The organism is Glacieibacterium frigidum (genome assembly GCF_007097155.1).
Taxonomy (GTDB): domain Bacteria; phylum Pseudomonadota; class Alphaproteobacteria; order Sphingomonadales; family Sphingomonadaceae; genus Glacieibacterium; species Glacieibacterium frigidum.
Map to the genome: position 1 here is coordinate 673,290 of NZ_VJWA01000002.1, position 224,754 is coordinate 898,043.

Annotated in this window: 219 protein-coding genes, 1 tRNA gene, 1 other RNA gene and 2 pseudogenes (1 of these 223 cut by a window edge); 92 read left to right on the forward strand and 131 right to left on the reverse strand. The window is 69.2% G+C overall.

From position 1 onward, the window contains the following. Positions 1–86, forward strand: partial view of an SDR family oxidoreductase gene (locus FMM06_RS12680; RefSeq protein ID WP_144237754.1) — the 3' end only. It extends 574 nt beyond the left edge of the window; 86 of the gene's 660 nt are visible here — the last part of the coding sequence; its start codon lies beyond the left edge, outside the window; its stop codon occupies positions 84–86. Here FMM06_RS12680 and FMM06_RS12685 read toward each other — a convergent pair. The 4 genes from FMM06_RS12685 to FMM06_RS12700 are packed head-to-tail and all read right to left on the reverse strand — an operon-like array spanning position 59 to position 1,840. After that, the gene (locus FMM06_RS12685) at positions 59–610 is read right to left on the reverse strand and encodes a hypothetical protein (RefSeq protein ID WP_144237755.1); all 552 of its coding nucleotides are present in this window, start codon (positions 608–610) and stop codon (positions 59–61) included. The two genes, FMM06_RS12680 and FMM06_RS12685, sit on opposite strands and share 28 nt — an antisense overlap. Then, the gene (locus FMM06_RS12690; protein WP_144237756.1) at positions 607–1,245 is read right to left on the reverse strand and encodes a LysE family translocator; all 639 of its coding nucleotides are present in this window, start codon (positions 1,243–1,245) and stop codon (positions 607–609) included. The genes FMM06_RS12685 and FMM06_RS12690 overlap by 4 nt, the downstream gene beginning before the upstream one ends. Beyond that, complete coding sequence (locus tag FMM06_RS12695) at positions 1,242–1,457, reverse strand: cold-shock protein (RefSeq protein ID WP_144237757.1); 216 nt, start codon at positions 1,455–1,457, stop codon at positions 1,242–1,244. The genes FMM06_RS12690 and FMM06_RS12695 overlap by 4 nt, the downstream gene beginning before the upstream one ends. Further along, complete coding sequence (locus tag FMM06_RS12700; protein ID WP_144237758.1) at positions 1,457–1,840, reverse strand: Mov34/MPN/PAD-1 family protein; 384 nt, start codon at positions 1,838–1,840, stop codon at positions 1,457–1,459. Before FMM06_RS12700 ends, FMM06_RS12695 begins: the two co-directional genes overlap by 1 nt. Before the next feature lie 18 nt (positions 1,841–1,858). On the opposite strand from FMM06_RS12700, the gene FMM06_RS12705 reads away from it, so the two are divergent. Genes FMM06_RS12705 through mtgA form a run of 4 tightly spaced genes read left to right on the forward strand, consistent with a single transcriptional unit; the run spans position 1,859 to position 5,711 of the window. Then, a complete protein-coding gene (locus tag FMM06_RS12705) occupies positions 1,859–2,815 on the forward strand; it encodes an RluA family pseudouridine synthase (RefSeq protein WP_144237759.1) in 957 nt (318 codons plus the stop codon). An 18-nt stretch (positions 2,816–2,833) separates the two neighbouring features. Next, positions 2,834–3,739: an RNA polymerase sigma factor RpoH gene (rpoH, locus tag FMM06_RS12710; RefSeq protein WP_144237760.1), complete on the forward strand. Its 906-nt coding sequence runs from the start codon at positions 2,834–2,836 to the stop codon at positions 3,737–3,739. Position 3,740: 1 nt separating this feature from the next. Further along, entirely contained in the window at positions 3,741–4,976 is a 1,236-nt protein-coding gene (locus FMM06_RS12715; RefSeq protein WP_144237761.1) for a flavin monoamine oxidase family protein, read from the forward strand. A gap of 33 nt (positions 4,977–5,009) precedes the next feature. Then, positions 5,010–5,711, forward strand: a complete 702-nt coding sequence (gene mtgA, locus FMM06_RS12720) for a monofunctional biosynthetic peptidoglycan transglycosylase (RefSeq protein ID WP_235889303.1) — start codon at positions 5,010–5,012, stop codon at positions 5,709–5,711. Positions 5,712–5,846: 135 nt separating this feature from the next. On the opposite strand, the gene FMM06_RS12725 is transcribed toward mtgA, so the two are convergent. The 4 genes from FMM06_RS12725 to FMM06_RS12740 form a co-directional block, all read right to left on the reverse strand. Further along, a complete protein-coding gene (locus tag FMM06_RS12725) occupies positions 5,847–6,170 on the reverse strand; it encodes a YbaB/EbfC family nucleoid-associated protein (RefSeq protein WP_144237762.1) in 324 nt (107 codons plus the stop codon). Continuing rightward, positions 6,163–7,836, reverse strand: coding sequence for a DNA polymerase III subunit gamma/tau (locus FMM06_RS12730; RefSeq protein WP_144237763.1), 1,674 nt, complete (start codon positions 7,834–7,836; stop codon positions 6,163–6,165). Before FMM06_RS12730 ends, FMM06_RS12725 begins: the two co-directional genes overlap by 8 nt. 33 nt (positions 7,837–7,869) lie before the next feature. After that, an RNA gene (gene ffs, locus FMM06_RS12735) (signal recognition particle sRNA small type) lies at positions 7,870–7,966 on the reverse strand. A gap of 35 nt (positions 7,967–8,001) precedes the next feature. Further along, positions 8,002–8,487, reverse strand: coding sequence for a RidA family protein (locus tag FMM06_RS12740; RefSeq protein WP_144237764.1), 486 nt, complete (start codon positions 8,485–8,487; stop codon positions 8,002–8,004). Between the two features lie 144 nt (positions 8,488–8,631). Here FMM06_RS12740 and FMM06_RS12745 point away from each other — a divergent pair, with 144 nt between their 5' ends. The 3 genes from FMM06_RS12745 to FMM06_RS12755 are packed head-to-tail and all read left to right on the forward strand — an operon-like array spanning position 8,632 to position 10,772. Further along, positions 8,632–9,090 (forward strand): hypothetical protein, encoded by a 459-nt coding sequence (locus FMM06_RS12745; protein WP_144237765.1) that lies wholly within the window; start codon positions 8,632–8,634, stop codon positions 9,088–9,090. 51 nt (positions 9,091–9,141) lie between these two features. Then, the gene (locus FMM06_RS12750; RefSeq protein WP_144237766.1) at positions 9,142–9,501 is read left to right on the forward strand and encodes a YciI family protein; all 360 of its coding nucleotides are present in this window, start codon (positions 9,142–9,144) and stop codon (positions 9,499–9,501) included. Next, entirely contained in the window at positions 9,498–10,772 is a 1,275-nt protein-coding gene (locus FMM06_RS12755) for an RNA polymerase sigma factor (RefSeq protein ID WP_144237767.1), read from the forward strand. The genes FMM06_RS12750 and FMM06_RS12755 overlap by 4 nt, the downstream gene beginning before the upstream one ends. Here FMM06_RS12755 and FMM06_RS12760 read toward each other — a convergent pair. Together FMM06_RS12760 and FMM06_RS12765 are read right to left on the reverse strand one after the other, a co-directional pair. Then, entirely contained in the window at positions 10,712–13,024 is a 2,313-nt protein-coding gene (locus FMM06_RS12760; protein ID WP_144237768.1) for a YbcC family protein, read from the reverse strand. The two genes, FMM06_RS12755 and FMM06_RS12760, sit on opposite strands and share 61 nt — an antisense overlap. Continuing rightward, entirely contained in the window at positions 13,021–14,580 is a 1,560-nt protein-coding gene (locus FMM06_RS12765; RefSeq protein WP_144237769.1) for a proton-conducting transporter transmembrane domain-containing protein, read from the reverse strand. The genes FMM06_RS12760 and FMM06_RS12765 overlap by 4 nt, the downstream gene beginning before the upstream one ends. 102 nt (positions 14,581–14,682) lie before the next feature. Between FMM06_RS12765 and FMM06_RS12770 the strand changes: the two genes are divergently transcribed. The 4 genes from FMM06_RS12770 to FMM06_RS12785 all read left to right on the forward strand — a co-directional run bounded on the left by FMM06_RS12770 (position 14,683) and on the right by FMM06_RS12785 (position 21,545). Beyond that, positions 14,683–15,564 (forward strand): LysR family transcriptional regulator, encoded by an 882-nt coding sequence (locus FMM06_RS12770; protein ID WP_144237770.1) that lies wholly within the window; start codon positions 14,683–14,685, stop codon positions 15,562–15,564. Between the two features lie 210 nt (positions 15,565–15,774). Further along, positions 15,775–16,905, forward strand: a complete 1,131-nt coding sequence (locus FMM06_RS12775; RefSeq protein ID WP_144335468.1) for an efflux RND transporter periplasmic adaptor subunit — start codon at positions 15,775–15,777, stop codon at positions 16,903–16,905. Positions 16,906–16,908: 3 nt separating this feature from the next. Continuing rightward, a complete protein-coding gene (locus tag FMM06_RS12780; RefSeq protein ID WP_144237771.1) occupies positions 16,909–20,052 on the forward strand; it encodes an efflux RND transporter permease subunit in 3,144 nt (1,047 codons plus the stop codon). Continuing rightward, positions 20,049–21,545 carry an efflux transporter outer membrane subunit gene (locus tag FMM06_RS12785; RefSeq protein ID WP_144237772.1) on the forward strand — a complete coding sequence of 499 codons (1,497 nt, stop codon included), beginning with the start codon at positions 20,049–20,051 and terminating at the stop codon, positions 21,543–21,545. Before FMM06_RS12780 ends, FMM06_RS12785 begins: the two co-directional genes overlap by 4 nt. Here FMM06_RS12785 and FMM06_RS12790 read toward each other — a convergent pair. The 3 genes from FMM06_RS12790 to FMM06_RS12800 all read right to left on the reverse strand — a co-directional run bounded on the left by FMM06_RS12790 (position 21,542) and on the right by FMM06_RS12800 (position 24,065). Beyond that, complete coding sequence (locus FMM06_RS12790) at positions 21,542–22,888, reverse strand: ATP-binding protein (protein WP_144237773.1); 1,347 nt, start codon at positions 22,886–22,888, stop codon at positions 21,542–21,544. The two genes, FMM06_RS12785 and FMM06_RS12790, sit on opposite strands and share 4 nt — an antisense overlap. Beyond that, complete coding sequence (locus FMM06_RS12795; RefSeq protein ID WP_144237774.1) at positions 22,885–23,598, reverse strand: response regulator; 714 nt, start codon at positions 23,596–23,598, stop codon at positions 22,885–22,887. The genes FMM06_RS12790 and FMM06_RS12795 overlap by 4 nt, the downstream gene beginning before the upstream one ends. Before the next feature lie 74 nt (positions 23,599–23,672). Next, complete coding sequence (locus FMM06_RS12800; protein WP_144237775.1) at positions 23,673–24,065, reverse strand: RcnB family protein; 393 nt, start codon at positions 24,063–24,065, stop codon at positions 23,673–23,675. 142 nt (positions 24,066–24,207) lie between these two features. Here FMM06_RS12800 and FMM06_RS12805 point away from each other — a divergent pair, with 142 nt between their 5' ends. Continuing rightward, positions 24,208–25,362, forward strand: a complete 1,155-nt coding sequence (locus FMM06_RS12805; RefSeq protein WP_144237776.1) for a phage tail sheath family protein — start codon at positions 24,208–24,210, stop codon at positions 25,360–25,362. A gap of 9 nt (positions 25,363–25,371) precedes the next feature. On the opposite strand, the gene FMM06_RS12810 is transcribed toward FMM06_RS12805, so the two are convergent. From FMM06_RS12810 to rpsL, 35 genes are all read right to left on the reverse strand, one after another. Beyond that, positions 25,372–26,262, reverse strand: a complete 891-nt coding sequence (locus FMM06_RS12810) for a phytanoyl-CoA dioxygenase family protein (protein ID WP_144237777.1) — start codon at positions 26,260–26,262, stop codon at positions 25,372–25,374. A gap of 70 nt (positions 26,263–26,332) precedes the next feature. Beyond that, positions 26,333–27,886 carry a glutamine-hydrolyzing GMP synthase gene (guaA, locus tag FMM06_RS12815; RefSeq protein ID WP_144237778.1) on the reverse strand — a complete coding sequence of 518 codons (1,554 nt, stop codon included), beginning with the start codon at positions 27,884–27,886 and terminating at the stop codon, positions 26,333–26,335. A 51-nt stretch (positions 27,887–27,937) separates the two neighbouring features. Then, positions 27,938–28,540 (reverse strand): hypothetical protein, encoded by a 603-nt coding sequence (locus tag FMM06_RS12820; RefSeq protein WP_144237779.1) that lies wholly within the window; start codon positions 28,538–28,540, stop codon positions 27,938–27,940. Between the two features lie 67 nt (positions 28,541–28,607). Continuing rightward, the gene (locus FMM06_RS12825; protein ID WP_144237780.1) at positions 28,608–29,306 is read right to left on the reverse strand and encodes a class I SAM-dependent methyltransferase; all 699 of its coding nucleotides are present in this window, start codon (positions 29,304–29,306) and stop codon (positions 28,608–28,610) included. A gap of 72 nt (positions 29,307–29,378) precedes the next feature. Continuing rightward, positions 29,379–29,798 (reverse strand): 50S ribosomal protein L17, encoded by a 420-nt coding sequence (gene rplQ / locus FMM06_RS12830; protein WP_144237781.1) that lies wholly within the window; start codon positions 29,796–29,798, stop codon positions 29,379–29,381. Between the two features lie 87 nt (positions 29,799–29,885). Then, positions 29,886–30,941, reverse strand: a complete 1,056-nt coding sequence (locus FMM06_RS12835) for a DNA-directed RNA polymerase subunit alpha (RefSeq protein WP_144237782.1) — start codon at positions 30,939–30,941, stop codon at positions 29,886–29,888. A gap of 102 nt (positions 30,942–31,043) precedes the next feature. Further along, positions 31,044–31,433, reverse strand: a complete 390-nt coding sequence (gene rpsK, locus FMM06_RS12840) for a 30S ribosomal protein S11 (protein ID WP_144237783.1) — start codon at positions 31,431–31,433, stop codon at positions 31,044–31,046. 50 nt (positions 31,434–31,483) lie between these two features. Next, positions 31,484–31,852, reverse strand: coding sequence for a 30S ribosomal protein S13 (rpsM, locus tag FMM06_RS12845; RefSeq protein ID WP_144237784.1), 369 nt, complete (start codon positions 31,850–31,852; stop codon positions 31,484–31,486). Between the two features lie 205 nt (positions 31,853–32,057). After that, positions 32,058–32,705, reverse strand: a complete 648-nt coding sequence (locus tag FMM06_RS12850) for an adenylate kinase (RefSeq protein ID WP_144335469.1) — start codon at positions 32,703–32,705, stop codon at positions 32,058–32,060. Next, positions 32,705–34,054 carry a preprotein translocase subunit SecY gene (gene secY, locus FMM06_RS12855; RefSeq protein ID WP_144237785.1) on the reverse strand — a complete coding sequence of 450 codons (1,350 nt, stop codon included), beginning with the start codon at positions 34,052–34,054 and terminating at the stop codon, positions 32,705–32,707. Before secY ends, FMM06_RS12850 begins: the two co-directional genes overlap by 1 nt. A gap of 118 nt (positions 34,055–34,172) precedes the next feature. Continuing rightward, entirely contained in the window at positions 34,173–34,706 is a 534-nt protein-coding gene (gene rplO, locus FMM06_RS12860) for a 50S ribosomal protein L15 (protein WP_144237786.1), read from the reverse strand. A 70-nt stretch (positions 34,707–34,776) separates the two neighbouring features. Continuing rightward, positions 34,777–34,956, reverse strand: a complete 180-nt coding sequence (rpmD, locus tag FMM06_RS12865; protein ID WP_144237787.1) for a 50S ribosomal protein L30 — start codon at positions 34,954–34,956, stop codon at positions 34,777–34,779. Positions 34,957–34,967: 11 nt separating this feature from the next. Beyond that, entirely contained in the window at positions 34,968–35,654 is a 687-nt protein-coding gene (rpsE, locus tag FMM06_RS12870; RefSeq protein WP_144237788.1) for a 30S ribosomal protein S5, read from the reverse strand. A gap of 3 nt (positions 35,655–35,657) precedes the next feature. Further along, positions 35,658–36,014 (reverse strand): 50S ribosomal protein L18, encoded by a 357-nt coding sequence (gene rplR / locus FMM06_RS12875; RefSeq protein ID WP_144237789.1) that lies wholly within the window; start codon positions 36,012–36,014, stop codon positions 35,658–35,660. Then, positions 36,014–36,547: a 50S ribosomal protein L6 gene (gene rplF, locus FMM06_RS12880; RefSeq protein ID WP_144237790.1), complete on the reverse strand. Its 534-nt coding sequence runs from the start codon at positions 36,545–36,547 to the stop codon at positions 36,014–36,016. The genes rplR and rplF overlap by 1 nt, the downstream gene beginning before the upstream one ends. A gap of 2 nt (positions 36,548–36,549) precedes the next feature. Continuing rightward, positions 36,550–36,948, reverse strand: a complete 399-nt coding sequence (gene rpsH, locus FMM06_RS12885) for a 30S ribosomal protein S8 (RefSeq protein WP_144237791.1) — start codon at positions 36,946–36,948, stop codon at positions 36,550–36,552. 5 nt (positions 36,949–36,953) lie between these two features. Beyond that, positions 36,954–37,259 carry a 30S ribosomal protein S14 gene (rpsN, locus tag FMM06_RS12890; RefSeq protein ID WP_144237792.1) on the reverse strand — a complete coding sequence of 102 codons (306 nt, stop codon included), beginning with the start codon at positions 37,257–37,259 and terminating at the stop codon, positions 36,954–36,956. 1 nt (position 37,260) lies between these two features. Continuing rightward, positions 37,261–37,845: a 50S ribosomal protein L5 gene (rplE, locus tag FMM06_RS12895; protein WP_144237793.1), complete on the reverse strand. Its 585-nt coding sequence runs from the start codon at positions 37,843–37,845 to the stop codon at positions 37,261–37,263. After that, positions 37,838–38,161 carry a 50S ribosomal protein L24 gene (gene rplX, locus FMM06_RS12900; protein WP_144237794.1) on the reverse strand — a complete coding sequence of 108 codons (324 nt, stop codon included), beginning with the start codon at positions 38,159–38,161 and terminating at the stop codon, positions 37,838–37,840. The genes rplE and rplX overlap by 8 nt, the downstream gene beginning before the upstream one ends. After that, a complete protein-coding gene (gene rplN, locus FMM06_RS12905) occupies positions 38,161–38,529 on the reverse strand; it encodes a 50S ribosomal protein L14 (protein ID WP_144237795.1) in 369 nt (122 codons plus the stop codon). Before rplN ends, rplX begins: the two co-directional genes overlap by 1 nt. Then, positions 38,526–38,792 (reverse strand): 30S ribosomal protein S17, encoded by a 267-nt coding sequence (rpsQ, locus tag FMM06_RS12910; RefSeq protein ID WP_144237796.1) that lies wholly within the window; start codon positions 38,790–38,792, stop codon positions 38,526–38,528. The genes rplN and rpsQ overlap by 4 nt, the downstream gene beginning before the upstream one ends. Beyond that, positions 38,792–39,001 (reverse strand): 50S ribosomal protein L29, encoded by a 210-nt coding sequence (gene rpmC / locus FMM06_RS12915; RefSeq protein WP_144237797.1) that lies wholly within the window; start codon positions 38,999–39,001, stop codon positions 38,792–38,794. Before rpmC ends, rpsQ begins: the two co-directional genes overlap by 1 nt. Continuing rightward, positions 38,998–39,432 (reverse strand): 50S ribosomal protein L16, encoded by a 435-nt coding sequence (gene rplP / locus FMM06_RS12920; RefSeq protein WP_144237798.1) that lies wholly within the window; start codon positions 39,430–39,432, stop codon positions 38,998–39,000. Before rplP ends, rpmC begins: the two co-directional genes overlap by 4 nt. An 11-nt stretch (positions 39,433–39,443) precedes the next feature. Continuing rightward, a complete protein-coding gene (rpsC, locus tag FMM06_RS12925) occupies positions 39,444–40,139 on the reverse strand; it encodes a 30S ribosomal protein S3 (RefSeq protein WP_144237799.1) in 696 nt (231 codons plus the stop codon). Position 40,140: 1 nt separating this feature from the next. Beyond that, positions 40,141–40,530, reverse strand: a complete 390-nt coding sequence (gene rplV / locus FMM06_RS12930) for a 50S ribosomal protein L22 (protein ID WP_144237800.1) — start codon at positions 40,528–40,530, stop codon at positions 40,141–40,143. Beyond that, on the reverse strand, positions 40,530–40,808 hold the full coding sequence (gene rpsS, locus FMM06_RS12935) for a 30S ribosomal protein S19 (protein ID WP_144237801.1): 279 nt from the start codon (positions 40,806–40,808) through the stop codon (positions 40,530–40,532). The genes rplV and rpsS overlap by 1 nt, the downstream gene beginning before the upstream one ends. A gap of 3 nt (positions 40,809–40,811) precedes the next feature. Then, complete coding sequence (rplB, locus tag FMM06_RS12940) at positions 40,812–41,651, reverse strand: 50S ribosomal protein L2 (protein WP_144237802.1); 840 nt, start codon at positions 41,649–41,651, stop codon at positions 40,812–40,814. 1 nt (position 41,652) lies between these two features. Further along, a complete protein-coding gene (locus FMM06_RS12945) occupies positions 41,653–41,994 on the reverse strand; it encodes a 50S ribosomal protein L23 (RefSeq protein ID WP_144237803.1) in 342 nt (113 codons plus the stop codon). Further along, positions 41,987–42,610 (reverse strand): 50S ribosomal protein L4, encoded by a 624-nt coding sequence (gene rplD, locus FMM06_RS12950; protein ID WP_144237804.1) that lies wholly within the window; start codon positions 42,608–42,610, stop codon positions 41,987–41,989. The genes FMM06_RS12945 and rplD overlap by 8 nt, the downstream gene beginning before the upstream one ends. 3 nt (positions 42,611–42,613) lie before the next feature. Further along, positions 42,614–43,375 (reverse strand): 50S ribosomal protein L3, encoded by a 762-nt coding sequence (rplC, locus tag FMM06_RS12955; RefSeq protein WP_144335470.1) that lies wholly within the window; start codon positions 43,373–43,375, stop codon positions 42,614–42,616. Between the two features lie 79 nt (positions 43,376–43,454). Beyond that, entirely contained in the window at positions 43,455–43,769 is a 315-nt protein-coding gene (gene rpsJ / locus FMM06_RS12960) for a 30S ribosomal protein S10 (protein ID WP_144237805.1), read from the reverse strand. A 96-nt stretch (positions 43,770–43,865) separates the two neighbouring features. After that, the gene (gene tuf / locus FMM06_RS12965) at positions 43,866–45,059 is read right to left on the reverse strand and encodes an elongation factor Tu (RefSeq protein ID WP_144237806.1); all 1,194 of its coding nucleotides are present in this window, start codon (positions 45,057–45,059) and stop codon (positions 43,866–43,868) included. Between the two features lie 89 nt (positions 45,060–45,148). After that, complete coding sequence (gene fusA, locus FMM06_RS12970) at positions 45,149–47,221, reverse strand: elongation factor G (RefSeq protein WP_144237807.1); 2,073 nt, start codon at positions 47,219–47,221, stop codon at positions 45,149–45,151. A gap of 22 nt (positions 47,222–47,243) precedes the next feature. After that, on the reverse strand, positions 47,244–47,714 hold the full coding sequence (rpsG, locus tag FMM06_RS12975) for a 30S ribosomal protein S7 (RefSeq protein ID WP_144237808.1): 471 nt from the start codon (positions 47,712–47,714) through the stop codon (positions 47,244–47,246). 11 nt (positions 47,715–47,725) lie between these two features. Next, positions 47,726–48,097 carry a 30S ribosomal protein S12 gene (gene rpsL / locus FMM06_RS12980; protein ID WP_144237809.1) on the reverse strand — a complete coding sequence of 124 codons (372 nt, stop codon included), beginning with the start codon at positions 48,095–48,097 and terminating at the stop codon, positions 47,726–47,728. Positions 48,098–48,360: 263 nt separating this feature from the next. Between rpsL and FMM06_RS12985 the strand changes: the two genes are divergently transcribed. The 3 genes from FMM06_RS12985 to FMM06_RS12995 are packed head-to-tail and all read left to right on the forward strand — an operon-like array spanning position 48,361 to position 52,235. After that, a complete protein-coding gene (locus FMM06_RS12985; protein WP_144237810.1) occupies positions 48,361–50,556 on the forward strand; it encodes a spermidine synthase in 2,196 nt (731 codons plus the stop codon). Positions 50,557–50,607: 51 nt separating this feature from the next. Next, positions 50,608–51,234: a DUF2306 domain-containing protein gene (locus FMM06_RS12990; RefSeq protein ID WP_144237811.1), complete on the forward strand. Its 627-nt coding sequence runs from the start codon at positions 50,608–50,610 to the stop codon at positions 51,232–51,234. A gap of 26 nt (positions 51,235–51,260) precedes the next feature. Continuing rightward, on the forward strand, positions 51,261–52,235 hold the full coding sequence (locus FMM06_RS12995; RefSeq protein ID WP_144237812.1) for a magnesium transporter CorA family protein: 975 nt from the start codon (positions 51,261–51,263) through the stop codon (positions 52,233–52,235). Here FMM06_RS12995 and FMM06_RS13000 read toward each other — a convergent pair. Next, positions 52,209–52,550: a hypothetical protein gene (locus FMM06_RS13000; RefSeq protein WP_144237813.1), complete on the reverse strand. Its 342-nt coding sequence runs from the start codon at positions 52,548–52,550 to the stop codon at positions 52,209–52,211. The genes FMM06_RS12995 and FMM06_RS13000 overlap by 27 nt on opposite strands. A gap of 54 nt (positions 52,551–52,604) precedes the next feature. Between FMM06_RS13000 and FMM06_RS13005 the strand changes: the two genes are divergently transcribed. From FMM06_RS13005 to dcd, 3 genes are read left to right on the forward strand one after another with little or no spacing between them, the layout of a single operon-like run. Continuing rightward, on the forward strand, positions 52,605–53,645 hold the full coding sequence (locus FMM06_RS13005) for a serine hydrolase domain-containing protein (protein ID WP_144237814.1): 1,041 nt from the start codon (positions 52,605–52,607) through the stop codon (positions 53,643–53,645). Next, complete coding sequence (locus tag FMM06_RS13010; RefSeq protein ID WP_144237815.1) at positions 53,642–54,124, forward strand: UPF0262 family protein; 483 nt, start codon at positions 53,642–53,644, stop codon at positions 54,122–54,124. Before FMM06_RS13005 ends, FMM06_RS13010 begins: the two co-directional genes overlap by 4 nt. 12 nt (positions 54,125–54,136) lie before the next feature. Continuing rightward, positions 54,137–54,691, forward strand: coding sequence for a dCTP deaminase (dcd, locus tag FMM06_RS13015; protein ID WP_144237816.1), 555 nt, complete (start codon positions 54,137–54,139; stop codon positions 54,689–54,691). Here dcd and FMM06_RS13020 read toward each other — a convergent pair. Further along, positions 54,688–55,596, reverse strand: a complete 909-nt coding sequence (locus tag FMM06_RS13020; protein ID WP_144237817.1) for an NAD(P)/FAD-dependent oxidoreductase — start codon at positions 55,594–55,596, stop codon at positions 54,688–54,690. The genes dcd and FMM06_RS13020 overlap by 4 nt on opposite strands. A 45-nt stretch (positions 55,597–55,641) precedes the next feature. Between FMM06_RS13020 and murA the strand changes: the two genes are divergently transcribed. Both murA and FMM06_RS13030 read left to right on the forward strand, forming a co-directional pair. After that, a complete protein-coding gene (gene murA / locus FMM06_RS13025) occupies positions 55,642–56,922 on the forward strand; it encodes a UDP-N-acetylglucosamine 1-carboxyvinyltransferase (protein WP_144237818.1) in 1,281 nt (426 codons plus the stop codon). Next, the gene (locus tag FMM06_RS13030; RefSeq protein ID WP_144237819.1) at positions 56,915–57,313 is read left to right on the forward strand and encodes a DUF2948 family protein; all 399 of its coding nucleotides are present in this window, start codon (positions 56,915–56,917) and stop codon (positions 57,311–57,313) included. Before murA ends, FMM06_RS13030 begins: the two co-directional genes overlap by 8 nt. Before the next feature lie 3 nt (positions 57,314–57,316). Here FMM06_RS13030 and FMM06_RS13035 read toward each other — a convergent pair whose 3' ends face one another. Beyond that, positions 57,317–57,991 (reverse strand): winged helix-turn-helix transcriptional regulator, encoded by a 675-nt coding sequence (locus FMM06_RS13035; RefSeq protein WP_144237820.1) that lies wholly within the window; start codon positions 57,989–57,991, stop codon positions 57,317–57,319. 60 nt (positions 57,992–58,051) lie between these two features. Here FMM06_RS13035 and FMM06_RS13040 point away from each other — a divergent pair, with 60 nt between their 5' ends. Then, positions 58,052–58,552, forward strand: a complete 501-nt coding sequence (locus FMM06_RS13040; RefSeq protein WP_144237821.1) for an SRPBCC family protein — start codon at positions 58,052–58,054, stop codon at positions 58,550–58,552. Further along, entirely contained in the window at positions 58,549–58,971 is a 423-nt protein-coding gene (locus tag FMM06_RS13045; RefSeq protein WP_144237822.1) for a cupin domain-containing protein, read from the forward strand. The genes FMM06_RS13040 and FMM06_RS13045 overlap by 4 nt, the downstream gene beginning before the upstream one ends. Here FMM06_RS13045 and FMM06_RS13050 read toward each other — a convergent pair. The 10 genes from FMM06_RS13050 to FMM06_RS13095 all read right to left on the reverse strand — a co-directional run bounded on the left by FMM06_RS13050 (position 58,937) and on the right by FMM06_RS13095 (position 67,981). Beyond that, positions 58,937–60,250: an acyl-CoA dehydrogenase family protein gene (locus tag FMM06_RS13050; RefSeq protein ID WP_144237823.1), complete on the reverse strand. Its 1,314-nt coding sequence runs from the start codon at positions 60,248–60,250 to the stop codon at positions 58,937–58,939. The two genes, FMM06_RS13045 and FMM06_RS13050, sit on opposite strands and share 35 nt — an antisense overlap. Continuing rightward, positions 60,250–60,624: a DUF6285 domain-containing protein gene (locus FMM06_RS13055; protein ID WP_144237824.1), complete on the reverse strand. Its 375-nt coding sequence runs from the start codon at positions 60,622–60,624 to the stop codon at positions 60,250–60,252. Before FMM06_RS13055 ends, FMM06_RS13050 begins: the two co-directional genes overlap by 1 nt. 123 nt (positions 60,625–60,747) lie before the next feature. Next, a complete protein-coding gene (locus FMM06_RS13060) occupies positions 60,748–61,695 on the reverse strand; it encodes a phosphotransferase family protein (RefSeq protein ID WP_207790288.1) in 948 nt (315 codons plus the stop codon). A gap of 63 nt (positions 61,696–61,758) precedes the next feature. Then, positions 61,759–62,514, reverse strand: a complete 756-nt coding sequence (locus FMM06_RS13065; RefSeq protein WP_144335472.1) for an SDR family NAD(P)-dependent oxidoreductase — start codon at positions 62,512–62,514, stop codon at positions 61,759–61,761. Positions 62,515–62,545: 31 nt separating this feature from the next. Next, the gene (locus FMM06_RS13070; protein WP_235889306.1) at positions 62,546–63,070 is read right to left on the reverse strand and encodes a (R)-mandelonitrile lyase; all 525 of its coding nucleotides are present in this window, start codon (positions 63,068–63,070) and stop codon (positions 62,546–62,548) included. 120 nt (positions 63,071–63,190) lie between these two features. Beyond that, complete coding sequence (locus FMM06_RS13075; protein ID WP_144237825.1) at positions 63,191–64,093, reverse strand: LysR family transcriptional regulator; 903 nt, start codon at positions 64,091–64,093, stop codon at positions 63,191–63,193. Positions 64,094–64,384: 291 nt separating this feature from the next. Further along, a complete protein-coding gene (gene dapD / locus FMM06_RS13080; protein WP_144237826.1) occupies positions 64,385–65,218 on the reverse strand; it encodes a 2,3,4,5-tetrahydropyridine-2,6-dicarboxylate N-succinyltransferase in 834 nt (277 codons plus the stop codon). Continuing rightward, positions 65,215–65,889 (reverse strand): pyrimidine 5'-nucleotidase, encoded by a 675-nt coding sequence (locus FMM06_RS13085; protein WP_144237827.1) that lies wholly within the window; start codon positions 65,887–65,889, stop codon positions 65,215–65,217. Before FMM06_RS13085 ends, dapD begins: the two co-directional genes overlap by 4 nt. A 61-nt stretch (positions 65,890–65,950) precedes the next feature. Beyond that, positions 65,951–66,820: a 3-hydroxybutyryl-CoA dehydrogenase gene (locus FMM06_RS13090; protein ID WP_144237828.1), complete on the reverse strand. Its 870-nt coding sequence runs from the start codon at positions 66,818–66,820 to the stop codon at positions 65,951–65,953. A gap of 39 nt (positions 66,821–66,859) precedes the next feature. Further along, positions 66,860–67,981, reverse strand: coding sequence for an SDR family oxidoreductase (locus tag FMM06_RS13095; protein ID WP_235889307.1), 1,122 nt, complete (start codon positions 67,979–67,981; stop codon positions 66,860–66,862). A gap of 126 nt (positions 67,982–68,107) precedes the next feature. Between FMM06_RS13095 and FMM06_RS13100 the strand changes: the two genes are divergently transcribed. Then, on the forward strand, positions 68,108–69,523 hold the full coding sequence (locus FMM06_RS13100) for an NAD(P)H-dependent flavin oxidoreductase (protein ID WP_407925199.1): 1,416 nt from the start codon (positions 68,108–68,110) through the stop codon (positions 69,521–69,523). A gap of 18 nt (positions 69,524–69,541) precedes the next feature. Here the strand turns inward: FMM06_RS13100 and FMM06_RS13105 are convergent, their stop codons facing one another. Further along, on the reverse strand, positions 69,542–69,877 hold the full coding sequence (locus FMM06_RS13105; protein ID WP_144237831.1) for a YMGG-like glycine zipper-containing protein: 336 nt from the start codon (positions 69,875–69,877) through the stop codon (positions 69,542–69,544). A 49-nt stretch (positions 69,878–69,926) separates the two neighbouring features. Then, complete coding sequence (locus FMM06_RS13110) at positions 69,927–70,910, reverse strand: 2-hydroxyacid dehydrogenase (RefSeq protein ID WP_144237832.1); 984 nt, start codon at positions 70,908–70,910, stop codon at positions 69,927–69,929. Positions 70,911–70,990: 80 nt separating this feature from the next. On the opposite strand from FMM06_RS13110, the gene FMM06_RS13115 reads away from it, so the two are divergent. Continuing rightward, positions 70,991–71,494, forward strand: coding sequence for an SH3 domain-containing protein (locus FMM06_RS13115; protein WP_185965175.1), 504 nt, complete (start codon positions 70,991–70,993; stop codon positions 71,492–71,494). On the opposite strand, the gene ppc is transcribed toward FMM06_RS13115, so the two are convergent. From ppc to FMM06_RS13130, 3 genes are read right to left on the reverse strand one after another with little or no spacing between them, the layout of a single operon-like run. Beyond that, positions 71,491–74,148, reverse strand: a complete 2,658-nt coding sequence (gene ppc / locus FMM06_RS13120; RefSeq protein ID WP_144237834.1) for a phosphoenolpyruvate carboxylase — start codon at positions 74,146–74,148, stop codon at positions 71,491–71,493. The two genes, FMM06_RS13115 and ppc, sit on opposite strands and share 4 nt — an antisense overlap. A 42-nt stretch (positions 74,149–74,190) precedes the next feature. After that, positions 74,191–75,039: an SDR family oxidoreductase gene (locus tag FMM06_RS13125; RefSeq protein WP_144237835.1), complete on the reverse strand. Its 849-nt coding sequence runs from the start codon at positions 75,037–75,039 to the stop codon at positions 74,191–74,193. Positions 75,040–75,075: 36 nt separating this feature from the next. Further along, positions 75,076–75,306 (reverse strand): hypothetical protein, encoded by a 231-nt coding sequence (locus FMM06_RS13130; RefSeq protein WP_144237836.1) that lies wholly within the window; start codon positions 75,304–75,306, stop codon positions 75,076–75,078. Positions 75,307–75,409: 103 nt separating this feature from the next. Here FMM06_RS13130 and FMM06_RS13135 point away from each other — a divergent pair, with 103 nt between their 5' ends. After that, entirely contained in the window at positions 75,410–77,221 is a 1,812-nt protein-coding gene (locus tag FMM06_RS13135; protein WP_144237837.1) for an ABCB family ABC transporter ATP-binding protein/permease, read from the forward strand. A gap of 111 nt (positions 77,222–77,332) precedes the next feature. After that, positions 77,333–79,345, forward strand: a complete 2,013-nt coding sequence (locus FMM06_RS13140) for a peptidoglycan-binding domain-containing protein (protein WP_144237838.1) — start codon at positions 77,333–77,335, stop codon at positions 79,343–79,345. A 19-nt stretch (positions 79,346–79,364) separates the two neighbouring features. Here FMM06_RS13140 and pgeF read toward each other — a convergent pair whose 3' ends face one another. The 4 genes from pgeF to lgt are packed head-to-tail and all read right to left on the reverse strand — an operon-like array spanning position 79,365 to position 82,478. Then, positions 79,365–80,117, reverse strand: coding sequence for a peptidoglycan editing factor PgeF (gene pgeF / locus FMM06_RS13145; RefSeq protein ID WP_235889308.1), 753 nt, complete (start codon positions 80,115–80,117; stop codon positions 79,365–79,367). Then, on the reverse strand, positions 80,114–80,626 hold the full coding sequence (locus FMM06_RS13150) for a GNAT family N-acetyltransferase (RefSeq protein ID WP_144237839.1): 513 nt from the start codon (positions 80,624–80,626) through the stop codon (positions 80,114–80,116). Before FMM06_RS13150 ends, pgeF begins: the two co-directional genes overlap by 4 nt. Then, the gene (locus FMM06_RS13155; RefSeq protein ID WP_328591556.1) at positions 80,623–81,615 is read right to left on the reverse strand and encodes a class I SAM-dependent methyltransferase; all 993 of its coding nucleotides are present in this window, start codon (positions 81,613–81,615) and stop codon (positions 80,623–80,625) included. The genes FMM06_RS13150 and FMM06_RS13155 overlap by 4 nt, the downstream gene beginning before the upstream one ends. Beyond that, positions 81,612–82,478 carry a prolipoprotein diacylglyceryl transferase gene (gene lgt, locus FMM06_RS13160; RefSeq protein WP_235889309.1) on the reverse strand — a complete coding sequence of 289 codons (867 nt, stop codon included), beginning with the start codon at positions 82,476–82,478 and terminating at the stop codon, positions 81,612–81,614. The genes FMM06_RS13155 and lgt overlap by 4 nt, the downstream gene beginning before the upstream one ends. Before the next feature lie 72 nt (positions 82,479–82,550). Between lgt and FMM06_RS13165 the strand changes: the two genes are divergently transcribed. From FMM06_RS13165 to FMM06_RS13180, 4 genes are read left to right on the forward strand one after another with little or no spacing between them, the layout of a single operon-like run. Continuing rightward, the gene (locus FMM06_RS13165) at positions 82,551–83,726 is read left to right on the forward strand and encodes an acyl-CoA dehydrogenase family protein (protein WP_235889310.1); all 1,176 of its coding nucleotides are present in this window, start codon (positions 82,551–82,553) and stop codon (positions 83,724–83,726) included. A 51-nt stretch (positions 83,727–83,777) separates the two neighbouring features. Further along, complete coding sequence (locus FMM06_RS13170) at positions 83,778–84,899, forward strand: acyl-CoA dehydrogenase family protein (RefSeq protein WP_144237842.1); 1,122 nt, start codon at positions 83,778–83,780, stop codon at positions 84,897–84,899. Position 84,900: 1 nt separating this feature from the next. Beyond that, complete coding sequence (locus FMM06_RS13175) at positions 84,901–86,625, forward strand: class I adenylate-forming enzyme family protein (RefSeq protein ID WP_185965177.1); 1,725 nt, start codon at positions 84,901–84,903, stop codon at positions 86,623–86,625. Next, entirely contained in the window at positions 86,625–87,170 is a 546-nt protein-coding gene (locus FMM06_RS13180) for an HD domain-containing protein (protein ID WP_144237843.1), read from the forward strand. Before FMM06_RS13175 ends, FMM06_RS13180 begins: the two co-directional genes overlap by 1 nt. On the opposite strand, the gene FMM06_RS13185 is transcribed toward FMM06_RS13180, so the two are convergent. Next, entirely contained in the window at positions 87,167–87,685 is a 519-nt protein-coding gene (locus FMM06_RS13185) for a TspO/MBR family protein (protein ID WP_185965178.1), read from the reverse strand. The two genes, FMM06_RS13180 and FMM06_RS13185, sit on opposite strands and share 4 nt — an antisense overlap. Positions 87,686–87,911: 226 nt before the next feature. Continuing rightward, on the reverse strand, positions 87,912–88,805 hold the full coding sequence (locus FMM06_RS13190) for a DMT family transporter (RefSeq protein WP_235889311.1): 894 nt from the start codon (positions 88,803–88,805) through the stop codon (positions 87,912–87,914). Between the two features lie 102 nt (positions 88,806–88,907). Here FMM06_RS13190 and mddA point away from each other — a divergent pair, with 102 nt between their 5' ends. From mddA to FMM06_RS13225, 7 genes are all read left to right on the forward strand, one after another. After that, positions 88,908–89,645 carry a methanethiol S-methyltransferase gene (gene mddA / locus FMM06_RS13195; protein WP_144237845.1) on the forward strand — a complete coding sequence of 246 codons (738 nt, stop codon included), beginning with the start codon at positions 88,908–88,910 and terminating at the stop codon, positions 89,643–89,645. Positions 89,646–90,497: 852 nt separating this feature from the next. Further along, complete coding sequence (locus FMM06_RS13200) at positions 90,498–91,088, forward strand: LSm family protein (protein WP_144237846.1); 591 nt, start codon at positions 90,498–90,500, stop codon at positions 91,086–91,088. 4 nt (positions 91,089–91,092) lie between these two features. Continuing rightward, the gene (gene nusA / locus FMM06_RS13205) at positions 91,093–92,661 is read left to right on the forward strand and encodes a transcription termination factor NusA (protein ID WP_144237847.1); all 1,569 of its coding nucleotides are present in this window, start codon (positions 91,093–91,095) and stop codon (positions 92,659–92,661) included. Next, positions 92,648–93,307: a DUF448 domain-containing protein gene (locus tag FMM06_RS13210; RefSeq protein ID WP_144237848.1), complete on the forward strand. Its 660-nt coding sequence runs from the start codon at positions 92,648–92,650 to the stop codon at positions 93,305–93,307. Before nusA ends, FMM06_RS13210 begins: the two co-directional genes overlap by 14 nt. Continuing rightward, a complete protein-coding gene (gene infB / locus FMM06_RS13215; RefSeq protein WP_144237849.1) occupies positions 93,304–96,048 on the forward strand; it encodes a translation initiation factor IF-2 in 2,745 nt (914 codons plus the stop codon). The genes FMM06_RS13210 and infB overlap by 4 nt, the downstream gene beginning before the upstream one ends. 178 nt (positions 96,049–96,226) lie before the next feature. After that, a complete protein-coding gene (locus tag FMM06_RS13220; protein ID WP_144237850.1) occupies positions 96,227–96,934 on the forward strand; it encodes an HAD-IA family hydrolase in 708 nt (235 codons plus the stop codon). Then, positions 96,931–97,740, forward strand: coding sequence for a TauD/TfdA dioxygenase family protein (locus FMM06_RS13225; protein WP_144237851.1), 810 nt, complete (start codon positions 96,931–96,933; stop codon positions 97,738–97,740). The genes FMM06_RS13220 and FMM06_RS13225 overlap by 4 nt, the downstream gene beginning before the upstream one ends. 3 nt (positions 97,741–97,743) lie before the next feature. On the opposite strand, the gene FMM06_RS13230 is transcribed toward FMM06_RS13225, so the two are convergent. From FMM06_RS13230 to FMM06_RS13245, 4 genes are all read right to left on the reverse strand, one after another. Next, a complete protein-coding gene (locus FMM06_RS13230) occupies positions 97,744–99,723 on the reverse strand; it encodes an alpha/beta hydrolase family protein (protein WP_144237852.1) in 1,980 nt (659 codons plus the stop codon). A gap of 73 nt (positions 99,724–99,796) precedes the next feature. Next, positions 99,797–100,603: an SDR family NAD(P)-dependent oxidoreductase gene (locus tag FMM06_RS13235; RefSeq protein WP_144237853.1), complete on the reverse strand. Its 807-nt coding sequence runs from the start codon at positions 100,601–100,603 to the stop codon at positions 99,797–99,799. 67 nt (positions 100,604–100,670) lie between these two features. Then, a complete protein-coding gene (locus tag FMM06_RS13240) occupies positions 100,671–101,228 on the reverse strand; it encodes an SAM-dependent methyltransferase (RefSeq protein ID WP_144237854.1) in 558 nt (185 codons plus the stop codon). Further along, complete coding sequence (locus tag FMM06_RS13245; protein WP_144237855.1) at positions 101,225–102,538, reverse strand: APC family permease; 1,314 nt, start codon at positions 102,536–102,538, stop codon at positions 101,225–101,227. The genes FMM06_RS13240 and FMM06_RS13245 overlap by 4 nt, the downstream gene beginning before the upstream one ends. Before the next feature lie 116 nt (positions 102,539–102,654). Here FMM06_RS13245 and FMM06_RS13250 point away from each other — a divergent pair, with 116 nt between their 5' ends. From FMM06_RS13250 to FMM06_RS13270, 5 genes are all read left to right on the forward strand, one after another. Then, the gene (locus FMM06_RS13250; protein ID WP_144237856.1) at positions 102,655–106,098 is read left to right on the forward strand and encodes an indolepyruvate ferredoxin oxidoreductase family protein; all 3,444 of its coding nucleotides are present in this window, start codon (positions 102,655–102,657) and stop codon (positions 106,096–106,098) included. A gap of 88 nt (positions 106,099–106,186) precedes the next feature. Continuing rightward, positions 106,187–106,816 (forward strand): CsgG/HfaB family protein, encoded by a 630-nt coding sequence (locus FMM06_RS13255; RefSeq protein WP_144237857.1) that lies wholly within the window; start codon positions 106,187–106,189, stop codon positions 106,814–106,816. Between the two features lie 68 nt (positions 106,817–106,884). Continuing rightward, positions 106,885–108,183 carry a hypothetical protein gene (locus FMM06_RS13260; protein WP_144237858.1) on the forward strand — a complete coding sequence of 433 codons (1,299 nt, stop codon included), beginning with the start codon at positions 106,885–106,887 and terminating at the stop codon, positions 108,181–108,183. A gap of 15 nt (positions 108,184–108,198) precedes the next feature. Next, positions 108,199–108,669, forward strand: coding sequence for a putative periplasmic lipoprotein (locus FMM06_RS13265; RefSeq protein ID WP_144237859.1), 471 nt, complete (start codon positions 108,199–108,201; stop codon positions 108,667–108,669). 14 nt (positions 108,670–108,683) lie between these two features. Beyond that, positions 108,684–109,535 carry a hypothetical protein gene (locus FMM06_RS13270; RefSeq protein WP_144237860.1) on the forward strand — a complete coding sequence of 284 codons (852 nt, stop codon included), beginning with the start codon at positions 108,684–108,686 and terminating at the stop codon, positions 109,533–109,535. On the opposite strand, the gene FMM06_RS13275 is transcribed toward FMM06_RS13270, so the two are convergent. From FMM06_RS13275 to FMM06_RS13285, 3 genes are all read right to left on the reverse strand, one after another. After that, the gene (locus tag FMM06_RS13275; protein WP_144237861.1) at positions 109,536–110,870 is read right to left on the reverse strand and encodes an SPOR domain-containing protein; all 1,335 of its coding nucleotides are present in this window, start codon (positions 110,868–110,870) and stop codon (positions 109,536–109,538) included. A 7-nt stretch (positions 110,871–110,877) separates the two neighbouring features. Then, a complete protein-coding gene (locus tag FMM06_RS13280) occupies positions 110,878–112,077 on the reverse strand; it encodes a dihydroorotase (protein WP_144237862.1) in 1,200 nt (399 codons plus the stop codon). Positions 112,078–112,210: 133 nt separating this feature from the next. Next, on the reverse strand, positions 112,211–113,185 hold the full coding sequence (locus tag FMM06_RS13285) for an aspartate carbamoyltransferase catalytic subunit (RefSeq protein WP_144237863.1): 975 nt from the start codon (positions 113,183–113,185) through the stop codon (positions 112,211–112,213). Between the two features lie 220 nt (positions 113,186–113,405). Here FMM06_RS13285 and FMM06_RS13290 point away from each other — a divergent pair, with 220 nt between their 5' ends. From FMM06_RS13290 to FMM06_RS13300, 3 genes are all read left to right on the forward strand, one after another. After that, complete coding sequence (locus tag FMM06_RS13290) at positions 113,406–113,612, forward strand: cold-shock protein (RefSeq protein WP_144237864.1); 207 nt, start codon at positions 113,406–113,408, stop codon at positions 113,610–113,612. Positions 113,613–113,621: 9 nt separating this feature from the next. Continuing rightward, positions 113,622–113,882, forward strand: coding sequence for a translation initiation factor IF-1 (infA, locus tag FMM06_RS13295; RefSeq protein WP_144237865.1), 261 nt, complete (start codon positions 113,622–113,624; stop codon positions 113,880–113,882). 216 nt (positions 113,883–114,098) lie between these two features. Next, positions 114,099–114,368 carry a hypothetical protein gene (locus FMM06_RS13300; RefSeq protein ID WP_144237866.1) on the forward strand — a complete coding sequence of 90 codons (270 nt, stop codon included), beginning with the start codon at positions 114,099–114,101 and terminating at the stop codon, positions 114,366–114,368. A gap of 16 nt (positions 114,369–114,384) precedes the next feature. Here the strand turns inward: FMM06_RS13300 and FMM06_RS13305 are convergent, their stop codons facing one another. The 4 genes from FMM06_RS13305 to FMM06_RS13320 form a co-directional block, all read right to left on the reverse strand. Continuing rightward, on the reverse strand, positions 114,385–114,738 hold the full coding sequence (locus FMM06_RS13305) for a hypothetical protein (protein WP_144237867.1): 354 nt from the start codon (positions 114,736–114,738) through the stop codon (positions 114,385–114,387). Next, the gene (locus FMM06_RS13310) at positions 114,735–116,612 is read right to left on the reverse strand and encodes a flavin-containing monooxygenase (RefSeq protein ID WP_144237868.1); all 1,878 of its coding nucleotides are present in this window, start codon (positions 116,610–116,612) and stop codon (positions 114,735–114,737) included. Before FMM06_RS13310 ends, FMM06_RS13305 begins: the two co-directional genes overlap by 4 nt. A gap of 55 nt (positions 116,613–116,667) precedes the next feature. After that, positions 116,668–117,033, reverse strand: a complete 366-nt coding sequence (locus FMM06_RS13315; protein ID WP_144237869.1) for a hypothetical protein — start codon at positions 117,031–117,033, stop codon at positions 116,668–116,670. Between the two features lie 197 nt (positions 117,034–117,230). Next, on the reverse strand, positions 117,231–118,094 hold the full coding sequence (locus FMM06_RS13320) for an alpha/beta hydrolase (protein WP_144237870.1): 864 nt from the start codon (positions 118,092–118,094) through the stop codon (positions 117,231–117,233). Between the two features lie 70 nt (positions 118,095–118,164). Here FMM06_RS13320 and FMM06_RS13325 point away from each other — a divergent pair, with 70 nt between their 5' ends. Further along, complete coding sequence (locus tag FMM06_RS13325) at positions 118,165–119,460, forward strand: M20/M25/M40 family metallo-hydrolase (protein ID WP_144237871.1); 1,296 nt, start codon at positions 118,165–118,167, stop codon at positions 119,458–119,460. Between the two features lie 46 nt (positions 119,461–119,506). Here FMM06_RS13325 and FMM06_RS13330 read toward each other — a convergent pair whose 3' ends face one another. From FMM06_RS13330 to FMM06_RS13340, 3 genes are read right to left on the reverse strand one after another with little or no spacing between them, the layout of a single operon-like run. Next, a complete protein-coding gene (locus FMM06_RS13330) occupies positions 119,507–119,680 on the reverse strand; it encodes a Trm112 family protein (RefSeq protein WP_144237872.1) in 174 nt (57 codons plus the stop codon). Continuing rightward, positions 119,677–120,315 (reverse strand): LON peptidase substrate-binding domain-containing protein, encoded by a 639-nt coding sequence (locus FMM06_RS13335; protein WP_144237873.1) that lies wholly within the window; start codon positions 120,313–120,315, stop codon positions 119,677–119,679. The genes FMM06_RS13330 and FMM06_RS13335 overlap by 4 nt, the downstream gene beginning before the upstream one ends. Then, complete coding sequence (locus tag FMM06_RS13340; protein WP_235889312.1) at positions 120,312–121,211, reverse strand: tetratricopeptide repeat protein; 900 nt, start codon at positions 121,209–121,211, stop codon at positions 120,312–120,314. The genes FMM06_RS13335 and FMM06_RS13340 overlap by 4 nt, the downstream gene beginning before the upstream one ends. Positions 121,212–121,355: 144 nt before the next feature. Between FMM06_RS13340 and FMM06_RS13345 the strand changes: the two genes are divergently transcribed. The 8 genes from FMM06_RS13345 (at position 121,356) to FMM06_RS13380 (ending at position 132,232) form a co-directional block, all read left to right on the forward strand. Further along, a tRNA-Gly gene (locus FMM06_RS13345) sits at positions 121,356–121,430 on the forward strand. Positions 121,431–121,950: 520 nt separating this feature from the next. Then, positions 121,951–123,237, forward strand: a complete 1,287-nt coding sequence (locus tag FMM06_RS13350) for an MFS transporter (RefSeq protein ID WP_207790289.1) — start codon at positions 121,951–121,953, stop codon at positions 123,235–123,237. 119 nt (positions 123,238–123,356) lie between these two features. Continuing rightward, positions 123,357–124,373, forward strand: a complete 1,017-nt coding sequence (locus tag FMM06_RS13355) for a quinone-dependent dihydroorotate dehydrogenase (protein WP_144237876.1) — start codon at positions 123,357–123,359, stop codon at positions 124,371–124,373. Further along, positions 124,370–124,807 carry a GNAT family acetyltransferase gene (locus FMM06_RS13360; RefSeq protein ID WP_144237877.1) on the forward strand — a complete coding sequence of 146 codons (438 nt, stop codon included), beginning with the start codon at positions 124,370–124,372 and terminating at the stop codon, positions 124,805–124,807. Before FMM06_RS13355 ends, FMM06_RS13360 begins: the two co-directional genes overlap by 4 nt. A gap of 10 nt (positions 124,808–124,817) precedes the next feature. Further along, a complete protein-coding gene (locus FMM06_RS13365; protein WP_144237878.1) occupies positions 124,818–126,494 on the forward strand; it encodes a gamma-glutamyltransferase family protein in 1,677 nt (558 codons plus the stop codon). A 27-nt stretch (positions 126,495–126,521) separates the two neighbouring features. Further along, positions 126,522–128,327 (forward strand): AMP-dependent synthetase/ligase, encoded by a 1,806-nt coding sequence (locus FMM06_RS13370; RefSeq protein ID WP_144237879.1) that lies wholly within the window; start codon positions 126,522–126,524, stop codon positions 128,325–128,327. A 104-nt stretch (positions 128,328–128,431) separates the two neighbouring features. After that, the gene (locus tag FMM06_RS13375) at positions 128,432–129,199 is read left to right on the forward strand and encodes a PEPxxWA-CTERM sorting domain-containing protein (RefSeq protein ID WP_144237880.1); all 768 of its coding nucleotides are present in this window, start codon (positions 128,432–128,434) and stop codon (positions 129,197–129,199) included. 147 nt (positions 129,200–129,346) lie between these two features. Then, complete coding sequence (locus FMM06_RS13380) at positions 129,347–132,232, forward strand: TonB-dependent receptor domain-containing protein (protein ID WP_328591558.1); 2,886 nt, start codon at positions 129,347–129,349, stop codon at positions 132,230–132,232. Between the two features lie 92 nt (positions 132,233–132,324). On the opposite strand, the gene FMM06_RS13385 is transcribed toward FMM06_RS13380, so the two are convergent. From FMM06_RS13385 to ahcY, 16 genes are all read right to left on the reverse strand, one after another. Beyond that, entirely contained in the window at positions 132,325–135,453 is a 3,129-nt protein-coding gene (locus FMM06_RS13385; RefSeq protein WP_144237881.1) for a TonB-dependent receptor domain-containing protein, read from the reverse strand. A gap of 152 nt (positions 135,454–135,605) precedes the next feature. Continuing rightward, positions 135,606–136,133 (reverse strand): inorganic diphosphatase, encoded by a 528-nt coding sequence (gene ppa, locus FMM06_RS13390; RefSeq protein WP_144237882.1) that lies wholly within the window; start codon positions 136,131–136,133, stop codon positions 135,606–135,608. Positions 136,134–136,142: 9 nt separating this feature from the next. After that, entirely contained in the window at positions 136,143–136,424 is a 282-nt protein-coding gene (locus FMM06_RS13395; RefSeq protein WP_144237883.1) for a DUF2218 domain-containing protein, read from the reverse strand. 1 nt (position 136,425) lies between these two features. Next, a complete protein-coding gene (locus FMM06_RS13400; protein WP_185965180.1) occupies positions 136,426–136,872 on the reverse strand; it encodes a PadR family transcriptional regulator in 447 nt (148 codons plus the stop codon). A 172-nt stretch (positions 136,873–137,044) separates the two neighbouring features. Further along, positions 137,045–137,395 (reverse strand): hypothetical protein, encoded by a 351-nt coding sequence (locus FMM06_RS13405; protein ID WP_144237885.1) that lies wholly within the window; start codon positions 137,393–137,395, stop codon positions 137,045–137,047. A gap of 52 nt (positions 137,396–137,447) precedes the next feature. Beyond that, the gene (gene gloB, locus FMM06_RS13410; protein ID WP_144237886.1) at positions 137,448–138,173 is read right to left on the reverse strand and encodes a hydroxyacylglutathione hydrolase; all 726 of its coding nucleotides are present in this window, start codon (positions 138,171–138,173) and stop codon (positions 137,448–137,450) included. Then, positions 138,173–138,589 carry a VOC family protein gene (locus tag FMM06_RS13415; RefSeq protein ID WP_144237887.1) on the reverse strand — a complete coding sequence of 139 codons (417 nt, stop codon included), beginning with the start codon at positions 138,587–138,589 and terminating at the stop codon, positions 138,173–138,175. The genes gloB and FMM06_RS13415 overlap by 1 nt, the downstream gene beginning before the upstream one ends. Next, entirely contained in the window at positions 138,586–138,909 is a 324-nt protein-coding gene (trxA, locus tag FMM06_RS13420) for a thioredoxin (RefSeq protein WP_144237888.1), read from the reverse strand. Before trxA ends, FMM06_RS13415 begins: the two co-directional genes overlap by 4 nt. Before the next feature lie 55 nt (positions 138,910–138,964). Beyond that, positions 138,965–142,372 (reverse strand): double-strand break repair helicase AddA, encoded by a 3,408-nt coding sequence (addA, locus tag FMM06_RS13425; protein ID WP_144237889.1) that lies wholly within the window; start codon positions 142,370–142,372, stop codon positions 138,965–138,967. Continuing rightward, entirely contained in the window at positions 142,369–145,269 is a 2,901-nt protein-coding gene (addB, locus tag FMM06_RS13430; RefSeq protein ID WP_144237890.1) for a double-strand break repair protein AddB, read from the reverse strand. Before addB ends, addA begins: the two co-directional genes overlap by 4 nt. Beyond that, positions 145,256–145,948 (reverse strand): nucleotidyltransferase family protein, encoded by a 693-nt coding sequence (locus FMM06_RS13435; protein ID WP_235889374.1) that lies wholly within the window; start codon positions 145,946–145,948, stop codon positions 145,256–145,258. Before FMM06_RS13435 ends, addB begins: the two co-directional genes overlap by 14 nt. A 65-nt stretch (positions 145,949–146,013) precedes the next feature. Next, complete coding sequence (locus FMM06_RS13440) at positions 146,014–146,964, reverse strand: aminoglycoside phosphotransferase family protein (RefSeq protein ID WP_144335479.1); 951 nt, start codon at positions 146,962–146,964, stop codon at positions 146,014–146,016. Beyond that, the gene (gene tsaE / locus FMM06_RS13445) at positions 146,961–147,392 is read right to left on the reverse strand and encodes a tRNA (adenosine(37)-N6)-threonylcarbamoyltransferase complex ATPase subunit type 1 TsaE (protein ID WP_144237892.1); all 432 of its coding nucleotides are present in this window, start codon (positions 147,390–147,392) and stop codon (positions 146,961–146,963) included. The genes FMM06_RS13440 and tsaE overlap by 4 nt, the downstream gene beginning before the upstream one ends. After that, on the reverse strand, positions 147,389–147,808 hold the full coding sequence (locus tag FMM06_RS13450) for a type II toxin-antitoxin system VapC family toxin (RefSeq protein ID WP_144237893.1): 420 nt from the start codon (positions 147,806–147,808) through the stop codon (positions 147,389–147,391). The genes tsaE and FMM06_RS13450 overlap by 4 nt, the downstream gene beginning before the upstream one ends. Beyond that, entirely contained in the window at positions 147,808–148,077 is a 270-nt protein-coding gene (locus FMM06_RS13455) for a hypothetical protein (RefSeq protein ID WP_144237894.1), read from the reverse strand. The genes FMM06_RS13450 and FMM06_RS13455 overlap by 1 nt, the downstream gene beginning before the upstream one ends. A gap of 60 nt (positions 148,078–148,137) precedes the next feature. Then, a complete protein-coding gene (ahcY, locus tag FMM06_RS13460; protein ID WP_144237895.1) occupies positions 148,138–149,547 on the reverse strand; it encodes an adenosylhomocysteinase in 1,410 nt (469 codons plus the stop codon). A 156-nt stretch (positions 149,548–149,703) separates the two neighbouring features. Here ahcY and FMM06_RS13465 point away from each other — a divergent pair, with 156 nt between their 5' ends. Then, positions 149,704–150,522, forward strand: coding sequence for a mechanosensitive ion channel family protein (locus FMM06_RS13465; protein WP_144237896.1), 819 nt, complete (start codon positions 149,704–149,706; stop codon positions 150,520–150,522). On the opposite strand, the gene FMM06_RS13470 is transcribed toward FMM06_RS13465, so the two are convergent. The 6 genes from FMM06_RS13470 to FMM06_RS13495 form a co-directional block, all read right to left on the reverse strand. Then, on the reverse strand, positions 150,519–151,478 hold the full coding sequence (locus tag FMM06_RS13470) for a YVTN family beta-propeller repeat protein (RefSeq protein WP_185965181.1): 960 nt from the start codon (positions 151,476–151,478) through the stop codon (positions 150,519–150,521). The two genes, FMM06_RS13465 and FMM06_RS13470, sit on opposite strands and share 4 nt — an antisense overlap. Next, entirely contained in the window at positions 151,475–152,239 is a 765-nt protein-coding gene (gene hisN / locus FMM06_RS13475; protein ID WP_144237898.1) for a histidinol-phosphatase, read from the reverse strand. Before hisN ends, FMM06_RS13470 begins: the two co-directional genes overlap by 4 nt. Beyond that, positions 152,236–153,393 (reverse strand): CaiB/BaiF CoA transferase family protein, encoded by a 1,158-nt coding sequence (locus FMM06_RS13480; RefSeq protein WP_144237899.1) that lies wholly within the window; start codon positions 153,391–153,393, stop codon positions 152,236–152,238. The genes hisN and FMM06_RS13480 overlap by 4 nt, the downstream gene beginning before the upstream one ends. Positions 153,394–153,455: 62 nt before the next feature. Continuing rightward, positions 153,456–154,601, reverse strand: coding sequence for a hypothetical protein (locus FMM06_RS13485; RefSeq protein WP_144237900.1), 1,146 nt, complete (start codon positions 154,599–154,601; stop codon positions 153,456–153,458). Positions 154,602–154,657: 56 nt separating this feature from the next. Further along, positions 154,658–166,801, reverse strand: coding sequence for a two-partner secretion domain-containing protein (locus tag FMM06_RS13490; RefSeq protein WP_185965182.1), 12,144 nt, complete (start codon positions 166,799–166,801; stop codon positions 154,658–154,660). Positions 166,802–166,811: 10 nt separating this feature from the next. After that, on the reverse strand, positions 166,812–168,485 hold the full coding sequence (locus FMM06_RS13495; protein ID WP_185965183.1) for a ShlB/FhaC/HecB family hemolysin secretion/activation protein: 1,674 nt from the start codon (positions 168,483–168,485) through the stop codon (positions 166,812–166,814). Positions 168,486–168,672: 187 nt separating this feature from the next. Between FMM06_RS13495 and queC the strand changes: the two genes are divergently transcribed. Both queC and queE read left to right on the forward strand, forming a co-directional pair. After that, the gene (gene queC / locus FMM06_RS13500) at positions 168,673–169,341 is read left to right on the forward strand and encodes a 7-cyano-7-deazaguanine synthase QueC (RefSeq protein ID WP_235889313.1); all 669 of its coding nucleotides are present in this window, start codon (positions 168,673–168,675) and stop codon (positions 169,339–169,341) included. Then, the gene (gene queE, locus FMM06_RS13505) at positions 169,338–169,967 is read left to right on the forward strand and encodes a 7-carboxy-7-deazaguanine synthase (protein WP_144237904.1); all 630 of its coding nucleotides are present in this window, start codon (positions 169,338–169,340) and stop codon (positions 169,965–169,967) included. Before queC ends, queE begins: the two co-directional genes overlap by 4 nt. Here the strand turns inward: queE and egtD are convergent. The 6 genes from egtD to gluQRS all read right to left on the reverse strand — a co-directional run bounded on the left by egtD (position 169,964) and on the right by gluQRS (position 174,647). Then, positions 169,964–170,926 carry an L-histidine N(alpha)-methyltransferase gene (egtD, locus tag FMM06_RS13510; protein ID WP_144237905.1) on the reverse strand — a complete coding sequence of 321 codons (963 nt, stop codon included), beginning with the start codon at positions 170,924–170,926 and terminating at the stop codon, positions 169,964–169,966. The genes queE and egtD overlap by 4 nt on opposite strands. A 2-nt stretch (positions 170,927–170,928) precedes the next feature. Continuing rightward, positions 170,929–172,149, reverse strand: coding sequence for an ergothioneine biosynthesis protein EgtB (gene egtB, locus FMM06_RS13515; protein WP_144237906.1), 1,221 nt, complete (start codon positions 172,147–172,149; stop codon positions 170,929–170,931). A gap of 15 nt (positions 172,150–172,164) precedes the next feature. After that, positions 172,165–172,713, reverse strand: coding sequence for a cob(I)yrinic acid a,c-diamide adenosyltransferase (locus FMM06_RS13520; RefSeq protein WP_144237907.1), 549 nt, complete (start codon positions 172,711–172,713; stop codon positions 172,165–172,167). Next, a complete protein-coding gene (locus FMM06_RS13525) occupies positions 172,713–172,916 on the reverse strand; it encodes a twin transmembrane helix small protein (protein WP_144237908.1) in 204 nt (67 codons plus the stop codon). Before FMM06_RS13525 ends, FMM06_RS13520 begins: the two co-directional genes overlap by 1 nt. A gap of 67 nt (positions 172,917–172,983) precedes the next feature. After that, complete coding sequence (locus FMM06_RS13530; RefSeq protein ID WP_144237909.1) at positions 172,984–173,772, reverse strand: PEPxxWA-CTERM sorting domain-containing protein; 789 nt, start codon at positions 173,770–173,772, stop codon at positions 172,984–172,986. Further along, complete coding sequence (gene gluQRS / locus FMM06_RS13535) at positions 173,769–174,647, reverse strand: tRNA glutamyl-Q(34) synthetase GluQRS (RefSeq protein WP_144237910.1); 879 nt, start codon at positions 174,645–174,647, stop codon at positions 173,769–173,771. The genes FMM06_RS13530 and gluQRS overlap by 4 nt, the downstream gene beginning before the upstream one ends. Positions 174,648–174,812: 165 nt before the next feature. On the opposite strand from gluQRS, the gene FMM06_RS13540 reads away from it, so the two are divergent. Continuing rightward, positions 174,813–175,409 carry an HNH endonuclease gene (locus FMM06_RS13540; RefSeq protein ID WP_144237911.1) on the forward strand — a complete coding sequence of 199 codons (597 nt, stop codon included), beginning with the start codon at positions 174,813–174,815 and terminating at the stop codon, positions 175,407–175,409. Here the strand turns inward: FMM06_RS13540 and FMM06_RS13545 are convergent. Then, positions 175,406–176,344: a ribose-phosphate pyrophosphokinase gene (locus FMM06_RS13545; RefSeq protein WP_144237912.1), complete on the reverse strand. Its 939-nt coding sequence runs from the start codon at positions 176,342–176,344 to the stop codon at positions 175,406–175,408. The two genes, FMM06_RS13540 and FMM06_RS13545, sit on opposite strands and share 4 nt — an antisense overlap. 227 nt (positions 176,345–176,571) lie before the next feature. On the opposite strand from FMM06_RS13545, the gene FMM06_RS13550 reads away from it, so the two are divergent. From FMM06_RS13550 to FMM06_RS17430, 8 genes and pseudogenes are all read left to right on the forward strand, one after another. Continuing rightward, positions 176,572–177,273: a PEPxxWA-CTERM sorting domain-containing protein gene (locus FMM06_RS13550; RefSeq protein WP_144237913.1), complete on the forward strand. Its 702-nt coding sequence runs from the start codon at positions 176,572–176,574 to the stop codon at positions 177,271–177,273. A gap of 101 nt (positions 177,274–177,374) precedes the next feature. Continuing rightward, positions 177,375–178,031 (forward strand): ribulose-phosphate 3-epimerase, encoded by a 657-nt coding sequence (gene rpe, locus FMM06_RS13555; protein ID WP_144237914.1) that lies wholly within the window; start codon positions 177,375–177,377, stop codon positions 178,029–178,031. Beyond that, positions 178,028–179,749: a heparinase II/III family protein gene (locus tag FMM06_RS13560; RefSeq protein WP_144237915.1), complete on the forward strand. Its 1,722-nt coding sequence runs from the start codon at positions 178,028–178,030 to the stop codon at positions 179,747–179,749. Before rpe ends, FMM06_RS13560 begins: the two co-directional genes overlap by 4 nt. Positions 179,750–179,759: 10 nt before the next feature. After that, entirely contained in the window at positions 179,760–181,349 is a 1,590-nt protein-coding gene (gene purH, locus FMM06_RS13565) for a bifunctional phosphoribosylaminoimidazolecarboxamide formyltransferase/IMP cyclohydrolase (protein WP_144237916.1), read from the forward strand. Between the two features lie 388 nt (positions 181,350–181,737). Continuing rightward, a complete protein-coding gene (locus FMM06_RS13570) occupies positions 181,738–181,938 on the forward strand; it encodes a hypothetical protein (RefSeq protein WP_144237917.1) in 201 nt (66 codons plus the stop codon). Then, on the forward strand, positions 181,935–182,729 hold the full coding sequence (locus tag FMM06_RS13575; protein ID WP_144237918.1) for an isocitrate lyase/PEP mutase family protein: 795 nt from the start codon (positions 181,935–181,937) through the stop codon (positions 182,727–182,729). Before FMM06_RS13570 ends, FMM06_RS13575 begins: the two co-directional genes overlap by 4 nt. Before the next feature lie 60 nt (positions 182,730–182,789). Next, positions 182,790–183,845 (forward strand): annotated as a pseudogene (locus tag FMM06_RS17265) (PQQ-dependent sugar dehydrogenase); the annotation flags it as partial. 45 nt (positions 183,846–183,890) lie between these two features. Then, a pseudogene (locus tag FMM06_RS17430) lies at positions 183,891–183,995 on the forward strand (PEPxxWA-CTERM sorting domain-containing protein); the annotation flags it as partial. Here FMM06_RS17430 and FMM06_RS13585 read toward each other — a convergent pair. Beyond that, positions 183,973–185,484, reverse strand: coding sequence for a lipopolysaccharide biosynthesis protein (locus FMM06_RS13585; RefSeq protein ID WP_144237920.1), 1,512 nt, complete (start codon positions 185,482–185,484; stop codon positions 183,973–183,975). The pseudogene FMM06_RS17430 and the gene FMM06_RS13585 sit on opposite strands and share 23 nt — an antisense overlap. Continuing rightward, the gene (locus FMM06_RS13590; RefSeq protein ID WP_144237921.1) at positions 185,471–185,959 is read right to left on the reverse strand and encodes a flavin reductase family protein; all 489 of its coding nucleotides are present in this window, start codon (positions 185,957–185,959) and stop codon (positions 185,471–185,473) included. Before FMM06_RS13590 ends, FMM06_RS13585 begins: the two co-directional genes overlap by 14 nt. Before the next feature lie 60 nt (positions 185,960–186,019). On the opposite strand from FMM06_RS13590, the gene FMM06_RS13595 reads away from it, so the two are divergent. From FMM06_RS13595 to prfB, 4 genes are all read left to right on the forward strand, one after another. Further along, the gene (locus tag FMM06_RS13595; RefSeq protein WP_144237922.1) at positions 186,020–187,771 is read left to right on the forward strand and encodes a DUF885 domain-containing protein; all 1,752 of its coding nucleotides are present in this window, start codon (positions 186,020–186,022) and stop codon (positions 187,769–187,771) included. 56 nt (positions 187,772–187,827) lie between these two features. Further along, on the forward strand, positions 187,828–190,254 hold the full coding sequence (locus FMM06_RS13600) for a penicillin-binding protein 1A (protein WP_235889314.1): 2,427 nt from the start codon (positions 187,828–187,830) through the stop codon (positions 190,252–190,254). Positions 190,255–190,274: 20 nt separating this feature from the next. Further along, complete coding sequence (locus FMM06_RS13605; RefSeq protein WP_144237923.1) at positions 190,275–190,757, forward strand: nuclear transport factor 2 family protein; 483 nt, start codon at positions 190,275–190,277, stop codon at positions 190,755–190,757. 60 nt (positions 190,758–190,817) lie between these two features. Next, positions 190,818–191,946, forward strand: a protein-coding gene (gene prfB / locus FMM06_RS13610) for a peptide chain release factor 2 (RefSeq protein WP_144237924.1) whose coding sequence is annotated in 2 segments (ribosomal slippage) — positions 190,818–190,880 and positions 190,882–191,946 — 1,128 coding nt in all. Because the reading frame shifts where the segments join, the coding sequence is not laid out codon by codon here. Between the two features lie 16 nt (positions 191,947–191,962). On the opposite strand, the gene FMM06_RS13615 is transcribed toward prfB, so the two are convergent. Further along, complete coding sequence (locus FMM06_RS13615) at positions 191,963–192,472, reverse strand: Pycsar system effector family protein (RefSeq protein ID WP_144237925.1); 510 nt, start codon at positions 192,470–192,472, stop codon at positions 191,963–191,965. Between the two features lie 174 nt (positions 192,473–192,646). On the opposite strand from FMM06_RS13615, the gene FMM06_RS13620 reads away from it, so the two are divergent. Together FMM06_RS13620 and spt are read left to right on the forward strand one after the other, a co-directional pair. Beyond that, positions 192,647–192,889, forward strand: a complete 243-nt coding sequence (locus tag FMM06_RS13620) for an acyl carrier protein (RefSeq protein ID WP_144237926.1) — start codon at positions 192,647–192,649, stop codon at positions 192,887–192,889. Then, positions 192,886–194,091, forward strand: a complete 1,206-nt coding sequence (spt, locus tag FMM06_RS13625) for a serine palmitoyltransferase (protein WP_144237927.1) — start codon at positions 192,886–192,888, stop codon at positions 194,089–194,091. The genes FMM06_RS13620 and spt overlap by 4 nt, the downstream gene beginning before the upstream one ends. 85 nt (positions 194,092–194,176) lie before the next feature. Here spt and FMM06_RS13630 read toward each other — a convergent pair whose 3' ends face one another. Next, the gene (locus tag FMM06_RS13630) at positions 194,177–194,974 is read right to left on the reverse strand and encodes a D-alanyl-D-alanine carboxypeptidase family protein (protein WP_185965184.1); all 798 of its coding nucleotides are present in this window, start codon (positions 194,972–194,974) and stop codon (positions 194,177–194,179) included. A 71-nt stretch (positions 194,975–195,045) separates the two neighbouring features. Between FMM06_RS13630 and FMM06_RS13635 the strand changes: the two genes are divergently transcribed. Both FMM06_RS13635 and FMM06_RS13640 read left to right on the forward strand, forming a co-directional pair. Beyond that, complete coding sequence (locus tag FMM06_RS13635; protein ID WP_144237929.1) at positions 195,046–196,101, forward strand: L,D-transpeptidase family protein; 1,056 nt, start codon at positions 195,046–195,048, stop codon at positions 196,099–196,101. A gap of 55 nt (positions 196,102–196,156) precedes the next feature. Then, positions 196,157–197,575 (forward strand): carotenoid oxygenase family protein, encoded by a 1,419-nt coding sequence (locus FMM06_RS13640; RefSeq protein WP_144237930.1) that lies wholly within the window; start codon positions 196,157–196,159, stop codon positions 197,573–197,575. 3 nt (positions 197,576–197,578) lie between these two features. Here FMM06_RS13640 and FMM06_RS13645 read toward each other — a convergent pair whose 3' ends face one another. Beyond that, entirely contained in the window at positions 197,579–198,754 is a 1,176-nt protein-coding gene (locus FMM06_RS13645) for an acetyl-CoA C-acetyltransferase (protein ID WP_144237931.1), read from the reverse strand. Positions 198,755–198,835: 81 nt separating this feature from the next. Here FMM06_RS13645 and FMM06_RS13650 point away from each other — a divergent pair, with 81 nt between their 5' ends. From FMM06_RS13650 to FMM06_RS13675, 6 genes are all read left to right on the forward strand, one after another. Then, entirely contained in the window at positions 198,836–200,218 is a 1,383-nt protein-coding gene (locus tag FMM06_RS13650) for a DUF1254 domain-containing protein (RefSeq protein WP_185965185.1), read from the forward strand. 71 nt (positions 200,219–200,289) lie between these two features. Next, on the forward strand, positions 200,290–200,922 hold the full coding sequence (locus tag FMM06_RS13655) for a hypothetical protein (protein WP_144237933.1): 633 nt from the start codon (positions 200,290–200,292) through the stop codon (positions 200,920–200,922). A 100-nt stretch (positions 200,923–201,022) separates the two neighbouring features. Further along, on the forward strand, positions 201,023–201,259 hold the full coding sequence (locus FMM06_RS13660) for a twin-arginine translocase TatA/TatE family subunit (RefSeq protein ID WP_144237934.1): 237 nt from the start codon (positions 201,023–201,025) through the stop codon (positions 201,257–201,259). A gap of 11 nt (positions 201,260–201,270) precedes the next feature. Continuing rightward, positions 201,271–201,663, forward strand: coding sequence for a Sec-independent protein translocase protein TatB (gene tatB / locus FMM06_RS13665; RefSeq protein WP_144237935.1), 393 nt, complete (start codon positions 201,271–201,273; stop codon positions 201,661–201,663). Next, positions 201,660–202,457 carry a twin-arginine translocase subunit TatC gene (gene tatC / locus FMM06_RS13670; protein WP_144237936.1) on the forward strand — a complete coding sequence of 266 codons (798 nt, stop codon included), beginning with the start codon at positions 201,660–201,662 and terminating at the stop codon, positions 202,455–202,457. Before tatB ends, tatC begins: the two co-directional genes overlap by 4 nt. 1 nt (position 202,458) lies before the next feature. Next, a complete protein-coding gene (locus tag FMM06_RS13675; protein ID WP_144237937.1) occupies positions 202,459–204,147 on the forward strand; it encodes a phospholipase D family protein in 1,689 nt (562 codons plus the stop codon). 19 nt (positions 204,148–204,166) lie between these two features. Here the strand turns inward: FMM06_RS13675 and FMM06_RS13680 are convergent, their stop codons facing one another. Continuing rightward, a complete protein-coding gene (locus tag FMM06_RS13680) occupies positions 204,167–204,304 on the reverse strand; it encodes an entericidin A/B family lipoprotein (RefSeq protein WP_144237938.1) in 138 nt (45 codons plus the stop codon). 332 nt (positions 204,305–204,636) lie between these two features. Between FMM06_RS13680 and FMM06_RS16845 the strand changes: the two genes are divergently transcribed. Further along, entirely contained in the window at positions 204,637–205,107 is a 471-nt protein-coding gene (locus tag FMM06_RS16845; RefSeq protein WP_185965186.1) for a pyridoxamine 5'-phosphate oxidase family protein, read from the forward strand. A gap of 21 nt (positions 205,108–205,128) precedes the next feature. Here FMM06_RS16845 and FMM06_RS13690 read toward each other — a convergent pair whose 3' ends face one another. Continuing rightward, positions 205,129–206,160 carry a sensor histidine kinase gene (locus tag FMM06_RS13690; RefSeq protein WP_185965187.1) on the reverse strand — a complete coding sequence of 344 codons (1,032 nt, stop codon included), beginning with the start codon at positions 206,158–206,160 and terminating at the stop codon, positions 205,129–205,131. Between the two features lie 46 nt (positions 206,161–206,206). Further along, positions 206,207–206,434: a NepR family anti-sigma factor gene (locus FMM06_RS16850; protein ID WP_185965188.1), complete on the reverse strand. Its 228-nt coding sequence runs from the start codon at positions 206,432–206,434 to the stop codon at positions 206,207–206,209. Between the two features lie 115 nt (positions 206,435–206,549). On the opposite strand from FMM06_RS16850, the gene FMM06_RS13695 reads away from it, so the two are divergent. From FMM06_RS13695 to FMM06_RS13720, 7 genes are all read left to right on the forward strand, one after another. Further along, on the forward strand, positions 206,550–207,347 hold the full coding sequence (locus FMM06_RS13695; protein WP_144334905.1) for a response regulator: 798 nt from the start codon (positions 206,550–206,552) through the stop codon (positions 207,345–207,347). A 62-nt stretch (positions 207,348–207,409) separates the two neighbouring features. Further along, on the forward strand, positions 207,410–207,559 hold the full coding sequence (locus FMM06_RS16855; protein WP_185965243.1) for a hypothetical protein: 150 nt from the start codon (positions 207,410–207,412) through the stop codon (positions 207,557–207,559). Between the two features lie 3 nt (positions 207,560–207,562). Beyond that, entirely contained in the window at positions 207,563–208,342 is a 780-nt protein-coding gene (locus FMM06_RS13700) for a sigma-70 family RNA polymerase sigma factor (protein ID WP_144334906.1), read from the forward strand. A 63-nt stretch (positions 208,343–208,405) separates the two neighbouring features. Further along, the gene (locus FMM06_RS13705; RefSeq protein WP_144334907.1) at positions 208,406–208,927 is read left to right on the forward strand and encodes a Dps family protein; all 522 of its coding nucleotides are present in this window, start codon (positions 208,406–208,408) and stop codon (positions 208,925–208,927) included. Positions 208,928–209,007: 80 nt separating this feature from the next. Continuing rightward, a complete protein-coding gene (locus FMM06_RS13710; protein ID WP_235889315.1) occupies positions 209,008–211,656 on the forward strand; it encodes a bifunctional [glutamine synthetase] adenylyltransferase/[glutamine synthetase]-adenylyl-L-tyrosine phosphorylase in 2,649 nt (882 codons plus the stop codon). Then, complete coding sequence (locus tag FMM06_RS13715; RefSeq protein WP_144334908.1) at positions 211,653–212,111, forward strand: peroxiredoxin; 459 nt, start codon at positions 211,653–211,655, stop codon at positions 212,109–212,111. Before FMM06_RS13710 ends, FMM06_RS13715 begins: the two co-directional genes overlap by 4 nt. 339 nt (positions 212,112–212,450) lie before the next feature. Then, a complete protein-coding gene (locus tag FMM06_RS13720) occupies positions 212,451–213,524 on the forward strand; it encodes a M23 family metallopeptidase (protein ID WP_235889316.1) in 1,074 nt (357 codons plus the stop codon). A 3-nt stretch (positions 213,525–213,527) separates the two neighbouring features. Here the strand turns inward: FMM06_RS13720 and FMM06_RS13725 are convergent, their stop codons facing one another. The 5 genes from FMM06_RS13725 to FMM06_RS13745 all read right to left on the reverse strand — a co-directional run bounded on the left by FMM06_RS13725 (position 213,528) and on the right by FMM06_RS13745 (position 219,021). Continuing rightward, entirely contained in the window at positions 213,528–214,514 is a 987-nt protein-coding gene (locus FMM06_RS13725; RefSeq protein ID WP_144334909.1) for a GGDEF domain-containing protein, read from the reverse strand. A gap of 113 nt (positions 214,515–214,627) precedes the next feature. Continuing rightward, positions 214,628–216,538 carry an ABC-F family ATP-binding cassette domain-containing protein gene (locus FMM06_RS13730; protein WP_144334910.1) on the reverse strand — a complete coding sequence of 637 codons (1,911 nt, stop codon included), beginning with the start codon at positions 216,536–216,538 and terminating at the stop codon, positions 214,628–214,630. A 75-nt stretch (positions 216,539–216,613) separates the two neighbouring features. Continuing rightward, positions 216,614–217,333: a PEPxxWA-CTERM sorting domain-containing protein gene (locus tag FMM06_RS17270; RefSeq protein ID WP_144334911.1), complete on the reverse strand. Its 720-nt coding sequence runs from the start codon at positions 217,331–217,333 to the stop codon at positions 216,614–216,616. A gap of 93 nt (positions 217,334–217,426) precedes the next feature. Next, positions 217,427–218,395, reverse strand: coding sequence for an alpha/beta fold hydrolase (locus tag FMM06_RS13740; RefSeq protein WP_144334912.1), 969 nt, complete (start codon positions 218,393–218,395; stop codon positions 217,427–217,429). Positions 218,396–218,481: 86 nt separating this feature from the next. After that, positions 218,482–219,021, reverse strand: coding sequence for a GcrA family cell cycle regulator (locus FMM06_RS13745; protein WP_144334913.1), 540 nt, complete (start codon positions 219,019–219,021; stop codon positions 218,482–218,484). A 75-nt stretch (positions 219,022–219,096) separates the two neighbouring features. On the opposite strand from FMM06_RS13745, the gene FMM06_RS13750 reads away from it, so the two are divergent. Beyond that, on the forward strand, positions 219,097–219,936 hold the full coding sequence (locus FMM06_RS13750) for an ABC transporter permease (RefSeq protein ID WP_235889317.1): 840 nt from the start codon (positions 219,097–219,099) through the stop codon (positions 219,934–219,936). After that, complete coding sequence (locus FMM06_RS13755) at positions 219,933–220,838, forward strand: alpha/beta fold hydrolase (protein WP_185965189.1); 906 nt, start codon at positions 219,933–219,935, stop codon at positions 220,836–220,838. Before FMM06_RS13750 ends, FMM06_RS13755 begins: the two co-directional genes overlap by 4 nt. On the opposite strand, the gene FMM06_RS13760 is transcribed toward FMM06_RS13755, so the two are convergent. The 3 genes from FMM06_RS13760 to FMM06_RS13770 are packed head-to-tail and all read right to left on the reverse strand — an operon-like array spanning position 220,810 to position 223,999. Continuing rightward, on the reverse strand, positions 220,810–221,838 hold the full coding sequence (locus tag FMM06_RS13760; RefSeq protein ID WP_144334915.1) for a 2-oxoacid:ferredoxin oxidoreductase subunit beta: 1,029 nt from the start codon (positions 221,836–221,838) through the stop codon (positions 220,810–220,812). The two genes, FMM06_RS13755 and FMM06_RS13760, sit on opposite strands and share 29 nt — an antisense overlap. After that, positions 221,835–222,122: a hypothetical protein gene (locus FMM06_RS13765; RefSeq protein ID WP_144334916.1), complete on the reverse strand. Its 288-nt coding sequence runs from the start codon at positions 222,120–222,122 to the stop codon at positions 221,835–221,837. Before FMM06_RS13765 ends, FMM06_RS13760 begins: the two co-directional genes overlap by 4 nt. After that, positions 222,119–223,999, reverse strand: coding sequence for a 2-oxoacid:acceptor oxidoreductase subunit alpha (locus FMM06_RS13770; protein WP_144334917.1), 1,881 nt, complete (start codon positions 223,997–223,999; stop codon positions 222,119–222,121). Before FMM06_RS13770 ends, FMM06_RS13765 begins: the two co-directional genes overlap by 4 nt. A gap of 198 nt (positions 224,000–224,197) precedes the next feature. Between FMM06_RS13770 and FMM06_RS13775 the strand changes: the two genes are divergently transcribed. After that, positions 224,198–224,731: a hypothetical protein gene (locus FMM06_RS13775; protein ID WP_144334918.1), complete on the forward strand. Its 534-nt coding sequence runs from the start codon at positions 224,198–224,200 to the stop codon at positions 224,729–224,731. Positions 224,732–224,754 lie beyond the last annotated feature (23 nt).

Consider the following 224,754-nt stretch of genomic DNA (forward strand, 5'->3'; position numbering starts at 1 on the left):
CCGGCTTGCGCAAGGTCATCGCCGGGCTGACCGCCGGCAAGGACGCGGGCTTCGTCGATTACAGCGGCAAGGCGCTGCCCTGGTAGACGGTCAGCGCATCCGCCGCGACGCCGATCGTCAGGCCGGCTGCCGCAGCCTCGCTCGCCGCCAGCCCCGCGAGCGCCTCTCGCGGCGTTGCGGCAGGCTCGCCGCCAAGCACGCGCGCCAGCTCGTCGGCGAGCGGCGCAGACAGGACGACGCGCCCCATCGTCACCGTCAGAGTCGGCGCGCGGACATCGGTCGCGATCATCGCTAACGCCGCAGTCAGCCGCGCCACTGGGCCGGGCCACTCGCCGGTGTCGGACAGGTCGAGCGCCGGGCCGCCGCGCGCCGTCAGCCAGTCGGCGAGCAAGGCGCGCACCGTGGCGCTCGCCACCGGCCCGTCCTCGGGCGTCGCGATGAAGCGGTACAGCTTGAGCGTCGCGGCGAGTCCGGTGGCGCTGTCGGCGACCAGCGACAGCAGTTCGGGATCGTCGCCCGGGCCAAGTTCGAGCACAGTCGTCATCGCGCCGACGGGCCCGGCGAAATCGTGCGTCAGCCGCCGGATCAGCAGCGCCGCGAGACCATTCATGCCGTCACTCCCAGATAGACCGCGACGACGCCGAACAGCGCCAGCACGATCGCAGTCGCGTGGTTGAGTACGACCAGATGCCCGTCGGTGATACGCCCGCGCAGCGCCATGGCACCCCAGCTGACGATCACCCACCACAGCATCGAGCCGAGGAAGACCCCCGCGACCACCAGCCCGGCGTTGAACAGGTGCAGCGGCGTGTCGTGGCCGATGCCGGCGAAGCGCACCGCGCCGAAGCTGCCGAGGAAGAAGAACAGGGTCGCCGGGTTGGTCAGCGTCATGCCGAACACCGCCGCCGCCATGCGCGGCGCCGAGCTGCGCGACCGGATGACGCCGAGGCGCGGCGCCGCGCGCCAGATCACCACCGCAAAGACCAGCATGACGATCCCGCCGATGATGCGGATCAGGCCTTCGTGAACGTCGAGCATGCGCATCACCGCCGCCAGCCCGAACGCCGCGACACCCGCGAACACCGCGTCGCCGAGCGCTCCGCCGAGCCCCAGCAGCAGCGCCGCACCGCGCTCCCCACCGAGTGCACGCTGGATGACGAGCAGGTTGATCGGCCCCACCGGCGCTGCGGCCGCGACGCCGATCGCCACGCCGACGGGGAAATGCGCCGACGCGAGATCGATCATTGCGGCGGCGGCAGACGCAGGCCCGTAGCGAGCAGCCGGCCATCGCCGAGCTGCGTCAGTTCGAATTCGATGCGCTGCCCGTCCTCGAGCGCCTCGAGGCCTGCGCGCTGCACCGCCGAGACATGGACGAACACGTCCTTCGGCCCGAGGTCGGGGCGGATGAAGCCGAAGCCTTTGGCCCGGTTGAACCACTTGACCTCGCCGATCGCCATCAGGCGAGTTCCACGGCCGCGAAGTCTTCGGCGGTCATAGTCCAGGCAGTCAGTGCGTCGTTCGCGGCAATCACCCAGACCTGCCCGTCTGTCACGGCACGGGCGGCATCGGCGCGCGACGGCTCGGCACGGCCGTTGGGGTGCGAATGATAATGGCCGAGCACCACCTCGCCGCTCGCCCGCACCTCGCGGTGGACGCGGAGCAGGGTCGCGGGATCGATCTCGAAGATCGCATGCGGGCGCGCCGCGACATTGTCCGCCGGGACAATGCGCGTGACCTGTCCGGACCGGCCCACCAGCAGCCCGCACGCCTCGCGCGGATGGTCGGCCCGCGCATGCGCCAGGATGGCTTCCGCCGCGCTGCTTGAAATCCCCAGCTTCATCCCGAAATGGGCTAGGGGATGGGGGATGAAAAGTCGATTGTGAGCGTGGCAGTCACTGCCGAGATGGCGGGCTGGCGGCTCGACCGTGCCCTCGCCGTGCTGGTGCCGACGCTGTCGCGCGAGCGGCTGAAGGCGCTGATCTCGAGCGGCGAGGTCAGCGGTGCCGGCGGACTGGCGCGCGACCCCGCCAAGAAGGTAGCGGCGGGCGACAGCTTCACCGTCAACGTCCCCGAACCCCGCGCGGCGCACAGCGAGGCGCAGGACATTCCGCTCGTCGTCGTCTTCGAAGACGAACATCTGCTGGTCGTCGACAAGCCCGCTGGCCTCGTCGTTCACCCCGCGGCGGGCAACTTCGACGGGACTTTGGTCAACGCATTGCTCCACCACTGCCAGGGCAGCCTGTCGGGTATCGGCGGAGTCGCGCGGCCGGGCATCGTCCACCGGATCGACAAGGACACGTCGGGGCTGCTGGTGGTCGCCAAGACCGATCCGGCGCACGTCGGCCTGTCGCGGCAGTTCGCCGCACACAGCGTCGACCGGCGCTACACCGCAGTGGTCGCCGGGGTGCCCGCGCCGCCTGCCGGACGCATTGCAGGCGCGCTGGCGCGCAGCAGTGCCAACCGGCAGAAAATGGCGATCGTCGGCCCCAACGACGGCGACCGCGGCAAGGCCGCCGTCACCCACTACCACACCGTTAAGCCCTTGTTAAACGCCGCACAAATAGAGTGTCGCCTCGAGACCGGACGGACGCATCAGATCCGCGTCCACATGGCGTCGATCGGCCATCCGCTGATCGGCGATCCGTTCTACGGCGGCGCGAAAGGCAAGCGCGCTGGCTTCACGCGCCAGGCGCTGCATGCGGCGACACTGGGGTTCGTTCATCCCGTCACCCAAGCAAATCTATCTTTTGTTTCGCCTCTCCCCGCCGATATAGTGGACCTCATCGGTCGTCTTTCCGTTCGAGACACCGACTAAGAATGAAAGGGGTCAGTCATGGCCAACGTACCCGCGAAGATCACCAGCATCCCCGCCCTCGGCGGCGAAGCCGGACTGAACCGTTATCTCAGTGAAATCCGCAAGTTTCCCCTGCTCGCGCCCGAGGAGGAGTATATGCTCGCGAAGCGCTGGGAGGAGCATCAGGACCCCGAGGCCGCCGCGCGCATGGTCACCAGCCACCTGCGCCTCGTCGCCAAGATCGCGATGGGTTATCGCGGTTACGGTCTGCCGGTCGCCGAGCTGATTTCGGAAGGCAACATCGGCCTGATGCAGGGCGTCAAGAAGTTCGATGCCGAGCGCGGCTTCCGCCTCGCGACGTACGCGATGTGGTGGATCCGCGCCTCGATCCAGGAATATATCCTGCGCTCGTGGAGTCTGGTGAAGATCGGCACGACGGCCGCGCAGAAGAAGCTGTTTTTCAATCTGCGCCGCCTCAAGGGCAAGATCGACGCCATGGAAGACGGCGACATGAAGCCTGCCGACGTCGAGAAGATCGCGACCACGCTGGGTGTGACCAACGAGGAAGTCATCTCGATGAACCGCCGCATGGCGATGGGCGGCGACACGTCGCTCAACGCCCCGCTGCGCGAGGAGGGCGAGGGCGAGTGGCAGGACTGGCTGACCGACGAGGGTCCGTTGCAGGACGCGATGGTCGCCGACGAGCAGGAGCGCACCCAGCGCCACGAGATGCTGCTCGACGCGATGGAGGGCCTCAACGACCGCGAGAAGCACATCCTGACGCAGCGCCGCCTGGTCGACGAGCCCGAGACGCTCGAGGAGCTGTCGCAGCAATACGGCATCAGCCGCGAACGCGTCCGCCAGATCGAGGTGCGCGCCTTCGAGAAGCTGCAGAAGGGCATCCGCCAGCTGGCGGGCGAGCGGAAGCTGCTCGAACTCGCCTAGCATGGACGTCGTCGTCGTCGGTGCCGGGGCGGCCGGGATCGCGGCGGCGCGCCGGCTGCGGAGCGCAGGAGCCTCGGTCGTCGTGCTCGAGGCATCGGGCCGTATCGGTGGTCGGGCGCATAGCGTCGTTCGCGAGGGAATGGCGCTCGATCTCGGCTGCGGCTGGCTACATTCGGCGGAGCGCAATCCCTGGGTCGGCATCGCCGAAGACGCGGGGCTGACGATCGACCGCGCCAACCCCGGATGGGAGATGCAGTGGCGCTGCCTCGGCACGACGCCCGCCGACCACGCCGGGTTCGGCCGCGCCTACGCCGACTTCGACGACGCGGTGACGCGACTGGCGACCGGTGACGACGTACCGCTCGCCGCCGCGCTGCCCGCCGCGGGACCCTGGTCGGGGCCGATCGACGCGATCATCGGCTATCTCGACGGGGCGAGCGCCACCGACGTCTCGCTGCACGACCATCACGCCTTCGACAGCGCCGCGTCGGACATGAATTGGCGCGTGCGCGAGGGCTATGGCACCGCCGTTGTGCGCGCCGCCGCTGGTCTCGACGTGCGGCTCGACTGCGCCGTCACTACGATCGAGCTGACGCCCGCCGGGGTCGCGGTGAGCGGCGGCTTCGGGACGATCGACGCGGCGCAGGTCATCGTCACCGTTTCGACAGGCGTGCTGGCGTCGGGCGCGATCCGCTTCCTCCCCGACATGCCCGACGCCGTGGCGGCCGCCGCCGACCTGCCGATGGGCCATGTCGGCAAGCTGTTCCTCGCCGTCGAGGGTGCCGACGAGCTGCCCGTCAATGGCCATATGCGCGGACGGCCGGGCGAAAAGCGGTCGGCGAGTCACCGCCTGCGGCCTTTCGGCTGGCCGCTGATCGAATGCTATTACGGCGGGCCCTATGCCGCCGAACTGGAGGCGGCGGGCGAAGCCGCGACGGTCGATGCGATGGTCGGCGAACTGGTCGGCCTGCTCGGCGCGACGTGGCGCACCCGGCTGCGCCCGCTTGTCGCCAGCCGCTGGTCGCACGAGCCCTGGGTGCGCGGCGCGTGGTCGTACGCCCGGCCGGGCGGGCGCGGCGCACGCTTCCGGCTTGCCGCCGCGCACGGCCCGATCCACTTCGCCGGCGAGGCCGCAGCCCCGCTCGACATCGGTACCGCCCACGGCGCCCAAGCGACCGGGGTCGCGGCGGCCGACGTGGTGCTGGTGCGCCTGAACCGGGCAGGCGACGGGCGTTGACCTCGCGCGCGGCTTTGCCGATGGTCGGAGCGAGTGGCGGGGGTTGAAGTGGCGCTGATCGGCTGGTTGATTCGGACGTTGTTTCTGCTCGCGGTGCTGCTGCTGGTGCTCAGCATCGCCTGGGCGTTCGCGTATCGCTACTTTGATCCGCCGACGACCTACCCGATGCTGCGCGACAACGTCCGCGGCGTGCATGTCGAGTATGAATTCGTGCCCTTGACCGCGATCACGCGCGCCATGCCGCGCGCCGTGATCGGTGCCGAGGACGCGCGCTTCTGCACCCACACCGGCTTCGACCTGGGTGCGATCGAGGACGCACTGGCCAAGAACGCGAAGTCGAAGAAGCTGCGTGGTGGCTCGACGATCTCGCAGCAGACCGCCAAGAACGCGTTCCTGTGGCCGCAGCGGTCGTGGCTGCGCAAGGGGCTCGAAGCCTATTTTACCGTGCTGATCGAGAATATCTGGACCAAGCGCCGGATCATGGAGGTGTATCTCAACATCGCCGAGCTCGGCCCCGGCATCTACGGCGTCGAGGCGGCGGCGCAGCATTATTACAAGACCAGCGCGGCGAAGCTGACGCCGCGCCAGGCGGCGCGCCTCGCGGCGATCCTGCCGAGCCCGGTCAAGCGCGATCCGGTCAAGCTCGACCGCAAGAACAAGCGCCACGCGCGCGCGATCGAGAAGCGGATCCGCGTGGTGCGCGACGACGCGATCGACGGGTGCTTGAACGCTTGAGGCGTCGCGGCAAAGCCGCGCCGTCGGACGGGCGGCGAGGTGCTCGCCGCTCCGCCGGCCGGCCTGGCGCGAGTCCGCGCGCTGTTCAGCGAACGCGAAGGGCGTTCGCTTCGCTACGCTCGGCCGCGCGGCGGCTTAGAAAGGCAGCTTGAACCCCGCCGGCAGCGGCAGCCCGGCAGTCATCTTCGCCATCTCGGCATTCGCGACCTGATCGGCCTTGGCGCGCGCGTCGTTGAACGCCGCGACGATCAGGTCCTCGACCATCTCCTTGTCCTCGGCGCGAAACAGCGACGGGTCGATGGTCAGGCCGATGATGCGGCCCTTCGCCGAGGCGCGCACGGTGACAAGGCCGCCGCCCGCGGCACCCTCGACCTCGTGCGCGTCGAGCGCTTCCTGCGCCTTGGCCATTTCGGCCTGCACGTTCTGTGCGGCCTTCATGATGTCTTCCATGCTACGCATCGGCGGCACTCCTTGGTTGTTCGTAACTGATGTCGGTGAGTTCGGCGTCGGGGAACGCGGCGAGGATTTCCTGCACCGCCGGATCGGCGAGCGCCGCGGCGCGCTCGGCAGCGACCCGCGCTTCGGCGGCCTCGTGCATGGTCGGCGCGGCCGCGCCCTGCACCCCCCCCTGAATCATCGTCACAGTCCAGCGCGTCGCCGTCCAGAGCAGCAGGCACGCCATGATGCGCTGCGCGAAGTCGGGGGGCAGCATCGCGCTGCCCGAGATGCTGAGCAGCGGCGGCGCATAGTCGACGACGCGCACCTCGTCGTGGAGCAGATGCGCGAGGCGCGGCTCGCGGCGCGTCTCGAACAGCCGCACCAGCGCCTCGAAATCGGCCGGCAGCGGTGCAGGCTCGGGCGCCGGGGCGGGCTCGCGCAGCTGCTGCACCGTCGCACCCTGCGGGCGTTCGGCGGCGGGCATCACCGGCGCGTCGCTGACATCGCCGCGCTCGCTCAGCCGCCGCACTAGCTCTCCCGGATCGGGCAGCGACGAGGCATGGATGACGCGCAGCACCGCCATCTCGGCCGCCTGGCCCGGCACCGGCGCAGTCTGCACCTCGGCGAGGCCCTTCAGCAGCAGCTGCCACAGCCGGTGGACCGCCGGGAACGACAGCGTCGACGCCCAGCCCTGCACTGCCTCGCGCTCCTCGGCACTCATCGCCGGGTCCGGCGCGTCGCCCGCAACCTTGGCGCGCGTCACGGTGTGGACCAGCCCGAGCAGCTCCTGGACGATCATCGCCGGGTCGGTGCCGAGGTCGAGCTGACCGCCCAGCGCCGCCAGCGCACCCGCGGCATCGCCTGCCAGCATCAGCCCCATCAGCGCGCGCACGCTGCCGCGATCCGACAGTCCGAGCATGTCGCGCACTGCCGCCGCCTCGACATTGCCGCTGCCGTGCGCGATCGCCTGGTCGAGGATCGACAGTCCGTCGCGCACCGAGCCCTCCGCCGCACGCGCGATCAGCGCCAGCGCCTCCGCGTCCGCGGTCGCCCCTTCGGCCTCGACAATGCCGGCGAAATGCGCCGCGAGCTGTTCGGCGGGGATGCGCCGCAGGTCGAAACGCTGGCAGCGCGACAGCACCGTCACGGGCAGCTTCTGCACCTCGGTCGTCGCGAAGATGAACTTCACGTGCGGCGGCGGCTCCTCGAGCGTCTTGAGCAGGCCGTTGAAGGCCTGCGTCGACAGCATGTGGACCTCGTCGATGATGTAGATCTTGTAGCGCGCGCTGACCGCGGCATAGCGCACCGCCTCGATGATCTCGCGGATGTCGCCGATGCCGGTGTTCGACGCGGCGTCCATCTCGACGATGTCGATGTGCCGCCCGGCGGCGATCGCGACGCAGGGCTCGCACACGCCGCACGGCGCGATCGTCGGCCCGCCCTGCCCGTCGGGCCCGACGCAGTTCAGCGCCTTGGCGATGATCCGCGCGGTCGAGGTCTTGCCGACGCCGCGGACGCCGGTCAGCAGCCACGCCTGCGCCAGCTGCCCGCGCCGGATCGAGTTGCCGAGCGTCCGCACCATCGCATCCTGCCCGATCAGCGCGTCGAAGCTGGCGGGGCGGTATTTGCGCGCCAGCACGCGATATTCGGGCGGCGGCGCGGTGTCGGGAATCAGCAGCTCGTCCATGCGTCCGGTCTATCGGTTAACGGCGAGCGGCGGAAGGTGGGAGCCGGGAACGACCCAGCGCGAATTCGTTACGGCTGCTTCCTTCCGGACCTGACCGGGTTGGCGAGAGCACTGCCCGCCCGACTCCCATCGCCGATATGGCGGCAGTCGCGGGCGCTTGCAAGCTCAGCGCGTCTTGGCCGCCATCGCTTCGATCTCGATCAGATAGCCCGGCCCGGCGAGGCCCGCGACCTGCACCGTCGAGCGCGCGACGAGGTTGGGGTTGGCGGGCGTCCCGAAGAACTGCCGGTAGCCCGCGTTGAAGCCGGCGAAGTCCATCCGGCCGAGCGCCGGATCGGCCACCACGAAGACCGTCAGCTTCACGACGTCGGCCATGGTGTAGCCGCGCGCCACAAGTGCGGCCTCGATCTTGCGCAGCACGCTGATCGTCTGCGTCCTGGTATCGCCGAAGTCGGCAAGTGTCGCCGTCTTGGCGGGGTCGATCGGCGCGGCGACCTGACCGCTGAGGTGCAGCGTCTCCGCCCCGGCAGGAACGGTGACGCCCTGCAGGATGATCGCGCCGGCAGGCCCGGCATGGCGGAGGATCTCGGCGGCCGGCGCCGCGCTCGCGGCGAAGACCAGCGACAAGGCGGCGAGCGTGGTGCGGATCATGGCGTCCCCCGGGGCAGTCCTCCCGATGCTAGCCGCCGCCGCGGAACCGGCAAATAAAATCGGGTGCGCCTGTCGAAATGCGGATGGTCCCGCGTGTCTTCTGGTCGGGAGCGGACGGGCCGCCCCCTATCGAGGGAGACCGACATGGAGATCGATTACGCCGCCGCCGCCGACCCGCCCGCGCGGACACCGGCGTGGTTCTGGGCGGCCGCCGGGCTCGGCGCGCTGTGGAATGCCTTCGGCACGGTGCAGTTCGCCGAGGCGGTCACCGCGACCGAGGCGAGCCTGATCGCGATGGGGATGACGCCCGCGCAGGCCGCGACGATGACGAGCTATCCGCTGTGGATGACGATGGGCTTCGCGGGCGGCACGCTGGGCGGGCTGGCGGGTTCGCTGCTCCTGCTGGCGCGGCGCAGACTCGCGGTGCCGGTCTTCGCGGCGTCGCTGGCGGGCTATGTCGTGCTGTACATCGGCGACATCACCGAGGGCGTGTTCGCCGCGCTCGGCACGGAGCAGGTCGTCATCCTGACGTCGGTGGTTCTCATCGCCGCGCTGCTGCTGTGGCTGGCGCGCCTGTCGACGCGGCGCGGCATCCTGGGCTGACCCATTGCCAGCGTAACGAAACCCCGACATTTTCAAATCCGGAGAGATGCGATGCAATTCATGCTGATGTTCGCCGAACCCGCAACCGAGGTTGCCAAGCGCGACCATCCCGAGCACGCCGCTGCCTATTGGGGCGGCTGGAATGCCTATATCGGCGCGATGGCGCAAGCCGGCATTGTCGTCAACGGCGACGGGCTGCAGCCCCCGCACACCGCGACGACGGTGCGCGTCCGCGACGGCAAGCGCCTCGTCGAGGACGGCCCCTACGCCGACACCAAGGAACAGCTCGGCGGCTATTTCATCGTCGAGGTGCCCGACCTCGACACTGCGCTCGAGTGGGCGGCGCGGTCGCCGGCGGCGTCGAGCGGAGGCGTCGAGGTGCGCCCGGTGATGCCGCCGCCGGCCCGGTGACGGGAGACGCGCGCCGCGCCGCCGAGACCGCGGCGCGCGTCGCCTATGGCCGCCTGATCGCCTCGCTCGCCGCCTGGTCGCGCGACATCGCGGGCGCCGAGGATGCGCTCGCCGAAGCCTTCGTCGCCGCACTCCGCACCTGGCCCGAGCGCGGCATTCCGGACGCGCCCGACGCCTGGCTGCTGACCGCGGCGCGCAACAATTTGCGCAACCGCCATCGCCACGACGGCATCCGCGCGGCGGCAGCGCAGGAGATCGAGCGCCGCCATGACGCGCTGGCCGAGGCCGCGCCTTTCCCCGACGAGCGGCTGAAACTGCTGTTCGTCTGCGCGCACCCGGCGATCGACGCGGGCATCCGCACGCCGCTGATGCTGCAGACCGTGCTCGGCCTCGACGCCGTGCGCATCGCCAGCGCCTTTCTCGTCGCGCCCGCCGCGATGGGGCAGCGGCTCGTGCGCGCCAAGGCCAAAATCCGTGATGCCGGACTGCGCTTCGAGGTGCCGGAGGGCGACGCACTGCAGGGCCGCCTCGGCGACGTGCTCGACGCGGTCTATGCGGCGTTCGGCACGGGGTGGGACGCGGTGCCGGGCGCTGCGACGGGCACGGGCGATCTGGCGCAGGAGGCGATCTACCTCGGCCGCCTGCTCGTCGAACTCCTGCCCGGCGAGCCCGAGGCGCAGGGGCTACTCGCGCTGATGCTGTACTGCGAGGCGAGGCGCTCGGCGCGGCGCGATGCAGCCGGCGGCTTCGTACCCCTCGACCGGCAGGACGCGACGCTCTGGTCGCGCGACATGATCGTCGAGGCGGAGGGGCTGCTGACCGCCGCGTCGCGCGCCGGGCGGTTCGGGCGCTACGGGTGCGAAGCGGCGATCCAGTCGGTGCACGTCCAGCGCGGCGTGACGGGGCGGACCAACCACGCCGCGCTCGAACTTCTCTACGACCTGCTCGCCGCGCATGCGCCGGGGGTCGGCAGCACGGTCGGGCGCGCCGCCGCTTACGTTGCGCGCGATCCCGCGGCGGCGCTGGCGCAGCTCGACGCGGCGCGCGCGGCGGCGACCGAGCGCTACCAGCCGTGGTGGGTCACGCGCGCCACCGCGCTTGCCGCGCTCGGCCGCGTCGCCGAGGCGCGTGACGCGATGTCGACCGCGATCGGGCTGACCGAGGACGCCGCGGTGCGGGCCTGGCTGCTGGGCGTGATGGACGGCTGGCCTCAGGCGGCGATTTCGAGCGGCGCCAGGGCCTCGAACTCCCACCTCAGGTCGCCCGCATAGCGCCACGCCATGCGGCCCGCGTCGTCGAGCGCGAACAGGTGGAGCCAGCGGTTGTCGAACAGCGCGCGAACCTGGGGGTGGCGCTCGAGGACCCCGGTCATCGCCTCGCGCGGTGCCTCGATGCAGACGGTCAGGCGCAGCGGCTCGTGCGCCAGCGAATGTCCGTCATGGACCGACTGCCACGGCAGGCCGGGGCGCAGCGTGCCGCCGTTGCCCTCGACCACGCCGATGCCGCCGATGACGTTGTGGAGGAGCTTGTTGCCGCCGCCGAACAGCGCCGGGGCGACGGCCGACCCGTAGTATTGCAGGCTGATCCAGCTCGCGACGACGACCGGCGCGGTCAGGATGAGCTCCAAGACGCCGAAGCCCGCGTCGCCGCGCCAGTCGTAGTCGTGGAGAAATGCCCGGCCGTGCAGCGCCCGGCCGCGGGTGCGCGACCGCGGCGCGGCGATGAAGGCGTTGCAACCCGCCAGCCCCCATTCGGGCCGCGTCTCGGCCCAGTCGCGGGCGCGGCGCGCGATGTTACCGGCACGGGGCAGGCGCAGCGCACGTTCGGCGCGGGCCAGCACGCCAGCCGCGGCGAGCGCGGCGCGCGCCCGGTCGAGCGCGGGCGAAGCTTTGTCCTCGTACAGCGTCACCGTGTCGGTCGTCGTGTCGTGCAGCCCGGCGACGAACACCGTCTCCGACGGGATCGGCAGCTCGGCGCGGACTTCGGGATCGTTGAGCAGGCCCGCCAGCAGCCGAGCGTTGACCTCGCCCGAATAGCCGCCGCACGCGCCGCAGTGCAGGCCGCTGGCGTGCGGATTGTTGACGACGTTCGCCCCGTGCCCGACGAGCAGGACGAGCGGCGCGAACTCGGTCAGCGACATGGCGCCGAGGATCGACCTGGCAGTCGCGACGCGTGTCGCAAGGTCGGGCTGCGGCTCCAGCCGCGGCGGCGGATCGTTCGGCGGCGCGTTGCCGTGCCAGCCCAGCGCATCGCGGACCAGCTTGCCGACATAGGCGGGGCCCGCTGCCTCGACGAAGGCGAACGACGACACCGCCGCCAGCTTGAAGCGGCCCCACGCCCGCGTCGCGCGGGCTGCGGTGCGCGAGGCGGTATCCCCGTCGCCCTCCGAGCGCGACGTGAAGCCGGGATTGAGCAGCACGGGCAGGCGATGCTCGGCGACGTCGGAGGCGAAGCGTCGGTGCGATGCGGTCAGCCCGAAGAAGCCCGCGAAGCCGAGCGTGCGAATCCCCGGATCGGCGGTCTCCAGCGCGCGGCGGAACACCTCCGACCGCACGTCGATGCAGAAGGCCGCCTGGATTTCGCACGGTGGGACCTCGCCGGGCACGTCGGCGGCCAGGGTCCGCGCCAGATCGCGCTGCGCGGCGCGCTCGCACGCGTCCTGCAGGATCGCGTCGACGATCTGGTCGTCGGTCGGCGCTGGCGGGCGGGCGTGGGTGGCGACCGCCGCCGCCCAGGCATCGGCGATCTCGCGGTAGCGATCGAACAGCGCCTGCTCCCACATCAGGCGGATGGTCAGGAAGTCGGTCGTTGTCGCGTCGGTTTTCCCGGCAAGCTCCGCCTGCCACAGGCGATGGCGCGCCACCTGCGCCCAGCCGCCGAGCGTCACCAGCAGCGCGTGGAAATAGGTCGGCAGCGCCGCCGCCGGCAGGCCGAGCCGCGCGGTCGCCCCTGCTAGTGCGTCGCTCGCCGAGGTCGGCGCATCGGCGACGAACGCCGCGAAACCCCACAGGCCCGCGATCTCGGGCGCCAGGTCGTGCGTCGCGACCGCGCGCCACGCCGTCCAGGCACTACTGCCGTGCGGCGCGGCCCATAGCGCCTGCCCCTCGTCGAGATAGGCGCCCGCCCACGCCCCGAAGCGTTCGGCGATAATGCCCGGCCAGTCGATCCCCGACACCTGCGCCGCGAGGTCGGTAACGGTCGGCACGCGCGCCGGCGTCAGCGCGGGGCGGCGCAGCGCGACCATCAGGTCGGTCAGGGTGCGTGCCCGTCCCGGTGACGCGGCGAGCGCGCCGCGCAGGTCGTCGTCGGTCACCACCCCCGACATGATTCGGCTGCGGTACCAGTCGCGCGGCATCGTCGCGCGCACGCCTGCGACGCGCGCCATCAGCGCGGCGGTCTGCGCGAGGCTGTGGCCGGACTGGCCGAGCCAGGGGTTGACCGCGACGCTCGACGCGAGCGGCCACAGCGGCGGGATCGCCCACACCGCCGCATCGGCGGCTGCCTGCACATTGCCCATCATCATTCCCCCGTTTGCGACCGCCGCAGTGCCCAGCCGCCGAGCGCCCGGTCGAACAGCGCGTTGGCGTAAAGTCCGTTCGACAAATGGACGCGCAGCCCCGCCGCCGCCGGGTGGTAGGCCCAGAGCGGGAGCATCGCCTGCGCCACCGCGACCACCCCAAAGCTGAGCACCGCGAGGACGATCAGCGCCCATTCGAGCGGCCCCGGCGCGGGCGTCGCGGGCAGCACCCCTGCGGTCAGCCAGACCGCCGCGCCGTGGAGCGCGAAATAGCCGACCGACGCCGCGAGCGAATAGACCGCCAACCGCCGCGTCAGCGCCCGCGGCGCGGCGTCGGCGAGGCCCTGCGCGATCAGGTACGCGACGCCGAGGATCAGGATCGCACCGAGCGCGAGCGCCTGCGGCGACTTGTGCGCGAAGCCGAACCCCCAGCCGACGACGCCGTAGATAACGAGCGCCGCGAGGAACGCGCGGCCCACCGCGCCGACGCCGGGCACTGCCACGGGCCCCGGCCGACGCGAGGCGGCGATGCGCTCGACCGCGCCGCCCGACGCCAGAAAGCTGTGCGCCTTGTAAAGCGAGTGCAGGACGATATGGAGCAGCGCGAGCGGGAACAGCGCCAGCCCGCACTGCATGATCATGAAGCCCATCTGCGCGACCGTCGACCAGGCGAGCGAGGTCTTCACCGCGGGCTGGGTCAGCATCACCAGCCCCCCGAACAGCGCGGTGAAGCCGCCGATCATCACGAGCACCGCGAGCACGCCGGGCGACAGCAGCATGACGTCGGCGAAGCGGATCAGCACGAACCCGCCGGCATTGACGACACCGGCATGGAGCAGCGCCGACACCGGCGTCGGCGCCTCCATCACCTCGGTCAGCCAGCCGTGCAGCGGGAACTGCGCCGACTTGAGGAGCGCTGCGACCGCGAGCAGCGCCGCAGCGAAGCCAGCCGCGGTGCCGCCCTGCCCCGCGCGCGCCGCGTCGAGGATCGTGGCGATGTCGGTCGTGCCATAGGCGGCCCAGAGCGCGAGCGCCGCGCCGATCAGCGCGGCATCGCCGGCGCGCGCGGTCACGAACTTCTTGCGCGCCGCGCGCTGCGCCGCGACGCGCTCCGGGTAGAAGAGCAGCAGGCGGTGCAGCGTCAGGCTCGTCGCCACCCAGGCCACGACGAGCTGCACGAGATTGCCGGCGACGACGAGCAGCATGACCATTGCCAGCGTCGCCGCCAGCCAGCCCATGAAGGCGCCGTGCCGCGCCTCGCCGTCGAGATAGGTCGCGGCGAAGCGCACGACGATCCAGCCGATGAACGACACCAGCAGCAGCATGACGACCGCGACCGCGTCGAGCCGCGCGGACAGGAGGTGGGGTATCAGGGTCGTGGTCGCCGGGCCCGCAGTGACGAGCACGCCCGCCGTCGCGACCGCGATGCCGAAGGCGGCGAGCGTCAGGACCTCGATCGCGCGCAGCCGCGTCGTGCCCGGGCGCTGCGCGCCGAAGCCGATCGCGCTGGCGATGAGCAGCAGTATCGGTGCCCCGAAGAGCAGATTTTCGAGCTGTCCCATGTGTCCCCGCCGTTTCGCCGAAGCGCCGCGGGTCGTTCTAGGGCCGCCGGCGCCTCATCGAAAATTCATTGTTTCGCGGCTGTCGTTCGGTTTAGTGAAACGATGGCGGCGCTCAACTACAATCATCTGCGCTATTTCTGGGCAGTGGCGCGCGACGGAAACCTGACGCGCACCGCGGCGCGGCTCAACGTTTCGCAGTCGGCACTGTCGGTACAGATCGGCAAGCTGGAGGGGCGGCTGGGCCATCCGCTGTTCGAGCGCCGCGGGCGTCAGCTGCACCTGACCGAGGCGGGGCGGATCGCCCTCGACCATGCCGATGCGATCTTCGCTGCCGGCGACGAGCTCCTCGGCACGCTGCAGCAGACCGGCGCGGTGCGGCAGGCGGTCCGCATCGGCGCGCTCGCGACGCTGTCGCGCAACTTCCAGATCGGCTTCCTGCGCCCGGTGCTGGGGCGCAGCGACATCGAGGTGGTGCTGCGGTCGGGAAGTCCGGCCGAGCTGCTGCGCGGCCTCGCGGCGCTGACCCTCGATGTCGTGCTGACTAATCAGGCGCCGCCGGTCGACGCGCTGACCCCGTATATCGCGCACAAATTGTCGGAGCAGCCGGTCAGTCTGATCGGTGCCCCGGCGCTGGTCGGCGGCACGCGGTCGGTCGCGGCGCTGCTCGCCGCGCACCCCGTCATCCTGCCGACCGCCGACAGCAGCGTGCGGACCGGCTTCGACGCCTGGGCCGACCGGCACGGCATCCGCCCGCAGATCGCTGCCGAGGTCGACGACATAGCGATGATGCGCCTGCTGGTCCGCGAAGGCTTCGCGCTCGCGCTGCTGCCGCCGATCGCGGTGCGCGACGAACTGGCGGCGCGCAGCCTCGTCGAGGCGGACGCGCTGCCCGGCCTCGCCGAGACCTTCTTCGCGGTCACCGTCGAGCGGCGCTTTCCGAACCCGGTGGTGCGCGACCTGATCGAGGCGGCGCGCGAAGCCTAGGACGGATTTCCGCCCGGTCGCCACGGCGACGAGAGCCGCGGCGTCCCGCCGCACCCTCGGACAGAGAGGCCGTTTGCGTACCAAGCCGCCGGAACGTAAGGGGCGTTTACGTGTTGGACGCGCTTAATCCTTGATAATTAGTTGTTGTATCGCCCTGTGCGCCGTGCCGTGAATAATAGACCCGGGACGGTAGCAAGTGTCGTGGCACTGCTGCTGGCTGCGGCGTGCGCGAAGACCGAGGACGACAAGCCGAAGACGCCCCGCACTCCCGAGGCCGGTGTGGTTACCCTCGCCACCGAGGCCGTGCCGCTGTTCGTCGAGCTGCCGGGCCGCACCGCCGCGTTCGAAACCTCCGAGGTCCGGCCGCAGGTGTCGGGCATCATCACCGCGCGCAACTTCACCGAAGGCTCGCTCGTCACCAAGGGCCAGACGCTTTACCGCATCGACCCCAGCCTGTACGAGGCTTCGGCGGCGCAGGCGCGCGCCAATCTCGCCAGCGCTGAGGCTGCGCGCGTGTCGGCGCAGGCGCTCGCCGAACGCTACAAGCCGCTCGCCGCGATCGAGGCGGTTAGCAAGCAGGACTATACCAACGCCGTCGCCTCCGCGCAGCAGGCGGCCGCCGCCGTCGCCCAGAACCGCGCCGCGGTGCAGACCAGTTCGATCAACCTGCGCTTCACCAAGGTGCCGGCACCGATCAGCGGGCGGATCGGGCGGTCGCTGTTCACCACCGGCGCGCTCGTCACCTCGGGCCAGACCGAGCCGCTGGCAACGATTCAGCGCCTCGATCCGATCTTTGTCGATATCCAGCAGTCGAGTGCCGACCTGCTCGCCCTGCGCCGCGCGCTGGCGAAGGACGGCGTCACCCCGTCGTCGGCTGCGGTGCGCCTGCAGCTCGAGGATGGCAGCGATTACGGCGCCGCCGGGCGCGTGCAGTTCGCCGAGGCGGTGGTCGACGCCAGCACCGGCACGGTGACGCTGCGCGCCAGCTTCCCGAACCGCAGCGGCCTGCTGCTGCCCGGCATGTACGTCCGCGCGCGCCTGTCGCAGGCGACCGTGCAGAGCGCGATCCTGGCGCCGCAGACCGGCATCAGCCGCGACGCACGCGGTGCCGCCACCGCCATGGTCATCGGTCCGGACAACAAGGCGGTGCTGCGCACCGTCGTCGCCGACCGCTCGATCGGCGACCGCTGGCTGGTCACCGCAGGGCTGAAGGCCGGCGACCGGCTGATCGTCGAGGGGCTGAGCAACATCAAGCCCGGCCAAGTGGTCAGGCCGGTGCCCGCCGGATCGAAGCCGCGCGCCCGTCCGCCCGCCGCCGGCGACGCCGCGGCGAAAAGCTAGGGCATGTCGAGAGTATTCATCGACCGGCCGATCTTCGCCTGGGTCATCGCGATCGTCATCATGCTCGCCGGCATCGCGGGCATCCTGTCGTTGCCGGTCGCGCAATATCCCGACATCGCGCCGCCGCAGGTCAATATCCGCGCCAACTACCCGGGCGCGTCCGCCGAGACACTGGAGTCGAGCGTCACCTCGGTCATCGAGCAACAGCTGACCGGCATCGACGGGCTGATCTATTTCTCGGCGAATTCGAGTTCGAGCGGCCAGGTCTCGGTCTCGGTCACCTTCGAGAAGGGCACCGACCCCGACATCGCGCAGGTCCAGGTCCAGAACAAGGTCCAGCAGGCCCTGCCGCGGCTGCCGCAGCAGGTGCAGGCGCAGGGGCTGACCGTCACCAAGTCGAACCCCGACTTCCTGATGGTCGTCTCGGTCTATGACGAGACCGACCGCACGACGAGCGCCGACATTGCCGATTATCTGGTGTCGACGCTGCAGGACAAGATCGGCCGGATCGAGGGCGTCGGCGACTTCAACGTCTTCGGCGCGCAATATGCGATGCGCATCTGGCTCGACCCGTTCAAGCTGGCGAGCGTCCAGCTGATGCCGAGCGACATCACCGCGGCGATCGAGTCGCAGAATACCCAGGTTGCCGCCGGCCAGATCGGCGGCCAGCCGAGCCCCGACGCGCAGATGCTGACCGCGACGGTGACCGCGCGCTCGCGGCTGACGACGCCCGAGGAATTCCGCAACGTCATCGTCAAGACCCAGACCGACGGGTCCAAGGTTCTGCTCAGCGACGTCGCCCGTGTCGAACTCGGCTCGGAGAATTACAACCAGACCGGCCGCCTGAACGGCCACCCGAGCACCGGCATCGCGATCCAGCTGGCGCCGGGTGCGGACGCGCTGAAGACCGCCGAACTGGTGCGCGCCGAGATGGCGAACCAGGCGAAGTCCTTTCCGCCCGGCTACAAGTACGAATTCCCCAACGACAGCACGGCGTTCATCAAACTGTCGATCGAGGAGGTGATCTGGACGCTGGGCGAGGCGATCATCCTCGTCGTCATCGTCATGTTCGTCTTCCTGCAGAGCTGGCGCGCCACGCTGATCCCGGCGATCGCGGTGCCGGTCGTGCTGCTCGGCACCTTCGGCGTGCTCGCGGTCGCGGGCTTCTCGATCAACGTGCTGACCCTGTTCGGGCTGGTGCTGTCGATCGGGCTGTTGGTCGACGACGCCATCGTGGTCGTCGAGAACGTCGAGCGCGTGATGGAGGAGAACCCCGACATCGGCCCGCGCGAGGCGACGATCCAGTCGATGGAGGAAATTCAGACTGCGCTGATCGGCATCGCGCTCGTGCTGTCGGCGGTGTTCCTGCCGATGGCGTTCTTCGGCGGCTCGGTCGGCGTCATCTACCGCCAGTTCTCGATCACCATCGTCTCGTCGATGATCCTGTCGGTCGTCGTCGCGCTGGTGCTGTCGCCGGCGCTCGCGGCGACGCTGCTCAAGCGGCCCGACCATGACCGCAAGACGGGTCGCATCGGCCGGCTGGGGCGTCGCTTCAACGACTGGTTCGCGCGCACCTCCGACCGCTACCGCAACGGCGTGCAGACGGTGATCAAGCGCCGTTTCCTGGCGATCATCGTCTATGTCGGCATCGTCGCGCTGCTCGCCGTATTGTTCGTGCGGCTGCCGACCAGCTTCCTGCCTGCCGAAGATCAGGGCATCGCGCAGCTGCAGTACACGCTGCCGCCCGGCGCCACGCAGGCGCGCACGATCCAGGCGGTCGAGGCGATCGAGCGCTATTTCCTCGAGGAGGAGAAGAACACCCGCGTCATGCTCGCGGTCGTCGGGTCGAGCCAGCAGGGCAGCGGACAGAACACGGGGCGCGGCTTCGTCGCGTTCAAGCCGTGGGAGGAGCGTGAGGGCGAGGAGAATAGTGCGGCGGCGATCACCAAGCGCGCCACCGCCGCGCTGTCGGCCGAGCTGCGCGACGTCAAGTTCTTCGCGCTCAACCCGCCGCCGGTGCGCGGCCTCGGTCAGTCGAGCGGCTTCAACATGCAGCTGCTCAACACCGGCGGGCTGAGCCGCGCCGAGTTCAAGGCGGCGCGCGACCGGCTCGTCGCCGCGGCGCAGGACGACCCGGCACTGTCGGGGGTCCGGCAGAATTCGCTCGAGGACGTGCCGACCCTGCAGGTTATCGTCGACCAGGAAAAGGTTGGCGCGCTCGGCATCGCGCAGGCGAGCGTCGATGCGACGCTGTCGACCGCGTGGGGCGGCAGTTACGTCAACGACTTCGTCGACCGTGGCCGGGTCAAGCGCGTCTATGTCCAGGGCGACGCCCCGTACCGCAGCCGCCCCGAGGACCTGTCGAACTGGTTCGTCCGCACCGCGAGTGGTGCGATGGCGCCCTTCTCGTCGTTCGCGCGGACCGAATGGCAGCAGGCGCCGACGACGCTGGCACGCTTCAACGGCCAGCCCGCCTATGAAATCCAGGGCGACGCGGGCGCCGGCGGCAGCTCGGGCGACGCGATGAACCGGATCATGGAGCTGGCGGCGCAGCAGCCCGGCGTGTCGGTCGAATGGAGCGGCCTGTCGTATCAGGAGCGCCTGTCGGGCGGGCAGACGCCGATCCTCTATGCGCTGTCGCTGCTGATGATCTTCCTGTGCCTCGCCGCTCTGTACGAAAGCTGGTCGATCCCCTTCTCGGTGCTGCTCGTCATTCCGCTCGGCCTCGTCGGCGCCGCGCTCGGCGTGTCGCTGCGGGGCCTCAGTAACGACGTGTATTTCCAGGTCGGCCTGCTGACGACGATGGGGCTGGCGGCGAAGAACGCCATCCTGATCGTCGAGTTCGCCGAACAGGCCGAGAAGGCGGGCAAGAGTGCCCTCGACGCGGCGCTCGAGGCGGCACGCCTGCGCCTGCGGCCGATCATCATGACCAGTCTCGCCTTCATCTTCGGCTGCGTGCCGCTCGCGATATCGACGGGTGCAGGCGCGCAGAGCCGCCTCGCAATCGGGACGGCGGTGATCGGCGGCATGCTGACCGCGACGGTCCTCGCGATCTTCTACATCCCGCTCGCCTATGTGCTGGTGCGCGGCCTGTTCCGCAGCAAGCTCACCAAGGACGCGCCGCCGCCGGAGGCGAAGCCGGCATGAGACGGTTCGTCCTGCTGCTCGGCCTGACCGCGCTGAGCGCGTGCAGCTTCGACCCGCATTACGAGCGGCCGGCCCCGCCGGTGCCGCCCAGCTGGCCGCGCGGCGACGCGTACCTGCGTACCAGCGAGGCGACGCTGCCGGCGATCAGCTACCGCGACATCTTCCGCGATCCGCGCCTGCAGACGCTGATCGAGCAGGCGCTCGCCAACAACCAGGACCTGCAGATCGCGCTCGGCAACGTCGCCGCGGCACGCGGCCAGTACCGCGTCCAGCGCGCGCAGCAGCTGCCGCAGATTGGCGCGGACGCCGGGCTGACCACGGGGCGGCGCAGCAGCACGAGCAACTCCAACCAGCTCGGCGGCACGGGGACCGGCGGAACCGGCACGGGGACGGGTACGGGCACCGGCGTGACGACGGGGACGAGCCGGAACACGACGACCTATGAGGCGAACATCGGCCTCAGCGCCTTCGAGATCGACCTGTTTGGCCGGCTGCGCAGCCTGAGCCGCGCGTCGCTGCAGGAATATCTCGCGACCGAGGCCGGGGTGCGCGCGACGCGCCTGTCGCTCGTCGCCGAGGTCGCTAGCGCCTATCTCGCCTACGCCACCGACGCCAGCCTGCTCGCCATCGCCGCAGATACCGAGCGCAGCGCGCAGATCACCGTCCGCCTGACCGCGGCGCGGCTGAGCGGCGGCATCGCGCCGCGCACCGACGTGCGCCAGGCCGAGACGATCCTCGAACAGGCCCGCGCCGACCGCGCCGCGCAGGTCACGCTGGTCGCGCAGGACCGCAACGCCCTCGAACTGCTGGTCGGGGCGCCGGTCGCCGACGCGCTGCTGCCGCGCACGATCGAAGATGTCGACGCGCAGCTCGGCGAGCTGCCCGCGGGCCTCGATTCGCGCATCCTGCTCCGCCGCCCCGACGTCGTGCAGGCCGAATACTCGCTGCGCGCCGCCAACGCGCGGATCGGCGCGGCGCGGGCCAATTTCTTCCCGACGATCAGCCTGACCGCGGTCGCAGGCCTCGCCAGCACGGCGTTGTCGTCGCTGTTTAGCGGTGGCGCGTTCAACTGGTCGGTCGGACCCGGCATCTCGCTGCCGATCTTCGACGGCGGCGCGCGCCGCGGCGACTTGCAGTTCGCGCAAGGGCAGCGCGATGTCGCGGTCGCGCAGTACAAGCGCGCCGTCCAGATCGCCTTCCGCGAGGTCGCCGATGCGCTGGCGCGCCGCGGCACGATCGACGCCCAGCTCGACGCGCAGCGCCGGTTGACCGCGGCGGCGGAGGACACCGAGTTCCTCGAGACGGCACGCTACCGCGAGGGTATCTCGCCCTTCCTCAACACGCTCGACACGCAGCGTACATTGTACGCCGCCCGCCGCGCGCTGGTGCAGACCCGCCTCATCCGCGCCGACAATCTGGTCGAACTGTACCGCGTCCTCGGCGGCGACCAGCTGATCAGCGACCCCCCACCGACGACGCCGACACGGCCCTAGCCGACCGCGAGTTCGAGCGTCGCGACCAGCCCCGTCGGGTGCGCGTCGCCCAAAGTCAGCCGCCCGCCATGGCTCTCGGCAACACTCTGCGCGATCGCCAATCCGAGTCCGCTGCCGCCGGTATCGCGGTTGCGCGAGCCTTCGAGGCGGTGGAACGGCTGGAGGACGCGGGCGCGGTCGGCGGCGGGGATGCCGGGGCCGTGGTCGGTGACGCTGACCGCCACCGTGTCGCCCGTCACCCGCACCGCGACCGTGGCGCTGCCGCCGTACTTGACCGCATTGTCGAACAGATTGCCCAGCGCCCGCTTGACCAGCGCCGGCTGGACCGCCGCGACCGCGGGCGGCGACGCGACGAACTCGACCGGGCGCCCGAGTGCGCGCTGATCCTCCACCAGCGCCTCGGCGAGCGCCGCGACATCGACCCGGCGCAGTGCCTCGCGCGTCCGCCCGGTGCGCGCCAGCACGAGGATGTCCTCGAGCATCGCGGTCATCTCCTCGATGCGCGCGATGACGGCGGCACGCTCGTCCTCGGGCTCCATGCTCTCGACATGGATGCGCAAGCTGGCGAGCGGAGTGCGCAGGTCGTGGCCGATCGCGCCGAGCATGTGATCCTTCTCGTCGAGCAGCCCGACCAGCCGGCGGTTCATCGCGTTGAAGGCGCTGAGCGCGGCGCGCAGGTCGTCGGGGCCGCGCGGCGTCACCTCGACCGGCTCGCCGCGCCCGCCAAAGGCTTCCGCCGCGCGCGTCAGGTCGGCGAGCGGCCGCGCCAGCCGCCGCGCCAGCCAGGTCGTCGCGCCGAGGACGAGCAGGTAGAGCAGCAGGGTCGCGGCCGCGAGCCGCCACGGCAGCAGCGCGTCGCGCTTCGGCGTCGTCAGCCGGGCGTTGAGCCAGCTGCCATCGGCCTGGCGCGCGGACAAATACAGCGACTGGGTGTCGGGGCGCTGGCGGCGCGGCGGCGCGAACGCGGCGCTCGCCGGCCCGTCGATCGCGGCGCGCACCTCCCGCACCGTGATGCCGGCGGCGGTCAGGCTGTCCACCAGCCGCGCCTCGATCGCCGATTTGCGCCGCGCGTCGGCGATGCCGCTGTCCGCCGCAACCGCGAAGCGCGCGCCGCGGTGCGAGGCATCCTCCAGCACGCTGGTGCGAAACTCGGGCGCGGCCTGCGCCACGTCGGCGGCGGTGCTCGCAAAGCGCGTGATCGCCGGCCCTTCGGTCTGCGCGAGGCTCAGCCGCTGCCGGTCAGAAAGGATCAGCGCGAAATTCGCGAGCTGCGCGACGAGCAGCGCGATGCCCAGCAGCAGCGCCATCTGCCCCGCCAGGCTGCGCGGCGCGAAGCGGCTCACAGGCGGCGCACGTCGGCGGCGAGCATGTAGCCGCCGCCCCACACGGTCTTGATCAGCTTCGGGTCGGCAGCGTCGGCCTCGACCTTGCGGCGCAGGCGGCTGACGTGATTGTCGATGCTGCGCTCGAATGCCGCGAGCTCGCGACCCTGGCTGAGGTCGAGCAGCTGGTCGCGCGTCAGGACGCGGCGCGGGTGGGTGACGAGCGCGTGGAGCAGGTTGTACTCGCCGCTCGACAGCGGCGTCGCGACGCCGGCCTCGTCGACCAGCTCGCGGTCGCCGGTGCGCAGCACCCAGGGGCCGAAGCCGAAGCCTTCCGCATCGGGCGCGTAGACCGGGGCGCCGTCGGCGGTGCGGCGCAGAACTGCCTTGATCCGCGCCAGCAACTCGCGCGGCGAGAAGGGCTTCACGACATAATCGTCGGCGCCGATCTCGAGACCGAGGATGCGGTCCATCTCCTCCGACTTGGCGGTGAGCAGGATGACCGGGATCTTCGTCGTCGCGCGGATGAAGCCCGCCAGCGACAGGCCGTCCTCGCCGGGCATCATGATGTCGAGCAGCACGAGGTCGATGCCGTGCACCGCGAGGATGTCGCGCGCCGCCGCCGCGTCGGCAGCCTTGGTGACGCGCACGCCGTTCTTGCCGAGATAGGCGGCAAGCGGGTCGCGGATGTCGCGCTCGTCGTCGACGATCAGGATATGGGGTTCGGCCATGGCTCCAAGCTCTACAGTCTGGCGGCGGCAAGACGAAGGCCCCGGAGCATATGCTCCGGGGCCCGTGTCAGTGCTTAGCGGATCTGGTTGGCGATCACCGAGGCGATGATGCCGCTGGTGATGCCGACCAGCACCGCGTCGTTGTTTGCCCGGACCCAGCGATAGCCGCGGGGCGGGGCCGCCAGGCGATAGGTGCGATAGTTGCCGATCACCTGGTAGTTGCGGGCGTAGCGGCTCTCGAACCGCTCACCCTTGCGCCAGTTGGTGCGATACTGGGCCTGGGGTGCGCGGTACACCTGCTTGATCACGACCTTCCGCTTGTCGTTGCCGCGGAAGTTGTTGCCGCGGTCGTTGTCGCGATGGTTGCGCTCGATCTTGCCGCGGCCGTTGTAGTCGTTGTGCGGCGCTGCGAGGACCGGCGAAGCGGCGACCGTGGCGGCGAGTGCGGCGATGATGATGCTCTTCATGGTCTGTCTCCTCTAGAACGCCCCAGCGGCGTTGAGGACAAACTGGACCCCGCCTGTCGCACCGGTTTGTCGGCGAATCCCGTAAATTGTCGCAAAATGTATCGGCGGCTAGGATTGCCCCCGAGGCCGAGGGAGAATGTCCATGCCGGTGCCCCTCGATTTTCCCGGGGTCTACGTCGAGGAGGTGCCGAGCGGCCTGCCCCCGATCGTCGCCGCGCCGACCGCGACCGCGCTGTTCGTCGGCTGGGCGGCGCAGGGGCCGACCGGCCAGGCGGTCAGGCTGAGCGGTTTCGCCGCTTTCGAGCGCGTGTTCGGCGGGCTCGATGCCCGGTCGCTGCTCGGCTACGCGGTCCGGCATTTCTACGACAATGGCGGCGACGACGCCTATGTGCTGCGCATCGCCGCCGACCAGGGAGTCGTGATCGGCCCCGGCGACGCGGCGTTCCATGCCGCAGCGATCGCCGCCGTCGCGGGCCATATCGAGCCGTTCAACCTGCTGATCGTCCCAGGCCTGTCCGACGCCGCGACGCTGGTCGTGCTCCATCGCGAAGCCCATGCACGGCGCGCCTTGCTGATCGCCGACGCCGGGCCCGACGATACGTCGGCCGACGCGATAGCCACTGCCGCCGCGCTGGCCGGCACCGATCCGCCGAACGCGACGCTGTATTTCCCCTGGATCCGGGCAGCCGACCCGCTGCAGCCGGGGGTGCTCCGCGCCTTCCCGCCATCGGGCTTCGTCGCCGGGGTGATCGCGCGCACCGACCGCATGCGCGGCGTGTGGAAGGCACCCGCCGGCTCCGACGCGGCGCTGACCGGGGCAGTGGGCATGACCGTCGCCGTGCGCGACGCGGAGAACGGCCGGCTGAACGCGGGCGGTGTCAATTGCCTGCGGGTTCTCCCGAATCGCGGCCCTGTCGTCTGGGGCGCGCGAACGGTCGCCGGAGCCGACACGCTGGGCTCCGAATGGAAGTACGTGCCCGTCCGTCGGCTCGCGCTGCTTATCGAGGAGAGCGTCATCCGCGGCACCGCATGGGCGGTGTTCGAGGCCAACGACGCGCCGCTCTGGGCACAGCTGCGGCTGCGCGTGGGCGCATTTCTGCAAGGCCTTTTCCGCGAGGGCGCGTTCCAGGGCCACACCCCCGATCAGGCCTATTTCGTGAAATGCGATGCCGCGACGATGACGAGGGCCGACTTGGACTCAGGCTACGTCCACATCCTGATCGGCTTCGCGCCGGTAAAGCCGGCCGAGTTCGTCGTCCTCAACATCCGATTGCGCACCGGCGGCACCGACACCTGAAACGGGCGCTCAGGCGGCGACGCCGACCATGCGCGTCGTGGCGCGCGGATGGACATGGGGATTGGCGGGGATCGCTACCCCATCACGCCAGGCGCGGTCCTCGGCAATCCACGCCGCCCAGCGCTCGGCCTCGCCGCCGGTCGACCAATAGGGGTTGGTGCGGTCCCAGACGAGATCGTCCTCGCCCAGCAGGCGCGTCAGGCGGCGGTCCCGCGCGGCGCGCGCCTGGTCGCGCAGCGCAGTCGTCTTCGGCCCGTCGAGCCGGTCGCGATGCTTCATCCACGACGAGTTATAGCTCGCCGACATGAAATAGCGCAGCTGACCCGACGTGTTCGGCGTGCCCGAATGGACGAGCAGATAATGGGTGACGACGACATCGCCGGCCCTGGGATAGATCAGCACCTCGTCGGCGCGCGGCACCGTTCGTCCGGGCGTATCGATCGCAAAGCCCTGCCGGTGCGACCCCGGCACGACGCGCAGCGGGCCCAGCGCGTCATCCATGTCCTGGAAGTAAAAGATCGTATTGATGCTGATCGGCCGCACATAGTCGCTGGTCTCGGGCACGATCGCATAGCGGTCGCGGTGCCAGCCGTTGACCTTGCCTATCGCCGTCGCAGCCGGCACCGGCGGAAACGCGTTGATCGCCAGCGCATCGAGCTGGACGAACGGCCCCATCACCGCCTCGGCGAAGTCGAGGATGTCGGGGTTGGCGACCGCCGGCAGGAAAAGCGCGGGGTCGATCTCGAACGTGTTTCCGAGCCAGACCGCCTCGCCCTCGCGCGCGCAGATCGCATCATAGGCAGCCCGCCATTCGGCCAGCCGCTCGGCCGAGTGCGCGCCGGGAAATACCGTGAAGCCGTCGCGCCGGAACGCCCGGACATGGTCGTCGAGGGACAGCATCGAGTGCCTCCAGCCTAGCCTTTTGTCAGCCTAGGCATCGCTGCATCCGGATGCAATTCCTATCCGGTGGCTATTCCCACTCGATCGTGCCCGGCGGCTTCGACGTGTAGTCGTAAACCACGCGGTTGATGCCGGGGACTTCATTGACGATGCGGGTCGCGACGGCGCTGAGGAAGGCGGCGTCGAAGGGGTAGATGTCGGCGGTCATGCCGTCGATCGAGGTGACGGCGCGGAGCGCGCAGACCTTGTCGTAGGTGCGGCCGTCGCCCATCACGCCGACGGTGCGAACGGGCAGCAGCACCGCGAACGCCTGCCAGATCGCGTCGTACAGGCCCGCCTTGCGGATCTCGTCGAGGTAGATGCTGTCGGCCTTGCGCAGCGTATCGCACGCCTCCTTGGTCACCTCGCCGGGGATGCGGATGGCGAGGCCGGGGCCAGGGAACGGGTGGCGGCCGACGAACGCCTCCGGCAGGCCGAGCTCGCGGCCCAGGACGCGCACTTCGTCCTTGAACAGTTCGCGCAGGGGTTCGACGAGCGCCATGTCCATGCGTTCGGGCAGGCCGCCGACATTATGGTGGCTCTTGATCGTCACCGACGGCCCGCCGGTGTAGCTGACGCTCTCGATGACGTCGGGGTAGAGCGTGCCCTGCGCCAGAAACTTCGCGCCGCCCAGCTTCTTCGCCTCGGCCTCGAAGACGTCGATGAAGGTCTTGCCGATGAACTTGCGCTTCGCCTCGGGGTCGCTGACGCCCGCCAAGCCGGCGAGGAACAGCTCCTCGGCATCCACGTGGACGAGCGGGATGTGGTAGTGCTCGCGGAACAGGCCGACGACCTGTTCGGCCTCGCCGGTGCGCATCAGGCCGTGATCGACGAAGACGCAGGTCAGCTGGTCGCCGATCGCTTCGTGGATCAGCACAGCCGCGACCGCCGAATCGACGCCGCCCGACAGGCCGCAGATCACCTTGCCGTCACCGACCTGCGCGCGGATGTCGGCGACCTTGGCGGCGCGGTAGCCGGCCATGCTCCACGTCGCGGTGCAGCCGGCGACGTTGCGGACGAAGTTGGCGAGCAGCCTAGCGCCGTCTGGAGTGTGGACGACCTCGGGGTGGAACTGGACACCGTAGCGGCGGCGCTCGTCATCGGCGATCGCCGCGAAGGGCGCCCCGCTGGTGGTGGCGACGACGCGGAAGCCCGGCGGCAGGCGGTCGATGCGGTCGCCGTGGCTCATCCACACCTGATGGCGCTCGCCGGCCTTCCACAGTCCGTCGAACAACAGGCAGTCCTCGGCGATGTCGATGAAGGCGCGGCCGAACTCGCGGTGGTCGCCGGCGACCACGGCGCCACCGAGCTGCGCCGCCATCGTCTGCTCGCCGTAGCAAATGCCCAGCACGGGGACGTCGCTGTCGAACAGCGCCTGCGGGGCGCGTGGGGACCCGATCTCGGTGGTGGAGGCGGGGCTGCCCGACAGGATAACACCGCGGGGGTTGAGCCGCGCGAGCGCCTCCTCACCCTTTGAAAAAGGCACCAGCTCGCAATAGACACCGGCTTCACGGACGCGCCGGGCGATCAGCTGCGAGACCTGGCTGCCGAAATCGAGGATCAGGATTGCTTCGGGGTCGGACATGCGCTCGTCTAAAGCGCATGTCCGGAATTGTCACCCCGCCCGCGCAGCGACCTAGCCGAGACGCAGGCTGCGGACCTCGCCGTAGCTTGCCGAGCAGCTGAAGCTCATCGAGCGCACCGGTGCGGCGCGGCCGTTCTCGATCTGCACGCGGCCGCGGACGTTGGCACCGCCGTCGATCTCGTCGACGCGGTCGATACCCGTGACGCGCGCGAAGCCGCCGCCGTTCTGCGCCTGGCGCTCGGCCGCGCGCGAGCAATCGTCGACGGGGTCGCCCGCGGCGGTCTGCTCGTCATAGCCGGTCGGTTCGTCGGCATAGCGCTCGCCGTCGTCATAGCCATAGGCCGCGGGCGGCACGGCGCGCGGATCGTTGCGGGCGTACTGGTCGTCGTACGAGCGGTAGCCGGTGTTACCGCCATACGGCTGGGGCTCGTAGCGCGGCTCATAGCGGTCGCGGCGATTGTCGCTGGCGATCGCCGCCGCGGTGCCGAGCACGGCCGCGCCGAGCAGGATGCCGCCCAGCGTACCGATGCCGTTGCCGCCGTGGTGGCGGTAATGGCCGCCGTAGTGACCGCGATAGGGGCGCGCCATGGCGGGTACGCTGACCAGCGCGAGCGACAAGACGGTACCGGTGGCAAGACGCATCGCGAGGTTCATCGCAAATCTCCTTCGACTCAAAGCTTACGCCAGTGCGATTATACCGGGGATGAACCGGATTAACGGCTCAGGCGCGGCCGCGCATCGCGATCAACGATTTGGGCAGCAATGCGAGCCGTTCGAAACGAATTTCCGCGTCCGGATACAGGCTGGCGAACTGCGTGCGGTCGAGCAGGATCGCCGACTCGACGATGTTCATCGCGCGGTCGACATCGGGCTGCGCCTTCGACCAGCCGACCTGCATTCGCCGGACCAGCTTCAGGCGCAGCGACTCGGGGAACCAGTGAAAGAACGGCACGCGGTAGAAGTGCGGGTCGATCGGGAACCACTGATACGGCGTCTGGACGTAATAGGCGGGGGCAAGGCGCCGACATTCGTTGGCGAATGCCCGCATGTCCGCCCAGCGGCCGACATGTTCGACGACGCTGTTCGAATGGACGAAATCGAAGCTGGCATCGGCATGTTCGGTCATCGCACGCGCGTCGCCGACGATGCAGCGCAGCCGCACCGCCTCGCGCTCCGACGCGCCGAACTCGGTCGCGATATGGTTGACGCAGGTGATGTCTATGTCGTTGTCTTCGAGCCAGGCGAAGCCGACCCGCCGCCAGTAGTCGGCAGTGCCGCCCAGGTCGAGGATCCGGAATGGTCCGGCGACCGCGGCGCGGCGCTGCAGGATGAAGTCGCGCAGCACCACGTCGCGGCGCGCGCGGAATTTCGTCGACAGCGAGCGCGGGTCGCGCGCGTCCGCCAGTCCTGCGCCGCTCATGCCAAATCCCCCGCATCGCGTATCGATGCGAGGGGCTTAGCGGTCATGCTGCGTTGCCGCAACGCCGAAGGGTCAGGCGGCTTCGTCCATGTCGTAGTCGTCGACGGGGCCCGAATCCTGGCCCTTGGCGCTAACGTCGCGATCGACGAATTCGACGATCGCCATCGGCGTCGCGTCCGAGCGGCGGATGCCGGCCTTGACGATGCGGATATAGCCGCCCTCGCGGTCGGCGTAGCGCGCTGCCAGCACGTCGAACAGCTTGGTCAGCTGCGCATCGTCCTTCAGGCGGGCGTCGGCAAGGCGGCGGTTCGACAGGCCGCCATGCTTGGCAAGCGTCACCAGCTTCTCGACATAGGGGCGGATTTCGCGCGCCTTGGGCAGCGTCGTGGTGATCTGCTCGTGCTTGATCAGGCTCGCCGCCATGTTCTTGAACATCGCGAGGCGGTGGCTGGTCGTACGACCCAGTTTGCGGTTCGAATTGCCGTGACGCATGTCTTGTCCTTCGTTCGTTCGGGGGCCGTGTCAGGTACCCCCGGCCAGGCGAACCGCGTGATTGCGGATCGCCACTTCGTTGCCGGCTTAATATTCGGCTTCGAGCTTCTTCGCCATTTCCTCGATGTTCTCGGGCGGCCAGCCGGGGATTTCCATACCCAGGCGCAGCCCCATCGCGGTCAGCACTTCCTTGATCTCGTTCAGCGACTTGCGGCCGAAGTTCGGGGTGCGCAGCATCTCGCTCTCGGTCTTCTGAACCAGATCGCCGATGTAGATGATGTTGTCGTTCTTCAGGCAGTTCGCCGAACGCACCGACAGCTCGAGCTCGTCGACCTTCTTGAGGAGGTAACGGTTGAGCGCGTTGGTGTCGTCGATCTCGATCGGCCCGCCCGCGTGGACAGGGCTGTGCTGCGTCGACTGGACACCCGTCGGCTCGTCGAAATTGACGAACAGCTGGAGCTGGTCCTGCAGGATACGCGCGGCATAGGCGAGCGCATCGTCCGGGGTCATCGTGCCGTCGGTCTCGACGGTGATGTTGAGCTTGTCGTAGTCGAGCTCCTGACCGACGCGGGTGTTCTCGACCTTGTACGCGACCTGGCGCACCGGCGAGTACAGCGCATCGACGGGAACCAGCCCGATCGGCGCATCGGCCGGACGGTTCTGCGAGGCGGGGACATAGCCCTTACCCGCTTCGATCGTCAGCTCCATGTTGAGCGTCGCGCCCTCGTCGAGGGTGCAGATCACCAGCTCGGGGTTCATGATCTCCATGTCGCCCGTGACCGCGATCTGGCCCGCCGTGGCGGGGCCCGGACCGGTCGCCGACAGATGCACACGCTTGGGCTGATCGCCCTGCATGCGCACGGCGATCTGCTTGATGTTGAGGACCATGTCGGTCACATCTTCACGCACGCCGGTGAGCGACGAGAATTCGTGCAGCACGCCGTCGATCTTGACCGCGGTCACCGCTGCACCCTGCAGCGACGACAGCAACACGCGGCGCAGCGCGTTGCCGAGCGTCAGGCCGAAGCCACGCTCGAGCGGCTCGGCGACGAACGTGTTCTTCCGGCGGCTGTCGCTGCCCGGCTTCGACTCGAGCCGGTTCGGCTTCTTGAGTTCGGTCCAATTCTTCGCGATGACTGCCATTTTTTTCCCCTCGGGGGCTGGGACGCGGCCGGATCGTCACCCGGCCACCTCGAATCTAGTAAGTCCGCCGCGCGAGACCCGCGCGGGCGGCAGCGGCAGCCGTCAGACGCGGCGGCGCTTCGGCGGCCGGACGCCGTTGTGCGGGATCGGCGTCACGTCGCGGATCGCGGTGATGTTGAAGCCCACCGCCTGCAGCGCGCGCAGCGCCGACTCGCGACCCGAACCCGGACCGCGAACCTCGACCTCGAGCGTGCGGACGCCGTGCTCGGCGGCCTTCTTGCCGGCATCCTCGGCAGCCATCTGGGCGGCGTAGGGCGTCGACTTGCGCGAGCCCTTGAAGCCCATCGTGCCGGCCGACGACCAGGCAATCGCATTGCCCTGCGCGTCGGTGATGGTGATCATCGTGTTGTTGAAGCTGGCGTTCACATGCGCGACGCCGGAGGTGATGTTCTTGCGCTCGCGGCGCTTGATGCGGGCTGGTTCACGGGCCATCGAAGTATCCTGAATCTAGAAAGTGACGGGCGACTGAGCTGACGCTCGCGTCACTTCTTCTTGCCGGCGATCGGCTTGGCCTTGCCCTTGCGGGTGCGGGCGTTGGTGTGGGTACGCTGGCCGCGCACCGGCAGGCCGCGACGATGGCGCAGGCCGCGGTAGCAGGCCAGGTCCATCAGACGCTTGATGTTCATCGCGGTCTGGCGGCGCAGGTCGCCCTCGACGGTCAGGTCGCGGTCGATCTTCTCGCGGATCTGCAGGACTTCGGCGTCGGTCAGGTCCTGGACCCGGCGCTCGCGCGGGAAGCCCAGCTCGGTCACGATGCCGAGCGCCTTGGTGCGGCCGATGCCGTGAATATAGGTCAGCGCGATCTCGACGCGCTTGTTGGTCGGGATATTGATACCCGCGATACGTGCCACGTTGTTCGTCTCCTACGCTCCACGGGCCGCCCGGGCAGGCGCCCCATCTCAAAGCACGACACCGGCGCGGCAAAAGCCACCCCGGTGGGTTCATCCGGTCAATCGGAAGCGGGTCAGCTAGACAGGGAGTCGTAAGAAGTCAAGCTGTCGCACGCTTCGCTGCGGAACTTTAGTCGACCGGCCCGGTGACGGCCAATCCGGCGCTTCACCCCGCCAGCACGCCGTCGATCGCGTGGCCGACCTCGTCCATGTCCGCCATGCCGTCGATCTTCGTCACGATGCCCTTGGCCTCGTAGTACGGCAGGATCGGTGCGGTCTTGGCGCGATACTCGCCCATCCGCGTGCGGACGGTCTCGGCATTGTCGTCGGGGCGGCGCTTGAAGGCGTGGCTGCCGCACACATCGCACGTGTCGTCCTGCTGCGGGCGATTCGAGCGGTCGTGGTACAGCGCGCCGCAGTCGGCGCAGGTAAAGCGCCCGGTGATCCGGTCGACCAGCGCGTCCTCGTTGACCTCGAGCTCGATGACGTGATCGAGGTGCAGCCCCTTCGCGGCGAGCATCGCGTCGAGCGCCTCGGCCTGCGCCTGGGTGCGCGGATAGCCGTCGAGGATGAAGCCCGGGTGCGACTGCGGCACATCGAGACGCTCGGCGATCAGGCCGTTGACGATCTCGTCGCTCACCAGCTCACCCGCCGCCATCACCGCCTTGGCGCGTTGCCCCAGCTCCGACCCATTGGCGATCGCCGCGCGCAGCATGTCGCCGGTCGACAATTGCACCAGGCCGCGCTCGGCGGTCAGCCGCGCGGCCTGCGTGCCCTTCCCCGCGCCCGGCGGACCGAGCAGCACCAGGATGATCAACGGCGACTTCCCCTCAGCTTGGACTTCTTGATGAGCCCCTCGTATTGATGCGCGAGCAGATGCGACTGGATCTGCGCCACCGTATCCATGGTCACATTGACGACGATGAGCAAGCTCGTCCCGCCCAGCGCCATGCTGGTGCCGAGCCGCGACGCCATGAATTCGGGCAGCAGGCAAATCAGCGTCAGGTAGGCCGCCCCGATCACCGTGATGCGTGTCAGCACATAGTCGAGATACTCGCTGGTCTTCACGCCGGGCCGGATGCCGGGGATGAAGCCGCCGTACTTCTTGAGGTTCTCCGCCGTCTCCTCGGGGTTGAAGACAACCGCGGTGTAGAAGAAGCTGAAGAAGATGATGCCGAGGCCGTAGAGCGCCATGTAGAGCGGCGCGCCGTGCTGCAGCGCGCCGGTGACGCCGAGAAGCCAATCGGGGCTGTTGCCCTGCTGCGTCGCGAACTGCGCGATGGTCAGCGGCATCAGCAGCAGCGACGACGCGAAGATCGGCGGGATGACGCCGGCGGTGTTGATCTTCAGCGGCAGGTGCGAACTGTCGCCCTGGAACTGCTTCGTGCCGACCTGACGCTTCGGATACTGGATCAGGATGCGGCGCTGGGCCCGCTCCATCAAACAGATGAAGGCGATAGCCGCCAGCGCCACGATGATCACCAGCAGCACGAAGCCGGTGCCGATCGCGCCGGTGCGTGCCTGCTCGAACAGCGTGCCGATCTCGCGCGGCAGCGCGGCGACGATACCCGCCATGATGATTAGCGAGATGCCGTTGCCGATACCGCGGCTGGTGATCTGCTCGCCCAGCCACATCAAAAACATCGTGCCGCCGATCAGCGTGATGACGGTGGTGATGCGGAAGAACGCGCCCGGATCGATGACCGCCTGGATGCCCGACCCACCGCCCCAGCTTTCGAGGCCGACGGCGATGCCGTAGCCCTGGATCGCGGTCAGCAGCACGGTGCCGTAGCGCGTGTACTGGTTGATCTTCTTGCGGCCCGACTCGCCTTCCTTCTTCAGCGCGGCGAGGCTGGGGACGAGGCTGGTCATCAGCTGGATGATGATCGACGCGGTAATGTAGGGCGTGACGCCCAGTGCGATCAGCGACATGCGCTCGAGCGCGCCGCCCGAGAACATGTTGAAGAAGTCGAGCGCACCGCCCTTGGTGCCCTGGAACAGCGTGTTGAGCGCGGTCGGGTCGATGCCGGGCAGCGGCACGAACGACACCAGCCGGAAGACGATCAGCGCGCCGAGGGTGAACCACAGGCGCTTCTTGAGCTCGGTCGCCTTGCCGAAATTCGCGAAGCTGAGCTGCGCGGCCATCTGCGCTTGTGACGCCATTCGAGTTCCCAACGGTTCGGCCCCGACGGGGCTACGCGGGGCCTAGATAGGCGAGCGCGCAGCCTTCCGCCATGCCGTCATGCAAAACCGCCCGCGCCGAGGCGCGGGCGGGATAGACTTAGGCCTTCGCCTTGGCGGCGCGGGCCGAGGCGCGAGCGACCTTCTGCTCGTCGCGGCTGAGCGGCGCGGGCTTTTCGGCGGGCAGTTCGAGGCTGCCACCGGCGGCTTCGACCGCGGCCTTGGCGGCGGCGCTGGCGCCGTGCAGCTTGAGCTTGAGCGGGGTGGTCAGCGTGCCCTTGGCGAGCAGGCGGACGCCCTCACGCGCGTGGCTGATGACACCCGCCGCAACCAGCGCAGCGCCGTCGAGGACGGTGTCGGCGTTGATCTTGCCGGCATCGACCGCGATCTGCAGCGTGCCCAAGTTCACCTCGGCGAAGTACTTGCGGAAGACGTTGTTGAAGCCGCGCTTCGGCAGACGCATGTGGAGCGGCATCTGACCGCCCTCGAAGCCCGCGATGCTGACGCCCGAACGGCTCTTCTGGCCCTTCTGGCCGCGTCCGGCGGTCTTGCCGACGCCCGAGCCGATGCCGCGGCCGACACGGACACGCGACTTGCGCGCGCCGGGATTATCTCTGAGATCGTTCAGTTTCATGTCAGTGCACTCGCTTTCGCTTTAGTCGCGCAGGATAGGGCCGCGTTACACAGCGTAACGCGGATGAGGCTTACTCGCCCTCGACCGTCAGCAGATGCGCGACCTTGCGGATCATGCCGCGCACGCTCGGGGTATCCTCGAGCTCGCGCGTGCGGTGCATCTTGTTGAGGCCGAGGCCGATCAGCGTCGCTTCCTGGTCGGGGCGACGGCGGATCGGCGAGCCGGTCTGGGTGATCTTGACGGTTGCCATCATCAGTTCCTTCAGGCGACCGCTTCGGCGTCGGCTTCGGCCGTCCGAGCCCCGGCATCGCCACGGCGAGCCATCAGGTCGGCGATCTTCTTGCCGCGCCGCTGCGCCACCGCCTTCGGCGAGGTCTGCTCGCCGAGGGCCGCGAAGGTCGCGCGGATCATGTTGTACGGGTTGTTGGTGCCGACCGACTTGGTGACCACGTCGTGGACGCCGAGCGATTCGAACACGGCGCGCATCGGGCCGCCGGCGATGATGCCGGTACCCTGGGCGGCCGAGCGGACATAGACCTTGCCCGCACCGAAATGGCCGTAGCCGTCGTGGTGCAGCGTGCGGCCGTCGCGCAGCGGCACGCGGATCATCGCCTTCTTGGCAGCGGCAGTTGCCTTCGAGATCGCTTCCGGGACCTCGCGCGCCTTGCCGTGGCCGAAGCCGACGCGACCCTTGGCATCGCCGACGACGACGAGTGCTGCGAAGCCGAAGCGCTTGCCGCCCTTCACCGTCTTCGAGACGCGGTTGATGTGGACGAGCTTCTCGACGAGCTCCTCGCCGCCGGGCTCGCCGCCGCGGTTGTTATCGCGTCCGCGACCGCCACGATCGTTGCCGCCACGGCCACGACCGCCGCCGGGGCCACCGGGACCACCGCCGCCGGGACCGTTACGACGCCCCGCGTTGGGGCCTGCGCCTGCTGTCTCAGCCATTGCTTAAAACTCCAGCCCGCCTTCGCGGGCTCCCTCGGCAAGCGCCTTGACGCGGCCGTGAAACAGGAAACCGCCGCGATCGAACACGACGTTGGTGACGCCCGCCGCCTTGGCGCGCTCGGCCAGCCGCTTGCCGACCTCGACCGCCGAGGCGCAGGTCGCGCCGCTGGTGTCGCGGACGTCCTTCTCGAGCGTCGACGCCGCAGCCACCGTGGTGCCCAGCGAATCGTCGATCACCTGCGCATAGATGTGCGACGACGAACGATGGATCGACAGGCGCGGACGATTGCCCGCCTTGGCACGGATCGAGGTGCGGACGCGACGGCGCCGCTGTTCGAACAGGGAAAGGTTCTTGCCCATTACTTCTTCTTCCCTTCCTTGCGGAAGATGAACTCGCCGCGATACTTGATGCCCTTACCCTTGTACGGCTCGGGCTTGCGCCAGCGGCGAATTTCCGCGGCGACCTGGCCGACGACCTGCTTGTCGGACCCGGAGATCTCGACCGTCGTCGGGTCGGGCGTCTTGATCGTGATGCCCTCGGGGATCGGATAGTCGACGTCGTGGCTATAGCCGAGCTGCAGCTTGAGGTTCGACCCCTGCACTGCGGCACGATAGCCGACGCCGGTGATCTCCAGCACCTTGGTGAAGCCGTCCGAGACGCCGACGACGAGGTTCGAAACAAGCGTCCGCTGCATGCCCCAGAAGGCGCGCGCGCGCTTGGTCTCGTTCGCCGGCATCACCGAGATGCCGTCGTCGCCGAGCGTGTACGAAAGGTCGTCGACCATCGCCATCGCGAGCATCCCCTTGGGACCCTTCACGCTGAGCGTGCCGCCTTCCATCGTGGCGGTGACGCCCGCAGGCACCGGAACCGCCTTCTTGCCAATTCGCGACATGATTAAAACACCTGGCAGAGGACTTCGCCGCCGACGTTCTGCTCGCGCGCTTCCGCGTCGGACAGAACACCCTTGGGCGTCGAGACGATGACGATGCCGAGCCCGTTGCGGACGCGCGGCAGCTCGGTGGCGCCAGAATAGACGCGGCGGCCGGGCTTCGACACGCGTGCGACGTGCTGGATCGCGGGCTGACCCTCGAAATACTTGAGGTCGATGCGCAGCGCCGCAGTCGACGAGCCGTCGGGCGCGTCGCTATAGCCGCGGATATAGCCCTCGCGCTGGAGGACATCGAGGACGCGGGCACGCAGCTTCGACGCCGGCGTCAGGACGGAGTCCTTGCGCGCCTGCTGGCCGTTGCGGATGCGGGTGAGCATGTCACCCAGGGGATCGGTCATCGACATAGGGGTTACCAGCTCGACTTCGTGACGCCGGGGATCAGGCCCTTGTTGGCCAGCTCCCGCAGCATGATGCGGCTCAGCTTGAACTTGCGATAGTAGGCGCGGCTGCGGCCCGTGAGCTCGCAGCGGTTGCGCACACGACCGGGCGTCGCGTTGCGCGGCAGCTCGCTCATCTTGAGGCGCGCCATCAGCCGATCGTTGTCGTCGGCGCTCTCGTCGTGCGAGATCGCCTTCAACGCCGCGAACTTGGGCGCGTACTTCTTGACCAGCGCCTTGCGACGCTCGTTCTTCTTGATCGAGGAAAGCTTGGCCATCTTAAGCCGCCTTTGCCTGCGGCTCGATCATCCCGATGAAGGGAAAACCGAAAGCCTTGAGAAGGGCACGCGCTTCGTCGTCGGTGCGCGCGGTGGTGGTGATGATGACGTCCATGCCGCGCACCGTGTCGATGCGGTCATAGTTGATCTCGGGGAACACCAGCTGCTCCTTGAGGCCCATCGCGTAGTTGCCGCGCCCGTCGAACGACTTCGGGTTGAGCCCGCGGAAGTCGCGGACGCGCGGCAGCGCGATGGTGATCAGCCGGTCGAGAAACTCGTACATCTTCTCGCGGCGCAGGGTCACCTTGCAGCCGATCGGCATGCCTTCGCGCAGCTTGAAGGTCGCGACCGACTTCTTGGCCTTGGTGATGACGGGCTTCTGGCCCGCGATCAGCGCCATCTCGGCGGCCGCGATGTCGACCTTCTTCTTGTCCTGCGTCGCTTCGCCGACACCCATGTTGATGACGATCTTGTCGATCTTGGGAACCTCCATGAGGTTCTTGTAACCGAACTGCTCGATCATCGCGGGCCGCACGCGGTCCTGATAGATCGTCTGCATCCGCGTCAGATTTGCTTGATCAGCCATCGATCGTCGCTCCCGACCGCTTGGCGATACGCACCTTGCTGCCGTCTTCGTTGATTTTGAACCCGACGCGCGACGCCTTGCCCGTCTCGGGATCCTTGATCGCGACCTTCGACACGTACATCGCCGCTTCGAGACGCTCGAGACCACCCTGGGGGTTGGCCTGGCTCGCCTTCTTGTGGCGCGTCATCATGTTGATGCCGCTGACGATGACCTTGCCCTCCTTGGGCATGGCCTTGGTGACTTCACCCGACTTGCCCTTGTCCTTGCCGGACAGGACGATGACGGTGTCACCCTTCTTGATCTTCGCGGCGCTCATTACAGCACCTCCGGCGCAAGGCTGATGATCTTCATGTGGCCCGAGGCGCGCAGCTCGCGCACCACCGGCCCGAAGATACGGGTGCCGATCGGCTCCTCGTTCTTGTTGATCAGCACCGCGGCATTGCCGTCGAAGCGGATCACCGAACCGTCGGCGCGGCGGATGTCCTTGGCGGTGCGAACGACGACCGCGCGGTGCACGTCACCCTTCTTCACCTTGCCCTTGGGCGCAGCTTCCTTGATCGACACGACGATGGTGTCGCCGACGCCGGCAAAGCGACGCTTCGACCCGCCGAGCACCTTGATGCACATGACGCGCTTGGCGCCCGAGTTGTCGGCGACGTCGAGATTGGTCTGCATCTGGATCATGCGTGCGATCCTTCGATCACTTGGCCGACCTGAACGGTGTCGAGGACACGCCAAGTCTTGAGCTTGGAAATCGGCGCGCACTCTTCGATGCGCACCACGTCACCCGTCTTCACCGCGTTGGCGGCGTCATGGGCATGATACTTCTTCGACAGGCGGATGATCTTGCCATAGACCGGGTGACGCACCTGGCGCTCGATCAGCACAACGACCGTCTGGTTCGCCTTGTCGGAGACTACGGTCCCCTGCAAAATGCGCTTGGGCATTACTTCGTCTCCTGCGCGGCAGCGGTCTGGCGCTGCGCCTGCAACGTCTTGATGCGCGCGATCGTGCGGCGCACCGTGCGGACCCGCGCCGGCTTCTCGAGCTGGCCCGTCGCCGCCTGAAAGCGCAGGTTGAACTGCTCGCGCTTCAGCTCGCCGAGGTTGCCCGCGATCTGGTCGTCGGACTGGGTCCGTAGTTCCTTCGTTTTCACTTCGTCACCTCGCCGGTCGGCTCGCCGAGGCGAACGATGACCTTGGTCTTGATCGGCAGCTTGGCCGCCGCACGCTCGAACGCACCCTTGGCGATCTCGTGGCTGACGCCGTCGATCTCGAACATGATGCGACCCGGGGCGACGCGCGCCGCCCAGAATTCGGGTGCGCCCTTGCCCTTACCCATGCGGACCTCGTTCGGCTTCTGCGTCACGGGCACGTCGGGGAAGATGCGGATCCACAAGCGGCCGGCACGCTTCATGTGGCGGCTGATCGCGCGGCGGGCCGCCTCGATCTGACGCGCCGTGATGCGGTCGGGCTCCATCGCCTTCAGGCCATAGGCGCCGAAGTTGAGCGCGGTGCCGCCCTTCGAGTCGCCCTTGATGCGGCCCTTGAACTGCTTGCGGAATTTTGTGCGCTTGGGGGAAAGCATCTATCTTATCCTCAGCGCGCCGGACGGACGCCGGAAGTCTGCGCTTCCATCATCAGCCGGTCCTGCGACATCGGGTCGTGACCCAGGATCTCGCCCTTGAAAATCCAAACCTTGACGCCGCAGACACCGTAAGCGGTGTGCGCCTGCGCCTCGGCATAATCGACGTTGCCGCGCAGCGTGTGCAGCGGCACCCGGCCCTCGCGGTACCACTCGGTCCGCGCGATCTCGGCGCCGCCGAGACGGCCCGAGCAGGTGATCCGGATGCCCTCGGCCCCGAGACGCAGCGCCGACTGGACCGCACGCTTCATCGCGCGGCGGAAGGCGATACGACGCTCGAGCTGGTCGGCGACACCCTGGGCAACGAGACGGCTATCGACTTCCGGCTTGCGGATCTCGACGATGTTCAGCGACACGTCGCTCTTGGTCATCGCGCCGATCTGCTTGCGCAGCTTCTCGATGTCAGCGCCCTTCTTGCCGATGATGACACCGGGACGGGCAGCGTAGATCGACACGCGGCACAGCTTCGCCGGACGCTCGATGACGACCTTCGAGATCGCCGCCTGCATGTGCGTCTTCATGATGAAGGTGCGGATGCGCAGGTCTTCGAGCAGCATCGTGCCATAGGCGTCGCCTTCGGCGTACCAGCGGCTGTCCCACGTGCGGTTGATCTGCAGGCGCAGACCGATGGGGTTCGACTTGTTACCCATGTTATGCGTCCTCGGACGTGTCGGCCATCTCGCGCACGACGACGCGAAGGCGGCTGAACGGCTTTTCGATACGCGCCGCACGACCGCGAGCCCGCGGCGTGAAACGCTTCATGACCAGCGCCTTGCCGACGCTCGCCTCGTGGACGATCAGCGCGTCGACATCGAGATTATGATTGTTCTCGGCATTGGCGATCGCCGATGCCAGCACCTTCCGCACCTCGGGCGCCATGCCCTTGGTCGAGAACTGCAGGATGTTCAGCGCTTCGCCAGCCTTGCGACCGCGGATCAGGCCCGCGACCAGGTTGAGCTTGTACGGCGAGCCGCGCAGCGTCGTGGCAATTGCCAGCGCCTCGCGGTCGCCGACCTTGCGGGGATTATTGGGCTTGCCCATCAGCGCTTAGCCTTCTTGTCGGCGGCGTGACCCGTGAAGGTGCGCGTCGGCGCGAACTCGCCGAGCTTCATGCCGACCATGTCCTCGTTGACCGAGACGGGGATGAACTTGCGGCCGTTATAGACGCTGAACACCAGCCCGACGAACTGCGGCAGGATGGTGGAGCGGCGCGACCAGGTCTTGATCGGACCACGCCCGCCGCCACCGGCCTGCGCGGTTTCGGCCTTCTTGAGGACGTGCAGGTCGACGAACGGACCCTTCCAGACGGAGCGGCTCATCGCTTAGCCCTTCTTCTTTTTGGCGTGACGCGACCGGATGATCATGTGGTCGGTCGACTTGTTCGAGCGCGTCTTGGCGCCCTTCGTGGGCTTGCCCCACGGCGTGACCGGGTGACGGCCGCCCGAGGTCCGGCCTTCACCACCGCCGTGCGGATGGTCGACCGGGTTCTTGGCGACACCGCGCGTAAGCGGGCGACGGCCCATCCAGCGCACGCGACCGGCCTTGCCGAGGTTCTGGTTCGAGTTGTCAGGGTTCGACACCGCGCCGACGGTCGCCATGCAGTCCGACCGCGTGTAGCGCTGCTCACCCGAGTTAAGGCGGATGATCACCATGCCGCGGTCACGACCGACGACCTGGACGAAGGTGCCGGCGGCGCGGGCGATCTGGCCGCCCTTGCCGGGCTTCAGCTCGACATTGTGGACGATCGTACCGACCGGCATCGAGCCGATTTCCATCGCGTTGCCCGGCTTGACGTCGACCTTCTTGCCCGCAGTCACGACGTCGCCGACAGCGAGACGCTGCGGAGCGATGATGTACTGCTGGTTGCCGTCGGGATACTTGACCAGCGCGATGAACGCCGAGCGGTTGGGGTCGTACTCGAGGCGCTCGACGGTCGCGGGCACGTCCCACGTGCGACGCTTGAAGTCGACGATCCGGTACAGCTGCTTGTGACCGCCCGCGATGCCGCGCGCGGTGGCGTGGCCCATGTTGTTGCGCCCGCCCGACTTGCGCAGACCCTCGGTCAGCGCCTTGACGGGACGGCCCTTGAACAGGCTCGACCGGTCGACGAGGATAAGGCCGCGGCGGCCTGGGCTCGTCGGATTATAGCTTTTCAGAGCCATTTCAGATCCCCGTGGTCACGTCGATGCGGTCGCCTTCGGCGAGCGTCACGACGGCCTTTTTCTCATCGGCGCGGGTGTAGGGCTTGCCCTTCCAGCGCTTGTTCTTGCCCTTCTGGACCATCGTGTTGACCGCGGTCACGCGCACGCGGAACAGCGCCTCGACGGCGGCCTTGATCTCGGGCTTCGACGCCGAGTTGGCGACCTTGAAAACGACCTGGTTGAATTCGCTGACCATCGTCGACTTCTCGGTGATCACCGGCTTCACGATGATGTCGTAGTGCTTGAGGTCGATCGCCGCGGGAGCAGCGACCTCCTTCTTGCCCAGGAACGGGAGCTTAGCCATTGACGCGCGCCTCCAGGCTCGCAACCGCGGCGCGGGTCAGGACCAGCGTGTCGTGGTTGAGGATGTCGTAGACGTTGGCGCCGATCGCCGGCAGCACGTCGATCTTGTGCAGGTTCGCGGACGCCAGACCGAAGTTGGCGTTGACCGCGTCGCCGTCGATGAACAGCCCGCTGGTGATGCCGAGACCGCCGAGCGTCGCGAGAAGCGACTTGGTCTTGGCTTCGGCGAGGTCGAAGTTCTCGACCACGACCAGCTTGCCTTCGGCTGCCTTGACGCTGAGCGCGGTGGCGAGGCCGAGACGGCGGATCTTCTTGTTCAGGCCCGGATCGAAATCACGGACGCGCGGACCATGGGCCTTACCACCGCCGATGAACTGCGGCGCGGCACGGTTGCCGTGGCGGGCGGTACCGCCGCCCTTCTGGTTGCCCAGCTTCTTGCCGGTGCGCTTCACTTCGCTGCGCTCACGCGCCTTGCGGGCGGTGGCACGGCGCTTCTCGAGCTGCCACGTCACGACGCGGTGCAGGATGTCGACGCGCGGCGGCAGGCCGAACACGGCATCCGACAGTTCGATGTCGCCAGCGGCACCGTTGTCGAGGTTCTTGACTTCAAGCTTCATGGCTCAAGCCTCCTCAGTCACGGTTTCGGGGGTGGTGTCGGCGACCTGATCGTTGACGATCTGATCCTCGACGACCGGGGTGTCGTTCGCAGCCGACTTGATCGACGCGGGGTACGGCGCATCGGCATGGCGCGCGACCTTGACCGCGTCCTTGACGAGTAGCCAGCCGCCCTTGTGCCCGGGCACCGAGCCCTTGACGAAGATCAGGCCGCGCTCGACGTCGGTCGAGACGACTTCCAGGTTCTGCTGGGTACGCTGGCGGTCGCCCATGTGGCCCGCCATTTTCTTGCCCTTGAACACCTTGCCAGGGTCCTGGCGCTGACCGGTCGAACCGAGCGAGCGGTGCGAGACCGAGACACCGTGGGTGGCGCGCAGACCGCCGAAGTTCCAACGCTTCATGCCGCCCTGAAAACCCTTACCGACGGTGTCGCCCGTCACGTCGACCATCTGGCCGGCGACAAAGTGATCTGCCGAAACGGTGGCGGCGACATCGAGCAGCGCGTCCTCGGACACGCGGAACTCGGCAACCTTCGCCTTGGGCTCGACCGAAGCTGCACCGAAGTGGCCACGCTCGGGCTTAGAAGTATTCTTGGCTTTCTTGACGCCGGCACCGAGCTGGACGGCGGTGTAGCCGTCACGCTCCTGGGTGCGGACACTGACGACCTGGCAACCTTCGAGCGCGAGAACCGTCACGGGTACGTGGCGGCCGTCGCTCTGAAAGAGCCTCGTCATTCCCATTTTCTTCGCGATCACGCCACTGCGCATGATCAATTCCTTTCTGGCCAGAGGCCCCCGCAATTGGGGGCATGAAAAACGAGTTCGCTCCGCGTCTGTAACTACAAGGTTACCCCTGCAGCTTGATCTCCACGTCGACACCCGCGGCGAGGTCGAGCTTCATCAGCGCGTCCACCGTCTGCGGCGTCGGGTCGACGATATCGAGGAGGCGCTTGTAGGTGCGCACCTCGAACTGCTCGCGCGACTTCTTGTCGACGTGCGGCGAGCGGTTGACCGTGAACTTCTCGATGCGCGTCGGCAGCGGGATCGGACCGCGGATCGCGGCGCCGGTGCGCTTGGCCGTGTCGGCGATCTCGCCCGTGGCCATATCGAGGACCCGGTGATCGAACGCCTTCAGGCGAATGCGGATGTTCTGCGTGTCCATCGAAACCAATCAAATCTCAAAATGAAGCGGCCCAAGCCGTAAAGCCGGACCGCTCAACTCGAATCACTGGGACCCGAGGGGAGCGGCCCTATAGCCTTACTTGCTGATCTGCGCAACCACGCCCGAACCAACGGTACGGCCGCCCTCGCGAATTGCGAAGCGGAGGCCCTGCTCCATCGCGATCGGCGCGATCAGCTTGACCTGCAGCTGGACGTTGTCGCCCGGCATGACCATCTCGGTGCCCTCGGGCAGCTCGACGGTGCCGGTGACGTCCGTGGTGCGGAAGTAGAACTGCGGGCGGTAGTTGGCGAAGAACGGCGTGTGACGGCCACCCTCGTCCTTCGACAGCACGTAGACCTCGGCAGTGAACTCGGTGTGCGGCTTGATCGAGCCGGGCTTGCAGAGCACCTGGCCACGCTCGACGTCCTCACGGCCGACACCGCGCAGCAGCGCGCCGATGTTGTCGCCGGCCTGGCCCTGGTCGAGCAGCTTGCGGAACATCTCGACGCCCGTGCAGACGGTCTTGCGGACTTCCGGCGCGATGCCGACGATCTCGACTTCCTCGCCGACCTTGACGATGCCGCTCTCGACCCGGCCCGTCACGACGGTGCCGCGACCCGAGATCGAGAACACGTCTTCGATCGGCATCAGGAACGGACGGTCGAGCGGACGCGCCGGCTGCGGGATGTACTCGTCAACGGTCTGCATCAGCTTGATGACCGCGTCGCGACCGATGTCGTCACGCTTGCCGTCGAGGGCGCAAACCGCCGAACCCTGCGTGATCGGCGTGTCGTCGCCCGGGAAGTCGTACTTCGACAGCAGCTCGCGAATCTCGAGCTCGACGAGCTCGAGGATTTCGGCGTCGTCGACCAGGTCGACCTTGTTCATGAACACGACGAGCGACGGCACGCCGACCTGCTTGGCGAGCAGGATGTGCTCGCGGGTCTGCGGCATCGGGCCGTCGGTCGCCGAGACGACGAGGATCGCGCCGTCCATCTGCGCGGCACCGGTGATCATGTTCTTCACATAATCGGCGTGGCCGGGGCAATCGACGTGCGCGTAGTGGCGGTTGGCCGTCTCGTACTCGACGTGTGCGGTCGAGATCGTGATGCCGCGCTCACGCTCCTCGGGAGCCTTGTCGATGTCGGCATAGGACGTGAAGGTCGCGCCGCCGGTCTCGGCGAGGATCTTGGTGATCGCCGCGGTCAGCGACGTCTTGCCATGGTCGACGTGACCGATGGTGCCGATGTTGCAGTGCGGCTTGTCGCGAACGAATTTTGCCTTACCCATGATTCCCGTTTCCTTCGTCGAATTTGCAGCCCGGCCGCGAAGCCGGGGCGTCTAGTTTCTGTGTCCGAAAATGTAAAGCCAAAGTGGCGTCACGCCATCTTGAGCTTGATTTCCTCCGCCACGTTCGAGGGCACTTCCTCGTAATGGCTGAACTGCATCGAGTATTGCGCGCGGCCCTGCGACATCGACCGAAGCTGGTTGACGTAGCCGAACATGTTGGCCAGCGGCACCATCGCCTCGATCACCTGCGCGTTGCCGCGGCTGTCGGTGCCCTGGATCTGGCCACGACGGCTGTTCAGGTCGCCGATGACGTCGCCCATGAAGTCCTCAGGGGTAACGACCTCGACCTTCATCACCGGCTCGAGCAGCTTGATGCCTGCCTTGGTGGCAGCCTCGCGCATGCCGCCGCGGCCCGTGATTTCGAACGCCAGCGCCGACGAGTCGACGTCATGGTAGGCGCCGTCGTACAGGCGCGCCGTGAAGTCGATGATCGGGAAGCCGATCAGCGAGCCCGACGCAGCGATCTCGCGGATGCCCTTCTCGACCGAGGGGATATATTCCTTGGGAATATTGCCGCCCTTGACCTCGTCGACGAACACCACGCCCGAACCGCGCTCACCGGGTTCGACCGAGAACTTGATTCGGCCGAACTGGCCCGAGCCGCCCGACTGCTTCTTGTGGGTATAGTCGACGTCGACCTTGCGGGCGAGCGATTCGCGATACGCCACCTGCGGCGCGCCGACGTTCGCTTCGACCTTGAACTCGCGGCGCATGCGGTCGACGAGAATCTCGAGGTGGAGCTCGCCCATCCCCTTGATGATCGTCTGGCCGCTCTCCTGGTCGCTGGTGACGCGGAAGGACGGATCCTCCTGCGCCAGGCGGTTGAGGGCGATGCCCATCTTCTCCTGGTCGGCCTTGGTCTTGGGCTCCACCGCGACCTCGATGACGGGGTCCGGGAACTCCATGCGCTCGAGGATGATCGGCTTCAGCGGCGCGCACAGCGTGTCGCCCGTGGTGACGTCCTTGAGGCCGACCAGCGCGACGATGTCGCCGGCATAGGCCTCCTTGATGTCCTCGCGGTTGTTGGCGTGCATGAGCAGCATGCGGCCGATCTTCTCGCGCTTGTCCTTGACCGAGTTGAGCACGGTCGAGGCCGCCTCGAGCTTGCCCGAGTAGATGCGCGCGAAGGTCAGCGTGCCGACGAACGTGTCGGTCATGATCTTGAAGGCGAGCGCCGAGAAGGGCGCGTCATCCGAAGCCTCGCGGACCTCGTCCTCTTCCTTCAGGTTGATGCCGTGCATCGGCGGAATGTCGAGCGGGCTCGGCAGATAGTCGACGACGGCGTCGAGCAGCGGCTGCACGCCCTTGTTCTTGAACGCCGAGCCACACAGCACGGGGACGAACGCGAACGACAGCGTGCCCTTGCGGATCAGCGCCTTCAGGGTGGCGGTGTCGGGCTCGTTGCCCTCCAGATACGCCTCCATGATGTCGTCGTCCTGCTCGACGGCCATCTCGATCAACTCCGAACGCGCCTGTGCGGCGGCGTCCTTCAGGTTGTCCGGGATTTCCTTGTACTCGAACTTCGCGCCGAGCGATTCGTCGTTCCAGATGATCGCGCGGTTCTCGACCAGGTCGACGAGGCCGATGAAATCACCCTCGAGGCCGACCGGCAGGTACAGCACGGCCGGACGCGCACCCAGGCGATCCTTGATCATCTGGACGCAGCGGTCGAAGTTCGCACCGGTACGGTCGAGCTTGTTGACGAAGCACATGCGCGGCACGCGGTACTTGTCCGCCTGACGCCACACCGTCTCCGACTGCGGCTCGACCCCGGCAACGCCGTCGAAGCACGCGACGGCACCGTCAAGCACGCGCAGCGAACGCTCGACTTCGATGGTGAAGTCGACGTGGCCGGGCGTGTCGATGATGTTGATGCGGTGGTCGTTCCAGAAGCACGTCGTGGCAGCCGACGTGATCGTGATCCCGCGCTCCTGCTCCTGCTCCATCCAGTCCATAGTGGCGGTGCCCTCATGGACCTCGCCGATCTTATAGGCCTTGCCGGTGTAGTACAGGATGCGCTCGGTCGTCGTCGTCTTGCCGGCGTCGATGTGCGCCATGATACCGATGTTACGGTACATGTTGAGCGGGGTCGTGCGGGTCATTTCGGTTACTCTCTAGCCGCCGTTACCAGCGGTAATGCGAGAAGGCGCGGTTCGCTTCGGCCATGCGGTGCGAGTCTTCGCGCTTTTTGACCGCGGTGCCGCGGTTGTTGGCAGCGTCGACCAGCTCGCCCGACAGGCGCTGTGCCATCGTGTGCTCGCTGCGGTTGCGCGCGGCACCGATCAGCCAGCGGATGGCGAGAGCCTGCGAACGCTCCGGACGCACCTCGACGGGGACCTGGTAGGTCGCACCGCCGACGCGGCGCGAGCGCACCTCGATGCCCGGGCGAACGTTCGCCAGCGCATCGTGGAACACGCCGACGGGATCGCGACGGGTCTTGGCCTCGACAGTCTCGAGCGCATTGTAGACGATCGACTCGGCGACCGACTTCTTGCCCTCGACCATGACGAGATTCATGAACTTGGAAAGGATGATGTCCCCGAAGCGGGGATCGGGGAGAATTTCGCGCTTCTCTGGGCGACGACGACGGGCCATTTATCTGATCCTTACTTCGGCCGCTTCGCGCCGTACTTCGAACGCGACTGCTTCCGGTCCTTGACGCCCTGCGTGTCGAGCTGACCACGGATGATGTGGTAGCGCACGCCGGGAAGGTCCTTTACGCGACCGCCACGGATCATGACGACCGAGTGCTCCTGCAGGTTGTGCTTCTCACCGGGGATGTAGCCGATGACCTCGAAGCCGTTGGTCAGGCGCAGCTTGGCGACCTTGCGGAGCGCCGAGTTCGGCTTCTTCGGCGTCGTCGTGTAGACACGCGTGCAGACGCCGCGCTTCTGCGGGCAGGCCTCCATCGCGGGGACTTTGTTGCGCGCCTTCTGGGGCTCGCGACCCTTGCGGATCAGCTGGTTGATCGTCGGCATTCGATTACGTCACCTCGGGCTATTCGGCGGGTCGTGAGACTCGCCTACTTCCAGACCCGCACCGCCCTAAAGGCATAAGCGCGTGTCGCTCCGTTTCCGGATCTCCACGCGCGCGGCACAGCCTGTCGTTTCTGTGTCCCGCAGCAAGTACATGCCTCGATGCGGAAGCGGGCCTTTACTGGATAGGTGTGCGCCGGTCAACGGCGATTAGTCGCGCCTTCCGGGCTAGCCGGGACCCGCGCAAGCCGCCAAAGAGCGCCCGGATGACCGTGTCCCCCCCCTCGCTCCGCCCGCTGTTCACGGTGACGGTGCTGCTCGGCTCGTTCCTGCTGTTCCTGATCCAGCCGATGTTCGGCCGCCAGGTGCTGCCCGTACTCGGCGGCTCGCCGTCGGTGTGGAACACCGCGATGCTGTTCTACCAGGCCGCATTGCTCCTCGGCTATCTCTATGCCCATGCGATTCGCGGGCTGCGGCTGAACCAGCAGCTGGCGCTCCACCTGCTGCTGTTTGCCGCCGCGATGCTGACGCTGCCGATCGGGCTCGCCGCGTGGGTGCCGGCGCAGGGGACGACGCCGCCGGCGCTGTGGCTGCTCGGGCTGCTCGCGGCGTCGATCGGCCCGGTGTTCTTCGTCGTCTCGGCGCAGGCACCGCTGATGCAGGCGTGGTTCGCACGCTCCGACGACGCGAGCGCCGCCAACCCCTTCTTCCTCTACGCCGCGTCGAACGCCGGCAGCTTCGCCGCGCTGATCGCCTATCCGCTGCTCGTCGAGCCGAACCTGCGCCTCGGCGCGCAGGCCTGGGCGTGGTCGGGCGGCTTCGTCGTGCTGGCGCTGCTCGTGGCAGCGTGCGGGCGCGCGGTGCGCGGGCGCCCCGCCCCGCCGGCGGTGCCGCGCGATGCGGTGACGTGGCGGCAGCGCGGGCGCTGGACCTTGCTTGCCGCGATACCCTCGGGCCTGCTGCTGTCGACGACGACGCACCTGACCACCGACATCATGGCGATGCCGCTGCTGTGGGTGGTGCCGCTCGGCGTCTATCTGCTCAGCTTCATCGTCGCGTTCGGCACGCACGGGCCCGCGGCGACGCGCGCGGCGCTGGCGGTAGCGCCCCTCGCGCTGCTCCTGCTCGGTGGCGGGGCGTTCCTGTCGATCGGCTCGGCCGCGACGCTGTTCGCGATTGCCGGGGTCCTGCTGCTGTTCATCATCGCACTGGCGCTGCACGGCACGCTCGCGGTCGAGAAGCCGGGGGCGGGGGCACTGACCGACTTCTATCTGTGGATCTCGGTCGGCGGCGCGGTCGGCGGGGCGTTCGCCGCGCTGGTCGCGCCCCTGATCTTCGACTGGTCGTACGAGCACCCGCTGCTGCTCGTCGCAGCCGCGATGCTGATCCCGGCGGCAGGCTGGTCGCAGCGCCTCGCGCCGCTGTGGGAGCGCACCGGCATCCGCATCGCGGTCGCGGCACTGGCCCTGCCGCTGTCGTGGTTCGGGGGCGCTGCGGTCGCTGGACGAACCGGCGGCGCGACGCTGGCGGCGGCGGTGGTGCTCGCCGGCGTGGCGCTGCTCACCGCCGGCCGGCCGCGCCTGTTCGGCTGGCTGTTCGCGATGCTGATCCTGACGCTCGGCGGCTGGGCGCAGATCGGCACCTCGCGGTCGGGCGCGCGCGACCGCAGCTTCTTCGGCGTCTATACCGTGCAGGACTCGCCCACCCAGAACTACCGCCGCCTGCTCCACGGCACGACGCTGCACGGCGTCCAGTCGCTCGACCCGGCCAAGGCGACTGTGCCGATGACCTATTATGCGCCGAGCAGCGGCGTCGGCCTGGCGTTCGTTGCCGCCCCGCGCCTGTACGGCCCAGCGGCACGGCTGGGGGTCGTCGGCCTCGGCACCGGTACCCTCGCCTGCTACGCGAAGCCGGGCCAGGCGTGGACGATCTTCGAAATCGATCCGGTGATGGTCGAAATCGCCCGGCGCGACTTCTCCTATCTCGCGCGCTGCAAGCCCGATGCCCGGATCGTCATCGGCGACGCGCGCCTGACGCTGGCGGCCGAGCGCCCCGCCAGCTTCGACCTGCTCGCCGTCGATGCCTTCTCGTCGGACGCGATCCCCCTCCACCTCGTGACCCGCGAGGCGCTGCGCGTCTACGGCCGGGCGCTCGCCCAGGACGGCATCCTGCTGATGCACGTCTCGAACCGCTTCCTGCGGCTGCAGCCCGTCGTCGCGGCGATCGCCCGCGCCGAGGGCTGGACTGCGATGGTGCGCGAGGACAGCCCCGCCGACGACCAGCCCCGCGGCGAATACACGACCCGCTCGTCATGGATCGCACTCGCCCGCAACCCCGCCCGCCTCGCCGCACTGCGCGCCACGAGCGGCGTCGAGTGGGAGGCGCTCGACACCGACCCGGGCGTCACCGCGTGGAGCGACGATTTCGCGAGCGTGCTGCCCGTCCTCAAGCGGCCGGGCTGACTGGTCCGGGCCGACCCGCGCTGCTAGCCTGTTCCGCAGGAGGGGCGGGGCATGGCGGCACGGGCACGGGTATCGGCGGCGGGCATAATCTTCACCATTGCGGTGGTCAGCACCCTGCCCGTCATCTGGACCGTCGTGCTGCCGGTGCTCAGCGGTGCGGCGCGGCCCGACCATGCGGGCCACTGGCTGCTCGTCGTGCTGCATGCGCTGACCGGGCTGATCACGCTGATCGCAGGCACGCTCGGCCTCTACATTGGCTGGACGCGGCGCTGGTTCGAATGGCACCGTCATGTCGGCTGCACTTATCTGGGCGCGGGGCTGACGATGGCGGCGGTGGCGCTGATCCTGTCGATCCAGGCACCGCACCCGGTGAAGTCGATCTTCGTCTCGACGGGCGTGCTGTCGGTGGTTTGGTCCGCGGTCGCCTGCATGGGCTGGCGCGCCGGGGCCAACCGGCGCGAGGCGTCGCACCGCGACTGGATGATCCGCAGCTATGTGCTGACCTGGACCTTCGTCTTCTGCCGCCTGGCGCAGCGCGGCTTCGGCTTCGAGGGGCTGGGCGAGGAGGGGGTGACCGCGGGCATCTGGCTGTACTGGATCGGCCCGCTGATCCTCTGCGAGATCGCGCTGCAATGGCGGCGCGGGGCGCGGCTTTCCCCCGACCGGGGAACCGGCTAGCAGCGCATGCGGGAGGGCCGCGGCCAATGATGCGCATCTATTCGCCGGGTCCCGAGCGCGCGGTCTGCGCGACGATGTGCGACCTGCAGACGCTGCCCGAGAATGCCGTGTGGATCGACATGCTCGAGCCGACGCACGAGGAGGAGCAGTTCGTCGAGCGTGCCCTCGGCATCATGGTCCCGACGCGCGACGAGATGGTCGAGATCGAACCGTCGAGCCGGCTGTACCGCGAGAACGGCGCGATCTACGCGACCGCAAACGTACTGGCCGGCCTGGCCGAGAACGCGCTGACCAACACCGAGGTGTCGTTCGTGCTGACGCCCGCCCACCTCGTCACGGTGCGCTACGCGAGCCCCCGCGCGTTCGAGACGATCAAGGCGCATGCCGAGCGGGCGCCGCTGCTGACCGCCGATCCGGGGGCGGTGCTGCTGACCCTGCTCGACGCGATCGTCGACCGGCTGGCGGACATACTGGAGCATGTCGGCGGCGACCTCGACCGCATCTCGGGATCGACCTTCAAGCGCGCCAAGAGCAACCGCAACGCGCGCATGTCGACGGTCGCGCTGCAGGTGCTGCTGACCCGCATCGGGCATGCGCAGGACGTCGTGTCCAAGGCGCGCGATTCGGCGCTGACGCTGGCGCGCGTGCTGGGCTTCCTGACCTTCGCGATGCCGCAGAAGGACAGTCGCGAGCAGCTCCGCAGCCTGGCGCGCGACGTCTCGGCACTGACCGACCATGCCAATTACCTCGGGCAGAACATCACCTTCCTGCTCGACGCCGTGCTCGGGCTGATCAGTCTCGAACAGGCGAATATCTCGAAGATCTTCTCGGTCGCGGCGCTGGTCTTCCTGCCGCCGACGCTGATCGCGGGCATCTACGGGATGAACTTCGAGATCCTGCCCGAGCTGAAATGGCAGTTCGGCTATCTCTGGGCCTTGGGCCTGATGCTGGCGTCGGCGGTGTTTCCATACCTCTTATTCCGCTGGCGCGGCTGGTTGTGACTCGTCGTCGAAGGCGCAGCCATAGCCTTCGGTGAAGCGCGCCGACCGGCCGCCGAGCAGCGGCACCCAGGCGGTGATGCGCTTCGCCGCCGGATCGTCGGACATACTCACGATTTCCATCCCCGGCTCGAAATCGGTGGCGCACGACGCCATGTCGCGCCCGCCGACGTAGCGGCACGAGCAGACGACACGCGCGACATAGCCGCTGGCGAGGTACGCCCGCTTGCCCTGCGGGCCGAGGCGCAGCCACGCATAGCCGCCCGCGAGCGCGAGGATCAGCGCCAGCGCGATCCACCGCCAATGTCTTGCCAGCACGCGTGCCCCCCCTCTAACGTCGCGAACCGACGCGATACCGGGGGAATTGACGCGATGCGAGGCGGAGCGACAAGAGCGATTCTGCTCGCGCTGCTGTGCGTCGCCACGCCCGCCGTCGCGACGCCCGCGCAGGATAGCGCCGTCGCCGCACTGTTCGCCCCCGCGGCGGCCGAGACCCGCGCCGTCGTCGTGATGCAGGACGGCCGCATCGTCGCCGAGCGCTACGGCCCCGGCTACAGCGCCGCCAACCGCTTCATCTCCTGGTCGATGGCGAAGTCGATCACCGCGACGCTGATCGGCATGCTCGTCGACGAGGGCAAGCTGCGCCTCGACGACCCCGCGCCGGTGCCCGCCTGGGCGAAGGACGGGCGGCGCGCGGTCACGCTGCGGCAGCTGCTCCACATGTCGTCGGGCCTGCGCCACGACGAGCAGGGCGAGCCGCAAGTCCAGGATTCGGATACCAACCGCGCGCTGTTCGCCGACCGCAGCGCCGACATGCTGGGTGCGGCGATCGCCGTCCCGCTGATCGCAAAGCCCGGCACCGACTACGACTATTCCTCGCAGACCTCGGTCATCCTCGCCGGCATCGTCCAGCGCACGATCGCGCCCGGCGTCACCGACCCCGCGGCGCGGCGCAAGGCGATGCGCGACTTCATGGCGGCGCGCCTCGGCTTCGTCATGCCCAGCCTGATCTGCGAATATGACGCGCGCGGCACGATGATCGGCGGGTCGCTGTGCCACGCGACCGCGCGCGACTGGGCGAACTTCGGGCAGGTATATCTCGACGGCGGCAGGTTCGGCGGGCGGCAGGTCGTGTCCCCGGCGTGGGTCGAATTTGTCCGGACACCCGCCGCGACCAACCCGAGCTACGGCGGGCATTTCTGGCTCAACCGCGCCCGGCCCGGGGCCAAGTCCGACGCGCTGTTCCCCGATCAGGGACCGCCCGACACCTATTCGCCGGTCGGCCACCTCGGCCAGTATGTGACGATCACCCCGTCGAAGCGGCTGATCGTCGTGCGGCTCGGCAAGACGCAGGATGACAGGCTGGGTCCGGTGAAGGTCGCGCTCGGCCGCCTCGTGAACAGCTACCCATGAGCGACCACCGCATCATCGACGTCAAGCTCGACGAGCGCACCATCCTGTGGCGCAACGCCGACGTCGAGCAGGAGCGCCGCGTCGCGATCTTCGACCTGCTCGAGGCGAACAGCTTCCGCCCGCTGACCGAATACGAGGACGGCTACGCCGGCCCGTACAAGATCGTCATGGGGGTCGAGGAAGGCCGCCTGACGGTCGCGATCAATGCCACCGACGACCGCGAGCTCGAAACCTTCGTGCTGCCGCTGTCACCGTTCCGGCGGACCGTGCGGGACTATTTCGCGATCTGCGACTCCTATTACAAAGCCATCCGCGCCGCGACGCCGCAGCAGATCGAGACCATCGACATGGCCCGCCGGGGCCTCCACAACGACGCCGCCGAACAGCTGACCGAACGCCTTGCCGCCCGCGTCGAGGTCGACTTCGACACCGCCCGCCGCCTGTTCACGCTGATCTGCGTGCTTCACATCCGCCAGTAGGGAACGCCCGCATTGTCCGTCATGTCCGACCGCTGGATCCGCGAGCAGGCGCTCGGGAACGCCATGATCGAGCCCTTCGTCGACCGCCAGCAGCGCGAGGGCGTGATCAGCTACGGCCTGTCGAGCTACGGCTACGACGCCCGCGTCTCCGACGAGTTCAAGATCTTCACCAACGTCGATTCGGTGACGGTCGACCCCAAGGATTTCCACCCCGCGAGCTTCGTCGACCGCAAGACCGACTGCTGCATCATCCCGCCGAACAGCTTCGCACTCGCCCGCACCGTCGAGTATTTCCGCGTGCCCCGCGACGTGCTGGTCATCTGCCTCGGCAAGTCGACCTATGCGCGCTGCGGCATCATCGTGAACGTCACCCCGCTCGAACCCGGCTGGGAGGGGCACGTGACGCTCGAATTCTCGAACACCACCCCGCTGCCCGCCAAGGTCTACGCCAACGAGGGCGCCTGCCAGTTCCTGTTCCTGCAGGGCAACGAGCCGTGCGAAGTCAGCTACGCCGACCGCGCGGGCAAGTACCAGGGCCAGCGCGGGGTGACGCTGCCCAAGCTCTAGCGCCCGGCCCGCTTCGGCAGCCAGTTGTGGATCGCCGTCGCGGCGATCGCGGCTTGGCCCATCGCGACGCTGATCTGGTCGAGGCCGTCGACGACGTCGCCCGCGGCCCAGACACCCGGGATCGCGGTGGCGAGATGGTCGCCGCGCGGGATGCAGCCGTTGTCGACGAGGTCGAGGCCCAGTTCGCTCGCCAGCCGCGAATTGGCGTGGGTGCCGAGCGCCGGGTACAGCGTGTCGAACTCGAGCACGCGGTCGTCGGCGAGCGTGACGCGCACCGTCTCGTCCTCGAAGGCGATGGCGGTCATCGGCGGCTCGATGACCTCGATTCCGGCCTCGCCAAGCGCCGCGCGGTCGTCCGCGCCCAGTTCGGAAAACAGCGCCGGCAGCAGCGTGACGCGCGCGCTATAGTGGCGGATGAACAGCGCCTCCGCGACGCCGTGCGCGTCGCTGCCGAGCACCGCGACCCGGTCCTCCTGCACCTCGTACCCGTCGCACACCGGGCAATAGCGCAGTAGCCCCTTCGCCACCGCCGCGTCGTGCAGCGCGGCGTCGACGAGCGGCGGGCGGTGGTTGGTGGCCCCGGTGGCGAGCAGCACCGTGCGCGCCCGCACCGTCTCACCGCTGGCGCTCGCGACGAAGCCGTCGCCGTCCTGCGCCAGCGTGTCGATCTTGGCGTCGCGGAATTCGGTGCCGTAGCGCACCGCCTGGCCGCGCATGCGCTCCAGCAGCGCCGGACCGGTGATGCCGTCGGGGAAGCCAGCATGGTTGTGGCTCGTCGGGATCCACAGCGCGCGACTGCCGCCCGCATCGACGACGATCGTCGAGCGCAGGAAGCGTTCGAGGTAGATCGCGGCGGTCAGCCCGGCGGGCCCGCCACCGACGATCAGGCAGTCGTAAGTCACCATGGTCGAGCCCTTGCCGCAGGCCTGCCCAACGCGCTACCTGCCTGCATGGACCAGATCGTCATTCGCGGGGGCCGGACGCTTTCGGGCAGCCTCCAGATTTCGGGCGCGAAGAATGCCGCGCTGACCCTCATGCCGTGCGCTTTGCTCAGCGAAGAGCCGCTGACCCTGCGCAACCTGCCGCGCCTCGCCGACATCGACACGTTCGGCCACCTGCTCAACAACCACGGCGTCTCGACGACGATCGAGGGGACCAACCCCGACGAGTTCGGGCGCGTCATGACGCTTCGCGCCAACCGCATCACCTCGACGGTTGCGCCGTACGACATCGTCCGCAAGATGCGCGCGTCGATCCTGGTGCTCGGACCGCTGCTGGCGCGCGCCGGCGAGGCGACGGTCTCGCTGCCCGGCGGCTGCGCGATCGGCAACCGGCCGATCGACCTGCATCTGAAGGCGCTGGAAGCGCTCGGCGCGACGATCGAACTCGCGGCGGGCTATGTGAAGGCGACCGCCAAGGGCGGCCTGCCCGGCGGGCGCTATGTCTTCCCGATGGTGTCGGTCGGCGCAACCGAGAACGCGCTGATGGCCGCCGTGCTGGCGAAGGGCGAGAGCGTCCTCGACAATGCCGCGCGCGAACCCGAGATCGTCGACCTGTGCCGCTGCCTGATCGCGATGGGCGCGAAGATCGACGGCGTCGGCACCGAGCGCCTGACCATCCAGGGCGTGACCAAGCTGCACGGCGCGACCTATGCGGTGATGCCCGACCGGATCGAGATCGGCAGCTATGCCTGCGCCGCCGCCATCACCGGCGGCACGCTCGAACTGCTCGGGGCACGCGAGGACCAACTCGGCGCGACCTTCGCAGCGCTGCGCGAGGCGGGCGTCGCGATCGGGCCGACGGCGCGCGGCGTGTCGGTCAGCCGCGCCAACGGGCTGCACGGCGTGACGGTCTCGACCGCCCCCTACCCGGGCTTCCCGACCGACATGCAGGCGCAGTTCATGGCGATGCTGTGCGTCGCCGACGGCGCGTCGCTGCTGACCGAGACGATCTTCGAGAATCGCTACATGCACGTCCCCGAGCTGTCGCGCATGGGCGCCGACATCACGGTGCGCGGGCGTTCGGCGGTCGTGCGCGGCGTGCCGAAGCTGGTCGGCGCCGAGGTCATGGCGACCGACCTGCGCGCCTCGATGAGCCTCGTGCTGGCGGGTCTCGCAGCGGAGGGCGAGACGGTGGTCAGCCGCGTCTATCACCTCGACCGCGGCTACGAGCGGCTGGAGGAGAAGCTGTCGGGCGTCGGTGCCGATATCGAGCGCATCTCGGATGGCTGACACGCGGCTGCTGCTGCTCGCGCAGGAAGCGGGCGAAGTCGCGACGATCTCCGCGCTGTTCCAGTCGGCGGCGGTGCGTGTGGCGGACGTCGCCTACGACCGGCGCGCGCGGCGCGTCGTGCTGCTGACAAATCGCTACCGCTGGGAGGGCAAGGACGGCACGCGGGTGCGCAGTGCGCTGCGAATCGAGAGCGTGCTGGGCGTCGCTCGGCGCGCCTGGCCGGCGGGCGAGGCGGTGCTCGAACTCCTCGCGCTGACGCTGGCGGACGACGTGCTGACGCTCAGCTTCGCCGGCGGCGCAACGCTGCGCGTGACGGTGGAGTGTCCCGAGTTGGTGCTGGAGGACGTGTCGGCCCCTTGGCGCGCGAGCCGCGAGCCGCGACACGACTGACGATCAGGCCTTGTCGGGCAGCGGGAACAGGCCGGACAGCGACGACGCCAGTGCGCGGTCGCCGGTGACGCGCAGCGCGCCCGCGGCTTCGAGGTCGGCGAGCGGCACCCCGCCGTAGATCCAGCCCGCAATATCCCGCGCCTCCCCTTCGACCACGAAGTCGGCACCCTCGACCGACCCGCGTTCGGTCTCGATCGCACCATTCGCGATCGTGGCACGGTAAGTCTCCTCGCCGATCCGAAATCCGACCGTCATTCGCAGGCCCCCCGCCCGCCCCGGATCGAACATCGCGCGCAGCGACAGCAGCAACGACGCCGCGCTGAACGGCAGCGTCGGGTCATGATGCGGCGAGCGCGCCGCCCAGCGGCCGAGCACCGTGAAGACCGGCTCGCTCTCATATCCCCATTCGGTCAGCGCATAGACCGGCGCGGAGGCCGGCGGCGGCAGGCGCTCGCGCCGCACGATGCCATGAGCGATCAGCCCGTCGAGGCGCTGCGTCAGCGTGTTCGCGCTGATCCCCGGCAGCCCGCTGCGCAGGTCGCCGAAGCGGCGCGGCCCGAGCATCAGCTCGCGCATCACCAGCAGCGCCCAGCGCTCGCCGACCAGATCGAGCGCGTGCGCCGTCGCGCAGGCATCGTCGTAGCGCCTCCGGTTCTCAGTTATCTTTTCTAACTTCATGGTTGCAATATATAACTCTGTTCGGCATGAACGGCAACATCGATTCGAGGGAGAGAGACGATGACCGACCAGACTTCGACCGCTGCCGCCGACGGCTGCACCGTCGCGCCCGCTGATCCCAACGAGCTGTCGATCACCCGTTTCATCGCCGCCTCGCCGGAGACGGTGTACCGCGTCTGGACCACCCGCCTGACCGAGTTCTTCTGCCCGCCGCCGTGGACCGTGCCGCACGCCGAGCTCGACCTGCGTCCCGGCGGCAAGTTCCTGACCGTGATGCGCGGCCCCGACGGCACCGAGATGCGCAACGAGGGCGTCTTCCTCGAGGTCGTCCCGAACGAGCGCCTCGTCTCGACCGACGCCTTCGCGCCCGGCTGGATGCCGCAGGGGCCCTTCATGGTGGCGATCTCGACCTTCGAGGCCGAGGGCGACGGCACGCGCTACACCGCCCGCGCCCGCCACTGGAGCGCCGAAACCAAGGCGCAGCACGAGGCGATGGGGTTCACCGAAGGCTGGGGCATCGTCGCCGACCAGCTCGCGGCGCTTGCCGAGGCCGAGGGGTGAGCGCGCAGGACCTGATTGCCGCGCTGAGCCTAGCCCCGCACCCGGAGGGCGGCTGGTACCGCGAGACGTGGCGCGCGCCTGCCGCCCCGGGGACACGCGCCTCGGCGACGGCGATCCTGTTCCTGCTCGAGGACGGCCAGCGGTCGCACTGGCACCGCGTCGACGCGACCGAGCTGTGGCTATTCCACGCCGGGTCGGCGCTCGACCTGCTGACCGCGCCCGGCGACGCAGGGGCGGTGACCACCGTCCGGCTCGGCAGCGACGTCCTCGCCGGCGAAGTCCCGCAGTTCCGCATCGAACCCCACGCCTGGCAGGCGGCGCACGCCGCGCGCGGCTGGGCTTTGGTGTCGTGCGTCGTCTCGCCGGGGTTCGATTTCGCGGGCTTTACGCTGGCCCCGCCGGGCTGGCATCCGGGATGAACTGCCCCTTGCGCGGCCCCATATAACCGAACAGGAACGCCGCGACTTTCCGCATCTGGATCTCCTCCGCCCCTTCCGTGATGCGGTAGCGGCGGTGGTGGCGGTAGATGTGCTCGAACGGCTTGTGGCGCGAATAGCCGATGCCGCCATGCACCTGCATCGCGCGGTCGGCGGCCTCGCAGACCAGCCGGTTCGCCCAATAGTTGCACATGCTGACCTTGTCGCTGATCGTCCGCTCGACCTGCTTGTGGGGCATGTTGTCCATCTCCCACGCGGTCTTGCGGATCAGCAGGCGCAGCATCTCGGCCTGCGTCGCCAGCTCGACGAGCGGCCACTGGATCGCCTGATTATCGCTCAGCGGCTTGCCGAACGGCTTGCGGGCGCGGGCGTACTTCACGCTCTCCTCGATGCAGTACACCGTCGCGCCGAGCGACGACGCCGCCTGCCGGATGCGGTTCTGGTGGACGAAGCTCTGCCCCAGCCCCAGCCCGCGCCCGACCTCGCCCCAATAGCTGTCTTCGGGCACCCAGACGTTCGTGAAACTGACGCGCGGATGGTCGGTGGGCATGTTGAAGGTCCACAGCCACTCCTCGATTCTGACGCCCGGCGCGTTCGCCGGCACGACGAAGCAGGTGATGCCGCTCGCGTCGCCGTCCGCCCCGCTGGTCCGCGCGAACACCAGCACGTGCGTCGCGACGTGCATCCCCGTCGTCCACATCTTCTCGCCGTCGATGCGCCAGCCGGGAACGCCGTCGCGCACTTCGGGCACCCCGCGGGTTTCCATGAAGGTCGCATCGCTGCCATGCTCGGGTTCAGTCAGGCCGAACGCCGTCCGCATGCTGCCGTCGCGCACCGCGGCGCCGTCGCGCGCGAACTGGTCGGGAGTCGCGAACTCTTTCAGCATCATCACGAAGGGGTTGTTGCCGACGATCGAATGCTCGTTCTGCAGGTCGTTGTGCAGCCCCAGGCCCTTCGCCGCGAGATGTTCGCGGATCACCGCGAGCCACAGGTTGGAGCCGCCGCGCCCGCCATATTCCTCAGGCCAGGCGAAGCGCAGGTGCCCTGCCCGGTCGGCCGCCTCGCGCGCCTGCCCCAACAGCGCCTCCCACTCGGGCCGCGGCAGGCCGTGATTGTCCCAGTCGGTGCGCGCATGCTCGCGGCGATGATCGAAGAAGCGGATATTGTCGTCGGCCTGCTCCATCGGCCTGATCTCGGCCTCGATGAACGCGTCGAGTTCGGCAAGGTACGCGACCAGATCGGCGGGCAGGGCAAAGTCCATCACGCGTCCTTTTCGGCGAGTGCGGCGAGGTAGCCGCTGTATTTCGGCTGATCGACCGCCAGCTTGGCGAGAATGGTCGCCCGCAGGTGCGGCGCCGCGGCCTCCGCTGCGATCGTGCCGTCGGCGAGGGCTTCGGCGAGCGCGGCGTTGAGTTCGCTCAACGAGCCGTCGCGCCCGAGCAGCGCGCGCAATCCCTCCAGTTCCGCGGAGTCCGACGCAGGCGCGAGCGTCCACTGCCGCGCAACGAGGTCGACCGCATTCGCCGCGACCCGCGCCTGGTACGCGATCAGCGGCGTCGTCTGCGGGGCGACCGTGTCACGCAGGAAGGCGGCGACCGCGGCGAGAATTTCGGGGGCTGCGGGTTCGTCCTGCATTCCCTTACCCTTGCTCTACCTTGTCATTCCGGCGAACGCCGGAACCCACTGCGCATCCAAGCGGAACTTCCGCCGCCAGCACGATGGGTTCCGGCATTCGCCGGAATGACAACGAACGAAGCATCACACCCCCAGCAGCCGCAGCAGGTCGATCTCGGTCTCCGACGTCCGCCGCGCGATCATCGCGCGCTCGACGCTCGGGTCGGGCCCGCGGAAGGCCGCTGCCATGCCGGCGCACATGCACCCCCAGCGCAACGTCCCGAAAACCTCCCACCAGTGCAGCGCCGCGCGGTCGACCGCGCCGCCATAGCCCGCGACCAGATCGTCGACCGTGCCGAACCCCCCGACGGGCAGGTCGCTGCGCCCGAAGCGCCACGAGTTGACGCACAGCCAGCCGAGATCCTCGAGCGGGTCGCCGACATGCGCGAGCTCCCAGTCGAGCACCGCGCGCACCCCCTCCGCCCCGATCATCAGGTTACCGTTGCGAAAGTCGCCGTGCACCAGCGCCGGCCGCGCCGGCGGCGGCGGGCGATGCGAGTCGAGCCAGCGCAGCGCGACCTCGAACACCGGCCGCGGCCAGGCGGCGGCGCGGTACACTGCACGCCACTGATCGACGAGCTCGACGGTCGACCGCCGCGCCAGCGTCGGAAAGTCGCCCGGATCGAGCGCATGAATGCGCGCCAGGATCGCCCCGCACTGCCGCGCCAGCCCCGCCGGCGGCGCCCGCACGATCCGCCCCCCTAGCGTCTCGCCCTCGACGAAGTCCATGACGAACCCCTGCCCCAGCCCGTCGCCCTCCCCCAGCACCAGCCGCACCCCCGGCACCGGCACGCCCCCGGCGCCTGCCGCCGCGAGCAGCCGAGCTTCGACCTCTAGCCCCACCGTCTCGGCGATCCGCAGCCCCCCCGGCGCCCGCCGCAGGATCAGCGGCGTGCCTGTATCGAGGTCGAACCGCCAAATCTCCTGCGTCGCCCCGCCGCTCAGGCGCCGCACGTTCTGCACGCCGCGCGCCTGCGGGTCGAGGCGGGGAGCGAGAGTGGAGAGGGTTGTAGTCAGGGTTTCGGGGGTCACGCGGGCGAGATTGCGCCGGGTGGCGGGCGGACGCAACGATCCATGGAAGTGTCAGCGGGCCGGCTAGAGCGACCAGCCGCCATCGACCGAGATGGCAGCCCCGGTCACGAACGCGCCCAGATCGGCGCTCATCCAAAGCACGGCGTCGGCAATTTCTTCGGGCTTTTCCAACCGACCGACCGGTTCGAGATCGATCGCCTTCTGGATGTCGCCGCCGGTAAAGCGGTCCATCATGGGCGTCTCGATATTGCCGGGCAGGACCGCGTTCACGCGGATGTTCTGCTTCGCGTAATCGAGCGCCGCCGACTTGGTCAGGCCGATGATGGCGTGCTTGGATGCGGCATAAGACGCGCCGCCGGCGACGCCCCTGATGCCCGCGCCCGACGACGTGTTGACGATCACGCCGCCGCCCTGACGCACCATCTGAGCCAGTTCGTGCTTCATGCAGACGAAGGTGCCGCGCAGATTAATGTCGATGATGCGGTCCCATTCTTCCAGTTCGATCTCCGCGACGGGCGCCGCCTTGTTTTCGACGCCAGCGTTGTTGAACGCGATATCGAGTCGACCGAACGTTGCCACGACGCGGGCGACCGCGGCGGCGACCTGCTCGGGCTGCGATACGTCGCACGCGATGACCAAGGCCTCGCCGCCCGCGCGGGTGATGGCGGCGGCGGTTTCGCCAAGCGCTTCCTCGGTACGGTCGAGAATTGCGACGCGTGCGCCCTCCGCCGCGAAGGCAATCGCTGTGGCGCGGCCGATGCCGCTGGCTGCGCCCGTCACGAAGGCGATCTTGCCGGTGAACCGTTGAACGTCTAACATTGAAATACCTCGCAAATTTGGGATGTAGGGATCAGTCTTTCGCCGATGGGCCGCGATACTCCGCGTCGCTGACGTGCTGCAGCCACGTCACGGGGGACCCATTGAGCGATTCCTGGATGGCGATGTGGGTCATCGCCGTCGTCGGCGTGGCTCCATGCCAATGCTTTCGATCCGCCGGGCACCACAGCTGATCGCCCGCATGGAATTCGATGACCTCGCCGCCCTCGACCTGTGTCCAGCCGACGCCCTCGGTAACGATCAACGTCTGCCCCAGCGGGTGCGTGTGCCAGGCCGTGCGCGCGCCGGGTTCGAAGCGGACGATCGCACCGCCGACCCGCGAAGGCTCGTCGCGCTGGAACTGGCCGGTGATCGTCACTTTGCCGGTGAACCAAGCCGCGGGTCCGTCGATCGTCTTCATGTCGGATTTGCGCGTGATCTTCATGGGGCCGGCTCTCTCTCGCGATTCACTGTTCTGCGGACGCGCCACCTGGGCACCGACAGCGGTCGTTCCCGTCATGAGCAGAAGAGGCACCGACAGTGCGGTCATCGGGTTCATCGCGATATCTCCAGGGACGGCGCCGTGTGGCGCACGAGCTATATGGCGCGAGATGGCAGCCGCAGTAGCCACGGCCTGCTCCATGAAGCGATGAGCCTGGCTCATCGATGCTATCGGAATTCAGAGTGGTCTCAGCTCGCGAATCAGGTCGATCAGCAGGCGCAGGCCGGTGGGCAATTGCCGGCGACCCGAATAATAGATGTGAAAGCCGGGCCCCATCGGCGCCCAGTCCGCCAGCACGACGCGCAATGCGTCGCGGGCGACCAGCGGCGCGACGCAGGGTTCCGGCAGATAGGCCAGCCCGGCCCCGCCAGTGGCGAGGTCGAGCGCGAAATGCGTGTCGTCGAGGATGACGGGGCCGGGGACATCGACGGTCAGCACCTCGCCAGCTTTCTCGAATTCCCAGCTATAGATGCTGTCGTCGCCGAGCCTGATCCCGAGACAACGATGATCGGCCAGCGCGTGCGGATGATCGGGGATGCCGAAGCGCGCGAGATAGGCCGGCGACCCGACAACGACCCAGCGGATCGGGGCGGAAAGCGACTGTGCGATCATGTCCTCGGGGACAGTCCCGCCATAGCGAATACCGGCATCGGCCCCCTGTGCCGTCACGTCGACGAGGTGATTGGTGACCGTCACGTCGATCCGGATGTCGGGATAGCGCTCGATGAAGACCGGCATGACCGGAGCGAGGATCAATGAGCTGGCATGCTCGAGCACGTTGAGGCGGATCCTGCCCATCGGCTCGGCGCGGTAGCGGTTCAATCTCTCGACGGCCGCGCCGATCGCTTCAAATGGGGCGCCGATCCCGTCTAGCAGTTCCTCCCCAGCGGCCGTGAGGGTGACGCTCCGGCTGGTACGGTTCAGGAGCCGGACACCCAACCGCCCCTCCAGACCTTTGAGCGAATGGCTGAGCGCAGAAGCGCTGACGCCCAGCGCCAGTCCCGCGCGCCTGAAGTTGCGATGCCTGGCGATGGCAATGAAGTAGCTGAAGTCGGCCAGGTCGGTTCGGCTTATCTGCATGGCCCGAAGGTGCGGGAGCCTTGGCAGAATGGCAACGACGTTGAAATCCGGCCGCTCGGCGAGCCCTGTCCACTATCGGCTTGACATTCACGTGCCTATTTGGTACATTTAATCTCGGCGGTCTTGCGCCTGTTCTTTCTCAGCGCCGGTCACAAAGAGGCACGCATCGCGAAGACGGCTGCCCCCAGCAAAATGCCGCGCGACCGTCAAATTCGCTTACTTGTTCATCTTCGCGGGCAAAACGCGCCCCCGCCGCCAGCATGCTTGGACGTCGCTTTAGTGTGGTCGCCCCTAGTCCCGCAGCAGGTCGTTTATCGCGGTCTTCGCGCGCGTCTGGGCATCCACCCGCTTGACGATTACCGCGCAACTTAGCCCTGGGCCGGGGGAGCCGTCGGGCAGCGGCTTGCCGGGCAGGAAGCCGGGGACGACGACCGAATAGGCGGGGACGCGGCCGACGAAGACTTCGCCCGTCGTGCGGTCGACGATCTTCGAGGTCGAGGAGATGAACACGCCCATCGACAGGACGCAGCCGCGTTCCACGACGACGCCCTCGACGACTTCGGAGCGCGCGCCGATGAAGCAGTCGTCCTCGATGATCGTCGGCCCGGCCTGCAGCGGTTCGAGGACGCCGCCGATGCCGACGCCGCCCGACAAATGGACGTTGGCGCCGATCTGCGCGCAGCTGCCGACCGTCGCCCAGCCGTCGACCATCGAATTCGCGCCGACATGCGCGCCGATGTTGACGAAGCTGGGCATCAGCACGACGCCCGGCGCGACGTACGCGCCACGCCGCACGATCGACCCCGGCACGGCGCGGAAACCCGCGGCGCGGAAGCGGTCCTCCCCCCAGCCCTCGAACTTCGACGGCACCTTGTCCCACCACTGCGCGCCGCCGGGGCCGCCGTCGATCAGCGCCATGTCGTTCAGCCGGAACGACAGCAGCACCGCCTGCTTGAGCCACTGGTTGACGTGCCACCCGCCGTCCCGCGGCTCGGCGACGCGCAGGGTGCCGTCGTCGAGGCCGGCCAGCGCCGTCTCGACCGCGTCGCGCAAAGGTCCGGTGGTCGCGGGGGACACGTCGGCGCGCGCCTCCCAGCCGGCTTCGATCGTCGCTTGCAGGGTCATGCCGTCTCCAGTTCCGCGACGACCTCGCCCAGCCAGGCGCCGAGGTCGGTGATGCGATAGTCGATGAAGTCGCCCGCGACGGCCGGGCCCTGCTCGCTGCCGTTGTCGATCCACACCGTCGTCATGCCGATCGCCTTCGCCGGCGCGAGGTTGCGCGCCATGTCCTCGAAGAAGATGGCGCGTGTGGGGTCGATGCCGTGCTGCTCGCAGAGCCGCGCGTAAGCTGCGGCGGCGGGCTTGGGCTGATAGTCCATCGCATGGACGTCGTGGACCGCCTCGAAGGCGTCCTCCAGCCCCAGCCGCGCCAGCACGCGCGTCGCGTAGTGCAGGTCGGCGTTGGTGAAGATGATCTTGCGCCCCGGCAGCGCGCCGAGGGCGCTCACCAGCGCGGCGTCGTGCTCGACCACCGACAGGTCGATGTCGTGTACCTTCGCCAGGAAGTCGTGCGGGTCGACCCCGTGGTCGGTCATCAGCCCGCGCAGCGTCATGCCATGGGCGTGGAAGAAGCCTTTCTGGACGCGCCGCGCCTCGGCGGCGTCGACCCCCAGCAGCTCCATGATGAAGCGGCCCATGCGGTCGTCGATCTGCGCGAATAGGTGGCACGACGCCGGGTACAGCGTGTTGTCGAGATCGAAGATCCAGGTGTCGATATGGGCGAGGGCGTGCGGCATCGGCGAGGGCTATAGCCGCGCCGTGCGCCGATGCAAAAGACGCTTGCGGTTGACGCTGCGTCTAGCGCGTCGGGACCGGCTCCGCGCCGCTGTAATCGTAGAAGCCACGGCCCGACTTCTTGCCGAACCAACCTGCCTCGACATACTTCACGAGGAGAGGCGCGGGGCGGTACTTCGGGTCGCCGGTGGCGTCCTGCATGACGCGCATGATCGACAGCAAGGTGTCGAGGCCGACGAAATCGGCGAGGGTCAGCGGGCCCATCGGGTGGTTCGCGCCGAGCTTCAGCCCCGCGTCGATGTCCGCCACCGACCCGACGCCGTCGCCGAGTGCGAAGATCGCCTCGTTGAGCATCGGGCACAGGATGCGGTTGACGATGAAGGCGGGGGCGTCGGCGGCCTCGACGGCGGTCTTGCCGAGGCGCGTAGCGAACGCGTGCATCGCCGCCTTGGTCGCGTCGGACGTGGCAAGGCCGGGGATGATCTCGACGAGCGCCATCAGCGGCACGGGATTGAAGAAGTGCAGGCCGGTAAAGCGGTCGGGGCGGTCGGTGGCGGCCGCCAGCCGGGTGATCGAGATCGACGAGGTGTTGGTCGCGAGCAACGCCTGCGGCGACAGCTTCGGGCAGACGTCGGCGAAGATCTTGGCCTTGATGCCCTCGCTCTCGGTCGCCGCCTCGATGACCAGATCGCAGCCCGAGAAGCGCGCGGTGTCGGTCGTCGCGGCGATGCGGGCGAGCGCGGCGGCGGCGGCCTCGGCGGTCACCACGCCCTTGCTGACGCCGCGCCCGAGATTCTTGTCGATCGTCTTGAGCGCGGCATCGGCGCGCGCCTGCTCGACGTCGGACAGCACCACGTCATAGCCAGCCAGCGCCGCGACGTGCGCGATGCCGTTGCCCATCAACCCCGCGCCGATGACGCCGATCGCCTGCATGTCGTGCTCCCCGTTGGACCGGGGCGTTCTACACGCGCGTCAGGCCTTGACCAGCCCGTGCGCGACGAGGCTGCGCGCCGCGTCGGTAATGCTCTCCTCGGGCGGCCGCGGCACCCAGCCGAGGCGTTCGCGCGCATGGCTGGCGTCGCAGATGCGCTCGCGGCCGAGCTCGGGGAGCACCATCCGTACCTCGGCGTCGAAGCGGCTGAGCAGGCGGACCAGCCAGTCGGGAATGTTGCGCGACGGTACGCGCTTGGCCTTGTCGCCGAGGCGGCTCTTCAGGATGTCGGCGATGTCGCGCATCCACAGGAACTTGCCGGCGCACAGGAAGCGCTCGCCGTCGAGGCCGGGTGTCGTCATCGCGGTCAGGTGCGCCGCGGCGATGTCGCGGACGTCGACGATCGGGAAGCCGAAGCGCGGGGTGCCGGGCAGCGCGCCGTCGAGCAGCTTGGTCAGCACGACGAGGCTGCCCGAAAAGTCGCCGCCCATCACCGGGCCGAGCACCATGCCGGGGTTGATCGTCACGAACTCCATGCCCGCGCCCTCGCGGCCCATGAAGTCGCGCGCGGCACGCTCGGCGATCGTCTTGGACTTCACATAGGCATAGGTGTCGGCGCTGGTCAGGTCGCTCCAGTCGGCTTCGGTGAAAATCTGGCTGGCCCGCGTCATGCCGTAGCAGATCGCCGCGGTCGACGAGGTCATCACGACGCGCTCGACGCCCGCCGCCTTCGCCGCGCGCAGCACGCGCAGGGCGCCGTCGCGGGCCGGGACGATGAGTTCGTTCTCGTCCTTCGGCACGCCGACCGGCAGCGGCGAGGCGATGTGCTGGATGAAGCGGCAGCTCGCGACGGCTGCATCCCAGCCGGCGTCCGACATCAGGTCGGCGGCGGCGAGCTCGAGCTGGTCGGCGCTCACGCCCAGCGCGGCGCGCACCGCGTCTGCCTTGGCGAGGTTGCGGATCGTGCCGCGCACCGTCCAGCCCTCGGCAAGCAGGTCCTGGATGATGAAGCCGGCGATATATCCGGAGGCACCGGTGACCAGTACGCGGCCCTTGTCCATCATCCCCACCCCGTCGGTTGCAGCGCCGAAGCTACGACGCGGCGACCCGACTGTCGAGCAATTCGAGTGGCGCTCAGGCGTGCAATCGAGGGCGTCAGTCACCGACCGCGCGCCTCCGCCACAGGGACACGCCAGCTTTTATTGGCGCTTTTGTTGCGTCCCAACCGTATAGTCGGCATGGCAACGCGCTCACTCGATCCAGGATCACGGATGCCAAGCGGCCAGGTCATGCACGGATTATCGTCGGTACTGATGGGGGGCCGCCAGGTCCTGCCCCTCGTCGAGGGCGGCAAGGGTGTCGCTGCGACGAACCATCTGTCGTCGGGAGCCTGGGCGCGCAGTGGCGGCGTCGGCACGATCAGCGCGGTCAACGCCGACAGCTATGACGCCACCGGCCGCATCATCCCGCAGGTGTATCAGGCGCTGACGCGGCGCGAGCGGCACGAGGAGCTCGTCCAGTACGCGATCGACGGTGCGGTCCAGCAGGTCCAGCGCGCCTATGAGATGGCGGCTTCGGAACTGAACCGCGGCATCGGCGCGCTCAACATCAACGTCCTTTGGGAGATGGGGGGCGCTCAGCGTGTCCTCGAAGGCGTGCTCGAACGAACCAAGGGCATGGTCAACGGCGTCACATGCGGCGCGGGCATGCCCTACAAGCTGAGCGAGATCGCCGCGCACCACGGGGTGCATTATTACCCGATCATCAGCAGCGCCCGCGCCTTCCGCGCGCTGTGGAAGCGCGCCTATTCGAAGGCCGCCGAGTGGCTCGGCGCGGTGGTCTATGAGGATCCGTGGCTCGCGGGCGGCCATAACGGCCTGTCGAATGCCGAGGACCCGCGCGCGCCGCAGGATCCTTACCCCCGCGTTCGCGATCTGCGCGCGACGATGCGCGATTGCGGCATTTCGGACGAGATCCCCGTCATCATGGCCGGCGGCGTCTGGCGGCTCGACGAGTGGACCGACTGGATCGACAATCCCGAGCTGGGCAAGGTCGTCTTCCAGTTCGGCACACGCCCGCTGCTGACACAGGAAAGCCCGATCCCCGACGGGTGGAAGGCGCGGCTGATGACGCTGAAGCCCGGCGACATCTCGCTCCACAAATTCTCGCCGACGGGCTTCTACTCGAGCGCGGTGCGCAACCCGTTCCTGCGCATGCTCGAGGCGCGGTCCGAGCGTCAGATCGCGTTCAGCGCGACCGCGACGGGCGACCATCAGTTCCTCCTCGACGTCGGCGTCGGGCGGAAGAAATATTGGGTAACGCGCGACGACCTGCTCCACGCGCGCGAGTGGTACGGCCATGGCTATGTCGATGCGCTCAAGACGCCCGACAATACGCTGGTGTTCGTCGGTACGGCCGAGCGCGACGTGATCCGCAAGGACCAGGCAGATTGCATGGGCTGCCTCAGCCATTGCGGCTTCAGCGCCTGGGCCGATACCGACACCAATTCGACCGGGCGTCTCGCCGACCCGCGCAGCTTCTGCATTCAGAAGACTTTGCAGGACATCGCCCACGGTGGCGACACCGAGGAAAACCTGATGTTCGGTGGCCATTCGGCCTTCCGCTTCGCGCAGGACCCGTTCTACTCGAACGGCTTCGTGCCGACGGTTGGTCAGCTCGTCGACCGGATCATGACCGGGGCCTGAGGCCCCGGTCGATCGCCCTTAGCGCGGGTCGTACATGCGCTCGCGGCGCTCGTTGTAGTAATAGCGGCGGTCGCGGTCGCGGCGGTCGTAATAGTAGCGGCGGCCGTTGCGATCCTCGTAGCGGTTGTCGTCGTCGGCCACTGCGCCGACCACGGCACCGCCGGCCGCGCCGATAGCTGCACCTGCCACGACGTCGCCGGTCAGCGCGCCGACCACGGCTCCGCCGACTGCACCGATCGCCGCGCCGCGACCGGTCGAATTGAGGTTGCGCTCCCCGTAGCGATTGGTCGAGCAGGCGGTGAGGGTCGAGGCGGCGAGGGCTGCGACGATCAGGACTTTGGGGATGGCTGTCATTTCGGTCTCCATGCTGTGCATGGAAAACGGCGTGGCAGCAGCGCGGTTCCTAGACCCAGCCTTCGAGAACCTGATCGGGCGGGCGGTGGCCGTCCGACCAGGCACGGATATTGGCGATCACCTTGTCGCCCATCGCCTGTCGCCCCTCGAAGGTCGCCGAGCCCATGTGCGGCAGCAGCACGACCCCGGGCAGATTAAGCAGTGCGGGCGTGATGCGCGGCTCCTCGGCATAGACGTCGAGGCCCGCACCCGCGAGCTTGCCGCTCGCAAGCGCCGCAGCCAGCGCCGCCTCGTCGACGATGTCGCCGCGCGCGCAGTTGATCAGGTACGCATCGGGCTTCATCCGCGACAGCGCGGCGGCGTCGATCAGGTGATGCGTCGCGGGCGTGTGCGGACAGTTCAGGCTGACTATGTCGACCGCGCCGAGCATGGCGTGCAGGTCGGGTGCCCAGGTCGCCCCCAGCTCCTGCTCGACACCGAGCGGCAGGCGGTGGCGATTGTGGTAGTGCACCGCCATGCCGAAGGCGCGCGCGCGCACCGCAACGGCCTGGCCGATGCGCCCCATGCCGACGATGCCGAGCGCCTTGCCGCGCACGCGGTGGCCCAGCATCCCGGTCGGCGCCCAGCCCGTCCAGCCGCCGGCGCGCAGCAGCTTCTCGCCCTCCCCCGTCCGCCGCGACACGGCGAGGATCAGCGCGAACACCATCTCGGCGGTGTCGTCGGTCAGCACGCCGGGAGTATTGGTCACGACGATGCCGCGCGCGCGCGCCGCGGGCAGGTCGATATGATCGACGCCTGCGCCGAAATTGGCGATCAGGCGCAGCTGGGGACCGGCGGCGGCGATGACCGCAGCATCAATCTCGTCGGTCACCGTCGGCACCAGTACCGTCGCGGCGGCGACCCCGGCGCACAGCGCGGCGGCGTCGAGCGGCACGTCGTCGGCATTCAGCGTCACGTCGAACAATTCGGCCATGCGCGCCTCGACCGCGGGCGGCAGGCGGCGCGTGACGCGGACGACGGGGCGGCTCGGCATATCATCCGCGCTAGCCGGGCGCGCGGGCGCGCGCAAGCGACGCCTTCAAAGCGCGCACATCTTGCTCTATGGCCGCGGTGATGCGCCTGCTGTTTCTCGCCCTCCTGATCGCGACGCCCGCCGTCGCCGCGCCCGCCGACCCGGCGCAGGCGTGCAAGGACGCGCTGTCGGGCTTGGCGACGCCGCGCTTCGTTTCGCTCAAGCCCGGCAAGGCCTTCGTGCGCGCCGGACCGGGCGACCAGTATCCGGTCCTGTGGGTCTATGTCCGGCGCGGCCTGCCGCTGGAGGTGCTCAAGGAATATTGCATCTGGCGCCAGGTCCGTGACGAGAGCGGCCAGGTCGGCTGGATCAACAAGAGCCTGCTGCAGCCCGACCGGCTGGCGCTGGTGACGCGCGGCGTCCGCACGCTGTATTCGCGCCCCGACCTCGCCTCGCCGCCCGTCTATCGCATCGAGGCCGGCGCGCTCGTCGGTCTGACCCTGTGCGAGGGCGAATGGTGCCGCGTCGCGCGCGGCGGCAAGGGGGGATACATCCTCCGCGCCCAGCTGTGGGGCACCTATCCGAACGAGCGGATCGAGGGCTAGCCGCTGTTCCGCAAGCCGGCAGCGATGCCGTTGATGCTGAGGTGGATGCCGTCGGCGATGCGCGGGTCGGTGTCGCCGGCGCGGCGGCGGCGGATGAGTTCGACCTGCAGCTCGTTCAGCGGATCGATATAGGGCAGGCGCATCCGCACCGCGCGCTGCAGCGCGGGCGTGCGGTCGAGCAGGTCGGCCTGGCCGGTCAGGTCGAGCAGCACGTCGCGCGTCCGCTCCCAGCCGCTCTCGATCCGCCCGAAGATGCGGGTGCGCAGGTCGGCATCCTCGACGAGGCCCGCGTACAGGCCCGCCACCGCCATGTTGGACTTCGCGAGCACCATCTCGAGGTTCGACAGCGTCGCCGCGAGGAACGGCCAGCCCGCAACCATCTCGCGCAGCAGGCCGCGATCGGCGAAGTCGCCCAGCGCTGCGCCCGCGCCGTACCAGCCCGGCAGCATGATCCGCGCCTGCGCCCAGCTGAACACCCAGGGGATGGCGCGCAGGTCCTCGATCGCGTCGGACTTGGTGCGCGACGCGGGGCGCGACCCGATCTTCAACTCGGCGATCTCGGTGATCGGCGTCGCGGCGCGGAAGAACTTGTTGAAGCCGTCGGTGCCATAGACCAGCGCGCGATAGTCGCGGTACGCCTGGCCGCTGATCGTCGCCATCGCTTCGGCGAAGCGCGCGGCGTCGGCGGGCGGCACCGCGGGCGGGCCGAGGCTGGCGAGCAGGGTCGCCGCGGTCATCGTCTCGAGGCTGGTCTCGGCCGCGGCGGGGGTGCCGTATTTCGACGCGATGACCTCGCCCTGTTCGGTGATGCGGATGCGGCCCTGCACGGTGCCCGGCGGCTGGGCGCGGATCGCGTCGAACGCCGGACCGCCGCCGCGCCCGACCGCGCCGCCGCGGCCATGGAACAGCTGCATCGCGATGCCGGCTTCATGGAAGACGTCGCGGATCGCCGTTGCGCCGGTGTGGAGCGACCAGTTCGAGGTCAGGTACCCCCCGTCCTTGTTCGAGTCCGAGTAGCCGACCATCACCTCCTGGAACCCGCGCGCACGTGCGAGTGCAGCGGCCTTGGGGCGGTCGAGGAAGCGGCGCATGACGGCGGGGCCGGCCTCGAGGTCCTCGATCGTCTCGAACAGCGGCACCGCCATGATCGGGCAGTCGGGCGGATCGCCGGGGCGATAGACGCCGACTTCCTTCAGCAGGATATAGACTTCGAGCAGGTTGGCGACGCCGCTCGCCTTGGATACGATATAGGCGCGGATGCAGTCGGGGCCGAAGCGCGCGTGTGCCGCGGCCGCGGCGCGGACGATGCCGAGTTCCTTCGCGGTCTCCTCGCTATACGCAGTGAACGGTAGCGTCAGCATGCGCGGCTGGGCGAGTTCGGCGCCGAGCAATTCGATGCGCGCGTCCTCGTCGAGCGCCTCGTAATCGGGGCAGACGCCGGCCGTCCGCAGCAGTTCGGCGACGACGCGGCCGTGGACGTCGGCGTTCTGGCGCAGGTCGAGCGTCGCGAAGTGGAAGCCGAACAGCCGCACCGCCGTGGTCAGCCGCGCCAGCCGTCCGGCGGCGACGACGCCCGCCCCGCCCGCTTCCAGCGAAGCCGTGACCACCGCGAGATCGGCGAGCATCGCGTCGGCGTTGGGGTACGGCGCGGCGGCGACCCGCCCGGGCAGTGGCGGCGCGTGGCGCGCGATTAGCGCGTACGTCGCCGCGGTGCGCGCGTAGACGCCGGTCAGCGCGCGTCGGTAGGGCTCGTCGGCGCGGCTCGGGACATCGTCGCCCGACGCATCGGCGAGCGCCGCCAGGTCGGCCGTCACCTCGGCCAGCGACGCCGAGATCGACAGTTCGGAGCCGAGCTGGTTGAGTTCGCCCAGATAATGGCCGAGCGCCACCGCCGCACCCGCCGCGAGCGCCGCGTCGAGGGTCACCGCGTCGACGTTCGGATTGCCGTCGCGGTCGCCGCCGATCCAGTTGCCGGGGCGCAGGAAGGGCGGCAGCGCGCCGCCAAGCAGCTTCTCCCAGCGCGCGTGGAGCACCGGCAGCACCGGCAGCACGTTCGCGCCGAGCACCGCGAAGGCGTTGCCGATCTCGTCCGCCACGACCGGCCGCACGCTGCGCAGCGCGCGCGTCTGCCACAACAGGGTGATATGGCGGACCAGCTCGGCCTCGGTATAGGGGTCGCAGCTGCCGCTGGCGCACGCCGACAGCAGCTCGCCGATCGCCGCCTCGCGGTCGATCATCGACTTGCGCCGCACCTCGGTCGGATGTGCGGTCAGCACCGGCGCGATCAGCGCATGGTCGAGCAGCGTACGCACCGCCGCCCGGTCGACGCCCTCGCGCCCCAGTACATCGACCGCGCCCGCCAGTGTCGCCTCGCGCCGCATTTCAGGCGGCGCACTCCGGTCCTCGGCGAGATTGGCGAGCAGCGAGAACAGCAGAAAGCCACGCACGAAGCACAGGGTGTCGCCGAGATCGAGCGCCGCGAGCCGTTCGCTCAGCGCGCCACGTTCGGCGTCCCCGCGATGGACCGCGACCGACGCCCGGCGCACACCCTCGATCGCATCGAAAACCGCATCGCCCTCATGCGCGCGAATGACATCCCCCAGCAGCCTCCCCAGATACCGGACGTCAGCACGATCAGGGGCTGCTTCGCTCATGCAGCAAAGTCTAGCGGGGGGTTCGGCCGACCGCCAGCGCGATCAGCCGCCGACGGGCGTACCACCGTTGACGTGCAGCACCTGCGCCGTGACGTAGCTCGCGTCTTCGCAGGCCAGATAGAGATACGCGGGAGCCACCTCGTTAGGCTGACCCTTGCGGCCCATCGGCGTACTCTCGCCGAAGGTCGCGAGCTTTTCGGGCGTCGACCCGCCGCTCGGGTTGAGCGGTGTCCATATCGGACCTGGTGCGACGCCGTTGACGCGAATGCCCTTCTCAACGAGCTGCGATGCCAGCGCGCGCGTGAACGAGGTGATCGCACCCTTCGTCGACGAATAGTCGATCAGCTCCTTCTCACCGGCAAAGCTCGTCACCGAGGTCGTGTTGATGATCGACGCCCCCGACGACAGGTGCGGCATCGCCGCCTGCGTCACGAAGAACATGCCGAAGATATTGGTCTGGAAGGTGCGGCGCAGCTGCGCCTCGGTGATTTTCGTGAAGTCCGGGTCGGCGTGTTGCTCGCCGGCATTGTTGACGACGATGTCGAGCCCGCCCAGCGTCTCGACCGCCTTGGCGACGATGCCCTCGGCGGTCGCCTTGTCGCCGATGTCGCCGGGCAGCAGCACGCACTGTGCGCCCTCGGCCTCGCAAGCGACGCGGGTTTCTTCGGCGTCGTCATGCTCATCCAGATAGGCAATGCCGATGTCGGCGCCCTCGCGCGCGAAAAGCACCGCGACGGCGCGGCCGATGCCGCTGTCGGCACCGGTGATCAGCGCGACCTTGCCCTCCAGCCGCCCGCTGCCGGGATAGCGCGGCATGTACTGCGGCCGCTCGGCCATGTCGCCCTCGGTGCCGGGCAGGGCGTCTTCGTGGATCTGGGGTTCGGTTGTCATGCCCGCGAGAACAGCACGGGAAGGACGGGGGTTCCGTCAGCCGGCGGGCGAAAGTTCGGCGCTTACGATCATCGGCGTCGCGGCCTTCTGGCAGCGAACCGCAACGACCGGATAGGACAGGCCGGTGTAGCGGTTGAGCGCTGTCTCGGCGGCCGCGTTGCACTCGGCAACGCTGACGAACTGGGTCGGCTCGGTGCGCACCGTCTGGCACGCGTCCCCGGCGTCGCTGCAGCCCAGGATTGCCATCACGATCAGTGCAGGGGTCATTCGCCGATCCTTCCGTCTGCACAACTTACGTTAGGGTGCGTTGTTCCGTTGCATTGTCGGGACGAAATTTGGGAATCGGCGGCAGACACGCCATATCGCGCCGATGCGAGATTCGACTGCCACGACCGACCAGACGCCCGACTTCAAGACGCTGCGGCGCTTCCTGCCCTATCTCTGGCCCGCCGACGCGCCGAGCCTGCGGGCGCGGGTGGTGTTCGCGATGGTCCTCGTCGTGCTGGCGAAGCTGGTCAGCTATGTCATGCCGTTCGCCTACAAGGGCGCGATCGACACGATGAGTACGGGCGTCCGCGAGGGCGTCACCATCGCCGTCGCGCTCGTCGTGGCCTACGCCGGGGCGCGCTTCTCGCAGGTGCTGTTCGACAACCTCCGCAATGCGATCTTCGAGCGTGTCGGGCAGACTGCCGCGCGGACGCTGTCGCAGCACGTCTTCGTCCACATCCACAAGTTGTCGCTGCGCTATCACCTCGAGCGGCGCACCGGCACGCTGACGCGCATCGTCGAACGCGGCACCAAGTCGATCGACACGATGCTGTATTTCATCCTGTTCAACATCGTGCCGACGGCGCTCGACCTCGTCGTCACGAGCGCGATCTTCGGGATCAAGTTCGGCCCCGGCCTCGTCCTCGCGACGCTGGTCATGGTCGTCGTCTACATCGTCTTCACGCAGAAGATCACCGACTGGCGCAACGCGCTGCGGCGCGAGATGGTCGACACCGACAACAAGGCCGTCGGCCGCGCCGTCGACGCGCTTCTCAACTACGAGACCGTCAAATATTTCAACGCCGAGGAGCACGAGGCGCGCGGCTACGGCACCGCGATGGGCAAGTGGACCGAGGCTGCGATCCGCAACCAGAATTCGCTGTCGTGGCTTAACGTCGGCCAGTCGCTGATCACCAATCTGATGATGGCGGGCGCGATGGCGTACAGCGTCTGGGGCTGGAGCCAGGGGCAGTTCACGGTCGGCGACGTGGTGCTGGTCAATACGTTGCTGGCGCAGCTGTTCCGGCCACTCGACATGCTCGGCATGGTCTACCGCGAGATCAAGCAGGGGCTGGTCGACATGGAGCAGATGTTCAAGCTGGTCGACACCCAGGCCGAAATCGCCGACGCGCCCGACGCGGTGCCGCTGGTCCTGCGCGGCGGCAACGTGCGCTTCGCGGGCGTAGATTTCAGCTACGAGCCGCGCCGCCAGATCCTGCACGACGTGTCGTTCGACATCGCGCCGGGGCGCAAGCTTGCGGTCGTCGGCCATTCGGGGGCGGGCAAGTCGACGCTGAGCCGCATCCTGTACCGCTTCTACGACATCGCCGGCGGCCATGTGACGATCGACGGGCAGGACATCCGCAAGGTCACCCAGTCGAGCCTGCGCCGCGCCATCGGGATCGTCCCGCAGGACACCGTGCTGTTCAACGACACCATCGGCTACAACATCGGCTACGGCCGCGCTGGGGCGACCCAGGCCGAGATCGAGGCGGCGGCGCGCGAGGCGTCGATCCACGACTTCATTGTCTCGTTGCCCGACGGCTATGCGACGCCGGTCGGCGAGCGCGGCCTGAAACTGTCGGGCGGCGAGAAGCAGCGCGTCGCGATCGCGCGCACGATCCTGAAGGACCCCGCGATCCTGATCCTCGACGAGGCGACCAGCGCGCTCGATTCGGCGACCGAGGCCGAGATCCAGGACGCACTGCACAATGTCGCCGAGCGGCGCACGACGCTGGTCATCGCCCACCGCCTGTCGACGGTGACCGACGCCGACGAGATCGTCGTCATGGACGCCGGCCGGATCGTCGAGCGCGGCACGCATGCCGAGCTGATGGCGCTGACCGGACTCTATGCGTCGATGTGGGCGCTGCAGCAGGCCGAGGCGGAGGGCGAGATGGTGGCGGTGAAGTAACGACCTGATTGACACGCCTAATCCGTTTGCTCCATTGTGCCGAGCTAAGTTAGTCGCGTGACCCCATTATGGCGTTCGGCCGGTTGCCGATTTTCGACAAGGTCGTGATCCATGATGCTCGTCGCACGACTACGTGCCACGCTAACTCTGTTGTCCCTCGGACTATTTCTGAGCGGCTGCATTTTCGATGGCGGCGAGCGGGTCAATTCCACCTCTCCCGTGATCCGAACCTCGATGATGCCGGCCAGCGTGCCCTACTACCTCGACCCGTGCGGTCAGAACGGCGACAAAGCGGAGTATCGTCTCTATCCACCTGCCGGCCTGCGGAAATGGATGGGCGGGAAGGATCGTGCAAGCGCGGAACAGGGTAGTGTAGAGGAGCTCGCTGCGTCCCACGAGCGGTGCACGCGCCAGTTGCGTATCGGCAACGGTGATGCGATCACAGTGCGCCTGCACAGGGTTGGACTCGGCGGGCTCGCGCGCTTCAGTCGCCAAGATCCGCGGCGCTGCGTCGGCGGCTGCCGCCGCGACATTGCGATCGTGATGGAATTTAACGGGTCGACGACGTTGCAGCGCCCGATCGTCGCATTTTACCAGACCGACGTCCCGCCCGACGGCCTGCTGCAATTCAGCAACCAGACCATCTTTAGCCAGGACGAGTGGTTCTTCCGTTACCCGCCAAACGTGCGCGTGCGCTTGTACGATGTACGAGACGACAAGGATGCGGCGCTGCGTGCTAATCTAGAAACGGTCAAGCGCGGCGCCAATCTTATCAAATCCTATATCTCAGGTGCCGCAATCGCAGGGCCGATCGTTGATACGGCTTTCAAGGCGGCCGACCAGCTGCTTAGTAAGCCGCGCAACCGAGCGATCCTCGACATGTCCTTTCAGCTGTTTCCGCAGCTAGAGGATCAGGCAGTCAAGAACGACAGCTTTCCAGGCAAACCCTGCGAAGCAGCAGTTGGGAAGGCGGATATCTCGGGACTGCCAATCACCCCGGCCGAACTGGCTAGGCAGCAAAAGCTGTGCGTCGAGCAACAACGTATCGAGGCAGAGGTAAAAAGTGCGGTTCCAACGACCGAGGCAGCGGTACGCCAGTTTCAACGTGCTAACAAGGTGGCGGTGGACGGGATCATCGGGCCCACGACACGTAAGCTGTTAAACAGCCGCGGCCTACGCGGCAGCGACGACCAGCTCGGCGAGCAGATACAGAAGATCCAGATTGCTCAGCGCTTAGAACAGTTGTCGCCGGTTCGGTCATCGGGGGTTGACGCGACGTTCGGCGCCCCGATCCTCGCCTCCCAATACATCGTATTTAGTGAGAGCGCCTATGGCTTGAGTAAGCCAACAAATCCGTCGAGCACTGTACAGCATCCCCGAGGCTGCAGTGCCGACGGGACAGGCGAGGACAATCGCCTCGATAACCGCCGCCGTTTAATCGGGGCACCGCTTCCCAAGTTCTATTTTGTCCCCGACGGAGTCGATTATATGGGCGCGAAGATCCACGCTCGCTTCGACGATCGTAGCGCCTGCGTGCTCGAAACGCCTTTCGTCGTGTTCGCCATCACTCGCGAAAGCTCCGCGGTGTCGCTCGACGTCGCGCAGCGCATATCGGAACTCGGCAGCAAGTTCAGCGTCACGCCGACGGTGTCGGAAGGCGTGATCTCGACCCTTTCGGCTACGCTCGTCGACGCAGAACTGGCGTTGGCAATCGATCGGCTTGAGAACCGCCGTCGCGGCGCAGAGTTTTACAAGATGGTTGAGACGCTCGACGCGCAACTCCGCCGCGCCACGCCACCATCGCCGGGAGATAAGACGCCGCCGGCGGATACAGCGCAACACCCTAAGCCCGGCGCTGACTACCGCAATCGCGTATATCGGCTGATTGCCGATTATACCGGCTGCGTCGTGACTGACGACTCTGCCGATACCGTCCTGCCGCTTATTCGCGACCAATGGCACAGTTCCGAACGTCTGAGCGCGGTGCGAAGTTCGTTCGTAAAGCCCTACTTCAAGGATGCAACCGCGTGCGAAGCGCCGGTCGAGAAGCCTAAGGCCCCGGCCATTCCCGCCGCGGAGCCCGAGACAGATGCTGGAACGGCTGTCGACCAGCAGTTGTCGTAGGTCGGTCTCCGCGACGTGATCATAGCGCGATCATCGAAATCTGCCGGCCGTAGTCTGCCTCCCCCGCATGCGTCGTGCGGCGGTAGCTGAACCAGCGTTCCGCATCGGCATAGGTGTCGAGGCCGAGCGCGGCGATGGTCGTCAGCCCCGCGCCCGCCAGCCGCCGGACGATGAAGCCTTCGAGGTCGAACTGCCAGTGCCCGGCGCGACCGGCGGCGAAGAAGTCATCGTGGGCGTCGTCGTCGGCGAGGAAGCGGTCGCGGAAGCCGTCGTCGACCTCGTAGCTGCGCCGGCCGATCGTCGGACCGATCGCGGCGGCAATGCGCTCTCGCCGCGCACCGAGCGCGACCATCGCCTCGACGGTCGCGGACAGCACGCCCGACAGCGCCGGGCGCCAGCCGGCGTGCGCCGCACCGATCACGCCTGCCTTCACGTCGGCGAACAGCACCGGCGCGCAGTCGGCCGCCAGGATCGCCAGCGCGAGGCCCGGGGTCGCGGTCGCCATGCCGTCGGCGCGCGGGCGGGCGTCGTCGGCGAAGGGTTCGGTGACGGTCACGACGGTCGGGCTGTGCACCTGATGCAGCGTCACCAGCGCCGCGCCGGGCGCGACCGCGGCGACGGCGCGGGCCCGGTTCTCGCGCACTGCGGCCTGGTCGTCGCCCGACCCCAGCCCGCAGTTGAGGCTGGCATAGATACCCCCCGACACGCCGCCCTGCCGCCCCAGGAAGCCGTGGCGCGTGCCCGCCAGCACGGTCGCGGTGACCGGTGTCACAGGACCAGCCGACACAGATATTCGTCGTCGGCGTGATCGCCGACCATGAAGTCGAAGCGCAGGATCTCCTCGAAGCCCCAGCGTTCGTAGAAGCGCCGCGCCCGCGGATTGCCGCTGAAGACCGACAGCCACAGCTCGACCGCGCCGCGCGCCCGCGCCTCGGCGAGCGTCCAGTCCATCAGCGTGTTCGCAACCCCCGTGCCCTTCGCCGCGTCGAGCAGGTAGAGCTGGCGCAGCTCGATGCAGATGCGCCCCGACGGATCGTAAGGCAGCGACGGCGGCCCGAGCTTGGCGAAACCGACCAGAGCTCCGTCCTGCTCGGCGAGGCGGAATGGATAGGCGGGGTCGGCGAGCTGCGCGGCGAACGCGTCGGGACCCTGCGTCGAGATATACGCCTCGAAGTTCTCGGGGCTGTAGAGATGCCCGAAGATCGCGTCGAAGCTTTCGCGGTACATCGCATGCACGGCCTCGGCATCGGCGACGACGCCGTCGCGGTAGGTCACGGTCATACGTCGAAGCCCGCGAGGCGCGGCCAATAGGCGATCAGGCCGAGCACCTTGAACAGGCTCCCCATCGCGTCCGCGTCCGTCAATCGTGCCAGTGCCGCCTCCTGCCCGCCCAGTCGCTCCGCCCGCGCGGCGATGCCGAGCGCGGTCAGGAACGCGCCTTGCCCGACTGGCCCCTGCGCTGTCACCCCCGCGGCATGCGCGAGCGCGCTGAAATCGACGTGGCACGTCAGGTCGACCTCGCCCGGCGTGTCGAACGGGTCGGCGAAGGCGTGCGCGCGCACCCCCTGCAGCGTGTCGCCGGTCACCGGCCCGACGTGGCCATAGTCGACGATCAGCGCCGCACCACCGTTGGCGCGGAGCCGTGCGCCGATCTCGGCAACGATCGCGGTCGAGGCGGGCGAGGTCTCGAAGACGCCGCCGGTCGCGGCGTCGGCCAGCGCAGGGGGCACGAGAATATCGACGGGCACCGCGCCGAGTGCCGGCGCAAAGCGCGTGCCGTCGTGCGCGACCGTCCGCTCGCGCCAGCCGGCGGGGGTGCGCTCGAACTGGCGGACGGGGAGCGCGTCGAAGAACTCGTTGGCGACGAGCAGCAGTGCCCGGTCGTCGGGGACCTGGGCGAGGTCGTCATGCCACGCGGCGTCAGGGACAGCGCGCGCCTGTGCGGCGCGCAGTGTCGGACTGGTCTCGACGAAATGCACCGGCGCGTCGCACCCCGCCCGGCGCAGGACGCGCAGCATATCGGCCATCAGCGTGCCGCGCCCAGGGCCGAGCTCGACGATCCGCACGGGGGGCTGCCCGGCGCGCGTCCAGGCGTCGGCGAGGGACGCGCCGAGCAGCTCGCCGAACATCTGGCTGATCTCGGGCGCGGTGGTGAAGTCGCCCGCCGTCCCCAGCGGGTTGCGCGTCGCGTAATAATGCGCGTTGCACCGCGCCATCCACGTCGCGACGGTCAGCGGCGCATCACGCGCCAGCGCTTCCACGAGACTCACGCCGGTTGGGGCGCCCGCCGCAGCGCCAGCCAGATCAGCAGCGCGCCGATCAGCACCATCGGTAGGCTGAGCCACTGCCCCATCTGCAGGCCCGTGCGCTCCGCGAACTCGACCAGCTGCGCGTCGGACTCGCGGTAGTATTCGACGATGAAGCGGAACACCCCCATGCCGAAGGTGAACACGCCGACCAGCAGGCCCGGCCGCAGCCGCGCATCGGTGCGCCAGAACAGCCACGACAGCACCGCGAGCAACACCAGCCCCTCGAGCACCGCCTCGAACAACTGGCTGGGATAGCGTGGCAGCGCGCCTGCGCCGGGGAAGATCACCCCCCAGTCGCTGCCCGTCGTGCGGCCCCACAGCTCGCCATTCACGAAGTTGGCGCAGCGCCCGAGGAACATGCCGATCGGCACGACGGTGACGATATAGTCGAACACCCGCAGCCAGTTGAGCCGGTTCACACGCGCGAAGATGATCGTCGCGACCAGCGTCCCGATCGCCCCGCCGTGGAACGACATGCCGCCGTCCCACAATGCGAAGATGCTGAGCGGCTGCGCCAGATACTGGTCGAGGTTGTAGAACAGCACATAGCCCAGCCGCCCGCCGCCGATGATGCCGAGCGTCGCCCAGGTGATAAAATCATCGGCCTGCGTGCCGGTCATCGGCGCGCCGGGCTCGCGCAGCATGCGCTTCAGATAGGCCCAGCCGAGGATGATGCCGCCGATATACGCCAGGCTGTACCAGCGCAGCGCGAACGGCCCCCACACGCGGCCGAACGCCTCGAACGCCTCGAGTTCGAAGATCTCCGGGCGCAGGCCGAGCGTGGTGAAGTCGACCGCTGCCTGGAAATGCTCGATGACGCCCACGATTTCCCTTTGACCGTCCGCCGCGGCGCGCACCATAGTCTCGGCCAACGAGAAGACAATGGGGTGAGTTAGATGAGCGATACGCTCGACGCCTTCCGTATCGAGACCCGCGCCTGGCTGGAGGCGAACTGCCCGGCCGAGATGCGCACCCCGGTGGCGCGCGACAGCGACGTCTGCTGGGGCGGACGCAACGCAAAGCTGTCGGGTCCGCAGCGCGCCTGGCTCGACGCGATGGGCGCGAAGGGCTGGACGGTGCCCGAATGGCCCGCGGCGTACGGCGGCGGCGGCCTGTCGAAGGACGAGGCCAAGGTGCTGGCAAGCGAAATGCGGCGCCTCGGGGCGCGCTCGCCGCTCAGTTCGTTCGGTATCTGGATGCTCGGGCCGGCGCTGCTCAAGTACGGCAGCGAGGCGCAGAAGCTCGAGCATTTGCCCAAGATCGCGCGCGGCGAGATCCGCTGGTGCCAGGGCTATTCGGAGCCGGGTGCGGGGTCCGACCTCGCCAGCTTGCGGACCAGCGCGGTGCTCGACGGCGACGAATATGTGGTGAACGGCCAGAAGGTTTGGACTTCCTACGCCGACAAGGCCGACTGGATCTTCTGCCTCGTGCGCACCCACCCCGACGCGCCCAAGCATCTCGGCATCTCGTTCCTGCTGTTCGACATGGCGTCGCCGGGCGTTACGACCTCACCGATCCGCCTGATCTCGGGCGCATCGCCGTTCTGCCAGACCTTCTTCGACGACGTCCGCGTGCCTGCCGCCAATCTGATGGGCGAGGCGGGCAAGGGCTGGGACATCGCCAAGTATCTGCTGACCCACGAGCGCGAGATGATCGGCGCGATGGACTTCTCGGCAGGCGGGCGCGACTCGGTCAGCCAGATCGCCGCACGCACCATCGGCCTCGACGGCGAGGTGCTGGGCGACCCGATTCTGCGCACCGACATCGTCCGCCACGAGATCGACGCCTGGGCGTTCGGCCTGACCATGGAGCGCGTCAAGGACCAGGCCAAGGCGGGCCAGGGCGTCGGCGCGTTGTCGTCGATGCTCAAATACTACGGCACCGAGCTCAACAAGCAGCGGCAGGAGCTGCTGATGTCGGTCGGCGGGTCGGATTCGCTGCAGTGGGAGGGCGATGACGGCGACCAGTCGCGAAGCTGGCTGCGCAGCCGCGCCAACTCGATCGAGGGCGGCACGAGCGAGATCAATCTCAACATCATCGCCAAGCGCGTATTGCAGCTGCCGGGAGCATAGCGCCCACCCGCCGCAGAGCGGGCGCGTTCAACATTTTGGGGAGACGACGATTTGGCACTGGTGCTGACCGAAGAGCAGGCGATGATCCGCGATGCGGCGGACGGGTTTTTCCGTGACGCCGCACCGCCCGCAGCCTTCCGCAAGCTGCGCGACGCGAAGGATGCCACCGGCTTCGACCGCGACCTGTGGCGGCAGATGGCGGAGCAGGGCTTTGCCGGCGTGCTGGTGCCCGAGGCGCATGGCGGCGCGGGGCTGGGCTTCGTCGCCGCCGGGCTGATCCAGGAGGCGGTGGGGCGCAACCTGACACTGAGCCCGCTGCTGTCGACCGCGATCCTCGCAGCGTCGGCGCTCGTCGCGGGCGGCACCGAGGAGCAGCGCGCACAGTATCTGCCGCAGATCGCGAGCGGTGAGCGCCTGTTCGCGCTCGCCGCCGACGAGCAGGCGCGCCACGCGCCGCACGCGATCGCGACGACCGCCGAGGCATCGGGCAACGGCTTCAAGCTCAACGGCTGCAAGACCTTCGTGCTCGACGGGCATGTCGCCGACACGCTGATCGTTGCGGCGCGGACCGATGACGGAATCACCCTCTTCCTCGTTGATGCAAAGGCCCCGGGTGTCGCCACCGAGCGGACGATCATGGTCGACCAGCGCAACGCCGCCGAGGTCACGCTGACCGACGTGCAGGTCGACGGCGCCGACGTGCTGGGCGGCGTCGGCGGCGGCGCTGCGCTGCTCGACCGCATCCTCGACGCCGGCCGCGCGTGTCTCGCGGCCGAGTTGCTGGGCGTGTCGCAGCAGTCGTTCGACACGACGATCGACTATCTGAAGCAGCGCGAGCAGTTCGGGCAGAAGATCGGCAGCTTCCAGGCGCTCCAGCACCGCGCCGCGCATCTGTTCTGCGAGGTCGAACTGGCGCGCTCGGCCACCCTGCGCGCGCTGCAGGCGCTCGACGCCGGCGAGGACCGCGCCCCGATGTTCGTCAGCCTCGCCAAGGCCAAGGCGGGTGACGTCGCCAAGCTCGCGTCCAACGAAGGCGTCCAGATGCACGGCGGCATCGGCATGACCGACGACTACGACATCGGCTTCTACATGAAGCGTGCCCGCGCCGCGGGCGAGACCTTCGGCGATGCCGGCTTCCACGGCGACCGCCTCGCCCGCCTGATGGGATACTAAAGTGAAATCGCAACTCGACACCGCGATCGACACCGTCGTCGCGCAGATCATCGCGCCGGGCGGCATGATGGCGGTCGGTGACGCCCCCGTCGGCGGCGCCAGCCTGCCCGTCTTCGTCAATGCGCCGACCAACATGCGCGATTACCTGGCGCTGTTCTTCGGCGCGCAGGCGGCGAAGGAGTTCGTCGTCTACCGCGACGAGCGCCACAGCTTTGCCGACATCTACGCCCAGGCGATCCGGGTCGCGGCCTGCCTGCAGCACGTCCACGGCATCGCCAAGGGCGACCGCGTCGCCATTGCGATGCGCAACTACCCCGAATGGATCGTCAGCTTCGTCGCGGTCGTACACCTGGGGGCCGTCGCGGTGCCGATGAACGCCTGGTGGCGCGCCGACGAGCTCGCCTATGGCCTCAGCGACTCGGGCGCCCGGCTGGTCATCGCCGACGAGGAGCGCGCGCACCGTATCGCACCGCTGGTCGGCACCAACCTGAAGATGGTGACCGTGCGCACCAGCGCCGAGATGGCGGCGCAGCTCGGCGTCGCGCGGCTGGAGGACGGCTGCGCGACCTGTCCGGACAAGCCCTGGTACGTCGCGCCGATCGGCCCCGACGACGACGTGTCGATCATGTACACCAGCGGCTCGACCGGCAGTCCGAAGGGCGCGGTCAGCACGCACCGCGCGATGGTGTCGGGCTGCCTCAACTATCTCGTCGCGGGGCTCGCGCTGCTCGAACTGTCGAAGGCCGCCGGGGTGACCCCCGCCGAGCAGCAGATCATGCTGCTCAACGTGCCGCTGTTCCACATCACCGGCCTCGTCCCCGTGCTGCTCGTGTCGATCGCGATCGGGCGCAAGATGGTGATCATGCACAAATGGGACGCGGGCGAGGCGCTGCGCCTGATCGAGGCCGAGCGCGCAACCTATTTCGTCGGCGTGCCCACGATGAGCCTTGAGCTGATGCAGCACCCCGAGCGCGACCGCTACGACCTGTCGAGCCTCGTCGACATCGCCAGCGGTGGGGCGCCGCGCCCGCCCGAGCATGTCGACCGCCTCGCCTCGAGCTTCCCCGGCAAGCATCCCGTGCAGGGCTATGGCCTGACCGAGACCAACGGCGTCGGCGCGGGCAACTTCCGCGACAACTACCGCGCCAAGCCCGCCTCCACCGGTCGTGCCTCGGCGCCGCTCGTCGCGCTCGGCATCTTCGGTGACGACGGCGCGCCGCTGCCCGCTGGCGAGGTCGGCGAGGTCGGCATCCGCACCGCCGCCAACTGCCGCGGTTACTGGAACAAGCCGCAAGCCTCGGCCGCAGCGTTCGTCGGTGACGGCTGGTTCCTGTCGGGCGACCTCGGCTACCTCGACGAGGACGGCTATCTGTTCATCGTCGACCGCAAGAAGGACATCATCATCCGCGGCGGCGAGAACATCAGCTGCCAGGAAGTCGAGAGCGCCATCTACGCCCACCCCGCGGTCGCCGAGGCAAGCGTCTTCGGCCTGCCCGACGAGCGGCTTGGCGAAGTCGTCGGCGCGGTCGTCTATCCCAAGCCCGGCGCCGAGCTCGAGGCCGACGCCCTCCACGAGATGCTGTCGCGCGACCTCGCCTCGTTCAAGGTGCCGTCGCAGATCTGGCTGGTCGCCGACGCGCTGCCCAAGCTCGGCAGCGGCAAAATCGACAAGGTGGCGCTGCGCACGCTATACCGTTCGACCTTCGCAAGCCGGGAGCCGGTCTGATGTTCACCGCCATGCAACAGGGTACCGCCGAGGACTGGGCGGTGATCGCGCAGGAGCACATGGTCCACCAGCGCAGCCAGGCGCCGCTGCAGATCATGGATTCAATGCGGCGGCTTGGCGAGATGAAGCTGGGCTTCGCGGCCGATCAACTCACCCACTGCCTGATGACCGCGACGCTGGCCCGCCAGGACAATGCCACCGACGAGGAGATCGTCGCCGGCCTGACCCACGACCTCGGCAAGCTGCTGTCGATCCCCAACCACGGCGCGATCCAGGCCGAGGTGCTGAAGCCCTATGTCCGTGACGACATCTATCACGCCGTCATGTGGCACCAGCATTTCCAGGGCGCCTATTACTACGGCTATCTCGGCAAGCCGATCGACATGCGCGAGCAGTTCCGCGACCAGCCGTGGTTCGACTTCGCCGAAAAGCTGGTCGACAAATGGGACGCCCCTGCCTTCGACCCCGACTTCAAGGTCGACAGCCTCGAGAGCTTCGAGCCCGAGGTGACGCGGGTGTTCAGTTCGCCGAAGCGGATGATCTAGGCACCCGCGTCGAGCGCCGGATTGCGGCGCGCGAGGCGCAGCGTCAGCCACGCGCCGAAGCTCGACCAGAGCGCCAGCGGCGCACCGAACGCCGCCGCCTTCGCGTCGACCCGGTGCGCGACGACGACGAAGCTGGCGGCGGTGGCGACCAGCACGACGCTCTCGCCGGTGCCGAGCGTCAGGTTGCGGTCACCGAAGGTGATCTTGTTGTACGCCGTGACGAGGCCGAGCGAGGTGCCCGCCAGCGCCAGCGCGGCGGTGCGGTCGGGGCTCGGCTCGGCGCGCAGCACGCGGTACGTGCCGTAGCCGAGGGCCATCAGCAGGATCGGCCAGACGCCGCCGAAGACGATATCGGGCGGCGTCTCCGGCGGCTTGTCGAGCGCCTTGTACCAGCGTCGTACCCGGGGATGGGTCGGGTCGGGGGTATAGCGCCGGCTGATCAGGCCGCTGATCACGAGCGCCCCCGTCACGATGGCGGCGGCGGGGAGCGGGGCGAGGCTGGGGGAGCGGGTCATCCGCACACAACGCGCACCGGGCCTTAAGTTCACTCTAATGCGACACCGAGGCGTCGGATTTGCCGCCGCACCTTCGAGCCGAAGATGAACAACTTTGCGAATTTTACGGCCGGAGCGGCTTTCGTTCATTCGTCGCGGTGTGGCAAGCGAGTCTCGACCGGCCTGAACCTGAGAAAGAACGGACGCAAATACCGAGAACTGATTGTACCAGATAGGTACGTATTTGTCAAGCCCCGTCAGGCGAGCTGCGCCTTGAAGGCGAGGCCGCTGGCTCGGGCAGGCGCACCAGCAGCAGCGCGACCACCACCAGCGCCGCCCCCGCAATCTCGGCGATGCCCGGTACCTCGCCGAAGCGGTACGCGCCGATCGTCCCCGCGATCGCCGGCTGCACCAGCAGCGTCAGCCCGACGACGAGCGGCTTCAGATGCGCGACCGCGTAGATCAGCAGCCCCTGCCCCACGACCTGGCTGCCGAGCGCGAGAAGCACCAGCGGCGTCCAGTCTGTCGGCCAGAACGGCCCCTCGGTCAGCAGCGCGACGGGCAGCAATGCGAAGCTCGCGACGATCGTCGACAACGCGAGCATGGTGAACGGCGCGAGGGTGCGCCGCGCGCGCTCCGCGAAGATCAGATAGCCGGTGTAGAGGACGGCCGCCGCGAGGCACAGCAGGTCGCCCGCCAGGTGCCGCGCCGACACGTCCGCCGACCGCCCGAGCAGCAGCGCCGTGCCGGCGCCCGCGCAGACCAATGCGAGCGTCGCATACCGCCCCGGCAGCGTGCGCGACGCGATGTAACCGAACAGCGGCAGCAGGAAGCTCGCGGCATTCGACAGCAGCGCGGCGTTGGCGAGCGTCGTGCGCGCGATGCCGAGATGCCAGACCGCGAGATCGGCGGCGAAGCACAGCGCGGCGAGGACGACGCCCCCCGCGACCGGCCAGCTGAGGCCCCGCGTCGGCGCCCCGCGCACGCCGGCCAGCAGCAGCAGCGGCACGACGGCGATCGCGACCCGCCAGAACGCCGAGGCGACCGGCGCGACGTCGGCGAGCCGCACCAGCCACGGCCCGAAGGCGAGGCAGATGCTGCCCGCCAGCATGGCGGGAAAGGCGAAGCGCGGCGCGGACATGGCGCGGGGGGATAGACGGGTCGCGGGGCAAAGTCTGCCCGGCCGTTTCGCGCGCGTCCCGAAAATGCTATGCTCCGGCCCGTTCGTTCGGGGGAACGCGTGATGCCACGTCCGTTCTATCTGGCCTTCGCGGTCGCCGCCTATGCGGTGTTCTTCGCGACCTTCCTGTATCTGATCGGCTTCGTCGCCGGCCTGCCCGGGCTGCCGCGCACCATCGACACCGGCCCGGTCGTCGCAGTGCCGGTCGCCGCGGCGATCGACCTGGGGCTGATCGCGCTGTTCGGGGCGCAGCACAGCCTGATGGCGCGGCCGGCGTTCAAGCGCGCCTGGACGCGGACGGTGCCCGAGCCGATCGAGCGCAGCGTCTATGTGCTGATCGCCAGCCTGCTGCTGATCCTGCTGATGACGATCTGGCACCCGATTCCGGGCGACCTGTGGCGGGTCGAGGGGACCGCCGCGCTCGTGCTCTGGGTGGTATGCGGGATCGGCTGGGGACTAGTGCTGCTCAGCACCTTCCTCCTCAACCATTTCGAGCTGTTCGGCCTGCGCCAGGCGTATTTCCACCTGCGCGGCCGGCTGGCGGGTCCGGCCGAGTTCCACCAGCCGCTGCTTTACCGCATCGTCCGCCACCCGCTGTACCTGGGCTTCATCATCGCCTTCTGGGCGACGCCCGCGATGAGCTGGGGCCATCTGCTGTTCGCCGCCGGCATGACCGCGTACATCCTGATCGCCATTCCGATCGAGGAACGCGACCTCGTCGCCGCACTCGGCCCGGCGTACGAGGATTATCAGCGCCGCGTCGGCGCGCTGGTGCCGGGGGTGGGGCGGCGCGCGAGTTAAGATATCATCAATACGGCCTAGGCGCCGCACATCTTACTGGAGGCAGATGGTAGTTCGATGGAGTCCGTACGTCCTAGATCAGCTTGTCGCGCCAGGCATAAACGACTTCAAGACGGCGGTTATTCCTAGCCTGACGGCTGATTTCGCCGAGCACAAATTCTGGCTAGGGAATTATTTCCTCAATAGCGGCGTGCGCGCTCGGCACAAACCTGGCATCCGCCAGCACGCAATCAATTTAATATTTCGCACGCAGACAGCATTCATCGCCTACCACACTGCACGCTTACTAACATTTAGATTTCTTCGACGTAGTTCAGAAGGTCGTCCGGCACTAGGTTCATATTACAAATCTGTTGCGACTTGGGAAGCGGTCGTGCTGAACATTCAGATTGCAATGGACCTTTGGTACAAGTTAACCGGCGAAGCCCTTTTTTAAAAGGGCGATGGAAGCGACGACGAGCGGCTCTATTCGATTGCTAACACCGTCAAACATTGCGGCACGGAGATTGAGGCTGGCCGGCATAGCGAGCCCTTCACGCTACCACTTTGGCTGAACAATGCGGGACTTAACACGCGCTCATGGTCTCTAACATATATTGAGTTGTCTGAGCAGCTGCGTGGCTTCGCGCATTTGGCTGATCGGCTACAGGACCCACTTTGTCGGAATCCACTCGAATAGGCGAAGTGATTTTGCCGTACGTCTTGCGCATGGGTTGCCCCGCTGAACGACTTGCGGCGGCAGGCACGTAGGGCTATATCGCCCCCATCTTCCACATGGGTAACCGGTGTAAGGTCGGCTCCGGAGCGTCCGGGCCGCCGACGCCACCGCTTGTCTTTCGGGTGTTTTGTAATTTGGCCGATATTGCCGTCCTGACCGCGCTGATCGAACCCGTCGTCCGTGACCATGGGTGCGAGCTCGTGCGCGTCCAGCTGAACGGCAGCAAGGCGGCGCCGACGCTGCAGGTGATGGCCGAGGATCCGGCGACCGGGCAGCTCGGCATCGACGTCTGCGCGTCGATCTCGCGCGCGCTGTCCGACCTTTTCGACGAGGTCGACCCGATCGAGAGCGAGTATCAGCTCGAGGTTTCGTCGCCGGGCATCGACCGCCCGCTTACGAGGCCCGCCGACTGGACCCGCTGGGCGACGCACGACGTGCGCGTGCGGCTGGCGGCACCCGTCGACGGCAAGAAGAACATCCACGGCGTCATCACCGGCCTCGCCGACAGCGGCGACGCCGCGATCATCGCGGTGCCGGGCCAGGGCAGCGTCACCGTGCCGCTCGCTGCGATGCAGGGCGCGAAGCTCGTGCTGACCAACCGCCTGATCAACGCGACGCGGCCTGCCGGCATGGCGGGCTTCGACGGCGAGCCCGACATGGGCCAGTTCGACGACATCATCGAAGACGCCGGCGAGCCGGCGAACGACAACAGCGACGAGGACTAGAGCCATGGCCAGCCCCCCCACCCCCAGCGTCACGGCGAACCGCGCCGAGCTGATCGCCATCGCCGACGCGGTGGCGCGCGAGAAGCTGATCGACCGGATGATCGTCATCGAGGCGATGGAAGAGGCGATCCAGCGCGCCGCCCGCGCCCGCTACGGCGTCGAGAACGACATTCGCGCGAAGCTCGACCCCAAGTCGGGCGACCTGCGGCTGTGGCGCGTCCTCGAAGTCGTCGAGGAGCCCGAGGATTTCTTCAAGCAGGTCAGCGTCGCCGACGGCTCGAAGCTCAAGGCCGACGCGGCGATCGGCGATTATATCATCGACCCGCTGCCCCCGATCGAGTTCGGCCGCATCGCGGCGATGGCGGCGAAACAGGTCATCGTCCAGAAGGTCCGCGACGCCGAGCGCGACCGCCAATTCGAGGAATACAAGGACCGCCAGGGCGAGATCATCACCGGCCTCGTCAAGCGCGCCGAGTTCGGCCACGTCGTCGTCGATCTGGGCAAGGCCGAGGGCGTCATCCGCCGCGACCAACAGATCCCGCGCGAAGTGCTGCGCCCCGGCGACCGCGTCCGTGCGCTGATCAGCAGCGTCCGCCGCGAACCGCGCGGGCCGCAGATCTTCCTGAGCCGCGCCGCCGGCGACTTCATGAAGAAGCTGTTCGCGCAGGAAGTTCCCGAAATCTACGACGGCATCATCGAGATCAAGGCGGTCGCCCGCGACCCCGGCAGCCGCGCCAAGATCGGCGTGATCAGCCGCGACTCCTCGATCGACCCCGTCGGCGCGTGCGTCGGCATGAAGGGCAGCCGCGTCCAGGCCGTCGTGCAGGAACTGCAGGGCGAGAAGATCGACATCATCCCCTGGTCGCCCGACGTCGCGACCTTCGTCGTCAATGCGTTGCAGCCCGCCGAAGTCGCCAAGGTGGTGATGGACGAGGAAGACAACCGCATCGACGTCGTCGTCCCCGACGACCAGCTGAGCCTCGCGATCGGCCGCCGCGGCCAGAACGTCCGGCTTGCCAGCGCGCTGACCGGCCGCCAGATCGACATCATGACCGAGGCGGACGAGAGCGAGCGCCGCCAGAAGGAGTTCGTCGAGCGGTCGGAGATGTTCCAGACCGAGCTCGACGTCGACGAGACGCTCGCGCAGCTGCTCGTCGCCGAGGGCTTCAGCCAGATGGAGGAAGTCGCCTACGTCGAGCTCGACGAACTGGCGTCGATCGAGGGCTTCGACGACGATCTCGCGACCGAGCTGCAGAACCGCGCCACCGAGGCGCTGGAGCGCCGCGAGGCCAAGGCACGTGCCGAGCGCCGCGAGCTGGGCGTCGAGGACGCACTCGCCGAGATCGAGGGCCTGACCGAGGCGATGCTCGTCGTGCTGGGGCAGAAGGGCGTCAAGACGCTCGACGACCTGGGCGACCTGGCGACTGACGAGCTGGTCGATGCGCGCACCGGCATCCTGCGCACCTTCAAGCTGGGCGACGAGATGGGCAACAAGATCATCATGGCCGCCCGCGCGCACTGGTTCGAGGACGAGACTCCGAAGGAGGACGCGTCCGCGGATGTCGAAGGATGAGCCCGAGCGGCGTTGCATAATTAGTGGCGAGCATGGCGGCCGGGCGGACCTGATCCGCCTGGCGCTCGATGCCGACGGTGCCGTCGCCCCCGACCTGGGGGCGAAGGCGCCGGGCCGCGGCGCGTGGGTAACGCCCGACCGCGACCTGATCGCCACCGCATTGGCCAAGGGCAAGCTGCGCGGCGCGTTGATCCGGGCGTTCAAGACGCAGGACATCGCGGTCCCCGACGATCTGGTCGCGCGCATCGACACCGGCCTCGAACGCCGGGTGTTCGACACGCTGGGGTTGGCGAACAAGGCAGGCACTCTTATCTGGGGTGGCGAGCGGATCGGCGACGCCCTCCTGGCAGGCCGGGTCAAGCTGCTCATCCATGCCAGCGACGCGGCCGCCGACGGCCTCGAGAAGATCCGTCGCAAGGCGCGTGGCACGGCGGCGATCACGCTCCCCGTGACGCGCGAGCGATTGTCGTTGGCCTTGGGGCGCGAAAATGTTGTACATGCCGCCGTCTGCGACTCTGCGGCGGCGGCGCGCGTGATGGCGGCTGTCGACCGGTGGCTCGCATTCAGCGGTCTGGGCGAAGTGATTGATGATGCGGCGGCGGACAGCCCGTCCCCGCAGGACGAAGGGTTTCAGGTTCAAGCATGAGTGACGACAACAAGCCCAAGCTCGGCATGCGCGCCCCCCTCGGTCTCGGCAAGACCGTTGAGGTCGGCAAGGTCAAGCAGAGCTTCAGCCACGGCCGCACCAAGCAGGTGGTGGTCGAGGTCAAGCGGCAGCGCGTGCTGCACCGCCCGGGCGACCCGCGTCCGGAAGAGGTCGTCGAGGCTGCACCGCCGCCGCCGCCCGTAGCCGCCCCCGCACCCCCGCCCGTCGCAGCGCCCCCCGTCGCGGCTCCTGCCCCGACGCCGCCGCCCGCGCCGGTCGTCGAGGCACGCCCGCTGCCCGCCGACACTGCCCCGCGCCCCGCGCCGCCGCCGGTGATGTTCACCCCCGTCGAGCGCCCGGTGCCCGTCGTGAAGGCGCCCGAGCCGGCGCCTGCGCCGCCCGAGCCCGTCGCTGTGGCCCCCGTTGCCGCGCCGACGCCGGCGGCGGCACCTGCCCCGACTCCGCCGGTCCGTTCGGCGCAGGCCACGCCGCGCCCGGCCGCCCGTCCGGCTGCACGTCCGCCGCAGCGTCCGGCTGCCCCCGCCGTCCCCGACCTGATGACGCGTCAGGAGCGCCAGGCGGCGCTGCTGCGCCAGGCCGAGGAAGACCGGATGCGCATGGCCGAGGAGGCCCGCGTCCGCGAGGAAGCCGCGCGCTACGAAGCCGCCGAGCTCGAGAAGATGCGGCTCGAGGACAAGAAGAAGGCCGAGGCCGAGGCAGCGCTGCGTCCCGCCGAGGAGAAGGCTGCCCCGACGGGTCGACTGCCCGGCAGCATCACGCCGATCATCGATGACGAGGATGCGCGCGGCAAGAAGCCCGGCGCGCTGCGTCCCGCCGGCCGCCTGCGTGCCGGCGACGACCGCCGCCAGGGCCGCCTGAGCGTGAAGACCGCGCTCGACGAGAGCGATTCGGTGCGCGTCCGCAGCCTCGCCGCCCTTCGCCGGGCGCGCGAGAAGGAGCGCGGCTCGATCGGCTCCAAGGCCAAGCAGGTCCGCGAAGTCGTGGTGCCCGAGACCATCACCGTCGCCGAGCTGGCCAACCGCATGGCCGAGCGGACGATGAACATCACCCGCACGCTGGCGCGCCTCGGCATGCCGGCGGCGTCGACCGACGAGATCGACCAGGACACCGCCGAGCTGGTGCTGGCCGAGTTCGGCCACACCATCGTCCGCGTCAGCGATGCCGACGTCGAGATCGGCATGGTCGGCGAGGAGGACATCGACGATCACCTGCTGCCGCGTCCGCCGGTCGTCACGATCATGGGCCATGTCGACCACGGCAAGACCAGCCTGCTCGACGCGCTGCGCGGCACCAATGTCGTGAAGGGCGAGGCCGGCGGCATCACCCAGCACATCGGCGCCTATCAGATCACGCGTAAGAGCGGCGAGAAGATCACCTTCCTCGACACGCCGGGCCACGAGGCGTTCAGCGCAATGCGCGCGCGCGGTGCCGACATCACCGACATCGTCGTGCTGGTGGTGGCGTGGGACGACGGCATCATGCCGCAGACCATCGAGGCCATCCATCACGTCAAGGATGCCGGCGTCCCGATGATCGTCGCGATCAACAAGATGGACAAGGCCGGGGCGGATGCACAGAAAATCCGCACTGCGCTGCTGCAGTACGACGTGCAGGTCGAAGAGATGGGCGGCGAGGTCCAGGACGTCGAAGTCTCGGCGACCGCCAAGACCGGCCTCGACGAACTGATCGACAAGATCCTGCTGCAGGCCGAACTGCTCGAGCTGAAGGCCAACCCCGACCGCGCCGCCGAAGGCACCGTGATCGAGGCGCGCCTCGACAAGGGCCGTGGACCGCTGGCGTCCGTGCTGATCAACCGCGGCACGCTCAAGACCGGCGACATCTTCGTCATCGGTGCCGAGTGGGGCAAGGTGCGCGCGCTGGTCGACGACCAGGGCAAGCAGATCAAGACCGCCGGCCCCGCGCTGCCGGTCGAGATCCTCGGCCTGTCGGGCGTGCCCAAGGCGGGCGATGCCTTCGCGGTCGTCGAGACCGAGGCACGTGCCCGCGAGGTCGCGAGCTACCGTGCCAGCGTCGAGACCGCGGCCCGGACCGAAAGCTCGATGCCGAGCCTCGAGGAGCAGTTCCTCGCGCTCAAGTCGGGCAAGGTCGAGACCTATCCGCTGGTCATCAAGGGTGACACGCAGGGTACGGTCGAGGCCATCGCCAGCGCGGTCAACCGCATCTCGACCGACCTGATCAAGGCGAAGGTCCTGCTGGCCGGCGTCGGCGGGATCACCGAGGGCGACGTCTCGCTGGCCAAGGCAAGCGGGGCGCCGATCATCGGCTTCAACGTCCGCGCCAACGCCAAGGCACGCGAGATCGCAACCCGCGACAAGGTCGAGTTCAAGTATTACGACGTGATCTACGACCTGATCGACGACGTGAAGGCGGCGATGGCGGGCCAGCTCGGCCCCGAGATGCTGGAGAATGTCGTCGGCCGCGCGCTGGTGCTGGACGTGTTCCAGGCCGGCAAGACGGGCAAGGCGGCGGGTATCCGCGTCACCGAGGGCGCCATCCGCAAGGCGCTCAAGGCGCGCGTCATGCGCGACGACGTGATCATCTACAACGGCTCGATCGCCTCGCTGCGCCGCTTCAAGGACGACGTTCCCGAGGTCCGCGCGGGCCTCGAGTGCGGCATCACGATCGAGGGCTCGTCCGACGTCAAGGCGGGCGACATCGTCGAGACGTTCGAGGTCGAGAGTCGCGAACGGACGCTGTAGTCGCAGCGCGGCCGCGAGCAAGGTGAGGAGCGCCCTTCGCGTTCGTCGCCTTGCGCGCGGACTCGCGCAAGACCGGCCGGCGGCCCGGGCGGGTTACGCCCGGTGCCGTCCGACGGCGCGGCCTTGCCGCGACGCTTTGTACCAGGAACCGTGACGGGCGCGATCCGTTCGCCCGCGGATGACCCTCAAAGCCATCATCTTCGGCTCGATCGGCACGCTGACCGAGACGAGCGAACTGCAGCGCGCGGCGTTCAATGCCGCCTTCGCCGAAGTCGGGCTCGATTGGGATTGGGATGCGGACAGCTACCGCAACCTCGTCGCCGGCGGCGCGTCGGGCGGCGAGCAGCGCATCGCTGCCTATGCCGAGGCCCGCGACGAAACCCTCACCGACGGACAGGCGGCGCAGATCCACGCGCGCAAGAGTGCGCTGTTCCAGCAGGCGATGGCGGCGGGCGTCGCGCCCAACCCAGGCGTCGTCGCGCTGATCGAGGCGGCCCGTGCGGCGGGGCTGAAGATCGGCTTCGCATCGACGACGTCGGCGGCCAATATCGACGCGATGTTCGCGGCGACTGCGCCCGCCCTGACGCGCGCGCATTTCGATGCGGTGATGGACGCCGATGGGGTCGCGAACGGCAAGCCCGCGCCTGATGTCTATCTCGAGGTCGCCCGTCGCCTGGGCGTCGCGGCCAGCGAGGCACTGGCGATCGAGGACACGCTGCAGAGCGCCGCTTCGCCGCGCGCCGCAGGGATGGCGACGCTGATCGTGCCGGGCATGATCGCGCGCGGGCAGGACTTCGCCGAGTTCGCGACGGTCGAGACACTCGAGGGCTTCACGCTCGACGATGCCGTCGAACTGCTCGAGACGCGGGTCGCCGACGCCGCGTGACGCCGCTCGACATTGCGCTGGTAAGCCCTCGCATCGGCGCGGAGGTCCGCGGGCTCGATCTGGCGACACTCGACGCGGGCGGCGCGGCCCAGCTTCGCGCCGCGCTGTGGCATCATCGCGTGCTGTTCCTGCGCGACCAGCATCTCGATGATGCCAGTCACGAGGCGGCGGCTTGCCTGCTCGGCGAGATCGCCCCTTACGCGCTCCACGGCGGTGGCGATGCGCTCCTCGAAATGGATGCGGCGCACGGCGGCAAGGCGAACGTCTGGCACACCGATTCGACCTTCGAGGCCGAGCCGCCGCTGATCGCGATGCTGCGCGCGGTCGTGGTGCCCGCGGTCGGTGGAGATACTTTGTGGGCGAATACCGAGGCCGCGTATCGCGCCCTGCCGCTCCCGTTGCGCGGTCTCGCCGACGCGCTGACCGCAACGCACTCCAACGCCTATGACTTCGCGGGCTCGCGCCCCGGCGTGACGCGCGCGGCGGCCGAGCGCTATGCCGAGCGCTTCACCACCGCGCAGGTCTTCCGCACCGCGCACTCGGTGGCGCGTCCGCACCCGGCGACCGGCGAGCCGTGCCTGTTTCTCGGCAACTTCGTCACCGGAATAGAGGGCTGGGCGGCGACCGAGGCGAGCGCCGTGCTGGGCGCGCTGCAGGCCTATGTCGTGCAGCCCGAAAACACTGTCCGCTGGCGCTGGCGAGCCGGCGATGTCGCGATCTGGGACAATGCCGCGACCCAGCACTACGCGCTCGACGATTACGGCGAGGCGCCGCGCGTCATGAAACGCGCGACGATCCGGCGCTAGACCCTACTTCAGCGCGTCCTTCAGTCCCGGCGCGAACTCCGCCCCGTGCGGCACCTTCGCCGACGACGCCGCGACCGCCCCGCCGATCGGCTCGGCGCGACCGCCGAGGCACTTGGACAGGAAATTCTCGGTCACCGACCAGAAGGCGATGCTGTTCGCCGGCCGTGCGAAGCCGTGGCCTTCGTCGGGGAACAGCACGTAGGTGACGGGGATGTTCTTGGCCTTCATCGCCGCGACGATCTGGTCGCTCTCAATTTGGGCGACGCGCGGATCGTTGGCGCCTTGGCCGATCAGCAGCGGGCGGACGATCTTGTCGGCGGAGAACAGCGGCGATGCCGCCTTGAGCAGCGCCTGCCCCTCGGGTGTCGTCGGATCGCCCATGCGGCCGTACAGCTGGGTACGTCCGGCCTCCCAATAGGCGGGGATCGACTTGAGCAGGGTGAACAGGTTCGACGGACCGACGATGTCGACCCCGCAGGCGAAGGCCGTCGGCGTGAAGGCTAGCCCTGCGAGCGTCGCATAGCCGCCGTAGCTGCCGCCCATGATCGCGACCTTGTCCTTGGTCGTGATGCCCTTCGCCACCGCCCAGTCGACGGCGTCGAGCAGGTCGTCGTGGCTTTTCAGGCCCCATTGCTTGTCGCCGGCGCTGGTGAACGCCTTGCCGAACCCGGTCGACGAACGGAAATTGACCGACAGCACGGCATAGCCGCGGTTCGCCAGCCACTGGTGCGCGGCGTTGAAGCCGTAATTGTCACGCCCCCACGGCCCGCCGTGGACGAGCAGCACCATCGGCACCGGCCCCTTCGCGCCCGACGGTACGCTGAGATAGGACACCAAGGTCTTGCCGTCGCGCGACTTGATCTCGTGCGGCTGCATCGCGACGAGCGGCGCGCCGACGAGTTCGGGACGGCCGACGAACAGCTGGGTCAGCTTCTTCGCCTTGCGGTCGTACATCCACGTCGCGGGCGGCGCGGTGACGGGGTCGACCACCACCGTCCAGCGGTCGTCGGCGTCGGTGCGCGACGTGACCTGCACGTCGCCCTTCAATTCGGTCTTCAGGAACGCGAGGTCACCCGCGATTGCGGGGTCGGTCGCGGTCCAGTCGTTGCGCAGATAATTGACCGCATAGGCCTGCACCTTGCCGGTGACCGGGTCGGTCATCGCCTCGCCGATATCGGCGCGCGCGTCCTCGGCGATGACCTGCGTCGTGCCGCTGGCGAAGTCCTGCGCGATCAGCGCGGCGGTGTTCCGCCCGCGCGAGTCGATCCAGTAGAGCGTCTTGCCGTCGCTGGTGAAGCCGACCGGCGACGTCGTCTGCGAATCCTCGAGGCCGACGGTGGCGAACGGCGTCGCGGCGACCTTGCCGCCCTCGACGCGGTAGAATTCGGTACCGCCCTGCGCGGTCGGCTTGGCGGCGATGCGGATCACCAGATTATCGTCGGCCGTGAAGCCGCCAAAGCCGTCGTTCTGCTGGACGAGCGTCAGCTTGCCGGTCGCGAGGTCGAGGCTGTGAACGTCGTGCCAGCGCGGATCGCGGTTGTTGAGCCCGACGAGGATGCGGTCCTTGATCGTATTGCTCGTCGCGACGACCTCGGCACGAACCTTGTCGAAGGGTGTCAGGACCGTCTCGGCCCCGCTCGCGACATCGACGCCGTAGAGCTTGAAATTCTCGTCGCCGCCCTTGTCCTGGACGTACAGCAGCGAATTCGAATCGGGCGCCCAGAAATACTGGCGGATCGGGCGCTCCTTGCCCTTGGTGACCGACCGCGCTTTGGCGGGATCGGAGGCGGGGGCGACCCAGAGGTTGAGGACGCCGTCGACCGGCGCGGTCCACGACAGCCATTTGCCATCGGGGCTGATCCGCCCCTGCGCCTTCGACGGATTGCCGAACAGCTTGGTCCGCTCGATCAGCGGCACGTCGGTCGCGGCGAGGGCGGGGGCAGCGGTCATGGCAAGCAGCGAGGCAGCGAGAAGCAGGCGCATTCAGGGTCTCCGGCAAACATCGCGGACTGTCTGCCAGAGACCCTGTGTGTTAGCAAGATAGGACGGAGAGAGATTATTCCGCCGCCGTCTTTTCGCTGTTGGGCTGCGCCATGTCGCGGTGCATCTTGGCCAGCACCGGGTCGGGCAAGACGTTGGTCATCAGCGCCTGCAGCTTGTTCTTGAAGCCCGCGACGACGTGGTCGTCATCGGACATCAGCGCGTCGAAACCGATGCGCGCGACCTCGTCGGCGGGCATCTTCTTGCCCTGCCCGACCTTGGTGTCGTCCATCTCGGCGCGGTGGAAGAAGTCGGTGTCAGTCGCGCCGGGCATCAGCACCGTGACGACGACATTCTGCTCCTTCAGCTCCTCGCGGATCGCCTCGCCCCAGCTGTTCAGGAAGGCCTTGGTGCCGTTGTAGACCGACTGGAAGCTGCCCGGCATCGTGCCGGCGATCGAGCCGGTGATCAAGATGCGACCCTGGCCCGCCGCGGCCATCGCCTGCGCGACATGCTTGACCAGATGGACCTGGCTGGCGACGTTGACCTGGATCATCGCGAGTTCGGTGTGAAGGTCGGTCTCGGTAAAGCGCCCGCCCAGCCCGAAGCCGGCATTGGCGAAGCACAGGTCGAGCGGTCGGCCCGCGGCGTCGATGGCGTCGAGCAGCGTGTGGATCGCCTCATGCTCGCGCAGGTCGGCGACGACCGCGGTGACCTGGCCGCCAGTTCCGCGCAGCTCGGTCGCCACGGTCTCGATAGCGCTGTCCTCGGCGCTGATCACGACGTCATAGCCCTCGGCGACGCAGATGCGGGCGAGTTCGAGGCCGATGCCCGACGAGGCCCCGGTGACGAGGGCGAGCTTGCGGATCGATTGTGGGTTCATCGGTCACTCCTTGAAAGTCACCCTCCAACCGCACCGCCGCGCCCCGGGTTCCGGGGTTGTTTCGCCCCTATTTGATCGGCGTGCCCTTGGCCGGGACGCGCCACATGAACACCGGCCGGCCATCGACCAGCGCCTCGGCCTCGGGCGTCCAGCCGCTGATCGGGAAGGCGTGGCTGACGATCCGCGTGCCGGGCTTGAGCGCCAGCAGCTGCGGCAGCAATTTGTCGTTGAGCGTCGGCAGCAGGTACAAAGTGACCACCGTCGCCTCGCGGAAGTCGGTTTCGAACAGGTCGGCATTGCGGAACTGGACGAGGCCGGTGACGCCTGCCTTTTTGGCGTTCTCGTTGGCTTCGGCGATGCGGACAGGGTTGATGTCGATGCCGACGCCCCGCACGCCGAACTTCTGCGCGGCGCGGATCGGGATGCGCCCGTCGCCCGACCCCAGGTCGTACAGCACGTCGCCCTTCTTCAGCTTCACCAGCTCGAACATCTTGTCGACCATCGGCTCGGGCGTCGGCACGTAGATCACGTCGGGCTCACGCAGCGCCGCAACCTGCGTCGCGGTCTGCGCGGCGGCGGGCATGGCGGGGACGAGCAGCAGCAGGGAGACGGCAAGGCGGATCATGGGGAGGACTCCTTCGACGGTTGCAGGATGAACGACAGTATGATGCCAGCCCCCAGCACCGCGACACCGACCACGGCGCCGGTCTTGACATAGGCAAGGCTCGACCAGAGCAGCCAGGCATTCGACGCGCAGAACAGCGCCGGCAGCACGGGGTAAAGCGGTACGCGGAACGGGCGCGGCGTGTCGGGCTCGCGCCGGCGCAGGACGAACAACGCGATGCCGACGCCCAGGAAGAACAGCCAGAACACCGGCGCGGTATAGTCGACCGCCAGCGCAAAGCCGTCGCGGACCAGCGCGCCCGCGCCGACGAGCAGCAGCGACACCCCGCCCTGCACGAGCAGCGCGTTGCCCGGCGTGCCGCGCACCCCGTCCCAGCGGCCGAGCCACGCCAGCTTCTGCACGTCGCGGCCCCACGCCCAGCTCGACCGCGCGCCGGTGAACATCGTCGCGTTCGCCGAGGTGAGCGCCGCGACCGCCACCGCGACCGCGATCGCCGCGCTGCCAGCCGAGCCGAGCGCACGGCCCAGCAGGTCGGCGGCGGGCGCATCGCTCGCGGCGATGCCGCTAAGGCCCAGGCCGCGCAGGAAGGCGAGATTGACCAGCAGGTAGAGCAAGGTGACGACGCCGAGGCTCGCGAGCAGCACCCCGACGATCCGCTTCCGCTTCCCGCGCAGCTCGCCGGTCACGTACACCGTCTCGTTCCACCCGCCATAAGTCAGCAGGACGAGGACCATCGCGGCGCCCCATTGCGTGTCGGTGACGCGCGGCACGGCGGCGACGGCCTCGGGCGCGAGGATCAGCCCGGCGATGACGACGAGCACCAGCCCCGCGACCTCGGCGAGGGTCAGCAGCGCCTGCGTCCGCGTCCCGGCGCGCACGCCCGCGACGTTGATTGCGGTCAGTAGCATGACCGTTCCCGCCGCCCAGGCCGCGCTCGGCCCGCCGGCGACCGCTGCGGCATAATCGCCGACGATGAAGGCGAGCAGCGCGACCGACCCCGTCTGGATCACCGCCAGCCGCGCCCAGGCGTAGACGAACCCCGCGCGGCGGCCGTAGGCGCGGACGAGATAGCCGTAATCGCCGCCCGCCCCGGGCCAGGCCGCCGCAAGCTCCGCATAGCAAAGCGCGCCGACGACCGAGAGCCCGCCGCCGATCAGCCACAGCCACAGCATGTCGGCTTCGCTGCCCGACAGGCCGGCGACGATCGCGGGGGTGCGGAAGATGCCGGCGCCGACGACGATGCCGACCGCGATGGCGACGGCGTCGCGGGCGCGCAGCGTGGCTGTCGGACGGGCCGCTTCGTCGTGCATCGCGCTCGCTATCGCTTGACCGCGCTGGGAACGGGGTGCGTCATCGCATGTTCCACTATGGCTTGCCGCAACGTAGATAGGTCAGTATAGCTGACGTATCACTGGGGAGTGTTCGAATGGTTGCCGGTTTGCCGCCTGTCTCGCTCGACGACAAGTATCGCTTCACCGACGGGCGGGTGTTCATGAGCGGCGTCCAGGCGCTGGTCCGCCTGCCGCTGGTGCAGCGCGCGCGCGACCGCGCCGCGGGGCTCAACACCGGCGGCTTCATCTCCGGCTATCGCGGCTCGCCGCTCGGCACCTACGACCAGGAGTTGTGGCGCGCCAAGAAGATGCTGGCGGCGGAGAACATCATCTTCCAGCCCGGCGTCAACGAGGAGCTGGGCGCCACCGCGGTGTGGGGCACGCAGCATGTCGGCATGCGTCCCGGCAACACCGTCGATGGCGTGTTCGGCATCTGGTACGGCAAGGGCCCCGGCCTCGACCGCGCGATGGACGTCATGAAGCACGCCAACGCCGCGGGCACCTCCCCCCACGGCGGCGTGCTGGCGATCGTCGGCGACGACCATGGCGCCAAATCGAGCACCCTGCCCCACCAGTCCGACCACAACTTCCAGGCGGCGTTCGTGCCGTTCCTCGCGCCCGCCAGCGTGCACGAGTTCGTCGAATACGGGCTGCTCGGCATCGCGATGTCGCGCTTCGCGGGCACCTGGGTCGGCTTCAAGGCGACCGCCGACACGGTCGAGACCTCGGCCACGATCGACCTCGCGAACGAGCACAAGCCGATCATCCTGCCGCCGTTCGACTTCCCCGAGGGCGGCATCCACATCCGCGGCGGCGACATCTGGCGCGAGGAAGACACGCGCCTGCAGCGCTTCAAGGGCTTCGCCGCGCTCGCCTTCGCCAAGGCGAACCGCATCGACCGCATCGTCTGGGATACGCCTACCCCCCGCTTCGGCATCATCACCACCGGCAAGGCGCACGCCGATACGATGGAGGCGCTGTACGAGCTGGGCATCGACGAGCGCGTCGCGTCGCAGATCGGCCTGCGCGTCTACAAGGTCGGCATGCCCTGGCCGCTCGAGCCCGACGGCATTCGCGCTTTCGCGGAAGGCCTGGAGGAAGTCCTCGTCATCGAGGAGAAGCGCGAGTTCATCGAGCATCAGCTGCGCTGGCAGCTCTACAACTGGCGCGAGGCGGTCCGCCCCCGCGTCGTCGGCAAGCACGACGAGAACGGCGAGTGGCTGCTGAGCCCCGACAACGAGCTGACCCCGGGCACGATCGCGCACGTCATCGCAGCGCGCATCCAGAAATATCACGACACCGACGCGATCCGGAACCGCCTGACCTTCTTCAACGACCAGGCGGGCAAGGCGGCGGCGTACGAGACGCCGATCAAGCGCAGCCCCTATTTCTGCTCGGGCTGCCCGCACAACACCTCGACCAAGGCGCCCGACGGCGCGCGCACGCTGGCGGGCATCGGCTGCCACATCATGGCGCTGTGGATGGACCGCGCCGAGACCTTCACCCAGATGGGCGGCGAAGGCGTGACCTGGGTCGGCGAGGCACCGTTCACGAGCGAGAAGCACGTGTTCGCGAACCTCGGCGACGGGACGTATTTCCACTCGGGCATCCTCGCGGTGCGCCAGTCGATCGCGGCGGGCGTCAACATCACCTACAAGATTCTCTACAACGATGCCGTCGCGATGACCGGCGGCCAGACGCACGACGGCGAGCTGTCGGTCGACATGATCGCCGCGCAGATGGTCGCCGAGAACGCCAAGAAGGTCGTCGTGCTGACCGAGGACCTGTCGCGCTACAAGGGCGTCACCCTGCCCTCGTCGGTGCGCCTGCTCGACCGTTCGGCGCTGCCCGAGATCCAGGCCGAGTTCGCCGCGACGCCGGGAACCACGGTCATCATCTTCGACCAGACCTGCGCCGCCGAGAAGCGCCGCCGCCGCAAGCGCAAGACGCTTGCCGACCCCGCGCGCCGGGTCTTCATCAACGCCGCGGTCTGCGAAGGCTGCGGCGACTGCTCGGTCCAGTCGAACTGCGTGTCGATCGAGCCGCTCGCCACCGAGTTCGGGCGCAAGCGCCGGATCAATCAGTCGAGCTGCAACAAGGACTACAGCTGCCTCAAGGGCTTCTGCCCCAGCTTCGTCACCGTCGACGACGCCGCGGTGCGCAAGGCCGAGACCAAGAACCTCGAGGCGGTCGACCTCAGCGGCATCGCCGACCCGACGATCCCGTCGCCGGGCGAGGGCTTCAACATCATGGTCACCGGTATCGGTGGCACCGGCGTGCTGACCGTCTCGGCGCTGCTCGGCACCGCCGGGCATATCGAGGGCATGAGCGCGACCACCGCCGACATGGCGGGCCTCGCCCAGAAGGGCGGCGCGGTCTATGCGCACGTCCGCCTGGCGGCGGCGGGCGAGGCGCTGCTGTCCCCGCGTATCATCGCGGGCGCCGCCGACCTCGTGCTGGCGTGCGATGCCGTCGTCGCCGCCGACAAGCCGACGCAGACGCTGATGGTGCCGACGCGCACCGCGGTCGTCGCCAACGCCGATATCGCGCCGACGTCGGACTTCGTGCGCAACCGCGATTTCGACTTTCGCTCGGCGCAGGTCGAGCGTTCGATCCGCAAGGCATCGAACCCGAACGCCACGGCCTTTGTCGCGGCGGACACGATCGCCGTGGCGCTGCTGGGCGATGCGATCGGCGCCAACATCCTGCTGATGGGCTATGCGTGGCAGGCGGGCCTTATCCCGCTGCAGCGCGCCAGCATCGAGGCGGCGATCGACCTCAACGGCGTCGCGATCGACTTCAACAAGCGCGCCTTCGCGCTCGGCCGCCTGCTCGCCGCGTCGCCTGAGAAGGTCGAGGCGATGGTGCAGGCCGCGCGCGGCCCCCTGCCCGAGCCGCCCGCGACGACCCTCGACGGGCTGATCGAGAAGCGCGTCGCCGACCTGACCGCGTACCAGGACGCCGCCTATGCCGCGCGCTTCACTTCGCTGGTGTCGCGCGTGCGTGCCGCCGGCGACGACCGACTGACCGAGGCGGTCGCGCGCAGCTATTACAAGCTGCTCGCCTACAAGGACGAATATGAGGTCGGACGGCTGTATTCGGACGGCCGCTTCCGCGCCGCCTACGACGCGCAGTTCGCCGGCGGCAAGCCGCGTGTCGAGCTGTCGCCGCCGATCTTCGCGAAGCTCGACCCCGCCACCGGCCGCCCGAAGAAGTACAGCTTCGGCCCGTGGATCTTCACCGCGTTCGGCGTGCTGGCGAAGCTCAAGGGCCTGCGCGGCACCGCACTCGACGTCTTCGGCTATTCGGCCGAGCGCCGTGCCGAGCGCGCCGCGATCACCGCGTTCGAGGCCGATGTCGACCGGCTCCTCGCCGGCCTGACCCCCGACAACGCCGGCCTCGCCGCCGAAATCGCGGCGCTGCCCCAGGCGGTGCGCGGCTTCGGGCCGGTCAAGCATGCGGCGGCGGAGAAGGTCGCGGGCCAGGCGGCGGCGCTCTGGGCACGCTGGCCCGGCGAGGCGATCCGCGCGGCGGCGTAACAACTCCGCCATTTGGGGTAGCCCATTTGCGCGCTTGATGTTGTTAATTCGTTACGGCAAAGATGAACGACTCGTGACGGGGGCGTTCATGAACAGGTTGATTGGTTGCTTTGGCGCGGTGGCGCTGATTTTCTCTGCTTCGCCGGGGCTGGCGAAGAAGAAGGACGGCCATGCGGCGGTCGATCTCGACCCGTCGGGCCGCGGCCTGGTCACCGGTACCGGGTTCGAATCACGCGATATCATCGGCATGGCCGACCGGCTGGTCCGCGACCTGCTACAGCGTCCCGACATCGTCGGCACAGCGACGCCGCCGCGCATCATCGTCGATTCGTCGCGGCTGGTGAACAAGTCGAGCCAGCGACTCGACACCGACATGATCTCCGACCAGCTTCGCGCCCAGCTGATGCGCGCCGCGCAGGGCCGCATGCGCTTCCTCAGCCGCGAGGCGATGGAAGACGTGATGGCCGAGCGCGAGTTGAAGCGCACCGGCACCGTCGACGTCGCGACGCGCGGCCTCGCCAAGGCGGTCGCGGGGTCGGACTTCAAGCTGACCGGCCGCATTACCTCGCTCGATGCGCGCAACAACAACACCGGCATGATGCAGCGTTCGATGCAGGTCATTTTCGAGCTCATCGACCTCGAGACCAGCGAGAGCGTCTACATCTCCGAACCCTACGTCACGCTGCGGGCCCAGGGCGACGACGTCGTCTACCGCTAGCATCCTGCGCGCCGGGTGAGGGGGCTTACCCGGCGCGCTCCATTCAACAGGGGGCAAACCTGATGATCGTGAAATTCCTGACTCGCGCGTCGACCGCGCTGACGCTGACGGTCGCGCTGACACCGGTTACCGCCGCGCCCAAGGAAGCCTATCCGGCCGAGGAGCTGGAGAGCTTCGCAGCCGCACGCCACGAACCGCTGCGCCCCTATTACAAGGCGCTGTACGCCGGCGGCGAGCGCAACTCGGTGCTTAACCTGTCACGCCTCGGCTTGGCGGCGATGGAAGTCGGGCAGTGGAGCGATGCGGAGCGCGCCTTCGACGCTGCCCTGCTGCGCATCGAATCGGTCTACGCCAAGAACAAGCAGGCAGAGGCGGCACGGTCGCTGTGGCACAAGGAATCGAACAAGGACTGGAAGGGCGAGCCCTATGAGCGCGCCATGGCGTATTACTACCGCGGCCTGCTGTACCTGCGCGCCGGCGACTACAACAATGCCCGCGCCAGCTTCAAGGGCGCCGAGTTCCAGGACACGGTGTCGGAAGCCGAGGAGTTCCAGAGCGATTTCGCGCTGATGAACTATCTGATGGGCTGGTCGACGATGTGCGCCGGGGACAATGGCAGCGCCGATTTCGACGCTGCGATCGCCGCCGAAAAAGGCCTGTCGGCACCCGCGAAGGACGACAACGTGCTGATGATCGCCGAGCTGGGCCACGGCCCCGTCAAGGCACGCGCGCCGTCGCAGAAGGAGAAGCTCGTCTTCCAGCCCGCCGAGGGCTACCCCGAGACCGGCGCGATCTTCACGCTGGCGCCTGCCAAGGGAAGCCCGCGCAAGCTCGACGGCCGCGTCGCGAGCAGCGTCTATTACCAGGCGACGACCCGCGGCGGCCGCGCGATGGACGGCATCCTGAACGGCAAGGCGGAGTTCAAGAACACCACCGGCGCGATCGGCAATGCCGCGATGCGCGCCGGCCTTCAGCAGGGCGGTGAGGCCGGCATGTACATGGCGGCGGCGGGCGCGATCTTCTCGCTCTTCTCGTCGGCGGCCAAGATCGACGCCGATATCCGCCAGTGGGACAGCCTGCCCGACTCGGTCGCGCTGTCGACCGCCAAGGCCGACGGCCCGTTCACCGCGACGGTCAACTACATCAGCGCCAACGGCACCATCGACCTGCCGCCGACCGGCATGATGCAGGCGACCAAGGGCAAGTGCTCGATCGTCTGGACGCGGGCGCGCACCGCGCTGACCACTCCCGACACGCCCGGCGACGACGCCCGCGTGCGCGCCGCCGTGGCGCGCAAGAAGGATGCGATCGCCAAGGATCGCCTGTTTCGTTCGTCGATGATCTCGACCTTCGCCCCCGTGCAATGACTGGAGTGAGCTGACATGCTGCGTCCCCTGACCCTCGCGCTCCTTGCCGTGACGACCGCGGCGCCGGCGCTCGCCACCGAGAACAAGACGGTGAGCTGCCGGACCTATATGGCGCGCTGGGCGGGATCGTCCGGGGGGCCGGCGCTGGTCGCCAACGTGCCGTCGTCGATGACGCCGATCGACCTCAACGCCGTGCTGTTCACCGACAAGAAGCTGGGCCGCAAGATGATCGTCGAGGGGCTTTTCGCGCAGCGCACGCCGATGAACGGGCTGCGCGTCATGGCGCGGCTGGTCAACTGCTCGAAGGAAAAGCTGGTCGTCCAGCTGCGCTCCAACTTCATGGACGCCAACCAGCTGCCGACCGAGGCCGCTTCGGCGTGGAAGACCGTGTATCTCAGCCCCAAGGCGACCGCGGTCTATGAGGAGAACTCGATCGGCCGTGCGCAGGTCGGGGCCTATCTGATCGAACTGCGTCCCGAATCCTGAGCGGAGCCCGACCCATGCGCCTGTTGCTCACCCTGTTCGCCGCCGGGCTCGCCACCGCGAGCCATGCGCAGCGCGTCGACGACAGCGCCGCACCCGGGCTGTACCGCGATGGCCCCCAGGTCCTGACCCCCGCACCGCCGCCGCCCCCGCCGGGCGTCGTCGCCGCAGGCAACTTCCGCGCCGTCTACGGCCGCGTCGGGCGGCCCCGGATGCTGGTGTTCTGGAACCGGACGTTCAGCGACGAGGTGACGTCGAACTATCGCGACAATCTGCGCGCCGAAGCGACGACGAGCAGCAGCGCGAGCGGTGCCACGGTCGCGCGCCGCGGCTGGAATTCGGCCTCGGTCGGGTCGGCCGCCGAGAGCAGCAGCCGCTCGACGCTCGACGTCTCGACCGGCACCGACCGCGTCGACCAGGGGCGCTACAATCCGCTGGGCGAGGATGTCGACTTCGCGGTCGAGGCGGCCTTCGCCGAAACCCTCGCCGCCAACGGCGCGCGGCTGATCGACCGCAGCCTCGCGATGCGCACCGCGCGCGGCGCGCGCGGTGCCGGCAGCCGCCCCAACATGCAGGCGATCGAGACCGAGGCCGCGACCAGCCGCGCCGACCTGCTCGTCGAGGTGCTGCAGACCCCCGCCCCCGGCACGCCGACCGGCGCGTCGTTCAAGGTCACGGTCAAGGATATCCGCCAGGCGCGCGTGCTCGCCGCCTTCACGACCTCGGGCCGCCAGCCCTACGTCAAGCCGCCGCTGGTCGCGGGGCCGGGCGGTTTCGTGCGCGCTGCGGCGCCCGGTACGTCGCCGTCGGGCGTCGGGCGCGAGATCGCCAACCAGACGATGGCGGCACTGGCGCGGTCGCTGCGCTGATCAGCCCTGCGTGACGAAGCAGGCGCGGCCGGCGAACGCCAGCTTGGCGCAGACGTCGCTCGCCGCCGCCTTGCTCGCGAACGGCCCGAGCTGAACCTTCACCACCGGGCCCGACGGCTCGAAGATTGGCTTGGCCTTGCCGATCGCCGAACCCTGCGCGGTCTTGACCGAGGTCCAGGCGGCATCGGCCTGCTTCTGCGACGAAAAGGCCCCGAGCTGAACGCGCCAGTCGCGCGCGCGCGGCACGTCGGGCTTGGCGACCGAGGCGGGCGGCTTGGGCGACGGCTCGGCACGCGCCGTGACGGTGGCGGGCGGCTTGGGCGTCGGCTCGGCGCGCGCGGTGACCGTGGCCGGGGGCCTGGGTGACGGATCGGCCTGCGCAGTGGTGGTCGGCATGGGCGACGGCGCAGCGGCGATCGCAGCGGGACGCGGCGGGGTGGTGCTCGCGGGGAGCGGCGTCGGGCGCGGGGGCGTCGTGGTCGCTGCGACGACGGGAGGACGCGCCGGGGTCGTTGCCGGCGTCGCGGCAGCGGTTTGCGCAGGGATATCAGCCGGCCGGGGCGGACCCACCACGACGGGCGGACGCGTCGTGACCACCGGCGGCGTCGCGCGCACCGTCGCGGCGGACGGGACTGCCGCGGTCTGCACCGGCGGCGTCACGCGCGGCGTGGCAGGCGGCGGGACCGTGGCGGTCTGGACCGGCGGCGTCGGCGTCTTCAGCACGTCGGCGCGGCGCGGTGCGGCGGGCTTCGCATTCCCCGCTGCCGCGAGCGCGGTCGGCACGCCGGCACCGCTGGCGAGGCTGGCGGCCACCGCCTGCCCCGCGGTCACCGCCTCGGGCGTCAGTGCGGGCTCGATGGTGACCAGCGCGGTCGCCGCCTGCGGCAGCTTCGCCTCGCGCGCGCGCAGCAGATAGCCGTACGCGACGCCCTGGTTTCGCGGGGCGCCGTCGCCGTTGTACAGCGCGATGCCATAAACGTACTGCGCGCGCGCCTCGCCCCGATCGGCCGCAGTCTTGAGCCACCGCAGGCTCTCGGCCTTCTCGCCCGCCTGGAACAAGGTGATGCCGAGGTTGGCCTGCGCGGGCAGGTGCCCCTTGGCTGCGGCCTTGCGGTAATAGTCGCGCGCGATCGCCTGGTCGCGCGTTACGCCACGGCCCAGCTTGTACGCCTGGCCCATGTTGAACAGCGCGTCGGGCACGCCCTGCGCGGCATAGGGAAGCCACGCCGCGACCGCCCCGGCATCGTCGCCGGCACGCCAGCGTTCGACGCCCGTCTGAACCGTGGCGGGCCCGGCGGTCGTGGTGGCGGCAGCAAGAGCAAGCAGGGTCAGCATGTTGTGGTCATAAGCTCCATACGATGTCGCCACCCTTAACCGTCATGGTCACGCGCCCCTCGACCGCCATCGCGTCGAACGGCGTGTTGCCGGCGCTCGCCACCGAGGCGTCGGCATCGATGCGCCAGCTGGCGTGTGGGTCGAAGACGATCAGGTCGGCAGGCGCGCCCGGCGCGATGCGGCCGCCCGGCAGGCCGAAGATCCGCGCCGGGGTCGCGGTCATCGCCGCCAGCACCGCGTCGATGCTCATCGCGCCGTCGTGCGCGAGGATCAGCGCGAGGGGCAGTAGCGTCTCCGCCCCCGTCATGCCGGGCAGCGCGTCGGCGAACGGCAGGCGCTTGTCCTCCTGGCTGCGCGGGTCGTGGCCGCTCGCGATGACGTCGATCGTGCCGTCCGCGAGCCCCGCGATCACGGCACGCCGGTCGTCGTCGTGGCGCAGCGGCGGTGAGGCGCGCGCGAAGGTGCGGTAACCGGTGACCGACTGCTCGTTGAGCAGGAAATGCACCGGCGTCACGCCGCAGGTGACCGCCAGCCCGCGCGCCTTGGCGGCGCGGACGAGGTCGATGCTCTCGGCGGTCGTCACCTGGCGGATGTGGAGGCGGCAACCGGTCGCCTCGGCCAGCCGCAGGTCGCGCGCGACGCCCAGCGCCTCGGCAAAGGCAGGCGCGGCCGCCAACCCCATGCGCGTCGCGAACTCGCCCGTGGTCGCGACCGCGTCGCCGGTCAGCGCGGCATCCTCGGCGTGGCTGACCACCACCATGTCGAACCCGCTGGCGTACTGCATCAGCCGGTGCATGACACCGGTGTCGGCGATGCTGCTGCGCCCCGTCGCGCAGCCGACCGCACCCGCGGCGGCGCACAGCCCGATCTCGGCGAGCTCGACACCTTCCAGCCCGCGTGTCGCGGCGGCAAGCGGATGGACCCACACGTCGGGCTTGCCGATGCGCTGCGCGAACTCGATCAGCGCGGGGTCGTCGAGCGGCGGGTTGCGGTCGGGCATCAGCACGACGCGCGTGATCCCGCCTGCGAGGCACGCCGCCGCATCGGCGGCGAAGACGCCCGCGTCGATCAGGCCGGGGGCGAGGTGTCTCCCTGCGCAGTCGATCACCCGCGCATCGCCGGGAACGGGACCGCCGACCGCCGCGATCAGCCGGTCGCGGACGACGACAACGTCGTGGTTTGCGGCGTTGACGAAGGCGAGGGTCATCTTCCCCTGCCCTCCAAATCTTCGTCATGCTGGCGAACGCCAGCACCCACGGTCGCGCAAGCGCCGACCGACCTGTTTCGCACCACCATGGGTGCTGGCGTTCGCCAGCATGACGTCGTCGGGGGTTCGGTCCTTACCACCCCGCCACCCCGCGCTGGTTGCGCGTCAGCACGTCGAGACACGCCATGCGCACCGCGACCCCCATCTCGACCTGCTCGGTCACCCCCGAGCGGACGATGTCGTCCGCGACCGCGCTGTCGATCTCGACCCCGCGGTTCATCGGGCCGGGGTGCATGACGAGCACGTCGGCCTTCGCATGCTTCAGCCGGTCGGCGGTCAGCCCGTAGAAGCGGAAATACTCGCGGGGGCTGGGCACATAGCCGCCCGTCATCCGCTCGCGCTGCAGGCGGAGCATCATCACCACGTCGGCGTCCGCCAGCCCCTCGTCCATCGAGGTGAAGCAGTCGACGACGAGCCGGTCGACGGCATCGCCGAGCAAAGTCGGTGGCGCCACCGCGCGGACCTTCGCCCCCAGCGACCCGAGCAGCGCGAAGTTCGACCGGGCGACGCGCGAGTGCAGGATGTCGCCGCAGATCGCGACGGTCAGCCCTTCGATCCGCCCCTTGCGACGCCGAATGGTCAGCGCGTCGAGCAGCGCCTGCGTCGGATGCTCGTGCCGCCCGTCGCCGGCGTTGAGGACCGGGCAATCGACCTTTTCGGATATCAACTGCACCGCACCGCTCGCGCCGTGGCGGATGACCAGCGCCTGCGGGTGCATGGCGTTCAGCGTCAGCGCGGTGTCGAGCAGAGTCTCGCCCTTCTTCACCGACGACGCGCCGACGGTCATGTTGACCACGTCGGCGCCCAGCCTTTTGCCTGCGATCTCGAAGCTCAGCAGGGTCCGGGTCGAGTTCTCGAAGAAGGCGTTGATGATCGTACAGCCGCGCAGGATATCCGAGCGCTTCGCCCGACCGATCCAGCCCTCCGCCTCGTCGAGCAGCCACACCGCCTCCCACGGCGCGAGGCCGGCGACGCCGAGCAGATGGCGGTGCGGGAACGGATGCGCGCCGGTCGACGGGTCGACGATGGATGGTGCGGCGGCAGTCATTAAAGTCTGCGTGTACCCTGTGAGAACGGAACGGCCAAGCACGGGCGGGCGCGTGCGCCGCACGGCTCGGCCTTGCGTTTGGCGGGCTTTCCGTCCATATCGCGGGTTGCCGACGGTGCCTCACCCGACGAGGCGCTGTTACGGCCCCTATTTCGTTGAAGCGCTGCCGGTGTTCGCCTCGGATGTTCCGGGCGGACTGTCGAGACTAAGGACGTTACGTATGGCGGTAGGCACCGTGAAGTTTTTCAACACCACCAAGGGCTATGGCTTCATCGCCCCGGACGGCGCGTCGAAGGACGTGTTCGTGCACATCAGCGCCGTTGAGCGCGCCGGCCTGGACGGCCTGAACGAGGGCCAGAAGGTCAAGTTCGACGTCGAGAACGACCGCCAGGGCCGCGCCTCGGCGATCAACCTGTCGCTGGCTTAAGAGCCGCCTGTGGCGAAAGAAGAAGCCCTAAAGGTCGAAGGCGTCATCGCGGAAATCCTGCCTGACGGCCGGTTCCGCGTGAAGCTGGAGAACGACCACGAGATCATCGCCTACACGGCGGGCAAGATGCGCAAGAACCGCATCCGCTCGATCGTCGGCGACCGGGTACACGTCGAAATGACGCCCTATGATCTCGACAAGGGCCGCATCGTCTTCCGCGAGAAGACCGCCCCGATGCCGATGAACCAGCGGCGGTTTTTCCGCCGCTGACGGCACTGACCGGACGATAAATGGCGCCGTGAATGCTCTTCGCATTCGCGGCGCCATTTTCGTATGCGGGCAAGCCCGGCCGGCGGAGCGGCGGGACCTCCGCCTCCCGTCCGACGTGCGGCTTTGCCGTGACGCACTTGCCTTGGCGCCCCCCTCGTAGCACTTTCGTCGCCGGGCTTACCGGGGCAGGCAATGCGGCAACTCTATGCGTCAGCGATGAGGAACGGGGCCCAGATCCTGTTTGCGCTCAGCGCTCTCATATTTCTGATCGTACTTGGTCAGGCGTTGCTGAGCCTCAGATTTCCCATGGTCGCCGGGCAATCGTTCGAAAGCCAGCCGGTCGGAGGGCTGATGTTCCTGACTTCGCTGCTGAGCGCGCTGAGCTCAGCCGTGCTGCCATTTTTCGGCGCCCTGGTCATCGACCGCTGGGACCACCGTGATCGCGAGCGCAGTCGCGTCGAGACAATTGCCGACACCGCCAGCTAGGCTGGCCGCGACACCCTTACCTCCCTGCCGCCGCCATCTCGTCGAGCCAGCGCTGCGCCAACTTCGGCTCGCCCAGCGCATTTGCCGACGAGCCTGCGCAAATTTCAAGCAGCTGGCGATGCGGTTCAAACGCCTCGCTTACACCAATTCGCTTGCGCGCCGCGGCAATCGCCTCGCCGATCGCCAGAAGTTCCACGACCTCCGGATCGACCAGCTGTCGGCGAGCGTGTTTGCCCAAGCCTTCAATCACTTTATCGTTGTGCCCGAACAGGCCCCACCGACCCGCCGCGCATCGACGTAGAGCGGTACTCAGTCGCTCGATGTATTCGGCCTCGAGCGCTTCGCAGTGATCCGTGAGCGAGGCCCTCACCGCACTTCAAACTCCTCGGCCCTCGGTGCCCGCGTCGCGTTCCAGTATTCGACCAGCGAGAACGGCCAGTTCTGGGCGACGCGCCCGCTCGCCGACTTGTACCAGCTCGACACGCCGTCGACCCCCCACGCCATCGTCGCGTTCGCGGAATCGACCTTGAGGTTGAACGCGTCGTGGACGTCGCGCTTCGGCGAGAGAGCCGTGCGCCCGCCGTCGATCAGCAGTTTCAGGCAGCCCATGATGTAGTTCACGCTCGCCTCGGAGAAGAACACGATCGAGCCGTTGACGACGATGTTGGTGTTCGGCCCGTACAGCATGAAGAAATTGGGAAAGCCCGGCACCGTCATGCCGAGATAGGCGCGTGCATCGCCGCCCCACGCGTCGTGCAGGTCCGCCCCGCCTTCGCCCGTCACGCGCATCGGCATGAGGAATTCCGACGCGTGGAAGCCGGTGGCGTAGATCAGCACGTCGGCCTCGACCAGCCGCCCGTTCGCCAGCCGCACCCCCGCAGGCTCGATGCCCGCTACCCCTTCGGTCACCAGCTCGACATTCGGACGCTTGAGCGCCGCCGCCCAGACGCCGTTGTCGACGAGCATGCGCTTGCCGCCCGGTGCATAGGCGGGGACCAGCTTCGCGAGCAGGTCGGGCCGGTCCTCGTACTGCGCGGCGAGCGCCATCTCCAGGAACCCGCGCAGCTCGGCATTGGCGGGGGAGATCGACCCCGGCGCCTCCCACCCGTCCTCGGCGGCGACGGCGGGCAGCAGGAACTCGGTCAGCGACCAGAAAAGCGCGAAGCGGTACCAGTTGGCGTAGAACGGGAGATGCTCGAGCAGCCAGTTCTTACCCGCCGCGACCGCGTCGTGGTAGAACGGCTGCGGCAGCAGCCACGGCGGCGTTCGCTGGAAGATGCTCAGGCTGCCGACCTCGCCCGCGATCTCGGGGACGATCTGGAAGGCGCTCGCCCCCGTCCCGATTACCGCGACGCGCTTGGCCTTGAGGTCGACCCCCTCGGGCCATTCCGCCGAGTGAAACGCCGGCCCCGCGAAGCTGCCGACCCCCGGCAGATCGGGCATCTTCGGCCGGTTGAGCTGCCCCACGGCGCTGACCACCGCCCGCGCGCGCAGCGTCTCGCCGCCCGACAGCGTGACCTGCCACGCCTCACCGTCCCACGCCGCACTCTCGACCCGCGTGCCGAAGCGGATGTGCGGCATCAGCCCGTGCTTTTCGGCGACGCGCGCGAAATAGCCCTGCAGCACCGGCGCGGTCGAGAAGCGGTACGGCCACTCGTGCGCGGGCTCGAACGAATAGCTATAGAGGTGGTTCGGCGTATCGACGCGGCAGCCCGGATAGCGGTTGGCGGTCCAGGTTCCCCCGACCTCGCCGCGTGCTTCGATGGTCGTGAACGGCACCCCTGCCTGCTTGCACGCGACGCCCATCAGCAGCCCCGACATGCCCGCGCCGACGATGACCACGGAAAAGTCGCCCGCCGCGCGCTCGATCGTCACGCGCGACGCCCCCGGCAGGCCGTCGAGGTGGAGTTCGTCGGTCAGGAACGCCTCGTAGGCGGCGGGGATCTCGGACCCGGCGACGTACGTCATCGCGGCGCGCACGGCCTCGGGTGAAGGCCGCAGCAGCGGCGGACAGCCGGCATCGCGCCAGCGCGTCACGAGGCCGAAGGCGAGATCGCGCGCGCGCGCCTGCTGGTCCAGGGGGATGCCGCCCTGCTCGTCGCCGATGCTCGTCATGTCGGCGACCGGCGGCTGGAAGCCCGCCAGATGCTCGGCCGATCCGGCGAAATGCACCAGCGCCGCCAGCAACGCGGGGACATGCGCATCGCGCAGCGCGGCACGCAATTCGGCGTCGGTGAAGGTCACGGCCACACTCCCCACGGCTTTTGCCGGGAAGCGTATCGTGTCGCCCGCAGGCTGACTAGGCGGCGCGGCGCCGCTTGAGCAGCGCGACCAGGCAGATCACGTCCAGCACGATGACCGGTGCGACCGCGATCGCCGCGGTCCACGCCGCGCCCGTCTTCGGCGCGCCGGGCAGCAGGCCGGGGGCGAGCGTCACGACATCGAGCGCATCGCCCGCGACCCGCGCGATGATACCGGGAAGCGGGTCGCTCGACGTCACGATCATCGCACCGGCAACGATCTCGCGCACGCCGTACGGACGGACCAGCCCTTGCGCCCCGTCGATGCCGAGCCCGTGCGCGAGCTTTGGCCCGGCGAGCAGCTCGCCCGCGCCAAGCACGAAGCTGAACCAGCCCAGGCCGCGTGCCACAGTGTCGATATTCATACACTTGTCCCGTTCTACAGGCGCGGTGAACGGGTGCGTGGTGGCGCTGTTCCGGAAAAGTTTCGCCCCTGCGGCCCTCCTACTGATCTGCGTCATGCTGGCGAACGCCAGCACCCATTGCGGGGCGCTCCCGATAGGATGAGCTTGCGCGACGGTGGGTGCTGGCGTTCGCCAGCATGACGTTCGCGAGAGAACGTTCAGAGCGTCCTGTCGAGAAACACCACCGCGTCGTTCAGCGCCGGGGCCTTGCCGCGGAATGGCTTGGACAGTGCCAGCACCAGCCCGACATGGCCGACGCCGGGATAGACACGCGTCTCGACCGTCGCGCCCTTCGCCCTGAGCGCGGCCGCGAGCGACGCCGAGTTGCGCGGCTGGACGACATCGTCGGCGTCGCCGGTCAGCAGCAGCGACGGCGGGGCGTCGGCGCGTGCGAAGGTGATCGGCTGCGTCGCGGCCGGGTCGGCGGGCCGCCCGAACGCCTTCTCCGCCGAGCCGCCCGGCGCGAAGGGGTAGAAGTCATACGGCCCCGCAAAGCCGACGAACGCCTTGACCGCGCCGGGCGCCCCGGCTCGCGCCAGCCATTGCGGGTCGAGCGCGACCATCGCGGCGACATGCGCGCCCGCCGAATGGCCGCTGACACCGATGCGCGCCGGGTCGCCGCCGTATTTCGCGATGTTCGCCCGCGTCCACGCGACCGCCGCGGCGCCGTCCTGCACGAAGCCCGGGAAGGGGTGTGGCGGCGACTTGCGGTAATCGGGCAGCACGACGACGAAGCCCCTGGCCGCAAACGCCTTCGCGACGAAGCCGTAATCCTCGCGGTTGCCGAAGCGCCAGCTGCCGCCGTACCAGAACACCAGCACGCGCGCGTTCTTCGCATTCTTCGGCACCCAGACGTCGAGCGTCTGCATCGGATCGGACCCGAATGCCGCGCCGTCGACGACCTTGGTCGCGCCGCCGTCGCCCGGCGTCAGGTCGTTGAGCGTCCTGAGCGCGTCGAGGTTCGAGCAGCCAGCCAGCAGCAGCGCGGCAAGGCTCCCGACGATCAATCCGCGTCGTGTCATGCTCACGCCTCCGCTTGCGCCCCCGCCCCGTCTAGCGCCACTATCGCTTACGTCCACAATAGGGTCACCGATGCGTTTCTTGATTATTGCCGCCCTTGCCGCCACCCCTGCGCTGGCGGCGCCGCCGCCGATATCGCAGGCCGAGCTGCGCGCCACGATCGAGCGGCTGGTCGGCTTCGGCACGCGCCATTCGGCGTCCGATACGACGTCGCCGACGCGCGGCATCGGCGCGGCGCGGGCCTATGCGGCGGCGCGCTTTGCAGAGATCGGCGCCAAGTGCGGCGGTTGCCTGACCATCGAGCAGCCGAGCGTCACCGTCACCGCGCCTCGCCTGCCCAAGCCCACGGCAATCGTCGACGTGCTCGCGATCCAGCGCGGCACCACCGACCCCGACCGCGTCGTCATCATCTCAGGACACATCGACAGCCGCAATTCGGACCCGCTCGACGCGGTCGGTGACGCGCCCGGCGCCAACGACGACGCCTCCGGCACCGCGGCGGTGATCGAGGCAGCGCGCGTGTTGTCCGGACAGAAATTCCCCGCGACCATCGTCTACGCGGTGCTGTCGGGCGAGGAACAGGGACTGCACGGCGGCAAGCTGCTCGCCGCGACCGCCAAGGCGAAGGGCTGGCGCGTCGAGGCGGTGCTCAACAACGACATCATCGGCAACTCGCGCGGCAGCGGCAGGGCGCGCGACGACAGGACGGTGCGCGTGTTCAGCGAGGGCACGCGCGCCACCGAAACCCCCGAACAGGCGAGCAAGCGCCGCTACAACGGCGGCGAGGTCGATTCGCCGGCCCGCAACCTCTCGCGCTTCGTCGCCGAGCGGGGCAAGGCCGCGGGCCTGAAGGTCGAGATGATCTACCGCACCGACCGCTACAGCCGCGGCGGCGACCAGGTGCCGATGCTCGAGGCGGGCATCCCCGCGGTGCGTATCACCGAGCGGCAGGAGCATTACGACCGCCAGCACCAGAATGTCCGCGTCGAGAACGGCCGCCGCTACGGCGACACGATCGACGGCGTCGACTTCGCCTACCTCGCCAAGGTGACGCGCCTCAACGTCGCCAGCCTCGCGGCACTGGCTACCGCCCCCGGGGTGCCGACCGGCGTGACCATCGAGGGCGCGGTGACGCCCGACACGATACTCAAGTGGCAGGCGGTGCCGGGGGCGGCGCGCTACACCGTGTGGTGGCGCCACACGACCTCGCCGACGTGGCAGTTCAGCCGCGACGCGGGCGCTGCGACGACCCTGACACTGAAGGGGATCGACATCGATTCGTGGTTCTTCGGGGTCGCCGCAGTCGGCGCGGACGGCGCGTCGAGCCCGGTGGTCTTCCCGGGCGAGGCGGGGGCGTTCGGGGGCTGAATGCCTGCTCGTCATCCCGGCGAAAGCCGGGATGACGACTTGAGAGCTAAGCGCTCAAGTCACGCGCCTCGTCGATCAGCATGACCGGGACGCCGTCGCGGATCGGGTAGGCGAGGCCGGCGCTCTCCGAGATCAGCTCCTGGGCGGCCTCGTCATAGCGCAGCGGCATTCGCGACGACGGGCAGACGAGGATTTCCAGCAGGCGCACGTCGAGGCTCATTGCAGGCGGGCCGCGGTGTCGCCCTGCGCGAAGGTCATCAGCGCGGTCAGCGTCGCGGCGCGCGCCGGCAGGTCGTCGGCCTCGAGCAGCGCCTGCTTCTCGATCGGCTCGAACGGGCACACGGCGCTCAGCGTCGTGATCAGCGATTCGTCGTCGGCGCCCGCTACCGCCTCCCAGTCGGCGCTGAGCCCCTGGTCGTCGAGATAGGTGCGCAGGCGCGCCTCCAGCTCGGCGCGCGATGCCGCGGCGACGGCGCGCGGCTCGTCACGGTCGGCGGCGAAGCGGTCGTAGTCGGGGACGATCTGGCGATAGCGCGTCGTCACGTCGAGTTCGCGGACGATGCCGAAGCGCGTCACGCCGGTCAGTGCGACGATGATCCGCCCGTCGCCGGTCTCGCGATAATCGCTGATCCGCCCGACGCAGCCGACGGCGTGGAGCGGCGACGGGTCGATGTCGCTGTCGCGCGGCTGAACGATGCCGATCGCCTTCGTGCCCTTCATCGCGTCGCGGAACATCGCGAGGTAACGCGGTTCGAAGATGTTGAGCGGCAGTACGCCGCGCGGCAGCAGGAGCGCGCCGGTCAGCGGGAACACCGGCAGGGCATTCGGCAGGGTCAGGTCGTCGTCATCGGTCATGTGAACAACAGGTTCCTCAACTTCGCCCGCTGCGTCACCACCCAGGGATCGCCGAGGCCGACCGCCTCGAACAGCTTGAGCAGGCGGGCACGCGCCGCTCGCTCGTTCCATTCGGGGTCGCGCGCCACGATGTCGAGGAGCGCCGTCGCCGCACCGTCGCGGTCGCCGCCCGCCAGCAACGAGTTCGCGAGCTCGAAGCGCGCCTCGTGATCGTCGGGATTCGCGGCGAGGCGGGCACGCAGCGCGGCATCGTCACCGACGGGGCCGGCATCCTGCGCGAGCGTCAGCGCGGCGCGCGCCTGGGCGACAGCGGCGTCCTTCGTATCGGCAGGCACCGCGGCGAGCGCGGCGGCGGCACCTTCGGTATCGCCCAGCGCGAGCAGGCTGCGCGCGAGGCCCGCGGCGAGGTCATGCCGGTCGGGCAGCTCGGCGACGAGGGCCGCGAACATCTCGGCCGCCTCCGCCGCTGCACCGTCATCGAGCGCAGCCTGCGCGGCCTGGGCCAGCGCCTCGAGCTCGGCCGCACCGTCGGGGGCCGCAGCAGGGACGGCAGCGAGCAGCCGGTCGATGAACGCCTTCAGCTCGCGCTCACCGAGCGCGCCCTGAAAGCCGTCGACCGGCGCGCCGTTCAGGAAGGCATAGACCGTCGGGATCGACTGAATGCGGAATTGCGCGGCGAGACCCTGGTTCTTGTCGACGTCGATCTTCACCAGCGCGACGCGCGGGGCATAGCTCGCGACGACACGCTCGAGCAGCGGGGTCAGCGTCTTGCACGGTCCGCACCATTCGGCCCAGAAATCGACGAGGATGAGGGCGGTCATCGACGCCTCGACGACGTCGCGGCGGAACGCCTCGATACTGGCTTTTTCGGTGGCGGCGGTGGCGAGGCTCGGCACGCGGACTCCTGGGGCTTCTGCTGCGGTACCACCCATATGGGGCGGGGGGCGCTCTACTGCCAACCCGCGAATTAGGGGTTGCGCCGCCGCGGACCCCCCGCTAAGTCACCGCCTCCCAGCCGGGGTTCGCCCCGGTTTGCCCGAGCGGGCGTAGCTCAGGGGTAGAGCACGACCTTGCCAAGGTCGGGGTCGAGGGTTCGAATCCCTTCGCCCGCTCCATTTTCTTCAACCTTCAGGCGACGAGCCCCCGATATTTTATCGGGAGCTTCGCATGGGGGTTCGATTCCCTTAGAATGCGCCTGCTCTCTGGCCCACATCCCGACTTCATCGATCGCGGTCGTCGATCACAATTCGGGGTGAAGAGGAGGTACTATGCCAACGACAGAAACCAGCCGAATTGAGGTCAAGTTTCTGCTTCGGGAAGTCTGCAAGATCTTTGATGAGGCATATCCTGCAGTTCATTGCGCCAGAATCAGCTCCCATGCTGGCGAAATTGGGAACTGGGCGGCGAGCCTATGCTGTCACGGCGAAATGGCGCATTTTGCAGATTTTCAGGAAGCGATCGAGGTGGTTCGCAGCGCGTACCCGGTTATTCGGTCGGATGATTTTGCATCGTAAGAACTAAGTGACGGGGCTTAAGCGCTCATATGATCTCCGCAATTCCCTGAACACCTCGCGATTTTGCTTTCACATTTTTGTCATCCCGGCGATTGCCAGCACAAGAATGGGAATGGGGTGGATGGCAGAACAAAACTCGACGCGGCGCGTGCTGCTCGCCAGCCTGACCGGCACGGCGGTCGAGTTCTACGACTTCTACATCTACGCGACCGCCGCCAGCCTGGTCTTCGGCCCGCTGTTCTTCCCTGCCTCGTCGTCGTCGGCGCAGTTGCTCGCGGCGTACGCGAGTTTCGGGCTGGCGTTCGTCGCGCGGCCGCTGGGCGCCGTGGTGTTCGGCCATTTCGGCGACCGCGTCGGGCGCAAGTCGACCTTGGTCGCGTCGCTGCTGCTGATGGGCGGGTCGACGACGCTGATCGCCTTCCTGCCGACGCATGCGCAGGTCGGCTGGATCGCGCCGCTGCTGCTCTGTGTGCTGCGCTTCGGTCAGGGCCTGGGGCTCGGCGGCGAGTGGGGCGGCGCGGTGCTGCTGGCGGTCGAGAATGCACCACCGGGGTGGAAGGGCCGCTTCGGCATGGTGCCGCAGCTCGGTGCGCCGATCGGCTTCATCCTCGCGAACGGCTTCTTCCTGATCCTCGACCTCGTGCTGACGCCCGAGCAGTTCATGGCCTGGGGCTGGCGCATCCCCTTCCTCGCGAGCGCTTTGCTCGTCGGCCTTGGCCTGTGGGTGCGCCTCAAGCTGCACGAGACGCCGGCCTTTGCCGCGGTGCTCGCGGACGGTCCGCCCGAGCGCGCGCCGTTCGCTGCGGTTCTGCGCGATCACTGGCGGCCGACGCTGGCGGGCACCTGCGCGGTCATCGCGTGCTTCGCGATCTATTACCTCAGCACCGCCTTCGCGCTCGGCTGGGGGACGACAGAGCTCGGCTATGCGCGCACCGACTTCCTGCTCGTCCAGCTCGGCGCGATCCTGTTCATGGGGGTCGGCATCGTTGCGGCGGGCTGGCTGTCGGACGTCTGGGACCCGCGCCGGGTGCTGATCGGCGGCTGCCTCGGCGGGATCGTCGCGGGCGCGTGCCTCGCGCCGCTGCTCGGGTCGGGGTCGCTGGTGCAGGTGTTCGTCTTCCTCTCGCTGGCGCTGCTCGTCATGGGCTTCGTCTACGGGCCGCTGGGCGCCTGGCTGCCCGGGCTGTTCCCGGCGCGTGTGCGCTACACGGGCGCGTCGGCGGCGTTCAACGTCGGCGGCGTGCTGGGCGGCGCGCTGACGCCGATCGTCGCGCAGGGCCTCGCGGCAGAGGGCGGGCTGTGGCCGGTCGGGCTCTACATGATGGCAGCGGCGGCGATCAGCCTGGTCGCGCTGGCGGTGGCCCAAAAATACGGCCCGGACAGTCGCCTGTCCGGGCCGATGAAGTAAGGATGCACTGCAGCGGCTGGTGCCGGCCGCGGCGCTCCTTTCGGGTCGCAGGGGGTGAATAGGCCCTTGGCTGCCGCGCCGATTGTATGAAAACGACAAAAGCGCCACACCCTGCCCGCATGTTCTCCGCCCTCCGCCCGCTGCTGTTCAAGCTCGATGCCGAAACCGCGCACGGCCTGACGATCGCCGCGCTGCAGGGCGGGCTGGGCCCGCGCGCCGCCGCCGACGATCCCATTCTGCGGACCGCCGTGGCGGGGCTCGACCTGCCCAACCCGATCGGCCTCGCGGCGGGGTTCGACAAGAATGCGCAGGTGCCCGACGCGATGCTGAGGCTGGGCTTCGGCTTCGTCGAGGTCGGCACGGTGACCCCGGTGGCACAGGCCGGCAACCCGCGCCCGCGCATCTTCCGCCTGCCCGAGGTCAGCGGTGTCATCAACCGGCTGGGGTTCAACAACCAGGGGCTGGAGGCGGCGATCGTCCGCCTGCGCGCGCGGCGCCCGCGGCCCGGCGTCGTCGGGGTCAATCTGGGGGCGAACAAGGACAGCGTCGACCGCGCCGCGGACTATGTCACCGGTGTCAGGGCGGCGGCACCGCTGGCGAGCTATCTGACGATCAACATCTCCTCGCCCAACACGCCGGGGCTGCGTGCGCTGCAGGACGCCGCAGCGCTGAACGACCTGATCGCGCGCGTCGTCGCGGCGCGCGGTAGCATCGCGGTGCCGCTGTTCGTCAAGGTCGCGCCCGATCTTGTTGCGGCCGACATCGACGATGTCGCGCGCGCCTGCATCGACGGGGGCATCGACGGGCTGATCGTCTCCAACACCACGCTGGCGCGCGACGGCGTGAGCAGTGCCGAGGCCGGGGGATTGTCCGGACAACCCTTGTTCGACCGCTCGACCGAGGTGCTGCGCGCCTTCCGTACCGCGACCGGCGGCACCCTGCCCCTGATTGGGGTCGGCGGTGTCGGCACCGGCGCGCAGGCCTATGCCAAGCTGCGCGCCGGGGCGAGCGCGGTGCAGCTGTATACCGCGCTGGTCTTCGAAGGGCCGGGGCTGGTCGCGCGGATCAAGACCGACCTTGCTGCGCTGCTGCGCCGCGACGGGTTCGGGTCCGTCGCCGAGGCGGTCGGCGCATGATCGCGACGCTGACCGAGGCGGAGATCGCCGCCACCGTCGCTCTGATCGCCGGCGCAGGCCTCAGCCGGCCGTGGAACGACACCGCCGCGGACCTACGGCTCGCACTCGCGGCGCCGTCGTCGACGGTCTTCGTCGCGCACCAGGGCAACGATTTGGCGGGGTGCGTGATGACGGGCTGCGACGGGCATCGCGGCTGGGTCTATTATCTCGCAGTCGCCGACAGCGCGCGCGGCGCCAGTCTCGGGCGGGCGCTAATGCAGCAGGCCGAGGCATGGTGCGCAGCGCAAGGGGTGCCGCGCCTCAACCTGATGGTCCGCGCCGACAATATCGCGGCAACGGAGTTCTATGCGCGGCTCGGCTACCGGACGTCGGACGTCGTCGTCCTCCAGCGCGACCTGACGTCCGGCAGTGACGCGGCCGAACCGCACCGCTAAGGTCTTGCTCATGAACAAATACATCCTGTTGGCTCTGCTCGTGGCGTCGCCGCTTGCCGCGCGGGCGCCCGATGCGCCGCTGACCGCCGTCGTCTCCGCCGCCGATCCGCGCGCCGCCGAAGCGGGGGTCGCGATGCTGCGCGCAGGTGGCAGTGCCGCCGACGCCGCCGCGGCGACGATGCTCGCGCTGACCGTCGTCGAGCCGCAGTCGTCGGGCATCGGCGGCGGCGGGCTGCTGCTGTTCCAGCCGCCCAAGGGCAAGCTGGTTGCGCTCGACGGACGCGAGATCGCGCCTGCGGTCGCGACGCCGCGCCAGTTCATCGGGCCCGACGGCAAGCCGCTCGGTGGCAACGACGCCCAGACCGGTGGGCTCAGCGTCGGCGTACCCGGCAATATCGCGCTGATCGCCGAGCTGCACCGCCGCGGCGGCCGCCTGCCCTGGGCGGCGCTGTTCGAGCCCGCGATCAAGCTGTCGCAGGGCTTCACCACCAGCGGGCGGCTGGCGCAATTCAGCGGCTATACGTCGAGCGGGCTGAGCTTCGGCGCAGGCGGTGCGGCGTCGCTGTACATGAAGGACGGCAAGCCGCTGCCGGCGGGCACACTCTTCGCCAACCCGGCGCTGGAGGCGACATTGCGCGCCCTCGCGGCGGGCGGCCCCCAGGCCTTCTATGCCGGCCCGATCGGCGCGCAGGTCGTCGCCGTGGTCAACGGTGCGGCGGCGCGACCGACCGCGATGACGATGGCCGACCTCGCGGCCTACCGCGTCCGCGAGCGCGCAGCCGTTTGCGGGACGTACCGCAGCTACAAGATCTGCGGCATGGGCCCCCCGGGGTCGGGCGGCATTGGCGTGCTGCAGATGCTGAAGCAGATCGAGGGGCATGACCTCGCGAAGCTGGGGCAGAATAATCCCGTGACCTGGCATTTGTTCGCCGAGAGCCAGCGCCTCGCCTTCGCCGACCGCGACATGTGGGTCGGCGACGCCGATTTCGTGAAGGTGCCCGTCGCCGGGCTGATCTCACCCGCCTATGTTCGCGCCCGCGGCAGGCTGATCCGCACCGACGCGCGCATGGCGACCGTCGCCGCCGGCATGCCGGCAGGCGCGCCGAAGCGTATCGCGGCGAACGACAACGACGTGCCCGGCACCTCGCATTTCTCGGTCGCGGACGCGCGCGGCGGGGTCGTCACCTACACCTCGACGGTCGAGCGGCCATTCGGGTCGGGGCTGCTGGCGGGCGGCTTCGTGCTCAACAACGAGCTCACCGATTTCAACTTCGTTCCCGTGAAGGACGGCGCGCTGACCGCCAACGCCGTCGCGCCGGGCAAGCGGCCGCGCTCGTCGATGTCGCCGACGCTGGTCTATGACCGGCGCGGTAAGGTCGTGCTGGCGATCGGTGCGGCGGGCGGCTCGACGATCCTCGCGCAGGTCGCCAAGGCGATCATCGGCGTCGTCGACTTCAAGCTGCCGGTGGAGCAGGCGATCGCTCTCCCGCAGGTTTATGCGATCGGCGACCGGTTCGCGGTCGAGGCGGGGTCGAACCTCGAGGCGATGATCCCGGCGTTCACCGCGCTCGGCCACAAGCCGACGAGTTCGTCGCTGCCGCTCAAGGCGAACGGCGTCGAGCGGGCAGGTGCGGGCTGGCGCGGGGGCGCCGATCCGCGCAGTGAAGGACAAGCTGCGGGCCTATAACCGCGGATCAGCGTTGGGGAGCGCATGATGGCCGAGAGTTTCGCATCACAGATCGACCGTTGGCCCAGCCTGACGGCGATGTTCTTCGACCAGGCGCGGGCAAGGGGCGACGGCCCCTTCCTGTGGCGCAAGACCGCGGGCGCGTGGCAATCGATCAGCTATGCCGACGCCGCGCGCACCATCGCCAGCCTGGCGGATGCACTGATCGCACTCGGCATCGCCCCCGGCGACCGCGTCATGCTGGTCAGCGAGAATCGTCCCGAATGGTGCATCGCCGACCATGCCATCATGGCGGCGGGCGCTGTCACCGTGCCGGCGTACGTGACCAATACCGAGGCCGACCATCTTCACATCCTGGAGGACAGCGGCGCGCGCCTTGCGATCGTCTCGACCGCCAAGCTGGCCGCGACGCTGCTCCCCGCGATCTACAACGCCAAGGGCTGCACCGCGGTCATCGGCATGGAAAAGCTGCGCGCAGGCCCTGAGAGCGATGTCGCGCTGCACGACTGGGCGACGCTGATCGCCGCGCACCCGCCGCAGGTCGAGGCGGTCGCCGCGCGCCAGACCGCACAGCGCGGCGACCTCGCGTGCCTGATCTACACCAGCGGCACCGGCGGCCGCCCGCGTGGCGTGCGCCAGCACCACGGCGCGATCATGCGCAACATCGCGGGCGCTGCCGCGGTGGTCGACGAGGATTTCGTCCGCGATCCCTCGGGCGAGCTGTTCCTGTCGTTTCTGCCGCTCAGCCATGCGTACGAGCATACCGCCGGGCAGTTCATGCCGATCGGCATGGGCGGGCAGATCGCCTACGCCGAATCCCTCGAAAAGCTCGCGGCGAACATCGAGGAGATGCGTCCGACGCTGATGGTCGTCGTGCCGCGCCTGTTCGAGGTGCTGCGCACGCGCATCGCCAAGGCGATCGAGAAGCAGGGCGGCATCGCGGTCGTGCTGTTCAACCGGGCGCTGCGGCTGGGGCGCAAACGCTACGAAGGCACGCTCGCGGTCTGGGAGCGGCCCGTCGACGCGCTGCTCGACCGCACCGTGCGCGCCAAGATCAAGGCGCGCTTCGGCGGCCGCCTGAAGGCGATGATCGCCGGCGGCGCACCGCTCAACCCCGAAGTCGGCATCTTCTTCGAGGCGCTCGGCGTCACGCTGCTGCAGGGCTACGGCCAGACCGAGGCGGGGCCGGTGATCAGCTGCAACCGCCCGTCCGCCGGCATCAAGATGCACAGCGTCGGGCCGCCGCTCGGCGGGGTCGAGGTGCGCATCGCCGAGGACGGCGAGATCCTGGTGCGCGGCGAGCTCGTCATGCACGGCTATTGGCGGAACGAGGCGGAGACCGCGAAGGCGCTGCAAGGCGGCTGGCTCCACACCGGCGACATCGGCAAGCTCGACGAGGACGGTCATCTGGTCATCACCGACCGCAAGAAGGACATCATCGTCAACGACAAGGGCGACAACGTCGCGCCCCAGCGCGTCGAGGGCATGCTGACGCTGCAACCCGAGATCGCGCAGGCGATGGTGATCGGCGACAAGCGCCCCTACCTCGTCGGCGTCGTCGTCGCCGATCCCGAATGGGCGGCGTGCTGGGCCAAGGACCAGGGCCTGCCCGTCGCCACCGCCGAGAAGGAGCCCGAGTTCCGCAAGGCGCTGATGGCGGCGGTCGACCGGGTCAATGCGCGCGTCTCGGCGACCGAGAAGGTCCGCCGCATCATCGTCGCCGATGCGCCCTTCACCGTCGAGAACGAGCAGATGACGCCGAGCCTGAAAATCCGGCGGCACGTGTTGAAGGCGGTGTACGGCGAGCGGCTCGACAGACTTTACGCGGGATGATCGAAGTTTTCGGGAAAGTTAATTGCGACTGACGCGGGAGTGTCACGGCGCGGTCATCGCCGCCGCCCAAGAAGCGGTGCGTTAACCGTAGCTTGGAGCCTCACATGATCACCATTCGCCTGATTTCGCTTGGCCTGTTCGCCTGCGCGACGCTCGCCGCATCGAACGCCGCCGCCGTCACGCTGAACACGAACACCTACACGCAGAACTTCAACGGGCTCGCCAGCAGCGGCACCGGCAACGTCAGCGCGATCGGCTGGCTGAGCGCCGAGACCGGCGCCAACGCCAATGCAACCTATACCGCCGGCACCGGCTCGTCGAACACCGGCGACACCTTCAGCTTCGGCACCAATGCCGACCGCGCGCTGGGCGGCCTGCGCAGCGGCAACCTGATCCCGCTGTTCGGCGCGCAGTTCACCAACAACCTCGGCCGCACGATCACCGCGTTCGACATTGCCTTCACCGGTGAGCTGTACCGCCTGGGCACCGCCAACCGCGGTGCCGACACGCTGGCCTTCCAATACTCGACCGATGCAACGAGCCTGACCACCGGCATCTACACCGGCGTCGCGGCGCTGAACTTCACGACGCCGAACCTGACCGGCACGATCGGCGTGCGCAACGGCAACCTGGCCGCCAACCAGACCGCGCTGTCGGCGTCGATCATCGGCCTGACGCTGGCGCAGGGGCAGAGCCTGTTCATCCGCTTCGTCGACACCGACGTCACGGGCGCCGACGACGGCCTGGCGATCGACGACTTCAGCCTGTCGGCGACCACCGCCGTCCCCGAGCCCGCGACCTGGGCGCTGATGATCGCCGGCTTCGGCCTGGTCGGCCTCGCCAAGCGCCGCACCCGCGTCGTCGCAGCCTGAATGACGGCAGCCCCGTGCCGGTCCGGCCGGCACGGGCTGTTGCCTGATGAACACAGTTTGCGGCAATCCTGCACACGTTAACCGTCGCGCAATTGTCATCTTCCGAACCGCGGCCGAAACATCTCCCTGACGGCAGGGAGATTTTTCATGACCATACGCGCGGCACTGCTTTTCTCGGCGACGGCGCTCGCGCTGCCGCAGATCGTCGCCGCACAGGCGGTTTCGGTCGGCCCCGATGCCGCCGTCGCGGCCGATGCGACCGCCGCCGATGACGGCGAGATGATCGTCGTCACCGGTTCGCGCATCCGCCGCGATCCGCTGAGCCAGGACTCACCCGTCGTCGTGGTCGACCAGTCGGCGATCCAGCAGACCGGCCTGTCGGCAATCGCCGACGTGCTGCAGCGCCTGCCCAGCGCGTCGGGCGGCCTCAACACCAAGGTCAACAACTCCGGCAACATCGGCAACCCGCCCGATGGCGGCGGGGTCGGCGCGGGCTCGGCCGAGATCGACCTGCGCTACCTGGGGGCCAAGCGCACGCTGGTGCTCGTCGACGGCCTGCGCTTCGTCAACGGGTCGAGCGCGAGCGGCATCCCGTCGACCGTCGACCTCAACACCATCCCCGTCGGCTCGATCGAGCGCATCGAGGTGCTCCAGTCGGGCCAGTCGCCGCTGTACGGGTCCGACGCGCTGGCGGGCGTGGTCAACATCATCACCAAGGCGACGCAGGAGGGGCTGCAGGCCTCGGCGCAGTTCGGCACCTTCCGCGCCGGCGACGGGCATACGCAGGATTATAATGTCAGCTACGGCATCAAGGGGCCAACGACCAGCGTCGTGTTCGGCGCGAGCTATGTGAAGCAGGAGGCGGTGCGGACCGCCGACCGCGACATCTCGCAATTCCCCAACCCCGGCCAGACGAGCTGCAGCGACGCAATCGGCGGGTGCAGCAGCGCGACGCTGGGCGGCTTCATCTCGGTGCTCGGCCTGCCGACGCTGACGCCCAAGACGGTGCTGGGCGGCCGCGGTCGGTTCGACATCACCAACCCGACCGGCCCGAACAGCGACTTCCGCGCGCTGGTTACCGAGGACCGCTTCAACTTCGCGCCGTTCAACTATTTCCTCACCCCCTCCGAGCGCTACGGCGCGTTCATCAGCGCGAAGCAGGAGCTGAGCAGCAGCACCAATTTCCGCGTCAAGGCGATCTACAACCGCCGCGAATCGCAGAACCAGGCGGCCTTCCTGCCGCTGTTCGTCGGCCCCGACGCGGGCAACGGCAATCTGCTCGACACCATCTCGATCGACGCGACCAACCCGTTCAACCCGTTCGGCGTGACGCTGTCGGCGGGCAAGCCGGGCGAAGCACCGGCGAACTATTCGACCGTCCGCCGCCGCCTCGTCGAGGCCGGGCAGCGCACCTATTCGCAGGCCGTCGACACGATGTCGGTGACCGCGGGCTTCGACGGGTCGTTCGATGTCGGCGACAAGAAATGGTACTGGGACGCCAATGCGGTGTTCGGCTGGAACGACGCCAAGCAGCTGTTCACCGGCAACGTCAACGCGCAGAAGCTGGGCCAGGCGCTCGGCCCGCTGGCGCTGTGCACCGGCGCGTGCGTGCCGTTCAACATCTTCGGCGGCGCCGGCTCGGTGACCCCTGCGATGCTCGCCTTCGTCACCTTCGACGAGCGCGCCCGCAGCACGCAGCGCCTGCAGGACTATACCGCCAACCTGAGCGGCGACGTATTCGAGCTGCCCGCGGGCCCGGTCGGCTTCGCGATCGGCTACGAGCACCGCTTCCAGCTCGGCTCCTTCACCCCCGACCCGATCATCGCGGCGGGGCTAGGGTCGGACATCCCCGCGCAGCCGGCGCGCGGCAGCTATAACTCGGACGAAGTCTATGCCGAGGTCCGCATCCCGCTGCTCAAGGAGACGCCGTTCTTCTACAGCCTCGAGGTCGACGGCGCGGTCCGCCACGCCAATTATTCGACCAGCGGCAGCAGCACGACCTACACCGGCAGCGCGCTATGGAAGCCGTTCCAGGACCTGCTGCTGCGCGGCTCCTATGCCGAGGGCTTCCGCGCCCCGAGCATCGGCGAACTGTTCGGCGCGGCGTCACGCGCCGATGCGCCGATCGACGATCCCTGCACCAATGTCCCGGGGTCGCCGTTCCAGACATCGTCGACGGTCCGCGCCAACTGCATCGCCAACGGCGTGCCCGCGAACGGCAGCTATCAGGAGCCGAACGGCGGCCAGCTGCCCGTCATCACCGGCGGCAACCGCGACCTGAAGCCCGAAACCTCGCGCACCTTCCTGTTCGGCGGCGTCTACAGCCCGCGCTGGGCGCGCGACAGCGGCTTCGCGAGCAGCCTGAGCATCGAGGTCAACTATTACGACATCAAGGTCGACGGCGCGATCGCGCCGATCGATGCGGCGATCACGCTGGCGCGCTGCGCCAACGCCGGCGACGCACTGAGCTGCGCGTCGGTGCAGCGAACCGCCAACGGCCTGATCTCGCGGATCAGTGGGCAGCTGCAGAATATCGGCGAGATCCGCACGCGCGGCTATGACCTGACGCTCAGCTACCGCTCCCCGACGACGGGTGCGGGGGCGTTCGGCCTGTCGCTGAACGGCAATTACCTGCAGAAGTACAGCGAGACTGTGCCCGCCGCGGTCGGCACCACGACGACGAGCTACCGCGGCCTGACGCGCGGCTTCCCCGACCAGTCCTACCCGAAGTTCAAGGGCACCGGCGTCGTCGACTGGTCGATCGGCGATGTCGCGGCGTCGTTCACCGCGCGCTACATCCACGATGTCGAGGAGTTCGACGGCAAGCAGCTCGACAGCCGCATCTACAGCGACATCCAGCTGAACTATTCGCCGTCGTTTGCCGACCGCCGCCTGCGCTTCACCGTCGGCGTCAATAACGTCTTCAACATCGACCCGCCGGCATGCTTCAGCTGCACCGGCCCGAACTACGACCCGACGACCTACGACGTCCCGGGGCAGTTCGGCTACCTGCGGATCTCGTACAAAATGTAGGCGGCGCGGGGCGGTTCAGGCCGCCCCCGTCAGCGACCGCGTTCCGACGACGGCGGCGGTGCAGGCTTTCGCCCGCACCGCCGTTTTCGTTCTTAGAACTTGTGCTCGAACGACACCGTGAAGCGGCGGCCGAGATAGTCGTAGACGCCCAGGCCAGCGGTGCCGAGCGGGTACGGGGGATCCTTGTCGGTCAGGTTGCTGATGTTGAAGCGCAGGATCGACTGCTCCAGCACCTCGACCGACGCACCGAGGTTGAACGTCCAGTATTCGCGGACGCTCAGGATGTCCTGCGACTCGACGGTGTTCAGATTGTTGAACTTCGCCTTGCTCTGGTAGTTCGTCTGGAAGTCGATGCCGACCGGGCCCTGCGTATAGCCGATGTTGAGCTGGCCGACGTACTTCGGGTTGCCGATCTCGCCCTGGTCGGGGTTGATCGTGACGTTGTTGTTCGAGCTGCGCAGCGTCTTCGTGTAAAATACCGAGCCGTTGAGATCGATCTGCGAGTCCGACAGGCCGACGAAGTCGAGCGGGAAGTTGTACGCGACTTCGGCGGTCAGGCCCTTGAACTCGAAGAACGCGCCGTTGACGAAATTGGTGCGGAAGCCGGGACGGGCCGGATCGATGCTCAGCTGGCCGTTGCGCGCGCCGCCGCGATCGCGCGCGATCAGCGAGCAGAAGGCGTTGGCGTTGTCGACATCGGCCGTGTTGAAGTCGGGGTTGTCGTAGCAGCCCTCGGCGATGTTGGCGTTGGTCAGCGACGCGATGTTGCCGATCACCTTGATGCGGTTCCAGTCGACCGCAGCGCGGAAGCGCGGGATGAAGCTGGGCTGCAGGACGAAGCCGAAGGTGTACGACTTGCCCTCTTCGTTATCGAGATTGACGTTGCCGCCGCTCGTGATCGGCACGGTCGCGGCGCGCGCCAGGCTGTCGAAGGTCGCGCCGTTGATACCGTACGCCGCAAAGAACGCCGCGCAGTTCGTCTGGCGCTGCGCCGGGTTCGGCCCCAGCGCGATCTGCGTGCGGTCGCACGGATCGGGGAAGGTGTTGAACGCCGGCGAGACGGGGGTGAACAGCTCGGTGATCGACGGCGCACGCAGCGAGCGCGTGTAGTTGCCGCGGAGCTCGATGCCCTTGAACGGCTGCCAGCGCCCGCCGTAGGTATAGGCGGTGAAGCCGCCGTTGACGGTATTGTCGACGTAGCGGATCTTGCCCTCGATCTGCAGCGAGCGGATCAGCGGCACGTTGTTGTCGGGCGAGACCAGCGGGATCAGGATTTCGCCGAACGCCTCGTCGGTGTTGAACTGGCCGCTGTTGCCGCCGATCGGCACCGAACGGCCAAGGCCTGCGCGCTGGAAATCGTCGGGCAGGAAGGCGCCCTTTTCCTTGCGGTGCTCGTAGCCGACGTTGAAGCCGACCGGCCCCGACCACAGCTCGAACAGCGACTGCGAGCCGAAGTTGATGTTGTACACCTGCTGCTCGAGGACGGCGCGCGCCTCGGTCTGGCCGGTGACATAGGCCTTGGCGGCAGGGCTGGCGCGGTTCTCGCCGAACACGTCGAGCGGTACGCAGTTCGGATCGCCGTTGGGCAGCAGCGCGTCGGGGTTGACCTTGGTCGCTGCGGTCGCCGGCTGGCAGTTGTTGATCGCGTTGACGAAGCGCTGCTGGTTCAGGACGTTGGCGAAGAAGCTGCCCTCGCTGCGGCCGTAGTTGGCCGACGCCTCCCAGGTGAACTCGCGCCCGAACGCGCCGAACTCGCCCTTCAGGCCGCCGACGATGCGATAGACGTCGGTGGTCGAGCTGGCGTTGTTGTTGACGAGGTCGCGCGACGCCCGCGACAGGCGGAAGCTGGTCGCGCCGACCGCGGCGAGCTGTGCACGCGCCTGCGCCGACAGGCGCGGATCGGTTGCCTGGAAGGTCAGGGGCGCCGAGTTGGCACCGAACAGCGTCGCGTTGAAGATCGGCTGGTCGATCAGCTCGTTCGCCTTGGCGCGGTAGTAGGTCGCCTCGACGAAAGCCTCGACCTTGTCGAAGATTTCGTAGCGGCCGATGAGATTGGCGGTGATGCGCTCGAGGCCCGAGGTGATCTGCGAGGTCTCGTTGAGGTTGAAGCCGTCGCCGCCGCTGGCGTTCTGCGCACCGAACGGCACGCCCGGATTGAACGGCACGAGATTGCCCTGCGGGTCGAACTGCAGCAGCACGTTATTGGCGCCGAAGCCGCGCGGCAGGCCGTTCGCCAGCGTGTTGCCCTGACCGGCCGGGTTGGTGGCGGGCAGCAGCAGGCCGCCGCCGGTCAGCGAGAAGATGCGCGTGTTGCGGATATAGACGGTGTTGGCGATGCCGTCGGCGTTGCCGGTGTTGAACGGCGTGTTCGGATTCAGGCGCCCGTCGTTCTGCGGCGTGCGGCCGTTGAGCAAGGCTGCGGCGCTGCCCGCGGTCGGGTTGGTGCCGGTGCCGAAGCCTTCCTGGAAACGCTTGCGGTTGATCGCCAGCACGCCGTTGGCCTTGTCGTAGCTTGCCGCGACGGTGATGTTGCCGCGCTTGTCGGCGCCGAAATTATGCCCCGCGACGACCGCGATGTTGTAGCGGCCGTTGTCGCCCTGCTCGGTGATGCCGCCGAGGCCCGAGACGGTGACGCCCTCGAAATCGCGCTTGAGGATGACGTTGACCGTGCCCGCGATGGCGTCGGAACCGTAGGTCGGCGCGCCGCCGATGGCGACATTCTCGATCCGGTCGACGAGCTCGGTGGGGATGACGTTGAGGTCGACCTGCAGGCCGGGCGTGTTGCCGAAGATCGACGGCGCGTTGGTCGAGACGAAGCGGCGGCCGTTGACCAGCGTCAGCGTGCGCGCGCTGCCGAGGCCGAAGCGGTTGACGAAGTTCTGCCCGACGCCAAAGCCCGCCTGGCCGCCGTCGGGATTGACGCCGACGCCGAAGCCCGGGATTTCGTTGAGCGCATCGGCGACGTTGGTCAGGCCGCGCGCCTTCAGATACTCGCTCGACACGACGGTCGCGGGTTCGAGCGAATCGAAGCCGGCGCGCGCGATACGCGAACCCGTGACGACGATCGCCTCATCATCATTCTCGGCTGCCTCGGGCCCGGTGACCGGCGTGGCCGGGTCGGTGACGGCGGCTGGCGCCGGGGTAGGCGCGGTCTGCGCATAAGCGGGCAGGCAGGCGAGCGTCGCGACGAGCGCAGTCGCCGACAGGATGACATGCTTCATGATTAGGGCCCCTTGATACGTTGCTGCCGTACAGCAAGCGTTCAGGTCCTATCGAGTCGCGCCTGTCCTGCCAGTGGGTATGAACGTCGCAGGCGTAACGAGACGCGAAATTGCGGTCGGTTGTCGCTAAACTGCAACAGACCGAAAGGCCGCTATTTCGCCGCCCGCGCGATCGCCTCCATGATCATCTGCGCGGCGCCCTCGGCATCCAGCCAATGGCCGACGCGGACCCACTTGCCCTTCTCCAGGTCCTTGTAATGCTGGAAGAAATGCTCGATCTGCCGGGTGATCAGCGGCGGCAGGTCGCTGTGGTTGCGGACATCGGCATAGATCGGGTGCAGCGCGTCGACGGGTACCGCGAGGATCTTCTCGTCGCCGCCGCCCTCGTCCTCCATGACCAGCGCGCCGATCGGGCGGACACGCACCACCGCGCCGGGCACCAGCCGCGTCTCGCCGACGATCAGCACGTCGATCGGATCGCCGTCCATCGACAGGGTGTGCGGGATGAAACCATAGTTGCCCGGATAGGACATCGCGGTGTGCAGGAAGCGGTCGACGAACAGCGCGCCGCTGTCCTTGTCCATCTCGTACTTCACCGGTTCGCCGCCCGCAGGCACCTCGACGATGACGTTGACGTCGTGCGGCGGCGCGCGGCCGATCGGAATGCGGGCTATGTCCATGGCGTCTCCTTAGCCGCGGACCCAGTCCACCGCCAGTTCTTCGCGAAACGCGAAACGCCGCAGATGTTCGGCGACGACCGGCTCCATCCGGTCGAGCGTCGCGGCATCGGGGCCGGCCAGCGTCATGGTCAGCGCGTGTGGCGCGGCGTCGAAGCGCACCGCCGACGTCGGGAAGGCGACACGGCCCTGGATAGCGTCGAATTCGACCTCCAGCTTGTGGCTCCAGTGCTTGCACAGCTGCTGGAGGTAGCGCGAGGCGTTCTCGGTCGGGACGGTGGCGATGCTGTCCACGTCAGCTCCTTTCGATTTCGGCGGCGGCCGCGTCGAGCGCGGCGGCGATGCGGCTGGCCTGGGGTTCGTCGAGCCCGCCGCGACCCATGCGCAGCTTGAGTGCGAAGCGCAGGTTGGCCATGGCGCGGACGATGCGCGGGCTGAAATCGCCGCCGCCGCCGGCCTCGGCGATGCGCGCGAAGATCGCGTCGACCGTGGCGCGGTTCTCGGCGAGGTTCGCGGTGCCGGCCTCGGTGACCGTGTACTGGCGCTTGTTGCCCTCGGTCGCCTGGGCGGTGACGAGGCCCAGCTCCTCCAGCATGGTCAGCGTCGGATAGACGACGCCCGGGCTGGGTGCGTACGCGCCGCCGAGCCTCGCCTCGATCTCGCGGATGATTTCGTAACCGTGGCGCGGCCCTTCGGCGATCAGCGCGAGGATCAGCAGGCGAAGGTCGCCGTGCTGGAACATGCGGCCTGACCGTCCGCCGCGCATCCCGCCACCGCCGAAGCGACCGCCGGATCCGTGCCTGTGATGATGATGTCCGAACATTCTCGATCCTTATTAGATATGTCGATTTACGCGATATATCTAAAGTGATGTGGAATGCAAGAGGGACCGATATATCTTTTTTGGACGGGCGTCAGCGGCTGGCGCGGCGGCCTTCGGGCTGAGGTGCGTCGATCGGCGTGAACTTGCCCAGCGCGCACGACCCGTAGGTGATATCCACCCGCGGATCGAAGACGCGGACGAGATCGCCTTCGCAGAGCTGCGTCGATGGCGTTCTCGTCTGGATCGAGCGGCTCGGCTTCAGGCCGGTGCAGGCGTTCGACATGTCGTTGCGGTACCATTGCCTCCCCATGCGGAACAGGATCGCGCCGTCGACGATGCGCTGGTTGCGGATCTGCGGGAGCGACAGGCACTGGCGAGGCGCGGTCTCGACGGCGAGCGCCGGCGCGGCAGCGAGGAGCGACAGCAGCAGCACACGGATCATCGTCTTACTCCGGGATCAGGCTCGAACCTACCACGAGCCCGACCTCAACGCATCAACCCCGAAACCTGTCCTTCGCGGCGCGGGCGTCGGCGAACCCCGCGACATCGGCGCGCACGAACGGGTTAGTGGCGCGCTCGAGACCGATCGTCGAAGGCACCGTCGGCAAGCCCCTGGCCCGCGCCGCGTCGATAGCGACGACGCGCGCCAGCAGCTCGGAATTACCTGGCTCGACCGTCACCGCGAAGCGCGCGTTCGACTGGGTATATTCATGCGCGCAATAGACGCGCGTCGCGTCGGGAAGCGCCATCAGCTTCGACAGGCTGGCATGCATCTGCGGCGCCGTACCCTCGAACAGCCGCCCGCAGCCAAGCGCAAACAAGGTGTCGCCGCAGAACAGCGCGTCGTCATCCGTGAACCAATAGGCGTTATGCCCTGCCGTATGCCCGGGCACGTCGATGACCCGCGCCGTGGCAGCGCCGAGCGTCACCGTGTCACCCTCCGCGACCTCGCGGTCGATACCCGGGATCTTCGCTGCCTCGCCCGCCGGGCCGGTGATCAGGCAGCCCGTCGCCGCCTTGATCGCCAGGTTCGCGCCGGTGTGATCGGGGTGCCAGTGGGTGTTCCAGATGTCGCTGATCGTCCAGCCGCGTTCCGCCGCCGCCGCCAGCACCGGCTCGGCGACCGCGGGGTCGATCACGGCGGTTGCGCTGCTTTCGGGTTCGTGAATCAGATAGACGTAATTGTCGCTCAGCACCGGGATCTGAACGATGTCGAGCATTACCAGCTGCCGGTATTGGGCATCGACACCCAGGGCTCGGCCGGGGTCAGCGAACCGCCCGCCTGGAGCAGCTCGATCGAGATGCCGTCGGGGGTATGGACGAACGCCATCCGCCCCTCGCGCGGCGGCCGGTTGATCGTCACCCCCGCCGCCATCAGCCGCGCGCAGGTCTCGTGGATATCGTCGACCGCATAGGCGAGGTGCCCGAAGTTGCGCCCGCCGGTGTACTCCTCGGGATCCCAGTTGTGCGTCAGTTCGACCTGCGCGCCCTCGTCGCCGGGGGCGGCGAGGAAGATCAGCGTGTAGCGCCCGGCCTCGCTGGTGATCCGCCGCACTTCCTTCAGCCCGACGAGCTCGAAAAAGCGCACCGTCGCCTCCGGATCGGTGACGCGGATCATCGTGTGAAGATACTTCACGCGGCGAGCTCACCCTCGAGCCAGGCCTTGATTGCCGACTTGGGGCGCGCGCCGACGGCAGTCGCGGCGGGCTGGCCGCCCTTGAACAGGATCATCGTCGGGATGCCGCGCACGCCGTAGCGCGTCGGGGCATCGGGGTTCTCGTCGATGTTGACCTTGACGATCTCGACGTCGTCCATCTCGAGGTTGAGCTCCTCGAGCGCCGGGCCGATCTGGCGGCAGGGGCCGCACCATTCGGCCCAGAAGTCGACTAGGACGGGCTTGTCCGACGCGATGACGTCGGCGTGGAACGAGGCGTCGGTGACGTGCTTGGCGGCCATAGGGATGCTCCTGCTGTTACGCCGGAGATAGACCCGCGCGTGGGCAGGTTCAACGTCAGCCGGGGACAAGCGTTGCTTGCACGTCCCCCAGCCGGGGTTTGTGCACGGCGAGCAGCGCGGGCGCCAGGTCGATCAGCGTCGCGTCGTGGGTGTAGAGCAGCGCCGCCTCGACCGCGCGGCCGGGGAAGATCGCGCCGAGTGCCGCGACGTACGCCGCCATCTGGCGCAGGTGATAGGGCTCGACCGCAGCAGCGTCGGCGGGAACGCGGCTGCCGGTCTTGAAGTCGATCAGGCGGATACGCTCGGGCGTGACCAGCAGCCGGTCGACCTTGCCCGCGATGACGACGCCGTCGACGACCGCCGCGATCGGCGCCTCGGCGAGCGAGTCGGGGCCGAACAGGTCGGCGAAGCGCGGATCGTCGACGATGCCGAGCGCGGTCGCCGCCAGCGCCGCGCGGGCGGTGTCGTCGAGGTCGGGGGCGTGGGCACCCAGCCAGCGCGCGGCGGCGGCGGCGCGGTCCGAAGGCGCGACGCCGGGCAGCGCCTCGAACAGCGCGTGGAGCCGCTGGCCGCGACGCGCGGCGGCCTTCATCGCGTCGGTCGGCGGCGGCGCGGCGATATCGTCGGCGGCGATCGCCGACGGGCTGAGCGGGCGCGGCGGGCGCGCCTCGGGCGGCGCGGGGGTCGTCGCCCAGCCGGGCAGGTCGGTCAGCGCCGTGGCCGCCGCATCGCGCCGCGCGTCGGGCACCGGCGTGCCATCCATGCAGGCACGGTGGACGAGCGTGTCGCCCCAGGCATCGGGCTCGACGGTTGCCCCGAGCGCGGTGAGTGCGTTGCCGACCACCGCGTGCCAGCTTTCGGGCGGCAGCGCGCCACGCTTGCCCAGCGCCCCGCCGACGAACAGTAGGTCCTCCGCCCGCGTCAGCGCAACGTAGAGCAGCCGCCAATGCTCGTGCATCTGCGCCTCGGTCGCCCGCGCCGCGGCGTCGCCGATGGCGCCGACCTTGCCCGTCTTGCCGCCATGGAAGATCGGCACGGGCTTCGTCGCGTCGCCCAGCTCGACCATGACGTGATCGCTGGTGTCGCCGCGCGCGCGCGTCGCGTCGGCCAACACGACGACGGGCGCCTGCAGACCCTTGGCGCCGTGGACGGTCATGATGCGCACCGCGTCGAACGGCGCGTCGGGGTCGCGCTTGATGTCGGTGTCCTCGGTCTCCATCCACGCGAGGAAGCCCTGCAAGGTCGGCGCGTTGGCGACCTCGAAGGCGAGGGCCTGCGCGCACACCGCGTCGATCGCCTCGCGCGCCTCCTCGCCGAGCCGCGCGAGCAGTTTCCGGCGCCCGCCGAGTTGTCCGGACAGGATCGTCTCCAGAAACTCGTACGGCGCGCTGAAGTCGGCGAGGCCGAGCGCGGTGCCGAGCCATTCTGCCGCCTCGCCCCCGGCGGTGCGCACGCGGTCCCACAGGCTTCCCGTCCGCCCGTACGCGAGCGCGAGCAGCGCATCGTGGTCCATCCCGATGAACGGCGAGGTCAGCAGCGTCGCGCAGGTCAGGTCGTCGCTCGGCTGCAGCACGAAGCGGATCACCGCGAGCAGGTCCTGCACCGCGATCGGCTCGGTCAGGCGCAGCCGGTCGGCGCCCGCGACGGGGACATTCAACTGATGCAGCGCCGCAACCAGCGGCTGCACGAACTCGCCGCGGTTGCGGACCAGCACGAGGATATCGTCGGCGCGCACGTTGCGGTCGCGCGCCGGCAGGCGCAGCGCGGTATCGGGGTGCAGCCACGCCGCGATCTGCTTCGCGAGGTCGTGCGCCATGCGCACCTCGGCAGGCGGCAGCCAGCCGCGCGCCGCATCGAGCGCCGCCTCGTCGGGCGCAGCGAGCGGCGGCCACAAGGTCACCTGGCCCGGCAGGTTGCGCCGCGCCGCCTGCGACGGCGGCACCTCGCTGCGCATGCCCAGCGCCTCGTGGCCCAACTGCTCGACGACCTTGTCGACGACGTCGAGCACCGCGGGTACCGAGCGGAACGAGGTGTCGAGCGCGACCTGCTGCCACCCCGCCGCCGCGTCGGCGATCTTCTGCGCGAAGGCCTCGCGCTTTTCCTCGAAGACACGCGGGTCGCTGCCCTGGAAGGCGAAGATCGCCTGCTTGAAGTCGCCGACGACGAACAATGTCCGCACCGCCTCGCGAGCGCCCTTGCCATCGAAGAACTCGTCGGTCAGCGCCTCGACGATCGCCCATTGCGCGGGGTTGGTATCCTGCGCCTCGTCGACGAGGAGGTGGTCGATGCGGCTGTCGAGCTTGAAGCGCACCCAGTCGCCCATCCCCGGCTGGTGGAGCAGCGCGGCGGCCTGCGCGATCATGTCGTCGTAATCGATCACCCCGGCGCGCCGCTTGTGCGCGGCATAGGCGGTGCCGAGCCGCGCGCCGACGCGCAGGTGGCGCGCGGCATTGTCGACGGCGTCGAGCAGGCGGCGCGTCTCGACGAGTGCGTCGACCGCCTCGCACAGCCGCTCGGCGAGGTCGAGGAGCGCAGGATCGGCGCGCTTGCCGCCGGGCACCAGCGTCGTGAACCGCTCGTCGGCGGTCGCCTTGTGGAAGACCTTGCACAGGTCGGTCAAGTGTTCGACGCGCGCCTCGCGGTTGCACGCCAGCCACCACAACAGGGTGTCGGCGCGCTTGGTGAAGGTCGCGACGCCGCTCGCCTGATAGCCGAGCGCGAGGCGGCGCAGCCCGACCTCGTCGAGCGTGGCGACCATCGCCCCCAGCACCTCCGCCGTACTGCCTTCCCCCGGCAGCTGGAAGGTACGGCGCAGGCGCGGCACGAAGCTCGACGCCGGCCCAAGCCCCTCGATCGCCGCGGCGTGCCGGATCAGCGTACCCGAGATCGCGTCGAACGCCCCCTCCCCGCGCGCCACGCTGATCGCGCCGACATCGGCCAGGAAACCGGTGTCACGCTCCGCCGCCGCGTCCTGGATCGTCTCGGCGAGGATGCGGCCGCGCAGTGCCACGGCGTCGCGGTCGGCGAGCGTCGCGAACCCCGGCGCGACCCCCGCCTCGACTGGAAAACTGGCGAGGAGAGACTGGGCATAGGCGTGGATCGTCTGGACGCTGAGGCCCCCTCGCGCGTCGAGCGTGTGCGCGAACAGCGTGCGGGCGAAGGCGAGCGCGTCATCGCTCGTGTCGGCACGGATCGCGGTCAGGTCGCGGCGCAGTTCGGCATCGTCGGCGCGGACCCAGTGCGCGAGGCGTTCGAAGACCCGGCTCTGCATCTCGGCGGCGCCCGCCTTGGTGAAGGTCAGGCACAGGATGCGGTCGGGCGCCGCGCCGTCGAGCAGCAGGCGCAGCACGCGCGCGCTCAACACCTGTGTCTTGCCCGTTCCCGCCGACGCCGACACCCAGGCGTTGTCGCCCGGGCGCGCGCCGAGCGCCTGTTCGTCGCGCAGGTCGAACAGCGGCTTCATCGCGCCCGCGCCTGCCACTCGGCGACCCGCGCGAGATGGTCGAAATCGCTGTAGCGCGCGGCATATTCGGGGTGCAGCTTGGCGGTAAAGGGCTCGCTCCCGAGCAGGTATTTCTCGCACAGGTCGTCGAACGCCGCGATCGTCGCCGCGACATGGTCGGGCAGCTCGATGAACGGCTTGCCGCGGTAGGCGAGCGGGTCGGTCGCGTCGCCGGGCTCCTTGCCGCCGCTCAGTCGCCAGTAGCGCAGCGCCTCTACCGCCGCGCCGGCATCGGTGCCGATCAGCCAGGCGAGCAGCCCCATCTGCAGCGCGAAGCCCCCCTGCACCTGCGCGTTGCTCGGCGGCTTGCCGGTCTTGTAGTCGATGATCGCCAGCGCGCCCGCGGCATTATGGTCGACGCGGTCGGCGCGGCCCTGCAGCGTCACGCCGTTCCGCAGTTCGCGCACCGCCTTGACCTCGGCGCCGTGCGGCGACCAGCCCGCGTCGTGCCAGCGCGCCGATTCCTCGACGACCCAGTCGAGCGCGCGTTCGACCCGCGGCTTCCACAGCGCCTGCATCAGCGGGTGGTTCGACCACTTCTCGCGAAGCATCGTCGCCGCGATCGGCTGCAGCGCGTCGGGCTCGCCGCCGCCCTTGATCCACTTTTCGAGCACATCGTGCAGGTCGATGCCGCGCTCCGCCGCGCCCGGATCGGCGTCGAGCGGGTCGAGCAGCTTGAGCTCGAGGATCGCGCGCGCATACCAGCTGAACGGGTCGGCCTTGAGCTGCTCGGCGGCAGTGACCGAGATCTTCCGCGGCCGCATCGCCGCCGATGGCGCGGGTTCGGGGCGCGGCGCCGGTGCGGGCACGGCGCTTCGGTCGAGCGCGCGCGCCAGTGCCAGCAGTTCGGTCTCGGGCTTCAGCGCGTCGCCGACACTCGCATGCAGCCGCAGCCAGAAGCGCGACGCGACCGTCGGCGCGCTGTCGTCACGCCGCGCGCGAGTCAGCAGCACCTGCGGTCCGCCGAGCGCCGCGGCGAAATCGTGCGCCGCCAGCCCGATGCCGCGCTGCGTACCGCCGATGCCCAGTTCGGCGCGGATCTTAAGCGCGAGCCACGGGTCGGGCGACGCCGGGCTAGGCCAAACGCCTTCGTTGAGGCCGCCGAGGATCGTCAGGTCGGCGCGCTGCAGCCGCGCCTCGAGCGTGCCGTAGATCGCCAGCCGCGGCTGCTTGCCGTACGCCTCGCGCACCGGCACGTCGCGGAGCAGGCTGCCGAGCAGCGCCGGGGCATCGGCGGGCGCGAACGGGTCGAGGTGGCGGCCGTGCTCGGTCAGCATCGCGACGAGCCCGCCGAGCGCCCGGCCCGCGGGCCCGCGCCACAGCTCGTCGCCGGCCAGCGCTTCGCCGGTGTCGCGCAGCACGGCGACGGCATCCGCCAGCGCGCAATCCTCGTGCGTGAAATGCGCTTCGAGCGGGGCCAGCATCTCGGCGACCTCCGTCCACCACGCGGTCAGCGCCTCGACGGCCTTCGTTTCCTTGAGGCGCGCCGTGACGCCCGCCAGCCCCGGTACCGGGCGCACGCCGCGCAACCGCCGGTCGAGTGCGCGGACACGGTCGAGCCACGCCAGGCGCTCGGGCCCGAAGCGCACCAGCGGATGCTTGAGCACCGCGAGCAGCGCGACCGGCGCGAAGCCCTGCGTCGCGGCCTCGGCGAGCGCGAGGATCATCGCACCCGGCGGCGTCTGACGCAGCGGCAGCCCGGCCGAATCGTCGATGTCGATCCCCCAGCGCGCGAGGTGCCGCGCGACGCGCCGCGCGAGGTTGCGGTCGGGAGTGACCAGCGCCGCGGTCTGCCCCGGCTCGGCGAGCGCCCGGCGCAGGGCGAGCGCGACGACCTGCGCCTCCTCGGCCGGAGTCGCCGCCTCGACGGTGCGGACGCCGTCGAAGACACCCTCGGGAGGAGCGTCACGCCAGGCGGTCGTGAACTTGGCAAGGCGCAGTGCCGAGGCGACGGCGCCGGTGCGCGCCACGGGCCCGTCGCTTGCCGTGGGATAGTCCCACCCGGCGACCTCGCCCCGCCCGACGTCGATGCGGTCGAGCAGGCGCTTGAGCATATACTGCGGGTGCGCCTCGTCGCCGCCCTCGGCCGTGACGCGGATCGCGTCCCATTCCTCGTCGTCCATCGCGGTATCGACGCCGGGCAGCACGACGAGGCCGTCGGGCAGGCGCGCAACGACGCGCAGCAGGCGCGCCACGGCGGGCGACACCGCGACGAGACCGGCCGCAACGATCAGCCCGGCAGGCGGCGACGCCGCCCATTCGCGCGCCACCGCGTCGACGACCGCGAGCCGCCTTGCCACTGCGTCGCTCGTCCCTGTCGCGGCGAGAACGGCGGGCCAGTGCTCTCGCACCGCGTCGAACTGGTCGAGGGTCAGCTGGAAATGCTCGGCGAGGTCGGCGTTCTCGACGAGGGTCGCGAGCGCCGCGGGGTCGACCTCCTCGCCGGTCAGCTCGTCGAGCGCCGACCCCAGCGCATCGGCGAGGCGCAGCGCCTCGACCGCGGTCACGCCGTCGCCCCGCCGCGCCGCGCCCCGGCGCACCAGTTGCGTCAGCCGCAGCCGCCGCTCGCACGGGTCGAAGGCGGGCGGCAGGTCGAGGCTGGCGGCTTCGGTCGCGAACCCATCCGCGTCGAGGTCGCCGATCGGCGTCATGCGCGGCAGCAGCAGCCCGCCGTCCGAGCGGCGGACGAAGGCGTCGGTCAGCGCGCGGACGGCGCGGCGGTTGGGCAGCAGGATGCGCGCGCGCGCCAGCGCCAGCGGGTCGTCCTTGGTCCGCTCCAGCAGTCCAGCTGCGAGCGCATCGACGAACGCGCCGTGCGGCGGGATCGTGTAGACCCGCGGGCGCTCAGCTAATGGCAAGCAGCGCCTCGGTCTCGGTCACCGCCGCGGGCGTGCCGACGTGGAACCACAGGCCGGAGTGGACGATGCCGTAGAGCCGCTTGCTGGCGAGCAGCGAGTCCCAGACGCGCCACATCGAGAAGGGCTCGACCGGCTGCGCCTCGAACAGCCGCTTCGACAGCAGCTGGATGCCCGAATAGACGTACGGCGCGACGCGGTGCTCGACGCGGCGGCGGATGTGCCCGGCGGCGTCCATGTGGAAGTCGCCGCGCCCCTCGTAGCCGCAGGCACGCGCCAGCGGCACGAGCAGCAGCAGCGCGTCCATCGCCTCCGGGTCCCAGCGCTGCGCCAGCAGCTTCAGCGTGTCTACCGAGCCGTCGACGTAGAGATTGTCGCTGTTGACCACATAGAACGGGTCGGCGTCGATCAGCGGCAGCGCCTTCGTGACTCCGCCGCCGGTCTCCAGCAGTTGCCCGCGCTCGTCCGACAGGCGGATGTCGAGGTCGCGGCGGCCGCGCACGTGGGCGTCGATCTGGTCGGCGAAATAATGGGTGTTGATCACGGCGCGACCAACTCCGGCCGTCACCAGATGATCGAGCGCGCGGTCGAGCAGGGTGCGCCCGGCGACCTCGATCAGCGGCTTCGGACGGGTGGCGGTGAGCGGCCGCATGCGCTTGCCCAAGCCCGCGGCGAGCACCATCGCGCTGCTCGGCACCGCGACGTCGATCGCCGGCCGCAGCGCCAGCGGGGCGGCGAAGCGCGGCTTCACTGTGCGCGCGCCGACGCGGGGACGTTCGCGACGAACCATGCCGCGACAGGAGCGAGTGCCGGGTGCGCGAGGTTGCGCGTCAGATGCCCCCAGACGCGCGGCAGCAGCGGAATGTAGCCGCCCTTGCCGTCGCGGTCCCGCAGGCGCGTGAAGACGCCGATGATCTTGGTATTGCGCTGCGCCCCCAGGATTTCATACGCGGCGCGAAAGGCCTGCGCGTCGGCGACGCCCGCCGCGGTGAGGTAGCGGTCGAGCATCTCGGCCTCGAGCGGCGGCGAAACATCGCGCCGCGCGTCCTGCAGCAGAGACACGAGGTCGTACGCCGGATGGCCCGCCAGTGCGTCCTGGAAGTCGAGCAGGCCGAGGCCGCCGCCGGGGAGCAGCATCAGATTGTCGGCATGATAGTCGCGCAGCGTCAGCACCGGCTTGGGCGCCAGCACCTGCGGCCAGACCGCGTCCCACGCCGCGTCGTAACCGGGCGCCTCGGCCAGGCCGGCGGCGGGCAGGTACCAGTCGGTGAACAGCCGCACCTCACGACGCAGCTCGGCCTCGTCATAGGCACGCAAGGGGGGCGCAGGGTGGGCGTGGAGAGCGGCGAGCAGGTCGATCGCCTGGCCGTAGATCGCCGTTTCGCGCGCCGGGTCGCTCGCCAGCACCGGGTTGACGCGCGCGTCGCCGAAATCGTCGAGCAGGATCAGCCCCTGGTCGAGATCGACCCCCAGCGGCGCGGGGGCGGCGAACCCCAGCGCGTTGAGGTGTGCGCCGACCTCCAGAAACGGGCGGCTGTCCTCGTGCTCGGGCGGGGCGTCCATCAGCACCGCGGTGCGGCCGCCGTCATGCACACGGAAGTAGCGCCGGAACGATGCGTCGCCTGCCAGCGGCCGGATTTCGGCCCCGGCCCAGCCGTGACGGGCAAGAAATTCGGGGGCCGCGGCGGGCGGAATCATCTGGGCGGCCATCGCCCCTCCCAACCCGCCGGGACATCCCAAGTCAAGGTCCGTGTCGCCTCCCCCGCCCCGTCGATGCGCAACCGCAACGCGTCCGCCGGCAGCCGCGCCCCCAGCCGCTCGGGCCATTCGATGAGCAGCACCGCATCGGTCTCGAGCAGCCCGAGCGCGTCGGCATCGCGCGGATCATCGAGGCGGTACAAGTCGACGTGCCAGACCTCGGGCGTCGTGTCGTACGGCTGCACCAGGGTGAACGTCGGCGACGGCACCTCACCGGTCCAGCCCAACCCGCGCAGGACGCCGCGTGCGAAGCCAGTCTTGCCCGCACCGAGGTCACCCGAGAGCGCGACGATGTCGCCGGGGCGAAGGACCTGCGCAAGCGCGGCGGCCGTGCGCTCCAGCTCTACTTCGCCGATTTCCACTTTCAATCGCGGCGGCTGGCAGGATGGATCAGCGCGTCGGTCGCGGTGAAATCCTTGCCCGTGCACAGGATTGGCAACGCCAGAACCTTCGCCACGCCATAGACCATCAGGTCGAGCATATTCAGCTTGCCGCCTGCGCCGGTCCCGCTTCCGAAGCGAGCGTTGGCATCGACTGCAGCCTGCGCCGCTGCGGCGTCGAAAGGCAGTATGACCAGGCCGGCCGTGATGAGCTCATTCAGGAAGTCGGCCGCGGGCACTTTGGCGCGCACGTCCCTGCGGCTGATGACGCGCTCATATTCGATCAGAACCGGCGCCGGGATGAAGCCGGGGTCGGTAAGCAGTGCCTCGACGATGTCCTGATAGCCGGGCTCGTTCCAACTAGCGGCAACAAGAGCCGATGTGTCGACAACCATTGCGCTCATCAGCGCGGATCGCCGAACTCGTCATATTCAGCAGCGTCGAACTCGGCCATGCCGGGACCGCCGATCGCCGCAAGACGACTGAGCGCCGCATAGACGCGCTCGCGCCGCTCGCCAGCCTCGTCGCGACGGGGCTCAACCTGTGCGCGCAACAGGGCGAGAGCCTGCTCGACGACATGAACCTGGCTGCTTCCGTCACGCGTCAGCACCCGCAGGTCATCGCGCGCCCGGTCGGAGCGGATCGTGATGGCTTGCTGGCTGCGTCGGGTCATACGCCGCAAACTAGTGACGTGTGCTTGCACGGTCAATCGACCGTGCAAGCACGTCACGTCTTAGTAGCGGTAGTGATCCGGCTTGAACGGCCCCTCGACCGGCACGCCGATATAGCCCGCCTGCTGCGCCGACAGCTTGGTCAGCTTCACGCCCAGCTTCTCGAGGTGGAGCGCGGCGACCTTCTCGTCGAGGTGCTTGGGCAGGACGTACACGTCGTTCTTGTACTGCTCGGGGCGCGTGAACAGCTCGATCTGCGCCAGCGTCTGGTTGGTGAAGCTCGCCGACATGACGAAGCTCGGGTGGCCGGTGGCATTGCCCAGGTTCACCAGACGGCCCTTCGACAGGATGATGATCTGCTTGCCGTCGGGGAACTCGACCAGGTCGACCTGCGGCTTCACCTCGGTCCACTTGTAGTTCGACAGCGCCGAAATCTGGATCTCGCTGTCGAAGTGGCCGATGTTGCAGACGATCGCCATGTTCTTCATCGCCTTCATGTGATCGGCGGTGATCACGTCGGCATTGCCCGTCGCGGTCACGAAAATGTCGGAGCGGGTCACCGCCTCCTCCATCGTCACGACCTCGAAGCCCTCCATCGCCGCCTGCAGCGCGCAGATCGGATCGATCTCGGTGACCAGCACGCGCGCGCCGCCGTTGCGGAGCGACTGGGCGCTGCCCTTGCCGACGTCGCCGAAGCCCGCGACGGTCGCGACCTTGCCGGCCAGCATCACGTCGGTGCCGCGGCGGATGGCGTCGACCAGCGACTCCTTGCAGCCATAGAGGTTGTCGAACTTCGACTTGGTGACGCTGTCGTTGACGTTGATCGCCGGGAACGGCAGCTCGCCCTTCTTGGCGATCGCGTACAGGCGGTGGACGCCGGTGGTGGTCTCCTCGCTGACGCCCTTGATCGCCTTGACGGTCTCGGTGAGGTAGCCCGGACGGCGCGCGATGAACGCCTTCAGCGCGCGCTGCATCTCGACCTCTTCCTCGTTCTCGGGCTCGGGCATCGTCGCGCCGGCCTCGAGCTTGGCGCCCCACAGCGCGAACATCGTCGCGTCGCCACCGTCATCGAGGATCATGTTGCAGGTCGTGTCGCCCCAGTCGAAGATCGACCCGACGTAATCCCAATAGTCGGCGAGGCTCTCGCCCTTGATCGCGAACACCGGCACGCCGGTCGCGGCGATGGCGGCGGCGGCATGATCCTGCGTCGAATAGATGTTGCACGTCGCCCAGCGCACTTCGCCGCCCAGCGCGGTCAGCGTCTCGATCAGCACGGCGGTCTGGATCGTCATGTGCAGCGAGCCGGTGATGCGCGCACCCTTCAGCGGCTGCGACGCGCCGAACTCCTGGCGCAGCGCCATGAGGCCGGGCATCTCGGTCTCGGCGATGTCGATCTCGCGGCGGCCGAAGTCGGCGAGGCCGATGTCGGCGACGACATAGTCGGTGAAGGTCGTTGCGGGAGCGGTGGCCATGAGTCGGGTCCTGTCAGACATGCGATTGTTGCGTGCAGCGCCTAGTGCGCGAAGGACCTCGGAGCAAGCATAAAGATATCTTTATATCCCTCGGCGGGTTGGCGCGGGACCCTGGCAGGGCTAGTATCGGGATCGCGACGACGCGGGGCGACCGACATGAACATTCACGACTGGTGGCTGACGACCGCGCCGATCCTGACCGCGGTCGGCCTCAAGATCATCGGCGCGATCGTCCTCTACATGGTCGGCCGCTGGCTGATTGGCATCGCGACGCGCACCGTGTCGGCGGTGCTGACGGCGCGCAATTTCGATCCCACGCTGCAGCGCTACATCGCCAACATCCTGGGCGTGCTGCTCAACATCGTACTGGTCGTCGCCATCCTCGGCTATTTCGGGGTCGAGACGACGAGCTTCGCGGCGCTGCTGGCAGGCGTCGGCCTGGCGATCGGCGCGGCATGGTCGGGGCTGCTCGGCAACTTCGCAGCGGGCGCCTTCCTGATCATCTTCCGCCCCTACAAGGTCGGCGACTACGTCGTCGCGGGCGGGGTCGAGGGCACGGTGACCGAGATCGGCCTGTTCAACACCGTGATCACCAGCCCCGACAACGTCGTCACCATCGTCGGCAACGGCAAGGTCAGCGGCGACACGATCAAGAACTTCTCCGCCCATGCGTGGCGGCGTGTCGAGCGCACCGCGCAGCTCGCGCACGGCGTCGACCCGCTCGATGCCATCGCACGGCTCAAGCCCGCACTCGCGGCGATCCCCAATGTCGCTGCCGACCCCGCGCCCGATGTCGAGATCCTCGATTTCAACGCGATGGGCACGCTGCTCGCGGTCCGCCCCTATTGCCACACCGACCATTTCTGGCAGGTCTGGTTCGACACCAACAAGCTGATCGCCGCGACCTTCGCCGCCGCCAACTACCCGGCGCCGGCGGTGGTGCAGGAGGAGCGCGACAGCCCGGCGCGGCCCTAGCGCGCGACGTTGACCCGCGAGATGCCGAGCCCGTCGCTGCCCTTGCCGGCGGCGAGGCGGCGCAGCACCTTGCCGCTAGCCAAATCGACCTCCGCCACCCGCGCAGCCCCCGTCTCGGCGACGTAGAGCCGCTTGCCGGTCGCGTCGAACAGGATCGTCACCTGCTGCACGGCCTTGTCTCCGCTGACCGGGATCGTCCGCACGACCTTGCGCGCGCGCACGTCGATGACGCTCAGATCGCCGCCGTTGAAGTTGGAGCTGATCGCCGTCCGCCCGTCCGGGCTAATCGCCAGCCGGATCGGCAGGTCGCCGACGCTCAGCTTCGCGACCTCGGCGAAGCTCGACGTGTCATAGACCCGCACATCGTCGCTGCCGCGGCTTGCGACCCACAGCTCGCGCCCGTCGGGGGTCAGCGCTATGCCCTCGGGCTCGTCGCCCGCCACCAGGTCGCGCAGCTTGGCGCCCTTGGAGAGGTCGATGACGCTGACGCTGCGGCTCGACAGGTTGGAGACATAGGCGCGCGTCGCGTCGCGCGAGACGACGACCATGTGCGAGCCCTTCTGTCCGGTCGGTACCGCGCCGGTGACGCGGCCGGACGCGGAATCGACGATGGTCAGCGTGTCGCTGCCCTCGGTGGTCACGACGATCCGCCCGTCGCGCAGCCAGACGATGCCGTGCGGCGCGGCGTTGGGCGAAAGGTCGATGCGGCTCAGCTGCTTGCCGCTCGCGAGGTCGATCAGGTCGATCGTCGTGCCGCCATAGGCGACGACCGCGGCGAGCGCGCCGTCGGGGCTGACCGCGACCTCGTGCGGCTTCGACGCAGTCGGCAGGCGGCGCAGCTCGCGGCCGGTCTTGAGATCGATCAGGCTGATGCTGTCCTCGGCCTTGTTGCCGACGATCAGGGTTTCGGCCGCTGCCGGCGCGGCGAGCAGCAGGGCGAGGGCGAGGCGGATCACGGTCGGTCTCCCAAGGCGGCAACGGCAGGTTCGATCAGCGCCGGGTCGCCCGCAGCGATCACCCGGCCCTCGGCGCCGAGGCGCAGCGGCGCGCCGGTCCAGTCGGTCATCCGCCCGCCCGCGCCGGTGACGACAGGCACGAGTGCGGCCCAGTCGAAGGTCTTCAGCCCGGCCTCGACGACGAGGTCGAGGTGGCCTGAGGCGAGCAGCCCGTAATTGTGGCAGTCGCCGCCGTAGAGCGTGTCGCGCGCCCGCCCGCGCAGCCGCTCGAAGGTAGCGAAGTCGTCCGCTGGAAAGGCGTGCGGGCTCGTCGTCGCGAGATAGGCCCGCGCCATGTCCGGACAACTTCGCACCCGCGCCGGCGCGCCGTTGAGCGTCGTGCCCTCGCCCGTCCCGACCCACCGGTCGCGCGCGATGCACTGGTCGATGACGCCAAGTACCGGCGTCCCCAAGTCCATCAGCGCGATCAGCGTGCCGAACAGCGGCCGCCCTGCGATGAAGGCGCGCGTCCCGTCGACCGGATCGAGCACCCAGACTTGCGCGGCATCGGGCCGGTCGTCGCCGTATTCCTCGCCGATCACCCCGTCGCCGGGGCGGTGCGCCTCGATCAGCGCGCGCATCGCCGCCTCCGCGGCGCGGTCGGCGGCGGTGACGGGCGAGGCATCGGCCTTGGTCTCGATGTCGAAGCGCGCCCGAAAATAGGGCCGGATCGCCTCGCCCGCCGCGTCGGCGAGCGCGTGCGCCAGTTCGAGATCGTTCAAAGGCCCAACTCCGCCAAAATCGCCGCCCGGTCGGCATCGAGCGCCCGCGCTCCCGGCTTCTCGGGCAGATCCGCATAGCCCGACAGCTTGACCGGATTCCCCGCGCACAGCAGCGGCGACCCATCCGGGAAGGTCGTGCTCGCCCGCATGTTGCGCGCCCGCACCTGCGGCAGGTCGAGCGCCTGCGCGACATCGTTCAACGGCCCGCACGGCACGCCCGCCGCATCGAGCAGCGCCAGCCAGTGCGCGGCCGGCGCGGTGCCCAGCCGCGCCTCCAGCACCGTCGCCACCGTGTCCGCCGCCTCCGACCGCGACGCATTGGTCGCAAAGCGCGGGTTCGCCTTCAGCGCCGACAGGTCGAGGGCGTCGAGCAGCGCACTCCACAGCGCATCGTTGCCCGCCGCGATGACGATATGCGCGTCGGCGCAGGCATAGGCCGCGAACGGCGTGATCGACGGATGCCGCGCCCCCAGCGGCCCCGGCGCGACGCCCGTCACCGCATAGCGCGCCACCGCATTCTCGAGGATCGCGATCTGCCCGTCGAGCATCGCGACATCGACGAACAGCCCCTCCCCCGTCCGCGTCCGGTGGTGCACCGCCGCCAGCATGCCCGCGACGGTGAACAGCCCCGCGGTGATGTCGCCGACCGACGTCCCGACCCGCGTCGGCGGCCCGCCCGGGTGGCCGGTGACCGACATGATCCCCCCCATCGCCTGGACGACCATGTCGTACGCCGCCTTTGGCGCGTCGGGGCCGGTCTGGCCGAAGCCGCTGGCGGCGGCATAAATCAGCCGCGGATGCCGCGCGTGCAGCACGTCCCAGCCATAGCCCAGCCGCGCCATCGTGCCCGGCCGGTAATTCTCGACGAGCACGTCGGCGCGGGCCAGCAGCGCCTCGAACACGTCGCGGTCGCGCGGCGCCTTCAGGTCGAGCGCGATCGACTCCTTGCCGCGGTTGACGCTGGCGAAATAGGCCGACTGCCCCTTGGCGTCGAACGGCCCGATCGCCCGGCTGTCGTCGCCCCCATCGGGCCGCTCGACCTTGACGATCCGCGCCCCCAGATCGCCGAGCACCAGCGTTGCATACGGCCCGGCGAGCACGCGCGACAGGTCGACGATCAGCAGGTCGTCGAGGGGGCCGGAGGTTCTGGTCACGGCTGCGGTGGTAGCGAGGTGCGGCGGGGGAGGCCAGTGTCGCAAGTCGGCGCCAAGCTACGTCACGCCGTCAGGTCGAGGACCTCGATGCGCGGGATGCCGTCCCTGGCCCTGACCCGGCTGCCCTTCTTGCTGCCGAAATACGACGTATAGGTGTGCCGCTCGATCCGGTAGTCGCCCGCGTCGTCGGCGGCGGCAGCGGCGCGCGGCAGCGGCGAATAGAGCCGGCCGGCGACCTGGCCGGTCGCGATCGGCAGCCAGGCCGCGTTGCCCTCGCTGCGCAGGACCGTCACCTCGTCGACCGTCCCGTCGGCGCGGACGCGAAAGGCGATATCCGCCCATTTGTCCTGAAAACCGCCGCCGGCAGCCGATGACGTCGCCCGCCTGTCGAGCGCTGCGCCGAAATTCTCAATGCGCGGCAGCTTGAACTCGGGAGTCCACAGGAGGATCTGCCGCTCCGGCAGCGGGTCGGGCGACGCCGTCAGGACGCTCAGGTCGGGTGCCTTGGTCGGCTTCGACGACAGGCGGACGATCAGGACGCGTGCAGCGATGCGGATGGCGGCCAGGTCGGCGCCGGGCAGCGCCGTGATGGGCCTGAGCTGCGCGATCGCCGCGCGCCGGTCGCCGCGCGTGAAATAGGGCAGCCACGCGCGGCGCAGCCGCGTGATCGCCGCGATCTGCGTCAGGCCCGCCGCGGTAGCCCGCCGCTCGGCCGATCGCAGCAGATAGTCCGACGTGCGAGGGTCGCCGAGCTTGAGCTTCATGTCGGCGGCCTCGATCTCGGCGAGCAGGATCTCCGCCTCGTCACGAATCGTACCCGCCTTCAACGACCGCACGATCCGGCGCACGTCGGTCGAATAGCGCTCGGCATCGCCGATGTGGATCGAGACGCGCGACGATGCGCGGTACAGCTGCGACACCGCGACCGGCTCGGCCGGGGCGAACTGGCGGTTGCGCCGGATCGAGCGGGACAGCGCGCCGCGCGCCGCCTTGTACTCGCCGGCGACGAACAGCGCCTCCGAATAGGCGAGGGTCGCGGCGATATCCTCGGCGGGCGTGCAGCGGAACTGGAGGCAACGGTCGTGCGCGGCCTTCAGCGTCGCGATCGGCGTCGCGGTGACGACGATCGTCGGGCCGGAAACCGCCTCCGCCTCCGGCGGCGCGGCGGCGACCGGTGCGGCGAGGAGCGCGACCAGAACGGCAAGCATCACGGGAGGTTATCCGATTCGCCGATTATCGTCGAGCGGACACCCGTGGGCGACGGTCAGTTCCCGCCGGGCCGCCGCCGGATGACGATGCCGCCGCCCGCGCCTTCGACGACATAGGTGTCGGTGGCGCCCGGCTGCTGGTCGACGATCAGCACGGTCGACAGCGGCTGGTCGGTGATGTCGATCGGGCGCGGCGGGGTATAATCCTCCAGCCGCAGCGCCTCGGACGGGGTCGCGCCGCTGCCGCCCCCGCCGCAGGTCGTCGCGCCGATCGCGCAGCCGTTGAAGATCGCGGTGCCGCCGTTGCCGCTGCCGAGCTCGCCCGCGAACGCCACCGTCGGGCCGGAGCGCAAATTGCCCGCGCTGTCGACCAGGCTGCCCGACAGGTCGATCGCGCGCGCGTTGCCCAGGGATACGATCGGCTGGCTCGCGCCGGTGCCGTTAAAGAACAGGCCGACGTAGTTGCCTTGGCTGCTCGCGGTATTCTGCGAGACGATCTTGCCTGCGGCATCGACGGTGAAGCGGTTGGCGACCGCGAACAGCCGGTCGTCGCGCGGGCCGGCAACGGCGGGGACACCGCCCGCCACGTCGATGTCGGCGGCCGGCGTCGCGCGCACCGCGGCGCGGAAATCGGCGAGACCGAAGATCACGTCGTTGACCGCGTAGAACGCCAGCTCGCCGACCGCGACGACCTTGCCGAAGCAGTTCACGTCGAGCTCCGCGAAGCCGAAGCTGCCCGAGACAAAGACCGAGTCGGGACGGAAGCGGCCGAGCGGGTTGGCGTCGCCGATCTGGATGAAGCCGCCGTTGACGCTGGGCAGGACGCGGCCCTGGACGTCGACGGCATGGCTGCGGTCGGCGAACAGCGCGAGGCGCGGCAGGTCGGCGGGGTTGTAGCCGAAGTCGCGCACGATCAGGTCGCCCCCCGCGCCCTGGCCGTCGCCCTGGCCGGTGGTCAGCGCGGCGTAGAAGCTCGCGGTGCCGGCGATGCGCAGGCGCGCGATATCGGCGGCGGCGAGCACGAAGCCGCTGTCGCCCTCCGCCCCGCCGAGAACCATGCGGCCCGGCGTCTCGACCTGCAGCGCCGACGCGACGAGGCTGCGGCGCACGTCGAGGTCGCCGCCGACGATCCGCAGGGCCCCCGTCGTCGACGCCCCCAGGCTGACGCGCCCGGTGGCGATCAGCGTCGCAGCGCCGCGCCCGGTGAAGGTGTCGAGCGCGATGCCGCCGTTGGTCGCCTGTGCGAAGGTCACGCCGCCGACATCGAGGGTGCCGACATCGATCGAGCGGCCGATCAGCGTCGCGTCCCCTCCGGCGCGGACGACGGCGGCGGTGATCGCCTCGTCGGGGTCGAGGCTGAGGTTGCGGCCCGCCTCGAACCGGTCGCCGGCGATGCGGGTCGTCGCGACGACGGTCAGGTCGCGCGTCGCGACCGCGGTGCCGCCCTGCACGATCGGTGCAGTCAGGATCAGGTCGCGCGCCGCGGTGAGCTGCGCGAAGCTGAGCGTCGTGCCCGCAGTGAGGCGCAGATCGCGGGTCGCGACGAGGCCGGCGGTCGCGGCGAACGCCCCGCCCGTGGTGACCGCGATGTCGCGGCCCGACAGCTGCAGCGCCCCGCCGACGCTGGCGCCGGTGACGGTCACGTCGCGGCTCGCGCTCGCCTGCGCGATGCTGACGGCGCCAGTGCCGGTGACGCCGATATCGTTTGCGGCGCTCAGCTGCGCGGCGGTGATCGCGCCGCCCGCCAGCACGACGTTCGAGCCATCCCCCTCGCTGTCGGCCGCGAGGCCCGTCGCGCGGACCTGCCCGAGCGACTGGCTGCCGCCGGTCAGGCGCACGTCGTCACCTGCGGTCGCGGACGTCAGCGACAGCGCGTCGGTCGCAGTCGCGGTCAGGTCGGTGCCCGCCGTGGCGGTGGTGCCGGCGATGCTCGTCGCGGTGAGGGTCAGCGCCCCACCTGCGGTCGCGGTGCCGAAGCTGAGCGGCCCCGCCGCGCTGATCGTCAGGTTGCGCACCGCGCCCAGCGTGCCGCCGGTGAAGCCGCTCGCGGTGGCGGTCAGCGAGACGTCGCGCCCCGCCGAGACACCCGCCGGGCTAAGGCTCGCCGCGCTCAGGACCGCGTCGCGGCCCGCGCTGATCGCATTGCCCTCGCCGGTGACACCGAGCGCGCCGCTGGCGGTGATCCGCACGTCGCCCGGGGCGCTTGCCGAGACGAGCGTCACGTCGCGCCCGCCGATGATGACATTGGAGCCGTCCGCCTCGCTGTCGGTGCCGAGGCCGGTCGCGACGACGCCGCCGAGCGCGACATCCTGCACGGCCGACAGGCGCACGTCGTCGCCGGCCTGCGTGTTGCCCAGCACGATGCCGCCGCTGCGCGCGGTCGCGGTGACGTCGCCACCGGCGCGCGCGGTGCCGCCGTTGAGGCTCGCGCCGGTCAGCACAAGGTCGCGCGCCGCGGTCAGCGTGCCGAAGGTCAGCGCCCCCGCCGCGTCGGCGATCAGGTCGCGCGCCGCGCTGACGTCGCCCGCCGCGATGCCGCCCTCGGTCGCGGTGAAGATCAGGTCGCGCCCTGCCGACACGCCGCCTGGCGACACGGTCGCGCCGGTCAGGATCGCGTCGCGCCCGGCCACCACGGCGTTCGCCGCAGAGGCGATGGTCAGGGCTCCGCTCGCGACGACGCGCACGTCGGTCGGCGCGGTCGCGGCGGTCAGGCTGACGGCGCGCCCGCCGATGACGATGTTCGACCCGTCGCCCTCGCTATCGAGGCCTTCGCCCGTCGCGGCGACGCCGCCCAGCGTCACGTCCTGCGCCGCGGTGACGCGGACGTCGTCCCCGGCGCGCGTGTCGGCGAGCACGATGCCGCCGCTGCGTGCCGTGGCGGTGACGTCGCCGCCGGCGGTCGCGCCGCTGCCGTCGAGGCTCGCGCCGGTCAGGATCAAGTCGCGCGCCGCGGTCAGCCCGCCGAAGCGCAGTGCGCCGCTGGCGTCGGCGATCAGGTCGCGCGCCGAAGTCAGGTCGCCCGCGACGATGTCGCCCGCGGTCGCGGTCAGCGACAGGTCGCGCCCCGCCGAGATGCCGCTGGGCGCCAGGCTGGCGGCGACGAGCACGACATCGCGGCCCGCGACGACACCCGTGCCAGTCCCGGTGACCGACAGCGCACCGGTCGCGGTCAGGCGGATGTCGGTCGGCGCGCTCGCCGAGGTCAGGGTGATGCCGCGCGCCGCGACGGCGATGTTCGACCCGTCGCCCTCGGTGTCGGTCCCCGCGCCGCTCGCGACCACGGCGCCTAGCGTCGCGTCCTGCGCAGCGGTGACGCGCACGTCGTCGCCCGCGCGCGTGTCGGCGAGCACGGCATTGCCACTGCGCGCCGTGACCGTGACGTCGCGCCCGGCGGTCGCCGCGTCGCCGTCGAGGCTGGCGCCAGTCAGCACGAGGTCGCGCGTCGCGGTCAGCGAGCCGAAGCCCAGCGTGCCGGTCGCATCGGCGATCAGATCGCGCGCCGCGGACAGGTCGCCCGCCGCGATGTCGCCCGCAGTCGCGGTCAGCACAAGATCGCGCCCGGCCGAGATGCTGCCCGGCGCGAGGCTCGCGGCGGTCAGCAGCACGTCGCGCCCCGCCGAGATGCCGCCGCCCGTCGTCAGCGCGCCGGCCGAAGTCAGCACCACGTCGGTCGTCGCGAACACCGCGTCGACGACGATCGAGCCCGCGTCGATGACGACATTGCCGCCGTCGCCCTCGCTGTCGGCGCCGCCGCCCGCGGTGATCGACTGGCCGGTGACCGCGCCGCTGCCGACGGCGATCCGCACGTCGTCGCCCGCCGTCAATATGGCGTCGCCCTGCCGGTCGGGTCCGCGCAGGGTCAGGCCGGTGCCGATGACGCCGATATCGCGCGTCGCCTCACCGCCCAGCGTGACCGCGCCGCCAGTGGCGAACAGGTCGCGGCCCGCGACGGCATAGGCGTCGATGATCGCGCCGGTCAGGCGCACGTCGTTGCCGGCGGTCGCCCGCGTCAGCGCGAGCGCACCGCTGCGCGCCGTGGCGTTGAGGTCGCCGCCCGCGACGACGACGCCGCCTGCGACCGACGCGCCCGCGAGGCTCAGGTCGCGCGCCGCGTTGAGATTGCCGAAGGTCAGTGCGCCCGCCGCATCGAGGGTCAGGTCGCGCGCCGCGCTAAGGTCGCCCGCCGCGATGCCGCTGGCGGTCGCGGTCAGCGACAGGTCGCGGCCCGCCGAGATGCCGCCCGGGCTGAGGCTCGGGGCGACGAGGATCGCGTCGCGGCCCGCGGCGATGGCGATGCCCTCGCCGGTGACGGTCAGCGCGCCGGTCGCGGTGATGCGCACGTCGTCGGTGGCGGTCGCGGAGACCAGGGTGACGGCACGGCCGTCGAGAATGACGTTGCGACCGTCGCCCTCGCTGTCGGTCGCGTTGCCCGTCGCGCCGGCGCTGCCCAGCGTCAGGTCGAGAAGCGCGGAAATCCGCACGTCGTCGCCCGCCGACACATTGCCCAGCGTCGCATTGCCCGTCCGCGCGGTCGCGGTCAGGTCGCCCCCGGCGCTGGCGTCGCCGGTCGCGAGCGAGGCACCGGCGAGGCGCAGATCGCCGCCGGCGCCGAGCGCGCCCGTGCCGAGCGCGCCGCCGGCATTCGCATCGAGCAGAGCGCCCGCGGTCAGATTGCCGAGTGCGATCGCGCCGCTCGCGGTGATCCGCATGTCGCGCGCCGCACGGAGCGACGCGCCGCCCGTGATGTCGCCCGCGGTCGCGGTCAGCGTCACGTCGCGCGTCGGGATCAAGCCATAGCCATAGCCGTAACCATAGCCGTAGCCCGGATTGGTGTAGCCGCTAAGCGACCCCAGCGCGACGCGTGCGCCGCTGAGCAGGAAGTCCTGCCCGACCGCGGCGTCGCCGACCTGCGCGAGGCCCAGCGCGGCAAGCACCGTCAGGTCGCGGCGCACCGCGGCGCTGCCGACCACTGCATCGCCGCCGATGGCAGTGACGCGCACGTCCTGCCGCGCCGCGACCTGGCCGAGGTTGGCGCTCGCCCCGGAAATGACGATGTCGCGCGTCGCGTCGAGGCCCGTCGCGGCCACGGCGCCGGTCGCCGAGCCGGCGATGTCGCGCCCGGCCGTCAGCGTGCCGCGCGCGTCGATGCCGCCCGCCGTCGCGGTCAGGCGGATGTCGCGGTCGGCGTTCAGCGGACCGGTCAGCACCGACGCGCCGCTGACGACGATGTCGCCGCCCGCATCCGCGAAATAGACGTTGCCACCGCCGACCGGGCTGCCGTCCGACCCGATGCCGAGCGCCACCACGCCGCTGCCCGTGGCGAGGATGTCGTTCGCCGCGACCGCAATCTCGAGCGTCACCGCGCCGCCGGTCGCGACGATGTCCGACCCGTCACCCTCGCTGTCGGAGGCCAGGCCCGTCGAGCGCGCCTCCTCGACGTCGATGGTCGCGCCCGCCAGGCGCACGTCGTCGCCGGCGCGTACCAGCCCGGCGCGCAGCGTCCCCGTGCGCGCGTCGAGCGTCGCGTCGCCGCCCGCGGTCGCGCTGCCGCCGTCGATACCGGCGCCCGACAGCACCAGATTGCCGCCCGCGTCGGCACTGGCGAAGCTGAGCGGTCCCGCGGCGTCGACGGTCAGGTTGCGCACCGCCGTCAGCGTGCCCGCGCTGAAGCCGCTGGCGGTTGCGATAAGCGACAGGTCGCGCCCGGCGTCGAGCGTACCCAGCACCAGCGTGGCGCCGCTGACCGCGATATCGCGCGCCGCACGCGCGCCGCCGTCGCCGCCGCCGACCGTCGCGGTGCCGGTCGCCGTGACGATCAGGTCGGTAAAGGCGCTGCTGCGGTCGACGCGCACGTCACCGCCGGTCGCGACGATGCTGCTGCCGTCGGTCTCGGTATCGGCGGCGGCGCCCGTCGTCGTGGCGTTGCCGATGGCGACTGTCGCGCCGGCAAAGCGCAGGTCGTCGCCCGCCGTGGCGGTGCCGACATTGACCGCGCCGCTGCGCGCGATGACCGACGCGTCGCGTCCGGCGCCGAGGTCGGCGATCGTCACCGCGGCAGCGATGACCGTCAGGTCGCGGACCGCGCTGAGCGCCCCCGCAGTCAGACCTGCGGCTGCATCGAGGCGCAAGTCGCGCCCGGCGCTGATCGCCGAGTTGAGCCCCACGGTCTCGCCGATCCCGCCTGCGGTGGCGGTCAGCGACAGGTCGCGCGCCGCGACGAGGTTGCCGAACTCCAGCGTCGCGCCGTTCAGGATGATATCCTGCCCTGCCGTCGCGCCGCCCTGCGCGGCACCAACGCTCGCGAGGCCCGTAGCCGTGACGGCCAGGTCGGTCGCCGCGCTCGCGCCGTCGATGCGGACCGCGCCGCCGGTCGCGACGATGTTGCTGCCGTCGCCCTCGGTATCGGCGCCCGCGCCGGTCGAGGTCGCCTTAACGATGCGCACGTCGGGGCCCGCGAGGCGCAGATCGCCGCCCGCGGTCGCGGTGCCGATCTGCAGCACCCCCGTCCGCGCCGTCGCGGTCAGGTCGCGCCCCGCCGACACGGTGCCGAGGTCGAGGCTAGCGCCTGTCACGATGAAGTCGCGCACCGAGCTTGCCGACACCATCGCAGCGGTGCCGCCCGCGTCGATCAGCGCGTCGCGCCCGGCGCTCTGGCTGGCGGTCGCGGTCAGGTTGCCGCTGGTGTTGAGGCGCAGGTCATGCGTCGCGGTCATTCGGCCGGTCGTCAGCGCGCCGGCATCGACGATGATATCGCGTGCATCGACGCCGCCGTCGTTCTGCGCCAGCGTCGCCGCGCCGCTGGTGTTGATCCGCACGTCGGTCGCTGCGCTCAGCACGTCGGCGTTCAGGCTCGCGGCCGTGACCACCAGGTTCGATCCGTCGCCCTCGCTGTCGGTGCCGCCGAGTGCGCGCGCCGTCGCGACCGTCACCGCGCCGCCGCCCAGCCGAACGTCGTCGCGCGCCGTCACGGTGCCCAGCGTCAACAGCCCGCTGGCGCGAATGTCGAGGTCGCGGTCAGCCGCCAGCGTGTCCGCGAAGGCGAAGTCGCCCGCGGTCGCGAGAATCGTAATGTCGCGTGTCGGGATCAGCTGGCCATAGCCGTAGCCATAGCCGTCGAGATAGCCGCTCAAGCCGCCAAGCTGGGCCCGGAGCCCGCTGAGGAGCAGGTCACGCCCGACCGTCGCAAAACCGATCCGCGCCAGGCCGTTCGCCGCCAAGACGCGCAGGTCGCGGCGCACCGCGGCACTGCTGACCAGTGCGTCGCCGGTCCGCGCGGTGACGATCGTATCGCGGCGTGTCCCGATGTAGGAGATCGCGACGCTGTCGCCGGTGACCACCGCGTCGGTCGGCGCGTCGAGGGTCGCGAGCGTGACCGCGCCGCCGGTGACGCGGATATTCTGCCCGTCGCTCTCGCTATCGGCGCCGGCGACTCCCTCTCCCGTCAAGCCCGCGACGAGCGATCCGAGGACGGTGACCGGGCCGCCCGCCGTCAGCACTATGTCGTCGCCGGCGCGTGCCGAGCTGAGCGCGATGCCGCCGCTCGCGGTGACGGTTACGTCGCCGTCCGAATCGAGCGAACCGCCGTTGACGTCGCCGCTGCGTGCCGTGACGCCGAGCAGCTGTGCGCCGCTGACATTCGAATTGAGCTGCACGCTCGCGCCCGCCAGCGTGACGACCGGTGCGGATACCCCGCCGCGCAGGCGCAGTGCGCCGCCGGCATCGACCGCGACCGTGCCGCCGCTGCTCGTCACGCCGCCGGTATCGATCGCTCCGGTGGCATTGAGCACGACCCCGGTCGCGCCCGCGAAGGCTGTCGAGGACGACGGCACGGTGCGCGTGATCGCACCCGCGTCGACGCGGATCGCCGCCGCGGTCACCGTGCCGGTGCCCGTGGTCAGCGTGCCCGTCAGCGTCGCGTCGAAGCGGTCGGGCGCGGTCGCGCCAGTCAGCGTCGCGCTGCCGCCCGCGAGGACGATCCGCCGCCCATCGCCTTCGGTATCGTCCTTCGCGGTCGAGACAATGATCTCGCCGACGTCGATCGACGGCCCGGTCAGCCGCACGTCGTCGCCCGCCGCGAGCACCGCCGACGCGGTTAGCGCGCCCGTCCGTGCCGTGATGCCCAGGTCGCGGCCAGCGCTCGCGCCCGCCACCGTGACACTGCCGCCGTCAAGGACGATGTCGCGCACGGCGGTCGTCGTGCCGCTCAGCGCCAGCGCGCCGCTGACCGTGATGCGCAGATCGTTCGCCGCCGCCAGCGTGCCGCCATAGCTGAAGCCGCCCGCGGTCGCCGCGATCGTGATGTCGAACGTCGGCACCGGCGTGCCATACCCATAGCCGTAGCCTGCCGGTACGAAGGCCCCGACGCTGCCGAGCGCCACCGTCGCGCCGCTGAGCAGCAGTTTGCCGCCGACGTTCGCGGTACCGATCGACGCCAGCCCCATCGCCGCCAGCACGGTCAGGTCGCGTGGGGTACGCGCCGTGCCGACGACCGCATTGCCGGTGCGCGCCGTGACGCGCGCGTCGCGCCCGGGCAGGATCTGGTTCACGCTGACGCTCGCGCCTGTCAGCACGACGTCGCGCCCGGCGCTGACTGGGCCGAGGTCGAGCGCGCCAGCCGCATCGACGATCACGTCCTGACCCGCGTTTAAGGGCACCAGGCGGGTGAAGCCGGCGCCGGTCGTCGTCAGGTTGAGATCGCGCCCGGCGTCAAGGGCGCCTTCGAGCGCGATCGACGCGGCGCTCAGCACGATGTCGCCATCTGCCAGGATGCCGGACCGTTGGCAGAAGCTGCAGACCGACTGCGAGATCGTCAGCGCGCCGGTCGCGGTGGCCCGCACATCGCCGTTATTAGCGTCGAGATCCGCCGCCGTGATGGTGCCGCCCGTCAGCACGATGCTGCCGGCGCCACCTTCCCCCTGACCCGAATAGGCGCGGCCGAGCCGGATGTCGGCGCCACTGACCCGGATATCGCGCCCGGCGTCCAGTTCGTCGGCGTCGACGGAAGTCGCTGCGGTTAACCGCAGGTCGCGCTCGGCGCGTGCCAAGCCCAGGATGATGCCGCCGGTCGAGGTCAGGATCAGGTCGCGGTCGGCGTCGACGTCCTCGTCGCTGAGGTCGAGCGAACCGGTGGTCGACGACAGGCTGGCGTCGCGCCCGGCGTCGATCGGGGCGTCGAGGCGGAAGCTGGCGCCCGACAGCAGCACGTCGCGCCCGGCGCGCACGATGCCGGGGTCGCATTCGCCCTCGCAGTTGGCATCGCCGATGCCGATCCGGCCCGTCGCCGTGGCACGCACGTCGGTGTCGGCAATCAGACGGATCGCGTCGATCGTCGTGCCGGCCAGCACGATGTTCCGGCCGTCGCCCTCGCTGTCGGGACCCGGCGTGCCCTCGCCGCTGCCGGCATAGAGACCGTCGATGACGATCGTCGGTGCGGTCACGCGGAAATCGTCGCCGGCCTCTGCCAGGGTCTGGATATCGACGCTGCTCGTCGCGGTCAGCGTCGCGTCGCGACCGGCGCGAAAGCTGGTGCCCGGGCGGATCAGGATGTTCGCGGCGGTGACCGTCAGATCGAGATCGGCGAGAATCTGCCCGGGTTCGCCGCGACCGAATTGACCGAGGCCGAAAGTCGCGTCGCCCGTCGCCGTGACGCGGATCGACCCACCTGCATCGAGCCCGAACGCATCGACGTCGCCGACCGCATCGAGGACGATGTCGCGCCCAGCGTCGAGGCTGGACAGGAAGATGTCGCCGCCGGTGGTCCGCACTGTGACGTCGCGCGGGCCGCCGGCGTCCTGATAGCCGCCGAGGAAGCCCAGGCTGGCGGTGACGCCGCTGAGCAACAGGTCCTGGCCGACGCCGATTTCGCCGAAGCCGGCTTCGCCCCCGGGTGCCGTGATGGTGAGGTCTCGCCCGACCCCGCCCGACGACACATAGGCGTCGCCGGCGCGCGCGGTGATGCCGGCATCGAGCCCGGCTTCGATGAAGCCGACGTAGAGGCCCTCCGCACCCGTCGCGACGACGTTCCGGCCCGCGACGAGATTGTCGACACGGGCGTCGCCGAGCAGGTCGATGAACGCGTCCCGGTCGGCCTCGACCCGCACGTCGGTCGCGTCGATGACCCGCCCGGTGCCGAGCCCGAGAAACGCGTCGAGGCCCGGAGCCGACACGCCTTCGCCCTGAAACAGCGTCAGCGCGCGAAGGTCGACGCGGCGGCCGTTGAAATCACTATCGAAGTCCAGGTCGCCGAAGATCCGGAAGCCGTAACCATAGCCGTAGCCATAGCCCGTATTGATCAGATTCCCGTCGCTGTCGGGGCCGTAGAACCCCTCGCCCTCGTCGCCGTTCTGGGTGTCGCCGGTCGCGACCCGCGCACCGTTCAGCCGCGCGGTGCCGCCAAAGGCGCGGACGATGACGTCGTCGCCGGCCCGTACCGTGCCGACCGTCGCATCGCCGTTGGCGATGACGATCACGTCGCTCGCTGCGTCGGCGCTGGTCAGCGTCGCGGTCGTGCCGCCGCGCACCGCGATCTGGCCGTTGTCGCGACTGTCGAAGCTGGTCGTTGCGCTGCCGATCGTGACGCTCGCGCTGGACGTCGCGACGATCGCACCCTTCGCGGTGACCGACCCGATGTTGAGCGCGCCCTCGGTCGCGAATTCGGTGAAGTCGAGGTTCGACGAGCCCGTGCCGTTGGCGATCGCCTCGGTCAGCGTCACCGCGCCGCTCGACACGACACGGATCAGTCCGGTGCTTTCGAGCCGCGCTTCAGTGCCGCCGGTCAGCGCGTTGGTCGTGCCCTCGCCCGTGAAGCCGAGACGAACATCGCCGAAGTCGCCCGTCGTGCGCATCAGCAGGCGGCGGCCGTCGTTCGCGGCGTCCAGCCCGAGCGGATCGCTCGCCGCGTCGGGGCCCGTACCCGCCAGCAGGACGCTGTTCAGCGAGACGTCGCCGTTCCATGCCACCGCCAGCACGTCGTCGCCCGCCGACACGATGTCGAAGCCGACGAAGCCGCCCTGCGGCCCGTACGGCTGGCCATAGCCATAGCCATAGCCGTAGCCCGCCGTGCTACCGAGCGCGTCGCCGGCGCGCAGCACGATGTCCTGCCCTGCCGTCAGCGAGAAGCCGTGCACGGTCGTGCCGGTCATCCGGATCGACCCCGTCGTCGCACGGATGTTGCCGAACGCGAACACGTCACCGGTTGCCTGCGCGGTGATCGACCTGTCCGCAATGAAGTCGCCGCGCGCGTCGATCGACTGACGGTAATAGCCGTCGGTGAACACGGGCGCCGCAGCACGGTTGGCGATGCCGCCGCCCGAGGTCAGGACGATCGACCCACCCTCGACGCCCGCGCTCGTCGCGATCAGCGACGCGTCGACGCTGAGCACCGCGCTGACCGTCGCGACCTTGCCGACGCTGGCGAGGTAGATATTGCCCGCTTGGGTGGTGCCCAGGATCGACAGCGGCACGCTGCTGTCCGACCCTGCGCTGAGCCCCGGCACCTCGAAATCGAGCAGGTCGAGGTCGTTGCCCGCCTCGCGCACGAAGCGCACCGTGAAGCGCTCGGCCGCACCGTACAGCACCGAGGTATTGCCACCGCCGCCAACGGTCGACCCCGAACCGGTCCGGACACTCGGCGCGATGAACGCCAGGCTGCCGCCGTTGCCGGTGATCCGCGCGCCCTCGCCGACGGTGACCTGGCCCGCGCCATTGGCGAAGTCGAACGACAACGTCGTGGTGTCGAGGAAACCGCCCTGCGTCGACAACAGGTTCGTCGGGATCGCGGTCGAGGCGACCAGCCCGCCGACATCGACCTGCGCATTGGCCCCGAAGAACACGCCGGTCGACGACAACAGCCAGACGTTGCCGCCGAACTGCTGCCCGACATAACTGCGCAGCACGCCATCAACCGACAGCGCCTCCTGCCCGACATTGTGAATGACGCCGATGTCGCTGCGCGCATCGAAGCGCAAATTGACCGTCTCGCCCTGCCCGACGGTGAAGCCGTTGTACTGCAGCACCGTGCGCGCCGCGTTGAAGTCGATGTCGAGCGTGCTGGCGTTGGGGTTGGTAATGACCGGCGCGGTACCGCCCGGATTGACCGCGACGTTGACCGGGCTGCCCGGCAGGGTGAAGCCCGGCCCCGCGGCGAGCAACGCGACACTGCCGAGTGCGGTGCGGGCGAGCAGGCGATGGCGGCTGGCCATGAGCGGCTCCCTAGTCGAACGCAACGGTGAGATTGACGAGCACGCGCCCCGGCGGACGCTGCGCTTGCGCGCCGCGGTCGAGCGGCTTGGCATAGGCGAGATCGAGCAGCATGCGGTTGGCGAAGCGGATCTGCGCCCCGCCGCCGACCGAGGTCAGCGTGCCCTCGAAGCCGGCGTTATTCTTGTTCGACACGTGCGCGACGTCGAAGAAGGCATAGGGGCTGATCGCCGCCTTGCTGCCCAGCGCGAGCGGCGCGATACGCGCCTCGAACGCCCCCGCGATGCCGCTGTCGCCCGATGCCGAAGCGGGATCATAGCCGCGGCCGATGGTCAGCGTGCCGATCGGCAGTTCCTCGTACGCCAGCAGCGGATCGCTCGCGAGCTGCGCCTCGGCGCGTGCGAACAGGCTGAAGCGCTGGCCCAGCGGCAGCAGCGCGCGGCCCGAGGCGCGCACCACGAACGCCTCAGGATCACCGTCCTGCCGCGACAGCAGGAACGAGCCCTTGTCGCTCGCACCCAGGAAGCCGAAGCCCTTGCGCAGCGTCACCTCGCCGCCGAACACCGCCTGATTGACCCCGATGAACGGCCGCACCTCGTAATCGGCACGGACATAGCCGATGCGCAGGTCGTCCTCGGTAAAGCGAGCGCCGCCGCGCACCGCACCCTTCTGGCTGATCGCCTCGATGCCGCCGCCCAAGGTCAGTGTCTCGCGGCGCAGGCGGATCAGCGGATAGCTGAGCTCGAGGCTGCCGACCGTCGAGATCGAGCGGATGTTGAGCGGCGCCACGACGTCGCCGGGCCGCGTCTCGCCGTAGGCGATCGAGCCGCGCAGCAGCAGCCCGTCGCCGCCAATGCGTAACTCCTCGATCAGCTGGCCGACGAACTGCTCGTTGTCGGGGATCGTGCGGTAGAACACGAAGGTCGTGCGCTCGCCCGCCTCGGTCAGGCTGTTGAAGTCGACGCGCGCCAGCGCGCCGAAGCGCCCGACGGTGCGGCTGTTGTAGTTCTGCGTGTTGAACGTGACGGTGACGGGGTTGCGGGTGACGTTGATCTCGATATCGACCGCACCGCGCCCGCCGGCCTTCGCCGGCCGGACGATGGTTCGGATGCGCAGGCCCGGCAGGTCCGACGCGAGCAGCAGGTAACGCTGCGCGATGGCCAGATTGAACGGCTTCATGCCGCGCAGCTTCGACGCGTAATCGTCGATCCGCGCCTTGACCGGCCCCGCCGCGCCCGTGACACGGACGCTCGTCACCTGCGCCTCGATGACCTCGAAGGTCACGACACCGCCGTCGATGCGCTGCTCGGGGATTTCGACGCGCGCCAGGATGCCCGACTTAAACAGCAGCTCGGCGATGCGGTCGCGGACCTGGCACAGACTCGACAGCGGCACCGTCTTGCCGACGATGCCCGCCCACGCCGGGCTGAGCGTCTCGGGCGGCACGCCGGTCAGGTGCGAGAACTTCCCGCCCTTGAAATCGATCGTCAGCGTCGACGAGGCGAGCGGGCACGGGCCGGGCGCGGGCAGCGAGAACAGGTCGGGCTGCTGCGTCACCTGCGGCGTGCGCTGCGCGGGATTGAGCTCGTCGCGCGTCGGCAGGCCGGTCGCGTTCTGCGCGAACGCACCGCTGGCGCAGGTGACGAGGCCTGCTGCAGTCAAGAGATGCGCGACGAACCGCGCCATGCCGGAACCCCCCAAGCAACCGCCAGACCTGCGGGGGACGGTCGTTGCCGGGCTCTGGCCTGGGGCGCCCGTGCCCCGACCGTCAGCGCCTTTTTCCCCTGTAGCGGCGTTGAGCCTAGCGGCATTGCCGACCCGAAACAAGGCCGCAGGCTTGCCGGGGCCCTGCCGCCGCCCTATCGCCGCCGCGGTGAGCGTTTCCGCCCCCCTCGCCGTCGTCCTGCTGTCGGGCGGACTCGACTCGACGACCGTCGCGGCGATCGCCCGCGAGCGCGGCTTTCGCATCCTCGCGCTGACCATCGACTATAACCAGCGCCACCGCATCGAGCTCGATGCCGCCGCCCGCGTCGCCGCCGTCTATGCCGAGCGGCACATCGTGCTGCCGCTCGACCTGTCGGGCTTCGGCGGGTCGGCGCTGACCGACGCGATCGACGTGCCCAAGAGCGGCGTCGCGCCGGGCATCCCGGTGACGTACGTGCCGGCGCGCAACACGATCTTCCTGTCGGTGGCGCTCGGCTGGGCGGAGGCGGCGGGCGCGCGCGACCTTTTCATCGGCGTCAACGCGCTCGACTATTCGGGCTATCCCGACTGCCGGCCGGAATTCGTGCAGGCATTCGAGACGATGGCCAACCTCGCCACCAAGGCGGGGGTCGAGGGCGACCGCTTCGCCGTGAACACCCCGCTGGCGGCGATGACCAAGGCCGACATCGTCCGCGAGGGCGCGCGGCTGGGGGTCGATTTCGGGCTGACGTGGAGCTGCTACGATCCGGTCGACGGCCGCCCGTGCGGGTCGTGCGACTCGTGCCGCCTCCGCGCCAAGGGGTTCGCCGAAGCCGGGGTGCCGGACCCGGCGCTGTGACCTACACCGTCAAGGAACTCTACGTCACGCTGCAGGGCGAAGGCGCGCAGACGGGCCGTCGCGCGGTCTTCCTGCGCTTCGCCGGGTGCAATTTGTGGACGGGCCGCGAGGCCGACCGCCACCGTGCGGTGTGCACCTTCTGCGATACGGATTTCGTCGGCACCGACGGGCCAGGCGGCGGCAAGTTCGACTGCGCCGGGCTGGTGGCTGCGGTTGAAGCGGCGTGGGGGCCGGGGCCCGACCACCGCCTCGTCATCTGCACCGGCGGCGAGCCGCTGTTGCAGCTCGATCGCGCACTGATCGACGCGCTTCACGCGTGCGGCTTCGCGGTCGGCGTCGAGACCAACGGCACGCAGGCAGCGCCGCCGGGCCTCGACTGGGTCTGCGTCAGCCCGAAGGCCGCCGCCCCGCTGGCGCTGACGACGGGCGACGAACTGAAGCTGGTCTACCCCCAGCCCCTCGCGATGCCCGAACGCTTCGAGGGGCTCGCGTTCGAGCATTTCTTCCTGCAGCCGATGGACGGCCCGGCGCGTGAGGCGAACACTCAGGCCGCGATCGCCTATTGTCTGGACAACCCGCGCTGGCGACTGTCGCTGCAGACGCACAAGCTGACGGGCCTGCCTTAAGGCTCCGCGCTACCGCTCGCGACGCGCCACAGGTGCAGGCCGAACTTTGCGCCCGCGTCGATCCACACGGTAACGGGCGTCCATCCTCCGGCGCGGGCCAGCAGGCGCGCCTCGTCGAGGGTCCATTTGTGGCTGTTCTCGGTGTGGATCGTCTCACCCGCGACCAGCGTGAAGCGCTGGCCCAGCACGTCGAACGCAACGTCGCGCACCGCCTCGAGGTGCATCTCGATCCGCCCCGCGTCGCCGTTCCAGCGCGCGCGGTGACGGAAGGCCGAGACGTCGATCGTGCCGCCGAGCTCGCGGTTGATGCGCGCCAGCAGGTTGAGATTGAACGCCGCGGTGACGCCCTGCGCGTCGTCGTACGCCGCCTCCAGCACGCGCCGGTCCTTGCGCAGGTCAAGGCCGATGACCAGCCACGCATCGCTGCCCAGGGTCGCCGCGAAGGCGCGCAGCAGATCGACCGCCGCGGCAGGTGCGGCGTTGCCGAGCGTCGAGCCGGGGAAGAAGCCGAGCTTGGGCATGCCCTCGACCTGAGCCGGCAGGCGCAGCGCCTGGGTGAAGTCGCCTGCCAGCGGGTGCACCGCGAGGCCCGGAAACGCCGCGCCCAAAGTAGCCGCCGACTCGGCCATGAAGGCCGCCGAGATGTCGATCGGGACATAGGCCGAGGGCGCGACGGCGCGCAGCAGCAGCGGCGTCTTGACCGACGAGCCCGAGCCGAACTCGACCACCGCGCGGCCCTCCCCGACGGTCGCGCCGATCTCGCCGGCGTGTGCGGTCAGCAGTCCGATCTCGGTCCTCGTCGGGTAATATTCGGGCAGGTCGGTGATCGCCTCGAACAACGCCGAGCCCTTGGCATCGTAGAAATAGCGCGCCGGGATCGTCTTCGGCGTCGCGGCCAACCCGGTCAGCACCGCAGTGCCGAAATCGCCGGGCATGTCGTCCTGCGGGCGGCTCGCCATAGTCAGAGATCCTTTGCGAGACGCACGCCGCTGAACTGCCAGCGGTGGTGAGGGTAGAAGAAGTTGCGTGTCGTCACGCGCGACGAGCCGCGGGGGGTGGCGCACGACGCGCCGCGCAGCACCATTTGTCCGGACATGAACTTTCCGTTGTACTCGCCGACTGCGCCGGCAGCGGGGCGGAAGCCGGGGTAGGGCAGGAAGGCGCTCGCGGTCCACGCCCAGACGTCGCCGAACAGCCCCGTGCCGCCGACGGGAGCGACCGGGCCGGGAGTGTCGAGCTGGTTGCCGGCCCAGGCGTCGCTGCCCTGCGCCGCGACTTCCCACTCGTGCTCGGTCGGCAGGCGCGCACCCGCCCAGGTCGCGAAGGCATCGGCCTCGTAGAAGCTGACGTGCGCGACCGGCGCGTTCGCGTCGCGCGGCTGCAGCCCGGCGAGCGTCATCGCGTCATCGCCGCGCCAGTGCAGCGGGGCCGCGATGCCCTCGCGTTGCACCCATGCCCAGCCATCGGACAGCCACAGCGCCGGGGTCGAATAGCCGCCGTCGGCGACGAACGCCGCCCAGTCGCCATTCGTCACCGCCGCCCGCGCCAGCGCGTACGGGCGGAGCAGCACGTCGTGCGCCGGCCCCTCGCAGTCGAAGGCGAAGCCCGCGCCGTCGTGGCCGACCCGGAAAATGCCGCCGTCATGGTGCGTCCACCCTGCCTCTGGCTGTACGGCGGCGCGCAGCGGTCCCGGGTAGGCGGCAGGACCCAGCGGGTTCTGCGCGAACAGGTGCAGCAGGTCGGTCAGCAACAGTTCCTGATGCTGCTGCTCGTGATTGATCCCGAGCTCGACGAGGTCGCGCGCCGGCCCGTCGAGGCGGCCCCAGGCAGCATCGACCGCGCCGTCGATATGCGCGCGCCAGTCGACGATCTCACGCAGCGACGGCCGCGTCAGCAGCCCGCGCGACCCGCGTGCGACGCGAGGGCCAACGCTCTCGTAATAGGAATTGAACAGGAACCCGAAGCGATCGTCGAACGGCCGGTGGCCGAGCGGCGCGAGAACGAAAGTCTCCAGGAACCAGGTGGTGTGCGCGAGGTGCCACTTGGCGGGCGACGCGTCGGGCATCGATTGGGCGCTCGCATCTGCGTCGGACAAAGGCCGTGCCAGCGCCACCGACAGGGCACGCACAGCCACGAACCGGTCGCGCAGCGTATCGTCGTCGAGCCGCGCCATCGAGGCCATGCGTGTCGTCCTCCCTTAGCGGCTCGCCCCCGGCACCCACAGCACGTCGCGCCCGTCATTCTCGGCGCGCGCCAGTACGAACAGGTGGTCCGACAATCGATTAAGGTACGCAATGGCTTCGGGGTTGATCGGTTCCGCCACCGCCGCCTCGACCGCCAGCCGTTCGGCGCGGCGCACGACGGTGCGCGCGAGGTGCAGCCACGCGCTCGCCGGCGATCCGCCGGGCAGGATGAAGGAATTGAGCGGGTCCAGCGTCGCGTTCATCGCGTCGATCTCGGCCTCCAGCCGCGCCGTCTGCGATGCGACGGCGCGCAGGGCACCCTCGACGCGGTCGGGCGTCGCGAGGTCGGCTCCGACATCGAACAGCTCGTTCTGGATGCGCGCCAGCATCGCGTCCGCCTCGCCCGCGGTGTGCAGCCGCGCCAGCCCGATCACGCCATTGGCCTCGTCGACCGTGCCATAGGCGGCGACCCGTGCCGCGGTCTTCGACACGCGCGAGCCGTCCGCCAGGCCGGTTTTGCCGTCGTCGCCGGTGCGCGTGTAGATGCGGTTGAGCTTGACCATCAGGGCTGCTGCCGCGCGATCAGCAGTAGGATGACGACGATGACGATCGCCGCCGCCTGGAAGGCGACGCGGTAGCTCATCAGCTTGTTCGACTGGACGCCGGTGATGTCCTTGCCGCGCGCCATTGTGATGATGCCGCGCACCAGCATGGTCGCGGTCAGGATGACCGCGATGACGAGCAGGACGATGAGGGCGGTGTTCATTCGACGGTTCGCAAATCTGCGGCGGGTGACCAGCGATATGGCCCCGCCGCACCGATCTGCAAAGCCTTCAGATGCCGGGTGCCGGTGTCGCAGCCCGGCGCAGCGCGGTCCCGACGAGGCCGAACCCGACGATCAGCAGCGCCCAGGTCGCCGGTTCCGGCACCTGCGTCACGAAAACCTGTGGCAGGACGACACTGAAGGTCGTGGCGGGCAGCCCCCCGACCTGGCCGGCAGTTTGCGGATTGCCCTGGGTCAGGGTGAAGCTGAAGAAATAGTTTCCCGTGGCGAAAAATGTGCCGAGGTCGGGCAGGTCGGCGCTGGTCACCAGTCCGGGCAGCACGGGATTGGTCGTCGTCTGCACCTTCCCGAATCCGAGGCTGCGGACGATGACATCGCTTGCCAATCCGCTCGCGGCATAGCCGAGGATCGGTCCGGGTCCGAAGCGCAGGCCGTCACTGATATTCACCTGGTCGGTCCGCAGAGTCGGGAGCGAGGGGCGCACCAGGCTGCTGTCGTTGATGACCAGGATCGCACCGAGGCTGGCGGCGGTCTGCGACAGGACGACCATGCCACTGGAAGTCGACACCGCGACGACGCCGTTGCGGACGTTCCCTGCATAGAGCCGTGCCGCGCCGGTCCCGCCGAAGGGTGGGAGGTCGACCCCGGTGCCGGGGTCGAGATCGACACGCCACGAACCGAACACGGCGTTGCCATTGGCGAACGGCAGGCCGGCGATCTGATTGGGCAGTGGCGGCGGACCGACCAGCTGGCCGAACGCGGTGATGACGTACGATGCCGCCGTCGCGGGTGTAGCAGCCAGCAAGAGCAATGCACCGAAAGCAGCAGCACGGATCATGGGATCGCCCCAGAATTATAGTTACGACCCCGTTCTCTAACCGGGTCCGGCAAGGGCGGCAACAACTCGCGGATATCTGCCGGTGTCGCACCGCCCGCGCGCAGCGAGGCGAGGCTCGCCGCCCCGTCGCGCTTCGCTAGCCGTCGTCCGTCGGGGCCGAGGATCAGCACGTGGTGGCGATAGACGGGCTCGGGCAAGCCGAGCAGCGCCTGGAGCAGCCGCTGGACGTGCGTCGCTTCGAACAGGTCGCGCCCGCGCACCACGTCGGTCACCCCCTGCGCGGCGTCGTCGATGACCACCGCGATATGATAGCTGACCCCCAGCTCCTTGCGCCCGACGACGATGTCGCCGCCCTTCAGCGGATCGGCGGCGATCAGGCCGGCCTCGTGATCGCGCCACGTCAACGGCCCCGTCACCGCCAGCGCCGCGGCGACGTCGAGCCGCCACGCGAACGCCTCGCTCGCCATGCGCTCCGCGCGCTCGCCGGCGGACAAATGGCGGCAAGTGCCCGGATAGATGATCCCCTCGGACCCGTGCGGCGCGCGCGCAGCAGCAGCGATATCAGAGCGCGTGCAGAAGCACGGGTATTCGAGGCCCATTGCCCGAAGCCGGTCGAGTGCCGCGGCATAGACCGGCAGCCGCTCCGACTGGCGCAGTACCGGCCCGTCCCAGTCGATGCCGAGCCAGCGCAGGTCCTCGATCTCGCCTGCCTCGTGCTCGGGGCGGCAGCGCGTGCGGTCGATGTCCTCGATACGCAGCCTGTACTGGCCGCCCCTTGCCCGCGCCAGCTTCCAGCCGGTCAGCGCCGAGAAGGCGTGCCCCAGGTGCAGCCGCCCCGACGGCGACGGTGCGAAGCGGGTGACGAAGCCGTCCACAGGATTATTTCGCGCCTACGAATCAAAATGCAGTGACTGTCATTCCATCGACACACGAACTGTTGTAAAGCCCCGCCAACGGACGGTCGCGAGAGTTTCGCGGCCTTGGGTGCGACAGGGCCTGACCTCACGCGGCTGCTCCATGACCAGGGAGCGGCACCGCGCATGTATCATCCCGATCTTCTTGCCCCCGACGAGTTCCTGCCGCCGCGCGCGACCTCGCCGCAGAGCTGCCCGGCGCTGGTGCTCAATGCCGATTACACGCCGCTCAGCTATTACCCGCTGAGCCTGTGGTCGTGGCAGACGGCGATCAAGGCGGCGTTCCTCGAGCGCGTCGACATCGTCGCCGAGTATGACCGGGAGATCCGCTCGCCCAGCTTCGCGATGAAGCTGCCGTCGGTGATTGCGCTGCGCCAGTACGTCCGCCCCGCCAGCCACCCGGCGTTCACGCGCTTCAACCTGTTCCTGCGCGACCGCTTCCAGTGCCAGTATTGCGGTCACGGCCACGAGCTGACCTTCGATCACGTCGTGCCCCGCGCCTATGGTGGCCGTACGACGTGGGAGAACGTCACCACGGCGTGCGCGCCGTGCAACCTGCGCAAGGGCGGCCGCACCCCGGCGGAGGCGCACATGGGGCTGCGCACGCGGCCCTATCAGCCGAACACGCACCAGCTGCAGGAGCACGGCCGCGCCTTCCCGCCGCATTACCTGCACGCGACGTGGCGCGATTATCTCTATTGGGACAGCGAGCTTGAGGCCTAGTCGAACAGCGAGCTGACCGAGCTTTCCTCGCTCGTCCGCCGCATCGCCTCGGCGAACAGCGGCGCGATGGTCATGATGCGGATGCGGCTGGCGTTGCGGACGGCCTCCAGCGGCGCGATCGTGTCGGTGATCACCAGCTCCGTCAGCGCCGAGCTTTCGACCCGCGCCACTGCCCCCCCCGACAGCACGCCGTGGGTGACATAGGCCGTCACCGCGGTCGCGCCAGCTTCGGCCAGTGCAGCGGCGGCGTTGCAGAGTGTGCCCGCCGAATCGACGATATCGTCGACCAGCACGCAGGTACGGCCGCGAACGTCGCCGATGATGTTCATCACCTCGGACTCGCCGGGCTTTTCCCGCCGCTTGTCGACGATCGCCAGCGGGGCGTTGCCCAGCCGCTTCGCCAGCGCACGGGCGCGGACCACGCCGCCGACGTCGGGCGACACGACGGTGATCGCCGCTTCCTTGCCCAGCCGCGCCTCGATATCGGCGCTCATCACCGTCGCGGCGAACAGATTGTCGGTTGGAATGTCGAAGAAGCCTTGGATCTGACCGGCGTGGAGATCGACCGACAGCACGCGGTGCGCGCCCGCGACGGTGATCAGATTGGCGACGAGCTTGGCCGAGATCGGCGTCCGCGACCCCGATTTGCGGTCCTGCCGGGCGTAGCCGAAATAGGGGATGACCGCGGTGATGCGCCTTGCCGACGCCCGGCGCAGCGCGTCGATGCAGATCAGCAGTTCCATCAGATTGTCGTTGGCGGGCGCACTCGTCGGCTGGACGACGAAGACATCCTCGCCGCGCACGTTCTCGTGGATCTCGACGAAGATCTCCTCGTCGGCGAAGCGGCGGACGCTGGCCTTGGTCAGTTCGAGATCGAGATAGGCGGCGATCGCACCCGCCAGCTCCGGGTTGCTGTTGCCGGACAATATTTTCATGGTGACGCCCTGCCCCTCCGGCTCGTGGGGCGGTTGATAGACGCGCCTGCCGCAAGCGGCAACCACTGCGCCTTCCGGACATCACTTGTAAGGCAGGGTTTACAAATCGGTGCACGAAGAACGAGCCGGTCCATGGTGCGCGGACCTGGCACGTTAATTGCTTGGCAACTTAGATGTGAGGACTTCGGCTCTGCGGGACTCGCGACGATTGCTATGGAGTTGATTTGATGAAGCGTTTCCTGATTGCCGCCGCCGCGCTAGCCTTTACCGCCCCTGCCGCTGCCGTCACCTTCGACGCCTTCGCCAGCTTCAACGGCACCAACGGCAACGGCGGCTTCAGCTATGGCGGCACCGATTTCACGACGCTCACGGCGTTCAGCGACGGCACCGGCTGCATGGGCCTGATCGCGAACACGATCTGCCTGAATGCGCCCGGCAACCCGGCGCTGCCCGGCGTCTTCAAGAGCACCAACGGCGCGTTCCAGTCGGGCACGGTGATCGTTCCCGCCGACCGCCTGATCTTGCACCCGGGCTCGAGCGCCGACCTGTCGAACTCGGTGTATATCGCCTTCACCGCGCCGACCTCGGGCGACTTCGTCTTCACGTCGCAGTTCACGTCGCAGGACACCAATCCGTCGGGCGTCAGCATCTTCGCGTTCGTCGCGAGCGGCACGTCGGTGATCTTCACCAACCTCAGCGGCATGCTGCCCGGCGCGGCGGTCAACGATACGATCAGCGCGTCGCTGCTGGCGGGTGAATCGTTCGGTTACATCATCTCGAACAACGGCTCGTTCAACAACGATTCGACCGGCGTTCTCGCCAGCGTGTCGGGTCCGGTGCCCGAGCCCGCGACCTGGGGCCTGATGATCGCCGGCTTCGCGATGGTTGGCTATGCCGCCCGCCGCCGCCGCGTCGCGCTGACCGCCTAAATCTCTTTTTCGTCACGCCTGAAGGGCGCGTCCGGGGGGCCGGGCGCGCCCTTTGCATGTCCGCCACTTCCGGCCCCTCGCGCTGCCTGCTAGGGGGAAACATGCAGCAGCCGGTCCGCATTGCACCGTCGATTTTGAGTGCCGATTTCGCGCGCCTGGGCGAGGAGGTTTGTACCCTCGAAGCCGCGGGCGCCGATTGGATCCACGTCGATGTCATGGACGGGCATTTCGTCCCCAACCTGACGATCGGCCCGGCGGTGGTAAAGGCGCTGCGCCCGCACACGACGCTACCCTTCGACGTCCACCTGATGATCTCGCCGGTCGACGGCTTCCTCGACGCCTTCGCCGACGCCGGCGCGACGACGCTGACCGTCCACCCCGAGGCCGGGCCGCACCTCCACCGCAGCATCCAGCGCATCAAGGCGCTCGGCAAGCGCGCCGGCGTGTCGCTGAATCCTGCAACGCCCGCCAAGATGCTCGACTATGTCATCGACGAAGTCGACCTGGTGCTGGTGATGAGCGTCAACCCGGGCTTCGGCGGGCAGAAGTTCATTGCCAGCCAGCTGAAGAAGATCGCCGCGATCCGCCGCATGATCGACGCGACGGGGCGCACCATTGACCTGCAGGTCGACGGCGGCATCGACGCGGTTACGGCGCCCCAGGCGATCGCTGCAGGGGCGGACGTGCTGGTGGCGGGCACTGCGACCTTCGCCGGCGGGAACTACGCTGCCAACATCGCGGGCTTACGCGGCGCGTGAGCGGCGACGAGGAGACCCCCGACCTCGGCGCGGCGAACCAGCGCCTGTTGCGCGTCGACGGCGACAAGGGCCTGTCGCTGACCGAGAAGCTCGCCGCCCGGCTGCACCACCTGAGCTACCGGACGCCGCTCCACCGTTTCCGCCTGCGCGGCCGCTATCCGCTGCGCCTGATGGGCGTGCCCGCCGACCCGATCCCCGGCGACGCTGCGGTCGGCGAGCGTATCCTTGCCGGACGGCTGATCCACGCCGGGCACAACGCGCCGGTCACCGCTCGCTTCGACGATCCCGCCGCCCCCCCCGAGTGGCGCGACTGGGCGCACGGCTTCGCCTGGCTGCGCGACCTCGCCGCCGCCGCACCGCGCGCGGCGGGGGCGCGCGTCGCCGAGCCGATCGTCGCGCGCTGGCTAGGCTGGCACGCCGAGTTCGACGCGCTGAGCTGGCGGCCCGACCTGCTCGGCCTGCGCCTGATGTACTGGTCGGCGTACGCGCCCTACATCCTGTCGTCTGGCGACCTCGTCTACCGATCCGCGGTACTCAACGCGATGGCGCGCTGGGCGCGGCACCTCGACCGTGCGGTCGGCAAGCTGCCCGACGGGTTGCCGCGGGTCGCGGCACTCGGCGGGCTGGTCACCGCGGCGCTGCTGATCCCGGGCGGCGACGCGCGTCAGCAGCGGGGCGAGGCGGCGCTGGGCGATGCCCTCGACGCGGTGCTGCTGCCCGACGGCGGCATCGTCACGCGCGCCCCGCTCGACCAGCTCGAACTCCTCGAACTCCTGCTCCTTCTGGAGAGCGTCTACCGCGCGCGCGACCTCGCGCTGCCTGCCGCGCTGGGACTCGCGGTCGCACGCCTGCTGCCCGCGCTGCGGGGCGTGACGATGGGCGACGGGATGCCGGGCGCGTGGCACGGCAGCGGCGGCATCGCCGCGGCGCGGGTCGCGCACGCGGTCGAGTGCGCCGGCGGGTCGACCGTCCGCCCGGCGCGGCACGGCGCCGACTCGGGATATCAGAGGCTGAACGGCGGCAAGACGGTCGTCGTCGCGGATGCGGGGCCGCCGCCGGTGGCGCGGGTCGCGTCGCATGCCCATGCCGGGACGCTGGCGTTCGAGATGTCCGACGGCGCGCAGCCGATCGTCGTCAACTGCGGCGGCGCACGCGGCCTGCCCCGCCCGCTGTCCCCCGAGCTCGCCGCCGGCCTGCGCACCACCGCGGCGCATTCGACGCTGGTCCTCGACGACACCAATTCCACCCGCATCCGCCCCGACGGCGCGCTGGGCCGCGGGGTCGAGGAGGTCGTTGCCAACCGGCAGGAGAGCGAGGAGGGCAGCTGGCTCGACCTGTCGCACGACGGCTATGCGCGGCGCTTCGGCATGCGCCACCGCCGGAGGCTGTTCCTGTCGGCCGACGGCACCGACCTGCGCGGCGAGGATGCGCTCGAGCTCGTCGGCGGCCGGCTGGGCCGCGCCAAGAAGGGCCGCATCGACGTGCGCTTCCACCTCGCCAGCGGTGTCGAGGCATCCCCGACGGTCGACGGGCTGGGCGCGCTGCTGCGCCTGCCCGACGGCCGCGTCTGGCAGTTCCGCACCCGCGGCGGCACGCTGAGCGTCGAACCCAGCCTCCAGATCGCCCCCGACGGCCGCCCGCGCGCGACGCAGCAGCTCGTCGTCACCGCCCCCGCCGACACCGCGCTCGCGTGGTCGATGAAGCGCGCGGGCAAGTAGGACCTCCGAAATGACAGACCTGATCAAACCCGTGCGTGCCCTGTTGTCGGTCAGCGACAAGGCGGGCCTCGTCGAACTCGGCGAAGCGCTGGCGCGGTACGGGGTCGAGCTGGTGTCGACGGGCGGCACCGCGGCGGCGCTGCGCGCGGCGGGCCTCACGGTATCCGACGTGGCGGAGGTCACCGGTTTCCCCGAGATGATGGACGGACGCGTCAAGACGCTGCACCCGATGGTGCACGGCGGCCTGCTCGGCGTGCGTGACGAGCCGGCGCATGCCGAGGCGATGGCGACGCACGGCATCGGCGCGATCGACGTGCTGGTTGTCGACCTCTACCCCTTCGAGGCAACCGTCGCAAAGGGAGCCCCGCGCGAGGACGTCATCGAGAATATCGACATCGGCGGCCCGGCGATGATCCGCTCGGCGGCGAAGAACCACGCCTGGGTGGCGTGCGTGACGACGCAGGATGACCGCGCCGCGCTGATCGCCGCGCTCGACGACAATGGCGGCACGACGCTCGACCAGCGCAAGGCGTTCGCAGCGCACGCCTTCGCGACGACCGCACGCTACGACGCGATGATCGCCAGCTGGTTCGGGTTCGCCGATCAGCAGCAGCGCTTCCCCGACACGCTACCGCTGATCCTGACCGCGCCCCAGGTGCTGCGCTATGGTGAGAACCCGCACCAGCAGGCGGCCTTCTACACTCCTGCCGGGCCGCACGGCATGGGGGTCGGCCAGGCGACGCAGGTGCAGGGCAAGGAGCTGAGCTACAACAACCTCAATGACGCCGACGGCGCGCTCGAGCTGATCGCCGAGTTCCGCGACGGTCCGCCGGCGTGCGCGATCATCAAGCACGCCAATCCGTGCGGCGTCGCGGTCGGCGCCACCCCGGCGGCGGCCTGGGCGGCGGCGCTGGCGTGCGACCCGGTCTCGGCCTTCGGCGGCATCGTCGCGCTCAACACGCCGCTCGACGCCGAGACGGCCGAGGCGATCACCGCGATCTTCACCGAGGTCGTCATCGCCCCCGACGCCGACGAGGCGGCGCGCGAGATTTTCGCGCGAAAAAAGAACCTCCGCCTGCTGCTGACCGGCACGCTTCCCGATCCGCGGCGCGGCGGCCTCGCGGTGCGCCAGATCGGCGGAGGCTGGCTGGTCCAGTCGCGCGACAACGGCGCGGTCATGACCGGCGGGATCAAGATCGTGACCAAGCGGGAGCCGACCCCGGCCGAGCTCAACGACCTGTTCTTCGCCTGGACGGTCGCGCGCCACGTCAAGTCGAACGCCATCGTCTATGCCAAGGATCGCAGCACCGCCGGCATCGGCGCCGGCCAGATGAGCCGCCTCGATTCGACGCGCGTCGCGGCGTGGAAGGCGAAGGACGCCGCCGAAGCCGCCGGCTGGCCGCAGCCCCGCACCATCGGCTCGGTGGTCGCGTCCGACGCCTTCTTCCCCTTCGCCGACGGGCTGATCGCCGCGGCCGAAGCGGGCGCGACGGCGATCATCCAGCCGGGCGGGTCGATGCGCGACGCCGAGGTCATCGCGGCTGCCGACGAGCGCGGGTTGGCGATGGTGTTCACCGGGATGCGTCACTTCAGGCACTGACCCGCCGCAAGTTAGGCTCTGCATGACGTCCTCGTCGCGGTCGGCGGGCGGGAACGAGTTTGGCGCGCGAAAGCGCGAAGGCACGAAGGCACGAAGGCGCGAAGAAGAAGGCAGGAAGGGTGCCGGTGTGTGTGCCGACCGGCTGGCGTCCGAAGCGGCTGCCCCCAGCAAAGCCACTTCTTCTTCCTTTTCTAACTTCTTCGCGCCTTCGTGCCTTCGCGTTTTCGCGCGCCAAAATTCTTTCCCGGTCCAAGAGCGAGGCGAGGTGTTCGCTGTAGGCCGAGCCTGTCACCGCGACGCAACATCGCGGCGAAACGCGCGCCACCCCTCTTGCCTGTACGCCCCTATAATGATTCATTGGCGGTCGCGGGTGATCGGGGGATTAAGCGTGGTTCAGGTCGATGTTTACCGGCTCGACAAAAGGCTCGAGCGCAGCTTCGAGACCGACGGGGGGCGGCTGTACGACACGATGTGCGGCATCGCCGGGCGGCGGGTCGACAGCCTGGTCAATTTCGTCCTCGGCGACGTGTCGGTGATGCGCGTCGACCTGGGGCGGCACGGATTCGCGGTCCTCGAACGCCTGTCGTGAGCGTCGCCGAGTTCCGTGCGCTGCACGACGGCCCCGCGCCGCTGATCCTGGTCAACGCCTGGGATGCAGGCAGCGCAAAGCTGATGGCGAGCCTGGGAGCGAAGGCGATTGCCACCACCAGCGCAGCGGTGGCTTGGGCCCACGGCTGGCCCGACGGCGATACGATGCCCTGGGAGCTATTGCTGACCTCGCTGCGCGCCATCGTCGGCGCGGTCGATGTGCCGGTGTCGGCCGATGTCGAGGGCGGCTTTTCGGACGACCCCGCCGCCGTCGCCGACCTCGTTGCGGCGGTCGTCGATACGGGTGCGGTGGGGATCAATATCGAGGATGGCAGTTCGCCGCCCGACCTGCTGTGCGCCAAGATCGCATCTATCCGCAGCCGCTGCGGCGACGCGCTGTTCGTCAACGCCCGCACCGACGTCTACCTGCGCGGCCTCGCCGCCCCCGACGCAAGGCTGACGGAAACCCAGCGGCGCGCCAAGCTTTACACCGCCGCGGGAGCGGACGGGCTGTTCGTCCCCGGCGTCACCGACGAATACGACATCGCCACGCTGGCTGCCGGCACCGCACTGCCGCTCAACGTCCTCGCCCGCCCCGGCCTCCCCGGCGCCCTTGCGCTCAGCGCGCTCGGCGTCCGCCGCCTCAGCGCCGGTTCGGGCGTCGCCGAAGCCGCCTGGGCGGCGGTGCGCGCCAAAGCAACCGCCTTCCTGAGCGACGGCGATTCGGACGCATTGTGCGAAGGCGGCGGCAACTACAGCACGATCAATGCGTTGATGACTGCCCGCGCGTAACGCGTCCTTCACCATGACGTGGCAAGACTCGGGATACGGCGGGGGTCGGGAGACCACGTCATGCGTCGCATCCTCGCCACCTTCGCCGCCGCAACCTTCCTGACCGCGCCCGCGCTCGCCGCGCTCGGCACCACCCAGGTCGCCAGCGGCCTGTCGGCACCCATCTACCTGACCGGCCGCGGCAACGCGCTGATCGTCGCCGAACAGGGCGGGCGGATCGTCTCGATCGACCGCACCAGCGGCGTGCAGTCGACCTTCTTCACCGTCCCCGACATCGAGACCGGCGGCGAAAAGGGGCTGCTCGGCCTCGCCTTCGATCCGTCCTACGCGACCAACGGGCGCTTCTACGTCGACGTCACGACGCGCGTGTCAGGGCAGCTGGTCAGCGAAGTCCGCCGCTACACCAACCCCGCTATCGCCAACGAAGCGCCCAGCGTCGTCATCCGCGTCGCCAAGCCGTTCGACAATCACAACGGCGGCTGGATCGACTTCGGCGCCGACGGAAATCTGTACGTCGCGCTCGGCGATGGCGGGGCCGCCAATGATCCGTTCAACAACGCGCAGAACCTTGCCTCCAGCCTTGGCAAGATCCTGCGCCTCGACGTGTCGGGCGACGCCTTTCCCGCCGACGACGCGCGGAATTACGCGATCCCTGCCGACAATCCGTTCGGCACCGAGGTCTTCGTCTACGGTCTGCGCAATCCGTATCGCAGCAGCTTCGACCGCTCGACGGGCGACCTGTGGATCGGCGACGTCGGCCAGAGCCAGCGCGAGGAGGTCAACTTCGTCGCGGCGGGCACCAGCGGCCAGAACTTCGGCTGGCGGCCACTCGAAGGCACGATCCCGACCCCTGGTGTCGGCGACCCGATCCCGGCGAACGCGGTCGCGCCGCTGTTCGAATATGACCACTCGATCGGCCAGTCGATCACCGGCGGCTATGTCTTCGGCGGCAGCGGCGTGGCCGATCTGGAAGGCAGCTATGTCTTCGGCGATTTTGTCAGCGGCCGGCTGTTCGGCATCGATACCGACGGCGGCGACTTCACCGACCTGACCTTCGCGCTGGGCGGCACGTCGATCAACGTCTCGTCGTTCGGCGAGGATGCCGACCGCAACCTGTACGTGCTCGATTACGGCGGGCGCATCTTCCGCTTCATCGACCCGTCGGCGGCGGTGGTCCCCGAGCCTGCGAGCTGGGCGCTGATGATCACCGGCTTCGGGCTGGTCGGCGCATCGCTGCGCCGCGTCAGACGGGCTTCGACCGTTTGAACAGCAGCCGGTCGGGGCCCTTGAAGCCGACCGTCCAGACGATCGCGCCGAAGACGCCGAGGATCGCGACGATGCCGAGTGAGAGCTGGAGATACTCGAGCCGCGCCGGCAGCTGCTGAACCCCCAGCCCCACGAGGAAGGCGGGGACGCCGGCGATCAGCAGTGACCAGCGCCAGCCGGTGACCTTTGCCTTCAGCTCGCGCGCCAGTAATTGCGTCTTGACGATCGACAGGAAGAGGGCGGCGACCGCGAGGCCCGCCGCCGCCCCGACCCCGCCGAAGCTTTCGACGAGGAGCAGCGTGACGGCGACCTGCACGACGAGACCCGCCATCGACCACAGCAAATTGGCGTTGCGGCGGATGTAGATCAGCGCGCTCTCGGTTACTGCCGCCTGTGCTGCGAAGAGCTCCACGATGAGCAGCAGCGCGAGCACCGACGCGCCGCTGGCGAACGCCGGGCCGAACAGGCCCATTCCCGCCGCGCCCGTCATGCCGAGCGCCAGCACGACGCCCAATTGCACGCTACCGATCCAGAAGCCGATCTGGCGGACGTGACCCGCCACCGCCGCGAGGTCGCCACGCGCGAGATTGGTCGTCAGGACGGGCGCGAGGATGGGATCGAAGCTGGTCTTCAATTTCTGCGGCAGCGAGGCGATCTGCTGCGCGACGTAGTAGATGCCGATCACCTCGGCGCTGGCGAAGCGCCCGAGGATGAAGACGTCGAGGCGGCGCGACCCCCAGTCGGCGACATCGGCCCCGGCCAGCGGCGCGTTGGCGCGCGCTATCCGCCACAGCCGCCCCGGGTGCGGCGACCAGCCTGTCGGCCAGCCGTAGCTGCGCACCAGCGGCACCAGCGACGCGGCAAGGGCGGCAACCAACGACACCGCATAGGCGACGATCAGCCCGTCCTCCCCCAGCGCGGTGAAGGCGAGGGCGAAGGCGACGATCGAGAGCGTCCACGGCTCGACCACCGACCGCGCGCGCACCGTCGCGCCGACGTCGAGGCGGAAGGCGAGCGCCGCCAGCCCGACGTCGGACCCGACGATCGCCAGCGCGATCAGCGGGAAGAAGCGGTCGAAGCCGCTGATCGGACCGTTGGGAAAGACGATGACCGGGAACAGCATGAGCAGCGCCGCGCCGGCCAGCGCGAGGCCCCACGCCAGCACCAGCGCGTCGAAGACGACGTGCGTCTCGGGCCGGTCGCCCTTCGCCAGTTCGGCGGCGAGGCCGCGCTTCAGCCCGAGCGTTGCGAACTGCGCCATCAGCTCGACGACGAGCGTCGCATAGGCGAAGCGGCCGAGTGCATCGGCGCCATAGGCGTCCATGCGGCCCGCAATGAACAGGAAGGGCAGGCGCGCGAGCAGGCGCAGCAGGAAGCCGAAGAAGCTGGTCCGCCCGCCCTTCGCCAGCGCCGCGGTCTCCTCGTGCCCCGCGCCAGACGCCACAGGTTTGCCGCCGTCCGGCGGCGGGGTAGATTCAGGCAGGGACATGGACCTGCCGGAAGCGCCCCTGCAGGTAGAGCAGCGGTTCGGTCCCGGGCACGGTGCGGAGCGCGCGGATGCGGCCGACGAGGATCGCATGGTCCCCACCGTCGAGCTCGGCATGCAGGTCGCACGCGAAGTTCGCCATCGCGCCGCTGAGTACCGGCAGGCCGTGCCAGTCGTCCCACACGCCGCTCGCGAAGCGGTCGACGCCGCGCCGCGTGAACGCCTCGGCGACGTCCTGCTGATCGAGCGTCAGCACATTGACCGCGAAGCGCCCTGCACTGCGCAGCGCGGGCAGCGCCGACGCGCCGCGCGCCGGGCAGACGAGCAGCAGCGGCGGATCGAGCGACACGCTGGTGAAGCTGTTGGCGGTCAGACCGCACCGGACGCCGTCGCCATCGATGCCGCTGACGATGGTCACGCCCGTGGCGAACGCCCCGAATGCGTCGCGCAGCAGCCGCGGATCGAGGTCGGTTTCCATCTTGGGGCCGTCTTGACGCAGCCATGGGGCGCGGTCAACGCTGGCGGCGGGGAGACCGGAATGTTCACACGCTTTGCTTTTGCCGCAGTCGCATTCGCCTTGTTTGCTGGCGCCCCGGCGCATGCCGACCCTGCCACCGACGCGCGTTTCAAGGCGATCTACACGCGCGAATGGGCGTGGCGGCTGCAGCAGGCCGAGGCCGACGAGGACGACAATGGCAGCAAGGTCCGCCCCCGCCTGCCCAGCCTGACCCCCGCGTCACAGGCCGCGCGGCTTGCCTATTGGGAGAAGGTGCGCGCCGAACTCGACGCGCTGCCGCCCGCGCAACTGTCGCCAGCCACCCAGGTCGACTACGGCATCTACCGCGCCCAGATCGACCAGTCGATCGACGAGCAGCGCTTCCGCGACTGGGAAAAGCCGCTCAATTCGGACACCAGCTTCTGGAGCAATCTGGCGGGGCTGGGCGAAGCGCGCGGCTTTCGCGACGAGCGTGCCTATCGCAACTACATCAGCCAGCTGCGCGACGTGCCGCGCTATTATCGCGAGCAGCAGGCGAACATGGCCGCGGGCCTGGCGCGCGGCTTCACGTCGCCCGCGGTGACCATGCAGGGCCGCGAGTCGGGCGTCGCGGTCGTCGCCGAGGCGAAGGATCCGACCGCCACCAGCTTCTACGGCCCGTTCAGGGAAATGCCGGGCTCGATCCCCGCCGCCGTGCAGGCCGAGCTGCGAACGGCGGGCGCGGCGGCGATCCGCGAGGCGGTGATCCCCGCGCACCAAGGTCTGCTGACCTTCCTGCGCGGCACGTATTTCCCGGGCCTGCGCAAGCCCCTCGACGCCTACTCGCTGCCCGACGGCAAGGCGTATTACGCGTCGAAGATCCGCGAGTTCACGACCACCGATCTGACCGCCGACCAGATCCACGCGATTGGCGTGCGCGAGGTCGCGAAGATCCGCGCGCAGATGCTGGGCGTGATGGCCGAGACGGGGTTCAAGGGCGACCTGCCCGCCTTCCTGAAATTCCTGCGCACCGACCCGCAATTTTATCCCAAGACGCCCGAGGCGCTGCTCGAGCGCGCGGCGTGGATTTCGAAGCGCTTCGACGGCAAGGCGGCGCGCTGGTTCGGGCGCATCCCGCGGTCGCGCTTCGGCATCATCCCGGTGCCGCCCGAGATCGCGCCGTTCTACACTGCCGGGCGCGGCGGGTCGGCGTACCTGCTCAACACCTACGACCTGCCGTCGCGCCCGTTCTTCCAGCTGACGGCGCTGACGCTCCACGAGAGCGACCCCGGGCATCATTTCCAAGGTGCGCTGGCGGCCGAGCAGACCGGGCTGCCGGCGTTTCGCGCCAAGTCGTACATCTCGGCGTTCGGCGAAGGCTGGGCGCTGTATTGCGAGACGCTCGGCGTCGAGATGGGGATGTACGAGACGCCGTACGACCGGTTCGGGATGCTGAGCTATCAGATGTGGCGCGCCGCGCGGCTGGTCGTCGACACCGGCATCCACGCGCAGGGCTGGAGCCGCAACCAGGCGCTCGACTTCATGCGCGACAACACCGCGCTGTCGGAACGCGAGATCACCACCGAGATCGACCGCTACATCGGCTGGCCGGGCCAGGCGCTGAGCTATTACCTCGGCCAGCTGGCGATCATCGAGGCGCGGGCCAAGGCCGAGAAGGCGCTGGGGCCGAAGTTCGACATCCGCGCCTTCCACGACACCGTGCTGGCGCTCGGCTCGGTCCCCCTGCCGGTGATGACGGCACGCATCGACCGCTTCATCGCCGAGGGCGGCAAGGGGCCGTATCCGCTCAAGTAAGCTGGCGCGGCGCGCACCCGCTGCTATAGCCGCGCAGATGCGGATGACCGGCTGACGTGACACGGACGAGGAAGATCCTGGCCTGGGGTGCGGGCGGCGTGCTGCTGCTGGCGCTGCTCGTCGCGGGGCTCGTCTGGACGACGGTCAAGGACCTGCCCGACGTCGCGACGCTGGCGAAGTACACGCCGCCGCTGCCTTCCACGGTGCGCGCCGCCGACGGCACGGTGCTGACCAGCTTCACCCGCGAGCGGCGCATCTACCTGAATTATAACGAGATCCCTCCGCGCCTTGTGCAGGCCTATCTGTCGGCGGAGGACAAGACCTTCTTCGAGCATCACGGGCTCGATTATGCCGGCATCGCGGGGGCGGTGTGGACCAATCTGAAATCGCTCGGCACCGACAAGCGCCCGGTCGGCGCGTCGACGATCACCCAGCAGGTGGCGAAGAACCTGCTCCTCAACAACGAGGTGTCGCTGGGCCGCAAGCTCAAGGAAGCGGTGCTGGCGTGGCGGCTGGAAGAGGCGTTCAGCAAGGCGCAGATCCTCGAACTGTACCTCAACCAGATCTTCCTCGGCCGGAACTCGTATGGCGTCGAGGCTGCGGCGCAGGCCTATTTCGGCAAGTCGGTGGCAAACCTCGACCTCGCGCAGATGGCGTATCTGGCGATCCTGCCCAAGGCGCCGTCGACCTATTCGCCGACCACGGCGCGCGGCCGCGAGCGCGCGCTGGCGCGGCGCAATTACGTGCTGCGGCAGATGGTAGCGAACGGGTATGTGCGCGCCGGCGAGGCCGCGGCGGCAGAGGCCGATCCGCTGGTCGCGATCCCCAACGTCATCCCGCGCGCGCTCAAGGTGGGCGATTATTTCCTCGAGGACGTGCGCCGCTCGCTGATCGCCAAGTTCGGCGAGGCGCAGGAGGACGGGCCGAACAGCGTCTATGGCGGCGGACTGTGGGTGCGCACCTCGATCGACCCGACGATCCAGGCGGCGGCCGAGAAGGCGCTGCGCGACGGCTTGGTTCGCTACGAGGCGGCGCGGCCGTGGCGCGGACCGGCGGCGAAGATCGAGGTCGGCGACGGCTGGCAGGCGCGGCTTCGGGGCGCTCGGATTGCGACGGGCTACCCCGAGTGGCAGGCCGCCGTCGTGCTCTCCAAGACCGGCGACACATCGCGGCTGGGTTTCGGCGACGGCAGCGAGGGGACGATGCCCGAATGGGCGGCGCGCCGCCTGCTGCGCGGCACCAACGTGCCCGCCGCGCGCGCGCTGAAGGTCGGCGACGTCATCCCCGTCGCGAAAGTTTCGGGCGGCTATGCATTGCGCCAGGTGCCCGAGATTTCGGGCGGCATGGTCGTGCAGGACCCGAAGTCGGGCCGCATCCTGGCGATGGTCGGCGGCTTCGACGCGCGCGCCCAGGCGTTCAACCGCGCGACTCAGGCGCTGCGCCAGCCGGGCAGCGCCTTCAAGCCGATCGTCTATGCGACCGCGCTCGACAACGGCTTCACGCCGTCCTCGATCATCGTCGACGCGCCGTACTGCGTATTCCAGACGCGGCGGCTGGGGCGCAAATGCTTCCGCAACTTCACCGGCGGCTATGCGGGCGCGCAGACGATGCGCTGGGGCCTCGAGCAGTCGCGCAACCTGATGACCGTGCGGCTCGGCTTCGGCGCGGGCATGGATAAGGTCGTCAAGACTGCCGAGGACCTGGGCATCGGCAAATATCCCGCCGTGCTGGCGATCTCGCTCGGCGCGGGCGAGACGACGGTGCTCAAACTCACCAACGCCTATGCGCAGCTGTGGAACGGCGGGCGCAAGCTGACCCCCAGCCTGATCGACTGGGTGCAGGACAGGAACGGCAAGACGCTCTACCGCGCCGACACGCGCAGCTGCGAAGGCTGCGAGGCCGCCGACTGGACGGGGGGCGAGATGCCGCGCCCCGGTGGTGCCGGCAAGCAGGTCGTCGACGCGCGCACCGCCTACCAGATCGTCCACCTGATGGAGGGCGTCGTCCAGCGCGGCACCGCGATGGGCCTGTCGTCGATGAACCGTCCGCTCGCCGGCAAGACCGGCACCACGAGCGGCCCCAACGACGTCTGGTTCATCGGCGGCACTCCCGAGCTGGTCGCCGGGCTCTACCTCGGCTACGACCGCCCGCGCTCGATGGGGGGTTACGCGCAGGGCGGCACCATCGCCGTGCCGATCTGGCGGGCGTTCGGCGAAAAGGTGCTGAAGGACGCGCCCAAGCTGCCGTTCGCCGTCGCCCCCGGCATCCGCATGGTGACCATCGACCGCCGGAGCGGCAAGCGCGTCTACGGCGCCAACCCAAGCGAGGAGCGCCGCGCCGATGTGATCTGGGAGGCGTTCAAGCCAGCCAGCGAACCGCGCCGCACCGGCACGATCAAGCGCAACGAGATGCTGCCCGGCCAGTCGGGCCGCATCGTGCGGTCGGATTCCGAATTCCTTCGCAACTCGGGCGGTATATACTGAGTCTGTCTCGGGAGACGCAGATGTTCAGGACACTTGCCGCGACCCTGTTGCTCGCCGCCGCGACGCCGGCGTACGCTGCCTGGACGACGACCTCCGACGCGGTGCGCGAGGCGGCGAAGCAGCCCGACATTGCCGGGGTTCTCGATGCGATGACGCGCATCGACACCGCGACGATGACCGGCGACCGCGCCGCCTTTCTCGGCGCGCTAGCGCCCGAGATCCTGATCAACAGCCCGCAGAACGGCGTCAACGATCTGGCGAGCGTCACCCAGCGCTTTGCGGGCGGCACGATCGCCTATGACAGCTTCGACCGGATCGTCGACCGCATCGCGCCGCGTGGCCCCGGGGAGGTCGTCGTGATGGGCACCGAGATCCTGCGCCCCAAGGGCCAGGCGATGCATGCCGGCAAGACAGTCTATCGCCGCTTCACCGACATCTGGCGCAAGGACGGCGCCACGTGGAAGCTCAGCCTGCGCCAAGCGACGGTGTTCAAGGTCGAGTAGGGTTGCGCGACCGGGCCGCAAGCGCCTAGACCGCCGCGCTCACACACGGGACCACAGACCATGCGCGCCGAGGGCCAGGCCCATATCGATTCCATCAAGCAGGCATTGGACCTGCTGAGGAGGTTCCTTTGACTGGGATCGTGCACTCCGCCGTCTCGACGAGCTGAACGCGCGGGTCGAGGACCCGAGCCTCTGGAACGACCCCAAGGCGGCGCAGGCCGTCATGCAGGAACGCCGCCGCCTCGACGAGGCGATCGGCGCGACGCGCGCCATCGAGCGTGAACTCGAGGAAACCGCCGAGCTGATCGAAATGGCGGAGGCCGAAGGCGACACCGCCATGATCGACGACGGCATCGCGGCGCTCAGCGCGCTCGCGGCGAAGGCCGAGACCGACAAGGTCCAGGCGCTGCTCGCCGGCGAGGCCGACGCCAACGACACGTTCATCGAAGTCAATTCGGGCGCCGGCGGCACCGAATCGCAGGACTGGGCGTCGATGCTCAGCCGCATGTACCAGCGCTGGGCCGAGCGCCACGGCTACAAGGTCGAGCTGATCGACTTCCACGCAGGCGAGCAGGCGGGGATCAAGTCGGCGACCCTGCTAGTCAAGGGCGCCAACGCCTATGGCTGGGCGAAGACCGAGAGCGGCGTTCACCGCCTCGTTCGCATCAGCCCCTACGACAGCGCGGCGCGACGGCACACGTCGTTCGCGTCAGTCTGGGTCTATCCGCAGATCGACGACGACATCGACATCGTCGTCGAGGACAAGGACCTGAAGATCGACACCTACCGTGCGTCGGGCTCGGGCGGGCAGCACGTGAACACCACCGACTCGGCGGTGCGCTTCACCCACTTGCCCACCGGCATCGTCGTCGCGTGCCAGAACGAGCGATCGCAGCACAAGAATCGCGCGACCGCGATGAAGATGCTGAAGGCGCGCCTGTACGAGCGCGAGCTGGCGATCCGCGAGGCCGCGGCGGCCGACGTCGAGGCCGGCAAGACCGACATCGGCTGGGGCCACCAGATCCGCAGCTACGTCCTCCAGCCCTACCAGCTGGTCAAGGACCTGCGCACCGGCGTGACCAGCACCGCGCCGTCGGACGTCCTCGACGGCGCACTCGACCCCTTCATGGCGGCGGCGCTGTCGCAGCGCGTGACGGGCGAGAGTGTCGAAGTGGAGGACGCGGACTGAGCGGTTCGGTGCCGGCTCAGCCGACCACCTGCTGTACCGCAAACGCGACCAGCGTGATCGCGAGCCCCGCGATGAACACGCGGTAGCCCCACGCCAGATACTTGTACTTCTTGTGCTTCAGCACGCATCCCAGCTGGTGGATGTCGCGCAGCATCGCCTTGTGAAGGGTGGCGTTGTCGGCGAGGATCGGCGCCATGCTCTTCAGGAATCCTGCCTCGTCGTGATTGGCGAAGCTGCCGAAGAACAGCATGTTGGGAGCGCTCGCCCGCTTCGGCGTGCCGATCGACGGGATCACCGCGAGCACGCACAGCGATGCCGCGACGAACGAGGTGGTCGCCAGGATCAGCAGCGGGACCGACATGCCGATCGTCGCGCCCTCGCGCACGATCAGCGCGAACAGCACCAGTGTCGCACCGATCAGGATGTTCGCCTTGGTATCGGCCATCGCCGACAGGGCGACGTGATGCTGCTGCATCGTGCGCAGCAGGTAGATCGCGTCGCTTGCGCTGCCGCCTTCGTCGTCCACGCCTTGTCCCCTTCGAAGGATAAAGCCTAGCCGAGCCAACCGCCTGCGCAAGCCCACGCCCGCGTAAAAATGTTTCGGGCGCGTCTGGCGACTGTACGGCGGTAACCATCGCGCCAGCCCCGCTTTGGCCATAGTATCGCGGCAAGCGGCGCAGCCGTGCCACCGGAGCCTTGCATGACCGACCGCCAGACCATTTTCGACCGCATCCTCACGCTGATCGAGCCGCTCAACAAGAAAGGCATCGCGGTCGGCGAGACGACGACCTTCGCCGACGACCTGGAGATGGACTCGCTGACCGTCATGGACCTGGTCGCGAACATCGAGGACGAGTGGGACATTGTGCTGCCCCTGAACCTGCTGCCCGAGCTCGAAACCGTCGGCCAGGTGGCGGACGCGGTGGCGAAGCTCGCCAAGTGATCGACCTGCTCGCCAAGTTCGACGGCCTCGTCGCCGAGCGCCAGATGGTGCTCGACGCCGGGATGCGCGACCCCGTCGGCGTCGTCATGAGCGAAGTGCTCTCCCCGACCGAGGCGATCATCCAGGGCCGCAAGACGATCCTGATGGGCACCTACAACTATATGGGGATGACCTTCGACCCCGACGTCATCGCGGCCGGCGAGGCGGCGCTGCGCGACTTCGGCGCGGGGACGACGGGCAGCCGCGTGCTCAACGGCACCTATGCGACGCACAAGGACTGCGAGGCGGCGCTGTGCGAGTTCTACGGCACCAAGTACGCGATGGTGTTTTCGACAGGGTATCAGGCGAACCTCGGCATCGTCTCGACGCTGGCGGGGCGCGGCGACTACGTCATCCTCGACGCCGACAGCCATGCCTCGATCTACGACGGCTGCTCGATGGGCAACGCCGACGTCGTGCGCTTCCGCCACAACAGCGTCGAGGACCTGGAAAAGCGCCTGCGCCGCCTGCCCGCAGATGCCGGCAAGCTGGTGGTGCTGGAGGGCGTCTATTCGATGCTCGGCGACATCGCGCCGCTCGCCGAGATGGTGCGCGTGGCGAAGGCAGCGGGCGCGATGGTGCTGGTCGACGAGGCGCACGCGATGGGCTTTTTCGGCGAGCACGGCCGCGGCGTCACCGAGGCCGCGGGGCTGGAGGATCAGGTCGACTTCATCGTCGGCACCTTCTCGAAGTCGGTCGGCACGGTCGGGGGGTTCTGCGTCTCCAACCACCCGAAGTTCGAGGCGCTGCGGCTGGTCTGCCGCCCCTACGTCTTCACCGCCGCCCTGCCGCCGACGGTGATGGCGTCGAGCGCCGCGTCGATCCGCAAGCTGATGCACAATGCCGACAAGCGCGCTGCGCTGTGGGCGGCGACGCGGGGCATGCATGAAGGTTTGCGCGCGCGCGGCTTCACGCTGGGCACCGAGACCGCCGAGAGCGCAATCATCGCGGTGATGATGCCCGACCAGGTGACGACCGTGCGCATGTGGCAGGCGCTGCTCGAGCGCGGCGTCTACGTGAACTTCGCGCGACCGCCGGCGACGCCGATGGGCACGTACCTGCTGCGCTGCTCGCTGTGCGCCGCGCACACGGCAGAGCAGGTCGCGACGATCCTGGCGGCGTTCGAGGCTGCGGCGGCCGAGGTCGGGTTGCAGCTTAGCTAGATATGGTCGTCATCCCGGCGAAAGCCGGGACCCATCTCCCGAAACTCAGGTGCTGGGTCCCGGCTTTCGCCGGGATGACAAAAAGCTAAGGTGCCTCGCCCGTCCACTCCCAGTGCCACGGCTCGAAGGCGTAGTTGACGAACCCGAAGCGCTTCGCGTTCGCGACCATCCAGCGATACGCGGGGGTCTTCGACATCGCGCGGCGGTTGGGTTCCTTGGTCGAATCGGGGCCGTAGCCGGGGGCCTCCCCCACGTAGATGTCGAGCGCCAGGCCGGTGCGGTGCGCCGAACAGGTGGCGCGGCGCGAGCCGTCGCAATTGCCCTCGGTCCGGCAGCGCGTGGCGTCGGACGCGGGGTCGCGGAAGCCCGAATAGATCGCCAGCCAGCGCGTATCCTTGCGCAATGCCGGCACGTCGCGCTGCGCCGCCGACACCATTGCGCGATACGCGCCGAGCGCCTTGGGCCGCACCTTGATCGTCTTGCCCAGATAGCCCTTCGCCGACAGCACGACGCGCGGCGGCGCGGGGCAGACATTGCGGCCGCGCAAAGCGACGAACGGCCGCCGCGACTGCCATAGTGACTTCATCACCTCGAAGCCCCGCTGGTCGACGACGCCCGTCGCGGGCAGGCCACGCGCGCGCTGCCACACCGACAGCGCCTGCGCGAACCCGGGGCTGGTGAACGGGCAGTTCGACTTGATCTCGGTGGCGATCAGCGGAGCATAGGTCTCCCACCCCGTCTCGGGGTTGCGGAACGGCGTCCAGCGCAGGGCGCGCAGCGTCGCCGCGTTGGTACCCGCAGCGATCGCGGGACCCGCGGTGCATGCGGTCTGCGCCGCCGTCGGGGCGGCCAGCATCATCAGGATAATCAGCCAGATTCTCATGCCCGCTCCGCCACCGGAACCAACGTCCCCGAAAACGACTTGAACCCGCATCTCCTATCAAAGGTCAACCGATGTCGCGCACCGTCTCGCTGCTGCCCCTGCTCGCCCTTCTCGCCGCCGCGCCTGCGCCGGTCGCCACCCCCGCCGCACCGCCCGCCGTTGCCCCCGCGACGCCCCCGACCTCCGACGCGCCGCTCGCCAAGGCGATCAATGCGCAGGGGTTCGTGACCGGCACCGACAAGGCCGCGACGAAGCGCATGCTGATCCGCGCGCAGGTGCTGCTCGACCGGGCGCACTTCTCGCCCGGCGTCATCGACGGCAAGGCGGGCGGCAACCTGACGCTGGCGCTGAAGGGCTACCAGACGGCGAACGGCCTCGAGGTGACGGGCACGCTCGACCGCGCGACTTGGGACAAGCTGACCACCGACACCGATCCCGTCATCCGTGATTACACGCTGGTCGACGCCGACACCGCCGGGCCGTTCGCGGCGCCCGTCGAGCCCGGTGACTATGTGACGATGGCGGCGCGGCCCAACATGACCTGGACCTCGGCGCTCGAATCGCTCGGCGAGCGCGCGCACATGGACGAGGCGCTGATCCAGCAACTCAATCCCGGCAAGACGCTGACCCCCGGCACGACGATCCTCGTCGCCGCGGTCGGCCGCCCCAAGCTGCCGACGATCACGCGCATCGCGGTCGACAAGAGCGCCGGCGAACTGCGCGCCTATGCGGGCGACAAGCTCGTCGCGGTCTACCCCGCGACGGTCGGCAGCACCGAGCGCCCGGCACCCGACGGCGAGTGGAAGGTCCGCACCGTCGCGACCGCCGCCAGTTACACCTTCGATCCCAAGCGCCTGACCTTCAAGCCGAAGAGCGGCGGCGCCGAGGTGCCGGCGGGCAAGCTGACGATCAAACCCGGCCCGAACAACCCCGTCGGCACGACGTGGATCGACCTGACCAAGGATACGTACGGAATCCATGGCGCGCCCGACCCGCGTCTCGTCGGTAAGCGCGCCAGCCACGGCTGCGTCCGCCTGACCAACTGGGACGCGAAGGACCTGGCGAATGCGGTCAAGGAGGGCACGGTCGTGGCGTTCGGCGGAGCGGAGACGCGCGCCAAGACCTGACGGCTCGACGCGCGGGCGAGCGGCGGTGTAGCGTCGCGCTTCCGAGGAGACGGCAATGGCGAGCGCGGCGCGGCTGGACAGCATCAACGACTGCAACCCGTACCTGCACGGCCTGTACGCGCCGCAGCTGCAGGAGTTCACCGCACTCGACCTGCCCGTCATCGGCGAACTGCCGAAGGACCTGCACGGCGCCTATGTCCGCAACGGGCCGAACCCGGCGGCGTGGCCGAGCGCGCCGCACCACTGGTTCGACGGCGACGGGATGGTCCACTCGATCTATTTCGAGAATGGCCGCGCCGAGTATCGCAACCGCTTCGTCCGGACCGACGACCATGTCGCCGACCTCAACGGCGGCTGCGGCGCGGGCGGGGTGTTGATGCCTGCAGCGCGGGATCGCGGCGAGCGCGGCTACAAGGACACTGCGAACACCGACCTCGTCATGCACGGCGGCTCGCTGCTGGCGCTGTGGTATATCTCGGGGGTGCCGGTGCGGATGCACCCGCGGACGCTCGAGACGATCCGGTCCGAACGCTTCGGCGGCGCGCTGCCGCGCCATGTCTCGGCGCATTCCAAGGTCGACCCCGTCACAAGCGAGTTCGTGTTCTTCGACTATGCACTGTACGAGCCGTGGATGTCGTTCGGCACGGTCAGCCGCGACAACGTGCTGACGCATTTCACCACGGTCGACCTGCCCGGGCCGCGCCTGCCGCACGACATGGGGCTCACCGAGAATTACGTCATCCTGCACGACCTGCCGGTGGTGTTCACCGAAGCGGGCTTACGCAACCGCCAGTGGCGCATTCAGACCGAGCCCCGTCCCGCGCGCTTCGGCGTCGTGCCGCGCACCGGCACGGGCGACCAGGTGCGCTGGTTCGAGACCGATCCCTGCTACATCTACCACGTCGCGAACGCGTGGGACGACGGCGACGAGGTCGTCATGCACGCCTGCCGCATGGTGCCGAACGGCTTCACGCCGAACCCGGCGTACGGACCCTTCGGCGCGATGGTCAACGTGCTCGCGCTCCACGCGGTGCCGGTCGAGTGGCGATTCCATATGAAGACCGGGGCGGTCAGGCAGCGCCAGCTCGACGACCGGCTGGGCGAGTTCCCGACCGTGAACCAAGGCTATGTCGGGCGGCGGTCGCGCTGGTCGTACAATGTCTCGATGGCGCCCGACGAGCTGCAGCGCTTCGACGGGTTGCTCAAGTACGACCTGACGACCGGCGACTGCACCGCGCATCCGTTCGCGGAGGGGCATGCGGGGTCCGAGGCCGCCTTCGCGCCGCGCATCGGGGCCGTGGACGAGGACGACGGCTATGTCATCAGCTTCGTCACCGACCCCGATGGCAGATCGGAGGTGCAGGTCATCGCCGCACAGGCGTTCGCCGATGCGCCGATCGCGCGGATACCGCTGCCGGGGCGCGTGCCGGCGGGGTTTCATGGAACGTGGGCGCCGGGGGATCAGATCCGCTGACCGTTAAAGCGCCTCCACGATCGTCACGTTCGCCAGCCCACCGCCCTCGCACATCGTCTGCAGCCCCCAGCGCTTGCCCCGCGCCCGCAGCGCATGGACCATCGTCGTCATCAGCTTCGTGCCGCTCGCCCCGAGCGGGTGCCCCAGCGCGATCGCCCCGCCGTTGACGTTGAGCTTCGCCGGGTCGGCCCCGAGCTCCTTCAGCCACGCGCCCGGCACGCTTGCGAACGCCTCGTTGACCTCGAACAGGTCGATGTCGTCGAGCTTCATGCCCGAGCGTTCGAGCGCCCGCCGCGTCGCGCCGATCGGCGCCTCGAGCATGATGACTGGGTCCTCGCCGACGACGGTCATGTGGTGGATGCGCGCCAGCGGGGCGATGCCCAAAGCCTTCAGCCCGCGTTCGTTGACCACCATGACGCCGCTCGCGCCGTCGCAGATCTGCGAACTCGTCGCCGCGGTCAGGCGCCCGCCCTCCTGAATGAGCTTTACGCCGCGGATGGCCTCGAGGCTCGCGTCGAAGCGGATGCCCTCGTCCTGGACGTGCATCTCGCGGCTGCCGTCGGGCAGATCGACCTCGACCGCCGCGATCTCCAGCTCGAAGGCCCCCGCGCGGGTCGCGGCGGCGGCGCGGCGCTGGCTCTCGTAGCCGAAGGCGTCGAGGTCGTCCTTCGACAGGTCGTATTTCTTCGCCAGCATCTCGGCGCCGGTGAACTGGCTGAACTGCACGCCCGGGTAGCGCGCCTTCATGCCGGGCCCGCCGAACGGCGAGCCCAGCCCCGCCTCGTGCGCCGCCTTGCCGCTCGCACCCATCGGCACGCGCGTCATCGATTCGACCCCGGCGGCGATGACGACGTCCATCTGCCCCGCCATGACGGTCGCGGCGGCGAAGTGCAGCGCCTGCTGGCTGCTGCCGCACTGGCGGTCGACGCTGGTGCCGGGCACGCTCTCTGGCAGGCGCGACGACAGGACCGCGTTGCGCGCGACATTGCCCGACTGCTGCGCGAACTGGCTGACGCAGCCCATGATGACGTCCTCGACCAACGCCGGGTCCGCGCCGCTGCGGTCGATCAGCGCGTTCAGTACCTGCCCGCCCAGATCGGCGGGGTGCCAGCCCGTCAGCCGACCGCCGCGGCGGCCCCCGGCGGTGCGCGCGGCGGCGACGATATAGGCTTCATGCATGTGCGGCCTCCCCAGGCTTTACGTTTGCGTCAACCTGCCCCGGACTGGACGCCCGGTCCACCCCCCGGCATGGGTGCGCGTATGAAAATGCTCATGCTCGCCGCCGCCGCGCTGATCGCTGCACCCGTCGCCGCCGCCCCCGCCAAAAAGCCTGTCAAACCGCGTCCCGCGGCCGCGCGCGTCGTGAAGCCTGCGGTCGAGACCCCCGCCCCCGACACCCCCGAGGTGCAGGCGCTGCGCCGCGCCTTCCACTACGCCTTCCCGGTCTACGAGATGATGCGCACCCGTGCCGGCGTGGTGACGCGCGCGCAGGCGGCGGGCGCCAGCGGGGTCAACATGATCTTCGCGCGCAAGCGGCTCGCGGATGCCACGACCCGCGACGTGACGACGCCGAACAACGACACGCTGTACGCCACCGCGTGGCTCGACCTGGCGAACGGTCCGGTGACGCTGACCGTCCCCGACCTCGCGGGGCGCTACAATTCGGCGGCGCTGATGAACCTGTTCACCGACAATGTCGCGATCCTGGACTCGCGCACCGGCGGCGGCGGCACCTACACGATCGCCGGGCCGGGGTTCGCCGGCAAAGCGCCCGAGGGCACGACGCTGGTCAAGCTCGACACCAACGACGCATGGCTGCTGGTCCGCGTCTACGTCAACGGTGCCGCCGACCTCGACGCGGCGGGCGCTGCGATCGACCGTTACACGCTGAGCGGCGGCGGGGCCGCGGTGCCGATGGTCGCCGTGCCGACCGCGACGCCCGACGCCCCGACCCTGCTCGCGGTGGTCAACGAGGCGCTGGGCCGGTCGGGGATCGCCCCGCGCCACGCCGATCTCGGCATCCGCCCTGGCGTTTCCGATGCGTGGGCGGAACTGCCGCCCGAGACCCGCAAGCTGTGGACCGACACCCTCCCCGCGCTGCGCCGCGAGCTGAAGGGCGGCTTCGCGCAGGTCGGCACGGTCGTCGATGGCTGGTCCTACCCCGGCCCCGGCATCGGCAACTTCAGCGACGACGATGCGGGGCGCGCCGCGGTCGCGCTCGGCGGGCTGGCGGCGCTGCCGCGGCAGGAGGCGGTGTATCTCTCGGCCAGTGCCGACAAGGACGGCGCGCCGCTGACCGGGGCGAAGGCGTACACCGTCAAGATCCCGCCGCGTCCGCCGGTCGGCGCCTTCTGGTCGCTGACCCTGTACAAGGTCGAGCCCGACGGCCGGCTGTTCTTCATCGACAACCCGCTCAGCCGCTTCTCGATCGGATCGGGCTCGCGGTCGATCCACTACGAGCGCGACGGCAGCCTCGACATCTTTGTCCAGCAGACCCGCCCCAGCGGCGAGCGCGTCGTCAACTGGCTGCCCGCTCCCCCGGGTCCCTTCCGGCTGGTGTGGCGCGCCTATCTGCCCAAGGCCGAACTGCTCGACGGCAGCTTCCGCCTGCCGCCCGTCGTCGCGACCGAAGTGGTGCCCTGACGAAATCGTTTCACCGGCGTTTACCGCGACGGATCCGACGGTTAGACCGTCGGGGTCGGGTGGAGGGCATGATGAAGCGCGCTGCGGTCTTGAGTGTTGCGATGGTGCTGGCGGCATGCACCGACACACCGGACAAGGCGAAGGTCGCCGACGGCGCGAAGGTCGACGCCGGGGCCAGCGTCGCAACGCCTGCGCCCAGCGCTGCACCGGCCGATATCGAGGCGGCGAAGTCGTTCATCATTTCGCGTCTCAACACCGCGAAATGGGAAGGCCGCGACGGGGAAAGCTTCCTGAGCGAGGAATGGCATCCGATCAGCGTGACGCTCGACGCATCGGGCTGGAAATGGTCGCCGATGCGCTTCGTCAAGTCGGGACTGGCCGGCGTAACCAGTTCCGAGAACTTCATCGAGGGGTACGAGGTGCTGCCGAGCGCGCTGGCGCGTCCCGCCAAGCTGACCAAGGGCGAACGGTTCTGGCAGCTGCGCATCGAATGCCGGATCGACGACTGCATCAAGGTCGAGGGATCGCAGATCAACGGCACCGACTACACGATGATCGACGATCCCGAGCCGACGACGCTGCCGATCGACGAGCGGCGCGACAGCGCCGACTGGTATTTCACCGACCAGGACACTGCCGAGCGCGTCGCGCGGGCGGTCGATCTCGTCCTCGCCGCCCAGGGGGCCAAGCCCCGCGCCTTTTGACTAGGGGGGCGCGTCGCCGACAGCGGATGACGCCGCCCCGGGGTTACGCTAAGGAGCGTTCGCATGCCCCCCTCGTGCGGGGCTTTCTGGAGTAATTCGCATGGGTGGTCTCAGTCTCTGGCATTGGCTGATCGTCATCATCGTCGTGATGCTGCTGTTCGGCCGCGGCAAGATGTCCGACATGATGGGCGACTTCGCCAAGGGTATCAAAAGCTTCAAGAAGGGCCTGGCCGACGAGGACACGCCGCCTGCGCCTGCGCCGCCGCCTTCGCAGATCGCCGCGACCCCGCCGGTGCCGCCGGTCCAGACCGCACCCGTCGACGCGCCTCGCCCTTGAGGGCCTGAGGAGTGTTCGGCCTCGACGGCAGCGAGCTCGCGGTGATCGCGGTCGTCGCGCTGGTGGTGATCGGGCCGAAGGATCTGCCGCGCGTGATGCGCATGGTCGGGCAATGGGTGGCGAAGGCGCGCGGCATGTCGCGCCACGTCCGCGCCGGATTCGACACGATGATGCGCGAGGCCGAGCTGGAGGAAATGCAGAAGCAGTGGGACGCGCAGAACGCCGCGATCATCGCCGCGACGCGCATCGACGCCGACACGCCGCGCCTGTCGTACGACACGCCCGAGGCGATGGCCGCCGAGGAGCCGCAGATGCTGCCGCTCGCAGCGACCGAAGCGACGCCTGAAGCTGCCACGTCCGAAGCCCCGGAAGCGGTGCCCGACACCACCGCGCGCGCCGCATGAGTGCCGACGACGATCTCGACGCCAGCAAGGCGCCGCTGATGGATCATCTGATCGAGCTGCGCCGCCGCCTGCTATGGTCGCTGGCGGCACTGGCGGTCGCTTTCCTGATCGCCTTCACCCAGAGCCAGAAGATCTTCGATTTTCTCGTCCAGCCGCTCGGCCAGGCGTTCGGTCCGGGTACCGATCACAAACTGATCTATACGAAACTGTACGAGGCGTTCTTCGTCAACATCAAGGTGTCGCTGTTCGCGGCCTTCTGCCTCGCCTTCCCGGTGATCGCGAGCCAGTTGTGGGCGTTCGTCGCGCCGGGGCTCTACAAGCGCGAAAAGCGCGCCTTCTTGCCCTTCATGCTCGCGACGCCGGTGTTGTTCACGATGGGCGCGGCGCTGGCGTATTACGTCGTCATGCCGACGGCATTCCGCTTTTTCCTGAGCTTCCAGTCGGGCGGCGGCACCAGCGGCGTCAGTCAGGAGGCCCTGCCCGCGATGGGCGATTACCTCGCGCTGGTCATGCAGTTCATCATCGCCTTCGGGGTCGCCTTCCTGCTGCCCGTGCTGCTGATGCTGCTGGAGCGCGCGGGCATCCTGACGCGCGCGCAGCTGATCGCCGGGCGGCGCTATGCCATCGTCGGGGCCTTTGTCATCGCCGCGGTGCTGACGCCCCCCGACCTGTGGTCGCAGTTCGCGCTCGCGATACCCCTGATCCTGCTCTACGAAATCTCGATCATCGCGATCTGGTTCACCGAGCGGAAGCGGGCGCGCGAAGCCGTGCAGATACCTGCGGCCGCCGAATAAATTGAGCAGCGTCTTTTCATCCGAAGCCGCCGCGCCGCCGCGCGCCGGTTGCCGCATCACGCCGCTGATCGAGGCGGCGGACATGTATCCCGAGCTCGAGCGCCAGGTGCTGGCTGCGACTGCCGAGGTCTGGCTGGCCTTCCGCATCTTCGACCCCGACACCAAGACCCGCTCTGCCGAGGCAACGGCGCTGGGGCTCGCCGACTGGACCGCGCTGCTGCGCCACGTCATCCTGGCCGGGGTCAATGTCCGGCTGCTGCTGACCGATTTCGAGCCGATCATGGCGGACGAGCTGCATTCGGGGTCGTGGGAAACCTTCCGGACGCTGCGCACGATGGGTGCCGCACTGCCGGCCGAGGCGCAGGAGCGGCTGCAGATCGTCGTCATCCAGCACGAGGGCGAGCTGGGCTTCGGCACGCGCCAGCTGGTGCGGATCGCAGTCGGCTTTCACCTGCGCGCGATGTTCCGCAAGCTTGCCGACAAGGGCAAGGACATCGGCGAATACATGAGCGTGCGGCCCGGCCTGTGGCGGCACCACCGGCTCGACGCTCAGGGGCGACCCGTGCACCGCCTGGGTCCCGCGGCGCGCCTGTGGCCGGCGACCTATCACCAGAAGTTCGCGGTCATCGACTGCCGCGTCGCGATCATCGGCGGGCTCGACGTCGACGAGCGCCGCTATGACGACCGCCGTCACCGCCAGCGCGCCGACCGCACCTGGCACGACCTCAGCGTCCGCCTCGAGGGCCCCGCCGTCGCCGATGCCGCGGTGCATTTCCAGGACTGCTGGAACCGCGAGCTGCCGCGCTTCCGCGCCATCGCCGAGCATTGGACGAGCGGCACCGACCGCGCGCTGGCGCTCGATCCGCTGGTCGAGATCACCCGCGCCCCCGTGCCACCGCCGCCCGTCGGCGAGGCGACGGTGCAGACCGTGCGGACCGTGTCGCGCCGCAGCCGCCGGTTGTTCGCGGTCGGTCCGCGCCCCGACGTCATGGAGATCGCCGAGGCGCACCGCCGCCTGATCGGTGCTGCCGAGCGGCTGCTGTATATCGAGGCGCAGTTCCTGCGTTACCGCCAGGCCGCGAAGTGGATCGTCGCGCGGGCGCGCGCCTGCCCGGCGCTGCAGGTCGTTATCGTCATGCCCAACGCGCCCGAGGAGGTTGCCTATGACGGCGACCGGCGCTCGCCGCACCGCCACGGCGAATGGCTGCAGGCAAAGGCGATCGGTCTGCTGCGCCGCGAGCTGGGCGACCGGATCGGGGTTTTCGCGCTCGCCAAGCCGGCGCGGGCGTCGGAGGCGGAGAAGGATTTTGCCGCCGACCGCGGTACCGCGTTCGGCGCGGGCACGGTCTATGTCCATGCCAAGCTGCTGATCGTCGACGACCGTTATGCGCTGGTCTCGTCGGCGAACATCAATGGGCGCAGCCTGCGCTGGGACACCGAATTCGGACTGGTGTGGGATGACGCCGAGGGCGTCGCGGCGTTTCGCCGCCGGTCATGGTCGCAGCTGCTCGCCAGCGAGGCGTCGGGCAATGTCGATCTAGCGGACGGACTGGCGACGTGGCGGAAGATTGCCACGGACAATGTGATTAAGACGCCCGAGGCTCGGCAGGGCTTCGCGGTGCCGCTGCAGGTCAGGCGCGCGCGGCGTTTTGCGCGGCCTTCGTGGTTCGTCCCCGACGATCTGGTTTGATCGCCGGGGATCCGAAACCCTAGTTCTTGACGTCGTTTGCCGTCTTCGAGACGGCCTTGCCGGCCGAGCTGACGTCCTTGCCGGCGCCTTCGACGGTGTTGCATGCCGAGATGCCGAGGCTGGCAATGGCGGCGACGGCGATCAGAACGATCTTCATGGGTCGGTCTCCTAATGTGTCATGATGACGACGCAACAAAGCGCGCGCCGGGAACATGTTCCACCGGCGCGCTTTGGTCGTGTGATCCGGGGGGGTGGTCCAAGTGGGGCCCGACGACTTTCGGGGGGGGTGAAGTCGCCGGGCCCTTTGGGAGGATGGCGGGAGCGGGGGGGCAAATACCGCCATCCGAGGTTCATAACCATGCTCGCAGCGTACGGTTCCCGAAGCTGAACAAATTTATTTTTACGCGACCGGAACAAGCTTTCGGACGTGGAACCGGGCGTAACGATCGCGCGTCTGTCGCGGGTCACGAGGACCATTGGAGAGACATGATGACGACCGATCTGGATAGAGTGTGGGACGCGATCGAGGACCTGCGCACCGGCATGCTGACCACCGAAGGCCCGAACGGCCTGGAGAGCCGCCCGATGAGCGCCAGCGTCGAGCGCGAGACCAAGAGCCTGTGGTTCATCACGCGCATCGATTCGGCGAAGACCGACGAGATCGCCGACGACGCGCACGTCAACGTCGCCTTCGCGGGCCAGAGCAAGTGGGTCTCGCTGACTGGCACGGCGCGCGTCATACGTGATGCCGCCAAGGCAAAGGAGCTGTGGTCGCCGTTCGCCGAAGCCTGGATGCCCGAGGGTCCCGAGGCGCCGACGACCGCGCTGATCCACGTGACAGCGACGCACGCGACGCTGTGGGACGAGCCCGGCAAGCTTGCGCAGCTGGTCAATGTCGCGGTCGCCAACGTCACTCAGAAGCCGCCGACGTCGGGCGACGAGGTCCGCGTTACGATGTAGGTCTACGACGCTTGCCGTTGGTTACGCTGCCTGAGTGACCAGCGGAAAGCTGATCGAATAGCGGCCCGCGGCGGCATCGTGCCGCAGCGGGCTGCGCAGCTGGCGGGCCATGCCGTGGACGATGCGGCTGGCCGGGTCGCCGCTGTTCAGCGCCAGAATATCGATCCCGACGAACGCCGGTGCGGCGACGCCGAGTACGCCGCCGGTACCCTCCATCCCGATGTCGATCGTCACCGCCAGCGGGGCCGGCGTCGTCAGCCGTGCGGCGCAGCTGACGAGCTCGGTAATCACGAAGGCGATCGGCACTGCGGTATCCTGTCCGACGTAAAGTGACGCGATCTCGCAGTGGATGCGCAAGGGCAGATGCTCGGTCGACGCGACGCTCTGTTCGAGCCCGGCGCAGATGTCGGTCGCCATGGCGCGCAGGTCGACACCCTCCGCCCCGCCCGGCACGGCGGATTCGTACATCCAGCGATGCACCACCGCGAGTGCCGCGACACGCGCCTGGATGATCGCATAGGCGTGCGCGACATCGTCGCTCTTCGCCTCGCGCGCCTGCAGCGACAACAGGCTGGAGACGATCTGCAGGTTGTTCTTCACGCGGTGGTGGACCTCGCGCGTCAGGCGCTGCTGCTCGGTGATCGCCGCCTCGGTCTCGACGGCATAGTCGGCAATGCGTTCGGCCATGCCGTCGAAGGCATCGGCCAGTGCCTCGACCTCCAGGCTGAAGAAGCGCTGGCTACCCAGCCGGACACTGGCATCGCCCGCGGTATAGCGATCGACGGCGCGGCGCATGCGGGTCAGTGGCCGGACGATCAGCCGCGAGGCGATGACCCAGCCGATCGCCAGCGCCGCGATCCACATCAGCAGCGGCAACGTGATGCCGAGCAGTTGCACCAGCGTCATGCCGATGTCGTCCGACCTGCCGAGCGCGGCGCCGGCAGCGCGATAGTTGCGGACCGCGACGAGCACCGCGACGATGCCGAGCGGCAGCAGGGTCAGGGTGAGGGCGGCGATGACCTTTGCAGCAAGCGGCCAGTTGCGGACGCGCAATCGCGCTAACCGCCTTTCGCCAGCCTCATCATCCACCAGTATTTTCCTAACGCAGCCGCCGCAACAATTCCTCGAACGCCTGAGGCAGGGGTTCGGCAGCGGCGTCGTCGAATGCATCGCGCAAGGTCTGGCCGAGCCGGTCGAGCGCCGGCGGCCGGGAGGGTTCCGGCGGTGGTGCTGGAGGGTTCGAGTTCGCCACGCGCATTCCCATACTGCCGCGACCCCCGGGTTCGACGGTTGCGTTCGCCCGACTGTCGGAATAGGCAACGCTCATGCGCTTAGGCGGATTGTTGCAACCGGGAAACAAAAAACACTGCGCTCACGTTAAGAACGGGCGGCACACTCGGCACTATCCTGCCTCGCCCCCGCGACCCTGAGGACCCTCACGAATGTCACTTGCTTCCGATATCGCGCCGCATCTCCCCTACCTCCGCCGCTATGCGCGTGCGCTGACGGGCAGCCAGACGAACGGCGACTCGTTCGTCCGTGCCGCCCTCGAGGCGATCGTCGCGGCCCCCGCCGACTTCCCGCGCGACGTTGATGCGCGGCTGGGCCTGTACAAGGTGTTCCACGCGATATGGAGCAGCGCCAACGTCGACATCGCGCCCGAATCGGACGGCGCCGCGCACGACATGGAGCGCGTCGCGCAGGACCGGCTGGCGGCGATCACCCCGCTGTCGCGCCAGGCGCTGCTGCTGACCGCGATGGAGGGCTTCACCAACGAGGACGCCGGTTACCTGATCGACGCGACGCCGACCGACGTCGCCAGCCTGGTCGCCGAGGCCCTCGCCGAGATCGACCGCCAGACCGCGACGCGTGTGCTGATCATCGAGGACGAGCCGATCATCGCGATGGACATCGAATCGATCGTCCGCGACCTGGGGCACGAGATCACCGGCATCGCGGTGACCCGCGACGAGGCTCGCGCGCTGGCGCAGTCGGACCGGCCGGGCCTGGTGCTCGCCGACATCCAGCTGGCCGACGGCAGCTCGGGCATCGACGCGGTCCAGGATATCCTGGGCGAATTCTCGGTGCCGGTGATCTTCATCACCGCCTTCCCTGAGCGGCTGCTGACCGGATCGCGCCCCGAGCCGACCTTCCTGATCACCAAGCCGTTCCAGCGCTCGACGGTCAAGGCGGCGATCGCGCAGGCGCTGTTCTTCAATTCGACCGCGAGCTTCGGCTGAGGTTCACGGAACGTGCGGGCCGCGTGTCCGTTACGGTAGTACAATAGTGTGAGGTAGTGCGCGTGGCCGAAGAACCCCCGATCGTCGAGACGACCACCGAGGCACGCGCCGGATCGCGCGTCGGGCCGAACTATATCGTCATGGGCGTGTCGCTCGTGCTCGTCATCATCGCGTTCGTCGCCATCTACGTTTATTACGGCAGCGGGGGCTAGGTCATGGCCAGGCCCGTCCGCGCCCCGCGCGTCGATCACACGCCAGACCCGAACGCGGTCCCCGTGCTGCCCGCGGCGAAGGATCTGGGCGCGTTCCTGCGCGTCGCGTTCGCCGAATCGAGCGAGCAGTCGCTGCCCGACGTGTTCGTTCAGCTGCTCGCCCGGCTCGGCGAGGACGAAGTCGCGCCGCCGCCGCGCCCCGAGGCGCTGTCGGACAAGGATTTCAAGGACCAGCTGGCGCTCGTCATCCCCCATCTGCGCGCCTTCGGCCGTTCGCTGTCGGGCAGCCGCGACCTCGCCGACGACCTGGTGCAGGAGACTCTGCTCAAGGCGTGGGCGGCACGCGCGCGCTTCCAGGCGGGCACGAACATGCGTGCCTGGACCTTCATCATCCTGCGCAACCTGTTCCTCAGCCAGATGCGCCGCTCGCGCTTCAAGGGCGAGTGGGACGATTTCACCGCCGACAAGCTGCTCGCCATGCCGGCCGGGCAGGACCGGCAGATCGACCTCGCCGACCTGCAGCGCGGCCTGATGCAGCTGCCGCAGGCGCAGCGCGAGGCGCTGATCCTCGTCGGTGCCGGCGGCTTCGCCTATGAAGAGGCGGCGTCGATCTGCGACTGCGCGGTCGGCACGATCAAGAGCCGCGTCGCGCGTGGCCGCGCGGCGCTGGAGGTCATCCTCAACGAAGGCCTGCTGCCGTCGCGGCGCAGCGACGCCCCGACCGGCGGCGTCTCGGCGCTGAACCAGATCATGGGACAGGTCGACACACTCGCGCGGGGGTAGGGAACGCCGGTGTAACGGGCGTGTTGGAGCGTGGCGTATCAGTTTCCATTCAGGAGAGACCTCATGGCCAGCCCCCCGCAGACTGCAGAAATCCAGGGCAAGGGTGCCCGCGACGACGAGAAGATCGACATCAGCATCTCGACCGACCAGCGCGGTGCGGTTGCCGAGGCGCTCAAGGTCGCGCTTGCCGACAGCTATGCGCTGTATTTCAAGACGCTCGGCGTCCACTGGAACGTCACCGGCGCCGGCTTCTACGGCATCCACAAGCTGACCGACGCGCAGTATAACGAGCTGCACCAGGCCGCCGACGCGATCGCCGAGCGCATCCGCGCGCTGGGCCATGTTGCCCCCGCCAGCTTCGCCGAGTTCCGCGAGCTGAGCTGCGTCGATGTCGACACGCCGCACAAGACGACGCCCGAGATGCTCAAGGAACTGGTCGCCGACAACGAGGCGGTCGCTAAGCGCATGCTCGATGCGTCGGACGTCGCCGAGGACAATGATGACAAGTTCACCGAGGACATGCTGATCGCGCGGATCGGCGTCCACGAGGAGAATGCGTGGATGCTGCGGGCGACGATAGCCTGAGCTTTCTCCCGTCATCCCGGCGCAAGTCGGGATGACGGGGCCTACGTGACGCGCCCGTCGCTCGGTGCCACAACACGCGCGTGATACCCCCCGAACTCGCCAAATTCATCGCCCCGCTCGCCCTCGACGAGGCGCGCACCGACGCCCTCACCCGCGCCTGGACGCACGCGCCCTATCTGCGCGGCCTGATACGCGGACACCGCGACGCGCTCGACGCCGCTCCCGAAACGGAAGTCGCCGCCGCCCTCGCGCAGGTCAGCGACACCGCCCAACCCGTCTTCGAACGCCTGCGCGCCGCGAAGCGCCGGGCGCACCTTGCCATCGCCCTTGCCGACCTGTCGGGGGCGTGGCCGCTGGAGAGCGTGACGCACGCGCTATCGGACCTCGCCGACGCGTGCATCGACGCGGCAATCGCCGAGGCCCTCGCCGAGCGCAACGCGCCAAACGCAGGCTTCGTCGCGCTGGCGCTTGGCAAGCTCGGCAGCCGCGAGCTCAACTATTCGAGCGATGTCGACCTGATCCTGCTCTACGATCCCGGCGCCGTCCCGGTCCGCGCCCGCGAGGACGCCGCCGACGCCGCCGTCCGCATCGCCAAGCGCGCCGTCGCCATCCTCAACGACCGCACCGCCGACGGCTATGCGTGGCGCGTCGACCTGCGCCTGCGCCCGGCGTCGGAGATCACCCCGCTCGCCCTGCCCGTCGCCGCGGCCGAGCATTATTACCAGTCCGAGGCCGAGACGTGGGAGCGCACCGCGTTCATACGTTCGCGTGCGTGCGGCGGCGACGTCGCGCTGGGCGAGGCCTTCCTGCGCGCCATCGGGCCCTTCGTGTGGCGCCGCAGCCTCGACTATACCGCGATCCACGACATCCAGTCGGTGTCCCTGCGCATTCGCGACCATTTCGACGCGGGGCAGAAGCTCGGCCCCGGCTTCGACCTCAAGCGCGGTCGCGGTGGCATCCGCGAGGTCGAGTTCTTCGCGCAGCTGCACCAGCTCGTCTGGGGCGGCCGCGACCCCGCGTTGCGCGCCCCCGCAACGCTCGACGCGCTCGCCGCTCTCGCTGCGGCGGGCCGCATCGACGCGGGCGAGGCCGCGACGCTCGGGACCGCCTATCGCCGCCTGCGCACCGTCGAGCATCGGCTGCAGATGCTCCACGACGCGCAGACGCACAGCATCCCGACCGTCGCGGGAGACCGCACCGCACTCGCCGCGATGTGCGATGAGCCCGACTGGCGGACGCTCGAACGCCATTTGAAGGGCACCACCGCGCCGATCGCGCGCGCCTTCGACCGGCTGATCGGCGAGGCGAAGGGCGATGCGCCCGGTCTGCCGACCGACTCCAAGGCGCTGCGTACCGCGCTCGGCAAGGGCGCGGCGGCACTCGCCCCGATGGTCGAACGCTGGCGCACCGTGTCGTACCGTTCGCTGCGCAGTCCGGCGGCGCGCGCCTCGTTCGAGCGGCTGCTGCCGTCGCTGGCCGCATCGCTGGCGCAGGCCGCAGACCCCGCGACCGCGGCGGCACGACTCGATGCCTTCCTGTCGGCGCTGCCCGCGGGCGTCCAGCTGTTCGCACTGCTCGAGGCGAATCCGGCGCTGGTGCCGCTGCTCGGGCGGCTGCTCGGCGTCACGCCGCTGCTCGCCGACGCACTGGCGCGCACTCCGGCATTGTTCGACGTGCTGCTGGGCGGCGACGCCTTCGATGCGCTGCCCGATGCGGGTGCGCTCGCTGCCGAGCTCAAGGCGCAGGTCGCAGGCGCGCGCGATGTCGAGACAGTCCTCGACCGCGTCCGCCGCTGGACCGGCGAGCGGCGCTTCCAGCTCGGCGCGCAGTTGATCGAGGGCCGCGCCGACCCGTTGCGCGTCGCGCGCGACCTGTCGCACCTCGCCGATGCCGCGCTGCAGCTGATCGTCCGGGTCGTGACCGACGATTTCGCCGCTACGCACGGCCGCGTTGCCGGGGGCGAGCTGATCGTCGTCGCGTTCGGCCGCTACGGCGGCGCGGCGCTGACCCACGCGTCGGACCTCGATCTCGTGCTGCTGTTCTCCGGCGCGCACGACGCGGTGTCCGACGGTGCGAAGCCGCTCGCCGCGACGCGCTATTTCAACAGCCTCGGCGCCCGCGTCGTCGCGGCGCTGTCGGTGCCGACCGCGGCGGGGGCGCTGTACGAGGTCGATACCCGCCTCCGGCCGTTCGGCGCCAAGGGCCTGCTCGCGGTCAGCCTCGACAGCTTCGTGCGCTACCAGATGGAGGAGGCGGAGGCGTGGGAGCATATGGCGCTGACCCGCGCCCGCGTCGTCGCCGGACCCGCGGCCGAAGCGCAGGCGGCGATCGCAGCGATCCTGAACCGCGCGCCGTCGGAGAATCTCGCCAAGCAGGTGCTGGCGATGCGCGCCGACATCGCGGCCGCCAAGCCCGGCGGCGGCAAGTGGGACGTCAAGCTCAGCCCCGGCGGGCTCGTCGACCTCGAATTCATCGTGCATTTCCTGCAGCTGCGCGACCGCGCGGCGGTCACCCCGGACCTCGGCGCGGCGATCGGCGCGCTGCGTCCCGACCTGGCCGACGCGCACGACCTTCTGACCCGCACGCTGGTCACGCTGCGCCTCGTGGGCGCGAACCCGGCCCCGCAGGCACGCGCGCTGCTGCCCGATGACGCGGCGCTGGGGCTGGCCAAGACCGCGGTCGTTGCGGCATGGAGCGCGGTGTTCGGGCAACGCAGGAGCGGTACATGACGATCGACAGCGGCGACACGGCACCTGCGCTCGACCTGGCGACCGACGCAGGCGCGCCGACCGACATCACGGGCCGCGTCTCGGTCGTGTACTTCTACCCCAAGGACGACACCTCGGGCTGCACGCGCGAGGGGATCGACTTCACCGCGCTCGGTGACGACTTCGCCGCCGCAGGTGTTCAGGTCATCGGCGTGTCGAAGGATTCGGTCGCCAGCCACGCCAAGTTCCGCGCCAAGCACAGCCTTGGCGTCATTCTCGCCGCCGATCCCGACGGCGTCGCGTGCGAGGCGTGGGGCGTCTGGGTGGAGAAGTCGATGTACGGCCGGAAGTACATGGGGATCGAGCGCGCCACCTTCCTGGTCGGCAAGGACGGCAAGGTCGCGCGCGCCTGGCACAAGGTGAAAGTGCCCGGCCACGCCGCCGAAGTGCTCGCCGCCGCCCGCGCGCTGGGCTGATTCGCCGGCCCCGCACGAACGAAACGGGAATTGGTTGCGTCCGTTTGGCGCCAGCCTGAACATTTATTCACTTCGCCGCAGCTTAAGCGCGGCTCGTCCCTCCCCCCTCCCGCAGCGGTTGCTGCGGCGCGGCGACGATGCTTGATGAGGGTGTCGGCGGAGGTCAGCCGTCGGCGACGCAATTGGGGGTCACGTCCGGTGGTTCGTCTGAAAGCCGCAGCAGCGGCCGTGGCCGAGCGCCATTTTCCAGAGCAAATCCTCGTCTGGCACCGCGCCCGCGGCATCAGCACCTTTCGACTGGGGAGTTCGACACAGGTCATGGCATTGGGTGGAGCAGCATTGATCGCGGGCTGGCTGGGGGTCGCCGCTTCGTCGATGGTCGGCGGACGCGATGCCGAAATGGTCGCCAAGCAGGCCGAACTCGACCGGCTTCAGGCCCAGGTCCAGACGCTGAAGGCCAACACCGTCCAGTTGCAGGGTAACGTCGCCACCACCGCCGCCAAGATCGAAGCGCGCCAGGCTTTCCTCGCAGGCCTCCTCGGCGGCAAGCGCGACATGCGCACCCTCGCCGCGATGCTGCCCCGCGATGCCGCACCCGCCCCCGTCGACTCGGCGCTCGAGCCGTTCCGCAAGGTCGAGAACGCGCAGCTCGCCTTCGTCGACAAGGCCACCGACGCCGCCCGCGCCCGCCTGCAGGGCACCCAGTCGCTGCTCCGCCGCCTCGGCCTCGACCCCAATCGTTTCGTCGCGCAGAGCGACATCACCGGCACCGGCGGGCCTTATGTCCCCGTCAACGCCCCCAGCGACGCCGATCCGCGCTTCAAGAGCCTGTTCGTCAGCTGGAAGAAGCTCGCCGCGCTCGAAACCGCGATGGCCGCGATCCCGTCCTACGTCCCCGTCAAGTCGTTCAGCACGACCTCGACCTACGGCGTCCGCTACGACCCGTTCACCGGCAACACCGCGATGCACGCCGGCCTCGACATGGCGGGCAGCCACGGTGAGCCGATCTACGCCGCCGCCGACGGCCTCGTCACCACCGGCGGCCGCTCGGGCGCGTACGGCAACCTCGTCGAGCTGGCGCACGGCAAGGGCCTCGCGACGCGCTACGGCCATTTGTCGGCGATCACGGTGCGCCCCGGCGAGCAGGTTCGCCAGGGCCAGATGATCGGCCGCATGGGCTCGACCGGCCGCTCGACCGGCACCCACCTCCACTACGAGATCCGCATCGACGGCCGCGCGGTCAACCCGCGCCCCTATCTCGACGCCTCGGCCTTCATGCTGGCGGCGCAGAACCGCGGCGAGGCCCAGGGCCCGATCGACGCGACGCTGATCGCCGAAGACGACAACGTCACCTTCGACCTCGCCGCCGCGACCGGCGGCCAGGGCGGGATGAGCCGGATCGTCCGGAACTAGGGTCTAGGCCGCGACCGCCAGCGGCCGGCTGAGGCGGCTGCGATTGCGACCGCCGGCCTTCGCGGCATACAGCGCGGCATCGGCGTGGCACAGCCAGTCGTCGGTATCGGCCACCGCATCGGTCAGCGGCGCGATGCCGAAGCTCGCGGTGACCTTCAGCACCTCGCCCACGTCGATCGACAGCGCGGCAATCGCCCGGCGGCAGCGTTCGGCGGCGGCGAGTGCGGCGGTGACGTCGGTATCGGGCAGCAGCAGCGCGAACTCCTCCCCGCCCATCCGCCCGAAGCTGTCGCCGCTGCGCAGCGACTCGGCGCACGCCCGCGCGATTTGCTTCAGCACCTCGTCGCCGGTGGGATGGCCGAAGCGGTCGTTGATCGGCTTGAAATGGTCGATGTCGAACGTCACCAGCGCCGCCGGGGCGACGAAGCGATGCTCGATTGCCGCGTCGAGCCGCGAGACGAACCCGCGCCGGCTCAGCGCGCCGGTCAGAAAGTCGCTTTGTGCGATCTGGCGCAGCTCGAGCTCGGCAATGACGATGCGGCCGAAGTCGCGCAGCATCTCGATCTGGCTCTCCGTAAACTCGCGCGGCACGGTGTCGATCGCGCACAGCGACCCGACATTGTAGCCGTCGGGCGTCGTCAGCGGCACGCCGGCATAGCTGCGGATGTGCGGCGGCCCGACGACCAGCGGACTGTCGCGGAAGCGCGGGTCGGCGTGCGTGTCCGATACGGTCAGCGGCGTGTGCTGCCGGATCGTGTGCGTGCAGAGCGACCAGACACGCGGCGTCTCGCTGGCCTCCAGGCCGTCGCACGACTTGAACCACTGCCGCTCCCGGTCGACCAGCGACACCAGCGCGATCGGCACTTCGAAGACGGCCCGGACGAGCGCGGTAATCGCATCGAAGCGGGCATCGGGTGCGGTGTCGAGCACGGCATAACGGTCGAGCGCCGACTGACGCCCGTTTTCGTCGCGCAGCTGCGCCGCAATCATGTTCGTGCCGCCCCGGCCCGTTCGCCCCGCCATCGTCCCTACGCCCCGTTCAAACAACTCCGCGCCATGACAGCGCACTCGCTAAGCTACGTTATAAACCCAATGCGTTAAAATTAAGCCGCAGCCGCCATGCCGCTGTCCAATGCCTCGCTCGCCGCAAGCCATGCCGCCTCGCTCGCCGCCAGCCGCCGTTCGACGTCGCCGCGCTCGCGCATCAACTCGGCCGACGTGCGCTTGGCGTCGCCGGGCAGCGCGGTCGACGGATCGAACAGCGCACGGTCGATCGCCTGGCGCCGCTGCATCCATTTCGCGGTCTCGGCCTCGGCCGCCTGCACCGCCTTGCGCAGTGAAGCCGTCGCCTCGCGTGCTGCAGCAGCCGCGCGCCGCTCGTCCTTCTTGTCGCGCTTCGACGCCGGGCCGCCGGCGCGCGGCGCGTCGGACTTGCCGAGCACCTGGGCGGTATAATCGTCGAGGCTGCCGTCGAACTCCGCCGCCCGCCCGTTGTCGACGAGCACCAGCCGGTCGGCCGACGCCTCGAGCATGTGGCGGTCATGGCTGACCACCACCACCGCGCCGCCATATTCGTTCAATGCCTGGACCAGCGCCTCGCGCGCATCGACGTCGAGGTGGTTGGTCGGCTCGTCGAGGATCAGCAGGTGCGGCGCGTCGCGGGTGATCAGCGCCAGCGCCAGCCGCGCCTTCTCGCCGCCCGACATCTTGCCGATCTTCTGCTCCGCCATGACACCCGAGAAGCCGAAGCGCCCTAGCTGCGAGCGCACCTGGGTCGGCGTGCCGCCCTTCATCAAGCGGCTCATGTGCTGGAGCGGCGTCGCGTCGGTGTCGAGCTCCTCGACCTGGTACTGGGTGAAATAGCCGACCTTGAGCTTGCCCGGCGCCGCCACGCTGCCCGCCATCGCGGCGAGTTGTCCGGACAACAGCCGCGCCAGCGTCGTCTTGCCGTTGCCGTTGCGCCCGAGCAGCGCGAGCCGGTCGTCGGGATCGAGGCGCAGGTCGAGGCCCTGCAGGATCGGCTTGCCGTCGTAACCGACCGCCGCCCCTTCGAGCTGGATCAGCGGCGGGCGCAGCACCTGCGGACTCGGGAAGTCGAACACCAAAGTGGGGTCGCTCGCGGCCTCGGCGATCGGCTGCATCTTCGCCAGCGCCTTCTGGCGCGACTGCGCCTGCTTGGCGGTCGAGGCGCGGGCGCTGTTCCGCGCGACATAGTCCTGCAGCTTGGCACGCTGCGCCGCCTGCGCCTCGCGCGCGCTCGCCAACTGCGCCAGCCGCTCGGCCCGCTGCCGTTCGAACGCGTCGTAGCCGCCAGCGTAGAGCGTCGTCTTGCCGCCCTCGAGGTGGAGGATGTAATCCACGACATTGTTGAGCAGGTCGCGCTCGTGGCTGATCACCAGGATCGTGCCGCGATACGACTTCAGGAAATCCTCGAGCCACAAAGTCGCCTCGAGGTCGAGGTGGTTCGACGGCTCGTCGAGCAGCAGCATGTCGGGCCCGGAGAACAGCAGCGACGCAAGCGCGACGCGCATCTTCCAGCCGCCCGAGAAACTGTCGAGCGGACGATGCTGCGCCGCTTCGTCGAAGCCGAGCCCGACGAGGATGCGGCTGGCCCGCGCCGGTGCGGTGTGCGCGTCGATGGCGTTCAGCCGCTCGTGGATCTCGGCGATGTGAAACTGGTCGTCGTCATTGCTGTCGTGACCGGTGGCGTGCATCGCCTCCTCCTCGGCGAGCAGCGCGGCGCGCTCGGTGTCGGCGGCAAGGACGGTCTCGAAGGGCGTGCCGGTCCCTGCCGGAGCCTCCTGCGCGACATAGCCAAGGCGCGACGCCTTTGGCATCGAGACATTGCCCTCGTCCGGGTCGAGCATCCCGGCGACGACCTTCATCAGCGTCGACTTGCCTGCACCGTTGCGGCCGATCAGCCCGACGCGCGCGCGTACCGGCAGCGCGGCGGTGGCACGGTCGAGGATCACCCGCCCGCCGAGGCGGACAGTCACGGCGTCGATGGTCAGCATGCGCGGCTACTTAGCAGGTGCAGCGCGCGCCGTCACGGGCGTCGGGGGGACCGCCTCCGTCCCCCCGGCGAGGGCCTACGCTTCCGTGGCGCACAGCGACTGGCGGCGGCGACGCGAAGCTATTCCGGTCGCTGCAAAGCCGCCAATCATCAGCGCCCAGGTGGTAGGCTCGGGGACCGCGCCGCCGACCGCAATCCCACGCACGTCGACAGCGAGATTGTCGAGAACGATCCCGCCAGACGCCGAGCGAAAACGGAAAGTCAGTGGGCCGCTGTAATAGGCCGTGTTGGCGTTGAACGTGCCCCGTGTCGTATCAGTATGCGACAAAACGAGGTTGTTGGCCGCGTCACGCACCTCGAACTCGTAAGGCACGAAAGTTGCCGACCCGTTGGTGTAGAACCAGCTGGTCAGCGAAACCTCGTTGCCCGCGGTCGGCGTGAAGACGATGTCCGAGAATTGCATGCCGTCGCTGCCGTTGTACGCCCCGCCTGAATAAAAGCCGGCATCGTACGCCCTCAGCGACGTCGCGACGCCACCGGCATTGTACGAGACGCCGAGCTGCGCCGTCGTCCCATAATCGACGCCGATAAAATCGACATGGTTGCAGAGCCGGTCGACCAGGCCGCCATCGGTACCGGTGCACGCCGGCTGAGCACCCGTGGAGCCGGCCGGATCGAAGGTCAGGACGACGGCGGTCGCGCTTGCCTGTCCCGCGCAGATCATGCCTGCTGCAATAACAGCCCCGAAGATCTTGAAGTTCATCTTGTTTCCCTCTTCTGTGGCCGGCACGCGCACAAGAAATGCGTTCGTGTAGGGCCTGTCGCTTAAGGCGCCGCAGCGCGCTTAAACGGGTCAGAGAGAAAAAAACAAACTTTCGGCGCCCGGCACTTAATGGTGAACCGGCGCACCTGCGGCCGCGAGATCGACCGCCGCCAAGACGCGCTCGGACGCCTGGTAATGCACCATGTGCCCGCAATCGGTCGCCGCGACGAGCCAGGCGTGCGGCAGTTCGCGCGCCAGCCGCGCCGAGTGCGTGTCGAAATCGACCAGCTTGTCGCCCGTGCCTGCCACAACGCCGACCGGCAGGGTCAGCGCGTCGTAACGCGGCGCGAGTCGCGCGGCAGCGGCGACCATCGCAGCGCCGTCGGCGGCGGTGGCGCGCAGCTGTAGTGGACGTAGCGACAGGCCGAGCGGATAGCCCTCCTCGAAACGGTCGGGCACCTCACCGGGCGCGAAGATCAACTTGAACACCAGCGGTGCCTGAACCCGGCCGAGCAGCGGCGAGATCGTGTGCCGCATCGCATCGCCGACAACCGGCAGCGCCGGCACCCCCGAGAGCACCGCATCGACGCGCGCAGTCGGGTAATAATAGCCCGAGGCGAGCACCAGCGCCGCGACCGCCTCCGGATAATCGAGCGCCCAGGCCAGCGCGACCAGGGTCCCGAGGCTGTGCCCCAACACGATCGGCTTCTCGATCCCGAGCTGGTGGCACGCCGCCGATAGCACCGCCGCCTGCCCCTCGACCGACCAGTCACCCCCGCGCGGCCGGCTCGAATGGCCGCAACCGGGGCGATCGAAGGCAATGACGCGGTATTTGGCGGCCAGCGCATCGAACAGCCCGCTCGCCAGCCAGTCCTCGATCATCGCGCCGTTGCCGTGGACCAGCACGAGCGGCCGACCCTGCCCGCGCTCGAGCACCTGCAAATCGACCCCATCGACCTCGATCATCCGCCCGACGACCGGCCAGCGCTTTTCGGCCGCCTTCGACTGAATACGAGTCAACAGCGCCGCGACGCCGAGCACGCCCGTGGCGGCGGCTGCCGCGCGGACATAGGTGTTGGTCCGCAAAGCGGTCATGTTCGTTCCCGTCGATTGGCTGAGCCACCTCAACCGGACAGGCGAACGCGAGTTCCGAACAAAATGCTGCGGTGCAGCAACCTAGGTTAGCGGCGCGGTCCGAAGCCCGGCATCACCGGCGGCGGGGCGCGGTTGCGGTCGCGGCGGGGGAGCTGGGCCTGGTACGCGAGCAGGCAATGCTCGTTGCAATAGGGGAAGCCCGTGTTGCTCGGCTTGCCGCAGAAGTGGAAGTCGGTCTCGCCGGGGTGACCGATCGGCCATTTGCAGATCTTTTCCGACAGATCGAGCAGCGAGGTCTTGGCGGGCTTGGCGGCGACCGCGGGGCGGACCTTGCGGACCACGGGTGCCGGCGCGCGCACGGCTGCGGCAGGCGCCGCGGTGACGGGCTCGATCGCGGCGACGGCGGCCGTGGTTGCCGCGACGATGCGCTCGGCACCGCCCTCGATCGCAGCGGCGTCGCCGCCCTTCACGGGACTCGGGCGCGCCTTCAGGCCGAGGCGGTGCGCCTTGCCGATGACGGCGTTGCGGCTGATACCCTCGCCCAGCTGTTCGGCAATCTGGCTGGCGGTCAGGCCTTGCTCCCAACCGTTGCGGAGCATCTCGATACGGGCGTCGGTCCACGACATGTGGCGGCAATCCTAATTCTCGTCCGGCGGTCGCTGCGCCTTGCCCGGGCATGCCGCCCGGCGCTAGGGACGGGGATGCTCGACAAGACCGCCCAACCACCGCTGAACAGCGGCCATGCCGAACCGGGGGTGATGATCATCACCGGCGTCAATTGGCAGGGCCTGAAGACCCTCTACTTGAAGGAGGTCCGGCGCTTTTTCAAGGTGCAGTTGCAGACCGTCTGGGCGCCGGCGATCACCACGCTGTTGTTCCTCGTGATCTTCGCGGTCGCGATGACCGGCGCGCGGCCCAGCGTGATGGGCGTGCCCTATGTCGATTTCCTGGGGCCCGGCCTGATCGTCATGGGGATGATCCAGAACAGTTTTGCCAACACCTCGTCGACGCTGCTGATCGCCAAGGTGCAGGGCACGATCGTCGACGTGCTGATGCCGCCGCTGAGCCACGGCGAGCTGCTGAGCGCCTGGGTGGCGGGGGCGGTGACGCGGGCGTGGCTGGTCGGCGTCGCGGTGTGGCTCGCGATGCTGCTCGCGCCCGGCGTCGACGTGCCGATCCGGCATCCGCTGGTCGTGCTGTATTTCGGCACGATGGGGGCGGCGATGCTGGCGCTGCTCGGCGTGCTGACGGGAATCTGGGCCGACAAGTTCGACCATGCCGCGGCGGTGACCAATTTCGTCGTGCAGCCGCTGACATTGCTGTCGGGCACGTTCTACGCGATCGACCGGGTCAGCGAGACGATGCGCATCGTCAGCCACCTGAACCCGTTCTTCTACGTTATCGACGGCTTCCGCTACGGCTTCCTGGGGGTCAGCGACGGGCTGGCGGTGCAGGGCGCGATCGTACTGCTGGTCGCGAACCTCGTGCTGTGGGTGGTGTGCTACCGCCTGCTTAAGTCGGGCTGGCGGCTCCGCGCTTGATCGACGCCCCGCCCGCCGCAGTCGCCTTTTGGGAGGTGCCGCAGCGCCTCGTGCGCCTGCCCGACGGTCGGCGGCTCAACCTCTACTGCACGGGCAAGGGCACGCCGACGGTCATCCTCGAGTCGGGCTTCTCCGCGACGACGTGGAGTTGGGCGAACGTCCAGCCGCGCATCGCGCGCACCAACCGGGTGTGCAGCTACGACCGTGCGGGGCTGGGGTTCAGCGACCCCGGGCCGATGCCCCGCGACGGCCGTGCCGTCGTTGCCGACCTGCGGGCGCTGCTGCGCGTCGCGAAGCTTGCGCCGCCGTACATCCTGGTCGGGCACTCGGCGGGCGGCATGACGATGCGGCTGTTCGCCGATCCGCGCTTTTCGAACGTCGCGGGGCTGGTGCTGCTCGACCCCAGCGTCGAGGGGCAGTTCGCGGGGCAGGAGGCCGCGGTCGCGGCACGGGTCGCCGCCGACGAGCGCTGCGCCGTGCTCGCCGAAAAGCGCCAGCTGCCGTCTGCCGACCCGCGCGACGCGCGCTGCACGAAGGCGCCGGCCGGGGTCTCGCCGAGCTTCGGGCAGGTCCTGATGGCCGCCCAGCGCAACCCCGCGTACTGGCGCACGCTGGCATCCGAATATGCGAGCATCGCGGGCGCGAACAGCGATGCACTGCGCGCGACGCGCACCAGCCACGGCGACCTGCCGCTCGTCGTGCTGACCGCCGGCCAGACCGCCGCCGCGGCGCCGGGGTGGGAGGCGGCGCACCGCGAACTCGCCGCGCGCTCGACGAGAGGCGTTCAGCGCACGCTGGCGGGTGCCTCGCACAACATTATGAAGGACGCCCCCGACGCGGTGGCCAGCGCCGTCGCCGAGGTGACCGCCGAAGCTAAACGGCCCGCAGCTCCTTCGCCTTGATCTCCCAGCTCTGCCCCTTGCGGAGCAGCGCGTTGAAATCCGCGACCTTGTCGCCCACGACGCGATTGCGCTGCGACTCGACCGCGACCTCGAAGCTCGTCGCCGGATCGCAATAGAGCACGCCGAGCGCCATCGGGAACGGCCCGAACGGCATGTCGATCAGGAACTGCGCCTGGACGCGGTTGGTCTCGTCGTGGATCAGCACCTCGGTCGTGTCGCCGACCGCGATGTCGACAACCTCGAGCTCGACGGTCTCGTGGTTGAGCCGCAGGCCCTTGGCACCGCCCGCGAATAGCAGCGGCTGGCCGTGAACGCACCACAGCTGGTTGTCGGCAGCGTTCTTCTTCTCGGTGAAGGCAGCGAACACGTCGGCATTGTAGACGATGCAGTTCTGGAAGATCTCGACAAAGCTCGTGCCCTTGTGCGCGTGGGCGCGCTTCAGCACCTCGGGCATGTTCTTCTGCGCGGTGTCGATCGTCCGCGCGACGAACCGCGCACCCGCGCCCATCGCAAAGGCGCACGGTGCCAGCGGCCGCTCGACCGACCCGAACGGCGTGGTGGGCGAGCGCGTGCCGGTGCGCGAGGTCGGCGAATACTGCCCCTTGGTCAGGCCATAGATCTCGTTGTTGAACAGCAGCAGCTGGACGTCGAGGTTGCGGCGCAGCAGGTGCAGCATGTGGTTGCCGCCGATCGACAGCCCGTCGCCGTCGCCGGTGACGATCCACACGTCGAGCTCGGGATTCGCCAGCTTGATCCCCGTCGCCACCGCCGGGGCACGCCCGTGGATCGTGTGGAAGCCGTAGGTCTCCATATAGTACGGGAAGCGCGACGAGCAGCCGATGCCCGAGACGAACACGGTATTCTCGCGCGCCGTGCCGAGGTCCGGCATCGTCCGCTGCACCGCCTTCAGGATCGCATAGTCACCGCACCCGGGGCACCAGCGCACCTCCTGGTCGGTCGCCCACTCGTCGGGGCGCGTGATGGGGGTCATGGCGTTCATGCAATCGGGCCTTTCGACGCCTTGGCTGTGCTAATCTTCTGCATATGAACGAGTGTTGCCATGATCAGCCTAGGTACACCTCTGAGTCGATCTGGGTTGTCCACGTCTTGATCGATAGCCGCCATCGCCGCCTGCAGACGGAAAGCAAAGCTCGGATCTTCGTAAATGGCAGCTTCGACCTTTTCGAGATCAAGAGCTAGCAAGCCGCCAACGCGTCTCTTGAGCGGATGGTAGGCATCAAGCGCTTTGGTCCAATACGGATCATCGTACCACTGACGGTTCACCCCAGCATCCCGTCGATGGCGGCTTCGATCTCGGCAATCTTGAAGGGGTGGCCGCTGACCTTGTTGAGGGGCCTGGCGTCGATCAGATACTGGTCGCGCAGCACGGTCTTGAGCTGGCCGGTGTTCATTTCAGGCACCAGCACCTTGTCGTACCCGCGCAGCAGCTCGCCCAGGTTCGCCGGCAGCGGCCAGATGTGGCGGATGTGGATGTGGCTGACGTCGAGGCCCTTGGCTCGGGCGCGCTGCACCGCCTTGCGGATCGCGCCGTAGGTCGACCCCCAGCCGACGACCGCGAGGCGGCCCTTGGAGTTGCCGATCTCGGGCGCCTGCGGCGGGATGAAGTTCGCGACGCCGTCGATCTTGGCCTTGCGGATGTCGGTCATCGCCTGGTGGTTGGCGGGTTCGTAATTGATGTGGCCGGTGTCGATCGCCTTCTCGATGCCGCCGATGCGGTGCATCATGCCGGGGGTGCCGGGCTTGATCCACTTGCGGCGCAGCGTCTGTGGGTCGCGGGCATAAGGCAGCACGCGGCCGTCGGCGTCGGGCTCGGCGTCGAAGTCGACCGGGAAGGCGTGGAACTCGGCGCGGTCAGGGACGCGCCACGGCTCGGCGGCATTCGCGATATAGCCATCGGTCAGCACCATCACCGGGGTCATGAACTGCGTCGCCAAGCGGCACGCCTCGATCGCGACGTCGAAGCAGTCGCTCGGTGCGCGCGTCGCGAGCACGATCAGCGGCGCGTCGCCGTTGCGGCCGTACACCGCCTGGTAGAGGTCGGACTGCTCGGTCTTGGTCGGCAGGCCGGTCGAGGGGCCGCCGCGCTGCGAGTTGACGATGACCAGCGGCAGCTCGGTGATGATCGCCAGCCCCAGCGCCTCGCCCTTCAGCGCGATGCCCGGGCCCGATGACGAGGTGACGCCAAGCTGCCCGGCATAGCTCGCGCCGATCGCCGAGCAGATCGCGGCAATCTCGTCCTCGGCTTGGAAGGTGGTGACGCCGAACTCCTTCAGCCGCGCCAGATTGTGCAGGATCGGCGAGGCGGGGGTGATCGGGTACGAGCCGAAGAACATCTCCAGCCCCGCCAGCTTGGCGCCCGCGACGAGGCCGAGCGCGAGGCTCTCACCGCCGGTGACGGTGCGGTAATAGCCGGGCTCCGCGACCGCCGCGTCGACGTGATACTGCTTGAGCGGCCCGCCGATCTCCGCGGTCTCGCCATACGCATGACCCGCGTTGAGCGCCGCGGCATTGGCCTGCGCCAGCACCGGGTTCTTCGAGAACTTCGACTGCAGCCACGCGATCAGCGGCGCGCGGTCGCGGTCGAACATCCAGAGCGCGAGGCCCAGAGTCCACATGTTCTTGCAGCGCAGCGCCTCCTTGTTGCCAAGGCCGAAGGGCTTCACCGCGGCGAGCGTCTGCGCGCTGATGTCGAACGCCAGGATCTGCCACTGCGCCAGGCTGTCGTCGGTCAGCGGGTTCACCGCATAGCCGGCCTTCGCTAGGTTGCGCGCGCCGAACTCGCCGGTGTCGATGATCGCCAGCCCGCCCTTCTTGAGCGACTGGATGTTGGTCCTGAGCGCCGCCGGGTTCATCGCGACCAGCACATCGGGCTCGTCGCCAGCGGTCTCGATGTCGACCGAGCCGAAGTTGATCTGGAACGCCGAGACGCCGAAGGTCGTGCCCTGCGGCGCGCGGATTTCGGCGGGAAAATCGGGGAAGGTCGCGAAGTCGTTGCCGCTCAGCGCCGACGACAGAGTGAACTGCCCTCCGGTCAGCTGCATGCCGTCGCCCGAGTCGCCCGCGAAACGGACGACGACCGCTTCGGCTTCGGCAGGCTGGTTGTTCTGGGTTTCGAAGACGTCGTTGAAGGCCGTTGCCATTCACTGATTCCGATGTGCGCTTTTGTGGCGTGCGCTTTACGCCCCGGCGGACGGGGGGTCCAAGAAGATTTTCTCCGCGATACCTGCGGCCACGGGGCGCATTCGCAGTTCCGATTTTACTCTGAGCGGACGTCAATCTCGTTACACTTGCGGACGCCGGGTCATCCTGCGAGACCGGGCATCGCGGGGGCGGCTGGTGTGAGCGGGTTCGAATTCTTCTTTTCGCTGTACGGACTGGTGCTCGGCCTGTCGGTGGTGGAGATCATCTCGGGCTTCGCCAGACTGGTTCACAACCGTGGCGCCGTCCGCGTCGGATGGTTGGTCCCGGCCCTCGCAATCCTGATGCTGTTCGACCTCGCCAATTTCTGGATGAGCGCATTCGTCCGGTTGCAGGCCTATGAGCCCAGCTACGGCATGCTGATCATCGGACTGCTGATCTCGTCGCTCTATTATGTCGCGGCGAGCGCGGTCTTCCCGCGGGACTTTCAGGCCGAGCCGGACTTCGATGCGGTGTACCTCCGTCATCGGCGGCTGGTGCTCGGCCTGATGACGGTCGCGGGTCTGCTGGCGTTCGAGCTGCTTCCGTCGTTGAACGCGGCGGGACGCGCCGCGCGCCTGCATGTCTGGACGACGCCGGGCGAGTTCTGGCAGCCGTTGCTGTTCTTCGCCGCTGTCGGCGTGATCGTCGTCACCCGGTCCAAATGGATTAATCTGGCGATGCTATCCTGCTGATTCTTCCTTACGCACTGAACTTC

Excerpts from the sequence above, each read along its gene's own strand:
- FMM06_RS13180 (WP_144237843.1), top strand. The coding sequence starts at position 86,625 with ATGTTCACCGCCATGCAACAGGGTACCGCCGAGGACTGGGCGGTGATC.
- FMM06_RS13125 (WP_144237835.1), bottom strand. The coding sequence starts at position 75,039 with ATGACAACCGAACCCCAGATCCACGAAGACGCCCTGCCCGGCACCGAG.
- secY (WP_144237785.1), bottom strand. The coding sequence starts at position 34,054 with ATGGCGTCACAAGCGCAGATGGCCGCGCAGCTCAGCTTCGCGAATTTC.
- FMM06_RS13040 (WP_144237821.1), top strand. The coding sequence starts at position 58,052 with ATGACCGACCAGACTTCGACCGCTGCCGCCGACGGCTGCACCGTCGCG.
- FMM06_RS12995 (WP_144237812.1), top strand. The coding sequence starts at position 51,261 with ATGATGCGCATCTATTCGCCGGGTCCCGAGCGCGCGGTCTGCGCGACG.
- FMM06_RS13150 (WP_144237839.1), bottom strand. The coding sequence starts at position 80,626 with ATGACCGTGACCTACCGCGACGGCGTCGTCGCCGATGCCGAGGCCGTG.
- addA (WP_144237889.1), bottom strand. The coding sequence starts at position 142,372 with ATGAAGCCGCTGTTCGACCTGCGCGACGAACAGGCGCTCGGCGCGCGC.
- FMM06_RS13005 (WP_144237814.1), top strand. The coding sequence starts at position 52,605 with ATGCGAGGCGGAGCGACAAGAGCGATTCTGCTCGCGCTGCTGTGCGTC.
- FMM06_RS13115 (WP_185965175.1), top strand. The coding sequence starts at position 70,991 with ATGCGCCTGCTGTTTCTCGCCCTCCTGATCGCGACGCCCGCCGTCGCC.
- FMM06_RS13695 (WP_144334905.1), top strand. The coding sequence starts at position 206,550 with ATGTCACTTGCTTCCGATATCGCGCCGCATCTCCCCTACCTCCGCCGC.
- ppa (WP_144237882.1), bottom strand. The coding sequence starts at position 136,133 with ATGGACATAGCCCGCATTCCGATCGGCCGCGCGCCGCCGCACGACGTC.
- FMM06_RS12795 (WP_144237774.1), bottom strand. The coding sequence starts at position 23,598 with ATGGCCGAACCCCATATCCTGATCGTCGACGACGAGCGCGACATCCGC.
- FMM06_RS12990 (WP_144237811.1), top strand. The coding sequence starts at position 50,608 with ATGGCGGCACGGGCACGGGTATCGGCGGCGGGCATAATCTTCACCATT.
- FMM06_RS13010 (WP_144237815.1), top strand. The coding sequence starts at position 53,642 with ATGAGCGACCACCGCATCATCGACGTCAAGCTCGACGAGCGCACCATC.
- purH (WP_144237916.1), top strand. The coding sequence starts at position 179,760 with ATGACAGACCTGATCAAACCCGTGCGTGCCCTGTTGTCGGTCAGCGAC.
- FMM06_RS13300 (WP_144237866.1), top strand. The coding sequence starts at position 114,099 with ATGAGGAACGGGGCCCAGATCCTGTTTGCGCTCAGCGCTCTCATATTT.
- FMM06_RS13760 (WP_144334915.1), bottom strand. The coding sequence starts at position 221,838 with ATGAACGCCATGACCCCCATCACGCGCCCCGACGAGTGGGCGACCGAC.
- FMM06_RS13725 (WP_144334909.1), bottom strand. The coding sequence starts at position 214,514 with ATGATTGCGGCGCAGCTGCGCGACGAAAACGGGCGTCAGTCGGCGCTC.
- FMM06_RS13605 (WP_144237923.1), top strand. The coding sequence starts at position 190,275 with ATGTTCAGGACACTTGCCGCGACCCTGTTGCTCGCCGCCGCGACGCCG.
- rplC (WP_144335470.1), bottom strand. The coding sequence starts at position 43,375 with ATGCGCAGTGGCGTGATCGCGAAGAAAATGGGAATGACGAGGCTCTTT.
- FMM06_RS13190 (WP_235889311.1), bottom strand. The coding sequence starts at position 88,805 with ATGTCCGCGCCGCGCTTCGCCTTTCCCGCCATGCTGGCGGGCAGCATC.
- FMM06_RS13105 (WP_144237831.1), bottom strand. The coding sequence starts at position 69,877 with ATGACAGCCATCCCCAAAGTCCTGATCGTCGCAGCCCTCGCCGCCTCG.
- FMM06_RS13065 (WP_144335472.1), bottom strand. The coding sequence starts at position 62,514 with ATGTTAGACGTTCAACGGTTCACCGGCAAGATCGCCTTCGTGACGGGC.
- rplQ (WP_144237781.1), bottom strand. The coding sequence starts at position 29,798 with ATGCGTCACGGCAATTCGAACCGCAAACTGGGTCGTACGACCAGCCAC.
- FMM06_RS12825 (WP_144237780.1), bottom strand. The coding sequence starts at position 29,306 with ATGAGCGGCGCAGGACTGGCGGACGCGCGCGACCCGCGCTCGCTGTCG.
- FMM06_RS13645 (WP_144237931.1), bottom strand. The coding sequence starts at position 198,754 with ATGCATGAAGCCTATATCGTCGCCGCCGCGCGCACCGCCGGGGGCCGC.
- FMM06_RS13210 (WP_144237848.1), top strand. The coding sequence starts at position 92,648 with ATGTCGAAGGATGAGCCCGAGCGGCGTTGCATAATTAGTGGCGAGCAT.
- FMM06_RS13440 (WP_144335479.1), bottom strand. The coding sequence starts at position 146,964 with ATGATTCCGCCCGCCGCGGCCCCCGAATTTCTTGCCCGTCACGGCTGG.
- FMM06_RS13435 (WP_235889374.1), bottom strand. The coding sequence starts at position 145,948 with ATGGTGCTCGCCGCGGGCTTGGGCAAGCGCATGCGGCCGCTCACCGCC.
- FMM06_RS13330 (WP_144237872.1), bottom strand. The coding sequence starts at position 119,680 with ATGAGCCTCGACGTGCGCCTGCTGGAAATCCTCGTCTGCCCGTCGTCG.
- FMM06_RS13485 (WP_144237900.1), bottom strand. The coding sequence starts at position 154,601 with ATGCTTGCCGTTCTGGTCGCGCTCCTCGCCGCACCGGTCGCCGCCGCG.
- FMM06_RS13315 (WP_144237869.1), bottom strand. The coding sequence starts at position 117,033 with ATGAATATCGACACTGTGGCACGCGGCCTGGGCTGGTTCAGCTTCGTG.
- FMM06_RS13360 (WP_144237877.1), top strand. The coding sequence starts at position 124,370 with ATGATCGCGACGCTGACCGAGGCGGAGATCGCCGCCACCGTCGCTCTG.
- FMM06_RS12765 (WP_144237769.1), bottom strand. The coding sequence starts at position 14,580 with ATGGGACAGCTCGAAAATCTGCTCTTCGGGGCACCGATACTGCTGCTC.
- guaA (WP_144237778.1), bottom strand. The coding sequence starts at position 27,886 with ATGTCCGACCCCGAAGCAATCCTGATCCTCGATTTCGGCAGCCAGGTC.
- FMM06_RS12730 (WP_144237763.1), bottom strand. The coding sequence starts at position 7,836 with ATGGACGAGCTGCTGATTCCCGACACCGCGCCGCCGCCCGAATATCGC.
- FMM06_RS13465 (WP_144237896.1), top strand. The coding sequence starts at position 149,704 with ATGAACATTCACGACTGGTGGCTGACGACCGCGCCGATCCTGACCGCG.
- FMM06_RS13135 (WP_144237837.1), top strand. The coding sequence starts at position 75,410 with ATGCGAGATTCGACTGCCACGACCGACCAGACGCCCGACTTCAAGACG.
- FMM06_RS13055 (WP_144237824.1), bottom strand. The coding sequence starts at position 60,624 with ATGCAGGACGAACCCGCAGCCCCCGAAATTCTCGCCGCGGTCGCCGCC.
- rplV (WP_144237800.1), bottom strand. The coding sequence starts at position 40,530 with ATGGGCAAGCCCAATAATCCCCGCAAGGTCGGCGACCGCGAGGCGCTG.
- FMM06_RS12805 (WP_144237776.1), top strand. The coding sequence starts at position 24,208 with ATGCCGGTGCCCCTCGATTTTCCCGGGGTCTACGTCGAGGAGGTGCCG.
- FMM06_RS13130 (WP_144237836.1), bottom strand. The coding sequence starts at position 75,306 with ATGACCCCTGCACTGATCGTGATGGCAATCCTGGGCTGCAGCGACGCC.
- FMM06_RS12810 (WP_144237777.1), bottom strand. The coding sequence starts at position 26,262 with ATGCTGTCCCTCGACGACCATGTCCGGGCGTTCCGGCGCGACGGCTTC.
- FMM06_RS13320 (WP_144237870.1), bottom strand. The coding sequence starts at position 118,094 with ATGACACGACGCGGATTGATCGTCGGGAGCCTTGCCGCGCTGCTGCTG.
- FMM06_RS12745 (WP_144237765.1), top strand. The coding sequence starts at position 8,632 with ATGGAGATCGATTACGCCGCCGCCGCCGACCCGCCCGCGCGGACACCG.
- FMM06_RS13220 (WP_144237850.1), top strand. The coding sequence starts at position 96,227 with ATGACCCTCAAAGCCATCATCTTCGGCTCGATCGGCACGCTGACCGAG.
- dapD (WP_144237826.1), bottom strand. The coding sequence starts at position 65,218 with ATGACCCTGCAAGCGACGATCGAAGCCGGCTGGGAGGCGCGCGCCGAC.
- FMM06_RS13545 (WP_144237912.1), bottom strand. The coding sequence starts at position 176,344 with ATGAAAATATTGTCCGGCAACAGCAACCCGGAGCTGGCGGGTGCGATC.
- FMM06_RS13185 (WP_185965178.1), bottom strand. The coding sequence starts at position 87,685 with ATGACCCGCTCCCCCAGCCTCGCCCCGCTCCCCGCCGCCGCCATCGTG.
- FMM06_RS13030 (WP_144237819.1), top strand. The coding sequence starts at position 56,915 with ATGGCTGACACGCGGCTGCTGCTGCTCGCGCAGGAAGCGGGCGAAGTC.
- FMM06_RS13740 (WP_144334912.1), bottom strand. The coding sequence starts at position 218,395 with ATGACCGCTTTGCGGACCAACACCTATGTCCGCGCGGCAGCCGCCGCC.
- FMM06_RS13240 (WP_144237854.1), bottom strand. The coding sequence starts at position 101,228 with ATGATCCGCCTTGCCGTCTCCCTGCTGCTGCTCGTCCCCGCCATGCCC.
- FMM06_RS13620 (WP_144237926.1), top strand. The coding sequence starts at position 192,647 with ATGACCGACCGCCAGACCATTTTCGACCGCATCCTCACGCTGATCGAG.
- FMM06_RS12700 (WP_144237758.1), bottom strand. The coding sequence starts at position 1,840 with ATGAAGCTGGGGATTTCAAGCAGCGCGGCGGAAGCCATCCTGGCGCAT.
- nusA (WP_144237847.1), top strand. The coding sequence starts at position 91,093 with ATGGCCAGCCCCCCCACCCCCAGCGTCACGGCGAACCGCGCCGAGCTG.
- FMM06_RS13385 (WP_144237881.1), bottom strand. The coding sequence starts at position 135,453 with ATGAAGCATGTCATCCTGTCGGCGACTGCGCTCGTCGCGACGCTCGCC.
- FMM06_RS12780 (WP_144237771.1), top strand. The coding sequence starts at position 16,909 with ATGTCGAGAGTATTCATCGACCGGCCGATCTTCGCCTGGGTCATCGCG.
- FMM06_RS12725 (WP_144237762.1), bottom strand. The coding sequence starts at position 6,170 with ATGCGTAGCATGGAAGACATCATGAAGGCCGCACAGAACGTGCAGGCC.
- FMM06_RS12715 (WP_144237761.1), top strand. The coding sequence starts at position 3,741 with ATGGACGTCGTCGTCGTCGGTGCCGGGGCGGCCGGGATCGCGGCGGCG.
- FMM06_RS12820 (WP_144237779.1), bottom strand. The coding sequence starts at position 28,540 with ATGAACCTCGCGATGCGTCTTGCCACCGGTACCGTCTTGTCGCTCGCG.
- FMM06_RS13035 (WP_144237820.1), bottom strand. The coding sequence starts at position 57,991 with ATGAAGTTAGAAAAGATAACTGAGAACCGGAGGCGCTACGACGATGCC.
- FMM06_RS13660 (WP_144237934.1), top strand. The coding sequence starts at position 201,023 with ATGGGTGGTCTCAGTCTCTGGCATTGGCTGATCGTCATCATCGTCGTG.
- FMM06_RS13635 (WP_144237929.1), top strand. The coding sequence starts at position 195,046 with ATGTCGCGCACCGTCTCGCTGCTGCCCCTGCTCGCCCTTCTCGCCGCC.
- FMM06_RS13745 (WP_144334913.1), bottom strand. The coding sequence starts at position 219,021 with ATGTCGTGGACCGACGCCCGTATCGAGATGCTCCGCAACGGTTGGGAG.
- FMM06_RS13530 (WP_144237909.1), bottom strand. The coding sequence starts at position 173,772 with ATGATCCGTGCTGCTGCTTTCGGTGCATTGCTCTTGCTGGCTGCTACA.
- FMM06_RS13630 (WP_185965184.1), bottom strand. The coding sequence starts at position 194,974 with ATGAGAATCTGGCTGATTATCCTGATGATGCTGGCCGCCCCGACGGCG.
- rpsH (WP_144237791.1), bottom strand. The coding sequence starts at position 36,948 with ATGTCGATGACCGATCCCCTGGGTGACATGCTCACCCGCATCCGCAAC.
- FMM06_RS13520 (WP_144237907.1), bottom strand. The coding sequence starts at position 172,713 with ATGGTCAAGCTCAACCGCATCTACACGCGCACCGGCGACGACGGCAAA.
- rplX (WP_144237794.1), bottom strand. The coding sequence starts at position 38,161 with ATGAGCGCCGCGAAGATCAAGAAGGGTGACACCGTCATCGTCCTGTCC.
- FMM06_RS13275 (WP_144237861.1), bottom strand. The coding sequence starts at position 110,870 with ATGCTGACCCTGCTTGCTCTTGCTGCCGCCACCACGACCGCCGGGCCC.
- rpsN (WP_144237792.1), bottom strand. The coding sequence starts at position 37,259 with ATGGCCAAGCTTTCCTCGATCAAGAAGAACGAGCGTCGCAAGGCGCTG.
- FMM06_RS13265 (WP_144237859.1), top strand. The coding sequence starts at position 108,199 with ATGCTGCGTCCCCTGACCCTCGCGCTCCTTGCCGTGACGACCGCGGCG.
- FMM06_RS13365 (WP_144237878.1), top strand. The coding sequence starts at position 124,818 with ATGAACAAATACATCCTGTTGGCTCTGCTCGTGGCGTCGCCGCTTGCC.
- rplN (WP_144237795.1), bottom strand. The coding sequence starts at position 38,529 with ATGATCCAGATGCAGACCAATCTCGACGTCGCCGACAACTCGGGCGCC.
- rpsQ (WP_144237796.1), bottom strand. The coding sequence starts at position 38,792 with ATGCCCAAGCGCATTTTGCAGGGGACCGTAGTCTCCGACAAGGCGAAC.
- FMM06_RS13400 (WP_185965180.1), bottom strand. The coding sequence starts at position 136,872 with ATGTTCCAGCACGGCGACCTTCGCCTGCTGATCCTCGCGCTGATCGCC.
- FMM06_RS12785 (WP_144237772.1), top strand. The coding sequence starts at position 20,049 with ATGAGACGGTTCGTCCTGCTGCTCGGCCTGACCGCGCTGAGCGCGTGC.
- FMM06_RS13335 (WP_144237873.1), bottom strand. The coding sequence starts at position 120,315 with ATGACCGATGACGACGACCTGACCCTGCCGAATGCCCTGCCGGTGTTC.
- ppc (WP_144237834.1), bottom strand. The coding sequence starts at position 74,148 with ATGAGCGAAGCAGCCCCTGATCGTGCTGACGTCCGGTATCTGGGGAGG.
- FMM06_RS13070 (WP_235889306.1), bottom strand. The coding sequence starts at position 63,070 with ATGAACCCGATGACCGCACTGTCGGTGCCTCTTCTGCTCATGACGGGA.
- tuf (WP_144237806.1), bottom strand. The coding sequence starts at position 45,059 with ATGGGTAAGGCAAAATTCGTTCGCGACAAGCCGCACTGCAACATCGGC.
- FMM06_RS13455 (WP_144237894.1), bottom strand. The coding sequence starts at position 148,077 with ATGACCCGACGCAGCCAGCAAGCCATCACGATCCGCTCCGACCGGGCG.
- rplB (WP_144237802.1), bottom strand. The coding sequence starts at position 41,651 with ATGGCTCTGAAAAGCTATAATCCGACGAGCCCAGGCCGCCGCGGCCTT.
- tatC (WP_144237936.1), top strand. The coding sequence starts at position 201,660 with ATGAGTGCCGACGACGATCTCGACGCCAGCAAGGCGCCGCTGATGGAT.
- FMM06_RS12685 (WP_144237755.1), bottom strand. The coding sequence starts at position 610 with ATGAATGGTCTCGCGGCGCTGCTGATCCGGCGGCTGACGCACGATTTC.
- rpsC (WP_144237799.1), bottom strand. The coding sequence starts at position 40,139 with ATGGGTAACAAGTCGAACCCCATCGGTCTGCGCCTGCAGATCAACCGC.
- FMM06_RS13270 (WP_144237860.1), top strand. The coding sequence starts at position 108,684 with ATGCGCCTGTTGCTCACCCTGTTCGCCGCCGGGCTCGCCACCGCGAGC.
- FMM06_RS13230 (WP_144237852.1), bottom strand. The coding sequence starts at position 99,723 with ATGCGCCTGCTTCTCGCTGCCTCGCTGCTTGCCATGACCGCTGCCCCC.
- FMM06_RS13550 (WP_144237913.1), top strand. The coding sequence starts at position 176,572 with ATGAAGCGTTTCCTGATTGCCGCCGCCGCGCTAGCCTTTACCGCCCCT.
- FMM06_RS12985 (WP_144237810.1), top strand. The coding sequence starts at position 48,361 with ATGACCGTGTCCCCCCCCTCGCTCCGCCCGCTGTTCACGGTGACGGTG.
- FMM06_RS13255 (WP_144237857.1), top strand. The coding sequence starts at position 106,187 with ATGAACAGGTTGATTGGTTGCTTTGGCGCGGTGGCGCTGATTTTCTCT.
- rplP (WP_144237798.1), bottom strand. The coding sequence starts at position 39,432 with ATGCTTTCCCCCAAGCGCACAAAATTCCGCAAGCAGTTCAAGGGCCGC.
- rpsL (WP_144237809.1), bottom strand. The coding sequence starts at position 48,097 with ATGCCGACGATCAACCAGCTGATCCGCAAGGGTCGCGAGCCCCAGAAG.
- FMM06_RS12690 (WP_144237756.1), bottom strand. The coding sequence starts at position 1,245 with ATGATCGATCTCGCGTCGGCGCATTTCCCCGTCGGCGTGGCGATCGGC.
- FMM06_RS13090 (WP_144237828.1), bottom strand. The coding sequence starts at position 66,820 with ATGCAGGCGATCGGCGTCATCGGCGCGGGGTTGATGGGCAACGGCATC.
- rpoH (WP_144237760.1), top strand. The coding sequence starts at position 2,834 with ATGGCCAACGTACCCGCGAAGATCACCAGCATCCCCGCCCTCGGCGGC.
- FMM06_RS13355 (WP_144237876.1), top strand. The coding sequence starts at position 123,357 with ATGTTCTCCGCCCTCCGCCCGCTGCTGTTCAAGCTCGATGCCGAAACC.
- FMM06_RS13250 (WP_144237856.1), top strand. The coding sequence starts at position 102,655 with ATGGTTGCCGGTTTGCCGCCTGTCTCGCTCGACGACAAGTATCGCTTC.
- rpmD (WP_144237787.1), bottom strand. The coding sequence starts at position 34,956 with ATGGCAACCGTCAAGATCACCCAGACCGGCTCGCCGATCCGCCGTCGC.
- FMM06_RS12760 (WP_144237768.1), bottom strand. The coding sequence starts at position 13,024 with ATGATGATGGGCAATGTGCAGGCAGCCGCCGATGCGGCGGTGTGGGCG.
- FMM06_RS13245 (WP_144237855.1), bottom strand. The coding sequence starts at position 102,538 with ATGCACGACGAAGCGGCCCGTCCGACAGCCACGCTGCGCGCCCGCGAC.
- FMM06_RS13770 (WP_144334917.1), bottom strand. The coding sequence starts at position 223,999 with ATGGCAACGGCCTTCAACGACGTCTTCGAAACCCAGAACAACCAGCCT.
- rpsJ (WP_144237805.1), bottom strand. The coding sequence starts at position 43,769 with ATGGACACGCAGAACATCCGCATTCGCCTGAAGGCGTTCGATCACCGG.
- rplE (WP_144237793.1), bottom strand. The coding sequence starts at position 37,845 with ATGGCTGATCAAGCAAATCTGACGCGGATGCAGACGATCTATCAGGAC.
- FMM06_RS13325 (WP_144237871.1), top strand. The coding sequence starts at position 118,165 with ATGCGTTTCTTGATTATTGCCGCCCTTGCCGCCACCCCTGCGCTGGCG.
- FMM06_RS13640 (WP_144237930.1), top strand. The coding sequence starts at position 196,157 with ATGGCGAGCGCGGCGCGGCTGGACAGCATCAACGACTGCAACCCGTAC.
- FMM06_RS13235 (WP_144237853.1), bottom strand. The coding sequence starts at position 100,603 with ATGAACCCACAATCGATCCGCAAGCTCGCCCTCGTCACCGGGGCCTCG.
- FMM06_RS12800 (WP_144237775.1), bottom strand. The coding sequence starts at position 24,065 with ATGAAGAGCATCATCATCGCCGCACTCGCCGCCACGGTCGCCGCTTCG.
- FMM06_RS13370 (WP_144237879.1), top strand. The coding sequence starts at position 126,522 with ATGGCCGAGAGTTTCGCATCACAGATCGACCGTTGGCCCAGCCTGACG.
- FMM06_RS13405 (WP_144237885.1), bottom strand. The coding sequence starts at position 137,395 with ATGATCCGTGTGCTGCTGCTGTCGCTCCTCGCTGCCGCGCCGGCGCTC.
- FMM06_RS13700 (WP_144334906.1), top strand. The coding sequence starts at position 207,563 with ATGGCCAGGCCCGTCCGCGCCCCGCGCGTCGATCACACGCCAGACCCG.
- FMM06_RS13165 (WP_235889310.1), top strand. The coding sequence starts at position 82,551 with ATGAGCGATACGCTCGACGCCTTCCGTATCGAGACCCGCGCCTGGCTG.
- FMM06_RS12740 (WP_144237764.1), bottom strand. The coding sequence starts at position 8,487 with ATGATCCGCACCACGCTCGCCGCCTTGTCGCTGGTCTTCGCCGCGAGC.
- FMM06_RS16850 (WP_185965188.1), bottom strand. The coding sequence starts at position 206,434 with ATGAGCGTTGCCTATTCCGACAGTCGGGCGAACGCAACCGTCGAACCC.
- FMM06_RS13540 (WP_144237911.1), top strand. The coding sequence starts at position 174,813 with ATGTATCATCCCGATCTTCTTGCCCCCGACGAGTTCCTGCCGCCGCGC.
- FMM06_RS13655 (WP_144237933.1), top strand. The coding sequence starts at position 200,290 with ATGAAGCGCGCTGCGGTCTTGAGTGTTGCGATGGTGCTGGCGGCATGC.
- FMM06_RS13085 (WP_144237827.1), bottom strand. The coding sequence starts at position 65,889 with ATGCCGCACGCCCTCGCCCATATCGACACCTGGATCTTCGATCTCGAC.
- ahcY (WP_144237895.1), bottom strand. The coding sequence starts at position 149,547 with ATGGCCACCGCTCCCGCAACGACCTTCACCGACTATGTCGTCGCCGAC.
- FMM06_RS13705 (WP_144334907.1), top strand. The coding sequence starts at position 208,406 with ATGGCCAGCCCCCCGCAGACTGCAGAAATCCAGGGCAAGGGTGCCCGC.
- FMM06_RS13280 (WP_144237862.1), bottom strand. The coding sequence starts at position 112,077 with ATGACCCTCGCCTTCGTCAACGCCGCAAACCACGACGTTGTCGTCGTC.
- FMM06_RS13490 (WP_185965182.1), bottom strand. The coding sequence starts at position 166,801 with ATGGCCAGCCGCCATCGCCTGCTCGCCCGCACCGCACTCGGCAGTGTC.
- FMM06_RS13450 (WP_144237893.1), bottom strand. The coding sequence starts at position 147,808 with ATGAGCGCAATGGTTGTCGACACATCGGCTCTTGTTGCCGCTAGTTGG.
- FMM06_RS12770 (WP_144237770.1), top strand. The coding sequence starts at position 14,683 with ATGGCGGCGCTCAACTACAATCATCTGCGCTATTTCTGGGCAGTGGCG.
- FMM06_RS12945 (WP_144237803.1), bottom strand. The coding sequence starts at position 41,994 with ATGGCTAAGCTCCCGTTCCTGGGCAAGAAGGAGGTCGCTGCTCCCGCG.
- FMM06_RS12705 (WP_144237759.1), top strand. The coding sequence starts at position 1,859 with ATGGGGGATGAAAAGTCGATTGTGAGCGTGGCAGTCACTGCCGAGATG.
- rpsE (WP_144237788.1), bottom strand. The coding sequence starts at position 35,654 with ATGGCTGAGACAGCAGGCGCAGGCCCCAACGCGGGGCGTCGTAACGGT.
- FMM06_RS16845 (WP_185965186.1), top strand. The coding sequence starts at position 204,637 with ATGACGACCGATCTGGATAGAGTGTGGGACGCGATCGAGGACCTGCGC.
- FMM06_RS13715 (WP_144334908.1), top strand. The coding sequence starts at position 211,653 with ATGACGATCGACAGCGGCGACACGGCACCTGCGCTCGACCTGGCGACC.
- fusA (WP_144237807.1), bottom strand. The coding sequence starts at position 47,221 with ATGACCCGCACGACCCCGCTCAACATGTACCGTAACATCGGTATCATG.
- FMM06_RS13375 (WP_144237880.1), top strand. The coding sequence starts at position 128,432 with ATGATCACCATTCGCCTGATTTCGCTTGGCCTGTTCGCCTGCGCGACG.
- rplO (WP_144237786.1), bottom strand. The coding sequence starts at position 34,706 with ATGAAACTGAACGATCTCAGAGATAATCCCGGCGCGCGCAAGTCGCGT.
- trxA (WP_144237888.1), bottom strand. The coding sequence starts at position 138,909 with ATGGCCGCCAAGCACGTCACCGACGCCTCGTTCCACGCCGACGTCATC.
- FMM06_RS13495 (WP_185965183.1), bottom strand. The coding sequence starts at position 168,485 with ATGGCGCGGTTCGTCGCGCATCTCTTGACTGCAGCAGGCCTCGTCACC.
- FMM06_RS13585 (WP_144237920.1), bottom strand. The coding sequence starts at position 185,484 with ATGTCCCTGCCTGAATCTACCCCGCCGCCGGACGGCGGCAAACCTGTG.
- gloB (WP_144237886.1), bottom strand. The coding sequence starts at position 138,173 with ATGCTCGACATCGTTCAGATCCCGGTGCTGAGCGACAATTACGTCTAT.
- rpe (WP_144237914.1), top strand. The coding sequence starts at position 177,375 with ATGCAGCAGCCGGTCCGCATTGCACCGTCGATTTTGAGTGCCGATTTC.
- FMM06_RS13050 (WP_144237823.1), bottom strand. The coding sequence starts at position 60,250 with ATGGACTTTGCCCTGCCCGCCGATCTGGTCGCGTACCTTGCCGAACTC.
- rplR (WP_144237789.1), bottom strand. The coding sequence starts at position 36,014 with ATGGGCAAGAACCTTTCCCTGTTCGAACAGCGGCGCCGTCGCGTCCGC.
- FMM06_RS12695 (WP_144237757.1), bottom strand. The coding sequence starts at position 1,457 with ATGGCGATCGGCGAGGTCAAGTGGTTCAACCGGGCCAAAGGCTTCGGC.
- egtB (WP_144237906.1), bottom strand. The coding sequence starts at position 172,149 with ATGGCCTCGATGGCGCGGCTCGACGACGATACGCTGCGCGACCGGTTC.
- FMM06_RS13750 (WP_235889317.1), top strand. The coding sequence starts at position 219,097 with ATGCTCGACAAGACCGCCCAACCACCGCTGAACAGCGGCCATGCCGAA.
- FMM06_RS13100 (WP_407925199.1), top strand. The coding sequence starts at position 68,108 with ATGCACGGATTATCGTCGGTACTGATGGGGGGCCGCCAGGTCCTGCCC.
- FMM06_RS13285 (WP_144237863.1), bottom strand. The coding sequence starts at position 113,185 with ATGACTGCCGCCGCACCATCCATCGTCGACCCGTCGACCGGCGCGCAT.
- FMM06_RS13590 (WP_144237921.1), bottom strand. The coding sequence starts at position 185,959 with ATGGAAACCGACCTCGATCCGCGGCTGCTGCGCGACGCATTCGGGGCG.
- rpsG (WP_144237808.1), bottom strand. The coding sequence starts at position 47,714 with ATGGCCCGTCGTCGTCGCCCAGAGAAGCGCGAAATTCTCCCCGATCCC.
- FMM06_RS13680 (WP_144237938.1), bottom strand. The coding sequence starts at position 204,304 with ATGAAGATCGTTCTGATCGCCGTCGCCGCCATTGCCAGCCTCGGCATC.
- FMM06_RS12835 (WP_144237782.1), bottom strand. The coding sequence starts at position 30,941 with ATGGCAGTCATCGCGAAGAATTGGACCGAACTCAAGAAGCCGAACCGG.
- rpsS (WP_144237801.1), bottom strand. The coding sequence starts at position 40,808 with ATGAGCCGCTCCGTCTGGAAGGGTCCGTTCGTCGACCTGCACGTCCTC.
- egtD (WP_144237905.1), bottom strand. The coding sequence starts at position 170,926 with ATGGCGAGCCGCCCGCAGGACGACATGCCCGGCGATTTCGGCACTGCG.
- rplD (WP_144237804.1), bottom strand. The coding sequence starts at position 42,610 with ATGAAGCTTGAAGTCAAGAACCTCGACAACGGTGCCGCTGGCGACATC.
- FMM06_RS13290 (WP_144237864.1), top strand. The coding sequence starts at position 113,406 with ATGGCGGTAGGCACCGTGAAGTTTTTCAACACCACCAAGGGCTATGGC.
- FMM06_RS13350 (WP_207790289.1), top strand. The coding sequence starts at position 121,951 with ATGGCAGAACAAAACTCGACGCGGCGCGTGCTGCTCGCCAGCCTGACC.
- FMM06_RS13380 (WP_328591558.1), top strand. The coding sequence starts at position 129,347 with ATGACCATACGCGCGGCACTGCTTTTCTCGGCGACGGCGCTCGCGCTG.
- infB (WP_144237849.1), top strand. The coding sequence starts at position 93,304 with ATGAGTGACGACAACAAGCCCAAGCTCGGCATGCGCGCCCCCCTCGGT.
- mddA (WP_144237845.1), top strand. The coding sequence starts at position 88,908 with ATGCCACGTCCGTTCTATCTGGCCTTCGCGGTCGCCGCCTATGCGGTG.
- FMM06_RS13650 (WP_185965185.1), top strand. The coding sequence starts at position 198,836 with ATGAAAATGCTCATGCTCGCCGCCGCCGCGCTGATCGCTGCACCCGTC.
- FMM06_RS13110 (WP_144237832.1), bottom strand. The coding sequence starts at position 70,910 with ATGCCGAGCCGCCCCGTCGTCCGCGTCACGCGCCGCCTGCCGCCCGCG.
- FMM06_RS13525 (WP_144237908.1), bottom strand. The coding sequence starts at position 172,916 with ATGAACACCGCCCTCATCGTCCTGCTCGTCATCGCGGTCATCCTGACC.
- FMM06_RS13595 (WP_144237922.1), top strand. The coding sequence starts at position 186,020 with ATGTTCACACGCTTTGCTTTTGCCGCAGTCGCATTCGCCTTGTTTGCT.
- rplF (WP_144237790.1), bottom strand. The coding sequence starts at position 36,547 with ATGTCGCGAATTGGCAAGAAGGCGGTTCCGGTGCCTGCGGGCGTCACC.
- FMM06_RS13075 (WP_144237825.1), bottom strand. The coding sequence starts at position 64,093 with ATGCAGATAAGCCGAACCGACCTGGCCGACTTCAGCTACTTCATTGCC.
- rpsK (WP_144237783.1), bottom strand. The coding sequence starts at position 31,433 with ATGGCCCGTGAACCAGCCCGCATCAAGCGCCGCGAGCGCAAGAACATC.
- FMM06_RS12750 (WP_144237766.1), top strand. The coding sequence starts at position 9,142 with ATGCAATTCATGCTGATGTTCGCCGAACCCGCAACCGAGGTTGCCAAG.
- FMM06_RS13020 (WP_144237817.1), bottom strand. The coding sequence starts at position 55,596 with ATGGTGACTTACGACTGCCTGATCGTCGGTGGCGGGCCCGCCGGGCTG.
- murA (WP_144237818.1), top strand. The coding sequence starts at position 55,642 with ATGGACCAGATCGTCATTCGCGGGGGCCGGACGCTTTCGGGCAGCCTC.
- FMM06_RS13730 (WP_144334910.1), bottom strand. The coding sequence starts at position 216,538 with ATGCTGACCATCGACGCCGTGACTGTCCGCCTCGGCGGGCGGGTGATC.
- FMM06_RS13140 (WP_144237838.1), top strand. The coding sequence starts at position 77,333 with ATGATGCTCGTCGCACGACTACGTGCCACGCTAACTCTGTTGTCCCTC.